Annotated in this window: 205 protein-coding genes (1 of these 205 running past the window's edge); 123 read left to right on the top strand and 82 right to left on the bottom strand. The window is 36.3% G+C overall.

Annotation, left to right across the window (positions count from 1 at the left end; translation table 11 throughout):
• The 6 genes from BLT30_RS11735 to BLT30_RS11705 form a co-directional block, all read left to right on the top strand.
• On the top strand, positions 1 to 987 hold a 987-nt coding region (locus tag BLT30_RS11735; RefSeq protein WP_317040530.1), incomplete at its 5' end, for an RHS repeat-associated core domain-containing protein.
• A 3-nt stretch (positions 988 to 990) separates the two neighbouring features.
• A complete protein-coding gene (locus BLT30_RS11730) occupies positions 991 to 1,431 on the top strand; it encodes a hypothetical protein (protein WP_089873703.1) in 441 nt (146 codons plus the stop codon).
• A gap of 349 nt (positions 1,432 to 1,780) precedes the next feature.
• Entirely contained in the window at positions 1,781 to 2,917 is a 1,137-nt protein-coding gene (locus BLT30_RS11725) for an RHS repeat-associated core domain-containing protein (RefSeq protein ID WP_139166633.1), read from the top strand.
• Between the two features lies 1 nt (position 2,918).
• The gene (locus BLT30_RS11720; protein ID WP_089873701.1) at positions 2,919 to 3,320 is read left to right on the top strand and encodes a hypothetical protein; all 402 of its coding nucleotides are present in this window, start codon (positions 2,919 to 2,921) and stop codon (positions 3,318 to 3,320) included.
• Positions 3,321 to 3,852: 532 nt separating this feature from the next.
• Positions 3,853 to 5,907 carry a prolyl oligopeptidase family serine peptidase gene (locus tag BLT30_RS11710; protein WP_394332205.1) on the top strand — a complete coding sequence of 685 codons (2,055 nt, stop codon included), beginning with the start codon at positions 3,853 to 3,855 and terminating at the stop codon, positions 5,905 to 5,907.
• A 100-nt stretch (positions 5,908 to 6,007) separates the two neighbouring features.
• Positions 6,008 to 6,433 carry a hypothetical protein gene (locus BLT30_RS11705; RefSeq protein WP_089873699.1) on the top strand — a complete coding sequence of 142 codons (426 nt, stop codon included), beginning with the start codon at positions 6,008 to 6,010 and terminating at the stop codon, positions 6,431 to 6,433.
• 23 nt (positions 6,434 to 6,456) lie between these two features.
• Here the strand turns inward: BLT30_RS11705 and BLT30_RS11700 are convergent, their stop codons facing one another.
• The 5 genes from BLT30_RS11700 to BLT30_RS11680 all read right to left on the bottom strand — a co-directional run bounded on the left by BLT30_RS11700 (position 6,457) and on the right by BLT30_RS11680 (position 10,686).
• Positions 6,457 to 6,930: a YdeI/OmpD-associated family protein gene (locus BLT30_RS11700; RefSeq protein WP_089873698.1), complete on the bottom strand. Its 474-nt coding sequence runs from the start codon at positions 6,928 to 6,930 to the stop codon at positions 6,457 to 6,459.
• An 11-nt stretch (positions 6,931 to 6,941) separates the two neighbouring features.
• The gene (locus BLT30_RS11695) at positions 6,942 to 7,739 is read right to left on the bottom strand and encodes a hypothetical protein (RefSeq protein WP_089873697.1); all 798 of its coding nucleotides are present in this window, start codon (positions 7,737 to 7,739) and stop codon (positions 6,942 to 6,944) included.
• Positions 7,740 to 7,835: 96 nt separating this feature from the next.
• On the bottom strand, positions 7,836 to 9,377 hold the full coding sequence (locus tag BLT30_RS11690) for a glycine--tRNA ligase (RefSeq protein WP_089873696.1): 1,542 nt from the start codon (positions 9,375 to 9,377) through the stop codon (positions 7,836 to 7,838).
• Between the two features lie 237 nt (positions 9,378 to 9,614).
• The gene (locus BLT30_RS11685; RefSeq protein ID WP_089873695.1) at positions 9,615 to 10,205 is read right to left on the bottom strand and encodes a hypothetical protein; all 591 of its coding nucleotides are present in this window, start codon (positions 10,203 to 10,205) and stop codon (positions 9,615 to 9,617) included.
• The gene (locus tag BLT30_RS11680; protein WP_089873694.1) at positions 10,189 to 10,686 is read right to left on the bottom strand and encodes an RNA polymerase sigma factor; all 498 of its coding nucleotides are present in this window, start codon (positions 10,684 to 10,686) and stop codon (positions 10,189 to 10,191) included. Before BLT30_RS11680 ends, BLT30_RS11685 begins: the two co-directional genes overlap by 17 nt.
• Positions 10,687 to 10,803: 117 nt before the next feature.
• On the opposite strand from BLT30_RS11680, the gene BLT30_RS11675 reads away from it, so the two are divergent.
• Positions 10,804 to 11,505 carry a pseudouridine synthase gene (locus BLT30_RS11675; RefSeq protein ID WP_089873693.1) on the top strand — a complete coding sequence of 234 codons (702 nt, stop codon included), beginning with the start codon at positions 10,804 to 10,806 and terminating at the stop codon, positions 11,503 to 11,505.
• Between the two features lie 64 nt (positions 11,506 to 11,569).
• Here BLT30_RS11675 and BLT30_RS11670 read toward each other — a convergent pair whose 3' ends face one another.
• Positions 11,570 to 13,861, bottom strand: coding sequence for a T9SS type A sorting domain-containing protein (locus tag BLT30_RS11670; RefSeq protein ID WP_089873692.1), 2,292 nt, complete (start codon positions 13,859 to 13,861; stop codon positions 11,570 to 11,572).
• A 104-nt stretch (positions 13,862 to 13,965) separates the two neighbouring features.
• The gene (locus BLT30_RS11665; RefSeq protein WP_175487181.1) at positions 13,966 to 15,522 is read right to left on the bottom strand and encodes a tetratricopeptide repeat protein; all 1,557 of its coding nucleotides are present in this window, start codon (positions 15,520 to 15,522) and stop codon (positions 13,966 to 13,968) included.
• A 356-nt stretch (positions 15,523 to 15,878) separates the two neighbouring features.
• Between BLT30_RS11665 and BLT30_RS11660 the strand changes: the two genes are divergently transcribed.
• The 3 genes from BLT30_RS11660 to BLT30_RS11650 all read left to right on the top strand — a co-directional run bounded on the left by BLT30_RS11660 (position 15,879) and on the right by BLT30_RS11650 (position 19,560).
• On the top strand, positions 15,879 to 16,886 hold the full coding sequence (locus BLT30_RS11660; RefSeq protein ID WP_089873690.1) for a quinone-dependent dihydroorotate dehydrogenase: 1,008 nt from the start codon (positions 15,879 to 15,881) through the stop codon (positions 16,884 to 16,886).
• A 114-nt stretch (positions 16,887 to 17,000) separates the two neighbouring features.
• Complete coding sequence (locus tag BLT30_RS11655; protein ID WP_089873689.1) at positions 17,001 to 19,322, top strand: outer membrane beta-barrel family protein; 2,322 nt, start codon at positions 17,001 to 17,003, stop codon at positions 19,320 to 19,322.
• 10 nt (positions 19,323 to 19,332) lie between these two features.
• Positions 19,333 to 19,560 carry a putative signal transducing protein gene (locus BLT30_RS11650; protein ID WP_089873688.1) on the top strand — a complete coding sequence of 76 codons (228 nt, stop codon included), beginning with the start codon at positions 19,333 to 19,335 and terminating at the stop codon, positions 19,558 to 19,560.
• Between the two features lie 52 nt (positions 19,561 to 19,612).
• On the opposite strand, the gene BLT30_RS11645 is transcribed toward BLT30_RS11650, so the two are convergent.
• The 4 genes from BLT30_RS11645 to BLT30_RS11630 form a co-directional block, all read right to left on the bottom strand.
• Complete coding sequence (locus BLT30_RS11645; protein WP_245707171.1) at positions 19,613 to 21,934, bottom strand: TonB-dependent receptor domain-containing protein; 2,322 nt, start codon at positions 21,932 to 21,934, stop codon at positions 19,613 to 19,615.
• Positions 21,935 to 21,977: 43 nt separating this feature from the next.
• On the bottom strand, positions 21,978 to 22,370 hold the full coding sequence (locus BLT30_RS11640) for a heavy-metal-associated domain-containing protein (RefSeq protein WP_089873686.1): 393 nt from the start codon (positions 22,368 to 22,370) through the stop codon (positions 21,978 to 21,980).
• 144 nt (positions 22,371 to 22,514) lie between these two features.
• On the bottom strand, positions 22,515 to 22,886 hold the full coding sequence (locus BLT30_RS11635) for a hypothetical protein (RefSeq protein ID WP_089873685.1): 372 nt from the start codon (positions 22,884 to 22,886) through the stop codon (positions 22,515 to 22,517).
• 145 nt (positions 22,887 to 23,031) lie between these two features.
• Positions 23,032 to 23,901 carry a DUF4349 domain-containing protein gene (locus tag BLT30_RS11630; RefSeq protein ID WP_089873684.1) on the bottom strand — a complete coding sequence of 290 codons (870 nt, stop codon included), beginning with the start codon at positions 23,899 to 23,901 and terminating at the stop codon, positions 23,032 to 23,034.
• 439 nt (positions 23,902 to 24,340) lie between these two features.
• Between BLT30_RS11630 and BLT30_RS11625 the strand changes: the two genes are divergently transcribed.
• The 6 genes from BLT30_RS11625 to tsaB all read left to right on the top strand — a co-directional run bounded on the left by BLT30_RS11625 (position 24,341) and on the right by tsaB (position 28,991).
• On the top strand, positions 24,341 to 25,699 hold the full coding sequence (locus BLT30_RS11625) for an acyl-CoA dehydrogenase family protein (protein WP_089873683.1): 1,359 nt from the start codon (positions 24,341 to 24,343) through the stop codon (positions 25,697 to 25,699).
• A 49-nt stretch (positions 25,700 to 25,748) separates the two neighbouring features.
• On the top strand, positions 25,749 to 26,288 hold the full coding sequence (gene msrB / locus BLT30_RS11620; protein WP_089873682.1) for a peptide-methionine (R)-S-oxide reductase MsrB: 540 nt from the start codon (positions 25,749 to 25,751) through the stop codon (positions 26,286 to 26,288).
• 71 nt (positions 26,289 to 26,359) lie between these two features.
• Positions 26,360 to 27,109: an SDR family NAD(P)-dependent oxidoreductase gene (locus BLT30_RS11615; RefSeq protein ID WP_089873681.1), complete on the top strand. Its 750-nt coding sequence runs from the start codon at positions 26,360 to 26,362 to the stop codon at positions 27,107 to 27,109.
• A 131-nt stretch (positions 27,110 to 27,240) separates the two neighbouring features.
• Entirely contained in the window at positions 27,241 to 27,672 is a 432-nt protein-coding gene (locus BLT30_RS11605; RefSeq protein ID WP_139166632.1) for a nuclear transport factor 2 family protein, read from the top strand.
• 21 nt (positions 27,673 to 27,693) lie between these two features.
• Positions 27,694 to 28,260, top strand: coding sequence for a hypothetical protein (locus BLT30_RS11600; RefSeq protein WP_089873678.1), 567 nt, complete (start codon positions 27,694 to 27,696; stop codon positions 28,258 to 28,260).
• A 47-nt stretch (positions 28,261 to 28,307) separates the two neighbouring features.
• On the top strand, positions 28,308 to 28,991 hold the full coding sequence (tsaB, locus tag BLT30_RS11595) for a tRNA (adenosine(37)-N6)-threonylcarbamoyltransferase complex dimerization subunit type 1 TsaB (RefSeq protein ID WP_089873677.1): 684 nt from the start codon (positions 28,308 to 28,310) through the stop codon (positions 28,989 to 28,991).
• A 3-nt stretch (positions 28,992 to 28,994) separates the two neighbouring features.
• On the opposite strand, the gene BLT30_RS11590 is transcribed toward tsaB, so the two are convergent.
• Positions 28,995 to 30,194, bottom strand: coding sequence for a PQQ-dependent sugar dehydrogenase (locus tag BLT30_RS11590; RefSeq protein WP_089873676.1), 1,200 nt, complete (start codon positions 30,192 to 30,194; stop codon positions 28,995 to 28,997).
• Positions 30,195 to 30,296: 102 nt separating this feature from the next.
• On the opposite strand from BLT30_RS11590, the gene BLT30_RS11585 reads away from it, so the two are divergent.
• From BLT30_RS11585 to uvrB, 3 genes are all read left to right on the top strand, one after another.
• The gene (locus BLT30_RS11585) at positions 30,297 to 30,668 is read left to right on the top strand and encodes a BlaI/MecI/CopY family transcriptional regulator (RefSeq protein ID WP_089873675.1); all 372 of its coding nucleotides are present in this window, start codon (positions 30,297 to 30,299) and stop codon (positions 30,666 to 30,668) included.
• A 1-nt stretch (position 30,669) separates the two neighbouring features.
• A complete protein-coding gene (locus BLT30_RS11580) occupies positions 30,670 to 32,022 on the top strand; it encodes a M56 family metallopeptidase (protein WP_089873674.1) in 1,353 nt (450 codons plus the stop codon).
• 108 nt (positions 32,023 to 32,130) lie between these two features.
• Complete coding sequence (gene uvrB, locus BLT30_RS11575) at positions 32,131 to 34,122, top strand: excinuclease ABC subunit UvrB (protein ID WP_089873673.1); 1,992 nt, start codon at positions 32,131 to 32,133, stop codon at positions 34,120 to 34,122.
• 1 nt (position 34,123) lies between these two features.
• Here the strand turns inward: uvrB and BLT30_RS11570 are convergent, their stop codons facing one another.
• The 6 genes from BLT30_RS11570 to BLT30_RS11545 all read right to left on the bottom strand — a co-directional run bounded on the left by BLT30_RS11570 (position 34,124) and on the right by BLT30_RS11545 (position 38,812).
• Complete coding sequence (locus BLT30_RS11570) at positions 34,124 to 34,885, bottom strand: lipopolysaccharide kinase InaA family protein (protein WP_089873672.1); 762 nt, start codon at positions 34,883 to 34,885, stop codon at positions 34,124 to 34,126.
• Between the two features lie 20 nt (positions 34,886 to 34,905).
• Positions 34,906 to 35,940, bottom strand: coding sequence for a glycosyltransferase family 9 protein (locus tag BLT30_RS11565; RefSeq protein ID WP_089873671.1), 1,035 nt, complete (start codon positions 35,938 to 35,940; stop codon positions 34,906 to 34,908).
• A 34-nt stretch (positions 35,941 to 35,974) separates the two neighbouring features.
• Positions 35,975 to 36,187: a DUF3820 family protein gene (locus BLT30_RS11560; RefSeq protein WP_089873756.1), complete on the bottom strand. Its 213-nt coding sequence runs from the start codon at positions 36,185 to 36,187 to the stop codon at positions 35,975 to 35,977.
• A 10-nt stretch (positions 36,188 to 36,197) separates the two neighbouring features.
• On the bottom strand, positions 36,198 to 37,289 hold the full coding sequence (locus tag BLT30_RS11555) for an AI-2E family transporter (RefSeq protein WP_089873670.1): 1,092 nt from the start codon (positions 37,287 to 37,289) through the stop codon (positions 36,198 to 36,200).
• Positions 37,290 to 37,304: 15 nt separating this feature from the next.
• Complete coding sequence (locus BLT30_RS11550; RefSeq protein ID WP_089873669.1) at positions 37,305 to 38,033, bottom strand: beta-carotene 15,15'-monooxygenase; 729 nt, start codon at positions 38,031 to 38,033, stop codon at positions 37,305 to 37,307.
• Between the two features lie 71 nt (positions 38,034 to 38,104).
• Entirely contained in the window at positions 38,105 to 38,812 is a 708-nt protein-coding gene (locus tag BLT30_RS11545; protein ID WP_089873668.1) for a hypothetical protein, read from the bottom strand.
• 122 nt (positions 38,813 to 38,934) lie between these two features.
• On the opposite strand from BLT30_RS11545, the gene BLT30_RS11540 reads away from it, so the two are divergent.
• Both BLT30_RS11540 and BLT30_RS11535 read left to right on the top strand, forming a co-directional pair.
• Positions 38,935 to 39,879, top strand: a complete 945-nt coding sequence (locus BLT30_RS11540) for an aminodeoxychorismate synthase component I (RefSeq protein WP_089873755.1) — start codon at positions 38,935 to 38,937, stop codon at positions 39,877 to 39,879.
• The gene (locus BLT30_RS11535; protein WP_089873667.1) at positions 39,863 to 40,489 is read left to right on the top strand and encodes an aminotransferase class IV; all 627 of its coding nucleotides are present in this window, start codon (positions 39,863 to 39,865) and stop codon (positions 40,487 to 40,489) included. Before BLT30_RS11540 ends, BLT30_RS11535 begins: the two co-directional genes overlap by 17 nt.
• An 87-nt stretch (positions 40,490 to 40,576) precedes the next feature.
• Here the strand turns inward: BLT30_RS11535 and menD are convergent, their stop codons facing one another.
• From menD to BLT30_RS11515, 3 genes are all read right to left on the bottom strand, one after another.
• Complete coding sequence (gene menD / locus BLT30_RS11530) at positions 40,577 to 42,241, bottom strand: 2-succinyl-5-enolpyruvyl-6-hydroxy-3-cyclohexene-1-carboxylic-acid synthase (protein WP_089873666.1); 1,665 nt, start codon at positions 42,239 to 42,241, stop codon at positions 40,577 to 40,579.
• Positions 42,242 to 42,398: 157 nt separating this feature from the next.
• A complete protein-coding gene (locus tag BLT30_RS11525) occupies positions 42,399 to 43,439 on the bottom strand; it encodes a PA0069 family radical SAM protein (protein WP_089873665.1) in 1,041 nt (346 codons plus the stop codon).
• 228 nt (positions 43,440 to 43,667) lie between these two features.
• A complete protein-coding gene (locus tag BLT30_RS11515; protein ID WP_027382938.1) occupies positions 43,668 to 43,865 on the bottom strand; it encodes a hypothetical protein in 198 nt (65 codons plus the stop codon).
• 188 nt (positions 43,866 to 44,053) lie between these two features.
• On the opposite strand from BLT30_RS11515, the gene BLT30_RS11510 reads away from it, so the two are divergent.
• The 5 genes from BLT30_RS11510 to BLT30_RS11490 are packed head-to-tail and all read left to right on the top strand — an operon-like array spanning position 44,054 to position 47,082.
• On the top strand, positions 44,054 to 45,373 hold the full coding sequence (locus tag BLT30_RS11510) for a 2TM domain-containing protein (RefSeq protein WP_089873663.1): 1,320 nt from the start codon (positions 44,054 to 44,056) through the stop codon (positions 45,371 to 45,373).
• 17 nt (positions 45,374 to 45,390) lie between these two features.
• Entirely contained in the window at positions 45,391 to 45,690 is a 300-nt protein-coding gene (locus tag BLT30_RS11505; RefSeq protein WP_089873662.1) for a 2TM domain-containing protein, read from the top strand.
• Positions 45,677 to 45,979: a 2TM domain-containing protein gene (locus BLT30_RS11500; protein ID WP_089873661.1), complete on the top strand. Its 303-nt coding sequence runs from the start codon at positions 45,677 to 45,679 to the stop codon at positions 45,977 to 45,979. The genes BLT30_RS11505 and BLT30_RS11500 overlap by 14 nt, the downstream gene beginning before the upstream one ends.
• Before the next feature lie 16 nt (positions 45,980 to 45,995).
• Positions 45,996 to 46,295: a 2TM domain-containing protein gene (locus BLT30_RS11495; protein ID WP_089873660.1), complete on the top strand. Its 300-nt coding sequence runs from the start codon at positions 45,996 to 45,998 to the stop codon at positions 46,293 to 46,295.
• Between the two features lie 40 nt (positions 46,296 to 46,335).
• Positions 46,336 to 47,082 (top strand): LytR/AlgR family response regulator transcription factor, encoded by a 747-nt coding sequence (locus tag BLT30_RS11490; protein ID WP_089873659.1) that lies wholly within the window; start codon positions 46,336 to 46,338, stop codon positions 47,080 to 47,082.
• Between the two features lie 60 nt (positions 47,083 to 47,142).
• On the opposite strand, the gene mnmA is transcribed toward BLT30_RS11490, so the two are convergent.
• Positions 47,143 to 48,330 carry a tRNA 2-thiouridine(34) synthase MnmA gene (gene mnmA / locus BLT30_RS11485; protein WP_089873658.1) on the bottom strand — a complete coding sequence of 396 codons (1,188 nt, stop codon included), beginning with the start codon at positions 48,328 to 48,330 and terminating at the stop codon, positions 47,143 to 47,145.
• A 114-nt stretch (positions 48,331 to 48,444) separates the two neighbouring features.
• Here mnmA and BLT30_RS11480 point away from each other — a divergent pair, with 114 nt between their 5' ends.
• Complete coding sequence (locus BLT30_RS11480; RefSeq protein WP_089873657.1) at positions 48,445 to 48,969, top strand: hypothetical protein; 525 nt, start codon at positions 48,445 to 48,447, stop codon at positions 48,967 to 48,969.
• Between the two features lie 118 nt (positions 48,970 to 49,087).
• Here the strand turns inward: BLT30_RS11480 and BLT30_RS11475 are convergent, their stop codons facing one another.
• The gene (locus tag BLT30_RS11475; protein ID WP_089873656.1) at positions 49,088 to 49,666 is read right to left on the bottom strand and encodes a Crp/Fnr family transcriptional regulator; all 579 of its coding nucleotides are present in this window, start codon (positions 49,664 to 49,666) and stop codon (positions 49,088 to 49,090) included.
• A gap of 51 nt (positions 49,667 to 49,717) precedes the next feature.
• Complete coding sequence (locus tag BLT30_RS11470) at positions 49,718 to 52,243, bottom strand: ATP-dependent Clp protease ATP-binding subunit (RefSeq protein ID WP_089873655.1); 2,526 nt, start codon at positions 52,241 to 52,243, stop codon at positions 49,718 to 49,720.
• Positions 52,244 to 52,417: 174 nt separating this feature from the next.
• Between BLT30_RS11470 and BLT30_RS11465 the strand changes: the two genes are divergently transcribed.
• From BLT30_RS11465 to BLT30_RS11455, 3 genes are all read left to right on the top strand, one after another.
• Positions 52,418 to 52,633 carry a uroporphyrinogen decarboxylase gene (locus BLT30_RS11465; protein WP_089873654.1) on the top strand — a complete coding sequence of 72 codons (216 nt, stop codon included), beginning with the start codon at positions 52,418 to 52,420 and terminating at the stop codon, positions 52,631 to 52,633.
• A 1-nt stretch (position 52,634) separates the two neighbouring features.
• A complete protein-coding gene (locus BLT30_RS11460; RefSeq protein WP_089873653.1) occupies positions 52,635 to 53,741 on the top strand; it encodes a glycosyltransferase in 1,107 nt (368 codons plus the stop codon).
• Positions 53,742 to 53,809: 68 nt separating this feature from the next.
• Positions 53,810 to 54,325: a DUF4251 domain-containing protein gene (locus tag BLT30_RS11455; protein ID WP_175487180.1), complete on the top strand. Its 516-nt coding sequence runs from the start codon at positions 53,810 to 53,812 to the stop codon at positions 54,323 to 54,325.
• On the opposite strand, the gene meaB is transcribed toward BLT30_RS11455, so the two are convergent.
• Entirely contained in the window at positions 54,326 to 55,312 is a 987-nt protein-coding gene (gene meaB / locus BLT30_RS11450) for a methylmalonyl Co-A mutase-associated GTPase MeaB (RefSeq protein WP_089873651.1), read from the bottom strand.
• A gap of 88 nt (positions 55,313 to 55,400) precedes the next feature.
• Here meaB and BLT30_RS11445 point away from each other — a divergent pair, with 88 nt between their 5' ends.
• Positions 55,401 to 55,709 (top strand): hypothetical protein, encoded by a 309-nt coding sequence (locus tag BLT30_RS11445; RefSeq protein ID WP_089873650.1) that lies wholly within the window; start codon positions 55,401 to 55,403, stop codon positions 55,707 to 55,709.
• A 21-nt stretch (positions 55,710 to 55,730) separates the two neighbouring features.
• On the opposite strand, the gene BLT30_RS11440 is transcribed toward BLT30_RS11445, so the two are convergent.
• From BLT30_RS11440 to scpA, 5 genes are all read right to left on the bottom strand, one after another.
• A complete protein-coding gene (locus BLT30_RS11440; RefSeq protein WP_245707168.1) occupies positions 55,731 to 56,135 on the bottom strand; it encodes a tetratricopeptide repeat protein in 405 nt (134 codons plus the stop codon).
• Positions 56,135 to 56,263 carry a hypothetical protein gene (locus BLT30_RS18395; RefSeq protein ID WP_262488087.1) on the bottom strand — a complete coding sequence of 43 codons (129 nt, stop codon included), beginning with the start codon at positions 56,261 to 56,263 and terminating at the stop codon, positions 56,135 to 56,137. The genes BLT30_RS11440 and BLT30_RS18395 overlap by 1 nt, the downstream gene beginning before the upstream one ends.
• On the bottom strand, positions 56,250 to 56,948 hold the full coding sequence (gene prfH, locus BLT30_RS11435) for a peptide chain release factor H (protein ID WP_089873649.1): 699 nt from the start codon (positions 56,946 to 56,948) through the stop codon (positions 56,250 to 56,252). The genes BLT30_RS18395 and prfH overlap by 14 nt, the downstream gene beginning before the upstream one ends.
• 91 nt (positions 56,949 to 57,039) lie before the next feature.
• Complete coding sequence (locus BLT30_RS11430; RefSeq protein WP_089873648.1) at positions 57,040 to 58,431, bottom strand: RtcB family protein; 1,392 nt, start codon at positions 58,429 to 58,431, stop codon at positions 57,040 to 57,042.
• Between the two features lie 769 nt (positions 58,432 to 59,200).
• Positions 59,201 to 61,324, bottom strand: coding sequence for a methylmalonyl-CoA mutase (gene scpA / locus BLT30_RS11415; RefSeq protein ID WP_089873754.1), 2,124 nt, complete (start codon positions 61,322 to 61,324; stop codon positions 59,201 to 59,203).
• 523 nt (positions 61,325 to 61,847) lie between these two features.
• On the opposite strand from scpA, the gene htpG reads away from it, so the two are divergent.
• Positions 61,848 to 63,737 (top strand): molecular chaperone HtpG, encoded by a 1,890-nt coding sequence (gene htpG, locus BLT30_RS11405; RefSeq protein ID WP_089873753.1) that lies wholly within the window; start codon positions 61,848 to 61,850, stop codon positions 63,735 to 63,737.
• Between the two features lie 54 nt (positions 63,738 to 63,791).
• On the opposite strand, the gene BLT30_RS11400 is transcribed toward htpG, so the two are convergent.
• Positions 63,792 to 65,912, bottom strand: a complete 2,121-nt coding sequence (locus tag BLT30_RS11400) for a carboxy terminal-processing peptidase (protein WP_027382963.1) — start codon at positions 65,910 to 65,912, stop codon at positions 63,792 to 63,794.
• 176 nt (positions 65,913 to 66,088) lie between these two features.
• Between BLT30_RS11400 and surE the strand changes: the two genes are divergently transcribed.
• Together surE and BLT30_RS11390 are read left to right on the top strand one after the other, a co-directional pair.
• Positions 66,089 to 66,853 (top strand): 5'/3'-nucleotidase SurE, encoded by a 765-nt coding sequence (gene surE, locus BLT30_RS11395; protein ID WP_089873752.1) that lies wholly within the window; start codon positions 66,089 to 66,091, stop codon positions 66,851 to 66,853.
• Between the two features lie 11 nt (positions 66,854 to 66,864).
• Complete coding sequence (locus BLT30_RS11390) at positions 66,865 to 67,434, top strand: Crp/Fnr family transcriptional regulator (RefSeq protein ID WP_089873644.1); 570 nt, start codon at positions 66,865 to 66,867, stop codon at positions 67,432 to 67,434.
• A gap of 182 nt (positions 67,435 to 67,616) precedes the next feature.
• On the opposite strand, the gene BLT30_RS11385 is transcribed toward BLT30_RS11390, so the two are convergent.
• The 6 genes from BLT30_RS11385 to BLT30_RS11360 all read right to left on the bottom strand — a co-directional run bounded on the left by BLT30_RS11385 (position 67,617) and on the right by BLT30_RS11360 (position 73,823).
• Positions 67,617 to 68,123: an energy transducer TonB gene (locus BLT30_RS11385; RefSeq protein WP_139166630.1), complete on the bottom strand. Its 507-nt coding sequence runs from the start codon at positions 68,121 to 68,123 to the stop codon at positions 67,617 to 67,619.
• Positions 68,124 to 68,188: 65 nt separating this feature from the next.
• Positions 68,189 to 69,388, bottom strand: coding sequence for a diaminopimelate decarboxylase (gene lysA, locus BLT30_RS11380; RefSeq protein WP_116035847.1), 1,200 nt, complete (start codon positions 69,386 to 69,388; stop codon positions 68,189 to 68,191).
• A gap of 481 nt (positions 69,389 to 69,869) precedes the next feature.
• The gene (locus BLT30_RS11375; RefSeq protein WP_089873641.1) at positions 69,870 to 71,096 is read right to left on the bottom strand and encodes a 3'-5' exonuclease; all 1,227 of its coding nucleotides are present in this window, start codon (positions 71,094 to 71,096) and stop codon (positions 69,870 to 69,872) included.
• Positions 71,068 to 71,454, bottom strand: coding sequence for a hypothetical protein (locus tag BLT30_RS11370; RefSeq protein WP_089873640.1), 387 nt, complete (start codon positions 71,452 to 71,454; stop codon positions 71,068 to 71,070). The genes BLT30_RS11375 and BLT30_RS11370 overlap by 29 nt, the downstream gene beginning before the upstream one ends.
• A 16-nt stretch (positions 71,455 to 71,470) precedes the next feature.
• The gene (locus BLT30_RS11365) at positions 71,471 to 72,265 is read right to left on the bottom strand and encodes a DUF3667 domain-containing protein (RefSeq protein WP_089873639.1); all 795 of its coding nucleotides are present in this window, start codon (positions 72,263 to 72,265) and stop codon (positions 71,471 to 71,473) included.
• Positions 72,266 to 72,290: 25 nt separating this feature from the next.
• The gene (locus BLT30_RS11360; protein WP_089873751.1) at positions 72,291 to 73,823 is read right to left on the bottom strand and encodes a helicase HerA-like domain-containing protein; all 1,533 of its coding nucleotides are present in this window, start codon (positions 73,821 to 73,823) and stop codon (positions 72,291 to 72,293) included.
• A 277-nt stretch (positions 73,824 to 74,100) separates the two neighbouring features.
• On the opposite strand from BLT30_RS11360, the gene BLT30_RS11355 reads away from it, so the two are divergent.
• The 7 genes from BLT30_RS11355 (at position 74,101) to BLT30_RS11325 (ending at position 79,909) form a co-directional block, all read left to right on the top strand.
• Entirely contained in the window at positions 74,101 to 74,982 is an 882-nt protein-coding gene (locus BLT30_RS11355) for a bestrophin family protein (protein ID WP_089873638.1), read from the top strand.
• A 2-nt stretch (positions 74,983 to 74,984) separates the two neighbouring features.
• Positions 74,985 to 75,524, top strand: coding sequence for an RNA methyltransferase (locus tag BLT30_RS11350; protein WP_089873637.1), 540 nt, complete (start codon positions 74,985 to 74,987; stop codon positions 75,522 to 75,524).
• Positions 75,525 to 75,693: 169 nt separating this feature from the next.
• Positions 75,694 to 76,347, top strand: coding sequence for a CBS domain-containing protein (locus BLT30_RS11345; RefSeq protein WP_089873636.1), 654 nt, complete (start codon positions 75,694 to 75,696; stop codon positions 76,345 to 76,347).
• A gap of 3 nt (positions 76,348 to 76,350) precedes the next feature.
• Entirely contained in the window at positions 76,351 to 77,223 is an 873-nt protein-coding gene (locus BLT30_RS11340; protein ID WP_089873635.1) for an NAD kinase, read from the top strand.
• A 104-nt stretch (positions 77,224 to 77,327) separates the two neighbouring features.
• A complete protein-coding gene (gene fbaA, locus BLT30_RS11335) occupies positions 77,328 to 78,395 on the top strand; it encodes a class II fructose-bisphosphate aldolase (protein WP_089873634.1) in 1,068 nt (355 codons plus the stop codon).
• Positions 78,396 to 78,488: 93 nt separating this feature from the next.
• Positions 78,489 to 79,346: an acetyl-CoA carboxylase, carboxyltransferase subunit beta gene (accD, locus tag BLT30_RS11330; protein WP_089873633.1), complete on the top strand. Its 858-nt coding sequence runs from the start codon at positions 78,489 to 78,491 to the stop codon at positions 79,344 to 79,346.
• A gap of 53 nt (positions 79,347 to 79,399) precedes the next feature.
• Complete coding sequence (locus BLT30_RS11325; RefSeq protein WP_089873632.1) at positions 79,400 to 79,909, top strand: DUF6973 domain-containing protein; 510 nt, start codon at positions 79,400 to 79,402, stop codon at positions 79,907 to 79,909.
• A 48-nt stretch (positions 79,910 to 79,957) separates the two neighbouring features.
• Here BLT30_RS11325 and BLT30_RS11320 read toward each other — a convergent pair whose 3' ends face one another.
• From BLT30_RS11320 to BLT30_RS11305, 4 genes are all read right to left on the bottom strand, one after another.
• Positions 79,958 to 81,022: a T9SS type A sorting domain-containing protein gene (locus tag BLT30_RS11320; RefSeq protein WP_089873631.1), complete on the bottom strand. Its 1,065-nt coding sequence runs from the start codon at positions 81,020 to 81,022 to the stop codon at positions 79,958 to 79,960.
• A 246-nt stretch (positions 81,023 to 81,268) separates the two neighbouring features.
• A complete protein-coding gene (metQ, locus tag BLT30_RS11315) occupies positions 81,269 to 82,069 on the bottom strand; it encodes a methionine ABC transporter substrate-binding lipoprotein MetQ (RefSeq protein ID WP_089873630.1) in 801 nt (266 codons plus the stop codon).
• Positions 82,070 to 82,175: 106 nt separating this feature from the next.
• Positions 82,176 to 82,829: a methionine ABC transporter permease MetI gene (gene metI, locus BLT30_RS11310; protein ID WP_074235866.1), complete on the bottom strand. Its 654-nt coding sequence runs from the start codon at positions 82,827 to 82,829 to the stop codon at positions 82,176 to 82,178.
• Complete coding sequence (locus tag BLT30_RS11305) at positions 82,819 to 83,847, bottom strand: methionine ABC transporter ATP-binding protein (RefSeq protein WP_089873629.1); 1,029 nt, start codon at positions 83,845 to 83,847, stop codon at positions 82,819 to 82,821. Before BLT30_RS11305 ends, metI begins: the two co-directional genes overlap by 11 nt.
• 513 nt (positions 83,848 to 84,360) lie before the next feature.
• Here BLT30_RS11305 and BLT30_RS11300 point away from each other — a divergent pair.
• From BLT30_RS11300 to BLT30_RS11275, 6 genes are all read left to right on the top strand, one after another.
• A complete protein-coding gene (locus BLT30_RS11300; protein WP_089873628.1) occupies positions 84,361 to 85,761 on the top strand; it encodes a nucleoside recognition domain-containing protein in 1,401 nt (466 codons plus the stop codon).
• 41 nt (positions 85,762 to 85,802) lie between these two features.
• Positions 85,803 to 86,195: a hypothetical protein gene (locus BLT30_RS11295; RefSeq protein WP_089873627.1), complete on the top strand. Its 393-nt coding sequence runs from the start codon at positions 85,803 to 85,805 to the stop codon at positions 86,193 to 86,195.
• A gap of 8 nt (positions 86,196 to 86,203) precedes the next feature.
• Positions 86,204 to 86,656 (top strand): tRNA (cytidine(34)-2'-O)-methyltransferase, encoded by a 453-nt coding sequence (locus tag BLT30_RS11290; RefSeq protein ID WP_089873626.1) that lies wholly within the window; start codon positions 86,204 to 86,206, stop codon positions 86,654 to 86,656.
• A 145-nt stretch (positions 86,657 to 86,801) separates the two neighbouring features.
• Positions 86,802 to 87,563 carry an alpha/beta fold hydrolase gene (locus tag BLT30_RS11285; RefSeq protein WP_027382986.1) on the top strand — a complete coding sequence of 254 codons (762 nt, stop codon included), beginning with the start codon at positions 86,802 to 86,804 and terminating at the stop codon, positions 87,561 to 87,563.
• Positions 87,564 to 87,655: 92 nt separating this feature from the next.
• Positions 87,656 to 88,279, top strand: coding sequence for a ribosome biogenesis GTP-binding protein YihA/YsxC (yihA, locus tag BLT30_RS11280; RefSeq protein ID WP_089873625.1), 624 nt, complete (start codon positions 87,656 to 87,658; stop codon positions 88,277 to 88,279).
• On the top strand, positions 88,272 to 88,721 hold the full coding sequence (locus BLT30_RS11275) for a GNAT family N-acetyltransferase (protein ID WP_089873624.1): 450 nt from the start codon (positions 88,272 to 88,274) through the stop codon (positions 88,719 to 88,721). Before yihA ends, BLT30_RS11275 begins: the two co-directional genes overlap by 8 nt.
• Before the next feature lie 154 nt (positions 88,722 to 88,875).
• On the opposite strand, the gene BLT30_RS11270 is transcribed toward BLT30_RS11275, so the two are convergent.
• Entirely contained in the window at positions 88,876 to 89,538 is a 663-nt protein-coding gene (locus BLT30_RS11270; protein ID WP_089873623.1) for a response regulator, read from the bottom strand.
• A gap of 78 nt (positions 89,539 to 89,616) precedes the next feature.
• Positions 89,617 to 91,221 carry a tetratricopeptide repeat-containing sensor histidine kinase gene (locus tag BLT30_RS11265; protein WP_139166628.1) on the bottom strand — a complete coding sequence of 535 codons (1,605 nt, stop codon included), beginning with the start codon at positions 91,219 to 91,221 and terminating at the stop codon, positions 89,617 to 89,619.
• Positions 91,222 to 91,405: 184 nt separating this feature from the next.
• On the opposite strand from BLT30_RS11265, the gene BLT30_RS11260 reads away from it, so the two are divergent.
• The 3 genes from BLT30_RS11260 (at position 91,406) to BLT30_RS11250 (ending at position 94,696) form a co-directional block, all read left to right on the top strand.
• Positions 91,406 to 92,011 (top strand): SprT-like domain-containing protein, encoded by a 606-nt coding sequence (locus tag BLT30_RS11260; protein WP_139166626.1) that lies wholly within the window; start codon positions 91,406 to 91,408, stop codon positions 92,009 to 92,011.
• Positions 91,998 to 93,077: a mannose-1-phosphate guanylyltransferase gene (locus BLT30_RS11255; protein WP_245707167.1), complete on the top strand. Its 1,080-nt coding sequence runs from the start codon at positions 91,998 to 92,000 to the stop codon at positions 93,075 to 93,077. The genes BLT30_RS11260 and BLT30_RS11255 overlap by 14 nt, the downstream gene beginning before the upstream one ends.
• An 86-nt stretch (positions 93,078 to 93,163) precedes the next feature.
• Positions 93,164 to 94,696: a YifB family Mg chelatase-like AAA ATPase gene (locus BLT30_RS11250; protein WP_089873621.1), complete on the top strand. Its 1,533-nt coding sequence runs from the start codon at positions 93,164 to 93,166 to the stop codon at positions 94,694 to 94,696.
• Between the two features lie 49 nt (positions 94,697 to 94,745).
• Here BLT30_RS11250 and BLT30_RS11245 read toward each other — a convergent pair whose 3' ends face one another.
• The 3 genes from BLT30_RS11245 to dnaB form a co-directional block, all read right to left on the bottom strand.
• Positions 94,746 to 96,134 carry a T9SS type A sorting domain-containing protein gene (locus BLT30_RS11245; protein ID WP_089873620.1) on the bottom strand — a complete coding sequence of 463 codons (1,389 nt, stop codon included), beginning with the start codon at positions 96,132 to 96,134 and terminating at the stop codon, positions 94,746 to 94,748.
• 61 nt (positions 96,135 to 96,195) lie between these two features.
• The gene (gene rnhA / locus BLT30_RS11240; protein WP_089873619.1) at positions 96,196 to 96,657 is read right to left on the bottom strand and encodes a ribonuclease HI; all 462 of its coding nucleotides are present in this window, start codon (positions 96,655 to 96,657) and stop codon (positions 96,196 to 96,198) included.
• Positions 96,658 to 96,671: 14 nt separating this feature from the next.
• Positions 96,672 to 98,246: a replicative DNA helicase gene (gene dnaB / locus BLT30_RS11235; protein ID WP_089873618.1), complete on the bottom strand. Its 1,575-nt coding sequence runs from the start codon at positions 98,244 to 98,246 to the stop codon at positions 96,672 to 96,674.
• A 173-nt stretch (positions 98,247 to 98,419) separates the two neighbouring features.
• Between dnaB and BLT30_RS11230 the strand changes: the two genes are divergently transcribed.
• Both BLT30_RS11230 and BLT30_RS11225 read left to right on the top strand, forming a co-directional pair.
• Entirely contained in the window at positions 98,420 to 99,883 is a 1,464-nt protein-coding gene (locus tag BLT30_RS11230; protein ID WP_089873617.1) for a DUF5687 family protein, read from the top strand.
• 121 nt (positions 99,884 to 100,004) lie between these two features.
• Positions 100,005 to 100,715: an ABC transporter ATP-binding protein gene (locus tag BLT30_RS11225; RefSeq protein ID WP_089873616.1), complete on the top strand. Its 711-nt coding sequence runs from the start codon at positions 100,005 to 100,007 to the stop codon at positions 100,713 to 100,715.
• Between the two features lie 129 nt (positions 100,716 to 100,844).
• Here BLT30_RS11225 and BLT30_RS11220 read toward each other — a convergent pair whose 3' ends face one another.
• The 3 genes from BLT30_RS11220 to fumC all read right to left on the bottom strand — a co-directional run bounded on the left by BLT30_RS11220 (position 100,845) and on the right by fumC (position 103,285).
• Positions 100,845 to 101,174 (bottom strand): DMT family transporter, encoded by a 330-nt coding sequence (locus tag BLT30_RS11220; protein ID WP_089873615.1) that lies wholly within the window; start codon positions 101,172 to 101,174, stop codon positions 100,845 to 100,847.
• 75 nt (positions 101,175 to 101,249) lie between these two features.
• On the bottom strand, positions 101,250 to 101,810 hold the full coding sequence (locus BLT30_RS11215; RefSeq protein WP_089873614.1) for a Crp/Fnr family transcriptional regulator: 561 nt from the start codon (positions 101,808 to 101,810) through the stop codon (positions 101,250 to 101,252).
• Positions 101,811 to 101,890: 80 nt separating this feature from the next.
• Positions 101,891 to 103,285, bottom strand: a complete 1,395-nt coding sequence (fumC, locus tag BLT30_RS11210; RefSeq protein WP_089873613.1) for a class II fumarate hydratase — start codon at positions 103,283 to 103,285, stop codon at positions 101,891 to 101,893.
• A gap of 289 nt (positions 103,286 to 103,574) precedes the next feature.
• Here fumC and BLT30_RS11205 point away from each other — a divergent pair, with 289 nt between their 5' ends.
• Positions 103,575 to 103,850 carry a hypothetical protein gene (locus BLT30_RS11205; protein ID WP_089873612.1) on the top strand — a complete coding sequence of 92 codons (276 nt, stop codon included), beginning with the start codon at positions 103,575 to 103,577 and terminating at the stop codon, positions 103,848 to 103,850.
• A 219-nt stretch (positions 103,851 to 104,069) separates the two neighbouring features.
• Positions 104,070 to 105,158, top strand: coding sequence for a peptide chain release factor 1 (prfA, locus tag BLT30_RS11200; protein WP_089873611.1), 1,089 nt, complete (start codon positions 104,070 to 104,072; stop codon positions 105,156 to 105,158).
• An 85-nt stretch (positions 105,159 to 105,243) separates the two neighbouring features.
• Here prfA and BLT30_RS11195 read toward each other — a convergent pair whose 3' ends face one another.
• Both BLT30_RS11195 and BLT30_RS11190 read right to left on the bottom strand, forming a co-directional pair.
• Entirely contained in the window at positions 105,244 to 105,669 is a 426-nt protein-coding gene (locus BLT30_RS11195; RefSeq protein ID WP_089873610.1) for a DUF6146 family protein, read from the bottom strand.
• A gap of 65 nt (positions 105,670 to 105,734) precedes the next feature.
• Positions 105,735 to 106,934 carry an endonuclease/exonuclease/phosphatase family protein gene (locus BLT30_RS11190; protein ID WP_089873609.1) on the bottom strand — a complete coding sequence of 400 codons (1,200 nt, stop codon included), beginning with the start codon at positions 106,932 to 106,934 and terminating at the stop codon, positions 105,735 to 105,737.
• 222 nt (positions 106,935 to 107,156) lie between these two features.
• Here BLT30_RS11190 and BLT30_RS11185 point away from each other — a divergent pair, with 222 nt between their 5' ends.
• Positions 107,157 to 110,024, top strand: coding sequence for a carboxypeptidase-like regulatory domain-containing protein (locus BLT30_RS11185; RefSeq protein WP_089873608.1), 2,868 nt, complete (start codon positions 107,157 to 107,159; stop codon positions 110,022 to 110,024).
• A 27-nt stretch (positions 110,025 to 110,051) separates the two neighbouring features.
• The gene (locus BLT30_RS18195; RefSeq protein WP_175487179.1) at positions 110,052 to 111,473 is read left to right on the top strand and encodes a M949_1556 family lipoprotein; all 1,422 of its coding nucleotides are present in this window, start codon (positions 110,052 to 110,054) and stop codon (positions 111,471 to 111,473) included.
• Between the two features lie 58 nt (positions 111,474 to 111,531).
• Here the strand turns inward: BLT30_RS18195 and BLT30_RS11175 are convergent, their stop codons facing one another.
• From BLT30_RS11175 to BLT30_RS11160, 4 genes are read right to left on the bottom strand one after another with little or no spacing between them, the layout of a single operon-like run.
• Positions 111,532 to 112,125, bottom strand: a complete 594-nt coding sequence (locus tag BLT30_RS11175) for a DUF4126 domain-containing protein (protein ID WP_089873607.1) — start codon at positions 112,123 to 112,125, stop codon at positions 111,532 to 111,534.
• A gap of 43 nt (positions 112,126 to 112,168) precedes the next feature.
• Positions 112,169 to 112,540, bottom strand: a complete 372-nt coding sequence (gene rnpA / locus BLT30_RS11170) for a ribonuclease P protein component (RefSeq protein ID WP_089873606.1) — start codon at positions 112,538 to 112,540, stop codon at positions 112,169 to 112,171.
• A 9-nt stretch (positions 112,541 to 112,549) separates the two neighbouring features.
• Positions 112,550 to 113,275 (bottom strand): tRNA threonylcarbamoyladenosine dehydratase, encoded by a 726-nt coding sequence (locus BLT30_RS11165; protein WP_089873605.1) that lies wholly within the window; start codon positions 113,273 to 113,275, stop codon positions 112,550 to 112,552.
• Positions 113,268 to 113,906, bottom strand: coding sequence for a TatD family hydrolase (locus tag BLT30_RS11160; RefSeq protein ID WP_245707166.1), 639 nt, complete (start codon positions 113,904 to 113,906; stop codon positions 113,268 to 113,270). Before BLT30_RS11160 ends, BLT30_RS11165 begins: the two co-directional genes overlap by 8 nt.
• Positions 113,907 to 114,117: 211 nt before the next feature.
• Here BLT30_RS11160 and BLT30_RS11155 point away from each other — a divergent pair, with 211 nt between their 5' ends.
• Positions 114,118 to 114,747, top strand: coding sequence for a TetR/AcrR family transcriptional regulator (locus tag BLT30_RS11155; protein ID WP_089873603.1), 630 nt, complete (start codon positions 114,118 to 114,120; stop codon positions 114,745 to 114,747).
• Here the strand turns inward: BLT30_RS11155 and BLT30_RS11150 are convergent.
• Complete coding sequence (locus tag BLT30_RS11150; RefSeq protein ID WP_089873602.1) at positions 114,744 to 115,889, bottom strand: serine hydrolase domain-containing protein; 1,146 nt, start codon at positions 115,887 to 115,889, stop codon at positions 114,744 to 114,746. The genes BLT30_RS11155 and BLT30_RS11150 overlap by 4 nt on opposite strands.
• 86 nt (positions 115,890 to 115,975) lie before the next feature.
• Here BLT30_RS11150 and BLT30_RS11145 point away from each other — a divergent pair, with 86 nt between their 5' ends.
• A complete protein-coding gene (locus BLT30_RS11145) occupies positions 115,976 to 117,217 on the top strand; it encodes a DUF445 domain-containing protein (protein WP_089873601.1) in 1,242 nt (413 codons plus the stop codon).
• Between the two features lie 30 nt (positions 117,218 to 117,247).
• On the opposite strand, the gene BLT30_RS11140 is transcribed toward BLT30_RS11145, so the two are convergent.
• Positions 117,248 to 118,915 carry a DUF6909 family protein gene (locus tag BLT30_RS11140; protein WP_089873600.1) on the bottom strand — a complete coding sequence of 556 codons (1,668 nt, stop codon included), beginning with the start codon at positions 118,913 to 118,915 and terminating at the stop codon, positions 117,248 to 117,250.
• A gap of 372 nt (positions 118,916 to 119,287) precedes the next feature.
• On the opposite strand from BLT30_RS11140, the gene BLT30_RS11135 reads away from it, so the two are divergent.
• Entirely contained in the window at positions 119,288 to 121,486 is a 2,199-nt protein-coding gene (locus tag BLT30_RS11135; protein WP_089873599.1) for a glutamine synthetase III family protein, read from the top strand.
• A gap of 224 nt (positions 121,487 to 121,710) precedes the next feature.
• The gene (locus tag BLT30_RS11130) at positions 121,711 to 122,367 is read left to right on the top strand and encodes a C40 family peptidase (protein ID WP_089873598.1); all 657 of its coding nucleotides are present in this window, start codon (positions 121,711 to 121,713) and stop codon (positions 122,365 to 122,367) included.
• A 47-nt stretch (positions 122,368 to 122,414) separates the two neighbouring features.
• On the opposite strand, the gene BLT30_RS11125 is transcribed toward BLT30_RS11130, so the two are convergent.
• Complete coding sequence (locus tag BLT30_RS11125) at positions 122,415 to 123,431, bottom strand: aminoglycoside phosphotransferase family protein (RefSeq protein ID WP_089873597.1); 1,017 nt, start codon at positions 123,429 to 123,431, stop codon at positions 122,415 to 122,417.
• 146 nt (positions 123,432 to 123,577) lie between these two features.
• Between BLT30_RS11125 and xrtF the strand changes: the two genes are divergently transcribed.
• Positions 123,578 to 124,108: an exosortase family protein XrtF gene (gene xrtF / locus BLT30_RS11120; protein ID WP_089873596.1), complete on the top strand. Its 531-nt coding sequence runs from the start codon at positions 123,578 to 123,580 to the stop codon at positions 124,106 to 124,108.
• Positions 124,109 to 124,453: 345 nt separating this feature from the next.
• Entirely contained in the window at positions 124,454 to 124,879 is a 426-nt protein-coding gene (locus BLT30_RS11115; protein ID WP_089873595.1) for an exosortase F system-associated membrane protein, read from the top strand.
• Here the strand turns inward: BLT30_RS11115 and BLT30_RS11110 are convergent.
• The 10 genes from BLT30_RS11110 to BLT30_RS11065 all read right to left on the bottom strand — a co-directional run bounded on the left by BLT30_RS11110 (position 124,876) and on the right by BLT30_RS11065 (position 134,501).
• Positions 124,876 to 125,874 (bottom strand): cation diffusion facilitator family transporter, encoded by a 999-nt coding sequence (locus BLT30_RS11110; RefSeq protein WP_089873594.1) that lies wholly within the window; start codon positions 125,872 to 125,874, stop codon positions 124,876 to 124,878. The two genes, BLT30_RS11115 and BLT30_RS11110, sit on opposite strands and share 4 nt — an antisense overlap.
• Positions 125,875 to 125,925: 51 nt before the next feature.
• Entirely contained in the window at positions 125,926 to 126,915 is a 990-nt protein-coding gene (locus BLT30_RS11105) for an aspartate-semialdehyde dehydrogenase (RefSeq protein WP_089873593.1), read from the bottom strand.
• A gap of 32 nt (positions 126,916 to 126,947) precedes the next feature.
• Complete coding sequence (locus BLT30_RS11100; RefSeq protein WP_089873592.1) at positions 126,948 to 127,385, bottom strand: hypothetical protein; 438 nt, start codon at positions 127,383 to 127,385, stop codon at positions 126,948 to 126,950.
• A gap of 83 nt (positions 127,386 to 127,468) precedes the next feature.
• Positions 127,469 to 130,177: a TonB-dependent receptor gene (locus BLT30_RS11095; protein ID WP_089873591.1), complete on the bottom strand. Its 2,709-nt coding sequence runs from the start codon at positions 130,175 to 130,177 to the stop codon at positions 127,469 to 127,471.
• 60 nt (positions 130,178 to 130,237) lie between these two features.
• Positions 130,238 to 131,101 carry a carboxylating nicotinate-nucleotide diphosphorylase gene (nadC, locus tag BLT30_RS11090; RefSeq protein WP_089873590.1) on the bottom strand — a complete coding sequence of 288 codons (864 nt, stop codon included), beginning with the start codon at positions 131,099 to 131,101 and terminating at the stop codon, positions 130,238 to 130,240.
• A gap of 3 nt (positions 131,102 to 131,104) precedes the next feature.
• Entirely contained in the window at positions 131,105 to 131,701 is a 597-nt protein-coding gene (locus BLT30_RS11085) for a hypothetical protein (protein ID WP_089873589.1), read from the bottom strand.
• The gene (gene nadB, locus BLT30_RS11080; protein ID WP_089873588.1) at positions 131,701 to 133,296 is read right to left on the bottom strand and encodes an L-aspartate oxidase; all 1,596 of its coding nucleotides are present in this window, start codon (positions 133,294 to 133,296) and stop codon (positions 131,701 to 131,703) included. Before nadB ends, BLT30_RS11085 begins: the two co-directional genes overlap by 1 nt.
• 36 nt (positions 133,297 to 133,332) lie before the next feature.
• Positions 133,333 to 133,626 (bottom strand): type II toxin-antitoxin system RelE/ParE family toxin, encoded by a 294-nt coding sequence (locus BLT30_RS11075; RefSeq protein ID WP_089873587.1) that lies wholly within the window; start codon positions 133,624 to 133,626, stop codon positions 133,333 to 133,335.
• The gene (locus BLT30_RS11070; protein WP_089873586.1) at positions 133,627 to 133,851 is read right to left on the bottom strand and encodes a hypothetical protein; all 225 of its coding nucleotides are present in this window, start codon (positions 133,849 to 133,851) and stop codon (positions 133,627 to 133,629) included.
• Positions 133,852 to 133,874: 23 nt separating this feature from the next.
• A complete protein-coding gene (locus BLT30_RS11065) occupies positions 133,875 to 134,501 on the bottom strand; it encodes an NAD(P)H-dependent oxidoreductase (protein ID WP_089873585.1) in 627 nt (208 codons plus the stop codon).
• A gap of 248 nt (positions 134,502 to 134,749) precedes the next feature.
• Here BLT30_RS11065 and mraZ point away from each other — a divergent pair, with 248 nt between their 5' ends.
• The 41 genes from mraZ (at position 134,750) to BLT30_RS10865 (ending at position 175,441) form a co-directional block, all read left to right on the top strand.
• Complete coding sequence (mraZ, locus tag BLT30_RS11060) at positions 134,750 to 135,217, top strand: division/cell wall cluster transcriptional repressor MraZ (protein WP_089873584.1); 468 nt, start codon at positions 134,750 to 134,752, stop codon at positions 135,215 to 135,217.
• A gap of 73 nt (positions 135,218 to 135,290) precedes the next feature.
• Positions 135,291 to 136,184 carry a 16S rRNA (cytosine(1402)-N(4))-methyltransferase RsmH gene (rsmH, locus tag BLT30_RS11055; RefSeq protein ID WP_089873583.1) on the top strand — a complete coding sequence of 298 codons (894 nt, stop codon included), beginning with the start codon at positions 135,291 to 135,293 and terminating at the stop codon, positions 136,182 to 136,184.
• An 81-nt stretch (positions 136,185 to 136,265) separates the two neighbouring features.
• Positions 136,266 to 136,631 carry an FtsL-like putative cell division protein gene (locus BLT30_RS11050; RefSeq protein ID WP_074235819.1) on the top strand — a complete coding sequence of 122 codons (366 nt, stop codon included), beginning with the start codon at positions 136,266 to 136,268 and terminating at the stop codon, positions 136,629 to 136,631.
• Entirely contained in the window at positions 136,612 to 138,612 is a 2,001-nt protein-coding gene (locus BLT30_RS11045; protein ID WP_089873582.1) for a penicillin-binding transpeptidase domain-containing protein, read from the top strand. Before BLT30_RS11050 ends, BLT30_RS11045 begins: the two co-directional genes overlap by 20 nt.
• 40 nt (positions 138,613 to 138,652) lie before the next feature.
• Complete coding sequence (locus BLT30_RS11040; protein WP_089873581.1) at positions 138,653 to 140,113, top strand: UDP-N-acetylmuramoyl-L-alanyl-D-glutamate--2,6-diaminopimelate ligase; 1,461 nt, start codon at positions 138,653 to 138,655, stop codon at positions 140,111 to 140,113.
• A 6-nt stretch (positions 140,114 to 140,119) separates the two neighbouring features.
• Positions 140,120 to 141,361, top strand: coding sequence for a phospho-N-acetylmuramoyl-pentapeptide-transferase (gene mraY, locus BLT30_RS11035; RefSeq protein WP_089873580.1), 1,242 nt, complete (start codon positions 140,120 to 140,122; stop codon positions 141,359 to 141,361).
• Positions 141,362 to 141,489: 128 nt separating this feature from the next.
• On the top strand, positions 141,490 to 142,833 hold the full coding sequence (murD, locus tag BLT30_RS11030; protein WP_089873579.1) for a UDP-N-acetylmuramoyl-L-alanine--D-glutamate ligase: 1,344 nt from the start codon (positions 141,490 to 141,492) through the stop codon (positions 142,831 to 142,833).
• Between the two features lie 71 nt (positions 142,834 to 142,904).
• Positions 142,905 to 143,342 (top strand): IS200/IS605 family transposase, encoded by a 438-nt coding sequence (gene tnpA, locus BLT30_RS11025; RefSeq protein ID WP_089873578.1) that lies wholly within the window; start codon positions 142,905 to 142,907, stop codon positions 143,340 to 143,342.
• Positions 143,343 to 143,523: 181 nt separating this feature from the next.
• Entirely contained in the window at positions 143,524 to 144,759 is a 1,236-nt protein-coding gene (locus BLT30_RS11020; protein WP_089873577.1) for an FtsW/RodA/SpoVE family cell cycle protein, read from the top strand.
• Positions 144,760 to 145,017: 258 nt separating this feature from the next.
• Positions 145,018 to 146,121: an undecaprenyldiphospho-muramoylpentapeptide beta-N-acetylglucosaminyltransferase gene (gene murG / locus BLT30_RS11015; protein WP_089873749.1), complete on the top strand. Its 1,104-nt coding sequence runs from the start codon at positions 145,018 to 145,020 to the stop codon at positions 146,119 to 146,121.
• Between the two features lie 13 nt (positions 146,122 to 146,134).
• On the top strand, positions 146,135 to 146,335 hold the full coding sequence (locus BLT30_RS11010) for a hypothetical protein (protein WP_089873576.1): 201 nt from the start codon (positions 146,135 to 146,137) through the stop codon (positions 146,333 to 146,335).
• Complete coding sequence (locus tag BLT30_RS11005; RefSeq protein WP_139166624.1) at positions 146,325 to 146,798, top strand: hypothetical protein; 474 nt, start codon at positions 146,325 to 146,327, stop codon at positions 146,796 to 146,798. Before BLT30_RS11010 ends, BLT30_RS11005 begins: the two co-directional genes overlap by 11 nt.
• A 9-nt stretch (positions 146,799 to 146,807) precedes the next feature.
• Positions 146,808 to 148,181: a UDP-N-acetylmuramate--L-alanine ligase gene (murC, locus tag BLT30_RS11000; RefSeq protein ID WP_089873574.1), complete on the top strand. Its 1,374-nt coding sequence runs from the start codon at positions 146,808 to 146,810 to the stop codon at positions 148,179 to 148,181.
• Complete coding sequence (locus BLT30_RS10995) at positions 148,178 to 148,699, top strand: hypothetical protein (RefSeq protein ID WP_089873573.1); 522 nt, start codon at positions 148,178 to 148,180, stop codon at positions 148,697 to 148,699. Before murC ends, BLT30_RS10995 begins: the two co-directional genes overlap by 4 nt.
• Positions 148,700 to 148,753: 54 nt before the next feature.
• Complete coding sequence (locus tag BLT30_RS18365) at positions 148,754 to 149,779, top strand: cell division protein FtsQ/DivIB (protein ID WP_245707165.1); 1,026 nt, start codon at positions 148,754 to 148,756, stop codon at positions 149,777 to 149,779.
• 20 nt (positions 149,780 to 149,799) lie between these two features.
• Positions 149,800 to 151,179 carry a cell division protein FtsA gene (gene ftsA, locus BLT30_RS10985; RefSeq protein ID WP_089873572.1) on the top strand — a complete coding sequence of 460 codons (1,380 nt, stop codon included), beginning with the start codon at positions 149,800 to 149,802 and terminating at the stop codon, positions 151,177 to 151,179.
• A gap of 79 nt (positions 151,180 to 151,258) precedes the next feature.
• The gene (gene ftsZ, locus BLT30_RS10980; protein WP_089873571.1) at positions 151,259 to 153,118 is read left to right on the top strand and encodes a cell division protein FtsZ; all 1,860 of its coding nucleotides are present in this window, start codon (positions 151,259 to 151,261) and stop codon (positions 153,116 to 153,118) included.
• Positions 153,119 to 153,220: 102 nt separating this feature from the next.
• Positions 153,221 to 153,667, top strand: a complete 447-nt coding sequence (locus BLT30_RS10975; protein WP_089873570.1) for a GatB/YqeY domain-containing protein — start codon at positions 153,221 to 153,223, stop codon at positions 153,665 to 153,667.
• Positions 153,668 to 153,930: 263 nt separating this feature from the next.
• Entirely contained in the window at positions 153,931 to 154,341 is a 411-nt protein-coding gene (locus BLT30_RS10970; protein WP_089873569.1) for a BrxA/BrxB family bacilliredoxin, read from the top strand.
• A gap of 189 nt (positions 154,342 to 154,530) precedes the next feature.
• Positions 154,531 to 155,469 (top strand): ribose-phosphate pyrophosphokinase, encoded by a 939-nt coding sequence (locus tag BLT30_RS10965; RefSeq protein ID WP_089873568.1) that lies wholly within the window; start codon positions 154,531 to 154,533, stop codon positions 155,467 to 155,469.
• 43 nt (positions 155,470 to 155,512) lie between these two features.
• On the top strand, positions 155,513 to 156,145 hold the full coding sequence (locus BLT30_RS10960) for a 50S ribosomal protein L25/general stress protein Ctc (protein ID WP_089873567.1): 633 nt from the start codon (positions 155,513 to 155,515) through the stop codon (positions 156,143 to 156,145).
• Positions 156,146 to 156,233: 88 nt separating this feature from the next.
• Positions 156,234 to 157,055 carry a T9SS-dependent choice-of-anchor J family protein gene (locus tag BLT30_RS10955; protein ID WP_089873566.1) on the top strand — a complete coding sequence of 274 codons (822 nt, stop codon included), beginning with the start codon at positions 156,234 to 156,236 and terminating at the stop codon, positions 157,053 to 157,055.
• Positions 157,056 to 157,186: 131 nt separating this feature from the next.
• Positions 157,187 to 157,687 (top strand): M15 family metallopeptidase, encoded by a 501-nt coding sequence (locus BLT30_RS10950; protein WP_089873565.1) that lies wholly within the window; start codon positions 157,187 to 157,189, stop codon positions 157,685 to 157,687.
• Between the two features lie 67 nt (positions 157,688 to 157,754).
• Complete coding sequence (locus tag BLT30_RS10945; protein WP_089873564.1) at positions 157,755 to 158,792, top strand: patatin-like phospholipase family protein; 1,038 nt, start codon at positions 157,755 to 157,757, stop codon at positions 158,790 to 158,792.
• 238 nt (positions 158,793 to 159,030) lie between these two features.
• Positions 159,031 to 159,192, top strand: coding sequence for a hypothetical protein (locus tag BLT30_RS18190; RefSeq protein ID WP_175487177.1), 162 nt, complete (start codon positions 159,031 to 159,033; stop codon positions 159,190 to 159,192).
• A gap of 20 nt (positions 159,193 to 159,212) precedes the next feature.
• Positions 159,213 to 159,536, top strand: a complete 324-nt coding sequence (locus BLT30_RS10940) for a hypothetical protein (protein ID WP_089873563.1) — start codon at positions 159,213 to 159,215, stop codon at positions 159,534 to 159,536.
• Entirely contained in the window at positions 159,533 to 160,579 is a 1,047-nt protein-coding gene (locus BLT30_RS10935) for a hypothetical protein (protein ID WP_089873562.1), read from the top strand. The genes BLT30_RS10940 and BLT30_RS10935 overlap by 4 nt, the downstream gene beginning before the upstream one ends.
• A 10-nt stretch (positions 160,580 to 160,589) precedes the next feature.
• Positions 160,590 to 160,772, top strand: coding sequence for a hypothetical protein (locus tag BLT30_RS10930; protein WP_089873561.1), 183 nt, complete (start codon positions 160,590 to 160,592; stop codon positions 160,770 to 160,772).
• A 193-nt stretch (positions 160,773 to 160,965) separates the two neighbouring features.
• A complete protein-coding gene (locus BLT30_RS10925) occupies positions 160,966 to 161,400 on the top strand; it encodes a hypothetical protein (protein ID WP_089873560.1) in 435 nt (144 codons plus the stop codon).
• A gap of 80 nt (positions 161,401 to 161,480) precedes the next feature.
• Entirely contained in the window at positions 161,481 to 162,329 is an 849-nt protein-coding gene (locus tag BLT30_RS10920; RefSeq protein ID WP_139166622.1) for a hypothetical protein, read from the top strand.
• A 97-nt stretch (positions 162,330 to 162,426) separates the two neighbouring features.
• Complete coding sequence (locus BLT30_RS10915; RefSeq protein ID WP_089873558.1) at positions 162,427 to 166,260, top strand: hypothetical protein; 3,834 nt, start codon at positions 162,427 to 162,429, stop codon at positions 166,258 to 166,260.
• Positions 166,261 to 166,332: 72 nt separating this feature from the next.
• Positions 166,333 to 168,294: a phage tail family protein gene (locus BLT30_RS10910; protein ID WP_089873557.1), complete on the top strand. Its 1,962-nt coding sequence runs from the start codon at positions 166,333 to 166,335 to the stop codon at positions 168,292 to 168,294.
• A 7-nt stretch (positions 168,295 to 168,301) separates the two neighbouring features.
• Entirely contained in the window at positions 168,302 to 168,727 is a 426-nt protein-coding gene (locus BLT30_RS10905; protein ID WP_089873556.1) for a hypothetical protein, read from the top strand.
• Positions 168,728 to 168,816: 89 nt separating this feature from the next.
• Entirely contained in the window at positions 168,817 to 169,524 is a 708-nt protein-coding gene (locus BLT30_RS10900; RefSeq protein ID WP_089873555.1) for an ADP-ribosyltransferase, read from the top strand.
• 3 nt (positions 169,525 to 169,527) lie between these two features.
• A complete protein-coding gene (locus BLT30_RS10895; RefSeq protein ID WP_089873554.1) occupies positions 169,528 to 169,785 on the top strand; it encodes a hypothetical protein in 258 nt (85 codons plus the stop codon).
• 210 nt (positions 169,786 to 169,995) lie between these two features.
• Positions 169,996 to 170,253 carry a hypothetical protein gene (locus tag BLT30_RS10890; protein WP_089873553.1) on the top strand — a complete coding sequence of 86 codons (258 nt, stop codon included), beginning with the start codon at positions 169,996 to 169,998 and terminating at the stop codon, positions 170,251 to 170,253.
• Positions 170,254 to 170,272: 19 nt separating this feature from the next.
• The gene (locus BLT30_RS10885) at positions 170,273 to 170,995 is read left to right on the top strand and encodes a zincin-like metallopeptidase toxin domain-containing protein (protein WP_175487176.1); all 723 of its coding nucleotides are present in this window, start codon (positions 170,273 to 170,275) and stop codon (positions 170,993 to 170,995) included.
• Between the two features lies 1 nt (position 170,996).
• Positions 170,997 to 171,290, top strand: coding sequence for a hypothetical protein (locus BLT30_RS10880; protein ID WP_089873552.1), 294 nt, complete (start codon positions 170,997 to 170,999; stop codon positions 171,288 to 171,290).
• A gap of 503 nt (positions 171,291 to 171,793) precedes the next feature.
• Positions 171,794 to 172,531 carry a hypothetical protein gene (locus tag BLT30_RS10875; protein WP_089873551.1) on the top strand — a complete coding sequence of 246 codons (738 nt, stop codon included), beginning with the start codon at positions 171,794 to 171,796 and terminating at the stop codon, positions 172,529 to 172,531.
• Between the two features lie 385 nt (positions 172,532 to 172,916).
• Positions 172,917 to 173,855, top strand: a complete 939-nt coding sequence (locus tag BLT30_RS10870; RefSeq protein ID WP_089873550.1) for a helix-turn-helix transcriptional regulator — start codon at positions 172,917 to 172,919, stop codon at positions 173,853 to 173,855.
• Between the two features lie 62 nt (positions 173,856 to 173,917).
• The gene (locus BLT30_RS10865; protein ID WP_089873549.1) at positions 173,918 to 175,441 is read left to right on the top strand and encodes a GH3 auxin-responsive promoter family protein; all 1,524 of its coding nucleotides are present in this window, start codon (positions 173,918 to 173,920) and stop codon (positions 175,439 to 175,441) included.
• On the opposite strand, the gene BLT30_RS10860 is transcribed toward BLT30_RS10865, so the two are convergent.
• The 5 genes from BLT30_RS10860 to bamD all read right to left on the bottom strand — a co-directional run bounded on the left by BLT30_RS10860 (position 175,422) and on the right by bamD (position 180,762).
• On the bottom strand, positions 175,422 to 177,071 hold the full coding sequence (locus BLT30_RS10860) for a DNA repair protein RecN (RefSeq protein ID WP_089873548.1): 1,650 nt from the start codon (positions 177,069 to 177,071) through the stop codon (positions 175,422 to 175,424). The two genes, BLT30_RS10865 and BLT30_RS10860, sit on opposite strands and share 20 nt — an antisense overlap.
• 44 nt (positions 177,072 to 177,115) lie before the next feature.
• Positions 177,116 to 178,021, bottom strand: coding sequence for a type IX secretion system protein PorD (gene porD / locus BLT30_RS10855; RefSeq protein ID WP_089873547.1), 906 nt, complete (start codon positions 178,019 to 178,021; stop codon positions 177,116 to 177,118).
• Positions 178,022 to 178,104: 83 nt separating this feature from the next.
• Positions 178,105 to 179,307, bottom strand: a complete 1,203-nt coding sequence (coaBC, locus tag BLT30_RS10850) for a bifunctional phosphopantothenoylcysteine decarboxylase/phosphopantothenate--cysteine ligase CoaBC (protein ID WP_089873546.1) — start codon at positions 179,305 to 179,307, stop codon at positions 178,105 to 178,107.
• A gap of 103 nt (positions 179,308 to 179,410) precedes the next feature.
• On the bottom strand, positions 179,411 to 179,734 hold the full coding sequence (locus BLT30_RS10845) for a DNA-directed RNA polymerase subunit omega (RefSeq protein WP_027383062.1): 324 nt from the start codon (positions 179,732 to 179,734) through the stop codon (positions 179,411 to 179,413).
• A 35-nt stretch (positions 179,735 to 179,769) separates the two neighbouring features.
• The gene (gene bamD / locus BLT30_RS10840) at positions 179,770 to 180,762 is read right to left on the bottom strand and encodes an outer membrane protein assembly factor BamD (protein WP_089873545.1); all 993 of its coding nucleotides are present in this window, start codon (positions 180,760 to 180,762) and stop codon (positions 179,770 to 179,772) included.
• A gap of 193 nt (positions 180,763 to 180,955) precedes the next feature.
• Between bamD and BLT30_RS10835 the strand changes: the two genes are divergently transcribed.
• Complete coding sequence (locus tag BLT30_RS10835; protein ID WP_089873544.1) at positions 180,956 to 181,948, top strand: hypothetical protein; 993 nt, start codon at positions 180,956 to 180,958, stop codon at positions 181,946 to 181,948.
• A gap of 72 nt (positions 181,949 to 182,020) precedes the next feature.
• Positions 182,021 to 183,817, top strand: a complete 1,797-nt coding sequence (lepA, locus tag BLT30_RS10830) for a translation elongation factor 4 (RefSeq protein ID WP_089873543.1) — start codon at positions 182,021 to 182,023, stop codon at positions 183,815 to 183,817.
• Positions 183,818 to 183,845: 28 nt separating this feature from the next.
• Here the strand turns inward: lepA and BLT30_RS10825 are convergent, their stop codons facing one another.
• Positions 183,846 to 184,334 carry a YdeI/OmpD-associated family protein gene (locus BLT30_RS10825; protein WP_089873542.1) on the bottom strand — a complete coding sequence of 163 codons (489 nt, stop codon included), beginning with the start codon at positions 184,332 to 184,334 and terminating at the stop codon, positions 183,846 to 183,848.
• Positions 184,335 to 184,440: 106 nt separating this feature from the next.
• Between BLT30_RS10825 and BLT30_RS10820 the strand changes: the two genes are divergently transcribed.
• The 7 genes from BLT30_RS10820 to BLT30_RS10790 all read left to right on the top strand — a co-directional run bounded on the left by BLT30_RS10820 (position 184,441) and on the right by BLT30_RS10790 (position 189,824).
• Positions 184,441 to 185,118, top strand: a complete 678-nt coding sequence (locus tag BLT30_RS10820; RefSeq protein WP_089873541.1) for an NUDIX hydrolase — start codon at positions 184,441 to 184,443, stop codon at positions 185,116 to 185,118.
• Between the two features lie 109 nt (positions 185,119 to 185,227).
• The gene (locus tag BLT30_RS10815) at positions 185,228 to 185,686 is read left to right on the top strand and encodes a riboflavin biosynthesis intermediates N-glycosidase (protein WP_245707164.1); all 459 of its coding nucleotides are present in this window, start codon (positions 185,228 to 185,230) and stop codon (positions 185,684 to 185,686) included.
• A gap of 104 nt (positions 185,687 to 185,790) precedes the next feature.
• Positions 185,791 to 186,438 (top strand): DUF4291 domain-containing protein, encoded by a 648-nt coding sequence (locus tag BLT30_RS10810; RefSeq protein ID WP_089873540.1) that lies wholly within the window; start codon positions 185,791 to 185,793, stop codon positions 186,436 to 186,438.
• Entirely contained in the window at positions 186,422 to 186,934 is a 513-nt protein-coding gene (locus tag BLT30_RS10805; protein WP_089873539.1) for an O-acetyl-ADP-ribose deacetylase, read from the top strand. Before BLT30_RS10810 ends, BLT30_RS10805 begins: the two co-directional genes overlap by 17 nt.
• A complete protein-coding gene (locus tag BLT30_RS10800; protein WP_089873538.1) occupies positions 186,934 to 187,536 on the top strand; it encodes an SMI1/KNR4 family protein in 603 nt (200 codons plus the stop codon). Before BLT30_RS10805 ends, BLT30_RS10800 begins: the two co-directional genes overlap by 1 nt.
• A 4-nt stretch (positions 187,537 to 187,540) precedes the next feature.
• Positions 187,541 to 188,086 carry an RNA 2'-phosphotransferase gene (locus BLT30_RS10795; protein WP_089873537.1) on the top strand — a complete coding sequence of 182 codons (546 nt, stop codon included), beginning with the start codon at positions 187,541 to 187,543 and terminating at the stop codon, positions 188,084 to 188,086.
• A 22-nt stretch (positions 188,087 to 188,108) separates the two neighbouring features.
• Complete coding sequence (locus tag BLT30_RS10790; protein ID WP_089873536.1) at positions 188,109 to 189,824, top strand: M14 family zinc carboxypeptidase; 1,716 nt, start codon at positions 188,109 to 188,111, stop codon at positions 189,822 to 189,824.
• 85 nt (positions 189,825 to 189,909) lie between these two features.
• Here BLT30_RS10790 and BLT30_RS10785 read toward each other — a convergent pair whose 3' ends face one another.
• The 3 genes from BLT30_RS10785 to BLT30_RS10775 all read right to left on the bottom strand — a co-directional run bounded on the left by BLT30_RS10785 (position 189,910) and on the right by BLT30_RS10775 (position 191,998).
• Positions 189,910 to 191,037, bottom strand: a complete 1,128-nt coding sequence (locus tag BLT30_RS10785) for an endo-1,4-beta-xylanase (RefSeq protein WP_089873535.1) — start codon at positions 191,035 to 191,037, stop codon at positions 189,910 to 189,912.
• Positions 191,038 to 191,326: 289 nt separating this feature from the next.
• The gene (locus BLT30_RS10780; protein ID WP_089873534.1) at positions 191,327 to 191,743 is read right to left on the bottom strand and encodes a type II toxin-antitoxin system VapC family toxin; all 417 of its coding nucleotides are present in this window, start codon (positions 191,741 to 191,743) and stop codon (positions 191,327 to 191,329) included.
• A complete protein-coding gene (locus BLT30_RS10775) occupies positions 191,744 to 191,998 on the bottom strand; it encodes a DUF6364 family protein (RefSeq protein WP_089873533.1) in 255 nt (84 codons plus the stop codon).
• A 139-nt stretch (positions 191,999 to 192,137) separates the two neighbouring features.
• Between BLT30_RS10775 and BLT30_RS10770 the strand changes: the two genes are divergently transcribed.
• Both BLT30_RS10770 and BLT30_RS10765 read left to right on the top strand, forming a co-directional pair.
• Positions 192,138 to 193,997 carry a M1 family metallopeptidase gene (locus tag BLT30_RS10770; RefSeq protein WP_089873532.1) on the top strand — a complete coding sequence of 620 codons (1,860 nt, stop codon included), beginning with the start codon at positions 192,138 to 192,140 and terminating at the stop codon, positions 193,995 to 193,997.
• A gap of 73 nt (positions 193,998 to 194,070) precedes the next feature.
• The gene (locus BLT30_RS10765; protein WP_089873531.1) at positions 194,071 to 194,829 is read left to right on the top strand and encodes a type III pantothenate kinase; all 759 of its coding nucleotides are present in this window, start codon (positions 194,071 to 194,073) and stop codon (positions 194,827 to 194,829) included.
• Between the two features lies 1 nt (position 194,830).
• On the opposite strand, the gene BLT30_RS10760 is transcribed toward BLT30_RS10765, so the two are convergent.
• The 4 genes from BLT30_RS10760 to BLT30_RS10745 form a co-directional block, all read right to left on the bottom strand.
• Positions 194,831 to 195,262, bottom strand: coding sequence for a nucleoside deaminase (locus BLT30_RS10760; protein ID WP_089873530.1), 432 nt, complete (start codon positions 195,260 to 195,262; stop codon positions 194,831 to 194,833).
• Positions 195,262 to 195,687: an RrF2 family transcriptional regulator gene (locus BLT30_RS10755; RefSeq protein ID WP_089873529.1), complete on the bottom strand. Its 426-nt coding sequence runs from the start codon at positions 195,685 to 195,687 to the stop codon at positions 195,262 to 195,264. Before BLT30_RS10755 ends, BLT30_RS10760 begins: the two co-directional genes overlap by 1 nt.
• A 109-nt stretch (positions 195,688 to 195,796) precedes the next feature.
• Positions 195,797 to 197,332 (bottom strand): SGNH/GDSL hydrolase family protein, encoded by a 1,536-nt coding sequence (locus tag BLT30_RS10750; RefSeq protein WP_089873528.1) that lies wholly within the window; start codon positions 197,330 to 197,332, stop codon positions 195,797 to 195,799.
• 14 nt (positions 197,333 to 197,346) lie between these two features.
• Positions 197,347 to 198,573 (bottom strand): OmpP1/FadL family transporter, encoded by a 1,227-nt coding sequence (locus BLT30_RS10745; RefSeq protein ID WP_089873527.1) that lies wholly within the window; start codon positions 198,571 to 198,573, stop codon positions 197,347 to 197,349.
• Between the two features lie 378 nt (positions 198,574 to 198,951).
• On the opposite strand from BLT30_RS10745, the gene ricT reads away from it, so the two are divergent.
• From ricT to BLT30_RS10715, 5 genes are all read left to right on the top strand, one after another.
• Positions 198,952 to 200,412 (top strand): PSP1 domain-containing protein, encoded by a 1,461-nt coding sequence (gene ricT / locus BLT30_RS10740; protein WP_089873526.1) that lies wholly within the window; start codon positions 198,952 to 198,954, stop codon positions 200,410 to 200,412.
• Positions 200,405 to 200,866 (top strand): gliding motility lipoprotein GldH, encoded by a 462-nt coding sequence (locus tag BLT30_RS10735; protein ID WP_089873747.1) that lies wholly within the window; start codon positions 200,405 to 200,407, stop codon positions 200,864 to 200,866. Before ricT ends, BLT30_RS10735 begins: the two co-directional genes overlap by 8 nt.
• A 7-nt stretch (positions 200,867 to 200,873) precedes the next feature.
• Entirely contained in the window at positions 200,874 to 203,231 is a 2,358-nt protein-coding gene (locus tag BLT30_RS10730; RefSeq protein ID WP_089873525.1) for a penicillin-binding protein 1A, read from the top strand.
• Positions 203,232 to 203,274: 43 nt separating this feature from the next.
• The gene (locus BLT30_RS10725; RefSeq protein ID WP_089873524.1) at positions 203,275 to 204,810 is read left to right on the top strand and encodes a protein adenylyltransferase SelO; all 1,536 of its coding nucleotides are present in this window, start codon (positions 203,275 to 203,277) and stop codon (positions 204,808 to 204,810) included.
• Between the two features lie 301 nt (positions 204,811 to 205,111).
• Positions 205,112 to 206,389, top strand: coding sequence for a DUF6080 domain-containing protein (locus BLT30_RS10715; RefSeq protein WP_245707163.1), 1,278 nt, complete (start codon positions 205,112 to 205,114; stop codon positions 206,387 to 206,389).
• Between the two features lie 179 nt (positions 206,390 to 206,568).
• Here BLT30_RS10715 and BLT30_RS10710 read toward each other — a convergent pair whose 3' ends face one another.
• Complete coding sequence (locus BLT30_RS10710; protein WP_089873522.1) at positions 206,569 to 207,078, bottom strand: SPOR domain-containing protein; 510 nt, start codon at positions 207,076 to 207,078, stop codon at positions 206,569 to 206,571.
• 187 nt (positions 207,079 to 207,265) lie between these two features.
• Here BLT30_RS10710 and BLT30_RS10705 point away from each other — a divergent pair, with 187 nt between their 5' ends.
• The 4 genes in view from BLT30_RS10705 to BLT30_RS10690 are tightly spaced (at most 21 nt apart) and all read left to right on the top strand, a layout consistent with a single transcriptional unit that may run on beyond the window.
• The gene (locus BLT30_RS10705) at positions 207,266 to 208,636 is read left to right on the top strand and encodes a c-type cytochrome (RefSeq protein ID WP_089873521.1); all 1,371 of its coding nucleotides are present in this window, start codon (positions 207,266 to 207,268) and stop codon (positions 208,634 to 208,636) included.
• A 21-nt stretch (positions 208,637 to 208,657) separates the two neighbouring features.
• On the top strand, positions 208,658 to 211,717 hold the full coding sequence (locus BLT30_RS10700; RefSeq protein WP_089873520.1) for a TAT-variant-translocated molybdopterin oxidoreductase: 3,060 nt from the start codon (positions 208,658 to 208,660) through the stop codon (positions 211,715 to 211,717).
• An 18-nt stretch (positions 211,718 to 211,735) separates the two neighbouring features.
• Positions 211,736 to 213,133 (top strand): NrfD/PsrC family molybdoenzyme membrane anchor subunit, encoded by a 1,398-nt coding sequence (gene nrfD, locus BLT30_RS10695; protein ID WP_027383084.1) that lies wholly within the window; start codon positions 211,736 to 211,738, stop codon positions 213,131 to 213,133.
• On the top strand, positions 213,120 to 213,137 hold the start of the coding sequence (locus tag BLT30_RS10690) for a DUF3341 domain-containing protein (RefSeq protein ID WP_089873519.1). 513 nt of this gene lie beyond the right edge of the window; 18 of the gene's 531 nt are visible here — the first part of the coding sequence; it begins with the start codon at positions 213,120 to 213,122; its stop codon lies beyond the right edge, outside the window. Before nrfD ends, BLT30_RS10690 begins: the two co-directional genes overlap by 14 nt.

Genomic DNA, 213,137 nt, shown 5'->3' with positions numbered 1-213,137 from the left:
AACGATTACTATCCCTTTGGGATGAACATGCAGGGCGTGGACTCTTCCTTTGATACGATGGGATCGTTCCTGAACCACAAGTACAACCGGAAGGAACTGCAGGAGACAGGTTTTTATGACTATGGCTGGAGACAGTATATGCCTGATTTGGGGCGTTGGTTCGGTGTTGACAAATTGGCGGAGAAATACCATATGACAAGTCCGTATGTCTATGTAGCCAACAATCCTGCTATGTTCATTGACCCGGATGGAATGAAGATAGAAGAAACTTCTACAGGCTGGACTTTTACAGGAAATGACATCAAACTGATATTTAGTTACTTTTCAAGCGGTGGAGATTTTGGAAGTATGTCAGACCAGTTAGGTGACTTTGGAGGTAACTTTGGCAACGGTGCTATCAGTAATTTCTGGAATAGCTTTAACGGAGGAAATACCTTTGGCGGGGTGAAAGCCCAGGGAGGTAACTTGACCTGGTGGACCAATTCTAACGCAAGCTATGGAGGTAGCAATATCCAGGGATTAGACCAGCATAAGACCAAGATAGACCAAGGAGGGTTTAATAATTTTATGGACAATGCCTTTAACTGGGTTCAGAACCATCCGAGGGAAGTTACATCTATAGCTGGTATTATACAGGCTGGTTCTACAATAGCTGAAAAAGGATTGGCAAATTGGAACGCACCATCCAGCATAACAAAAAGCAAGGTCTTTGCAGAGACCATCAGTACAAAGCTACCTACTTCTGCGAAGGCATTAGGAACTGCTTCAACGGTGTTTAATGTTGCAGGAAAAGTTGTTGGAGCTGTTGGCATTGCTAATACATTATATCAAATGAGACAAGGGAATATCTCTAATACTAGAGGCGCAGTAGATTTAATGATGGGAGCTGCCGGATTTTTTCCTGCCACAGCCTGGGTTTCTCTGGGATATTTTGCAGGCATGGCAATTTATGAAACATATTATAATAATGGTAAACCCGCATTCTAAAAAATGATTAAATTTATAAGACTACTTTTTTATCATATTTATATTTATTATGATAAAACTGAGGGGAGTGGAAAAATAGTAACAAAGCTATCTACTGCATTAGTTTTTACAGTTGTTTTTATTTTATTAATAGACAGCGTTTTTAACTTAGGATATCAAATAATTGATAAAGATTTTACAGGTGTGAGTGGAAAAGCATACATTTTTATGTGTATTACTATTGGAATCATTGTAGGATTATATATATATAAGGAAGACTTTCAAAATTTAAATACATTTAAAAATTATCATACTAAGTATTATTTATATTTCTTTTTAATTGTTCTATTTTTATTAGCCTTAGAAATTTATTCAATACAAATTAATCGGGAAAGGATTTTCAAGCAAAGAGAAATGCACAAAGAGCAAGTTGAAAATATAGAGAATAATATGAGGGGTAATTAGCTTCTTTCCTGCCACAGCCTGGGTAGGTCATGTATCAAAGTTAGTGATGGATATGGTTTTAGATTTTAAACAGTTGAAAATCAGATAAAATAATAATTAAAAAATTTAAAAGCGAGAGTAGGAATAACCTGCTCTCGTTTATTTTTGAAGAAAAAGCATATCCTAAATGATTGGGAATCATAACAGGTGTATCAAAGTTAGTGATGGAGTGAAATTTATAAATGTTATTTTTTATTTTTCAATAATAATTTTTATTTTAGAGCTTCAAATTAGGAGGTTTATAAACTTATATTTATAAATTGAAAATAGAGAAGGAGATCTTACCAGTACAAAGTACCACTTGGGGAATGTGAGGCTTAGTTACGCCAGAAACCCCGATACAGGCAGCATAGATGTTCTTGACCGGAACGACTACTATCCCTTTGGGATGAACATGCAGGGCGTGGACTCTTCCTTTGATACGATGGGTTCGTTCCTGAACCACAAGTACAACCGGAAGGAGCTGCAGGAGACAGGATTCTATGATTATGGATGGCGGCAGTACATGCCTGACCTTGGGAGATGGTTCGGGATGGATAAACTATCTGAAACTTACAGTTCTACCTCGCCTTATGCTTACGTGATGAACAATCCTGCAATGAACTTTGACCCAGATGGTAGATATACTCAGGGCAGTGGTGATAACTGGTTACAGGATATGTGGGACAACACAACATCTTACAGCTCTTGGACGAATACAGGAAATGGCAGTTTTACAGGTGGAGAAATTGGGATGACGAGTGAGCAATTCACATCCTTTTTTAATTTCTTGAGTGGTGGAGGCAGTGGCTCATATACCTACTGGACAAATGCACCCGGTCGTGATATGGGAGGATATAACAGTTCGGGAATGAGTGTTAGTATGTATGGAGTTGATGCTCATAAGATAACGATTAAAGACAATGGTTGGTGGAGTGATATGTTAGACAAGGCAGCTGGTTTTATGGATAGCCTTGTTTTTAAAATAGAAGGAACTAGCTCATTTGGAGTCCAATTAGGAGGAAAGACTAGCTTTGGTTCTCTTGAAGGAGGTTTTTGGACGGCAACTATTGGGAAGTTCGGATGGAGCAATAAAGATGGAGGTTATATCAAATCTGGAGACGGGAAAGGACACAATTTTCTCGGAGGGAGTGTGAAATTCTTAAGTAATAAATTATCGGTAGGAGGAAATGTAGATTATGTAACCAATGATATAATACCACCCAATGGTAGTGATTTAATAGATTATTATGCTAATAATGGTAATTTAGAAGGACAAGCTAACTTTGGGAGTGCAAAAAGTATAATAAGTTCACCAAAAGGAAGCGCAGCAGAAGCTTTGGGCGTATCTTTAAAATCTAGGCTTAATGCCGGTAATAAGGAGGGTTGCAGTTCTTGTATTACAATTTCTGCCGGTGTAAAAGCTTTTTTAGGCATCGAGGGTAAAATTACAGTAGGCATTAAGTAATATGAAATATTCTGTTACAATTAATTCTACAGATTCAGAATTTTATCGCAATAATAAACTAATATTGCGGGTTTTAAGTGGTAATTTTTATTTAAGTAAAAGCAGGATATTTGGAAGCAATAACAAGGTATTGGTCATATTTAAAGCTTTCAATCTTTTTTTTAAAAGAGATATAAAAATCTTAGAACAAAACCTTGATAAAAAGATTGTTCTTGAAAAAGGAAACTTATATATAGATGAAAATCTATTGGTTATAAAAACTAAATTTAAGATAATTGGGAAGTATGAGGCGATTTGTTTATTAAACAATCACGAAATTGGAGAAATTATTGAAAACTCTGGTCATGTTCCAAAGTTAGTGATGGATATGGTTTTAGATTTTAAACAGTTGGAAATCAGATAAAATAATAATTAAAAAATTTAAAAGCGAGAGTAGGAATTACCTGCTCTCGTTTATTTTTGACAAAAAAACATATCCTAAATGATTGGGAATCATAATAGGTGTGTCAGACTTAGTGATGGAATATTCAAAATAGAAAAGAAATCTTGCAAAAAGGATGATGCATGTGCCAAATCCAACAAGCCTTCGGTCAAAATAAACAAAGCCTCCGCAAAACAGAACAAGACATCCGCAGGAATAAATAATACACCCGCAGAGACCAACAAGGCATCCGCAAAAATGAACAAGCCCAAAATTGGCTACAATATATAGGAAAAACATTCCTAATTAATCCCTCCCCGAAAACGATATAGCTTGAAAGTAGATAGCTTTAGGCATCAGATAGTTAAAAAAGCAATTTTATTATTGCTTTCCAAGATTACGGACAAAGGAATTTTCATTAATTTTGGAAACATTCAAAAAATTAGAAATGAAAGTAAAATCAATCTTTGCAACAGCTGCCGTTGTTTTTTATGTTGGTGCCCAAGCTCAATCTATGACAAATTCTAACTATCCCAAAGCCATAAAAGGAACTCAAGTCGATAACTATTTCGGAACTCAGGTTTCTGACCCTTACCGCGATCTGGAAAACGATTCTGAAGCGACCAAGAAATGGGTAGATGAGGAAGTAGCTTACAGCCAAAATTATCTATCAAAAATCCCTTTCAGAGAAACAATTAAAACTCAACTGAGAGATATTTGGAATTACGAGAAAATAGGAGCACCGTTCAAAGAAGGTGATTATACTTATTATTACAAAAATAACGGATTACAGGCGCAGTCTGTGCTTTACAGAACCAATAACAAAACCAAACAAACAGAGGTTTTTCTTGATCCCAATACTTTTTCGGACAAAGGAACGACTTCACTTTCTAATTTGTCATTCAATAAAAAAGGAAACCTTGCGGCATATTCTATCTCAGAAGGCGGAAGTGATTGGAACAAGATCATCATTATCGATGCCATTTCCAAGAAACAAATCGATGAAACTTTGCTTGATGTGAAATTCAGTGGGATTGCCTGGAAAGGCGACGAAGGTTTCTACTATTCCAGCTATGATAAGCCAAAGGAAGGCACGGTTCTTTCCGGAATGACGGACAAGCACAAAGTCTATTTCCATAAATTAGGCACAAAACAATCCGAAGACCAATTAATTTTCGGTGGTGAAAAAACGCCTAGAAGATATCTTTCTGCCGGAGTTTCCGAAGATCAGAGATTCCTGATCATCTCTGCGGCCAACGCTACCAATGGAAACGAACTATACATCAAAGATTTGAAGAACGGAGGTGATTTTGTCCAGATCAACAAAGGTTTTGATATCAATGCGGATATTGTGGATACGCAGGGTGATGACCTTTTCATCTTTACTGATAAAGATGCGCCTAATATGAGATTGGTAAAAGTCAGCATCAAAAATCCAAGTCCTGAGAACTGGAAAGACGTGATCCCGGAAACAGAAAATGTTTTAAGTATTTCTGAAGCGGGCGGTTACTTCTTCGGAAAATATATGAAAGATGCTATCAGCCTTGTTAAGCAATTTGATAAGACAGGAAAACAGGTCAGAGAAATCACATTGCCAGGAAAAGGGACGGTTTCCGGTTTTGGAGGCAAGAAAGAGGATAAGGACATCTACTATTCTTTTACAAATTATATCACTCCGGGAACGATCTACAAATACAATGTAGCTTCTGGAAAATCGGAAATCTATCAGAAACCAAATGTGAAATTCAATCCGGAGGATTATGTTTCTGAACAGGTTTTCTACACCTCAAAAGATGGGACCAAAGTTCCAATGATGATCAACTACAAAAAAGGAACTAAACTTGACGGGAAAAATCCAACAATCCTTTATTCTTATGGCGGCTTTAATATCAGCCTTCAGCCGGCTTTCTCGGTTGTGAATGCCATCTGGATGGAAAATGGCGGGATCTATGCCGTTCCAAATATCCGGGGAGGCGGAGAATACGGAAAAAAATGGCACGATGCGGGAACGAAACAACAGAAGAAGAACGTGTTTAATGACTTCATTGCAGCTGGGGAATACTTGCAGTCGAAAGGTTACACTTCGAAGGAATATATGGCGCTTTCCGGGCGTTCAAACGGCGGGCTTTTGGTTGGCGCAACGATGACAATGAGACCAGATCTGGCAAAAGTGGCTTTTCCGGGTGTTGGCGTCCTGGATATGCTGAGATATAACAAATTCACGGCTGGGGCAGGTTGGTCTTACGATTATGGAACTGCCGAGGACAGCAAAGAAATGTTTGACTATCTAAAATCTTATTCGCCGGTTCACCAAGTGAAAGCAGGAACGTGCTATCCATCTACAATGATCATCACCAGTGATCACGATGATAGAGTAGTTCCGGCGCACTCTTTCAAATTCGGGGCTGAGTTGCAGGAAAAACAGTCTTGTAACAATCCGATTTTGCTAAGAATCGAGAAAAATGCGGGTCACGGGGCAGGTCGTTCTACGGAACAGGTGATCGGCGAAAATGCTGACCTGTTGAGTTTTGCTTTATTCGAAATGGGAATAAAAACTTTGAAGAAATAATTCTTAAAATATATCAAAAAAATCCCGAAATTAGTTTCGGGATTTTTCGTCTTTGGATAATATTTTGATGGAAGACCAGTTATAAATAAAATTTTGACCAATGAAAATAAACAGTTTAATTTTAGGGTTTGCAACAATATTAGTATTGATTTCCTGCAAAAAGAATGACACAAAAAAAGTTTCAGAATCTTATTCTACAACAACAGAAATTGTAGAAAAAGATGGCAAGATCGATACGGTTACAACAACTTCTGCGGAAAAAGAAGTCAATGGCAAAAAAACAACATCGATTTCCTATCCTTATAAAGCCAGCGATGGAAGCCGGGCAAAAGCTACTTTCATAGACAATGGCAAGGCAAAAACAATCACTATTGAAGCGAATAATATGAAATATGTTCTGGACTTCAAGAAGGCCACTCCAACAGGAGAACTCTACGAAAGAAATACAATTTCTGCAGAAGCATCAGAAGATTCACTATTGATTTCTCAAGGGAATAATGTGATCCATTTGGCAAAGGTCAAGTAAATATAAAAGGGATTTAATAATTTTCAAATCCCTTTTTTACCTTCAAGAAGCATTTCTATCATTTTGATTTTCCGGCGTTCTCGTGTTTCTTCTTTTTTGGCTTCTTCTATCCAGCGGATGTATTCTTTCTTGTGTGTGTAAGACATTTTCTCGTAGAATTCTTTTGCTTTTTCGTTTTGATCAAGTAATTTCTGAACATCATCGGGAACAATGACAATCCGCTCTTCTTTATCTTCCCAAAGCTTAACTTCCACGGTATCTCCAAATGTCTTTCCCAATTCTTTTCTGATGGCTTGGGTTAATCCCAACCTGTGACAGCCACCACCCATATTGGCAAGGCTGCTTCTGTATTCTACCTTATCGTCAAGCAGAACTTTGACTTTAACCTGTCCTTTTTTGCCAAATAATTCAACTGTATCAAATGGAAAATTGACAAAAGCTGCATCGATATCTTGATGCTGCTGGATTTCTGCGGAGAATGTGATTGGTTGAGTCATAATAAAATAACTTATTTATTATATTGATATTCTCTTAAGGAAGTCGTTGTTTGTCCTTGTTGATTTGTAGAAGTTCCAGTTTGTTTTTTTGGATAACCATTGGAGTAATAGTCATAACTAAAATCATCATAAGCAGCTTTTGTAGTAGTATAACCATTTGTTGTATTGGTTATTATTTCTGTTTTTTTACTTATATTATTTTTAGAAAAAAAATGGGTTAAGAAATTAATTTTATCAAATCCTTTAATATTTGAATAGACATTTGGGCTATTATCATATTCATAACTAAAAGTTGACCCACCAAAGTTATCATATGGATTACTATTATATTTATAAATGTATTTTACAAGATTTCCATCAGAGAAATAATAATCCAAATTTTCATGTGGTTCAGTTTCTTTTTTTACAACCACTAAGTGATTTGCAGTTACCCAATTATATTCATAGTGTATTTTGCGTCCATCATCATATGTAATAATATTTTTAGCTACGCGATTATTGTTATATGAAAATTCCGAAATAGATGTAAGCTTATTCCACTCATAATATTCAATTTTGATTATATTATCTTTATTATATGTATAAACCTCTTTAGCATATACAATGTTATCTCTAATTGTTGTAGTGATATCAACAATTTCATTATTGTTTTTATATGTGAAAATTGAAGAAAAAATATTATCTGGAGTAACAAAATCATAAGTAAGTTTTACAGGCAAAACAGGAACTTCCTCAACAACATCTTCATCTCTCGAGGAACAGTTAAAAAGAAGGCTAATAAATAGAGAATACAATAAAATTTTTTTCATAGTTGATTAATTTCCACAAAAATAACAAAATCCCAATTCAATATTGGGATTTTGTTTCTATAAGTATAAAATTGTCAATCCTAGACCCTCGAAGACTTAAATCTTCGCAAGCAAAGTCCTAAAATTCACCTTCTCATCAATAATCCTTCTCAGATCAGAAACAGGAACCCTTTCTTGTTCCATAGTATCTCTATATCTCAGGGTTACCGTGTTGTCGTTCAAAGAATCGTGGTCAACAGTGATACAGAAAGGTGTTCCGATGGCGTCCTGTCTTCTGTAACGTTTTCCGATGCTGTCCTTCTCCTCAAAAATTACATTGAAATCAAACTTCAGATCATTGAAGATCTTATCGGCGAATTCTGGTAGTCCATCTTTTTTAACTAATGGAAGAATTGCTGCTTTTACAGGTGCTAAAGCTGGTGGTAAACTCAAAACTGTTCTTTCGGAACCATCTTCCAAAACTTCATCTTTCAGAGAGTTAGAGAAGATTGCTAAGAACAATCTGTCCAAACCAACCGAAGTTTCTACAACGTACGGCACATAGTTTTCATTTCTTTCCGGGTCAAAATACTGGATTTTTCTACCCGAGAATTTCTCGTGAGCCGAAAGGTCAAAATCTGTTCTACTGTGGATACCTTCCAATTCTTTGAATCCAAATGGGAAATTAAACTCGATATCAGCAGCAGCATTGGCATAATGTGCCAATTTCTCATGATCGTGGAAACGGTAGTTCTCTTCACCCAAACCAAGCGCCAAATGCCAGTTAAGACGCGTTTTTTTCCATTGTTCATAGAATTCCAGCTCGGTTCCAGGCGGAACGAAATATTGCATTTCCATCTGTTCAAATTCTCTCATTCTGAAAATGAACTGTCTCGCAACAATCTCATTCCTGAACGCTTTACCAATCTGAGCAATCCCGAAAGGTAATTTATGCCTAGAGGTTTTCTGAACGTTAAGATAATTCACAAAAATACCCTGGGCCGTTTCTGGTCTTAGATAAAGGTCCGTTGCAGAATCCGCAGAAGCACCTAACTTAGTTCCGAACATCAGGTTGAATTGTCTTACTTCCGTCCAGTTTTTTGAGCCAGTGTCCGGGTCGGCAATTTCCAATTCTTCGATCAAAGCTTTCACATCCGCAAGGTCTTCTTTTTCAAGAGATTTTGCCAATCTGGAAAGGATTGCTTCTCTTTTTACCCTGTATTCCAGAACTCTTGGATTGGTCGCTACAAATTCAGCTTTATCAAAAGCATCACCAAATCTCTTAGCCGCTTTTTCTATTTCTTTATTTTCCTTGTCCTCGATTTTGGCGCAGTAATCTTCCACCAAAACATCCGCACGGAAACGTTTTTTAGAATCTTTGTTGTCAATCAACGGGTCGTTGAACGCGTCCACGTGTCCGGAAGCTTTCCAGATGGTTGGGTGCATAAAAATGGCAGAATCAATCCCAACGATATTTTCGTTCAGCTGAACCATCGCTTTCCACCAGTATTGTTTGATATTATTCTTCAGTTCCGCACCGTTCTGTCCGTAATCGTAGATGGCCGAAAGTCCGTCATAGATCTCGCTGGAAGGAAAAATAAAACCATATTCTTTAGCGTGGGAAACCACTTTTTTGAAAACATCTTCTTGCTTTGCCATAATTAGTTTAATTGAAGTGCAAAAATAGGAATTTTACAGCAAATTTTTCACATTCATTTTTGTAAGATTTGGGCGCATCCCTTTGTTTTCCCATCGCTTTTCCCAAGCCAAAACAAGCGGGTCGTTCTACGGGCAGTCGCTTTTTGTTTTTGCCACCTTTCGGGAGCCTCAGGATGACAAAAACAAAAAGAGCTCCAACAATGCCCTCCGCACTTGCGCGGTCAGTATAGTGGTTATTTATTCCTCAAATCCCCTTTCCAGGCTTTCCAGTGACTGAATGACTTCTTTCATTTTCTGTTCTTGTTTTTTTCTTCTCACAGGTTTGATGTAGAACCACACAAAAAACATCCATCCCAAAACAGTGGAGAAAAAGATAATTCCCCAGAATGGTGTCATTCTTTGTACAAATTCCAGCATATAAAAACACATTCCTAAAAAAAGCAATATGAAATAAATGTTCAATCCCGTTGTCTGCATATATATTTGCTTTTGCTGCAAAGATTTCATTTTTTTAAGATAATCCTGATTGCTGAGCGAAGGATTGATCTTATTGAGGATATTTATTTTCTGAAGATTCAGAAAAGAGAAGAATATAAGTGCTAGCAAGATCATCATTAATCCTGCTTTTGTGAAAAAATACAGATGAGAAAGACTGATCCAGATCCAGCTTATCACGCCAATGGTGGCCAAGAGCTGGATGGAAAGAAATATGGAGAAAAGCATTTGATTTTTCTTGTAAGAATTAGCTTTTTTTATAATTGATTTGCTGTCGGGGGCGGTGACTTCTTTCTGTTTCCAGATATCTTGAAAATTATAATTGGTTTCCATATTTTCTGAATTTATCGGTTAATTTTTCTTTGATTCGGTGGATTTTAACTCTGACGTTGGCTGGAGAAATTCCAACTACTTCAGCAATTTCTGCCTGTTTCATTTCTTCGAGTTCGAGGGAAATAATGATTCTTTCTAGTTCGGGTAATTCTGAGATGCATTGGTAAAGAAAATCCGTTATTTTATCTTTTTCCAGCTTGTTGTCTTTCTCAGAATTATCCTTGATTTGATAGGGCAGTTCGCTTTTGGGCATTCGTTTTTCCAAATTGATTTGCCTTAGACAGATATTCGTCGCAATTCTGTAAATCCAAGTTCCAACAGCAGCTTCCTGACGGAATTTTGGCAATTGCTGGAAAACCGCTACAAATGTTTCCTGACAGAGGTCTTTCGCCAAATCATCATCATTCACATAACCCATACAAAGACGAAATATCTTTTTCCAGTAATCGTGATAAATGTCTTCGAAGTTTAAGTTCTGCATTGGTACTTTTTATAGTTTAGGGAACACTCAATCAAAAATGTTACAATCTTAGTGAAGATATGATCTTTTTATTATTGTTGAAGAATTGATTGTGGTGAAAATCTCTACTTTTGCCCAATGTTAGAAATCCTTTATCAAGACGACTACCTTATTGCAATCAACAAACCGAGTGGACTTTTGGTTCATAAGTCAAAATATGCCGGCCCAGCAGATGAATATGCTGTAGAGAAATTAACGAATCAAATTGAAAGAAAGGTTCATCTTGTGCATCGTTTGGACCGAAAAACGTCTGGTGTTTTATTATTTGCTTTTGATAAGGAAACCCTAAAATTACTGAGTGACCAATTTATGGATCGCAAAGTTGAAAAAAAATATCTGGCGATTCTCCGTGGTTGGACAAAAGAGGAAGAAACAATTGATTACGATTTGACCAATGAGAATGAAATTGTTCAAAATGCAATCACTTATTATCGTCGTTTACAAATTTCTGAAATAGATTTACCATTTCTAAAACATCCAACGTCTCGTTATTCTTTGGTAGAAGCCATTCCTGAAACTGGGAGATTTCATCAATTAAGAAAGCATTTCAAACATATTTTGCATCCGATTTTGGGTTGCAGAAAACACGGTTGCAATAAGCAAAATAAGTTGTGGCTGAATACTTTTAATATTACTGCAATGCCCCTGCATTCCCACCAGCTTAATTTTAAACATCCCATTACAGAACAAAATATTTCCCTTAATGCAAGTTTAAATGTGAATCCAGGTTTTTTACAAATAGGAAAAATATTGGGTTTTGATTTTGAAGGTTACATTTAGTATTTGATTATAAAAAGAAAAAGCTTCCCATTCTGAGAAGCTTTTCTGATTTTTTTACTAACTATTACTTTTTGATTATTTTTTTGCTTACGATGCTGTTGTCAGAAGTTACGATTCTAAGAACATAAACGCCGTTTGGAAGCTTAGAAACATTCATTTCATTGCTCTTAGTTTCCAATAACTTTTTGCCTTCCATATTGTAAAGCGCAACAGATTTAAGGTTCTTGTTATCGATGTGAACAATATCTACAACAGGGTTCGGATAAACCAGAACTTTGGACTTTTCACCGGAAACTTCGCCGGTTGCTAAAATGTCGAGATTCAGACTATAACCTAGCAATCCCAGGTCAGCCGATGCAATGTAGATGTAGGCGTTTTTATCCGAGAAATCTATCGTCACAGAACTAGTTTCTGAGTACAAAAGGTCTTTTCTGTCGACACTTTCCCAATTGGCGCCGTTATCCACAGAATAATAAACATTGAATTGAGTGAATTGAGAAGTATAAGTTGTTGCAATCAGCACTCCGGAATTGATATCAGAATAAGCTACTTTGTTCGCTACAAATTCTCCAGTTAGGGCCCAGGTTACACCTTTGTCATTCGAAACATAAACACCGCTAGAAGTTCCTAACGCCAATTGATCGGTATTTTTGGGATTCTGAACGATATCAAAAACTGCAGCATCTGAAGGGAAATCACTTCCTAAAGAAACCGGGGCCCAATCTGTTCCGCCGTTCGTTGTTTTATAAACTTCGGAACCAATCAGGATAAAGAATTCGTCTGAGATATTATTCGGATGCAGAATCTTGTAAACACTTGCTTGTGCAGGCAAGGGAATATTAGTCGTTATAATATTATTTTGGTCGTTGAAATTGATTTTATCCAATTCGCCTTGTCCCCAGTTATCGAAAGTGGTATAGATTTGATTGTTGACCTGCGGGTCAGGAATAACATTGGTCAATCCGCTCGTAAACGTTTCGAAAATAGTATTGGAAGTTGCTCCAAAATCATTACTCATAGACAAAGTTGAACCCATAAATCCACCTTTGAAAGTATAGATTCTTCCTTCTGTTTTAGAATCAGAAATATATGAAGGCGTATTATTGGTACTGAAAATATTAAGAGGCTCGATGTTAAAAGCGTTTTCTGAATTATCCGCTAAATTCCTATGAACAAAACCACTCTGAACGCTGTAGAACAAATGTTTCGCAGTGGAATTTTCAAACAGATTAACTCTTCCTGTAGAACTGTAAAAAGGCGTCTGAACCTGAGCCAAAGTTGCTCCGTTGTCTGTAGAAAACAAAGGTTTATAGTTCGCAGTAATGAACAACTCGCCTGCTTTGAAAGGATTGAAGCTTGCTTTGATTCCGTAATAATAGCTGTCCAAATTATCGTAAGGATATTCTACACTTTGCCAAGTTGTGCCACCGTCTTTTGTGGAAACAATCTCGTCTTCTTCCAAAACGATCACGTGATTGTTATCCAACGGATTGAATTTGATATCGATAATGTTATTCAGGATGCCGTTGCTTCCCCAAGTGATATTCTTATCTTCCCACGTGTTTCCGCCGTCTGTGGTATGATGTAGTTTTTCAGGACTCATCCCAAAACTGATTCCGGTTCCGGCAAAGATCTCGTTCGGATTGTTCGGGTTGAATTCCAACGTGCTGAGAACACTGCCCTCCAGTTTGGTTGTGAAAGTATCACCGCCATTGTTGGAAATCATCAGTCCGCCGTAAACACCTTCGCTTCCATTTCCGTTGGCAATGTAGATCTTGCTTTTATCAGTTGGGCTGAAGGCTACATAACTCGTTATAATATTATGGTTATCATCTACAGAGTAATAAACTTCTTTCCAGTTTTCTCCGCCGTCAGTTGTTGTAAAAACCCGGTTTGCTGTTCCAAGACCATACGGAAACTGAGAGCTTACAATCAAAGTGTTTTTATCATTCTCAAAGAAATTATAAGCCGAAACAAAAGCACCTTCTGAGTAATTTGGCATTGAAAAAGTTTTGGTAATTGTTTTTGACGGGATATCAAAAATATGCAATTCCCCAATTCCATCTTTCAAAGTCGAAAAAGACAAAAATGAACCGTCTTTGCTGATATTCAGTTTGGTAATGTTTCCATATTCTGTCGGCAGAGAATAGAAAACTTCCCAAGAAGTTCCGTTGTCGTGGGAAACCAGAATGTGATTGGTAATTGTTGTTGCATAGACAGTGTTTTGTTCTGTTATGCTATATGTAACTTCGAAGATTCTTCCGAATTCATTCTTACCCAAAACCTGAATTTGGGCATTCGTTTTATTGGTAAAAAGCGCGAATAGCAATCCCGCAAAAAAGGTAATTTTCTTCATATATCTAATTTTTTATCTAACAAATGTTATGATAAATGTTAGCAATGCAAAAAATTAATGGGGAAATAGTAGGACAGTATCTCAGAAATAAAGTGACATTTTTTCTAAATGCTTGTAATATAAGTATATAGGTCTAGGTTTTCATCGTCGCCAATCTTCTTCGTAATCCGCTCTTTTCTCTTGCGGCAAGCCTCCGGAGTGATGTTAAAAATCGTCGAAATCTCTTTTACCGACAGATTCATATAGACATAAGAGAGGAATCTGATGTCATTGGAATTGAGGTCGGGATGGAGTCGTTTCAATCTGGAAAGGAAACCTTGATTGACTTCCTCGAAATGAACCAAAAAACTTTCTTCTTCGTGCGTTTGCTTCTGAAGGATTTTGAATTGCTTGATGATACTGCTGATATCCACATTGTTCAGATCATCCGATTCTCTGGATAGCGTATTGATGAGGTCATCGATAAGTTCGATTTTTGTGGAAAGTTGCAAAGCCTTGGTTGTCAGTTTTCTGTTTTTGGCCTCGATTTCATTCTTATATTTTTCTTCTTCCAGCAAAGCCGAAACTTCTTTTTCTTTTAATTGATTTTCAAGGATTTCCTTATTCTTTTTTTCTTTTTCGAGTTCAAGTTTAGCAATCTCTGTATTGTTCTGTTCGATGATTTTCTGCTGTTTATTTTTCAGAATGCTGTTTCTCAAAGCCCAAAAAATAATTCCAATAATAAAGATGGCAAGCAAAATTCCTTTGATAAAATAAGAACGCTGGGTTGTCAGTTTTCCTTGACTTTCTGCCAGATCTTTCTGGGAATTCTGAAGTTCGAATTTGATTTTACTATTCTCAAAAAGCTGCCCGTTTTTGATCCGATTCACCGAATCTTTCACAGCCATTATCGAATCCTTGTAAGAAACGGCGCGGTCTATATTATTCGCCTTTTTGTAAAGCTTACTGAATCTCTCGAAAAGATTTTCCTTAAAATCATAATTCAAATTGCTTTTCTCTGCCAATTCCAGATAATGAAAAGACTTAGGCAGATCATTTTTATGCTCTGCAATCACAGAAAGATTGTATAAGACCTGGGTTTTGTATTCAGAATATTCTACACCGGTCAGTTTTGGTAAAAGTTCATTAGCAATTCTTGTAGCTTCATCGTATTTTTCCAGATTCACCAATGTTTCCATCTCGGTAGACTTTGCGAGCAGATGATAAGGCGAATTTAATGTCAATTTCAAAGCTTCATCAATATATTTTTTTGCCGTTTTGTAATCGCCCTTTTCGTTGTAAACAATGGTCAGGTTAATAGCGTATAAACCTTTGGAAGTGTTGTTGTTAACTTTTCCCGCGAGTTCGTAGGCTTTGGAAAAATATTCTTTGGCTTTATCGATTTTGTTGTCCCGGGAATAGAGAATCGCAATGTTATTGAGAACTGTCATTTCTGATTTCTCGTCCAGATGAGCAACGGCAATTTTGTAAGCATCAAGGTAATTATTGAGTGCTTCGCCATAATCCAATCGCATATAATAATTCGCACCGATGTTGTTTGTTGCAAGGAATTCTTCGCGGTACCATTTATTATCCTGAGCAATTTTTCTTGTTTTGGTAAGAATTTGCAGAGACTTGGTAAAATCCTTTTTGTTCATCGCTTCAACGCCTTCAATAATCATTTTTTCACAATCCTTTGGCGTGATTGCAAAAGCTTGAAAAGGCAGAAACAAAAGGAACAATATATAAATTAAACTTTTATAAAAAGTATGTGGAATCATTTAAAAATTCGAATAAAATCTAAGTAAAGATATAAAGATTTTAGTTTATTTTTCCTGAATTCTGAAAATGTCAGTGAAACCACAAAAGTCACAAAAGAAATTAGTGGAAAATCTTTTGTGACTTTTGTGGTAAAAATTTCAAAGAACTTCCACAGTCTTAAAACACAAGATTATCCATTATGTTTCTGTATTTAACTTTTTAAGCAATTTTAATTGATTATCCTCACAAAAACGTAAATTTGTAAAACTTTTCTCCGATGTACAAAAGCCTAATTCGTCCGATTCTTTTCAAATTCGACCCAGAAGAAGTTCATCATTTTACATTTTCTATTCTGAAGAATTTTGGATTTCTTGCCAAATTATTTTTACCAAAACCAATTGTTGATAAACGTCTCGAGCGTGAAGTTTTTGGATTGAAATTCAAAAATCCGGTTGGCCTTGCAGCTGGTTTCGATAAGGATGCAAAACTCTTCAATGAGTTGTCAGACCTTGGATTCGGATTCATAGAAATCGGAACTTTGACGCCCAAAGCTCAGGCTGGAAACGATAAAAAAAGATTATTCCGATTGAAGGAAGATTCTGCAATTATCAACCGAATGGGTTTCAATAATGGCGGCGTTGACGAAGCAATTGAAAGATTAAAGAAGAATAAAAATGTCCTCATCGGGGGAAACATCGGAAAAAATAAAGTGACGCCAAACGAAGAAGCCGTCAATGATTACAAAATCTGTTTCGAGAAATTATTTCTTTACGTTGATTATTTCGTAGTCAATGTCAGTTCGCCAAACACGCCAAATCTCCGTGAACTTCAGGACAAAAAACCATTGACAGAATTGCTGTCAACGCTTCAAAACCTCAATCTTGCAAAGCCAAAACAAAAGCCGATTCTCCTAAAAATTGCGCCTGATTTGACGGATGAGCAACTTCTGGATATTATTGATATCATTAAAGAAACTCAAATCGCTGGCGTTATTGCAACGAACACAACTTTATCAAGAGAAAATTTAATCTCAGAAAACAAGACCGAAACTGGCGGATTATCTGGAAAACCTTTAACCAAACGTTCTACAGAAGTCATCAGATTTTTATCCGAAAAAAGTGGAAAAGCATTTCCAATCATCGGCGTTGGCGGAATTCATACGGCGCAGGATGCTTTGGAAAAACTGGAAGCTGGAGCGAGTCTTGTTCAGCTTTATACAGGATTCATCTACGAAGGTCCAGAGTTGATTAATGAAATCAATAAAGCGATTCTTCAAGGAGAATAAGTCCGGTTTATTTGGTTGATTTCTGAGAACGGAATAAATTATTTTGCTGACAATGTAACAAAGTATCCGTTATAATTGTTTTAAAATAAAACAACCTTTCAAAGACTAATTCCTATGAAAAAAAGCATTTTATTTTTTCTTATTTTCATCTCAACTTTCATTTTCGCCCAGCAAAATCTTAAGATTAATGGAAAAATCATTAATTCTGATAAAGAGAAAAACACTTTTCCTATTGTTGTTTATCTTTTGGATAATGAGAATCAATTACTTAAAACTACAATTGCTCAGGATTCGAAGTTTGAATTTGACCAATTGAAATCGGGAAATTACCATCTTCAGTTATCATCAGATGAAACGATTCAGAATGAGAAGCCATTTTATCTGGAAAAAAATCTGGAGCTTTCAATTGCTTTTGAACCAAAAAGTCAAAAAATTGATGAGGTGACAATCACTGCAAAGAAAAAGATTTTCAAAGTTGAAAATGGGAATATCACGCTGGATGTCGCCAATTCTCCACTGAATACATTGCCAACTTCAACGGAATTATTATCAAAATTACCTTTTGTGATGGTGGATGCCAACGGCGAAGGATTATCATTTGTCGGAAAAGGAACTCCTTTGCTTTATGTTGATAATCAGAGAGTCGATTTTGCGACATTATCTTCAATTTCGGTGGATGATATCAAGTCGGTGGAAGTTATCAGAAATCCGTCTGTTAAATATGAATCAGAAGGAAAAGCGGTTATCAAGGTCAATCTTAAAAAGAGCAGAAAAGACGGTTCGCAATTGAGTGTCTCGGAAACTGCTACTTTCCAAAAACGCTTTAGTAATTATCTTTCAGCGAACTTTCAACAAAAGAAAAACAAGACCGAGTGGAAACTGAATGTTTCCTACAACCAAATTAACCATTGGGAAAGCAACGGTTTTGATTATTCGGTTCCGAGTAAAAATATCAGTTCCAATTATGTCATAAAATCAATCACGAAACGTCCGCAAACTATTTTTGGAGCGAGCTTGTATCAGGAACTGAACGATGACGGCGATTATATCACGATGTCTGTCAACAGTAATTTCAGACCGGACAAAGGCGATAATAATACTAATACATTTTATTCTGAAAATGGTAATTCTGCGTTTATTAAAACACTGAATCAACAAGACAGTAAACGCGCGACAATCAACTCTATCTTTAATTATAAAAAGAAATTAACGGATTGGAATGCTGAGATTTTGACCGGATTTCAGTTCAAAAGAGAGAATAAAAATGTAAATTATCAATTTTTTAACGATACCAATAATTCTGGTTATGAGTTCAATCAATTTCGCGTTCAGCAATATTCTGGAAATGTGTATTCAGGAAGAGTGGATATCGAAAAAAAATTGAGTGAAAATTACAGTTTGAAATTGGGTGGAAGTTACACGAAAGCTGAAACTAAGAATGATAACAAGACAACTTATCAGAACAACCAAAATCCGGAATTCTATCTGTATCAATTCAAGGAAGCAAATCTTGCGGGTTACACAAATCTCGCTTTTAATGCAGACAAATGGAATATCAACGGCGGTTTGAGAACGGAATCAACCAATGCGGAAGGTTTTGATAGAATTGAAAATCAAACTAAAATCAAGAGATATTATCTCGATTGGTTTCCCAATGCAGAAATCAGTTTCAAGCAAAATGACAATTACGATTATACTCTGAATTTCAGAAAAAGTATTTCCCGCCCCAATTACGGAGATTTGTCTTCCGGCGGTTTGTACGGAAGTCCGTATGTTGAGTATCAGGGTAATCCAGACTTGGTTCCGACTTACACCAATACGATTTCTTTTTCCGCCAATCTGAAAAAAATATCCGTCAACGCCTCTGCTTACAAGAGCAAAAATCCTTTGGGTTATACCCTGATTTATGATGATGAGAAGAATATTTCCAAATTTACGGCCGTTAATTTTGACAAAGAAATGGGCGTTTCTTTAGGCATTGATTCTCTCTTTCAAGGTAAAAAGTGGACTTCTCAAAACAGTCTTTCGGTCAATTATGATAAAATCGAAGATTCTTTAGCGGTTCTGAAAAAATCGACACCTTATGTTTACTTTTCCACCAACAATACGGTTAATGTATGGAAGTATCTTTCAATTCTGCTGGATGGTTCTTATATCACAAAACGTGTGGAAGGCCTGTACGAAAACAATGCAATGTGTCTGGTGAATCTTGGGATGACATCTTCTATTTCCGATTTTGATTTTACCGTGCGTTACAACGATGTTTTCAACCAGATGAATTATATCCAGAAAATGTCTTATAACAAAATGAATTCAACTGGCACCTTTTTTGGAAATACACCAACGATATCTTTTGCGGCAAAATATAACTTTGGTAAACTGAAAAAGTCCAATTACAAAGAAAATGCTGTCAATGAAACTTCGAACAGGTTATAATCAATGAATTATGGAATTAATCACACTCAAGATTTTCAATACAGAAATAGAAGCGGAAATGCTCAAAATTTTCTTAGAGACAAATGGCGTTGAAACCTTTGTTTTCGGGAATATTTTGGCAAATACTTTCAATCTGTTTAATAATACAAGCGAAGGTGTTCAGCTAAAAGTCTCAGAAAATGACTTCGAAAAAGCAAATGATTTGATGACCGAATTTTATAACAAAGACAATCAATAAAAGCAAAAACCTCATCAATTGATGAGGTTTTTTTATAAATGTTTTTAAATCATTAAAACTTAAAATCTACACCAACATAAAAATTCTGCTTCATAATTGGTGCATAGACCATTCCGCCGTCAAAGTAATTTCCAAACGGATTGGCCGCATCCAGAATTGCAACTTTTTGCTGATATCCTGTCAAATTCTCTCCACCCAAATAAACTCTGATTTTCTCAGAGAAATTCCTGGAAATCTGAGCATTTAAAGTAGAATAACTTGGCGAATAATCTCCAATCTGGAATTCTGCAGGATTCGATTTGGTATTCGGAAGTCTTTGTTTTCCAACTAAATTTAAAGTCGTGTCAAAGCTCCAAAATCTACCTTTTTCAGTTTTGTTGGTTGAATAAGCCAAGTTCGCAAATCCACGATGTTTCGCCATAAACGGCACTTTTTTCAGTCCGCTCAAGTAATCCAAAGCCACATCATAATATTTGTAAGCCACTCGGAATTCCAGATTTTTCAAAGGTTGAAAATCCCATTGCGTCTGGAAACTATTTGCAAAAGATTTGCCTTCAAGATTATAGAATAAAATTTTCTGAGCAGATTCATCCAAATCGGTTACAACTTGATTTTGGAAATCCGTTCTGAAAAAATCAGCCAAAACGGTCGATTTTCTCCCAAACAATTTGAATTCCTGCTGAAGACTTACGCCATAATTCCACGCAATTTCTGGTTTCAAACCATAAATTTCGCCACCACTATTGATGATTTGAATTTGACGATTCGATGCAAAATAAGCTTGGCTTTCCGCAAAGATATTCGCAGTTCGGAAACCTCTTCCGGCTGAAATTCTGAAAATCGTTTTCGGTGTCAAATCATATTTGAAATTCATTCTCGGTGTAAACTGAGTTCCTGCCAGATTGTGAAAATCAACGCGAGCGCCCGTTACCAAAGTGAATTTTTCGCCTGTCAAAGTATATTCTGCAAATAATCCCGGAACAGTTTCTGTTCTTTTGTAATTGTCCAAAAGATAATCTTCGTCGTATTTGTCATAAAGGAAACTTGCTCCAACTTTATATTTGTTGTTTGTATTTCCGATGATACTTTCGAAAATCAAATTAGAGTAATAAGACGTTTCTTTTCCAAAATAATTTCTCAATCCAAAAAAACTATCTTGTTGATGATAAGTCAATTGGTTCATCCATCCCAAACTTTGATAAGGTTTCCCTTTGAAAACATAGCCTGTTTTATTCCACAACTGGAATCTCGAAATATCAATTCCAACGCCATAAAGCGATTGGTCTTTCTGCGGAATCCTTTTATTGAAACCGATTTGTCCAGCTGTTCGCTCATCTTTCAAAAAATTAATCCCGAAATGCGAAGCAAATCCGGAGTTCTCCAAATCATTGTAATTCAACAAATAAGCCACATTTAACTGACTGCCTTTTGGCCTGTCGAGGAAACCGTCATCATTCATATCAGTATCACCAAAAGTTCCGTTTCCGTGCAGCAAAACACTTTGGTTCCATTTGCCAGAAATTGGAGAAGTGCTTGTCACATTAGCTTCAACACGACCGTTATTATCAGAAAACAAATTGATTTCCGTTTCCGATTTTTTGTCATCATCGTGGGTTTTCAAAAGTTCGGTATTGATTTGTCCTGTGATACTTTCGTAGCCGTTCACAACTGTACTTCCACCTTTCGTCAATTGGATTCCTCCAATCCATTTTCCTGGAATGAAATTCAATCCATAAGGCGAAGCCAATCCACGAATTTCAGGCAATTGTTCCTTAGTCAGAAGGGTATATTTTTGGTCTAATCCCAACATTTTCAACTGTTTAGTTCCGGTAACCGCATTGCTGAATGAAACATCAACTGTTGCATTGGTTTCAAAACTTTCGGAAAGATTACAACAAGCGGCTTTCAACAATTCTTTGGAGCTGATGTTGAAAATCAATCCCGCTTCTTTTTTGCTGATTGCAGTTGCTTCTTTTTCTCTTGTCAGTTTTACACCTTCAATCTGATTCGTTTTTTTATCAGAATCTGAGTGATGTTCAAGTGTGTCATTCGGTTTTTCAAAATCAGAACCTCTTGTGTATAAGCAACAAGGAGGTAAATTTTTGTAAGCATCTTCAGACGCCTTGAACTTCTCATTGTCGTGACCAACTTCTGCAATTTGTTTCAGGATATCGTCACATTTAACTTTTGATTCGTCCAAAGTCATTGTCAAAGTCTGATTATTGGCAGTCCAATTGGCGGTTGTTGCACCGGCTTTCAAGGCTGCTTTTTCTATTCTTGCTTTGCACATATTGCAATTTCCCTTTACCAAAAACTGTTCTGTAACGGTTTGCGCAAACGAAAATACGGAGCAAACGAGCAGCACAGAAAACATAAGTTTTCTACTTAAATAATTCATCGTCAAAAATTTAAATTAATTATTTAAGTTTGCAGACTTGTTTTGTATCGGCATTTTTCGCCATTTTTTTGCTGTTGTCGGGACGGTCGTACTGGCAACAAGCATCCAAATCGTCATAGACTTTATCAGAAGCACGGAACATTTCGTTGTCGTGACCCACTTCAGCTACGCTTTTCAGGATAGATTTTTTGTCTGTCTTGGAGGCGTCATAGCTTACAGTCAAGACTTTTTTGCTCATACTCCAGTCGGCTGATTTTACGTTTTTATCAGCTTTAACGGCCGTTTCGATACGTTCTTTGCACATCCCGCAATTGCCTTCTACTTTGGCTTTGAAGGTTTTGGTTTGCGCGGAAAAATTTGAAAATAGAAATATTGAAAGGAATAAAATTCCTGATTTTATGATTATATTCATTTTGATTAATTTTAATTGTTTGAATTAAGATTTTATTAAAAATCTTGAAATTTTACATTCTCGCAGATTTTACGGATTTAGCAGATTAACTTTCAGAAAAAATCTGCAAAATTTGTTTAATCAGCGAGAGATTACTAATTAAAATTAACCAAGTTTAGGCGGTTGCCAAATGTTGAAAGACCTTGCTAAAGGTAATTGTGAATAATAAGAAAATGGATTGTTGATTTCGAAAACAGGTGTTTTAAGTTTGTTGTCAAAATTATTCAGAACAACAGAAAAAACAAATCCAGAACTGCAGGTTTTGCAAGTCGTGCAATTGTCTTTGCAGTCTTTTTCTTTTTTGGAATCGTGATGACAAGAATCTGATTTTTTCTTTTCTTTATTGCAACAGTCAGAATTTGATTTCTGAGCTTCACAACAAGAACTCTGCGCCAACTGAACATTAAAGTTCTGCTTCGGAAATACAAAAATTCCCAAACAGAAAATCATTAATATCAATTGCAGTTTTCTCAACATCGTTTTGCAAAATTATGAAATAAAAATTATCCAAACGCAAAGGCGCAATTATTTTCTCTAAATACTGATAAAAGTCGCAAATTAAATTTTGCGACTTTTAAGCATCGAATATAAATTTCCTGCGGCTTTGCGATAAGACTATTCTTCACTTTTCAAACACTTTTCTTCTTCTCAAAAAATAAAATACCAAACCGCCAATCAAAACAATCGGCCAGATAGAAATCAGGAAAACAAATAATTGCTGAATCAAATAAAATCCTTCCACAAAAGCATTTTTCACATCATAAAAGAAATTGTATTTGTACTCGTTGTCAATGTTTTTTGTGTTGACGATTGGGATTTTCGCAACACTTGTTTTCGGCTCTTTGATGAAAATATCAACGGTTGAGAATTTCAAGTTATCGGCAAGAATTTCGTCAGAATATTTCTGTAGATTCGCTTCGGACATATTGTTGTCATCAAGATTCACTTTATCTTTTCCGGCTTTCAGTTGAGAAATATTGGATTGAGTTTTAGCTTGTCTTTCGGATTCCATTTTTGCCAATCGGATTCCGGCAGAAACATCTTCCGCAGAAATAATTCTGGAATTGAGGAACACTTTTTTGTCATTAATGAAATCCAAAAATTCGCCTAATTTCTGAGTCGGAACTCTAACTTGCATCCTGTTCTGATTTTGGAATTTCCGAACCAACATTGCCGATTCATCCGACGTATTGTAAGTATCTTCTGACAAAGTCTGTGCTTCCATTCGGCTTTTTGTCACAAAGCCGCCCAACGACTGTAGCTGCTTTTCTATCGAAATGGTTGCGTCATAAACGTCTTTCACTTCCATATCCACTTCCGCAGTTTTCACAAATTGTTTGCCTTCAACAACTTGAGTCGCCGCCATAGAAACGCTGTCAGAAACAACGGCTGCGCTATCTGCAGTTGCATAAGCAGATTCCGCATATCCTCCTTTCTTGCATCCAATTAATAGTAATGCCACTAAGCTGATTGATAAGAATTTAGTTTTCATTTTGAATATATTTTAATTGTTTTTTAATTGTAAAATGGAATCGCAAGCGATTTCATAATAGATTATTTTTAGAGATTAAATTTTTAAAATTTGGGCAGCTTTATCTGCCTTCCGCTCCCAAATCTTTAGATTCGACGAAGTCAATCTTTTCACTTCACTTCGTTACGTAAAAAGGATTTCCGCTCAAGTCGGGCTGCAATCGTATGACGTTTCAAAAGATAGGTTAAGGGTTTCTTTTGATTTTGTCTAACTCAAAATTGATAATTAAGATGAAAGCTATTTTGCAAATCAATCCGAAACTACTTGTAAACCAAGGCTGTATTTTAACTATCTGATTTTTAATTTTTTGTAAAACTAATTTTCAAAGAAAAGCTGATGATTCCACGTTTGTAAAAATGTTTTAGGAATATTCTTTGCATTCTACAAGAAAACAGAATCTATGAACAGTACGATTTCCAAGATCAAAGGTGTTTTCAATCTTTTGAAACATATCGATATAGACCAAATCGCGAAAATTTCCGAAAAAGTTGACCTTCCAAAACTGATGAATCAGTTCTCAAAATTGGACGAAAATCAAATCAAAGGTTTGACGAAAATGCTCGATTCCTCTGGAAAGAAAAAAGAATTACCGCCAATCAACGGCGATTTTTATGAATTGCATATGAAACTGACGGATGAGCAAAGAGCAATTCAGTTGAAAGTTCGAGAATTTATGGAAAAGGAAGCGAAACCTTTGGTCAACGATTATTGGCTTCATGACGATTTCCCACATGAACTCATTCCAAAATTCAAAAAACTGAATCTTTGTGGCGTGACCTATGAAGGTTACGGCTGCCCAAATCTTCCTTTCTTAATGGAAGGTGTTATCGCAATGGAAATTGCCAGAGTTGATGCTTCATTGGCGACATTTTTCGGCGTCCAATCCGGATTGTCAATGGGTTCAATTTATATGTGTGGTTCTGAGGAGCAAAAACAAAAGTATCTTCCGGGAATGCAGCAATTCGATTTGATTGGCGCATTTGGATTGACCGAACCGGAAGTCGGTTCCGGAGCAGCCGGCGGATTAACCACAACCTGCAAAAAAGTAGAAGGCGGCTGGATGCTGAATGGACAGAAAAAATGGATTGGAAATGCAACCTTTGCAGATGTAACAGTCATTTGGGCAAGGGATTTAGACGATGATCAGGTCAAGGGTTTCATTGTTGAAAAAGATACACCCGGATTTTCTGTCGAAAAGATAAAGGGAAAAATGGCCCTCAGAATTGTCCAAAACGGATTGATTACAATGAAAGATTGTTTTGTTTCAGACTCTCAAAAAATGGAACACGCCAATAGCTTTAAAGACACAGCAAAAGTGCTTCAAATGACAAGAGCCGGCGTTGCGTGGATGGCAACTGGTTGCGCAAGAGGTGCTTACGAAAGCGCTTTAGATTATACTAGAAAACGTAAACAATTCGGAAAACCGATTGCATCTTTCCAGTTGATTCAGGGACATCTGGTGGAAATGTTATCAAACTTGACAGCGATGCAGACCTTGGTTTTCAGATTGTCCGAAATGCAGGATGCTGATATTTTGAAAGACGAGCACGCATCTTTAGCAAAAGTATTTTGCAGCTTAAGAACGCGTGATGTTGTCGCACAAGCGAGAGAAGTAATGGGCGGAAACGGAATTCTCCTGGAACACGATGTTGCCCGCTTCGTTGCCGATGCAGAAGCCATTTATTCTTATGAAGGAACCAAGGAGATCAACTCTTTGATTGTCGGACGTTCAATTACAGGAATGAGTGCGTTTGTTTAACTATCTTATGATAACGGAATCTAATATTAGATTTCGTAAATTTACATAAATGAAAAACGTATTTTTTTTAATATTAATGACTTTATTCTTGCAGCAATGTGCTCAGAAAAAAGTTGATCTGACCAAGCAACCACAACAAACTAAAATGGAAGATAATACACACGCCAACAATCCTTATTATTCAAGAACTGACAAAACCAAATTGAATGTTTCCAACGAAGAATGGAAAAAGATTCTTCCACCGGAAGTCTATGCCATTGCAAGAGAAGCCAACACAGAATATCCTTTCACAGGAAAATACAATGATTTTGATGAAGTAGGTGAATATTACTGTGCCGTTTGCGGGAATCATTTGTTTCGTTCAAGCTCCAAATTTGCAAGCACTTGCGGCTGGCCAAGTTTCTTTGAAGCTGATAAAGACGGCGTTATTTACAAGCGAGATTCTTCTCACGGGATGGAGCGTGTCGAAGTTCTTTGCAAACGTTGCGAATCGCACTTGGGACACGTTTTCAACGATGGTCCACCACCAACAGGAACTCGATTTTGTATGAATTCTGTAAGTCTGGATTTTCAACGAGATAAGAAATAAAATCAATCCCGAATTATTCGGGATTTTTCTTTTTTAAGACTTAATTTTGTAAGCCTAAATCTAATTTAAAATTGAAAACAATATTCATCACAGGAGCCACTTCCGGAATAGGGAAAGCTACTGCAATCCTATTAGCACAACAAAAAAACAGATTGATTCTCTGCGGAAGAAATAAAGCTGTCCTCGAGGAACTCAAAACCGAATTATCAAAAGAAACCGAAATTTTTACATTGAGTTTCGATGTCAGAAATTCTGATGAGGTTTTTTCTGCCATTAATTCACTTCCGGAAAACTTGAAAAACATTGATGTTCTCATTAACAACGCTGGAAATGCTCACGGACTCGACCCGATTTCTGACGGAAATATCGACGACTGGAATGCAATGATGGATGGAAATGTGAAAGGTTTATTATATGTTTCTCAGCCGATTATCAAATTAATGAAAGAAAAACAAAATGGTCAGATCATCAACATCAGTTCTGTTGCGGCGAGACAAACTTATGCAAATGGTGTGGTTTATTGTGCTTCAAAAAAAGCCGTTGATGTGATTTCGGAAGGAATGAGAATTGAGTTGACAGAATTTGGAATCAGAGTAACGAACATTCAGCCGGGAGCAGTGGAAACCGATTTTTCGAAAGTAAGATTCAAAGGTGATAATGAAAGAGCTTCAACTGTTTATGCTGGTTACGAAGCTTTGAAAGCCGAAGATATTGCTGATGCGATTGCTTACTGCATCAATGTACCGGAAAGGGTTTCGATTGCGGAATTTACAATTTATCCGAAAGCACAGGCTGAGCCAAGAACAATTTACCGAAAGTAAAAAGATATTTTATTTTTGTTAAAAAATTAAAATATCTTTGATTTTATGATAATAATCAATCCCGATTAGTTCGGGATTTTTTAATTTTAAGACGTATTTTTGTGGAAATAATATTTCATAATTTTTATAAAATGAAACTGTTGCAAATTCTATTGTTCTTCTGTTTTGTGCTTGGATTTTCGCAAAAGCATTCCAAGACAGAGAAAGCATTATTGCTGGAAGTTTCAAAGCTGGATTCGTTGATGCAAAATAACAATTCCAAAATATTAGAATTGTTTTCAGATGATATTTCTTTTGGGCATTCGAATGGTTGGACTCAAAACTATGAAGATTTCAAAAAAGATTTCGAATCTGGGAAAGTGAAATACGAATCGGTAAAACAGACCGAGCTTAAAGAATTGAAAATCAAGGATAGATTTGCAAGTCTCAGAAGGGTCATTACCGTGAAAGGACTTTATAAAAATGATCTATTTGAAATGAAGCTTTCTATCCTCGAATTCTGGATTCGGCAAAAAGGAATTTGGAAGTTATGGAGCAGACAAGCTGTGACATCAAAATTGTAACCAATTATAAAAACAAAACATATGGAACGCTTTTTTCTCAGATCAAAACATTGGAATGTTTTCCTATTATTTTTTATAACTTTTATCGTAGTTATTGGCCTTTTTTATCTTGCGTTGACCTATTCCCAAGATACGATCTATACAGGATTTGCAATGGCAATAGGATGCGCAGGTTCTTTGAGCCTGTTATTAAGCTGGTATTATTTTCTGAACCACGGGATGAATAAAAAAATACAGGACAGCAACCTGAAGTCATCGTCTAACGGAATCTGGTTTTTCATGATTTTTCCTGTGTTATATATGTTTTTGGCATTTCTGGTTTTCCCGACAGGGTTTGTGATCACAACGACCGAGGACAACTTCCGTCTCTGGTGGATCGTTCTTATTTTTCCGATACATTTGTTTGCTGTTTTTAGTTTTTTCTATGTTGTTTTTATCACAGCAAAATCAATCAAAATAGCGGAATTACAAAAAGATGTAATGTTTGTGGATTTTGCAGGAGAGTTTTTTCTCCTTTGGTTTTTCCCGATTGGGATTTGGTTTTTACAACCGAAGATCAATAGAATAATGGAGAAAACGGATCATTAAATAATTCTAAATTTCTGAAAGGATTTTTTAATTCATAACTTTGACGGATGAAAATCCTCCACATAGAAACCTCGTCCAAAAACTGTTCTGTTGCCATTTCTGATGGTGAAAATCTGCTTTGCCTTTGCGAAGAAGTTTCCGATAATTATAAACAATCCGAAAGTCTTCACAGTTTTGTAGAATGGGCTTTGGAGGGTGCAGAAATTTCTTTAAAAGATTTAGATGCGATTTCGCTGGGAAAAGGTCCGGGTTCTTACACAGGCCTTAGAATTGGTGCGGCTTCTGCCAAAGGTTTTTGTTACGGGCTTAAGCTGCCTTTGATTGCCATTAATTCTTTGGATTCTATGGTGGAAGAATTTGTAAATCAAGGTTTTGAATTGATTATCCCTTTGATTGATGCCAGGAGAATGGAAGTTTATACAGCTTTTTTTGATGGAAAATCAGGCGAAATGATCTCTGAAACCGAAGCCAAAATCCTTGATGAAAATTCCTTTTCTGAATTAGCAGATAAAAAAATTCTCTTTATTGGTGACGGTGCAAAGAAAGCTCAAGATATTCTGAACCTTTCAAATGCGGAATATCGATTCGATATTTACCCTTCTGCCAAAGGTTTGATTAAAAGATCAGTTGAGAAATTTAATCAACAAGATTTCGAAAATGTAGCTTATTTTGAACCTTTTTATCTGAAAGATTTTCAGGGAATCAAGAAAGCTGACAGAATTAAGAAATAATAATTACTTCATAGCAATCCGATACAATTTCCCACTGTCGGTAATTGCATAAAGATTTCCGTCTTTTCCGTCAAATACATCACGGAATCTCTCGTGTTGGTCTTCTAACAACCGTTCTTCCCCAACTACTTTATTATTTTCAAGAATAATTCTGTTGATTTTTTCTCCACTGAGACAAGCAATGAAAAGATTATTTTTCCATTCGACAATATTTCCTGTATAAAATGTAATCCCGCTTGGAGAAATTACAGGGTCCCAATAATAAATTGGCTGCTCAAGACCTTCTTTTTTCGTCAATCCATTATTGATTTTCTGCCCGGAATATTCGATTCCATAAGTAATCGTTGGCCAGCCATAGTTTTTTCCAGCTTGGATGAGGTTGATTTCATCGCCGCCTCTTGGCCCCATTTCGCTTTCCCAAAGTTCTCCCGTTTCAGGATGAATGGCAATTCCCTGCGGATTTCTGTGTCCGTATGAAAAGATTTCTGGTTGTGCAGTATTACTTCCGATAAAAGGATTTCCTGCGGCAGGTTTTCCATTTTTATCGATTTTAATGATTTTCCCCAAGTAAGTTTTCAGATCCTGAGCTAATGGACGAGTTTCCAAGTCTGACCTTTCACCTGTACTCACAAAAAGATTCCCGGATTTATCAAAAGCCAATCGACTTCCGTAATGCAGTCTTCCTTCATAAGAAGGTGTTGCTCGGAAAATGATTTTCACATTTTCAACTTTGTTTGTGGAAAGAACACCTTTTGCAACAGATGTCAAATTTCCTTTTTCATAAGGTTCTGAAAACGACCAATAAATGGTTTGATTATTTTCAAAATCTGGGTCAATCACAATATCAAGAAGTCCGCCTTGCCCACGACTGTCAACCTTCGGAAGACCAGTTATTTTCGTTATATATTTTCCGTCAGGAGACACAAGATTGATAAAGCCCGTTTTTTCTGTAATCAGAAAATTTTGGTTGGGTAGCTGTGCAATTCCCCAAGGCTTGCCAAGTTTTGTATTAATGATGTCAACTTGATATTCTGTCTGCGTTTTGTAGCCCATTACTCTCGTTTGTCCTTCAAAAGCTGGTTTGTTGTTCGAATTTGGTTTGTCTTTTTCTACAGATGGAAGATTTTTGAGGGATTCTTTTTCCTGACAAGAAATAAAAATCGTTGAAAAAAAGAACATTGAAGGAATGAAGGGCTTCGGCATAACAGATTTTTTTTTCTGATGAATGGAAAAATAGTGCCAGTAAAAAATTGTTAGTTTAAATTTTAATTCTACATTTGTAGAATAAAATATAATGTTGTAGAAATGAACGAGCAAAAATTAACAGAAACCGAAATCATCCTGATGGAAATCCTTTGGAAAAAAGAAAAGGTTTTTATGAAAGATATTTTGGAAGAATACAATGAACCAAAACCTGCGTCAACAACCATTGCAACGTTGTTGAAAAGAATGCAGAATAAAGATTTGGTAGGATACAAGCTTTATGGAAACTCGAGAGAATATTTCCCAAAAGTGAAGAAAGAAGATTATTTCCAAGGTGAAATGACTTCTATGATTGACCGTTTTTTTAATAATTCTGTGAGTCAGTTTGCATCATTTTTTACATCCAATGCAAAATTGTCTCAGAAACAATTAAAAGAACTTCGAGACATTATCGATAAAGAAATCACAGATTAAAATGCTAGTTCCTATTTTTAAAATGATCCTTTGTTCATCACTGTTGATAGGGATTTATTATCTGTTTTTGCAACGGGAAAAGATGTTTCGTTTCAACAGATTCTATCTTTTGTTCGCTTTGGTTTTTTCTTACGTGATTCCGTTTGTGAAAATTAATCTTCCGGCAGTTTCTCAGCAAAAGGACCAATTGATTTTTGACGAAATACCAACGCAACAATTAATTCAGAATGCAAATCAAACGTCACAATTTGACTGGATGAATTTCATTCTCATAGCCTCTGTTTTAGTTTCTATTGTGTTGATTATAAAATCAGTCATTTCAATTAAAAAAATCATTGAACTGAAAGGAATTGATATTAATTATCAGAATCAGAAAGTGAAATTAATAGAGAAAAATCTGCCTCCATTCAGTTTTTGGAACAAAATCTATCTGAATAAAAGTTATTTCGAAAATCAAATAATTGATAATAGGATTTTCCAACACGAGAAAACACATATCGTTCAGAAACACTCTTTGGATATTCTGTTTCTTGAGATTTTGAGAGTCATTTCATGGTTCAATCCTGCTTTATATTTTTATAAAAAAGCGATGACAGATAATCACGAATTTTTGGCAGATGAAAGCATTATTCAGCAAAAAAATAATGTGAAAGATTATCAACAGTTGATTCTTTCCGAGATTCTCCAAACTCAGAACCTTAGCCTAACACACCAATTCAATTACAATAACACCAAAAAACGATTTATTATGATGACCACAAAAAAGTCAAAATTCGAAAGAACCAAAAAACTGTTTGTTGTTTCTGCTTTTGCGGGATTAAGTTTTCTGTTTGTACAAAAAGTTTATGCTTCGGAGATCGAAACAGTAACTCAACCTATTCCAACAGAAATAGCTGGCAATAATTTCAAAAAGCTTGATACAATTCCACACAGAATCGAGGGCAAAAACAATGTAAAACTCAAAAATTCTAAAAAAGTAAAAACGCCACCAGCTCCAAAAGAATTTAAGGAAAACGAATTGCCAATTCCACCACCGCCGCCTCCAGCAGTTAATGCAAAACCAGCAGAGTTTCCAGAAGGGATAAATGCTCTTCGAAAGGATTTTTCTCAAAATTTTGATTCTTCTGCTTTTGGAAAAAAAGATGGCGTACTCAAAACAAGTATTTATATTTCAATTGATGAAAACGGGAAAACGACTGACATTAAAGCTGAAGGTCCTAATCAAGCTTTCAATGATGAAGCTGTCAGAAGTATGAAGATTTCTACTGCTGACAAAGTTTGGAAACCAGCAACCGAAGACGGAAAAGAATCCGCGACAGTTTTTAAATTTCCAATAACGATGAATTTTCAATAAAATATTTGTAAAAATAATTCAAAATTATCAAATAACCCTTTCAGAGTTTCAAACTCTGAAAGGGTTTCTTTTTATAGAAAACCACGTTTTATTTCGTAAATTTGTTCAATGCAATTCAAACTTCAATCAGACTATCAACCTACTGGAGACCAGCCTCAAGCCATTGAGAAATTGGTAGAAGGAATCAACATTGGCGAAAAATATCAGACGCTTCTAGGAGTTACCGGTTCTGGAAAAACGTTTACGATTGCCAATGTTGTAGAAAGTGTTCAACGGCCAACGATTGTGATGGCTCACAACAAAACTTTGGCGGCTCAGCTTTTTATGGAATTCAAGGAGTTTTTTCCGGATAATGCGGTGGAATATTTTGTAAGTTACTACGACTATTATCAGCCGGAAGCTTTCATCGCTTCTACAAATACTTACATCGAAAAAGATTTGAGCATCAATGAAGAGGTTGAAAAACTTAGGCTTTCTGCCATTGCAAGTTTACTTTCCGGACGACGCGATGTTTTAATTGTGGCTTCGGTTTCGTGTATTTATGGTGTTGGAAATCCTTCAGAATTTCATAAATCATTGATTACAATTGAGAAAAATGAAAAATTATCTCGTACTAAATTACTTCATCAATTAGTTAGTGCGTTATATTCTAGGGCTTTGAATGAGTTTCAAAGAGGAACGTTCCGCGTGAAAGGTGACGTAATTGATATTTATCCGGCTTATGCTGATACGGCGATTCGGATTCAGTTTTTTGGAGATGATGTGGAGAAAATCCAAAGTTTTGACCCGGTTTCCGGAAATGTGATTTCGAATTTTGATCTGATCAATATTTATCCGGCCAATCTTTTCGTAACCACACCCGAAACGATGCAAAGTGCCATCAAACAGATTCAGGATGATATGGTAAAGCAGGTTGATTTTTTCCGGGAAATCGAAAAACCTTTGGAAGCCAAACGATTGGAAGAAAGAACCGAATTGGACTTAGAAATGATTCGGGAACTTGGCTATTGTTCGGGAATTGAGAATTATTCCAGATATATGGATGGTCGTTTGCCTGGGACAAGACCATTCTGTCTTTTAGATTATTTTCCGAAAGATTTCTTGATGGTGATTGATGAAAGTCACGTGACGGTTCCGCAGGTTCACGCAATGTATGGCGGTGACAGAAGTAGAAAAGAAGTTTTGGTAGAACACGGATTCCGCTTGCCGGCTGCTATGGACAATCGTCCTTTGAAATTCAACGAGTTTGAAGATATGCAGAATCAGGTGATTTATGTTTCGGCAACACCTGCAGATTACGAATTGGAAAAATCCGGCGGAACTTATATCGAACAGATCATCCGTCCAACTGGACTTCTTGACCCAATTATCGAAGTCCGCCCAACAATGAATCAGATTGATGATCTGATTGAAGAAATCCATAAACGTGAAGAAGCGGACGAACGTGTTTTGGTTACAACTCTTACTAAAAAAATGGCGGAAGAACTGACCAAATATTTCACGAAAGTCGGAATCCGAACAAGATATATCCATTCTGATGTGGAAACTTTGGAAAGGATCCAAATCATGCAGGATCTGCGTTTGGGGTTGTTTGATGTTTTGGTAGGTGTCAACCTTTTGAGGGAAGGTCTGGATTTGCCGGAAGTTTCTTTGGTGGCAATTTTGGATGCGGATAAAGAAGGAATGTTACGTTCTCGCCGCTCGATGATTCAAACAGTTGGTAGAGCTGCGAGAAACCTGAATGGACGTGCGATAATGTATGCTGATAAGATGACGAAATCTATGCAGGCGACTATTGATGAAACCAATTATCGTCGTGAAAAGCAGATGAAATATAATGCAGACAATGGTAAGGTCCCTCAGGCTTTAAACAAAAAAATAAGTGAAAATCTGGTTGGAAGAAGCAAGGATTTCCCTGACGAAAAATATACTCAGAAACAAATCTTACAGGAAGTTGCGGAAACCAAAGCAAGTTATGGAAGTGAGGATATCGAAAAAATTGTAGAATCCAAACAAAAAGAAATGGAAGCTGCAGCAAAAAACCTTGACTTTATAAAAGCTGCGAAATTGAGAGATGAAATTGCGGCTTTAAAAGCTTAGATCATTTTTTCAAGAAGTATTTATAAAACTTCAGAATTTTCTTGATTTTACGCTTTCTTACCATCTTTTCAGAAGCTTCATTGATTTTTTGAAGGCAATATTCTACAGGAACTCCCGATAGTTTGGAATACTCATCACTAATGATTTTCATTGTCTCCAAATTATCCGTTAATCTCGCAAAATTTCTGAGTCTTTTGTCGGTTGGAAAATCAGAATGGAAATTCATTCTGTTAAGGTCGACCAAATAAAAATTGTAAGTTTCGTTTTCTTTCTTCAACAAGAAATTTCCGGAAGCATTGTCAATAAACTCGATTCCGTTTTCGTGCAAGTTGAACATCAGATTGGCATATCCTCGGAAAATCTTTTCTCTATCAGAGAATTCAGGATTATGGAGCGCATCGGTCAACGGGAAACAATTATCAAGTTGCTCACTCATATAATAACTCGACGTCAATCCCCAAAAATCAAAGAACTCGATGTAAGCAACAGGGTTTGGGGTATAGAAATTTTTACTGAGAAGAACGTTGGCATATTCGAAAGAACGTCTGGCTTTGGATTTTCTGTAAAATTTATACACATGCCTGTTGATAACATTGTGTTGTTTGAAAGATTTGAAGTTATATTTTTTACCATCGATCTCAAAAACTTTCACCACATTTCTTGCTCCAGGACCAATTAGAGTACCGCCGTTTTTGAAGTTTTTAATAATCTTAGAAACTTCATTTTTATATTGAGAAAAACCTTCAGAGAATACCCAGTTCATTGTCTTTTAGTTTTAGGTTATTAGTTTAAAGACGTTTTAATCAGTTCCATTACTTTATCATTATCAACATTATTTGTGTTTATGGATAAACTTTTATGATTATAAGGTTTGTACATATTTTCATCTGTCACAGAAAATAGCCCAATTGTAGGAGCTCCGGAAGCGCTTGCCAAATGCATTACGCCATTATCAGCCGCAATGAAAACAGCACAATTTGCTATGAAGCCTCCCATTTCACGAACATCTTTGCTGTAAAAATTCGGAATCTTGAAGTTCAGTTTTGAGATATTTTCTACAGGCAGAAGTTCGATGATATTGTAATCTGGAAAAGTTGCTTGCAATTTATCATAAAAAGCATTCCACCAAGCTTCGGAATAGCATTTGTCTCCCGTTGCATTGGTAAAAAGACAGATGGTCTTTTTGTTATTTTTTACAATGTCATGTAGCTTTTTCTTTCCATCTTCAATTTCTGAATTATCTAATTTTAAATCAAGAAAAGGAACTTCAGATTTGTTTTCATCGATTCCGATCTGAGCTAAATAATATCTTAAATTGTAGATCGTATTTTTCGCAATGTGATTGTAATCAGCATATTGAGTTTTTAGTTCTTCAACATCTTCTCCAAAGAACTTGTGGTCAGCTTTTGCAAATGATATTGATAATCGTCCGGAAGAAGAACCTTGCGTTGCGTTGATTGCCAGATCATATTTATTCCATTTCAGGGCGAACCAGCCTTTTAGATATTTCAATAAATTGCTGAAAGGTTTTTTCGGAAGCTGGTAAATATTGTCAACACTTTTGTAATTTTTAAAAATAATTGGAGTTACACCCCCTTTTACGAACAGATCAATTTTGGCATCCGGAAATGTATTTTCAATCTCCTGAACCAATGGTGTTAGCAAAAGAAGATTTCCCAGTCTATGATTAGGTCTGGAGATCAGAACTCTTTTTACTTTAAGATCTTTATTAAGTTTTCCCTCAGCATGCGACTTACCAATGTTTTTGGTAAGGCTTTTCATAACAGACCTTCTTACGGCGTTTATCTTTTTCTTCATATAACTTTTATACTTGCAAATTTACCGAAAAAAATTATCGTCTGAGCGGTTTTAGCAAATCCATCAATCCATTTAATTTGATTTCATAGATGGTTGCCAATTGCATCCCGAGTTTTCCTGAAGGAAATCCGCCGTTTCTCATAAACCACTCGAGGTAAGAAATTGGTAGGTCTGCGAGAATTGTTTCTTTGTATTTCCCGAAAGGCATTTTGACTTCGCAAATTTCTTTCAGGATTTGAGGATTGATTCCTTCCATTTTAAATAATAATGTCGGGTTTGCCTTCTATTTCGTCTTCTTGATTTGGGAATTGTAAAGGAGGCGGTGTATCTTCTTCAGAAAATTCGTCTCTGTAAACCTGTATTAATAAGACAGTTATTGACATTAGGATCGGACCAAATATCAGCCCCATAAATCCGAAAATATTCATACCCATAATAATCCCAAAAACGGTGATCAATGGATGGATATCTTCTAACTTTTTCAATAATGTAAATCGCAGAAGATTATCGGTCAAACCAACTATCACCAATCCGTAAATTAAAATTCCAACGCCCGGGCCAGTTTGTCCTTCAGCAATCATAAAGATCCCCACAGGAATATAAACAATGGCTGCGCCGACAACAGGCAACATAGATGCAAGGGCTGTTAATGCAAATAAAAGCATTGGGCTTGGCGCACCAAAAATATAGTAACCGATCAGAGCGACTATTCCTTGTCCTAATGCTACCACAGGAATCCCGATGGCGTTTGCCATTACAAGCTTAGCAAATTTATCTCCCAGCATTTGCGTATTTGTTCTTTTGAAAGGCATTGCTTTCGCCACAATTCTTTCGAATAGTCTGGCTTTCGTAAACATAAAATACAGGATAAAATACATAGAAACAACAACTGTAAAAGTATTGAAGGTCGTACTCAAAGCCTTTGTAGAAAAGTTTCCGGCAAAATTAGTTACTTTAGTAATATTCTCTTTGCTAAGGATATCAAATCCGACTTTCCGATAAACAAACTGATGGATCTTCTCTAGAAAAATATTGAATTTCTGCATATAGACCTGTGCATTTCCTAACTTGGAAACCAATTGGTCAATTGTAAAATAAACAGGCAAAATCAGGATCACAAGAGAAGCCAGCATCAGAACAGTTGCTGATAACCAAGGTTTCCAGTTTTTCTCTTCTATTAAATAAAAATTATACTTTCTACATATGATGTAAAGCGTGACTGCTCCTAAAACCGATGGAATGAACAATGCCAGATTCCAGCAAATTAATCCAACCAATACGCATATAAGAAGAATTAAGGCTATCTGTTTGATGATAACAGAATCTATTTGTTTATCGGAATCTGACATAGTTTATTTTATTTTTTATGGATTTAATTGCCTTGGCGTCCCACAGTATGCACAATAAGTAGAGTACATCGCAATGTAAGCGAATGGAATTGTAAGATAAATACCAACGCAACATAGTACCACACCTGCAATACTGATAAGACCAGCTAACAATCCGGTAAGTAAAATCGTGCCATAATTATTTTGTACAATATCAAAAGACTTCTTCAAAGCATCAAAAGCGCTTGCTTTTTCAAAAATCAAAATAGGATAACCCAAGAAAAAGAACGGCATTACGAAGACAGCTGGCAATATGCACATAAAAAGTAGAATTGTCAGTGCAATCTGAGTAATTAATGCATAAATGAAAATATTAATAAAGTTCTGTCTGTAAGCAAAAAAGATATCGGAAACAACAATTGGTTGTTTGAAACTGGACTTATTAGCCACATAAATCAAACTTACCAAAACTGGCGTAAGAAGAAGCGTAACTAAAAAACTTGCACCACTATAAGCTGCAAAGCCAGGAGCCGCGATGATGTCTTTATAATCTACGTGTCCGCCACTTGTCATTTCTTCCACCAAAAGTTGAGAATCAAAACCAGTGATAAGCTGGACGATAAAACTAAGCAAGAAATAGATGACAATCGCCAAAAAGCAATATAAAAAAGTATTCTTAAAAATCTCTAAAGCGTGAGAAATAATAGAGCCCGCTTCTCTTTCTGGGGTTGTTGCTTGAGAATCAAAATCTTTGAAATTTTCCATTGTAGTTTGAGTTTGAAGTTTATTATCAAATCTACATAAAAAATTCTTGAATCGAATTAAATCAGTAACAATTATTCCTGAAAATCAGCAATCAAGTGCTTGTAAAGAACATAAATCATAGCATTCCAAAACGGAAATGTCAGAAATAATCCAAAACCAAAAGCTAAGATTCCAGAATAAGAAAAAAGGATGGAGGCAAAACTCGCTACAAAGATCAAAATGATATTTTTCTGAAATGTCTGAATATTGATCCTGAATGCTTCGAAGAAATTGGAATTCTTGAAGAAAATCAAAGCCGGAATAAGCAACATCATTGGAATCCAAACCAATGTAAACACAGATAAATAAGTATTGACCACACTCCAAAACAATGAGTAAATTGCAAAAATGAAAAAATAATGACCTCGGAATCCTACAAAAAGGTCACTCATTTCCGGAGTTTCTCCCAAATCCAATTTTCTGTAAATTTTAAAGAATCCGATATTCAGGGGAAAAATTACCGCTTTGATGACCAAAACTACCATTGCAAAAGAAAGCGCATTTTGTGTTTGCATCAGTACTTCGTATTTTTTCAAAAATGCCTGAGTGTCTGTGTAAAATAAGTTTTGAAATTTCTGAACTTCTTCAAAAAGACCATAATATCGGAACGCATACATTGCAGCAAACATAAAAATAGCAAAGTAAATGGCGCTGAACAAAAACTGAAATGGCAGTGTTCTCATCCAATACTGATAAGCTTCCGTTAATATTTTCCCGATTTCTGGTTTTTGCGTCGTCATTCTAAAATTTTTGCAAAAATAGAGGATTGGAATTGATAAACCACATTTTAAGTCTTTTATCTTTTCTCTATCATCTTTTTTCTATTTTTGTTTTTATGTTTGAGAATCCGCAGTTTCAGAAGATGGACGAATTATCAGAAAGAAAAGAAACCTTTTTTTTCTTGATTAATTTTTTGATGGACGAAGTTAAAATTTTCACCAAAAACGAAATTGAAAATAACGCTTTGTTGGTTGATTTTCCGAACGTTACAAGCGTTAATTATCAGTACGAAACAATTCCTGATTTTAAATGGAAATCTTTCCCTGAAACATTAGAAGATTATAAAAAAGGATTTGAAATCGTTCAGGAAAATCTCAGAAAAGGAAATTCTTATTTAACGAATTACACAACTAAAACCGAAATTGAAACAGACTTAAGTTTAGAAGATATTTTCAGATTTTCAAAAGCGAAATATAAAGTTCTGGTTCCGGATGAATTTGTGTTTTTTTCACCAGAAACCTTTATAGAAGTCGTTGATAATAAGATTTTTACACATCCAATGAAAGGAACTATCGATGCAGAAACCGAAGATGCCGAAAGTATCCTGAGAAATGACCCAAAGGAAAAAGCGGAGCATTATACGGTCGTCGATTTGTTGAGAAATGATTTGAGTATGGTTGCAGATAATGTTCATGTTAAAGAATTCCAGAGAATCGATTATATCAAAACCAAGCAGAAAAATCTCTTGGCGATGAGTTCGGAAATCGAAGGTGACATCAAACCGGAATATCAAAATCAAATTGGAACAATTCTTCAAAAGTTGTTGCCGGCAGGTTCTATTTTAGGCGCTCCAAAACCGAAAACCTTGGAAATTATTTTGGAAGCCGAGCAATATAATAGAGGTTTTTATACTGGAATTGCAGGATACTTTGATGGAAAAAATCTGGATTCCTGTGTAATGATACGTTTTATTGAAAAAGAGAATGACAAATTTTTTTTCAAAAGCGGAGGTGGAATTACCCATCAAAGTGGCCTTATCAGTGAATATGAAGAAATGAAAAACAAGATCTATGTCCCGATTTATTGAAAGCATCAAAGTTGAAGACCAGAAAATTTTCCTGAAAGAACTTCATCAGAAAAGAATGAATGACACTTTTTCGAATTTTGGAAAAGAATGTAAAATCGATATTTACAGTTTATTTCTCAATCTGGAGCACGACGAAGACGGACTTTACAAATTCCGAATCGAATATGATCTGGAAAACAATTTCAAAACGCAAGTTATTCCTTATGCCATTTCAGAATTAGATGATTTCGAATTGGTTGTTGATAATGAAATCGACTATAGCTTTAAGTCTGCTGACAGAACTCAATTACAAAAATTGAAAGACAAAAGCCACGCTGACGAAGTCATTATTATCAAAAATAATCAGATTACAGACACATCATATTCTAATCTTTTGTTCTTGAAAGATAAAACTTGGTTCACGCCGAAAAGTTATCTTCTGAATGGTGTGATGAAACAAAATCTATTACAGACAAAGGAAATCAAAGAAACCGAAATTAATTTAGATAATATCAAAGAATTTACACATTTTCAGCTTATCAATGCTTTGAATGATTTTGATGATATGTTCATTTATCCGATTGAGAAAATCATTAATCTTCCGAAAGAAGAATCGGATTTGGAGTTTTAAACTATTAAAGAATTATTAATTCTCGCGGATTTAGCGGATTACGCAGACTTTAAAAATCAGTAAAATTTGTTTAATCTGCGAGAAAATTTACTTCAACTCCACGAAGTACTGCTTCAAGATATCCGCATTATTACATTCCGAAGTCATTACTTCCAATATTTTCGGTTTAGAATCCGGCTTGAAATAATTTGGTAAAACACGGTCAAGAGAGATTTCGTCTTCAACTTTTATATAATCAAATCCGAAATTCTTTGCTAATAATTCTGCATTTCTGTGATGTTGCGTTGCAATGAATTCGTCCAAAGCATTTGTTCCGCTTGGTCCAGGAATGATTTTGAAAATATTGCCTTCGCCGTTGTTGAAAATCACAATTCTTGTGTATGGCGGAATGTACTGATTCCAAAGTCCGTTGATATCATAGAAAAACGACAAATCTCCGGTAATCAAAATCGTGGGTTCGTCTTCCATCATCGCAAATCCCATTGCTGTAGAAGTACAGCCATCGATTCCGCTGGTTCCACGATTGCAATACACATCATATTTCTGATATTCAAATAATTGTGCGTAGCGGATTGCTGAGGAATTTGAGAAATGAACTCTATAATTCTCAGGAATTTGATTGGATAACTGATTAAAAAGATAGAAATCTGAGAACGGCGCTTTGTTCAGATATTCCTCGTGTTTCGCATCTTTTTTATCTTTCAGAACATCCCAAAGATTGAAATAAGCTCTTGGTTCCAGATTGATGGATTTCAATAATTTGGAAAAGAATAGTTCTGGTTTTATTTCAATTTTTTGGCTAAGGACAAAATAAGTATCCGGTTGCCAAAATTCATCGATATGCCAATGTTGTTTTGGCTTTGCCTTTCTCAGGAATTGTTTCACTCTTTTGGAAACCACATTTTGCCCGATGGTAATCAATAAATCTGGCGCATAAGTATGATAATCTTCTTCAGAAAAATCTGTGATATATCGGTCGATATGAGCGAAAAATTTATCGTGCTGAAGATTGGAATTCATTTCCGTTAAGACAACAACAGTATGGTTTTTAACCAATTGCGAAAGTTGAGCTTCCAACTCTGGATTTGGGGCAAGCGTTCCTGCAAGAACCATAATTCTTTTGGAAGTATGCCAGTCTGCAACCAGATTCGAAGGAAGTTCATAATTTTTTTTCTGAATTGTTTTCTCAACAGCAGGCATCAACGGAAGCTCATCCAAAAGATTATAAAGAGGTTCTGCCAAAGGAATATTGATATGAACTGGTCCGCTTTTCTCGATGCAAAGTTCAACCGCTTTTTTAATCGTCTCAAAATTATAATCATCAGCGCTGTCTTTTTCATCTTCCAGCAATTCGAAATCACCGTAAGAATGTTGCTGGAAAATATTTTTCTGACGAATCGTCTGCCCGTCAAAAATATCCACAAAATCAGCAGGCCTGTCCGCTGTTAAAACCAAAAGAGGAACATTCTGATAAAAAGCTTCTACGACAGCCGGATAATAATTAGTCGCAGCAGAACCGCTTGTACAAGTTATTGCAACAGGTTTTTTAATCGATTTCGACATTCCTAAACCGACAAAAGCAGCGGCTCTTTCATCCACAATACTGTAACATTGGAACGTATCAATCTCGGAAAAATGAATCGCCAAAGGTGCGTTTCTGGAACCTGGAGAAATGATGATTTTATCGATGCCGTATTGTTCAAGAATATGAGCTAGAATTTGGATGCTGCGTTTTGCGGAATATTGCTTCATTTGGGAAACTTTCTGTAATAAATATATTATTCTAACCACATAGAAACATAGAACTATTTTTCCTTGACTTATAAGTTAAAATAGATTTTCCAAATAAAACTATTGTGTCTATGTGGTTTTAATATGCAAATCTAATCAAAAGCATTGGAAATTCTTTTTAAAACAATCGCAATTGTTGAGTCCTGCTTCCTGTAAAATGCTCAGTCGTCAAACATGCTCTTTCTTTATTATTAAAAAATTTCTTCTTTCCAATTTCAAAAGTTTTATGAATCATTTCTGCAATGTTTCCTTCGCCTTTGTATCTTTCATAAAATCGTTTTTCGCCGAGATTTCCACCTCGCATTGAGCGAATGAGATTCAAAACTTTGTCTTTTCTGTCAGGGAAATGCGCTTCTAGCCATTGGATGAAAACAGGTTCAACGGTATCATTCAATCTGACCAAAGTATAACCACAGCTTCTTGCGCCAGCTTCGGAAACAGCTTTCATTATTCCGAGACTTTCGTCGCTGGTCAAACCTGGAATGACAGGCGCAATCATCACATTCACCGGAATATTTTTCTCGGATAAAAATTCTATTGCTTTCAATTTATTTTTTGCGGTTGAAGTTCTTGGTTCCATTACACGCCTCAGATCTTCATTAAGCGTCGGAATACTCATCGAAACCGAAATCAGGTTTTTCTCAGCCATTTTTTCGAGAATATCCAAATCTCTCAGAATCAAAGCGTTTTTTGTGATAATGGAAATCGGATGTCTGTAATCCAGACAAACCTGAAGCAGTTTTCGGGTAATTTCAAATTGTCTCTCAATCGGTTGATAACAATCGGTATTTCCGGAAAGCATAATGGGTTTTGGAACGTAAGATTTCTTCTGAAAGGTTTTTTCCAGAAGTTCCGGCGCATTTTTTTTGACCATTAATTTTCTTTCAAAATCAACACCTGCGCTGTATCCCCAAAACTCGTGAGTTGGTCTTGCAAAACAATAAGAACAGCCGTGCTCGCAACCTTGGTACGGATTCATAGAATAGTCCATCATCAAATCGGGACTTTTAATCACATTAATAATACTTTTCGGGAAAACTTCTGTAACCTGAGTCTTGATTTTGTCCAATTCATAGTCTTCCGGCTCGAAAGTATATCTGTCGAATCGGTTGATGACATTGCGTTGCGCACCTTGACCTTTTGGAATTAAATCTGACATTTTTGATTAATATTGATTACAAAGAATCCTTATTGTAAATTTTTTATTTACAATGTATTATGTGAATTAACGGAATTTGACTTCCGTTTTTGCTATAAAAATTCGTTTGGATTTCTGTTTCAAAATTATCACTTGGAAAATGAAAAATATCTTAAAATTCCGGAAAGTTTTCCACAAAAAAATCCGGCTTGCGAGAACCGGAAATTTGTATAATAAAAATAGTGTGTGTTATAAGAATGCGTCCAATTCTACGCCGTCATTTGGAGATGCGTAATATTTTCTTTTAGAATTTCCGAATAATAAATGATGGTCAGAATATTCGCTGTTATAAATCTTGTTTTTAAAATATTTCCTCGCTGCAAAAATTCCCAAAACAGCAGCTGTTCCGAAAAGTCCTGCAAAGATTATTTCTACATTTCTATTCATATAATATTAAGTTTTGGTTTTTTGTCAAGCAAAAGATGTTCCTTTTTTGCGTGTCAGTACCGATCTTATCAAAAATTTAAGATTCTTAACAAGGCATTTTACAGTTCAGTCGGATTTTTTAACAGTTCGGTCATATATAATTGCTTAACTTTTCTTTCTGTCATAATTTTGAACCAAGAAATTAAGAAATGCAAAGAAAAAATATCATATCGCTGTTTTGGGTTGGTTTTGGAGTAAACCTTTTTTTCTTCATCGTAGATACGGATGAGAAAACAGTGGAGAATTTTTTTTATGGACTTTTAGTTTGTCTGATGTACTCATTCTTCATCGGAATCAGTAATGGATTGACGAACGAATTCCTGAACAAAAAATTTCCCTGGACGGAACAAACCAGAACACGAACCATTTTTGGAATTATTGCATTGGTCGTTGTGAATGTGGTTGTGAGTTATCTGTGTGGTTATCTCAACTTTGTGGTCATTCAGAAAACAGCTACTGCAGAAACTTTCTTCTCTGCGAAATACAATTTTATCAATTGGTTTACAATTAATATTGCATTGATGATTTCGGCTTTTCTTCATGCCAAAGGCTTTATGGAGGAACTGAAGAAAAATACAAAAAAAGAAGTTGTAGAGCAGAAACTGATTGCAAAATCTGCCAACGCCCAATTCGAATCTTTGAAGAATCAACTGGACCCGCATTTTCTTTTCAATTCTTTGAACGTTTTAACAGCTTTGATTGATGAAAATCCTGAACAGGCGCAGAAATTCACGACATCGATGTCAAAGATCTATCGTTACGTTCTAGAGCAGAAAGACAAGGAAATGGTGAAAGTGGAGGATGAGATAGAATTTGCTAAAATCTACTGTAACCTTTTGAAAACCAGATTCGAGGATAGCGTGAATTTCATTTTTGATATTAATCAAGATGATTTGCAAAAATTCGTAGTTCCACTTTCATTACAATTATTGTTGGAAAACTGTATCAAACATAATTTCGCAACCTCATCAAAACCATTGAATATCAGAATCTTCACAGAAGGAAAATTTCTTTCAATAGAAAATAACCTTCAAGTAAGAGAACAGCTTAAAGAAAGTGCGGGAATTGGTTTAGCAAACATCGTTCAGCGATATGCACTTCTTACAAAAGACAATGTATTTATAGAAAAAACAGAACAGACATTTAAAGTCAAAATACCAATATTAATAGAAAAAAAATCTCAAACAATGACAACTTACACCACACAATCTACAGAAAACTTCGCTTACGAAAGAGCAGTAAAAAGAGTAAAAGAATTGAAAGGATTCTATGGAAATTTGATTTCCTATTGCATTGTGATTCCATTTTTGGTCATTATCAATCTATTGACATCTCCTGAGCAAATTTGGTTTTACTGGCCAATGCTTGGCTGGGGAATCGGTCTTATGGCTCACGGGATGAACGTATTCGCAATCGGTAAAAATTGGGAAGAAAAGAAGATTCGTGAAATAATGAACAATCAGAAATAATCTTAAAATCAATCACAATGGAAAATATTAATAAAGAAAATCCACGTTACGAAATGGCCGTGGAAAGGGTACAAAAAATCAAAAAATTCTATTCCGGAATCCTTGTTTTTGCAATCGTATTTGGTGTAATTTACGGAGTCAGATTCTTCAAAAACGGATTTCCTCAAAACCTTGACGAGATGCAGGTTTCTTGGATTTTCATCATCTGGGGATTGATTCTGGCAATCAAAGGCGTAAACTTATTTTTCTTCAATTCCGATTGGGAAAATGATATGATCAACAAAGAAATTAAAAAGGAAAACAATGGAAATTATTAATAAACAAGACAATATCAAATATCTTGAAGCCAGAAGAAGAGTGAAAAAACTGAAAGGGTTTTATACACATTTGGTAATTTATATTCTTGTAAATCTGCTGATCGTTTTGATTAATATTCAGAATCTGAAACCGGGAGAAAGCTATTTCAGAGCAGAAAATTTCATCACCCTATTCTTCTGGGGAATTGGTTTGTTAGCACACGCATTGAGTGTTTTTGTTCCGCAGTTTGTTCTCGGAAAAGATTGGGAAGAGCGAAAAATTCGGGAATTAATGGAAAAGAATAAGTAATTTAAAATAGATTCTTATGGAAAATCGAAAACCCGAAGAGAATTCAGATGAAAAAATTCGCTATCTGAATGCGCAAAAAAGAGTCAAAGAGATTAGAGGCTTCTATGCCCATTTAGTGTCTTATATTGCTGTAAATATTATATTGATAATTTTCAACATCCTTTATCACGAGCTTGGCTATATGAAGATAAAAGTAAATCAGTTTTATAGCCTTATAGTTTGGGGAATAATAATTTTAGTTCACGCTGGATTTGTTTTCTTGGGAAAGGATTGGGAACAGCGAAAAATTCGCAAATTAATGGATAAGGAAAAATAATATTTTCACTAATTTCGATTCAATTAAAAAAACTATAAAAATGATAAGAACGATAATCATTGAAGACGAAAAACCGGCGGTAAGAAGACTTGAGAAATTATTAGGTTTATTTTCTGATTTAGAATTAGTTGCAAGCCTTAATTCTGTGGAAGAGTCAGTTGATTGGTTTCAGGAAAATGAACATCCGCAACTGATTTTTTCGGACATCGTTTTAGGTGACGGATTATCGTTTGATATTTTTGATAAAGTTTCAACCAAGGCTTTTATTATTTATACAACAGCTTTTGACCAATACACATTGAAAGCTTTCAAGTTGAATAGTATTGATTATCTTTTGAAACCCATTGAAGAAGAAGATTTGGCAAAAGCTATTGAGAAATTCAAATCGTTCTTACCGGAACAAGGCGCTGTTAATTCGCAGGAAATCAGGCAAATTGTTAAAAAAGAGCAGGCAACACTTTCCAGAATTTTGGTAAAAATTGGTTATAATCTGAAAGTCGTTTCCATCAATGAAGTCAGTTGCTTTTACAGCGAAAACAAAATCGTTTATCTTAAGACCAAAGAACGAAATTTTCCGACAGATTTTACTTTGGACGAACTGGAAAATGTTTTGGAAGAATCCAAATTTTTCCGTGTCAATAGACAATTCATCATCAGTTCAGATTACATCAAAAACATCCACACTTCCCCAAATTATAAAGTCGATCTGGAGTTCCAAACGAATGAAGAGATTACGGTAAGCAGGGAACGCGTGAAGGATTTTAAGGATTGGCTGGCAGGAAATTAAAAAACAGACTTTTCGGGAATTCCGTAAAGCCTGTTTTCAATATTTAATTCTAATTACTTCTTAAGAAATCACGCCGCTTCCAACCAATTCGTCATCGATATACCAAGCAGCAAACTGTCCTTCAGCAATAGCAGATTGAGCATTTTCAAATTCCATATAAAAGCCGTCTTCAAACTGATAAATCGTTGCTTTTTCCAAAGCCTGGCGATAACGGATTCTTGCCATTACGCCCATAGACTCTCCGTTTTTCAATCTCAAATCTTCACGAACCCAATGAACTTCAGAATTATCAATTTTCAAAGCGCTTCTGAAAAGTCCCGGGAAATTTCTTCCTTCGCCCACGAAAATGATATTGTTTTCCATTTCTCTGGAGATGATGAAGCAGCTCTCTTTGTGTCCGCCAATTCCCAATCCTTTGCTTTGACCAATCGTGAAAAACTGCGCACCTTGGTGCTTGCCAATCACTTTTCCGTCCTCTTTTTTATAATTGATTTTCGCCGACAGATATTCCAATTCCTGTTGTTTTGAATTGAAGTTTGGTTGAGGTTTATAATATTCCGCAAAGTCATTGAAGATTTCCACAATTTCGCCTTCTTTTGGAACCAATTGCTGTTGAAGAAAAGTTGGCAAACTTACCTTACCAATGAAGCAAAGTCCCTGAGAATCTTTCTTATCGGCCGTTACCAAACCGATTTCTTTAGCGATTTCTCTCACTTCAGGTTTAGTCAATTCTCCGATTGGAAACAACGCTTTAGAAAGCTGATCTTGGCTCAACTGACAGAGGAAATAACTTTGATCTTTATTATTATCTTTCCCAGCTAAAAGATGAAAAATCTCCTTTCCGTTTTCATCAAAAGTGGATTCAACGCGGGCGTAATGTCCGGTTGCAACTTTCTCAGCACCAAGTGATAAAGCCGTTTTCATGAAAACATCGAATTTCACTTCACGGTTACAAAGCACATCGGGATTTGGCGTTCTGCCTTTTTGATATTCATCAAACATATAATCTACGATTCGCTCCTTGTAGAGCTCGCTCATATCGATGACCTGATAAGGAATTCCTAATTTTTGTGCGACAAGAAGCGCATCATTACTGTCTTCTATCCAAGGGCATTCATCTTCCAATGTTACCGATGCATCGTTCCAGTTTCGCATAAAAAGTGCGATAACTTCGTGACCTTGCTGTTGCAACAGATAAGCGGTCACACTAGAATCTACGCCTCCGGAGAGGCCAACTACTATTTTCATTTGATTTCAATTTTACGAAACTCTTGACGGGAGTTCTTAGTTTTGATGGTGCAAAAATACAATTAAAAGAGTCGAAAAAAAACCATAATTTTAAACATCGATAAAAACAATCTTATGAAGAAAATTTTCACATTAAATTTAATACTCGTTAGTATTCTTAGCTTTTCTCAAGTGGCAATCAGTTCCGGAAGTCAAACCAATCGCTGGACTTTTGGTGGTGGCTTGGGAGTTGGTTTTGGAAGTAATTCATATTTTAATCTACAGGTTTCCCCGAGAGTTGGTTATAAAATCACAGACCAATTGGAAGGCGGGATTATTGGAAATGTTTCCTGGCAAAAAGATGACTATTACACCTCCACAATGTTTGGGGTTGGTCCTTTTGCCAATTATTATTTTGCCCGCTCGTTCTTTATAGGAGCTAATCTTCAGCAATATTTCATTAATTCTAAAGAGAAATACACAGGTTATAAATTCAATACCGATGAAACAGCGCTTTATCTTGGCGGTGGTTATATGCAGAGTTTGGGGAATAATGCGTTTGCACAGTTCGGATTGATGTACAATGTACTTTGGAAGGAGAGAAGTAGTATTTTCAGTACAGGATTTATCCCAAGTGTAGGATTTGTAGTAGGGTTATAATAAAAATAAAGCCCTCCTAATAGTTCATCATTCGTGTTTAAACAAGCTATAGAGGGCCTTATAAAGGGTTGCAAAAGTATAATGAATTTCTGGATAAAAAATTAACGTTTGTTAATTACTACTTAAAAATTCTTTTTTTTATTCTGCTGAGAGATACCGGCGTGATTCCCAGAAGGGAAGCGATGTATTTCGATGGGACTTTTTGAAGCACATTTGCATTTTCCTCCAAATGTTTTTGGTATCTTTCCTCAGGATTAAGAAGTACAAAATCTTCAATATTTTTCAATAGAATACCTATCATCATCAGAAACATATTACCTCTTAGATTATTGAGCGTAATACTTTTCTGAGAGCCTTGGTTTATAGCATCATAGGTCAGTTCAAAAACCTCGGTTTCTCCAATGGACTGATAAAAATACCTTGATGGGCGATTATAGATGATACCATCATAGTTACCAACAAAGCTTTTTTTATTATGGAAAAGAACAGTTTTTTCTGTTCCATTATCTAGAAGATGATATACCCGGACGATACCACTTTTAATGTAGTAGACTTTTGTATTATTATCACCCGGCTGTATAAAAATATCTCCAGAATTGCGTTTTCTGAAAGATAGATCAGGCAAAAGTATTTCCAGGTCTTCTTTATTAAGTCCAGGAATATTTTTCAATAGATATTCTTTTAACGATTCTTCCATAATATAAAAAGACCACCTCAATAAAAGGTGGTCATATTAATTCAATGTAATTTATTTTACACTTTCTTTTTTTTCTTTATGGGCTTCCCCTTCCAATCCATCTTTAGCTTCATTGACCTTCAAAACAACTTGTTGGCCTTCGCTGAATTGTTTATTGACAAGCATTTCTGCTAACAGATCTTCGATGTATTTTTGAATTGCACGTTTGAGAGGTCTCGCTCCAAAGTCTTTATCCCAACCTTTTTCAGCAATGAAATCTTTGGCTTCCTCTGTCAATTCAACTTTATAGCCTAATTTTTCTAATCTGCTGTAAAGTTTTCCTAACTCAAGGTCGATGATCTTTCTGATGTCGGTCTGTACAAGAGAATTGAAGATAATAATATCATCGATCCTGTTCAAAAATTCCGGAGCAAAAGCTTTCTTCAATGCGCTTTCTATCGTAGATCTTGCTCTTGCATCGGTATTCGTTTTCTTTGCAGAAGTTCCGAATCCTACACCGTCCCCGAAATCTTTCAGGTCTCTGGTTCCGATATTGGAAGTTAAAATAATGATCGTATTTCTGAAATCAATTTTTCTTCCAAGAGAATCCGTTACGAAACCTTCGTCCAGAATTTGCAATAGGATATTGAAAACATCAGGATGTGCTTTTTCAATCTCGTCCAAAAGAACAACAGCGTAAGGTTTTCTTCTGACAGCTTCCGTCAATTGCCCACCTTCTTCATAGCCAACATATCCCGGAGGCGCACCAACCAATCTGGAAACTGCAAATTTCTCCATATATTCGCTCATGTCGATTCTAATCAGAGCTTCGTCAGAATCAAATAATTCGCGTGCCATTACTTTTGCCAATTCTGTTTTACCAACACCGGTTGTTCCAAGGAAAATGAATGTTCCGATCGGACGGTTCGGATCTTTAAGACCGGCTCTGTTTCTTTGGATGGCTTTCACCACTTTTTTCACAGCATCTTCCTGGCCTATTACTTTTCCGTTCAGTTTATCATCCATTTGAGCCAGTTTATCAAGCTCATTTTTGCCAACTTTGGTCACAGGTACACCGCTCATCATAGAAACTACTTCGGCAACACTTTCTTCGGTAACTTCCTCTTTTTTCTCTTTTACATCTTTGTCCCATTGTTCTTGAGCAAGATTTAGTTCGATTTGAAGTCTTTCTTCTTCGTCCTTCAATTTCCTTGCTTCCAGATAATCCTGAGCTTTCACAGCTTTTTGCTTCAGTTCTTTGACTTCTTCGATACGGGATTCGTGATCGATGATCTCAGTCGGAACTTTCATGTTCTTGATATAAACCCTTGATCCGGCTTCGTCCATCGCATCAATCGCCTTGTCCGGAAGGAATCTGTCTGTAATATATCTTGCTGTCAAATTAACGCAGGCATTGATGGCCTCATCACTGTAATGCACATTGTGATGGTCTTCATATTTATCTTTGATTTGATGGAGGATCTGAATTGTTTCCTCAATTGAAGTTGGTTCAACCATTACCTTTTGGAATCTTCTTTCCAAAGCCCCATCTTTCTCGATGTACTGACGATATTCGTCCAATGTTGTTGCTCCGATGCACTGGATCTCACCTCTTGCCAAAGCTGGTTTGAACATATTGGAAGCATCTAAACTTCCTGTGGAACTTCCCGCACCAACAATTGTATGCAGCTCATCTATGAAAAGAATGACATCTCTGTTTTTCTCAAGTTCTGTCATTATCGCTTTCATTCTTTCTTCGAACTGTCCACGATATTTGGTTCCGGCAACCAGACTTGCAAGATCTAATGTGATAACACGTTTACCATAAAGAACCCTGGAAACCTTTTTCTGCTGAATTCTCAAAGCCAAACCTTCTGCAATTGCAGATTTACCAACTCCAGGCTCACCGATCAAAAGCGGATTGTTCTTTTTTCTTCTTGATAAGATCTGAGAAACACGCTCGATCTCTTTTTCACGACCGATAACAGGGTCCAGCTTTCCGTCCCTTGCAAGAGATGTCAGGTCACGACCAAAATTATCCAAAGTAGGTGTTTTGCTTTTCTGAGCACCAAGATTTCCTGTTGGCTTTTTCATTTGGCTGTAAGGTTCATCTTTTTCCTCATCATCGTCGTAAGCACTATTTTGCGGAAGCTGATCAGTGTTTTTCAACATTGTTCTATATGCCTTCTGTACAGCATCGTAATCTATATCATAAGCTTGAAGAATGCTTGAAGTAGGATCTTCTTGCTTATATAATATCCCTAATAAAAGATGCACCGTATTGATATCAGCAGATTGATACTGGCGACATTCCAATTCAGACCTCTTTACGGCCTGATCTGCCATTTTGGTAAAAGAGATGCTTCCCATATTTGCAGTAAACGGATTAGAATTCACAGCACTGAGGGTTTCTATCTTTCTTTTTATCTGGGTAAGGTCCGCGCTTAGATTTTCGAGGATCTCTTTTGCAGAATTTTCAGTTTTAATGATTCCTAAAAGGAAATGTTCAGTATTCAGAAATTCACTCTGCAAACGCCTTGCTTCATTTTTGCTTTGCTTGAACACACGGTTCAAACCATCTGAAAATTTATAATCCATAATTAAAAATATACACTAAGTTATGTTTTTTATGATCAATCCTACAATAAATTATTGTAAAATTTAAATATTTGGTTGCAAATAGGTTGCCATTAGAAAAAACAGGACTTTCTGACATTATTTTTTTTTCAGTTCAAAAATGTTTAGGTTTGTAATCCTCAAAAAAATTATTAAATGGATAATTGGTCAGAATATGTTGGTTATTTGGCTTCCGTTTTCGTGGTCTGCAGTTTCTTATTAAAAAAAATCACAACCATTAGAACGGTAAATTTGTTGGGATGCATATGTTTTGTAGTCTATGGTATATATAGTGGAACGCTTTGGCCAATTATTATTCCGAATGCCGTTCTCGCTTTTATTCAGATCTATCACATCATAAAAAAAGATTAAGATGAAAGTTATCGTAAGTGTTTTTAATAATCTGTACACGGACCAACGTGTGGAAAAGGTATGTAAGACGCTTTATGATAGTGGATATCAGCCGATCCTTATTGGAAATAACTGGTTGGGAGCGCCAGAAATGGAGCGGCCTTATCCTTTTTTCCGGATTCCTTTGAAATCCAAGATACTCCGATTAGCTTATATAGAATACCAGAAAAAGTTATATCAGGAAATCAAAAAAAATGCTGACAATAAGACCATTTTATTGGCCAATGACCTGGAAACATTGATGCCAAATTATCTCGTTTCTAAAAAATTGGGCATACCCCTGGTCTTTGATAGTCATGAGATCTTTACAGAAATGCCGACAATACAAGGTCGTTGGGTAAAACATATTTGGAAGAAGATAGAAAAGACCTTTGTGCCAAAAATCAAAAAAATGGTAGCTGCGAGTGAGTCCTATGCTAACTGGTTTTCAAAAGAATACGGAATCAATAAGCCTGTTGTTTTAAGAAATTTGCCTCGAAAGCTCGAGTTTAACGGAACGACAGAAAATTCTACCAAAATAATCCTATATCAAGGCTGGTTAAACTATTCACGTGGAATCGATAAGGCAATTCTTGCAATGCAATCGATTGAAAATGCTGAACTTTGGATCGCGGGTGGTGGTCCAATGGAAAAGGAATTTCGAGAAATCGCGAAAAAGTCTAAAGTTGAAAATAAAATCAAATTCCTTGGGAAACTTCGTCCTGAAGATCTTCGTGAAATCACTCCAAAAGCCGATGTTGGATTGAGCATCGAAGAAAATAATGGATTAAGCTATTACTATTCTTTACCAAACAAGATCTCTGATTATATCCAATCCCGAGTTCCCGTCGTAGTTTCTGATTTTCCAGAAATGTCGAGCATTGTAAGGTCGTTTGGGGTTGGCGAGATTATAGAAAATCATTCTCCGGAGCATCTTGCAGAAAAACTTAAAATAGTTCTTGGAAAAGGGAAGGCCGCTTACCTTCATAACTTAAATGTGGCCGCAGACGAACTTTGCTGGGAAAATGAAGAGGATAAGATTCTCAAGATATTCTCAGACTGCAAAAAAGAATTAGAACACAGTCATTAACCTTTTCCTTTTTGAGCAATCTAAAGATTGTATGATTTTTGATAATTAATTATTCTAATATAATGAATATGAGATCTTTTATTTTAATGATAAGTATTGCGCTGATGACAATGAGTTGCGGAAGCCAAATTTATCTTGACCCGGTAACATTAACTTCCTCGATAGAAAAAAAAGAATTTGATTTCAACGCAACGAGAGCATTTCCAACCAATTATGATGTCATTAACGTAATGAACTCGATGCCAGGTTCCACGGGAACTAGACTTTTGAACCTTGACCCAGGTTATGGATTCAATCTCAAAAAAGATTTGTTCAGTGTTGCTTTACCGTACTTTGGAAGAGCTTTTAATGTGAGTCCTGGCGATGCCACAAAAGGTGGATTGACCTTTGAATCTAAAGAATTCACAGTAAAACAATCCACGAGCAAAAAAGGAAATACACTTTTTGTGATCACACCGAGAGACCAAAAAGAAAATTATGTTTTCAGTCTAGAGATATTTAAAAATGGAAGTGCATTTTTGTCTATACAATCCAATAATAGACAGCCAATCAGCTTTGACGGAAATATTTCAGCTGCGAAATAATTAATTTCCAAATAACTTTTTCACAAAATCATTGGCTTCGGAACTCGGATTAGACAGGAGTTCTGAAGCATTTTTTTTATGCTCCTGAAAAGAATTTTCCATAAGATGGTCATTTTTTGCCTTTTCAAGAATATATTCTTTCACCCAAAATTCGAATCTTTTCTGAGCCTGATTTTTTCTTGTTTCTAGGAAAGTTCCGTTTTTTTTCTTTAATGAGATATAATCCTCGATTTTATTATAGATTTCATCAAGCCCTGTTTTCTCCAAAGCTGAGCCAAGAATCACAGGGATTTTCCAATTTTTCTCTTTAGGAGTAATGAATTGCAGAGCTCTTGTGAGTTCGGTTTTAGTCATTTTAGCTTTCGAGAGATTCTCGGAATTGACTTTATTGATGAAGATCAAATCCGCCATTTCCATTATTCCGCGTTTGATTCCTTGCAATTCGTCGCCAGTTCCAATGACTTTCAGAAAAAGAAAAACGTCCGTAATGTCATTGACTAAAGTTTCACTTTGACCGACTCCAACCGTTTCTATCAGGATATAATCAAAACCTGCTGCTTCACAAATCAGAAGACTTTCAAAAGTCGTATTGGCAATTCCGCCCAAAAATCCGGAACTTGGACTTGGCCGGATAAAAGCATTCGGGTCTTTTGCCAATTCTTCCATTCTGGTTTTATCGCCTAGAATACTTCCTTTATTGATAGATGAACTTGGGTCTATTGCCAGAACAGCCACTTTTTTTCCTTGTTCAATCGCAAACTTCCCAAAACTTTCTATGAATGTCGATTTTCCAGCACCAGGAACGCCAGTAATTCCAATTCGGACAGATTTTCCTGTGAATGGTAAGATTTCTTTCAGTAATTTATCCGCCATTTCCCGATGCTCAGGCTTTTTACTTTCGACAAGTGTAATGGCTTTTCCCAAGATCCTTTTGTCCGAAGATTGGATTCCATCGATATAATCCTGTAAGCTGAGTTGTTTTGTCATTGGGAATTTGGAATAATTACAAATTACGTTGGGCTGATTTTATCTGCAACCAAATTGATTACTTTTGATAAAATCAAATTCAAAAATAATGAAAAAATACATATACAGTTTGTGCCTTTTGGGCGTAATCGTCTATTCTTGTAAAACACAACAAACAACATCGCCAACGACGGGAGCTAATACGGCTATTGTAAATCTTACCAAAGAAGAAATCCTTAAAAAAGGAGAGGATCTGTACAACCTGCGTTGTGGAAGATGTCACGGATTACCAACACCTTCGGAGTTCACCGTTGCTGATTGGAAACCGATTATGGAAAGAATGGCACCAAAAGCAAAATTAACAGCAGAAGAAACCAACTGGGTTTTAGCTTATGTGAATGCTAATGCTAAGAAATAGTTAAAGTATAAAAAGGAAACCTTATTGGGTTTCCTTCTTCTTTTCATTTTTACGCTTACAAGCTGTTTTGGATTTTTTTGGCATTTTCTCTTTGATGAGTTTTTCTTTACTCTTCAAAAAGTCCAGCATCGATTGGTCATAAGCAAAATTCTTAGCTTTCTTCAAATTTTCCAATGCCTTTTTGAAATCCATTTTTATCTCAGACAAATGTGCCTTATGGATTAGAATTCTACATTTATCAATTCCTTTTATTTTTAAAGAATAGGTAATCAGTTTTTCTGCTTCCTGCAAATCTTCGTTATCCAAAAGACATTTGATGTAATATTTTGGCGTTTTCAGATTGGTGACATCACATTGCATCGCTTCCTCGAAATAGAGTTTTGCTTTTTCATAATCATTGAGCATTTCGCTGTAGATTCTTCCCATCAAACAAATCGAATCTGCTCTTCAGGGTCGTACGAAAGCGCGTAATTCAACGCTTCAAGACAATCCGGCAAGCTGTAAGGATAGTTATCCAAAGCTTCGAAATAATATTTACTTTTAGTTAAGGTCATTTCTGTAGTTTTTTAATTCGTTTTTCAGTTGATTTCTTTCTTTTTTGAAAGATTTTTCCTGATGATTCTTTTTAAAATCGCTTCCCGAGAATGTTCGGATTGGATTTCCTCTTTGAACATTCAAATGATTGTTCCACGTTTCCTGCATTTGTTTTTCCAATTGTTGAATATGAAATTCCATCACTTTTTCTTTTAAGCGAATAATTGAAAGTTTTTTATTCTCAACCTGCGAACGGGAATCCTGCACGAAAACACTTTGTCCGGTTTTCGGATAGATTGCCCGAACGGCTGTTTCCACTTTATTCACGTTTTGTCCGCCGCTTCCCTGACTTCTCGCCGTCTGAAACTGAATTTCTTTCTCATTAAATTCAATTTTCTCCAAACCTTCCAGTTCGAAAATCCCGATAAACCAATTGCTTCGTTTATGAAATTTTCTGTAGGTGCTTTTCCCAATCCAAAGAATACTACCAAGCCAGGTTTTTAAAAATTCATTTATATCTTTTCCTTTTAATAATAAGGCCACAGATTTCAAAGTCAGGTTTTCATCGCCATTTTCACGGTGAATGATTTCGTAATCGATTTTATTTTGTTTTGCTTCCTCAAGAAAAACCTTCAGAACTTTGGCAACTACCCATTGACATTCTAAAAGTCCTTTTCCCGAGGTGATTTGTATTATTTTGTCCATTGATTTTTAATTTTTTTTGTCATTCCGACGAAGGAGGAATCTCTTTTGAAATGTTGAGATTCTTCACTACGTTCAGAATGACAGAGTGTATTTACTTATCCATCCTTACAATTCGGGGTTGGAAAGTTCCAAGAATATCGACCAAATCGTTTTGTGCGTTCATCACTTCATTAATGTCTTTGTACGCCATCGGAGCTTCTTCGGCATTTCCGCCCAGCAACGCAACATTTTTAAGTTTTAATTCTTTCTTAATGTCATTTTGAGTAAAACGGTTTCTGCATTCACCTCTCGAAAATTCCCGTCCAGCTCCGTGCGAAGCTGAATTTAAAGAATCTGGATTTCCTTTTCCACGAACGATGAAACCTTTCGCCGTCATCGAACCCGGAATCATTCCCAATTCATTTTCATTGGCTGGAGTTGCGCCTTTTCTGTGAACGATCACTTCTTTTCCGTTGTGGATTTCTTTCCAAGCAAAGTTGTGATGGTTTTCAATTCTGGCTTTCACTCTTCCTCCGACTGCTTTCACCAATCTTCTGTGAATATCGTCGTGACAAGCCGAAGCGTAATCTCCCGCCAAATTCATTGCTGTCCAATATTCTAAGCCGAGATGCGTGTTCAAATCCAGCCAAGCGAAGTTTTGTGCTTCTTTTGGCAACGGACATTGTTCTGTCGCGACTCTTGAATAATACTGAGCGATTTCGGCTCCCAATCCGCGCGAACCACTGTGAGAAAGAATTCCGAGGTATTTTCCTTTTGGAAGTCCGATTTGTTCGTCTTCTTCCGTGATTTCAACCTCTCCAAATTCCACAAAGTGATTTCCACCGCCAGAACTTCCCATTTGTTTGATGGCTTTTCCTTTTAATCTTCTCAAAATCGGAATCAAATCGAACGTATCTCTGTCGAAAATTTCGTGGTCGATGTGAGATTTGTGCGTTTCGTACATGCCGAATTTGGTGTGTTCTGCAAGCGCTTTTTCATATTTGTCTTTTGCGCCGTCGAGATATGAAATTGGCGTATCCAGAATACTGAGCGACATTCTGCAACCAATATCCATCCCGACTCCATAAGGAATCACTGCATTTTCAACTGCTAGAACTCCACCAATTGGAAGTCCGTAACCGCTGTGTGCATCGGGCATCAAAGCACCTTGTGTTGCAATTGGCAGTTTCAGTGCGATGTACAGTTGGTTTTTTGCTTCCTCTGAAATATTATTTCCGAAAATCTGAAATGATGCCCGGTTGGTATTGAGCATTCTTTTCTCAGTTTTCTTTGATGAAAGCAAAGCTTCTGCAATTTGTCCAAAGGTTAAATCTTTCTCGAAGTTCTCCGGATTTTGCTGGATTTCCTTGAGAAGAGATTTTACATAATGAATATTTTTGGTTGCAAAATTTCTTTTCATCACTTCCAAAGCGATGTTAACGCTCTGGTTGTTTGGATAACCCAATTTTAATATATCTTTTCCTTTTAGTTTTAAATTTCCCATTGTTTTCTATAATTGATAAATGATGAGAGATAAGTGATTTTCTCACATCGAATATTTTCAACTAGTTTTTTAGTTGATGTTTGTTGTCACAATATTTTTATGACAAATGTTGATTTGGAGTTGAAATCCTTAGCCCCGATTGCAGCGGCATCCTTTTTTTGCCTTGGCTTGAAAAAAGCGTTGGCGGAAAAAGATATAGCGGAAAGCGGGATTAAGCTCCTAATAAAAATTGATTTCGGGGAAACTGTTTTGAGTTTGAAATATTGCGCAATAAAAAACCCGAAAATCTTACGACTTCGGGTTTTGATATTTCATTGTACTGTTATTCTAAGAATGTACCAAACCACGAAGCCTCGCCTTTGCAAAAGGCAATCCTACTGATGTATGTTGATTGTATTTGAACATTGCTTCGTTGTTATTTTTGTTGATTGAACTTAATTTTCAGATGCAAATATAGAATTATTTTTTAAATGTGAAGAAAAAAAATGTCAATAGAGAAAATGCAATTAAATGCATATAAAAAGAATATTTGTTGGGTTTCTTATAATAGAAGAATCTTACTCCATTGATTAAAAGAAGAATAAAAGAAATAAGATATAAAAAGATTACGGACAGGATATCTAAGTTTGGTGTACATGGCCCCGATTTGAACCTTCCCGAGATTGCAATTAAAAATATTACTAAAATCGCGAGAGCATAAAAATTGAATGAAAGTAGGGCATTGCTGTATTTTTTATTTAGTTTTCCAAACATTACTTATAAATAAAGGTTAAGCCAAAAATTTCTCTAAAATATCAACCGCACACTTCGGCAAATTAGTCCCAGGACCAAAAATAAAATCTGCGCCATTGGCGTAAAGAAAGTCGTAATCTTGCTTCGGAATCACACCGCCGACAACAATGGTAATATCGTCAGCACCGAGTTTTTTCAGTTCTTCCACAACTTGTGGAACCAATGTTTTGTGACCAGCGGCTAAACTTGAAACACCTAAAATATGAATGTCGTTCTCAACAGCTTGTTTCGCCACTTCTTCCGGTGTTTGGAATAACGGCGCAACATCTACATCAAATCCCATATCTGCAAAGGCCGTCGCAACCACTTTTGCACCTCGATCGTGACCATCTTGCCCCATTTTGGCAACCATAATTCTTGGCCGTCTTCCTTCTGCATCTTCAAATTTCTGACTTAAAGCAAGGGCTTTTTCAAAGTATTCATTTTTTCCTGCATTCATAGCGTAAACTCCTGAAATAGTTCTGATGTTGGCCTTGTAACGCCCGAAACTTTCTTCCATTGCGTCACTCATTTCGCCTAAAGTTACTCTTCTTCTTGCAGCTTCTATACAAAGTTCAAGAAGATTTCCGTTTCCGGTTTTGGCGGTTTCTCGGATTTTATTTAAAATGTCTTCAACGGCTTCTGAGTTTCGTTCGGCTTTAATTTTTTCTAATCTTTCGATTTGTTTTCTGCGGACTTCTGTATTATCGATGTCGAGAATGTCGATGTCGGTTTGTTTAAGATTGGATTTGAAGGAATTAACGCCAATGATAAATTCTTCGCCACTGTCGATTTTAGCTTGTTTTATGGCGGCAGCTTCCTCAATTCTCATTTTCGGGATTCCGGCTTCGATGGCTTTGGTCATTCCGCCTTCTTTTTCGACCTCATCAATATATTTCATTGCTTCGTCAATCATTTGCTGAGTCAGAGATTCGACTAAATGACTTCCGCCCATTGGGTCGACTACGTCGCAAATTCCGCTTTCCTGCTGAAGAATGATTTGAGTATTTCTTGCAATTTTCGCTGAATAATCTGTTGGTAAAGCAATGGCTTCATCCAAAGCATTGGTATGCAAAGACTGTGTTCCGCCCAAAGCTGAAGACAACGCCTCAATTGTAGTTCGGGTGATATTATTAAACGGTTCTTGTTCTGTTAAACTCCAGCCAGAGGTTTGGGAATGTGTTCTTAAGGCTAAAGATTTTTGATTCTGAGGATTGAATTGTGTCAGGAGATTTGCCCAGATATAACGAGCGGCACGCATCTTGGCGATTTCCATAAAGTGATTCATTCCAATAGCCCAGAAAAAGGATAATCTAGGAGCAAAATCATCGACGTTCATTCCGGCTTTTATTCCGGTTCTTACATATTCCAAACCGTCGGCTAAAGTGTAAGCCATTTCCAAAACGGGCGTTGCACCGGCTTCCTGCATATGATAACCTGAGATTGAAATGGAGTTGAATTTTGGAATATTCTTGGAAGTATATTCGAAAATATCGGCGATGATTTTCATTGATGGCGTCGGCGGATAGATGTAAGTGTTCCGAACCATAAATTCTTTCAGAATGTCATTCTGAATTGTTCCGGACAATTTATCCTGAGAAACGCCTTGCTCTTCTGCTGCGACAATGTAGAAAGACAAAATCGGAAGAACTGCGCCATTCATTGTCATTGAAACCGAAATCTCGTCCAAAGGAATCTGGTCGAAAAGGATTTTCATATCCTCGACAGAATCAATCGCAACGCCTGCCTTACCAACATCTCCAACGACTCTTGCGTGGTCTGAATCGTAACCTCTGTGTGTTGCCAAATCGAAAGCTACGGAAAGTCCTTTCTGACCTGCTGCAAGATTTCTTCTGTAAAATGCGTTTGATTCTTCTGCTGTGGAAAAGCCTGCATATTGGCGTATTGTCCAAGGTTTCTGAACATACATCGTGGAATATGGACCACGAAGAAAAGGCGCAATTCCGGCTGAGCCGTTCAAAATACGTTTGTTTTTTACATCTTCTGCAGAATATTTTGATTTCAGTTCCAATCCGTCTTTTTCAAAAGTGTAATTTTCTGAATTCGAATTGAATTTAATATTTTGAAAATCAGGGTTTTGGGTTTTTATTTTGTGGCGCATTTTTCCTTTTATCTTCTGAAAGTAAATGTAATAAATTTTGAAACTGTGATGAACCACAAAAGGCATAAAAGTTTTTGTAATAATTTTAAAGGGATATTATGATAATTATTTCTGTGATTCTTAGACGCAAAGGCACAAAAGGGTTTTTATGCAATTCTACGTTTTAAGGCACAAAGATTTGACTTCGTCAAATTTTATTATAGCGTTCTTTTTGAATAGCTTTTGTGTCTTTGTGTTTTCTATAAAGCGACAATTTGTCATTATTTTTTTGATGGTCTTTTTTTTGAGAAACGTTGGATTGACGGCGAAGCTGCGACAGGGATAGTAGTGGAAATCCTTTTGCTTTTAGGTTTTTCGTTTCGTTCGGAATGACAAATGTTCTAAAAAGCAAAAGATTGCAACGGATAGCCTGGTGACAAAATAGCTTTGGAAAAGCTTTGGCTTTTGACGGTCGCCCCAAGATAATTGATGAATGATAAATGATTGTTATTCTTTAGATATAAAAACAAAAAATAATATAAATATGGCAACAGGAAGTATTAATGTATCGGTGGAGAATATTTTTCCACTGATCAAAAAGTTTCTTTACAGCGACCACGAAATTTTTTTGCGTGAGTTGATTTCTAATGCGACGGATGCGACTACGAAACTAAAACATCTCACCACGATTGGCGAGGCGAAGGTGGAATATGGCAATCCTATCATCGAAGTGAAAATCGATAAAGATGCGAAAACGCTGACCATTAAAGACCAGGGAATCGGGATGACTGGTGAAGAGGTTGAGAAATATATCAATCAGGTGGCTTTTTCCGGTGCTGAGGAATTTCTGGAAAAATATAAAGATTCTGCTAAAGATGCCGGTATTATCGGTCATTTTGGACTTGGATTCTATTCGGCGTTTATGGTGGCGGAGAAAGTGGAAATCTTGACTAAATCTTACAAGGAAGATTCGAAAGCTGTTCGCTGGGTTTGTGACGGAAGTCCGGAATATACTTTGGAAGAAACGGATAAGTCGGACAGAGGAACGGAAATTATTCTTCATATCGCAGATGATTCTACGGAGTTTTTGGAGGAATTCAGAATCCGTGAGCTTTTGACAAAGTATAATAAATTCAATCAGATTCCAATTAAATTTGGGACTAAAACTGAAACTTTGCCTTTGCCGGAAGGTGCTGCTGAAGATGCGAAACCGGAAACAATTGAAGTTGATAATATCATCAATAATACCAATCCGGCCTGGACAAAATCACCGTCTGAACTGAAAGATGAGGATTACAACAATTTCTACCGAGAATTGTATCCGATGCAGTTTGAAGACCCGTTGTTCCATATCCATTTGAATGTGGATTATCCGTTCAACCTGACGGGAGTTTTGTTCTTCCCGAAACTAGGGAATAATCTAAATATCGAGAAAGATAAAATACAATTGTATCAAAATCAGGTTTTTGTGACAGATGAGGTGAAGGGCATTGTTCCTGATTTCCTGATGTTGTTGAGAGGCGTGATTGATTCTCCGGATATTCCGTTGAATGTTTCCCGTTCTTATTTGCAGGCTGATGGGGCTGTGAAGAAAATCTCTTCTTACATCACGAAAAAAGTGGCGGACAAAATGGTTTCATTGATCAATGACAACCGTGAAGATTACGAAAAGAAATGGAACGATATCAAAATCGTTATCGAATACGGAATGATTTCTGAGGATAAATTCTATGAAAAATCTGACAAGTTTGCGCTTTATCCAACTACGGACGGAACATATTATCTTTGGAACGATTTGATTGAGAAAATCAAACCAACTCAAACGGATAAAGATGGAAAGACCGTGATTCTTTACGCAAACAATGCGGATGAGCAACACAGCTACATAGAGTCTGCGAAAGAAAAAGGGTATGAGGTTCTGTTGTTGGATTCTCCGATTGTTCCGCACCTCATCCAGAAATTGGAAGCTTCCAAAGAGAATGTTTCTTTTGCGAGAGTGGATGCAGACCACATCAATAATTTAATCAAAAAAGATGAGCCTAAGATTTCTAAACTAAATGATTCGGATAAGGAAACTTTGAAGAAGCAGATTGAAGAATCGATCAATGACCAGAAGTTTACCGTTCAGCTGGAAGATTTGGATTCTACGGATGCGCCGTTTACATTGACTCAGCCGGAGTTTTTCAGAAGGATGAAAGATATGCAGGCTACTGGCGGTGGCGGAATGTTTGCAATGGGCGGTTTCCCGGAGATGTATAATCTGGTGGTGAATTCTAACTCAGATTTTGCCGGAGAATTACTGAAAAAAGATAATGCTGATGAGAAAAGAGTGCTGATCAATCAGGCTTTGGATTTGGCAAAATTGTCTCAGAATCTTTTGAAAGGAAAAGAGCTGACGGATTTTATCAAACGTAGTTTTGAGAACTTGAAGTAAAACATAGCTATTAATGACAAAGAAAAAGGAACTCAAAACTGAGTTCCTTTTTTGTTATTTGATTTTCGAAAGTACATCTACCGTTTCTTCCAGATAGAAATCCCGTTCAAGATTTTTTCTCCAGTTTTCTGTTTTCTTGGCAAACGCTTCGTCTTTTTTGATTCTTTCCGCTTCGTCTGGATGAATGGTAAATTTCAGTCCATTATTGAATTTATCCAGACCTTTGAACTTATCGATTTGCGCTTTACGCGTTTTCATCAGCTCATTGAATTTGGTTTGATTCAGAGTGATTGTCTCTTCTTTATCCAAAGCTTCTTTCCACTCTGCAGATTCTTGCAACATCTTATAATTGTTGTTATCAGCAAGTTGCTTGTCTAGTTCTGCCTGCAATTGAGGAATATTAAGTCCTGTCAATTTCTTATAAGAAGTCGTTTCGATCTTATCCCAAGGCAATGCGAACTGGTCAAATCGTTCTCCAACGTCAGAATAAGAGAAGAAATCTTTCATTTTAAGGTCAGATTCCACACCTTTTCTTTGAGTCGATTCTCCCGTGATTCTGTAAAATTTCTGGATAGTCAATTTCAAAGCTCCGAAATCATCATTAGTATTCAGGAATCTATTAAGCTCCACAAAAGTCTGAACGGTTCCTTTCCCGAATGAACTTGGCGAACCAATAACCGCTGCTCTTCCATAATCTTGGAAAGCTCCTGCAAGAATCTCCGAAGCCGAAGCCGACAATTCGTTTTGCATTACTACAAGCGGACCTGTCCAGATTGGTTCGTTGGATTTATTGCTCAAAGTCTGAACTTTTCCACGACTATCTTTTACCTGAACATAAGGGCCAGCGTTCATAAACAATCCCATAATGTCACCAACTTCTGTCAAAGAACCTCCGCCATTGCTTCTAAGATCAAGAATGATTCCTTCAACATTTTCTTTCTTAAGCTTGATTAATTCCGCTTTGATATCGTCAGATGCGTTTCTTCCTTTCGGGTCTTCAAAATCTACGTTGAAGCTTGGAAGATAAATAAATCCGTATTTTTTTCCGTTTTTAGCAGTTACAGCAATACTTCTTGCAAAAGTATCTTCAATAGCCACTTCTTCACGAATCATCGTTACTTCTTTTATGGTCTTATCTTTTTTCTCAACAGTCAAAGTTACCGGTGTTCCTTTTTCACCTCGGATCAATCGGACTGCTTCATCAGACAGCATCCCGACAACGTTTACCGGTTCTTCGTTCGGTTTTGATTTCACTTTAAGGATTTTATCGCCGGAAGTCAGTTGTTTTGATTTCCAAGCTGGCGCACCGATTGTCAATTCTCCAAGATACAAGTAACCTCTTTTTTCTTGGATCAAAGCTCCGATGCCAATCACTTTTCCGGTGAATTGCATATCGAATTCTTCTTTATTTTTCGGAGAGAAATAATTGGTGTGCGGGTCAAAAACTTCGGTATAAGCATTCATATAAACTGTGAACCAGTCCATTTTCTTTCTCTTCTTGAATCTTCTGAAAGAATCTGTAATCAAATCTTTTACTTCAGCGGTCGCTTTTTCACGCTTCTTTTCCATAGAAAGTGGCGTGTATTTTATAGTGTCAGGAAGTTTGTTGTTTACAACTGAATCTTTCTTCTTTTTCTGAGCTTCTTCTTTGCTTGTCAATGTTTCAATTTCTTGAAGAATGTTATACTTGATGTATTTCTTCCATTCTTCACGCTGTTGTTTGGCATCAACTGGATTCACTCTTTTCTTTGGTTCGATTGTCAGAACATCATCCTCGTCCAAATTGATTGGTTTTGAGAGGATGTCCTGAGTCATTTTATCGATCTCATCAACACGCTGATAAAGACGGTCAATGGTCAATTTATAAAAAATCAGATTTCCATTGTTCAGATAATCATCCAGTTTGGTGTAATGCTTTTTGAACTCATCCATATCGGACTGTAGAAAATATCTTTTGGAAGCATCTACACTTTCAAAATATTTCTCATAAACATCCTGAGAATAAGCATCGTTAATGGGTTTCGGACTGTAATGAAGATACGAAAGTGTATTTTTTACGCTGACCATTATGGTCTGCATTTTTTCATCATCATTTTGTGGGGAGTTGAAACAGAACATCAGCGTCATAAGTGGCGCAAACATCAATAGTTTCTTGAACTTGATTTTTTTGAACATATATTTTATAAATCTGTACTTGGATTAGTATTTTTTTTCTTTTGAAAGTTACGAGTGTATTCAAAAACGAAACCAAATTTAACACCTTATTTTAATTAAAGTATTATAAATTGGTTATTTTTGAGAGAATTTTGAAAAACTCGCAAAAAAGCGGAAAAAATCTAAAAGAAAAATTTATGAACAGACCATTAATATTGGTAACCAATGACGACGGAATTACTGCACCCGGCATCAGAAAATTAATCAGCATAGTCAATGAAATTGGAGACGTCATTGTAGTGGCGCCCAACTCTCCACAAAGTGGAAAAGGCCACGCCATCACCATCAATTCTACTTTAAGTTTTGAAGAACTAAATCTTGATGGGCCTCAGAGGGATTTTTCCTGCTCCGGAACGCCTGTTGACTGTGTGAAGATGGCTTTAGATAAAATCCTGCCTAGAAAACCGGATTTGGTGGTTTCAGGAATCAATCACGGTGCGAATTCTTCCATCAATGTTATCTATTCCGGAACAATGTCTGCGGCTGTGGAAGCAGGTGTAGAAGGACTTCAGGCAATTGGTTTCTCTCTTTCCGATTTGAAATGGGAAGCGGATTTTGACCAGGCAGAAGAATTTATCAAAGATATTGTCCTTAAAACGTTGGAAAATCCAATGCCGAAGGGTGTTGTGTTGAATGTCAACATCCCAAATCTTAAAAAAGAAGAAATCAAAGGCATCAAAGTTTGTAAACAAGCGAACGCAAAATGGGAGGAAAGCTTTGACGAAAGAACCAATCCGCACGGGAAAAAATATTACTGGTTAACAGGCTATTTCAACAATATGGACCAGTCCGAAGATGCAGACGAAACAGCTCTTGCTAATGGATTTATCAGCATTGTTCCTGTGAAATTCGATTTGACAGCTTACGAATATATGAATGAACTGAATTCGATTTATCAATAAAAACGTTGTGGATGGAGTTTATAAGACAATATCTGCTTTCTAAAAATATTCCCATTGATGATAAACATTGGGAAGAATTTACCAGGAAAAATATCAGGACAGAGTATAAAAAGAAAGATATTATTTTAAAAGTCGGGGAAGTTGAGAACTATTTGTCGTTTGTTGAGACAGGAACTGCACGACTTTTCTTTGAGAAGGAGAATAAAGATCTGACAATCAGATTTGTCTTCAACTATCAGTATCTAACCGCCTATGATTCCTTTACTCAACGAACGCCTTCCAGATGCAATGTGGAGGCGTTGACTGATATGGTAGTTTGGAGAGTGCATTATGATGATCTTCAGGAACTTTACAGAACACATACTGTAGGCAATCTCATTGGTAGATTGACGGTTGAGGCTCTTTATGTAGAAAAATTGAACAGAGAGTTTTCTTTTCTAAGCGATACCGCAGAGGAGAGATATTTGAAACTGATGAAAGAGCAACCCGACCTTTTCCAAAAAATTCCCCTGAAGCACATTGCATCTTATATGGGTATTACGCCACAGGCACTTAGCCGTATAAGAAAGCGAATTTGTTAACCGAGGTTCATTTCGTGGCATTATATTAAGATATACCTTTGCGGGACAATTTCAGATTGAAAAAATCCGAATGAGGAAAGAAGTAAGCGTTTAGAGAAATCTGAATGCTTTTTTTAATGATATTCCAGGGTAAAAACTAATAAAAAAACCGCTAAGATTAAATAGCGGTTTTTATTTTTATACTAATTAAAGGCATTATCGTAAGTCATGGATGAAAAATCGATTTTCAGAATGGCTTTTGAGTCAATAGGATTTCCATTGCATTTCGCTGGAATCCAAGTTTTGTTCACTTTTGTTGCGGCGTCTTTCAAATCTCTCAGGAAAGGTTCGCTGTTCGCTACTTTTGGTCCGGCCTCAACTTTAGAAAGAACACCGTCTTTCGTAATATCTAGCTTCACAAAGAATAATCCATTCACAGCGTAAGTATTCCAATTTACATTTTGCTGAAGTTTTTCTTTCAATTCTTTGATATAAGCATCAGTACCGCCAGGATATCTTAGACTCTTGAATTGAGAAGGATTACAATTCGTGTCTTTTATCTGATAAATTCCGCGAACGCTGTAAGTCACAGAACTGGAAGACGTATCCATCATAGGAATATCGATGTTCATAGATTCTTCAACGTCATTATTTTGAGCGAAAGCCAATGAACTGATTAGCAAGCTCAATGAAAATAGTAATGATTTCATAGTATTTGATTTATATAATGTTTAGAATGAAATTTTATGCCAAAACTGTTCTGATTAGCAATAATTTATAAAACTTCAATCTGATTTTTTAATAAATCTTCAAACTCGTCTCTTTTTCTGATGAGATGTGCCTTCCCATCAAGGAACATGACTTCTGCAGGCTTCAATCTGGAATTGAAATTTGAACTCATTTCAAAACCGTAAGCTCCAGCATTTCTGAAAACAATGATGTCGCCTTCCCTCACTTCATTTATTTTTCTGTCCCAAGCAAAAGTATCTGTCTCACAGATGTTTCCAACGACGGTGTAGATTCTTTCCGGACCTTTTGGATTGGATAAGTTTTCTATAATGTGATAAGAATCGTAGAACATCGGGCGAATCAAATGATTGAATCCGGAATTAACGCCTACAAAAACCGTTGCTGTTGTCTGTTTGATAACATTGGATTTTACCAAGAAATGTCCGCTTTTGCTTACCAAGAATTTTCCAGGTTCAAACCAGAGCTGGAATTTTTTTCCTGTAGATTCTTCGTGTTTTTTTATTGCAGCGTTGACTTTTTTTCCAAGAGATTTCACATCGGTTTCGATGTCGCCATCCTGATAAGGAACTTTGAAACCGCTTCCCATATCCAGATATTTCAGATTTGGGAAATGTTCCGCCAATTCGAACATGATTTCAAGACCTTGAAGGAAAACATCCGGGTCTTTGATTTCGCTTCCCGTGTGCATATGAAGACCTTCCACATTGATGTTGGTCGATTTCATAACACGCTCGATATGACGAAGCTGATGAATGGAAATTCCGAATTTGGAATCGATGTGTCCTGTTGAGATTTTATAATTTCCTCCGGCAAAGATATGTGGATTGATTCTAACAAAAATCGGATAAGAACCTCCGAATTTATTCCCAAATTGTTCCAAAATCGAAATATTATCGATGTTGATATGAACATTCAGAGACATTGCTTCCTCGATCTCTGCAAGGTCCACACAGTTTGGTGTGAAAAGGATTCTGTCGTTGGAGAAACCGGCTTTCAAACCTAATTTCACTTCGTTGATAGAAACACAATCAAGGGATGCGCCCAACTTTTCGACGTACTTCAGGATATTGATGTTGGTCAAAGCCTTGGCTGCGTAGAAAAATCTGGTGTTCTTCGAGAAAGAAGAAGTCAGTTTTTCATATTGCTCACGGATGGAGTTAACATCATAAACGTAAACGGGTGTCCCGAATTCTTTTGCTATACTTAGCAAGTCCTGATTGGTCATAATCTTGATTTTTTAAAATAAAAAGGCAGATTCTTATATAAAGAGTCTGCCGCAATAGATATCTTATGCACGCAACTCCTTAGACATTCCAAACCTTAGAGAACCTTACGGCTCCCTTTTTTCCGATTTTGCTTTGTTTAAAATATTGCATTGCTTTTGTTAAAATTTTTCGCAAAATTAGAGTTTATCTGTAAATCCTGCAATGTTTTGGGTTGATTTTTATTTTGGGCAGCTTAATCCGCCTTCCTCTCCCAATCTTTTTTGCAAACGATTTTTCATTTAAATAGAACTCGAAGGTTGGCAAAAAAGGATTTCCGCTCAAACCTAACGAAGTGGTTCATCGATTCAAATAACAAGAATTTATCAAATTGAGATAAGTCGGGCTGCAGCTTCGCAAAGAAGATTAGCAATTAACCACAATATTTGAGATTCCTACGGAATGACAAAGACTGATTTTACTTTGAAAAATTTTATGCTTAAATTATTTTTCAGGAAGCAGAGAAACCTCAAACTCATTCCTCAAAAGTGCCAATTGCAAATCGTTTTGAAGCTCTTGTGTGAATCTCGAAACCGGTAACATCAGCTTTTTAATTTTATCCAAAGACTGGATTTGATGATACAATTCGTAAAACCCGAATCCGATTAATTTTCCTTTTTCTAAAACCAAAAAAGACTTTTCACCAAGAGTTCTTCCGGATGAGGACCAGATTTCGTTTCTCTTTTTAAGGTTTATTTTTTGAGTGAATTCAATCAAATCTTTTAGCTCATCTTTGGATTTGATGTAATTAATAGCTTTCAAACCTTGTGTAAAACTCTTGAATCTCAACAGCGGTTTTTCTTCCTGTGTTTTTCTGATTTTTTCGAGAATAAATTTGTTCTTCCTGTAAAACAGACCGAATGTCAAAGGTTGCCTTTTCTGGATACCTTTGTTTTGCATCATCAGTTTTGCGATGAGGTCGGTTCCCGTCAGTTCGTAAGAAATCTTTTCGGTTTCGTCCTGCAGTTTTTTGTACTTACTTTTATCAGAATCGAAGATTTTTTTCGCGGATTTATACAAATCTTCAACAACGTCGGAATAGATGATTTTCCCTTCGTTGTTTTGGAAATACAGAATTCCTCGTTCGTTGGGGAGATCTTCGGTTAGAAGTTGTACTTTGTTGATGTAATTTTTTGCGTGATTCTCTTCCTGTTGTGACTGGATTATTTCGTTGTTATTGTCTTTGATTATCAGTAATTTAAATAAATCTAAAGTCGCTCTGGCATCACCACTTGCACGATGCGCTTCGCTCAAAGGAATCCCAATGGATTTGCAAAGTTTGCTCAACGAATAACTTTTCTCATCAGGGATCAATTTTTTGGCTAAAGGAATTGTATCTAAAGTGTTGATTTTGAATTCATAACCAAGGCGTTTGAACGATTGGCGAAGCATTCTGTAGTCAAAGTCGATATTATGTCCAACCAAAGTCGAATCCTGTGTGATTTCAACCACGCGTTTTGCGATTTCGTGAAATTTCGGAGCAGTAATTACCATTTTTGAGGTAATTCCGGTCAATTTTTGTACAAAACTGGAAATCTCATCCTCGGGATTCACGAGTGAGATAAACTGGTCTGTAATCTCGTGGCCATCAAAACGATAGATGGCGATCTCTATAATACTTTCCTTGCGGAAAGGCGCTCCATTACTTTCTATGTCTATTACCGTGTACATCTACATTTTTTCGTTCTACAAAAATGGAATTAATATTTAAGAAACCAATTAGAATCAGACTAAAAAATAATGTAATTATACTTAATAAGTATCCCATCAAGTAAGTCCATGTGTCATTTAAATGGTCAGTCTGCATACCTTTTACGTGAGAAAGAAAAACAGAAAAAAACACAAAAAGACTAATTAAAACAAAAACACTTCCAATTATCTGTGAAAACCATTTTTTCTTGATAAAGAAGGCTAATGTAAATATTACGACCAAGATAACGTCAAAAAATGAAAATTTGTTATTAATAACGTCCATCATCAGATTAAGTAAACTGAATCCTAAAAAATATAAAAATGCTATTGTTTTCATAATCAATAATTTTAAATTATTTCGGTCTAAAATATTCCAAAGCTTCTGGTCCTATCAATTTTGCGTATCCCAATCCTAAAATAAAAACTAGAATTAAAAGCAAAAAGAAACCAATAATCATATAAATTATCAGTAAAAAAATACGCATGATAATACTTTTTACTGGTTTATTAGGATAAAATTCTTTGAAAAACCAAAACAGCATAAAAGGAGTGGCCACCATTGAAAGACTTGTTACATTTATTAAGTAATTCGGATTGTCCTTTACCAAATACATAATTGGATATGTGATAATAATGCTGAAAAGAGTATAAAAACAAAGCACATAAGCATTTAGAACTACGTGTTCATAATAATTATGTCCCCATTTTCTAAAAGCCAACTTTGTGAATAAGGCAAATAGTGGAATTAATAATAGCATTATGATAGAATTATAACTATTGAAAAAAGTAGTATAATCATTCATAAACTGCGAGCTAACTTTTCTCTCAGAGTAGAACTGATTCAATATTTTGCTCAATCCGATGATTTTGAATGAAATAAATGTCGAAATACCACTCAAAACAAAAGCTAGCAAAATCGGCTTGTAATGATTAACTCTATTTCCATCAATGAACTCTCGGGCTGTCTTGCCTGGGTTTTTAATGATGTTTTTTACAGAATAAAGAAATCCCTTGTTTGTATGAAGAAAAGTATATTGAATTTCATCCCAAATATATTTTCTGTCAATTCTTTTATACTTCTTCTGGCCACAGTTTCCACAAAAACTTGCCGTGATAACTTCATTACAATTTTGACAATTTTCAGCCATTTCTATTTCTTGATTATTAATTTTTTTATCTCCGTTTTTTCATACTGAACATTCCCAAAATAAACTTTGCACCTTCTCTTGCTAAAGTATTCAAAAATGTTTTTCCGGCTCGGCTTTCGATGACTTGTTCAAACATTCCCGGTTCTTCTTTTGGCTGGGCTGTTCTTCCTCTTGTTGGTGCAGGAATCACGGTTTGTGTATGTTCTTCGATTCTTTTATTAAGGATTTCATAAGCACTTTCTTTATCGATTGTCTGCTCGTATTTTCTGACTAATGAAGAATTGTTCGTCAATTCATCGATTTCTGATGAGGTCAAAATATCCATCCGGCTTTCAGGAGAAATCAAGTAGGTTTGAACTAAAGGCGTTGGAATTCCCTTTTCGTCCAGAGCTGTTACAAAAGCTTCTCCAATTCCAAGATTTTGGATGAGTTCATTCGCTTTATAAAATTCGGTGATTGGATAATTTTCTACCGCTTTGTCAATTTCTTTTCTGTCTTTAGCTGTGAAGCCCCTCAAAGCATGCTGGATTTTCAAGCCCAACTGACTCAATATATTTTCCGGGACATCGCCTGGAATCTGAGTGATAAAATAAATCCCGATGCCTTTGGAACGAATCAATTTGACCATCGTTTCGATTTGAGACAACAACGCTTTTGAAGCCTCGTTGAAAATCAAATGTGCTTCATCGATGAACAGGACCAGTTTTGGCCTTCCGCTGTCGCCTTCCTCGGGAAAAGTCATATAGATCTCAGCAAATAATGAAAGCATAAATGTTGAAAATAGATTTGGCTTATTCTGAATGTCATCCACTCGGAAAATATTGACAACGCCTTTCCCATCCCTGGTTTTTAACAGATCTTCGACATCAAAACTTGGTTCCCCAAAGAAAGTAGAAGCGCCTTGTTGTTCCATTGCGACAATACTTCTGAGGATCGCTCCCAAAGATGCAGGCGCAATCGAACCGTAATTATCAGCCAATTCTTTCTTGCCAATCGGGTTGTCGGTCACATATTGCAGCACTTTTTTCAGATCCTGCAAATCCACCAAAGGCAGAGCTTTGTCATCACAATATTTGAAAACGATCGACATGATGCTTTGCTGCGTGTCATTCAGTCCAAGTATCTTGCTCAACAAGATCGGTCCGAATTCCAAAACTGTCGCTCTTAGTTTCACACCTTTTGCTCCCGAGATCGTCATCAATTCTACAGGGAAACTCTGCGGCGAATATGGCAGTTGGGTTTTAGAATATCGGTCTTTGATATTCTCATTTTCTATCCCAGCTTCAGCAATTCCGGAAAGGTCACCTTTGATGTCCATTACTAAAGTAGGGATTCCCGCATGAGACAATTGCTCCACGAAGACCTGAAGTGTTTTGGTTTTTCCGGTTCCGGTTGCTCCGGCAATTAATCCGTGTCTGTTAACGGTTTTCAAAGGAATCGAAACGTTGACTTCCGTTACAACTTCGCCATCAAGCATTCCTTTTCCCAGGATGATATGTTCGCCTTTCGGGTTATATTTTGCATTGAGGTCGGTGATAAATTTCTCTTTATTGGACATCGATTGGTTTTTTAAAACCTTAAATTTAGAAATAATTTTCAGAAACGGTTTTAAAACTTTAATTAAAATAATTTGTAACCACATAGACACATAGTTTCTGAAATATTTTCAGAATAAATAGACTTAGATTTAATTCTATTTGTCCTTTTTTTTTGAATTAAAAAGTGCATATTCTATGTGGCTATGTGGTTTTTATTAGGTGTGCTTTTTACGATAATGAATTGTTGAAGCAGAAGCCTTGGAATAATATTTTATCTTTGTTGTCAAATGTTTTTGTATGCGCGCTTACAACACAAAAAATTTCCTGAAAATCCTTATCAGTCTTCACAAGTCTGATACTTTAAGTATTCTTTTTCCCACAATGCTGCTTGTAGGAGTTTATTCTTACGGGATCTATTATTTGGAGGTGGAACATCTGCATTTGAATTCTAAATCGTCTGTAATTAACGTTGGGATGATCCATTCCCTACTGGGGTTTGTTTTGTCCTTGTTGTTGGTTTTCAGGACCAATACAGCTTATGATAGATGGTGGGAAGGTCGTAAACTTTGGGGAAAACTCGTTAATGACAGCAGAAATTTTATGATTAAAGTGAGTAGTATCTTGGATGATAAAGATGTTAAATCCAAAACTCAGATCGCACGTTACCTTAAGTTTTTTCCTCATTTGCTTGCAACCCATCTTTCCAAAGAGTCTACAAGATTGGTCCTGGATGAGGATTTTACAGATTTGAAAAAAGAATTGAAACATCACGCTCCGGCGGAATTGATTTTCTTGTTGACCAAAAAATTGTATCAGCTTAAAAAGGAGAATAAAATATCGGATACGGAAATGTTGTTTCTGGATACTCAGCTTTCTGGTTTTATGGATGTTTGTGGTGGATGCGAAAGAATTAAAAATACTCCGATTCCTTATTCCTATTCATCTTTCATCAAGAAATTTATTGTTTTCTATGTCTTAGCACTTCCGATTGCAAATGTTGTTAATCTTGGATTTTTTATGATTCCGATTACGATGTTTGTGTATTATGTATTGATGAGTCTGGAGCTGATTGCGGAAGAAATAGAGGACCCATTCAATAATGATGAGAATGATATCCCGATGGAATCTATCGCACAAAATATCGAAAGAAATATTGATCTAATTTTAAATAAAGCCTGATTTTGACAAAGAAACTGAAACTAGAAGAACTCGGAAGGATCGATGTAGAAACTTTCAAGAAAACGGTAAAGATACCGTTAGTTGTCATTCTCGACAGTGTGAGAAGTATGCACAATGTCGGTGCTATTTTCCGAACTGCGGATGCATTTTTGGTAGAGAAGATTGTTCTTTGCGGGATCACACCTCAACCACCTCATCGCGAAATTCACAAGGCTGCGCTTGGCGCAACGGAAAGTGTGGATTGGATCTTTGAAGAGAATATCAATACAGCCATCGATAATCTCAAGAAGGATAATTTCAATATTATCGGCATAGAACAAACTTCAACAAGTCAATTGATCTCTGATTTTGAAATTGATCCGAGAAAAAAATATGCCTTGATCCTCGGAAATGAAGTAGATGGAATCTCTGATGAAGCCTTAAATAATATTGATATTTTCCTTGAAATTCCTCAACTCGGAACCAAGCATTCTCTTAATGTAAGTGTCTGTGGCGGAATTGTGATTTGGGAGTTTGCGAAAAATATTGGAATTAAAAAATAAAAACTGCAAACACAATGAAGTGCTGCAGTTTGAAATAAATCTAATAAAAAGTAAAAATGAAAGGCGACAAAGATATATTTTTTGTTTGATACGATGCAATACTTTTTATGAAAATTTATAAAATTTTTTAAAATCTTTTATGGCCAAGGATTTTTTGTAAATTAGCATAATGTTTATAAAAGACTACATTTCCAAAGATTACCCTGCTTTCAGCAACAGAGATTCTATAGAAGAGGCTTCTGAGGTTGCAAAGGAGTTTGGTCATTCCCATGTTTTTATAGTAAGCAAAGGCGTTTTCCTTGGAGGTCTCAGCCAGTCTTTCCTGGAGGATAGCCCGGAAGGAAAGCTGGATAGCCTCAATATCCATTATGAGCGTTTTGCAATCATAGAAGACAGCAGTCTGCTGGATAGTATCAAGCTTTTCCATACTTTCAATGCGAATGTAGTTCCGGTGATTTCAAAAGAGGAAAAATATTTGGGTTACATCTCCTGCGACGATATCTTCAATGAGTTTTCAAAATATCCGTTGTTTTCTGAGAATGGTGCAATCCTTACGATTCAAACCACTGGTTTACATTACTCTATGACAGAGATCTCTCAAATCGTAGAAAGTAACAATGCGAAGATCTATGGAACTTTCATCAGTGCGATAAAAGAAGATAGCATAGAGATTACGCTTAAAATCAGTAATGAAAATCTAAGTTCGATAGACGAGACCTTTGAAAGATATGGTTATAATGTTATCAACAAGCATTATGACGATGAGAAAGAGGAGCTGCTGAAAGACCGATTTGGATTCTTCCAGAAATTTTTGGAAATATAATTTATGAAGGCAGCTATCTATTCTCAAAAAAAGGACCTTGATACGTTTTTGTATCTCAATAAGTTTATTTCTGAATTGGCGCTTAGGGATGTTTCCGTGGTTCTTCATTCGGAAATGGCGGAGAAACTCAATTTTTCCAAAGAATTTGATACTTTTTCCTGTAAAGAGGAACTTAAAAATAAGAATGTCAACATCGTTTTCAGTTTCGGTGGAGATGGAACGATTCTTAATGCGCTGACGTTTATTCAAGACCTTGAGATTCCGATTATTGGTGTTAATACAGGACGATTGGGATTCTTGGCAAATTTCAGGAAAGACCAGATCTTCGATGAATTGGATTCTATCATTCTTGAGAAAAACTATAACATCAGTGAGCGTTCTGTAATTAAAATCACAACGGACAGTAATTCCAATATCGATTTTCCTTTTGCGCTTAACGATGTCAGCCTTTCAAGAAAAGAAACAACCTCGATGATTACCGTGGAATCTTACATCAACGAAGAATTCCTAAATGTTTTCTGGGGCGATGGATTGATTGTTTCCACGCCAACTGGTTCTACGGCTTATTCACTAAGTTGTGGAGGACCGATTATTTCTCCTGCGAATGATAATTTCGTCATCACGCCGATTGCCCCTCATAATCTGAATGTTCGTCCATTAATTGTAAAAGACGATGCGAAAATAAAACTGATTGTAAAAAGCCGTGTTCCGGAATATACTTTGGCTTTGGATTCGCGACTTTATCATATGGAAGTGGGCAGCGAAATTTTAATAGAAAAAGCAGACTTTTCATTATTTTTGATCAAACCTAAAAATTTCAGCTTCTACGAAACAATTCGCCAAAAACTGCTTTGGGGAAATGATAAGAGGAATTAATGAAGAAAAAAACTATCCTTAACATAACATATTAAAATTGAAATTATAATTGTTAATAATTTCATAACTTTACAGTCCAAAAAAATCTTAAAAAATATAATAAAATGAGCAGAAAATTTCCGGCAGGAGTTGCCACTGGTTCTTTAGTAACAGAAATATTCGATTATGCCAAAGAGAAGCAGTTTGCACTTCCGGCAGCTAATGTGATCGGTTCTAGTAATATCAACGCAACATTGGAGACTGCTGCGAAACTTAATGCACCGGTAATCATCCAGTTCTCGAACGGAGGTTCTATTTTCAATGCTGGAAAAGGCCTGAGCAATGAAAATCAAAAAGCGGCAGTTCTGGGAGCTGTTGCAGGAGCAAAACACATCCACACTTTGGCAGAAGCTTACGGAGCGACTGTTATCCTTCACACAGACCACTGTGCAAAAAAATTGTTACCTTGGGTTGATGGTCTTTTGGATGCAAGTGAAGAGTTTTACAAACAAAACGGGAAGTCTCTTTACTCTTCTCATATGTTGGATTTCTCAGAAGAGCCTATTGAGGAAAATCTTGAGGTTTCTGCAAAATATTTCGAGAGAATGAACAAAATGGGAATGACTCTTGAAATTGAACTGGGTGTAACAGGAGGAGAAGAAGATGGTGTTGACAACTCTGATGTTGACAGTTCAAAACTATACACTCAGCCAGAAGAAGTAGCACACGCTTATGAAGTTTTGAAAGCAGTTTCTGATAACTTCACGATTGCTGCTGCTTTCGGAAACGTACACGGTGTTTACAAACCGGGTAACGTAAAATTGACCCCAAAAATTCTTGATAATTCTCAGAAATATGTTCAGCAAAAATTCGGAACAGGAGAGAAACCGGTAAATTTCGTATTCCACGGTGGATCAGGTTCTACATTGATGGAGATCCGAGAAGCGATCAGTTATGGAGTTGTAAAAATGAACATCGATACAGATCTTCAATTCGGTTATACAGAAGGAATCAGAGATTACATGACTGAGAAAATCGATTATCTACGTCATCAAATCGGAAACCCAACAGGAGCAGATGCGCCAAACAAGAAATTCTATGATCCAAGAGTTTGGGTAAGAAAAGGAGAAGAAACTTATATCAAGAGATTGACACAGGCTTTCGAAGACCTGAACAATATTAATACACTTTAATAAAATTTATAAATGATAATTGATGAGCGATAAACGGTTTTCTAAATTGTTTCATCATCAATTATCAATTATCATTCATCAATTATAGATCTTATGGCATTTGATTGGTTTAAAAGGAAAACACAAAACATCACCACTTCTACAGAAGATAAAAAAGACGTTCCAAAAGGGCTTTGGCACAAAACGCCAACTGGAAAAATTATAGAAGCTGAAGAACTTAAAGCTAATAATTTTGTGTCTCCGGAAGATGGTTTCCACGTAAGGATAGGAAGCAGAGAATATTTTGATATGCTTTTTGATGAGCAGAAATTCAAGGAATTGGATGCTGACGTGGAAAGTGTGGATATTCTTAAGTTCAAGGATACAAAATCTTACACAGACCGTCTGAAAGAAGTGAAGTCCAAAACCAAACTGACGGATTCTATCCGTAACGCAACTGGAAAAGTGAATGGTGTGGAAATGGTGGTTTCTTGTATGGATTTTGCTTTCATCGGTGGATCGTTAGGCTCTGTGATGGGAGAAAAGATCCGTAGAGCGATCGACTATTGTATCAAAAACAAATTACCTTATATGATCATCTGCCAATCAGGTGGAGCGAGAATGCAGGAAGCAGCTTACTCATTGATGCAGCTGGCGAAAGTTCAGGCCAAGTTGGTCCAGCTTTCTGACGCTGGTTTACCTTATATCGCCTACTTGACCGATCCGACTTTTGGAGGGATCACAGCTTCATTTGCAATGACTGCTGACCTTATTATTGCGGAACCAAGTGCTTTGATCGGATTCGCGGGACCAAGAGTTATTCGTGAAACGATTGGTAAAGATCTGCCGGAAGGTTTCCAGACATCAGAATTCTTGCAGGAAAAAGGTTTTGTTGACTTCATTGTGAAAAGAACGGAAATCAAACAGCAGGTTTCCCGAGCAGTGAAACTTTTGATCCACGAGTATCATTGATCAAATTATAGAACTAAAATATACTCTCTCAAATCTGGGAGAGTTTTTTATTGATGAGATTTATAGGTATATTTTTTAGAACGTTGAAATCATTGACCTTTAAAAAACTTTTGAAGGTCTTTTCTATTGGGATCATGCATCCGTTGTTTGCTGTTTTGTACACTTATGCAAGCTTCAAGGCATTTGCGAAAGCTAAAGAACTATATCCTGAGACCAGCTCAAATAATGGCGAAGGAAACGCTTTCCGACATGCATATTGGTGTTGCTTGATCATGATGTATTTCTGCAAGGTTTCATCGCCTAAAAAATCTCTTAAATGGTGTGAGAAACTTACCGATATGCACGAGGACCTTTTCCCGAATGAACCGTTGGAAACCAAGATGGACCTTCATAACAACAGGGTCGGGATGGATTATTTTATGAGTCTCTTACAAGGTGTGCATCGTCAGTTTTTTGAGAGTAGTTTTTTTATTAAAGAATTACAGGAGAGAACAGAAAATGGAATTCTCATAACATCAGAAGACGAGGAAGTAGAAAAAGATGTCTTGATTTATTTAGAATAAAAAAGACGCTCAATTGAGCGTCTTTTTCCTTAATGATTTGAAGTGATATTACTTCTTGATGAATTTTTTCGTCGTTGTTTTTCCGTTTTCGAAAGTTATTTTGATGAAATAATTTCCTGATGTCAAACGAGAAATATCTACCGTTTTGTCTTTGGTTTCTGATATTTTCTGCCCTGTGATAGATAAAACTTCTACCGACTTCAACGCATTTTCTGTGTTGATATTGATGAATTTATCGGCAGGATTTGGTCCAAAGTTAAAATCGACTTTAGAGTAATCGTTAACAGCTAAAGTGTTATTCGACTTGTTCACACATCTTACAGAATACCCGAAGCTTTTTGCATCGCCACCAAAACCAGTTGTGCTAGAAGCTGCAGCTCCTAAATAGGCGTAACGATAGAAGTTAGGATTTGAACTAGCTGACCTTGTCCAAAGATAAGCACGAGTTCCTTCAAAAGCCCAGCCGGCATCTTTACGAGCGCCAGCACCAGCGATCTTCAAATTGCTCTCAAAGCCTCTTTGCATTCCTGAATTAGTAGAGCCAGCAGGTTTTGGAAAAATGTTCTCTTTTGTCATTACAAGATCCCAATCAGCTTCAGATGGCATTTCCCAATCGTTCCCGATTGCTTTACAAGGGTCCATTCCATTGTGGTCTGTAACTTCGGAAAGAGTTTTAGCAGTCCAGTTATCATTTTGGTCTGGATTTGCAAACCAACCAGTGTAATTGGATGACCAAGGAGTCCCTCCACCAATGTAGAATAGTGCTGTTCCAGCTCCTAGACCTACCGGATTATTAGGTGTCGGATATGTTTCTGTAGTTTCAGATGTTTTCAATTGATGTCCATCGTCCCAACGTCCGTATTGGAAATAGTCTCCACGAGCACCTTCGTCGCCGATGCTTGTTGCTACGTTTGAACTTCCAAGGTTTTGTTGTAGCCATTCGTTTCCGTCAGCTGCTCTTACGGTTTTGTAGAACACGGGTTGGTTCTGATAAGTAAGGGTCACGCAACCTGTGTCGCCAACATTAGGTCCCGTGGCTTGTGGTGTACAGTTTTGGGCATTAGTGTTAACAAAGACTGCAAACAATCCTAAACAAAGATATTTATTAAGCATAATTTTAAATTTTTTACAAACTTATTATTTAGAATAAATAAAAACTAATAAAATGATTTAAATCATAATCGGAAATTATGGCAAACATTGCTTTTGTGCATTTATTAAATTGGATTGAATAGTTGCGGGCAAAATATTTATCAATAATAATTTTCAAATCATAATTAATGTTTGATAAATAATAAATAAAATTGGCGATTCAAACTGAATCGCCAATTTAAAAAAATTAGATATAACGTGAAAGTTTTACCACGCTTTCACAGCACCTCCTTTGAAGGTTTGTTTAGCGACAGTTTCTACTTCCGGAGATTGATAAGCTTGTACAAATTTTTGGACTTTATCATCATTTTTATTGTTTTCTCTGGAAACGATAAGGTTAGCGTAAGGTGAATTTTTATCTTCTGTGAACAAACCTTCTTTTTCCGGGTCAAGTCCGGCCTGAGCTGCAAAATTGTTATTGATGATGGCCAGAGCTACTTCTTTATCTTCCAGGACTCTTGGGATTTGTGGTGCTTCTAATTCAAGAATTTTTAGATTTTTCGGATTCTCAATAATGTCTGTTACTTTTGGTAAAAGTCCAACGTCGTCTTTTAATTTAATTAATCCTTGTTTTTGTAATAATAGCAAAGAACGTCCGCCGTTTGTCGGGTCATTTGGAATCACAATAGTTTGTCCAGCTTGTAACTCCGAAACTGATTTTATCTTTTTAGAATAAGCCACAATTGGGTAAACAAATGTTTTTCCTACAACAGCCAATTTATAACCACGTTGCTTAGATTGTTCTTCCAAATAGGGTAAATGCTGAAAAGCGTTCACGTCCACATCGCCTTGGTTCAAAGCTTCATTTGGAACAACGTAATCATTGAAGGTTACCAGTTCCACATCCAATCCGTATTTTTCTTTCGCTACCTTTTTGGCAGCTTCGGCAAGATTTTGCTCTGGTCCAGTTGCGATTCCGACTTTCAGGACATTCGGATTCGATTCTTTTTTATTGCAGGCTGATAATGTAATGATAGCCAATGCTAAAGCAAATATTTTCGATTTCATTTTTTTATAAATTATAATTAAACTCTTGTGGATTTTCTGATTCGATTATTGTCAAATTTTAAATTTGCTAAATATGAATAATCTGCGGGAATTATTAGTTTTAAGATTATCTATGATTGAATTTTTTCGAAAGCAGGTCTCCGGAAATTTGAATAATGAAAACCAGCACAATTAATAATATCAGAACAGAATTCATTACAGCAAAATCGTATCCGATGTATCCATACTGATAACCAACTTGTCCCAAACCGCCAGCACCGACTGCGCCTCCCATTGCAGAATATCCGACAAGCGTAATCAATGTAATACTGACATTATTGATTAACGAAGGCAAAGCTTCTGGTAAAAGGACTTTTCGGATGATTTGAAGCGGTTTTGCGCCCATTGCTCTCGCTGCTTCTATCAACCCTGAAGGTATTTCCAACAGACTGTTTTCTACCAATCTTGCAATGAATGGAGCAGAACCCACACTCAACGGAACTAATGCTGCAGAAACGCCAATCGACGTTCCAACAATCGTTCGTGTGAAAGGTATCATCCACACAATGAGAATGATAAAAGGGATCGAACGGAAAATATTGACTATAATGGATACGATCTGGTGTGATATCTTATTTTCCAATAACTGACCTTTTCTTGTGAGAAAAAGGAAAATTCCCGTCGGTAATCCTAAAACAAATCCGAAAAATCCTGAAACCAAGGTCATTACAACAGTTTCAATCGTCCCTTGAAATAACAAATTGATGATACTATCCGACATAACCTAAAATTTCTGTGTTTGCATATTCATTTTCCAAGTAAGCCAAAGCTTCCTTGGTATTTCCTTCTTTCAGTTCCAAAAGCAAAACTCCGAAACTCAAGTGGCCTACATATTCCAGTTGGGCGCTGATAATCTTTGCTTTAACCATAAATTTCTCGTACAGATTAATGATAACGGAACTTTGTTCATCATTCCCGCGAACGAGAATTTTAACCAAAGGATTGTTATTTTCACTATCGATATTACTAATAGAATTCTGATAGATTAAAGGTAATTCTACATTCAGAGAAGACTGGATGAAACCTTTCGTGATTTCTTTTTCCGGGTGGATGAAAATCTGCTCAACTTTTCCTTGTTCCGCTAATTCGCCATTATCAATTACAGCCACTTTATCACAAATACTTTTAATCACTTCCATTTCGTGAGTGATGAGCAGAATTGTAAGATTCAGTTTTTGATTGATAGATTTCAGAAGTTGCAGAATCGATTTTGTAGTTGCCGGGTCAAGCGCACTTGTCGCTTCGTCACACAAAAGAACTTTTGGGTCGTTCGCCAAAGCTCTTGCAATCGCAACTCTCTGTTTTTGTCCACCGGAAAGGTTCGCAGGGTAATCTTTTGCCTTTTCTTTCAGCCCAACCAATTCCAAAAGCGAATCTACTTTTTCTTTAATTTGGGATTTAGATTGTCCTTCCAATTCCAACGGAAAAGCCACATTATCAAAAACATTTCTTGAAGATAACAAATTGAAATGCTGGAAAATCATCGCAATTTTTCTTCGTTCCAGAGTCAGTTGAGAATCGGAAAGTTTCGTTAATTCAATTCCATCAACAATTACTTTTCCTTCGTTTGGCCTTTCCAAGAGATTCACGCATCGGATGAGCGTACTTTTTCCGGCGCCGGAAGTTCCAATCACACCGAAGATTTCCCCTTTTTCAACAGTCAGGGAAACGTCCGATAAGGCTTGGATAGTTTTATTTTTAGTAGTAAAACGTTTGGAAACGTCTATCAATTCAATCATTTTTATTCATTAATTAAAAAATAAAAAACCTTTCAAATGAGTTATGAAAGGTTTTTCAAAATAAACACACCATTTCTTTCTTCATATCAATCTTATGCAACAAACAAATTCCAACATTGTATAGTGTTTTAAAAAAAGCCTCTGCAAACTTATAAAATTGAATTCATACTAAACAAGTATAATTTAAAATAAATGACAAATGTCAGTTTTTGTAATACATAGTTTGGGCGACTTTTCCGCCTTCCGCTCCCAATCTTTTCACTCCACTTCGTTGCGTAAAAAGGATTTCCGCTCAAGTCGGGTCGCAACAATTCGACTTCAAATTTTAGCATAACATTTACCGTGAAGTTTGTCATTCAGTAGGAATCTAAATATAACATTCATAGTTTCCGTTGTTGAGATTCCTACGGAATGACAATATTGTGTTATGAACTGCAAATAATTCTAAAAACCAACTTGTAAAATCTAACATCTCATATCTTTTCTTACATTTACTAAAAATTAATTTTCCGAATGGTTCTAAGCAGGATTTGGTCCGCCTTCATCATTATTGCAATTGCGGTTGCATCTGTCAAATATTTCAGTTCTGATAATTACAGTCAGATTTTCAACGATATGGTTGTTGGAAAAGGAGGCGATACGATTCAGATTTCTCAAAAACCATTGGCTCAGATTTCTCCCGAAATTCAAAAATCATTATTATCAAATCCTGATTTCGAAGACAGTCACATCCATTACAAAATGGATTCTCTTCAAAACGTCAAAACTTACAGAGTTGCAGAAACCGACGGTGTTATTGGAACCAGCGAAACTGCGGTCAACATCTGTCTCAAACTGATTGGAATTATGGCTCTTTTTATGGGCTTTATGAGTATTGCTGAAAAAGCAGGTGGAATTAATTTTCTCAGCCGATTGATTCAGCCATTTTTCTCAAAATTATTCCCAGAGATTCCGAAAAACCATCCTTCATTCGGACATATGATGCTGAATTTCAGTGCGAATCTTCTTGGTCTTGACAATGCCGCAACGCCTTTTGGACTCAAAGCGATGGAAAGTCTCCAAACTTTGAATCCAGATAAAGACAGAGCTAGCAACGCCCAAATTATGTTCCTTTGTCTGCACGCCAGCGGATTGACATTGATTCCGGTTTCCATTATTGCGATTCGTTCATCAATGGGTTCGGAAACACCGACGGATATTTTTCTACCTTGTATGATTGCAACATTTTGTGCAACTTTGGCGGCAATGACGATTGTTTCTATCAGACAAAGAATCAATCTTTTTCAGCCAATTGTTTTAGCTTACATTGGCGGGATTTCTGCGATTATTGCTTTGCTTGTAATTTACCTTGTTCAGCTTAGCAAAGACGAATTAGATTCCTTCAGTAAAGTAATGAGTAACGGAATTATCCTGCTGATTTTCTTCGCAATAGTTCTCGGGGCGGTTTATAAAAAAATCAACATTTTCGATGCTTTTATTGACGGAGCAAAAGAAGGATTTACAGTTTGTGTTAAGATTATTCCGTATTTAGTCGGGATGTTGATTGCAATTTCATTACTCAGAACAAGTGGCGTTTTTGATGTGATTATTGACGGAATGAAATGGATTGCCAGCGCATCACATCTCGATACAAGATTCGTGGACGGATTGCCGACCGCTTTGATAAAACCATTGTCTGGTTCCGGAGCACGCGGAATGATGGTGGACACAATGAAAACTTTTGGGGCGGACAGTTTTGCAGGAAAATTATCGGCAATTCTTCAAGGGAGTTCTGATACAACGTTCTATGTCATTGCAGTTTATTTCGGTTCGGTTGGAATTAAAAATACAAGATATACAGTTGGTTCGATGCTTTTAGCGGATTTGGTTGGTGTGACAGTTTCGGTAATTTTGGCTTATTTATTTTTCGGATAATAATTTGTCAATCTAAATCCAAACAATTAAAACCTAAATCAATGATTCAAGATAAAGATTTTACACTTAGATTAATACGACAGCTCACTCAGGCCTTGGAAAAATTGCTTCTCGGAAAGCCGGAAGAAAGTCTGATGCAAAAAGAATTGGATTTCGATTCTTTGATGAAAGATATCTTCAAAATGGATTTCAATGATATTTCTTCAAAATCAAAAGATGAGATTATCGAAATCGTAAAACAAAGAGAATCCAAAGACCACGCGGATTATTACGAGATGCTGGGCAATGTTTTTATGTTCCATTACAGAACAGAAAGGAAATTGGATTTTGCTGATAAAGCCAAAACATTCTACGAATTGTATCTGCAAACCAGCGGGATTTTTGCTTTGCCAATTATTAATAGAATCAACGATCTGAAAGCTGTTTTAAATTAAAATTCAAAATGTTAAATGTTGTTTTAGTAGAACCGGAAATCCCGAATAATACCGGAAATATCGGTCGTTTATGTGTAGGAACAGAAAGTAGATTACACTTGATCCATCCGTTCGGATTTGTCATTAATGATGCTAATTTAAAACGTTCAGGGTTAGATTATTGGGTTCATCTGGATGTTGCCGAATATCAAAACGTTGAGGAATGGATGAAGGAAATCAAAGATAAATCCCGAGTCTTTCTGATGAGCTCTCACGCCACAAATTCGATTTATGAAAATGAGTTTCAGGATGGAGATTGGCTCGTTTTTGGAAAGGAAAGTTGTGGTTTGGGTCAGGAAGTTTTAAGTTTATTCGATAATCATTTGACCATTCCGATGTCTAAATTGATTCGAAGCTTCAATATTGCGAATTCTGTGGCTTTTGTAGTTGGTGAGGCAAAAAGACAAATCGCATTGAAGTAAAAAACCTGAGATTTAAAATATTATTATAACCATATCAATAAATTGACATCTGTGTTAAAATAAATTAATTTTGACCACTTTAGTAGGATTAAAATAAAAAAATAATTCTTTTATTTGTATTTTTGCGCGTTATCGAGAGAGCATTATGATTTTTAAGACTAAAAAAGACACGAAATATAGTTATGTAGAAGCGGGTGAAGGTCACCCAATGGTGCTTCTGCATGGTCTAATGGGAGGTTTGAGCAACTTCGATAAGATGATTAATTACTTCTCGGATAAAGGCTATCAGGTCTTTGTTCCGCAATTGCCTATTTATGATCTACCAATTCTGAATACTAATCTTGCTTCGATTTCCAAATTCGTTGCAAAGTTTATTACGGATGTTATCGGAAAACCGGTAACGATCGTTGGTAATTCTATGGGTGGACATATCGGGTTGATTCTCACGACATCCCGCCCGGAATTGGTAAGGAATCTTGTTTTAACGGGGAGTTCCGGTTTGTATGAGAGAACTTTCGGTGATAGTTTCCCAAGAAAAAGTGATAAAGATTATATCAAAAGAAAAACCCAGGACGTTTTTTATGACCCGATTGTAGCTACTGATGAGTTGGTAGATGAAGTTTTTGCGGTTGTAAATGATAGAATGAAAGGTATAAAAACAGTAATGCTGGCAAGAAGTGCCATCAAACACAATATGTTGAACGACCTTCCGAAGATCACTTGCCCTACTTGCATCATTTGGGGGAAGCAGGATAATGTTACACCGCCGGAAGTTGCAGAAGATATGCACAAATTCATCCCGAATTCCGAATTGCATTGGATCGACAAATGTGGACACGCTGCCATGATGGAAAAGCCGGATGAATTTAATGAAATTCTTTATGGATGGCTTAAAAGAGTGATGTAAGCTCTATTCAAGATAAAATATTCAGAACCATTAAGAACTTGAGTTTTAATAAAAATAACTTTGATTCTTAATGGTTTTTAAATTATAAAAATATGGTAATCAAAACTGCAGAATTTGTAAAAAGCAGTCAGAAATGGCAAGATTGTCCAGAACCTACAATGCCGGAATATGCTTTTATCGGACGTTCCAATGTTGGAAAATCTTCTCTCATCAATGCAATGATGAATCATAAAGACCTTGCCAAAACATCACAGACTCCCGGAAAAACACAATTGATCAATCATTTTTTGGTTAATGAAAATTGGTATTTGACGGATCTGCCGGGTTATGGATATGCGAAAGTTTCTAAAAGTCTGAGAAAAGATTTTGAAAAGCTAATTACCAATTACATCCTCAACAGAAAAAACCTTGTTAATCTTTTTGTACTTGTGGATATCCGCCACACGCCGCAAAAGATCGATCTGGAATTTATGCAATGGCTTGGAGAAAGTGGGGTTCCGTTTTCCATAGTTTTTACAAAAGCAGATAAACTAAAATCTGGCGGCGTGGATAGAAATGTTGAAGTTTATAAAAATGAATTACTTCAGGCTTGGGAAGATTTGCCCGATCTATATGTTACTTCTGCAGAAAAGAAAGAAGGAGGTGATCTGATTTTAAAATTCATTCAGAAAACCAATGATTTTCTGATTAAAAATAAAGTGAGATTTGATGAATAATGTAGATTGGAAGATCAAAACGTTTCTTGAACTTACAACAACTGAGCTTTACGAGATCATCAAAGCCAGAGTTAATGTTTTTGTGGTAGAGCAAGACTGCCCATATCCTGATCTGGATGATTATGACCAAAAAGCAATTCACCTTTGGGCTGAGAATAACGGCGAAGTTTTAGCTTATTGCAGAATTTTTGACAAAGGCATCAAATACCCAGAAACATCTATCGGAAGAGTCGTAACGACAGAAAAAGGTAGAGGGACCGGCCTTGGCAAACAACTGATAGCATACGCTATAGATATCATAGAAAATAGATTGCGTACTTCTGAAGTCAGAATTTCTGCCCAAGACTATTTACTAAGGTTTTATTCAGGTTTTGGTTTTCAAGAAACAACTAAAAAATATCTGGAGGACAATATTCCTCATACCGAGATGTTTAGAACATAAAAAAAAGAGTCTGAAGCATGGCTTTAAACTCTTCTTGAAAAATGAATGTATTGTAAATTGTGTTTTTACGGTTATTAATCTGGCGCAAAGTTAGAGACATCTAACTAGATTTCCTTACGGGAAAACCGTAAAATAAAAAAATAATAGGATTTCTTTAAATTATTCCCATTTCTTTGCAACAAGCAATCAGTTGTTCGGTATTTTTCACCGCCAGCACAAGCTTCATTGCATTAATTCTTTTTTCTACAGTGCTCAAACTGCTTGGATGAATGCTTTGTTCCTGTAATTTTTTTGGAATGTTTTTTTGTAGAACACCGTCAGATAATAACTGTAGTAATGTGATGTCATAGTTGCTAAATTCTAAAGTGTTGAGGCTTTTTACAGGAAGCTTCAAATCATGAGAGAGATAAGTTCCGTTATTATATACTGCTTCAATGGCTTTTTTAAGTTCTTTGGAATCTGATCTGGCTTTTCTTACAAAAGCATTAATGCTTAATTCGCTGAATAACAGGTCGATAACTCCTAATCTGTGTTCTGCGGAGAATACAATTACTTTAAGCTCTGGAGAAATCTCCCGACAAGATTTTATAAGTTCTCTTCCATTTTTTATAATCTGTTTTACATGATCTTCTTCGAACGAGAGATCTGTGATCAATACTTCATAAGGATTAGATTCCAAAGATTTTTTAAGGGATGAGAAAGCATCATCGCAGTAATAAGTATGACTTACACTGGGAATTTTCATCTCTTCCAAGACTTTTTGAACAGAAAAATTACTGCTCTCATGATCTTCCGCAATTAATATTTTACTGAACATTTGTTTCAAGTGCTTTTTTAATTAATGTTATTTTCAGATAGTTCTTTGGGCTGTCCTTGATTTTATATAAAAGATTTTCTACTTTTCATTTAATTTAATAGAAAGTCTTAAACCAGAAGTTCTTTCCTCTATTTCCAGAATTGCATTTATTTCTTTTAGTCGTGACCTCATGCCTGCAAATCCGTTTTTTTCTGAGAAATCTTCTGTAAGGCCAATTCCGTTATCGGTATATTTGATATCATAGGTGTTGTTTTCGTGAACAAACCTTAAGATAACTTGTGATGCCCGACTATGTTTTTTCATGTTGACAAGCAGCTCTCTTATGATCTGGAACAATTCTTCTTTTATCGATTGATTCAACCCGTCCCAAAAATCAGCCTCATTTCCAATAATGATAATTTTTGTTTTATCATTATCGAAAGAATTTATCAAACCTGATACTCTTTCGTTGAACTCCTGTTGGAGGTTATTATTGTAAGAAAGGTCTCGGGATTTTTCGTACATCAGCTCAAGTTTGTCCAAGATCTTTTCGGTAGGAATGTCCTTTTGGTTCTCAATCGTTGACATGACTTCATAAATGCCGTTTGCGACCACGTCATGGACTTTTTTTGAAAAATTAAGGCGTTGATATTGCAGCTTGTTATTGGCTTCTAAAATGAGTTTTTCTTTTCTCTTCTTTGTCCATATCGATACAGAAAAAGTAACAATTGCCGCAATGATGACTAGAGCCCAAATGATAATCTTTTGACGAGTAATGGCAGATTGGTTGATCTCTTTTTCTTTTTGAAGAATAACATTCTCTGATTTCGCTTTTTCGCTTTCAAAGCGGATCAGTGCAAATTGATTTTTTGCTTTATTTTGGCTATTTATAAGACTATCCTGGATTCGGGAATAGGTATCGAAATATTTTTGGGCATTAGCTCCATCAGAAAGCTTGATCAAAGTTTGCAGAGCTTCTAATTCATCTACAGGGTATTTTAATTTCTTCGCAAGAAACAGCATTTTTTTAGCATAAAATATGGAGGAATCAGAATTTTTATTCAAATAATATGAAGACAGGTATGCATAGGCTGCATCTTTATTCCAATCATCATTTTGCGCACTACTCAATTTTTCTGCCAATAGGTAGTTTTTCACGGGATTGTACTTGCTGTCCTCATACCATTTTGATCGGGAGAAATTAAGCAATAATTTGGGGTAAAATTCATTTTTAGGACCTATACTGTCGATTAGTTTTTTATAGATGGCAATCGCTTTTCCGTACTTTTTCTCATTATGGAGAACGATTGCAATGTTATTAGAAAGCATCAGCTTATCCATGGGATCTTTCGTAAAAAGAAAGGCTTTGTCATAGAATCTTTTGGAGTCCTTGTAATTCTTTAGGTTATTGGATGCAACCCCAAGATTATTGTAATTGCAGAATAAAAAAGAATGGTGGGCGGTATCTTTCTCTTTGAAAAATTTTGAGGCAAGTAGACTGGTTTCAATACTGCCAAAATTATCCCCGGCATTTTCTTGTGTAATGGCCATATTCACCAGACTTTTTCCTACACCGAAAGAATCATTCCTGCGTAAGAATAGCTCTTTACCTTTGTCCAAATAATAGAAAGTGCTGTCATATTCGTTCTTGTCCAGGAATACGAAAGCTTTTTCATAATATGGATTGGCCTGTTTTTTTTGCAAAGGATTTTTTTGTGAATCTATATCTTTAGAACACGAGAACAACAGTAATACGAATAAACAAAAAATAAATTTTGGCAACTTTTCCAATTTATTCGAAATTTAAGAAAAAACATTAAGAAAAACTTAATATTTCCGGGCAAAATCGTTCATATTGATTATTTTTGTTATTTATATTTGGACTTGGATGTCAATCGATACATTAGAACAATATCTTCCCAAGAATACCTTTCCTTTTCTTAAAAAATGGTTTGCAGATTATTATATTCACATCAAGATCACAAGGAACAGGAATAGCAAATTAGGAGATTATAGGAAGTTGCCGGATCGATCACATCAGATCACGGTTAATTCTACATTGGACAAACAACTTTTCTTTTTTGTCCTGACCCATGAGCTCGCTCATCTTATTGCCTTTGAGAAGTTTAATTTCAGGATCAGTGCACATGGAAAAGAATGGAAAGATACTTTCCGCGAAATGCTTTTGGAAAGTATCGATATTTATACCGAAGATCTAAAACCAATTATTGTAAGATTTGCGAAAAGTCCTAAGGCCAATTTCATGGCGAGTCCGGAGCTTGTCCGTTATTTTCACATCGAGGATTCTGACGAAAACTCTGTTTTCATTGAAAATTTATCAATCAATGATAAGTTTCATTACAAAGGTGAGGCATATATAATAATAGAAAAGAGGAAAAAATCTTATCTTTGTACCCATTTGAAGAATTCAAAAAAATATTTATTCAAACCTTTAGCAAAGGTCGAAAAATTGACAATCAATGATGAACAATAATTACTGCGTTATTATGGCAGGGGGAATCGGAAGCCGTTTTTGGCCAATGAGTACTCAGAAATTTCCGAAACAGTTTCATGATATATTAGGAACAGGCAGAACAATGATTCAGCAAAGTTTTGACCGAATCAATCAGTTGATTCCCAAAGAGAATATTTATATCATCACAAATCAGGAATATGTAGAATTGACTCAGCAACAGTTACCAGAGATTCCTTTTGGAAATATTGTTGGTGAGCCAGCTATGAAGAATACTTCTGCGTGCAATTTATACATGGCAAAAAAAATAGAAGCGGTCAATCCCAGCGCAAATATCATTGTCATGCCCGCAGATCATTTGATTTTGAAAGAAAACACCTTTTTGGAGAAAGTGTCGTTGGCATTCAAATTAGCATCAGAAAATGATTATTTGATCACATTGGGTATTACACCGACACGTCCAGACACTGGTTATGGTTATATTCAATTCATTCAAGAAAAGAATGAACTCTTTTCTAAGGTCAAAACTTTCACAGAGAAACCTGACCTTGAGATTGCCAAAAGTTTTATAGAATCTGGTGATTTCCTTTGGAATGCGGGTATTTTTGTCTGGAGTGTAAAAAGTATTTTGAAAGCATTCAAGAAGCATCTGCCGGAAATGACAAACCAATTCAATAGTTGTGAATATAATACGGACTCTGAAAAAGAATGCATTGATCTGGTTTACCCAACTGTAAACAAAATTTCCATAGACAACGGGATTTTGGAAAAAGCTGATAATGTCTATGTAATTCCGGCTAATCTTGGCTGGAGTGATCTTGGGACCTGGACTTCGGTTTATAACAATGCTGGAAAAAATGATGATAACAATGCGATCTCTTCCAAGAATGTTCTTACTTATAACTCAAAGGGAAATGTCATCAGGATCAAAAATCAAAACAAGGCAGCTGTTATCGATGGACTTAAAAATTATATTGTTGTGGATACGGAAAAAGCATTGCTTATTTGCCCACGTGATAATGATCAGCTTATAAAAGATTATGTTCTGGACCTTAAAAATCTTAAAAAAGGCGAACGATTTATGTAATAGGGAACTAACTATTTTTTGAAAAATATTTAACTCTTTGGTTTTCATCAGAGAGTTTTTTTTATTTTTGATAAAACAAAACACAAATGCTTGTCAAAATTTACGGTGCAGCCATTCACGGTGTCTCTGCACAGATCATTACCATAGAGGTCAATGTAGATCAAGGCGTCGGCTATCATCTGGTAGGATTGCCAGATAATGCCATCAAAGAAAGTAGCTATAGAATCTCTGCAGCTCTTAAAAACTCAGGATTCAAAATTCCTGGAAAGAAGATTACAATCAATATGGCTCCTGCTGATCTCCGGAAAGAAGGTTCTGCTTATGATATGAGCATTGCTCTCGGAATTTTAGCGGCTTCTGACCTTATAAAAGCAGAAGATCTGGGACAATATCTGATCATGGGAGAATTATCTCTTGATGGCGGTTTACAACCAATAAAAGGTGTTTTGCCAATTGCAATAAAAGCTAGAGAAGATGGTTTCAAAGGCATAATTCTTCCAAAACAAAATGCAAGAGAAGCAGCAATCGTCAATCAATTGGATGTTTATGGTGTGGAAAACATCAAAGAGGTTATAGATTTTTTTAATGATGATCAACCTTTGCAAAAATTCGAGATCGACACCAGGAAAGAATTTCAGGATAAGGTGAATCATTTTCCCTTTGATTTTGATGAGGTGAAAGGACAGGAAGCAGCAAAACGTGCAATGGAAGTTGCAGCAGCTGGCGGACATAACATTATACTGATAGGTTCGCCTGGAAGTGGGAAAACAATGCTTGCCAAACGTCTTCCCAGTATATTGCCGGCACTTAGTCTCAAAGAATCTTTGGAAACAACGAAGATTCATTCTGTAGCAGGAAAAATGGGGACAGAAACATCATTGATAACAATAAGGCCATTTAGATCCCCACATCATACGATTTCTGATGTTGCACTTGTCGGAGGAGGAAGTTATCCCCAGCCGGGAGAAATTTCTCTCGCCCACAATGGCGTCCTATTTTTAGATGAAATGCCCGAATTCAAGAGAACGGTTCTCGAAGTGATGAGGCAACCCTTGGAAGATCGTGTCGTAACTATTTCGCGAGCCAAATTTACTATCGAGTATCCTGCAAGTTTTATGTTGGTTGCAAGTATGAACCCCAGTCCCAGCGGTTATTTTCCGGATGACCCGAATAACACTTCCTCAACCATGGAAATGCAACGATATATGAACAAATTGTCCGGACCTCTTCTCGATAGGATCGATATTCATATCGAAGTTTCAAAAGTAGAATATGAACAATTGGCCGATAAAAAGAAAGGGGAAAGCAGTGCGAAGATCAGGAAAAGAGTAAACGATGCGAGGGATATTCAGAATGAAAGATATAAAGATTCTGAGGTCAATTATAATGCGCAGATGGGACCAAAAGAAATCGAAAAATATTGCGAATTAGATGAATATTCTCAGCTATTAATAAAAGCCGCTATGATGAAACTCAATCTCTCCGCAAGGGCCTATGATAGAATTTTAAAAGTTGCAAGAACCATCGCAGATCTGGAAAATTCTGAAAATATCCAGGGAGACCATATTTCTGAGGCAATACAGTATAGAAGTCTGGACAGAGATTTTTGGAATGCTTAACAATACAATCTGCCTACAAGGATTGTAGACAGATTAGGGTTTTTAATATTTATTGTTTGATAATTTTAAATGTTTTTTGCTCTTTTCCATTAGTACTTATCAAAATGTAATTGCCTTTTTCAAGTGAGCTAAGATTTATGTTGGTTTTATTGTTAGAAATTTCAAATTCCTTAACCAAATTCCCAATCATATTATAAATGTAAACTTTATTATTAAAGGCATTTTCAATATATAATATATCTTTTACTGGATTAGGATATGAGAATATATTCTTACGCATAAAATCTGTGGTGCTTAAAATGGGCTCATTGTTTAAGCGAATTAGGCTTTTCTTTGTAATACTATTGTATATACTGAAAGCTCCTCCAACAAGTATTTTGTTATCTGATTGTAAAACGATATCAAGGATGTTACTATTTGTTCCTGTTCCAACATTAAAAGAATTGTCGATAGAACCATTGCTATTAAGACGAGCAAGGCGTATCGCTGTATTATTGTTGTATGTTGTAAAATCACCACCAATAAGGATCTTGCCATCAGATTGAGAAGCCATACTATAAATAGTGCCATTTGCACCATCACCAGGATCGAATTCTGTGTCTAATGCGCCATTCGAGGTTAGACGAGCAACACGATTTCTAGCAACCCCATTATAAGTTGTAAAATAACCTGCTATTAAAATCTTTCCATCTTTTTGTAATAAAATACTAGTTATGGTATTTGAAGCATTACCTGTAAAGCTTGTATCTAATGTACCATCAGAGTTTAATCTCGCAATATACCTCATTGAGATATCATTAAAGGTCATAAAATCCCCCACAATTAAAATTTTACCATCAGGTTGTAAAATTAGATCATGAATATTGTTGTTTGCCCCAGAACTATAATTAAAATTAGAGTCCAATGATCCATCCGCATTTAGTCGGGCAATACGATTTCTAGATATGCCATTGTATGAAGTAAAATAACCTCCAATTAATATTTTACCATCAGGTAGTAAAACAATGTTGTTGATAATATCGTTGGCGCCATTGCCAGGGTTAAAGGAAGTGTCTAATGATCCATCTACATCCAGACGAGCAATACGATTTCTAGAAACTCCGTTGTAGGTATCAAAATAGCCACCAATTAAGATTTTTCCATCAGGTTGAACAGTAGAAATGTGAATCTGTTGATTAGATCCTGAAACAGGATTAAAACCCGAATCTAAAGTTCCGTCCGGATTTAACCGAGCGATATTATTTCTAATATTGCCATTGTAAGAATTAAATCTCCCAGAAACCAGTATTTTTTTATCAGGTTGTAGGGTTATGCCTAGGACTAAACCATCATTAATTCCAATATTAGAATCATTAAAAGAATTATCAAGGCTTCCATCTTGTGATAATAATCTTGTAGAAAATAAAAGTAAAAAAAGAAAATGTAAATGTTTTTTCATGGATTATTGATGTTATATTGTTTAATCGTTCAAAGATAATTTAATAAATCAAAAAAATATTTTAATTCTGGTTCTCAAAATAAGCATCAATTGCCAGCTTTCCGGATTTTGCAGCTGCAACAGCTAATTGGTCACATAGCTCATTTTCAGGATGACCAGCATGACCTTTGATCCAATGGAATTTAGGTTGATGAAGTTGATATAATTGGTAAAATTCTTTCCAAAGGTCTGGGTTTTTCACATTTTTCCAGCCTCGTTTTATCCAACCGTAGATCCATTTTTGATTGATGGCATCTGCAACATATTTGCTGTCAGTGAAGATATGGATATCATTATCAGAAGTTTTTAGATTTCCAAGAGCAACTATAACAGCCATTAATTCCATTCTGTTATTGGTTGTTTTTCGGAAACCTTTGGAATAGGTTTTCTGGTATTTTTTTTCAGGAACGCGCATTAGTATCCCGTAACCGCCAGGTCCGGGATTTCCACTACAGGCACCATCTGTAAAGATCTCGATTCTCAAATCAGAAAAAGAATTTAGAATGGCATATCATCGTCATCATCGTCATTCATTGCAGAGCCTGAAACATTATTGTTGTTTGGTAATCCGAAAGCGGCTCCCGGATCGATCGTGATATTGATTTTATCAAAACCAGAAGGCTCGTCTTTCTGTCCAAAGTTGGAAGGAGTATATTCGTAATTCGTTCCAAGGTCGGCAAACTTACCGATGTTTTTGTGGAATGCTAATCTTACATCAGCTGTCGCACCATTTCTATGTTTTGCAATGATGATCTCGGCTTGATTTTCTGTGCTGGTTTCTGCGCCTTCTTCATCATTATCCCAAACAGCAATTTTATAATACTCTGGTCGGAAAATGAACGAGACGATATCTGCATCCTGCTCGATCGCCCCAGATTCCCTGAGGTCAGAAAGCATTGGCCTTTTTCCAGGTCTTGTTTCCACACTTCTCGATAGCTGGGATAATGCAATTACTGGAACATTCAGCTCTTTTGCGATGGCTTTTAGGGATCGGGAAATCATAGAGATCTCCTGCTCACGGTTTCCGCCTCCTTTTCCGGAACTGGCGGTCATCAGCTGAAGATAATCGACCATAATGATCTTTACACCATGTTGCATTACCAATCTTCTGCACTTTGCGCGAAAATCGAATATTGATAGTGAAGGTGTTTCATCAATATAAAGAGGTGCATTTTCCAAAGCAGAAACATTGGTAAACAATCTTTGCCATTCTTCATCTGCCATTTGACCTTTTCTTAATTTCTCTGATGAAATTCCTGTCTCGGATGAGATCATCCTTGTGATCAACTGAACAGAAGCCATCTCCAGAGAGAACAAGGCCATTGGGATATTGTAGTCCACACACATGTTTCTCGCCATAGAAAGAATAAAAGCCGTTTTTCCCATCGCAGGTCTTGCCGCGATAATAATAAGGTCAGAATTTTGCCAGCCACCTGTTTCTTTATCTAAAGCTGTAAATCCAGATGGAACCCCTGATAATCCTTCCTTGTCTTTTAGCGATTTGATTTTATCAATAGCCTCTTTTACTAGCGAATTGGCCGTGTCGAAACCTTTTTTAATGGTCCCGTTCGTGATTTCAAAAAATGATTGTTCCGCCTTGTCCAACAATTCGAAAACGTCTGTTGATTCTTTGTAGGAACTGTCAATCACGTTCGCCGAAACATTGATCAAGGAACGAAGAATATATTTTTCAAGAATTACACGTACGTGATATTCGATATGTGCAGAAGAACTTACACCCATTGTCAAGTCAATGATATAATGGTCGCCGCCGGCAAGATTCAGTTTTTCATTCTTTTTAAGGTCTTGGATCACGGTCATCAGGTCGATAGGAGAGTTGCTCTCATACAGCTTCAGAATCGACGCGAAAATGGTCTGATGTCTCGGGTCGTAAAAAACTTCAGGTGTCAATAAGTCAATGGAATGATCAAGCCCTTTTCTGTCAATTAAAAAAGTTCCGATCACAATTTTCTCAAAGTCCAATGCATTAGGCGGCATTTTGCCATCCGAAATAGAGAGTTCCTTTGCAAAATTACCCTGCGTAAGCGACGATAATGTTTCCTTCTGTACCATTGTACAAAGGTAGAATTTTTTATAAATTTTCGAAATTTAGTTTTACTCAAGAAATCCACATACAATTGTTGATAAATCAAAATTTTTGTAACAAAATCCACAAACTGTGAACTTAATATATAGAAAATCTATTAATATTCAGAATTCATTACATTTAACAAAAAATAAGCTTTATGTTGCAACGATTCGTCAGATTAGAATTCAAAAATTTTTTCCGGTCAAGTTCTCTGGCAGCCAATATTGTGGTCAAGATCTTTCAGCTTTTGGGAGTCTTGTACATTCTTGCGCTATTTGTATTTGTTGCTTTCGGCGCATTTTACTTCCCGAGACAAAAACTGCATATTGACCCATTGCCATTTATTAGCAAGTTTCTGATTTATTGGCTGATAGCAGATCTGTTCCTAAGGTATTTTTTCCAACAGATGCCAACTCAGAATATCAAACCTTTTCTGACGATGAATATCAAGAAAAGTACGTTGGTCAATTATATGATTAGCAAAACTTTTCTGTCATTTTTCAGTTGGGGAGGATTTTTTATTTATGTGCCGTTGCTAGGAATTTTGCTTTATAATGGCTATTCGGTCTTGGGAAGTTTTTCTTGGATTTTGGCAATAATTATTCTGAGTTTTACTATTAATTTGATCAATATTCTTCTGAACGGTAAAGATTTAGCCGTTTGGATTATTGGCGGACTTTTGGTCTTTGTTGGCGGATTGGATTATTATAATGTTATTGCATTGTCATCGGCTTCTGAGAAATTCTTTATGATGTTTTATGGCCATTGGTACGTGATTGTATTGCCGATTGCGATATTCGGTCTTCTTTATGTTTTCTGTAGAAAGTTCATCTATGAAAACTTCTATCTCGACAAAGGTCTGGAAATGAAGCAGGAAGTCGGCAAGACAGAAAACATTCAGTTTCTTAATAAATATGGGGTTCTCGGAACCTTCATCAACAACGATATCCGAATGATAAAACGAAGCAAAGCCGCAAAATCCATTGCTTTGGGAAGTTTTCTGTTCTTGTTTTATGGCTTGCTTTTGTTCAGTTCTCCGGCTTATAAAACCGCTTATATGCAATTATTTATGGGGCTTTTCGTTACAGGTGGATTTCTATTTTTGTTTGGGCAAAGAGTTCCTTCGTTCGACAGCTCCTATTATCCGCTGATGATGACACTCAACGTTCCCTACAAAGAATATCTGAAAGCCAAATGGTGGATGATTGTGAGCGCCGTTGCCGTAAGTATGGTTTTGGCAGTCGGTTATGCGTTCGTAAGTTGGGATTTGTATTTCACCTTTTTAGCGGCCGGACTTTACAATGTCGGTGTCAATTCTCAGGTCGTTTTGTTGTCTGGCGCGTTTAACAAAAATCCAATTGACCTCAATGCGAGGGGAAAAACATTAGGAAAGAAAAATAACTTCAGTTTCAAAAACATCTTGCTTCTTTTGCCACAAATGGTATTGCCAATGGCGGTTTTCGGAGTTTCAAAATATTTTTTCGGAACAACAGCAGCTGTGGCTAGTCTGGGCGTTTTGGGGTTGATCGGCTTTTTCCTTAGAGAAAAGTTCTTCGATTTCATTGTCAAATTGTATAAAAAAGAAAAATACTCAACCATCAAAGCTTTCAAAGGAAATTAGACTTAAAATTTTTCTTTGTTAAGTTTTACGCCTTTGTGAACCTTAAAGTATTTTCAATAATTATAAAAAATCTTTGTGGACTTTGTGTTCAAAAAATCCAACATCAAAAATCTCAATAAAAATGATAACAATAAATAACCTTTCCAAAGTTTACGAAACAAAAAAAGTCTTATCCATAGAAAACCTAGAATTTCCAAAAGGTCAAACCATTGGTTTGGTCGGAAATAATGGCGCGGGAAAAACGACATTATTCAGTTTGATTCTGGATTTGATAGAACCGAGTTCAGGCTATGTTTCCATCGACGAAGAGAAAGTCAACGAATCCGAAAGTTGGAAAAACAAAGTCGGTGCTTTTATCGATGAAACTTTTCTGATTGGCTATCTGACTCCGGAAGAATATTTCTATTTTTTGGGAGAACTAAGAGGTCAAAGCAAAGCGAATGTTGATGAATTCCTGAAAAACTTCACCGATTTTTTCAACGGAGAAATTCTGAATGCGAAAAAATACATCCGCGACCTTTCCAAAGGAAATATGAAAAAAGTTGGAATCATCGGTGCATTAATCGGAACTCCGGCAATTATCATTCTCGATGAACCTTTTGCGAACCTTGACCCATCAACTCAAATCAAGTTGAAAAACCTTATCAGAGATTGGTCACAAAACTCAGACTCTACATTCCTGATTTCCAGCCACGATTTGGCTCACACAACGGAAGTCTGCGAAAGGATTGTGGTCATCAACAAAGGTGAATTGGTAAGAGATATCCAGACTTCGCCGGAAACGCTGAGGGATTTGGAGCAATATTTTGCAGACCAGGTAACTTCAATTTAATCTTTTAAACCACATAGACACATAGTTTTATAAAAATGAAGATTAAATAGATTCTATTACAATTCTATTTAATCTTTATAGAAAATGGACATTTCAATTCTATGTGCCTATGTGGTTGAATTTTAACATTTAATGTGAAGAAACAGCTTTCAGTCCAACGATGGAAGCAATTAATGTGAAAATAAAAAATAAGCGCCAGAATGTCGCAGGTTCTTTAAAAATAAAAATCCCAACCAGAACGGTTCCTACAGCTCCGATTCCTGTCCATACTGCATAAGCGGTTCCCAATGGAAGCGTTTGAGTTGCTTTGATTAGCAGAAGCATACTTGCAATCAGAGATATTCCAAATCCTGCGTACCATAGGTAAGATTCTGTGCCCGATGTTTCTTTTGCTTTTCCTAAACAAGATGTAAATCCAACTTCAAAGAGTCCTCCAAGAATTAAAAAAATCCAGTTCATTTATTTATCAATTTTAATGATGCAAATTTCCGAATTGGATGCTTCGAATCTTTTTACAAATGTTAAAAAAATAAATCAGATTTCACTACGGATTCTGCTCAGACTAACTTGTGTGATTCCCAGATATGAAGCAATGTAACCCAATTGCACTCGCTGAATAATTTCAGGCTGTTTTGTCAAAAGTTCTTCATAACGCTGACTTGCTGTCCTGAATTGTCGGGAAATGAAGAGTTCTTCGGTTTTCACCAATTCTTTTTCGGCTAATTTTCTTCCCCAATTCGCAATATGGATATCAGTTTCAAATAATTGTCTCAAATCATCGATTTTCAATTGATATAAAGTACAATATTCCAAAACCTGAATGTTTTCATAATTCTGATGATTATCAACATAACTTTTCATTGGTAAAACCACATCACCTTCTTTTCCAAACCAAAATGTAAGGTCTTGATTTTCTTGCGGGACAAAAGCCCTCACAATTCCTTTTTTGATGAAATAAATCGTTCTTTCAACTTTTCCGGCTTTGATGATAATGCTGTCTTTCGGAAACTCAACTTCTGAAATCAAATTCTTTAAAACTGATTTAGAATGTTCTGGAAGCTTGAAAATTTGGTCAAGAATTATATCAATATTCATACTGGAAATTTAATAAAAAAATAAAACTCCGAGAATTGCCTCGGAGTTTGTCTATTATCTTTTGTCTAAAAGTCCATTATCTATTTAAGACTTCCGACCATATCTTCTGGTTTCACCCACTCATCAAATTGTTCTGCTGTCAAAAGACCAAGATTCACAGCTTCTTCTTTCAAAGTCGTTCCGTTCTTGTGAGCTGTTTTAGCAATTTTCGCTGCGTTTTCGTAACCGATGTGCGTATTAAGTGCAGTCACCAACATTAATGATTTATCAACCAATTCCTTGATTCTCGGTTCATTTGGTTCGATTCCAACAGCACAATGGTCGTTGAATGAAATCATCGCATCAGCCAACAATTGTGCAGACTGCAAGAAGTTTGCTGCCATCACTGGTTTGAAAACATTCAGTTCGTAATTTCCTTGCGTTCCTGCGAAAGAAATCGTTGTGTCATTTCCAAGAACTTGTGCACAAACCATCGTCAAAGCTTCGTTCTGCGTAGGATTCACTTTTCCAGGCATAATAGAAGAACCAGGTTCGTTTTCTGGAATGTGGATTTCACCAATTCCAGAACGCGGACCAGAAGCCAACAATCTAACATCCTGAGCAATCTTATAAAGAGAAACCGCCAATTGCTTCAACGCGCCGTGAGTTTCCACAATTCCGTCGTGAGCTGCCAAAGCCTCGAATTTATTCGGAGCTGTCACAAAAGGTAGGCCTGTAAAATCTGCAATATATTTCGCCACCACAACATCATAACCTTTCGGAGTGTTAAGTCCTGTTCCAACCGCAGTTCCACCAAGAGCCAATTCTTTCAAATGGTCAAGCGTATTGTTGATCGCTTTTTTTGCATAGTCCAGCTGAGCAACATAACCGGAAAATTCTTGTCCAAGTGTCAAAGGCGTTGCATCCATAAGATGCGTTCTTCCGATTTTTACAATATTCTGGAATTTTTTCGCTTTTTCGTCCAATGTATTTCTCAACTTTTCCAAAGCAGGAAGCGTCTCTTTTACAACTTTTGTGTAAGCTGCAATATGCATTGCTGTTGGATAAGTATCGTTAGAAGACTGTGATTTGTTCACATCATCGTTCGGGTGAACTTCTGTTTTTTCTCCTAATTTTCCGCCGCTGTTCACGTGAGATTTGTTCGCAACAACTTCGTTCACGTTCATATTGGACTGCGTTCCGGAACCAGTCTGCCAAATCACAAGAGGAAATTGGTCATACAGCTCTCCTGCAAGAATCTCATCACAGACTTTCCCGATTGCATCTCTTTTCTCATTGGAAAGAACGCCCAATTCTGCATTGGTAAAAGCCGCTGCTTTTTTCAGGTAAGCAAATGCATCGATGATTTCGCGTGGCATACTTCCTTCCGGACCGATTTTGAAATTATTTCTGGAACGCTCCGTCTGCGCACCCCAAAATTTATCAGCAGGCACTTGCACTTCGCCCATCGTGTCTTTTTCAATTCTGAAACTCATTGTATAATTTTTAAATTTTATCTAACCACAAAAGCCACAGAAGAGCCTTAAAATAAGTAAAGAAATATTTTTTCTTTGCTAAGTTTTACGGCTTTGCGACCTTAAAAACAGATTGTTGAATTATAATTCTTTGCGGACTTTGCGTTTAAAATAATCCCGGCAAAGCAAACATTTTTAAAACCTTACGAAAATACTAAAAACTAAAAGTTCAGCAAAATGAAAAAAATCAATTCAGAAATTTTGTGAGATAGAATAAAAACCTCTATTTTTGCTCAAAATATATAGCATTATGATGTTATCAGCATTCTGGCCGTTTTACCAATTTCTTTGGACCGTTTATTTCTTCACAATGATGATTTGTGGATTCTGGTGTATTTTGATGTTCTTCGGATTCATCGTACCACTTTGGTTAACAGAAGGAGTAGCAGAATATTTTGGGAAAATCAACAAAAACTTTGACCCAGAACAAGTGAGATACAAAAAATTGTATGAACAGGAAGGTGTAGAAGTTATCTACCAAAGACCTGCAGGAGAAAAACCTGTTTCTCACGGTCACCACCATTAATTTGGCAATTTTTCTTTTCGTGAGAGATTGCACTCAAAGCGAAACAATATATAATAGATCCACTCTCTTGAGAGTGGATTTTTGTTATTATTAACCACAAAGTCACAAAAAACCTTTTCACGTGTGGTTTCAAAAAATAATTTTGGAAACTTTCGACATCCGATATCTAGCTTCCAACTTAAATCTTAAATCATTATCTTTGCAAACTAAAATTTACCTATGTCCAAGTCATTAATTCCGAAACTGGAAGCGATAAAACAACGATATAACGAGGTCGCCGATCTTATTATCCAACCGGATGTGATCTCGGACCAAAAAAAATATTCTACACTTAACAAAGAATACAGCGATCTGGGAAAGATCGTAAAAGTATTCGATGAATATAAAAGGGCTCTTGATACGATTGCCGAATCTGATGAGATTATTGCAGATGGCTCTGATAAAGAATTCGTGGAAATGGCGAAGCAGGAGAAGTATGAAGCAGTGGACAAGCTTCCCGCTTTTGAAGAGGATTTGAAATATCTTCTGATTCCGAAAGACCCTGCCGATGATAAAAATATCATTCTGGAAATGCGTTCCGGAACTGGTGGAGATGAGGCGGCGATCTTTGTGGAAGATATGTACAGAATGTACACGATGTATTTCAAAACAAAAGGTTGGAAACACGAAGTTACAGACTCCAGCGAAGCTTCAAAAGGCTACAAAGAATTGATCATGAAAGTACAGGGTGAAAGTGTGTACGGGATCATGAAATTCGAATCCGGGGTTCATCGTGTGCAACGTGTTCCTGAAACCGAATCTCAGGGTCGTGTTCATACCTCCGCGATCACGATCGCAGTTTTGCCGGAAGCTGAGGAAGTGGATGTGGAAATCAATCCAGCAGATATCGAGATGCAGACTTCCCGTTCCGGAGGTGCAGGTGGACAAAACGTAAACAAGGTTGAAACAAAAGTTCAATTGACACACAAACCTTCCGGATTGGTTGTGGTTTGTCAGCAAGCGCGTTCTCAGTTGGCCAACAGGGAATTAGCGATGGAAATGCTGAGAGCGAAATTGTACGATATAAAACTTCAGGAGGTTGTCGGCGACATTGCGGCGCAGAGAAAAACGATGGTTTCCACAGGTGACCGTTCTGCAAAGATCAAGACTTATAACTATCCGCAAGGAAGAGTTACCGACCATAGAATCAATAAGTCTATCTACAACCTTGATGCTTATATGAATGGTGATATCCAGGAAATGATGGATGCTGTGATCATGGCGGAAAATGCTGAAAAGCTGAAAGGAGAGGAAGAAGGAATTGCTTGATAGAAGTTAGATCCAAGATGTTAGAAGTTAGATTTTTTTCTAAACTTCATATTATAAAAAGCTCAATGAAATTTCGTTGAGCTTTTTATTTTGTTTTATCAATTCCTCTAAGACCGTTGAAACGAATGCCGTATTTCCAATTGCAATATGCAAAGAATTGGTATAATCTGTATTCGAAGTCGAAACCGTAATTTTCTTTTGGGTCATAATCGATCGCCACTTCGTAAAAATTCCGATTCACGCCGGAATAGAATCTGGAGTTCCATTCGTTGACTAAAATTGTGTTTCGGGATTTTAAACTACTTTCTGTGAACATAGATCTGGGCTGTGCTCTTGTCGCCACAAAACTTTCATAATCTGCATCGAAAACTGTGATTTCCCATTCATCAGCAGAGTCGGTTTTCTTCTGGGTCGAAAATGAAGTTTTCTGGTTTTCCGGCAATTTCCTGGAACTTGTTGAGCAAGACCAGATGAAAACGGAAAATATGGCAAAGACGATTAAGTTTCTCATATTGATCAAAATATAAACTTAATTAAACAAAAAACCGTTCCAAAGATTTGAAACGGTCTATATTTTTAAGGTTCTTTTTGTAAGACAACAAATGCCGGGAAGTGATCGGAATAACCTCCGGTAAATGTGTCGCCACTCCAGGAACGGAAAGGATAGCCTTTATAATTACCTTCTTTGGTCACGAGATAGGCAGGAGCAAAGATCTCTGCTTTGAACACTGTGTAATCTTTTCTTAATTCCTTATTCGGAGAATTAAGATTGGATGAAACAATGATCTGATCGAATAAGTTAGGAGCATCTTGATAAGCTAAAGAAGCTACACCTTTTTTATATAAAGGATACATGAGGTTAAGATATGGAGATGTCTCAGAAAGGTCCTTTGGATTTCCTACAGCCTTAAGTCCGTTTTTCAAACTTGAGCTTACCGGGTCATCATTGAAATCTCCCATTGCAAACAATTTGGTAGAAGGGTCTAGTGCTCTTACGCTATCCATCTGTTGTTTAAGTACCAATGCAGCTGCATTACGTTTGGGGAGAGAAGCAGCTTCTCCACCTCTTCTGGATGGCCAGTGGTTTAGAAAAAATGCAACTTTCTCGTTATCCAAGAATCCGGTTAATACCAAAATATCTCTCGTATATTCTCTGTTTCCATTATCTCCAAAGATCTTCACTTCTTTTTTCCAAGATTTGGAAGGAGAAAATCTCCTTTTTTGGTAAATGAATGCCACATCAATTCCTCTATAATCATAAGAGTTGTAATGAACAACACCATAATCATACTTAGCAATTGAAGGTTCTTTTACAAGATCTTCAACAACCTGACGGTTCTCTACTTCCAGGAGACCAACAACAACTGGAGCTGTATTGGTATAAGCTTTTCCCATTTCTGAGATCACTTTTGCCTCGTTCTCTAGTTTTTGTTTATAGACCTTATAGTTGTAGTTTTTTCCGCTTTTTGGTGTGAACTCTTCAGAACCTCCTTGTATTCTCACTACTTTTTTACCTACAAGTGACTCATCATTCCAAGGACCTTTGTAGTCTTTTTCAGTTACTTCAAGATATTTTATAGAATCCAAAGGTACGCTTCTGTGGAAAGCAGGGTTACTTCTATCTTTGGTTCCATCTATATAATCAGCAGAACGTACGGTGTCCCAAAGGTTTTCAACGTTCAGAAAACCGACAGTCGCAGCACGTACTTGTCTCTTTTGCTGTGCAGATATTAAGGAGATACTAAATATAGCTATTAAGCTTAAAATATTTTTCATAAATAAAATATGTAAGGCTACAAAAGTAATTTTTTTTGAATAGTTGCAAAATAAAAATTTCAAATTTTTAACAATTGCTAATTATGATTCAAAAAATTGACAATTTGTTAAAATAAAAAAAATGTTAAAAAGTTTTAATTATCAAAAATTTATATACATTTGCGTTCCGTGCATAACGGACTGTATATTAGAAAAAAAGAGCAAACAAAACCTAATTGATTTATGATTAAAAAATTATCATTAATCTCCTTGTTTACAATGCTTCCAGCGTCATTTTACTTCGCACAGACCACGGTCTTTGCATACCTGAAAGATGCTGACGGAAAACCGGTAGAGAAAGCACAAGTTGACCTGAAAGGAGAAGGTAATGGAGTTTCAGCGGACAAAATTGGATATTTCCAATTTGTAGATCTGAAATCCGGACATTATCAAATTGTGGTGACAAAACCAAACTTCGAAACTAAAACTTTGGAATTTGATGTTACTACGGAAAAAAGAAAAGATTTGGGGGTTATTACCCTTTATTCTGCCTTGACAGGCGCAGACCAAGGTCTTGCAATCTTGGATAGTTCTGGTGGTGATGAGGACAACAACCAAACTTCAACTGTGGGGTTATTACAATCGTCTCAGGATGTTTTTAACAGAACTGCGAGCTATGATTTAGGGTTTTATTGGTTCAGACCTAGAGGAATTGATGGCAGAACATCTGAAAACATGATGAACGGTATCTCTATGGCTGCTGGCGATGATGGAAATGTGGATTTTAGTACTTGGGGAGGGTTAAATGAAATTACTCGTTATCCAGAAATTGCTACAAACCATGCTCCATCAGAATATGCATTTGGTGGAACTACAGGAGTCGTTTATAAAAATACAAAAGCGAGTGAATATAGAAAAGGAAGCCAATTAACTTATTCCCTTACTAATAGAAATTATACTAATAGATTGTCTTATAGATTTTCTTCCGGAATGTCAAAAAGCGGTTGGGCGTTTACAGGAATGATTGCTAGAAGATGGGCGGAAGAAGGTATCCAAGAGGGAACATTTTATGATGCATACAGTGGTTATTTAGGAATTGAAAAAAGATTTAGTGATAAGCACTCTTTAACATTTAACGCGATAGGATCTAAATATACTAGAAGTACTTCTAGTCCTAATACACAAGAGGTTTATGATTTTAGGGGGATTCATTACAACTCTTATTGGGGATGGCAAGGTGGAGAAAAGCGTAATGAAAGAGTTAGAAAAGGATTCCAGCCAATATTCCAACTTTCTGATTATTGGAAAATCAATAAAAATTCTCAATTATGGACAAGCGTATCTTACCAGTTTGGAAAAGAGAAGGCTTCTAGATTAGATTGGTATAGAGCACTTAACCCATCTCCAACGTACTATCGTAATCTTCCTAGCTATTGGCAAAATTATAAGAGTCCATCACCTGATCAACTTCAGAATATAGATGAAAGAATGGATTGGTGGACAAATAATGACCAGTCTCATACGCAAATTAATTGGGATACTCTTTACGATAAAAATAGAAATGGAGATCTTTACTGGAACGAGTTTGGAGGAAGGAGAGCAGCTTATTTTTTAGTTAACGATGTTAAAGATGATAAAATATGGAACGTAGCTACTCATTATACTTATAATTTTAGTGATAAGTCTCGTTTTATATTAAACTTATCCTATCAAAATTATACTTCAGAGCAATATAGAGAAGTTAACGATTTATTAGGCGCTGATTTTGCACTTAATATGGACGCTTTTGCTTCAAATACAACAGGAGATCGATTTTTTGGTAAATATAACTTGAATGAAGATAATGCTTCTGTTGCAAAAAAAGAAGGGGATAAAATAGGATACGATTATATCTTCAGAAGACAAGAGGTAAAAGTTAATCCAGCATTGAAATTCTCAACAGGTAAATTTGATGTGTTTGTTTCTGGATTATTTGGTTATACTAATAATAATAGAGAAGGAAAATTTTTACATTATTTGTATCCATCATCTTTTGGAAAAGGAGGAGATCAAAATTTTTGGAATGTTGGTCTTAAAGGTCAAGTTACATATAGACTTGATGGTAGGAACTTCTTAGTGTATAATGGCGCTTACTTTACACAATCGCCATTCCTTAATGATATTTATTTTAATGCGAGGGTAAGTGGTGTAACTACACCAAATATCAAAAATGTTATTATTGATGCTAACGATTTAAGCTATGTAGTGTCCACTCCAATTTTCAAAATGAGATTAACTGGTTATATTGTTAATACTCAAAATGATACTAATGTTCAGAGATTTTTTGCTGACGGAATTAAATTATCTACTCTAAGTGAAACGGGGGATCAAACTCCAGTTCAGGAAGGGGCATTTATTACACAGGTACTTTCGGATGTAAATAAACAAAATATGGGAGTTGAATTGGGTGCTCAAGTAAAGATTACACCGACCTTAACAGCGAACGGATTAGTAAGTTTAGGACAATATATCTATACTAATAATCCAACTGTTTATTTTGCATCTGATGCTGTTGGCACATTTAGAGAAGTTAATGCTAGTGGAAATGTTGTATCAAGATCCTATACTAATATGGGAACAGCTACATTAAAAAACTATAAACAAGGAGGAACACCTCAAGAATCATACTCTTTAGGATTACGTTATAGTTCTCCAAAATATTGGTGGATTGGAGCTAACTGGAATTATTTTGGACATTCTTATTTAGACCCGTCACCTGTAATTAGGTCTGATAGATTCTATACAAATCAAAACTCTGGGGTTCCTTACGACGATGTAAACCCTGAAGAGCTTTCCAGAGTATTGTCTCCAGTTAAACTACCAGAAGCATTTTTCTTCAATGCAAATATTGGAAAATCATGGTTGATGGGTAAATATTATGTTTTAATCTCTGCTTCAGTTAATAATATTCTAAACAATAGAAGATATATTACAGGCGGTTTCGAACAAACAAGAAATGTTAATTATGTTGATTATGCTGCTGATAGAGATAGTGGAAATATGGTTTTCGCTCCAAAATATTGGTACTCTCAAGGAAGGTCATATTTTGTTAATGTCCAATTCAGATTCTAAAAAAAATAAATTTTAAAAATCAAAACAATGAAAAATATATATTTTAAAGCGACCATATTTAGTGTCCTTTCGGCTATTGCACTTTCATCGTGTGTAAAATCCGATGATTATGATGTGCCGGAATTACAGTGTAACAACAGGTTTGATGCAGCTAACCATAAATTGTCAGATTTAGTAAGTATTGCAAAAGCAAAACCTACTAGCTCAGATATTATTGCTGAAGATTATATTGTAGAAGCTTATGTTTCTTCTAATGATGAATCAGGAAACATTTACAAGATCATGTTTCTTCAAGATAAAGCTGAAAACCCAACTCAAGGGATAGAAATTGATATTAATGGAGCAAATCAATATCTTGATTTTCCTGCTGGAGCCTTGGTTAGAATTAACCTAAAAGGACTTATTGTTCAAGTTTCTAACAAAAACATAAAAGTAGGAATATATGATCCAAGTTATCCTGTAGGAAGAATAGAACCAACAAGACTTTCTAACTATATGGCTCGTGTATGTGATGGACAAAAACCTGTAAAAGTAGATATTGTTCCTTTAGAATTCAACTCTATTGCAGATGCTCTCAAAGATGATTCACATATCAATCAATTAATCAAAATTAAGAATGTCCAGTTTCAAGAGGGAGATTTAACAAAAAACTTTGCTGACGACACTGGGACAGGAGATCGTTATATCGTAGACAAAGCGGGAGGAAGTTTAAATCTTCGTTTTAGTAACTTTGCAACTTATGCAAAAACACCTATTTCTCCTAAATATTCTGGGAGTGGTGATATAACACTTTGTTTAAGTCGCTATACATCTACTTCTAATCCAGCAACAACAAGCTATACCAACCAAGCCTATACAAGAGGGATTGAAGATATTAACTTTAGCAATCCTCGTCAGGCTACAGGGATTGTTGGAGGTACAGACCTTAGCTATTTAGGAGCATTTACTGAGGATTTTGAAAGCTATTCTGTAGACAATGCATTGTTTCCTAAATATTTCAATTATGCTTATAGAGGAAACAGATACTGGCAGATTAAAACATTCAGTAGTAACAAGTATATTCAGATGTCTGCAAATGCGGGTACGGGAGTTTTTCAGAACTTATTTATGGTACCTGTAGATTTCACAGCAGCAAATTCATTGACCTTTAGAGTAAATGTTGGTTTTTATAACGGAGATGCTTTAAAAGTTTATACAACTACAGATTATGTTCCAGGCTCAGATATTTCTACAGCTACATTAACAGATATAACCTCAAGCTTTACAATTCCTAAAACCCCAACTTCTGGTTACGGAACTCTAGCTTCTGCGGGAACATATAATATTCCAGCTGCTGTTATAGGAAAAGGATTTATTGTATTTAAATATATAGGAAAAGGTACTGATGGTACTCCTGCTGACCCTGTTGTAACAACAACAATTCAAATTGATGATATCAAAGTTCAATAATTGATTGATTGATAATCTTTAAAAAAAAACTCCCGCAACAGCGGGAGTTTTTTTTGTTTCAAAATATTCCAGAATTCTGCTTTTTCATCCTCCGCCAAAGTTTTCGTCCAAAAAATAAAACCAGAACTATCAATGCTATCGCAAAAATAAAAGCAATCACAGGCAGAAAAATAGAAAGAATCGACATCAATCCCGCTCCAGCCGTTTCTGTAGTTGCGACTACATTATTGCCTATTCCAGCTGTTGTAGCTGTTGACGCGGCTCGTGTTCCGGCAAATCCAGAAGCTATCGTTGCTGCAGTTCCTCCTCCTGCAACCAGTGCCAGAGCCCATTGAGGAAATGTTCCCAATTCCATGAACTGGCTTGCAAATAGAATAGAACCGGCAATAGTTGCCAATGGAATAGTGATCGTGTCCAGAAAATTATCTACAACAGGAATATAGTAAGCCATAATTTCTATGATGGTTGCAACTCCGGTCGTGATAAGTATAGGTAATCCGGACAGCCACTCAAAGTTATCCGACATCGGGATCCAACCAAGATATGATGCAAGACTTACAGCAAACATTGGTAGGAATACTCTGAAGCCAGATGCCGCCGCCAATCCGATTCCAATAAAGGCACTCAGAATGTAAGGTAAAATATTTTCCATTTGTAATTTCTTTGGGATTAAAATTACAAATTAAAATACGATATTATCCGGATCTTTTTTTACAGAGGTCCAAAAACTGTTTTTCAACTACAGAAAAATGCTCCGGAAGATCTTTGGAAGCCCAGAAGAGCATGGCAATGGACCGGTCTCCGAAAGCATCGATGTATACCGATTTGTTAAGTCGGTAAGATTCTCTTAATAAGCGTTTTATGCGATTCCTGTCAACGGCCTTTTTGAAAAACCTCTTGGAAACGGAAACACCAATCCTATGAGTATCTATGGTAAGTTTCTCCGATGATCTTAAATGAATGATCCTGATATTATCTACAGAAAGCCACTTCCCTTTATCAAATAGCAGGTCTATCTCATATTTTTTTTTCAGTTTTTCATGGAAAGGGTAGCCGTTTATTTTCATAAGAAAATATTATTTTCTTCCAGTTAAATGATTGATGACTTCCGCGGCAGCATACAATCCAAAAATTGCAGGAATAAAACTGATGGTTCCATAAAAAGACCTCTTAAAATTAGTTCCGTCGGTCATTTTTAAACTGTTCTCGTCTTGTACTTCTGTAGAGAAAACACATCTAAAGCCTTTGTTGATCTTTTCTTTTTTCAGACGTTTTCTCACTTGTCTTGCAAGAAGGCAATCTCTTGTCTTGTGAAGGTCTCGAACCATGACTTTGCTTGGGTCGGTCTTTCCACCTGCGCCCATGGATGATACTAATTTTACCCTGTTTCTACGACAAGTTATCATTAATGCTAATTTCGGGGTCAAAGAATCGATGCAGTCCAGAACGTAATCGAATTTTTCTGATTTGATCAACTCTTCCATCCTTTCCGGCTCCAGAAACTCGTTGATCCTTGTAAGCTCAAGTTTTGGGTTGATGTCCATCAATCTGTCACCAACCAATTCCACTTTATGTTGCCCAATTGTTGAGTGCAGTGCGGGTAACTGTCTGTTGATATTGGTAATGTCCACAACGTCACCATCAGCAATTATCATTTTTCCGATACCTGCTCTTGCAAGAAATTCTGCAGCGAAAGAACCCACACCACCTAATCCTACAACTAAAACTTTAGCGTTTTGTAATTTTTCAATTCCTTCGTCCTTTATCAGTAATTCGGTACGCTCTAACCAAAATTTATCCATAATTGATCACATTTTCCAGATTTTCCCACGTCTGAGCTTTCAGATCTTCCAAAGAAATAGATTTGATCTCTGAAACTTTTTCGTACAGGGAAGAAATCTCAAAATCAGCATTATCAGTTTCAAGAAACATTCTTTGAAGCGGAATATCTTTAATAATTTTTTGCAAAGATAAGTTATCTAAAGCTGCTTTTCCAAAACTCAGATAAAACCCCGATTGCAAAAGTTCTTGAGCGATATTTTCTTTCTTATTGAAACCATGGATAATCAAGGGAACTTTTGTTTTTTTGAAATGTAGGATTTGTGAAAATCTACGAACGCAATGGATGATGATAGGTTTTTTGATCTCTTCTGCCCAAGTAATATGACTTTGAAAAATGTCGGTTTGAAGTTTTTCATCAACAGAAATTAGCCCATCCAAACCACATTCTCCGATTGCAAGACAGTTTTCCGAAAGCGAGATTTCTTTGATTTTTTCAAAATCGGATTTCCAATTTCCTGTGATGTCTTTTGGATGAAGACCAATTGAAAATCTCTTGGTCGGGATTTTTTCATTTAAATCTAAATTATAAATTCCGATTTGAGTTGGTTTGTGATGGTGAAAATCCAGAAAATCCATTATCAAAGATAACAAATTAATGCCTTTTTGAAATATAGGATCACATGCATTCATGCTTATCTCCTTATTTATTTGAATCAATGTATGGCTTTGTTGGGTTTGAACGAAACTTTTTCGAAAAGAAAAACGGGAGCAGAAAGAGGAAAAGCAGGCTCTAAAATGTTTAATAATATCTGTTGTTAATTATTAAAAATATGTTAATTTTACATAATATCTTTCATGGCAAATGCGAAAAAAATTTACTGATAAACAAATCAATATTCTAGATGTTGCAGAAGAACTAATTGCCAAAAAAGGCTTTGATGGGACGTCTGTAAGAGATATTTGTTCCAAGGCCAATATCAATGTGGCGATGATATCTTATTATTTTGGATCTAAGGAAAAAATGATGTCCTATCTCTATCAGTATCGTGTTCAGCGAACGAAAGAGAGTTTTTCTGAGTTTGCCCAGACGATCAAGGAAGGAAAACCAGAAATGCAAATGAAGGAAATAGTGAATTATGTGATCTCTTTGCTTTTCAAATATAGCTATTTTCATGGTTTTGTAACGCAGGAGATGCGTACATTGGATAACGTGAAAGATGACCTTCTGGAGTTTTACCAGACCTGTGTTGGAAGAATTGATGAAATTGTGAAAAGAGGAATTGTTTCCGGAGTTTTTCATAATGCCCCGAAATCCGAAGATATTCTTACGATGATCATCGGGTCGACTTTGTTTGTGATACGAAACAAGAACTTCTATGAGATCTATGTTCCGGCAAATAATGATGCGCAATATATGAAAGAAGCGGAACAAAAGCTTAAAAATAGCACGCTATTAAGTGTTTTTGCATTGTTGGATTACGACGCAGATTAATTCTTATTGGCAAATTTCAAAGCTTCATTGATGTAGAATTCTACGATTTTTGGTCTGTTTTTGCGGTCTTTTTCCTCAGTTTCTTTTTTTCCTAGCCTTACGATGATCATATCATATTCAGGGACCATGATCACAAATTGTCCGTGAAGTCCCCACATATAATAATGATGGATCTTGGAATCGCAATTTGTCCATAATCCTAATCCATAAATGCCATTCGAACCTTCTGTAGGTGTTGTCATTCGTGCGATAAAATCTTCATTGATCAAAGGAATATTGTCGAATTTTCCTCTGTTCAAAATCAAAGAACCGATCTTGGCAAAATCTCTTGCATTGGATTGGATACAGCAAAATGATTTTTCTATGCCAAGTTCATCGGTTGTCCATTCTGCATTTTGTTCCATTCCCAGAGGTTTCCAGAGTTTTGCGGAAGCATAGAAAGACAATGGCATTCCCATTGCTCTGCCAATTGCAAAGCCCAGAAGCTGCATAGAACCGCTTTGATATTCGAATTTTTTGCCAGGTTTTGTTTTGATCTGGCTTTCAAAAACAACATTAGCCACAGAGAATCCATAATATGTTTCCGCATTTTTTGAAAAAGGGCTTTTATGGTCATCTTTCCAATCCAGTCCAGCCTGCATAGAGGCAAGATCTTCTAAAGTAAGTTCTTTACCGTACTGTTTCCCGGAAAATTCTGGATAGATGTCGGAAAAAGGCTGCTCGGTGCTTTTTATTCTCTCATCATCGATTGCTTTTCCAAGGAGCAAAGTTGTAACTGTATTTGCCATGGAAAAAGAATTGCTGGCAGTAGTTTTGTTATAACCGTCCCAATAATGTTCCTGCAGGATTTTCCCGTGTTGAATTACCAGAAATGAAACCGATTCATTTTCTTTCAGATGTTTTTCCAGTTCAGGAGACAGTTTTTGTTTATTATAATTGATGTCTTTCGGCCAAGGTTTTGAATCACCTTTGGAAATGGTTTTTGAAGGAAAATCTTTTCCGTCATCTATTGTCGGACCGCTTTCACCTCTGAGATAGGTCAATCTGATTCCACGGAAAAGATAATTGTATCCCGTGATATATGTGAGAACAATAACAGATGCGATTATCAACAGAAATATATTCAAAATTTTTTTCAACATCAAAAAAATACTTTCTTGTAAAAATAAAATTATTTTCCCCAAATATCAATAATTTTGTTTGGAACGATTTTCGATTTTCCTGATCTATGAATGATGAATTGAAAAAACAGCAGCTCAAACGGTATAAAACATTGGCCACAGGATTGTTTATCCTGATGACAGCTATTTTCATATCGATGACGATTTTGCAAAAACAGGATCCTTCGCATTGGATCGGCTACATCCGGGCGTTCTCAGAAGCGGCGATGGTTGGTGCTTTGGCAGATTGGTTTGCTGTGACGGCGCTGTTCAATTATCCGTTAGGTCTTAAAATCCCACACACGAATCTGATTGAAAATTCTAAAGAAAAGATCGGTGATAATCTAGGGAATTTTGTAGTTGATAATTTTCTTTCACCGCAGAATATCAGACCCTACATTCAAAAACTAAAAATTTCGGTTTACGTGGGTGATTGGCTTTCCGAAGAGAGGAATCAAGATATTTTGATCAATGAGTTGTCATCAATTCTTAAAGATATTCTTAATAAATTAGATGACGGATCGGTTGTTAATTTCATTTCAAATAAAGCGCAGGAAATGACCGATTCTATCAAATTAAATTCAGTCATTGGAAACGGGATCGAGTATCTCCTCAACAAAAACGACCATCAGAAGATCATTACCAATCTGAGTTCCCAGATCAAAAATTATATTCTGGAAAATCAGGAATTGGTTTCTGAAAGGGTAGGAAAGGAAAGTTTTTTTCTTATTCCGAAATCTGTTGATAATAAGATTGCAGAAAAAATAACAAAAGGTCTAAGTGATTATTTCTTCGAAGTTGAAGAAAATCCCAACCATCCATTACGCGCAGAAATCACGAATAAAATTCTGGATTTTTCCAAAGAACTCAAAGAGGAACCAAAATGGGAAACAGAATTTGAATCCATCAAATCCGATTTTCTACAAAGTGACAAACTGAAACAATATTCTTCGGACATTTGGCAATCTTTGAAAACGTCATTGTTGAAAGAATTATCTGAAGAAGATTCTAAAATGAAAACTTACGCCAGAAAAAACATCAATGAGTTTGTTTTCAATCTTCAGAATGATGAAAAATTCCAACATAGGATAGATCATTGGGTAAGGGTTACGGCTTACAAATACATTCTTAAAAACACGAAGAATTTTGGAGAGCTGATCAGTACGACCGTGGGTAATTGGGAAGGAAAAGAACTCAGCCGAAAATTGGAATTGGAAGTTGGAAAAGATTTGCAATTCATCCGGATCAACGGAACTTTGGTTGGCGGCTTGGTTGGTTTACTGATCTATACGATTGCGAATTTTATATAAAAAGCCTCCAAATTTTGGAGGCTTTAATTTTTATTTCTTCTCAAGAATTTTCTCTATGATTTTATGAGTGATCATATAAGTTGGTTTCACTCCCGTTAATCCAAGTCCGCCGGAAGATAACGTGCTTCCTGTTTCCAATGGATTATCCGAAGCATAATAAGCATACATTACGAACAGGTCCGGAGAAATGTGATGACGGATTTTGCTCGCTACCTGAATGGCTTTTTGGTAATGTGCGCCTTCCATCTCCAGTCCGATTGCTTTCCATGATGTGGTCATAAAGTAAGAAAGAATATCTTTATTCTGAAGAGATGTCCCTAATACTGTGATCATTGGTCCCTCATAAGCTTTTACCTCGTCATCGACAAAATCAGTCAGCTTCAAAGCATTTTCGAAGGTGTAATTGTCTGCCGTTCCTTCAAAGATATGAGAAGTTGGTATCATAATATCACCTTTTCCACCGGTTAGGATTCCTGCTTTGCCCATGATCGAGACCGATTTCACTTTCATCATATAAACTTCGCCTTTCACTTCGTAAGGTCTTAGTAATTCATCCATGACCTCAAAAGCCTGTTCTCCGAAAGCGTAATCGAATACTAAAATGACATCGTCTCCTTTATATTTCTGATTGGCGAAAACAGTGTTTTTAAGATCTGTTTTAGCAAGGTCGATGATTTGAACATCAATGTTACTTCCGCTATTGTCATCGATATAGATCATTCCTTGTTTCAAGGCGTGGTCAAGGACTTTTTCCTGAAGGTCTCTCTTATTACTGATGTCAGCGAATAATTTATAGTCAACTTCTTTTGTTCCTTTTTTATTGAGAGCGTCATTGGCGAAAACCATATTTTTCACAGAGTGCATATTGGCACTTATGATGTGAAGCGGACGCATGTGAAGGTCATTTTCTACAAGGATTTTCTTGATCTTGTTTGCCCATCTTTCTCCGAAAAGGTGATGTCCGACTCTCTCCTGAAGAATTGCTGAGAAATGGATCTCCCTTTCTCTCATTTCCTTCCAATCCTCAAGGCTGATCTGTCCTAGCCAATAGATGATCTTGAACAATCTGTCAGGGTTTTTATCGTCTCCGAAGTTGTTGTAGGCATTCAGCGTTTCATCAAAAGTTCTTCCTAAGAAGGACGAAAGATGGATCAATGCAACTTCTTTTTCTTTTCGACTGTATTTCTTCTCGCCTTTTGCGACTTCTTCTATGATTTTCCAGATGCGCTTTGGACGGCCTTCATTATCCAGGTCGAAACCGATGTTTTTAATTTTATCAGCTTCCAAATAAAGGAAGGTCAGGTGAGTTAGAATGTCATAGATCTCAGAACGCCCCAAAAGGACTTCGATGTTCATCTGATGTTCATCGATCCTGTAGCAATTTCTACGTCTTTTCTTCGGAACGATCGGCTCAAAACTTCCTTTGTCAAAACCTTCGTCGGAAGTCAGGTGAATGAAGGAACATTCCTCGATGCCTTCCGGAAGACGGTCAAGAACATAAAGTAAACCGTCCAGTTCTATCTTGTTAGGAATGCTCATGCTTCCGTAGATTTCCGGATTGATGACCATTAAGAGTTTTCTTAATGATTCCCCCGACACTCCCGAAGGTTTGAAAAATCCTCTGTAGAATAAGTGTCTCATAGAGACATACAATCTTTCGATAGCTTCTGTGGTTTCTCTTGCTCTTGAATTTGCCATATATTAAAAATTTTGTAAAAGTCTGCAAAGATATGAAATTATATTTAAATCAAAACAAATTGTTTAAATGTTTGAATTACAGTATATTATTGCTTGTTTCTGGTTTTGTGCTATTGGTTTACAATAGTTTTTAAAATTAATATTTCTCATGAATATCTTATGATAAAATCAAAAATAAATTTTCTTCATATTTTGATAACATCTGCTTAAATGTAAAATTTTAGTTACACGAGTTTTATCAAGTGCTAAAAGCAGGGGGTTATTTTGTTCAATAAATTAATATTAAGTATAAATAGCGTTAATTTTTCAGGGGTCATATTATTTTGAATTGTATTTTTTGTAAATTTGCCCTGTTTAAAATAACACACTTTTATGTCAACATTAAGATTTAAAGCCTTAGCCGAGCTTCCATTTAGAAATTATAGAAAAGATAATTTCATAGAAGTTCCCTCAAAACTGTCTGAATTGTTTTGTCAAAACGTATTCTCAGAAGAAACAATGAGAGAATATTTGACGAAGGAAGCATTTCAATCGATTCTGGATGCAATTAAAAAAGGGACAAAGATCCAGAGACACATTGCAGACCAGGTGGCTGTTGCGATGAAAGATTGGGCATTGTCAAAAGGTGTGACGCATTATACACACTGGTTTCAGCCATTGACTGGTGCGACTGCGGAAAAGCACGATTCTTTCTTCACACCAATTGGTGGAGGTAGAGCTATTGAGAGATTCAGCGGTGCATTGTTGATTCAACAGGAACCAGATGCTTCTTCTTTTCCGAATGGCGGAATCAGAAATACTTTCGAAGCGAGAGGATATACAGCTTGGGATCCAACTTCTCCGGCTTTCATTATGGGAACTACGCTTTGTATTCCATCAATTTTCATTTCTTACACAGGTGAAACGCTTGATTATAAAACACCTTTATTAAGAGCATTGAACGCGGTTGATGAAGCTGCTACAGATGTAATGAAGTCTTACTTCGATAAAAATGTAACAAAAGTTTCTCCGACTTTGGGTTGGGAACAAGAATATTTCTTAGTAGATACGGCTTTGTATCAATCAAGACCGGATCTGGTTTTGACAGGGAAGACTTTGCTTGGACATTCTCCGGCAAAAGGACAGCAGCTCGATGACCATTATTTTGGTTCTATTCCTACAAGAGTAATGAACTTCATGAAAGAGTTGGAAATCGAATGTATGAAGCTAGGAATTCCGGTTACTACTCGTCACAACGAGGTTGCTCCAAACCAATTCGAATTGGCGCCAATGTTCGAAGAGGCGAACGTTGCGGTTGACCACAATTCATTATTGATGGATATTATGGCAAGAATTGCGCATAAACACCATTTCCATATCTTATTTCACGAGAAACCATTTGCGGGAGTTAACGGAAGTGGAAAACATAACAACTGGTCTCTTGGTACTGATACAGGCGAAAACCTTTTGAGTCCTGGAAAGAATCCAAAGAAAAATCTTCAGTTCCTGACTTTCTTTGTCAATACATTGAAGGCGGTCCACGATTATTCTGACTTATTGAGAGCATCGATCGCATCCGCAAGCAACGACCACAGATTGGGAGCTAATGAAGCGCCACCGGCAATTATTTCTGCATTCATCGGAAGCCAATTGTTCGGCGTCTTGGAAGAGTTGGAAAAAGTAACGGATGGAAAGCTATCTCCTGAAGAAAAAACTGAATTAAAACTTAACGTTGTTGGGAAAATTCCTGAAATTCTTTTGGATAACACCGACAGAAACAGAACTTCTCCATTTGCATTCACAGGAAACAAATTCGAGATCAGAGCGGTTGGTTCTTCTGCGAACTGTGCCGAAGTAATGACGGTTATGAACGTCATTGCTGCGAAACAATTAAGAACTTTCAAAGTTGAAGTTGATGCTTTGATCGAAAAAGGCCTTAAGAAAGATGAGGCGATCTTCAATATCCTTAGAGAATATATCAAGCAATCTAAGAACATTATGTTCGAAGGTGACGGATATTCTGACGATTGGGCAAAAGAAGCTAAGAAAAGAGGCCTTAATAACTTAAAAACAACTCCTGAGGCGCTTAAAAAAGAATTAGATAAAAAATTCGTTGAGCTTTATGAGGAACTGGGAATCTACTCACATAGAGAGTTCGAAGCTAGAAATGAGATCAAATTAGAGAAATATTCAACAGTGATCGATATCGAAGCTAGGGTTTTGGCAGATATCGCGAGAAACCACATCATTCCTGCCGCTCTTAATTATCAAAACAGATTGATCGAGAATGTTAAAGGACTGAAAGAGATTTTCCCTGAAAAAGAATTCAAGACCTTGGCGAAAGAACAATTGAGTTTGATCTCTGATATTTCTGGAAATGTATCTCAGATCAAAGTTGGTGTTGATAACCTTTTATCAGCTAAGGAGAAGGCTAAAAACACTACCGGAAGTCAGAAGCAAGCAGAGGAATACTGTAACAAAGTGATCCCATTATTTGAGAATATCAGAGAGGCTTCCGACGCGTTAGAAATGATGGTGGATGATGAACTTTGGCCAATGACCAAATATAGAGAATTGTTATTTACGAGATAGACAATTTCTAAAAAGTTAAAAAATCTTAACTAAAAATAAAACCGCAAAGTCTAAATAAAGGCTTTGCGGTTTGTTTTTTTTTAACATTCTACAAAAGACTGTTAAAATATGTTAAACTAAAGAGAGTTCAAATTGATTTGAAAGACCCTTTAAACGGTATTGGCTAAATTTGCTATGCAATCACAAAATACCAACCCAAGTTTAACACAAATAATTAAATATATATGAAGAAAAGAGTTCTAGTTTATATCTTATTTGTGACCACGTTTTTCACACTTCAGTCTTGTGTTTCTAACTATGTGGTTTCTAACAATCAAACATACAAAACTGATGCCAAATTTGCATCTTTGGAAGTAAAAGCAGTATCTAATAATTCAAATAACAAAGGACAGCGTGTTCTGGCTTCTATGGCTACTACCAATGATGCAATCAAAAGGTCAGCGATAGAAAATGCGATCAAGCACAGTAATACGATTGACAATATATTATCCGAAGCTGAAAGTTACCTAGGAACTCCATATAGATTCGGGGGGACCTCCAGAAGCGGAATAGATTGTTCAGCATTTGTATTGTCTGTTTTTGGCGCAGCGGCCGGGATGGATCTTCCAAGAGTTGCGGCAGAACAATCACAAGAAGGTGACGCTGTAGAAAGAACAGAATTACAAAAAGGAGATCTGGTTTTCTTCTCGCACAGAGGTAGCAGAATTTCTCATGTAGGAATTGTAGAAGAGGTGACGCCTGAAGGTGAAGTTAAATTCATCCATGCAGCTACTTCAAAAGGAGTAATGGTTTCTTCACTGGATGATAACTATTGGGGACCAAAATTCAGGTTCGCAAAGCGCGTTGTAAAAGAGAACGGATTAAGTATATTAAATAATTAGAGAGACTGAAATATTCAGAAAAAACCTCAGAAGCGATTCTGAGGTTTTTATTTTATGATCAAATTTTCAATCTTCAGTTTAACATCCTGGGTATTCAGTCTCAGAATCAAGAAATATAACTCTGGGAACTCAACAGCTATTTCCTGCCAAGTTTGATTTAATTCAGATATATTTTCAATGCCCTGCTCAATACTTGCTAAAAAATGGGCTTTTCTCTGGATCAGTCCTCGGAAACCATACGCTCCTAACACCTGTAAAAAACGCATCAGTTTCATCCAATTAAATGATTCTTTCAAAATGCTTTTATCGGACTCATCCATCCAAAATGATAAGTAATAATCCAGCATTTCTTCTTTAAAATTATTAGGAAAATTAGCTTTAGCCTGATAGAGAAACGAGATCACATCATAAGCGGCTGGGCCTTCCATTGCTGATTGATAATCGATAAAAAAAACCTCATCTTTTTCATTCACCAAAATATTTCTAGATTGGAAATCCCTGATCATAAGGGTTTTTGGGGAGAGTTTCTGAATTTTTTCTGAGATTGCCCTAAACTCTTTTAAAAGCGATGATTTGTGGTATTCGATTTCCAGGATATCAACAAAAAAATTTTTGAAATAATACAAATCGTGAGTGATGGGCAGATCATCATAACTTTCATACTCGAAACTTTTGGAGAAATCTACTTTTCCTAAAGTGCTTGTCTGAAGCTCAAATAATTTCTTGAGACTTTTTTTTACCAGATCCTTCACCCGCTCAGATAAGCCTTCTTTAGAAATAATCTCGGAAAGTGTTTTGTTTCCAAGAAATTCCTGGATATAAACATTCCTTTCGGAATTGATTTTGAAAATCTTAGGTGTGTTGAGGTCTAGGCTTTGGAATAGTTCTGTGAAATAGAAAAAAGCCTCATTTTCCCGATTGTTTTCATTGTAAGTAATAATGAAGTCCCGATCTTCGGATCTTCCGATATAGTTGCTCCTGGAAGAGCCACTTGGTGGCAATGCTTTGAAAAAGTCTGCTTTTTTCCCTAAAAACTCTTCGAAAAATTCTTGATGATCCTGCATAGAAACAAAGTTAATTAATAATAGAATTTGAAACACGAAAAATTGTAATTTTACCAAATGAAATCACGATCTGTAAATTTTTGCTACAAATTCTGATGGTGAAATGTGATTCCATATGACCCTTGAAAAAAAATGAATATCTGCATATGAAAGATTTTCTGCCTGTTCTGAAGATTCTGTTAAGATTTGTTGTCATTTATATTGTTTTGGTGCTGCTGTATCAATTCTATCTTAATGGTTATGAGAAAGAAGTGGTTGATCCTTTCACACGTTGGGTTGCAAAGCAAGTGGCATTTTTGCAAGATTTATTAGGCTTTCCGACCATATTGGTTGATAATATGAAACTTCATAGTGTACTTTTCCGGACTTCCGGAAAGTTCACGACAAGAATGGTAGAAGGTTGTAATGTTTTTTCGGTCGCAATCCTTTTTGCAGCTTTTATTTTTGCTTTTTACAAAGGAAAGAAAACATTTTTATACGTTGCAGGAGGATTGGTTATTCTTCATATTCTGAATGTCTTTAGGATCGCATTATTGAATATTATTTATTTAAAATATCCCCAGTACGAAAAAATAGGCCACGATTACATTTTTCCAGCGATTATCTATGGTGGAGTGGTTATTCTTTGGTTGGTCTGGATTCAGTTTTTTGCTTTGAAGAAGACTGGGAGACCATAGCCATCAGTATATATTTTTAGCTTTTTCGACCTTAATTATTGATTCTTAGCAATTAATAACATTTATTTTTATATTTTTGCCATCTAACACATGAAAAACAATGGAAAATAAATTTATTACCAAAGCTCAGCTTTTCGATATTCCCTTATTGAATCGAACCGATTCTAATATTTTACAATTCGTTTTATAAAAAATTTACTCTCGTAAGTAAATTGTGATCTTATGTTTTTTTCAATCCATTTGGATTGAAATTTTCATGACCTCATTTCCCTTATCAAAGAATATAAATTTTTTGTAAAATGATTGTTTACATATTAATTTTGTTGTACTTAAAAGTTTCCGAAAATGCTTAGGTGGTTTTTGGTTCTATTAGGTATTTTAGGATTGATCGGAATCCGCGGATTGGAAGACAAAATCTTCTATGATCCCTTTTTGCAATTTTTCAAGTCGGCCGATCAAACTGCTTTATTTCCAAATTTTATCTGGGGAAAATTGATTTTGGGTTATCTTTTACGCTTTGCCCTCAATACCTTTTTCTCTCTCTGGATCATTCAATTTCTTTTTGAGAATAAGGAATGGACGAGACAGGCTTTGATTTTGATCCTATTGGTTTTTGTGATTGTTTTTCCAATTTATCTGTATTGTATCTACGATAAGTTCCAATTTGGGTATTTGTTCTCTTTTTATGTGAGACGCTTTGTAATTCAGCCTTTGACGGTTATTCTTATTATTCCTATCTTTTATTACAGGAAGAAGGTTTTACAGGATTAGTTCTTCAGCGTATGCTTATCCGGCTGAGAAATATTCTCGCCATTCCACTCGATTTTTTTTAAAAAATTTTGTTGCCGGACAGGGCAGTTTTCTATTTGACAAATGGCACAAGAAGTTGGCTTGCAGTCATCCATATGGAAATTGAACTCCACTGAGCGGTCCGTATTCTTCGCAATAAGTTTGATCAATTCTTCCATTTCATCATGCGCTGTCCTAAGCTCAAAATACCAGGGCAACGTGAGGTGCGCATCGATGTGAAGTCTGCTTCCAAACTGTTGTATTTTAACGTTGTGAACGTCAATCCATTCTTCTTTACGGTTTTTGTTGAGGAATGTCGCCAGTTTGTTGAGCAACTCCGGATCTGCCTCATCCATTATTCCACTCAGAGATTTGCGTATGATCTTATAACCGATGGTAATGATATAGACACCCAAAATCAGGGCTACAACAGAATCAATCCAAACCAGATCTGTGAAGTAAACTAAGACCAAACTCACCACAACGCCTAGCGTCGTAATTGTATCACTTTGCAAATGTTTTCCAGACGAAATAAGTACGATAGAATTTTCTCTCTTACCTTTCTGAATAGAGATATAACCGATAATATAATTGATAACCGCAGTCGCAGCAATGATCCAAATTCCTATGTTTAATTTGTCAAGGACCTTTCCAGAGATCAAACTATTGGTTCCCTCATAAATGATCATAATACCAGCAATGCTGATCAAAGAACCTTCTATGGCCGAGGTCACAAACTCTACTTTCCCGTGTCCATAAGGATGGTTCTCATCTCTTGGCTTAGAAGCTAGATATAAGGAGTAAAGTCCCAAGAATGCACTGATGACATTTACGATGCTTTCCATGGCATCAGAAAAGACAGCATCAGAATTGGTGAGTTTCCAAGCAATTAATTTTCCTACGAAAAGGATAATGCCAATGGTAGCGATCCATTTCTGAAATGCAATATTGGAATTTGTTTTTTTATTTGTTTTCATTGCTAAAAAAAGAATCTTCGAAATTTCGAAGATTCTTTAGATTTTGTTAGTTTAAACTAAGTTGTTTGCTACTAAGTATTCTGCAATCTGAACTGCGTTGGTAGCAGCACCCTTTCGGAGATTGTCTGCCACGATCCAGAGGTTGAGCGTCTTCGGCTGAGAGAGGTCTCGTCTGATCCTTCCCACAAAAACCTCATCTTTTCCTTCGGAGTATAAAGGCATTGGATATTCGTTGTTTTTAACATTATCCTGAAGAACAACACCAGGTGTTTCAGAAAGGATCTTTCTTACTTCATCAAGGTCAAATTCATTCTCAAATTCGATGTTAACACTTTCAGAGTGTCCACCTTGTACTGGAACTCTTACGGCTGTCGCTGTCAAATTGAATGTATCGTCACCCATGATTTTCTTAGGTTCTTTCATCAATTTGATCTCTTCTTTAGTATAATCGTCATCAGAAAAAACATCACAATGTGGCAATGCATTTTTGAAGATCTGGTAAGGATAAACTTTCTCAGGGCTTTCTCCTTTGATCTCTGCATTTAGCTGGTCAACAGCAGCTTTACCTGTTCCGGTAACGGATTGATAAGTTGAAACAATGACCCTTTTGATATCGTATTTCTGATTCAACGGATGAAGAACCATTACCAATTGTATTGTGGAACAATTTGGGTTGGCGATGATCTTGTCTTCTTTTGTCAGAACATTAGCATTGATCTCCGGAACAACCAATTTCTTAGTTGGGTCCATTCTCCAGGCTGATGAGTTATCGATCACTACTGTTCCAACTTCGGCAAACTTCGGGGCAAATTCCAAAGAAGTTCCGCCACCTGCTGAAAAAATAGCGATCTCGGGTTTGACTGCAATAGCGTCGTTCATGCTTACGATAGTGAATTCCTTGTCCTTGAATTTGACCTTGTTTCCAACAGATCTCTCTGATGCTACAGGAATTAATTCGGTGATTGGAAGATCTCTTTCTTCCAAAACTTTCAGCATAACTTGTCCAACCATTCCGGTTGCGCCTACTACAGCTACTTTCATTGTTTTAAATTAATTAAAATTGTTAATAATATTTATCCAAAAACTCTTGCCCAAGGGAATGCAAATACAAATAATGCAACTGCAACTAATCCTAATGAGACAACAGGAATTGTTAATTTGTCGTTAGATTTTACTTTTTTGTTGATGATGGTCATAATAACTGCTGCAATCAACATAGAGAAAGGGTGCTCCACATACTGGAATCTGGCATAAGGATCTTTCATCAAAGTTCCGGCGTCCAAAGCTGCTTTGAAGCCCGGGGAAAATATGAATAATAAAGCAACGCCCACCAAAAACTGAACGTGGAAGAAGATCATTGTGAAAAGGGTCACTTTTCTAAAGGGTTTTGAGATTTTCCCACTATAACCAAACATTGTGGCCAATAACAGAACTAAAAATGCTGCAACTAATGCAAGCTCTAGGTATCCAAAACCTTTGTGAGCATTAAGAAAAATTTTATAAAATTCCATATTCAGATTTTTGATTGACAAAGATAGAAAAATCCCGACAGAATGCCGGGATTTGAGTTATTAATTAAAACCTTTTAATTGTTTTAGAATTTATAAGAGATGGAAGCTGCCCAAGTTCTTCCGAAACCGAAGAATACAGTGTTGCTTGTATCAATTCCTTTGTAGAAATTCAGAGGGTTATTGATGTAAGCATCATATGCTGCTTGAGCTTGTGCGTCGGTATTTGAAGATGTTTTAAAATCTGCTAACTCTTTAACGTGGGTAGATGTTTTACCGTCAGATATATAAGTTGTGTCAAGCAAGTTATAAACATTTCCTGTCAAAACAATCTTGTGCCCATTATTAAGATTGATACCGTAAGATAAACCGACATCAAATAAGTTATAACTAGGATATTCTAAAGCACCTTTTTTACCATTGTTGCTAATGGAACCATCGGCTTTGGTAATAGCAATATCACTGAAATTGATCAAGCCATAATAGTTGTCATAATAGTTCCAGTTTGCAAAAACACTAAGTTGTTTCAAAGGTTTAACTGTAAAGCCTAATGCAGCGGTAGTTTGGGCGGCATCAGAAACTTTTACCTTATCTAATGCGAAAATAACATCTGTTTTACCGTTTAACGAAATTGGTGTTCCGTTCTCGTCATAAAGATTACCTGTTGCATTACCTTTATATTTCCAATCGCCAATAGAAAACATCGCGTTGAAAGATAAGTAGTCTGTGGCTTTTATAGTACCTTCAAATTCAACTCCCATATGGATTTCATGAATGCCTGTCAAGTTTGCAAAAGGTCTGTTGTAATTTCCTCCTGCGGGATTTGGAACAGTAAGTCCAGTAAATCTGTTATATCTGTCTTTCCAAGAAGTATAGTATAAGTTCACATTTGCATTGAAGATTCCACTTCTGAAACCATAACCTAATTCTGCGGATGAAATTTTTTCATTTGTCAGTAACGGGTTTACGATTTGTTGGTTACCTGTTGCCCTACCATCGTTAGTATTAATCAATGGGTCATTTCCAGAGGCGGTTGCAAGAGGCGAATTGTAAACGGAATTAAATAAAGGTTGTTTTTCATAATAACCAATATTTGCAAATACATTGTGCTGCTCATTAATGTTATAATTGGCCCCAGCTTTTGCATTAAATCCAAAAAGGAACTTAGTGTTAGTTTTTTGATTTACTGCTTGACCTTGTTGTATAGTTCCATTTTTCAACCAGTTATCTATTCTTTTGTAACCTTGCTCAGAAGCAGATCCCTGAATGAACGCGGATATTTTTTCATTAGAGTATTCCAATTGTCCAAAAACGCCACCCCAAAGAACTTCACCATCATAGTTTCTGTAAACAATTTGGTTTTTGTCCTTTACCGCTGCTGCAAAAGGGTTTGCGGAAGGCTTAGGATTTTGTACATAAGTTACATCATAAGGGGCTGAATTCATATTGTCCCTTTCAATATATTTTGTATTACCCCAAAGGTCCGTTAAAACACCCGGGTGGTAACCATAGTAATATCTTAAGTCAATTCCTGCAGAATAGTTCCAGTTATCATTGATCTTATGTTGGAAATTAGATAATAATCCATACCAGTCGTGAGAGTTGATACTTGCCCTTCTTGCCAGGCCATTGGTTCTAGTCGCAATGCCTGGGGTTGCATTTACCTTGTTGATACCTGTATTGTTTGCAACATTAGGATTCCAAACTACGTTTTGCCCTTGATTCCAAGCTACTATGTCATCAAATCTTATTAGGCCATCAGTTGTTTTAGGCAAAGAATTGATGCTAGTATTGTTGATTGAACCAATAACTCCAGTTCCTCCGCCTCTTCCCCAAGAAGCGTATCCCACTGTAGATAATTTTGATTTTTCAGATATTTTCCAGTCCCAGTTGATTGACATAACAGGTTTACTATAGAAGTTGATGGATTGCGACATCACATCGCCATTAAGATAACCCCAGTTAGAATTATATCTTCTGTTTGGTTCATCTACACCATTTCCATATTTGATGAAATCGGAAATTTTTGTTTGGAAGTTTTGCATGTGCCATTGAGGAGCTCCTGTAAAAGTGAACTGGAAGTCATGGTTTCCTTTTTGGTAACCTAATGCAAAATAATAGTTGTAAGCTTCAAATTCGGAAGCATCAATATAAGTGTTACCAGCAGTCCTTGACATCAGAAATGAAGTAGACCAACCGGTTGCAGATTTTCCTGTATTGTAAGAGAATAGAGTTTTAAGATAACCATCGTTACCTACGCCAACAGTTACATTACCCTCTCTTTTTTTATCCGCTGCTCTTGTAATAATATTAACAGTACCACCAACAGAGGCAATAGCTAATTTGGAAGAACCAAGACCTCTTTGTATTTGCATTGCAGAAGTTACATCAGAAAGCCCTAGCCAGTTACTCCAATAAACAGCGCCATCTTCCATTCCGTTTACAGGAACACCATTGATCATTACTGCAGTATTGTTAGTATCGAAACCACGAATATTCATACGTCCGTCTCCAAAACCGCCACCACCTTTTGCAGCATAAATTGAAGGAGTCGATTTTAAAATTTCTGGAAATTCCTGATTTCCAAGTCTTTCAATTATTTGTGCTTCTTTGATTGTAGAAACAGCAACAGGAGTCTTTCTATCTTTTGCAAGATCGGCAACTCCCGCAATTACGACTTGTTCAATGTCGTTAGTTTTACTTAACGTATCTTGAGTAGATTGAGCAAAGTAAAAACTCGCCGTACTCATCGTCAGCATAAGGACTAATGCTGGTTTTTTCGATAACATTTTCATTTTTTTAAGATTTATGTCGCAAAAGTCTTAAAAAAATCAATATGTTCTGTTAATATAGTGTTAAATTTTTAATGCTTTGAGACTCAGGTCGATATTGCTAGAAGAGTGGGTTATTGCACCTGCAGATATAAAATTGACACCAGTTTTGGCCACCGAATTTAACACATCACGTGTAATTCCTCCGGAAGCTTCGGTTTCAGATCTTCCATTGACAATTTTTACCGCTTTTGCCATTGTTTCCACATCCATGTTGTCAAACATAATTCTGTCTACGCCGGATTTTACTGCTTCTTCCACCTCTTCAAGATTGCGGGTTTCAACTTCTATTTTAAGTTTGAGTTTGTTTTTCTTGACGTAATCTTTTGCCATTTTCACAGCATTGGTAATACTTCCGTTATAATCGATATGATTGTCTTTCAGCATTATCATATCGTAAAGTCCGTATCTGTGGTTAGTTCCGCCGCCAATGGCAACTGCCCATTTCTCACAAACTCGGAAATTAGGCGTGGTTTTTCTTGTGTCAAGAAGTTTAGTTTTTGTTCCCACTAATCTAGAATCCCAATCGTGGGTCATTGTTGCAATGCCGCTCATTCTTTGCATACAGTTAAGAACCAACCTTTCTGTTGAAAGAATCGACCTTGCTTTTCCTGTTACAATAAACGCAATGTCGCCTTTTTTTGCAGATTCTCCATCTTTGATAAAAATCTCCATTTTCAGATTTTTATCAAAGTTCTTGAAAATAATTTCTGCCAATTCCACTCCTGCCAGAATGCAATTCTCTTTTACAATAAGTTGAGCCTTCTGTTCCAAATCCTTCGGAATCGTAGAGAGCGTAGAATGGTCGCCATTTTGAATGTCTTCTTCCAAAGCAGTTTTTATGAATTCTTTTAAAACTTTGTCGCTGGCGTATGCTGGTCTTTTCATTTGTTAATTTTTATTCTTGTAGTTGTTAAGGATCAAGGAAAGTAATTCGTAATCTTTCCCTTGTCCAAAATTGGAAGTATTTGCTTTGCTTGCAATAATTTTATTTCGATTGCAACCGAAACATATTTTTGCAACGCCAATTACCTTTTCATTTTTCTTGAATACTAATATATCTCTAAAGATTGGAATACATGCAAAATAAATTTCCTCACGTTGGTGCTGTTCGGAAAATAGGGCAGCAAGTTTCTGAAAATCTTCAGACTTAATTTCTGTCTTGTTGAAGCCTGCTTTTGTAAGGTTGTTTATAAAGTATTCATTACTGATATTTTCTGAAGTTTCGTCGAGGATTAAATTATATCTTATTGAATCTAATAATGTTGGTCGATAATTCAGAAGATTCATTGCCGTGTTCTCATCGATGTCATTTTTATAATAATCAACGGCATCAAAAGTAAAAAAGGGTTTGCCAGGATGTGAGTTGAGATTGTTGTTGATAAAGTTTTCTGTTTCCAGCGAATTTTTATCGGTTTCTTGTTTCGAAGAATTACAAGAAATGATGATAAGAAATCCAATCAGAAAAATATATTTAATCACTGTCATTACTCATTGATCAAAAGCGGTTTCGTGGCCAAATCCTTATTGTAAAATGCGCCTTTATTTTCTTTCATTTCGAGAGAATGCTTGATAATAAGGTAAGAAACATTCACAAGATTCCTCAATTCCGAAAGCTGAGGCGAAAGTATGGAATAATTATAAAGTTCCGTTACAGCTTCATAAATTTCGCGTTGTTTTTTCTTAGCGAGTTCCAATCTAGCATTACTTCTTACAATTGCAACCAAATCGCTCATCATTTCCTGGAGTTGTTTTCTGAGATAAGTTACGAGAACCATTTCGTCTATCATTTTCATTCCTTCCTCGTTCCATTCCGGAACGGCTTTCAAATCATCGAAATTGAAATCATTTTCTTTCAGCAATTCAACTGTTTTCATCGCCGCATTGTGACCAAAGACCAAACCTTCTAATAAAGAATTCGAAGCTAAACGATTCGCGCCGTGAAGTCCGGAGTTGGTACATTCTCCAACGGCGAAAAGATTTTTGATAGAAGATTGTCCGTATTTATCTGTATCAATTCCGCCCATCAAGTAATGACAAGCCGGAACCACAGGAATCAATTCTTTGAAAGGGTCAATTCCTTCATCCAGACATTTTTGATAGATATTTGGAAAGTGATTGATGAATTTTTCTCTGTCCATTTCGCGGCAGTCCAAACCAACGTAATCGTCTCCGCTTATTTTCAGTTCATTATCAATTCCTCTTGCAACGATGTCACGGGAAGCTAATTCTTCGCGCTCATCATATTTCTGCATAAATGGTTTTCCGTTTTTGGTACGGAGTTTTGCGCCGTCACCACGAACAGCTTCTGATATCAAAAATAGCATTCCGTCTCTTTTAGAGTACATCGCCGTTGGGTGAAACTGATAATATTGCATATTGGAAACTTTCCCTTGCGCCCTGTGAACAAAGGCTATCCCGTCTCCTGTTGCAATGATTGGATTGGTCGTGTTTTTATAGACGTGTCCAGCTCCTCCGGTTGCAACCAAAGTAATTTTCGAAGTGATTTTTTTGATTTTCTTATTCTGCTCATCAAGAATGTAAGCGCCGTAAGCATTGATGTTTCCTTTGTCCAATTCTTTCCCAGGAACATGGTGCTGGGTAATCAGATCAATGACATAATGGTGTGGAAGTATCTCAATATTTGGAGAGTTTCTAATAGTTTCAAGAAGTGCTCTTTCAATTTCAAAACCTGTAATGTCTTTATGATGGACTATTCGGTTTTCCGTATGTCCGCCTTCACGACCTAGAGAATATTTTCCTTTTTCTTGGTCAAATTTTGCGCCCCATTCAACAATCTCATTAAAACGATGGGGAGCTTCTTCCACAACAATTTTTACGATTTCAGGGTCGTTGATGTAATCTCCCGCTCGTAAAGTGTCGTCAATATGTTTTTGAAAATTATCTTTGGAAAAATCCGTTACGACTGCCAATCCGCCTTGTGCATATTTGGTGTTGCTTTCGTCCTCGTTGGATTTTGTAACGATTGTTATTTTAGTTTCCGGTAATTGTTCGGCAATTTTGATGGCATAAGATAAGCCCGAGATTCCGGAACCGATTACAAGAACGTCTGTTTTTATCATTATATATTATGAAATTGAAAGATTAAAAATAAGAATTTATATTGAAGGATAATTTTCAGGGTCAGATTTAGCAAAACGGATACCGAATACCTTGACGCGTTTTTGTTCTTCAATTATAATATAGTGAATCATCACGGGAAAATTCTTGACCTGTCTTAGTCGAAACTCGCCATATCGGATTTGAAAATAAGGAATTTCCTTGAGTTGATTGATTGTATCATTGAAGTTTGAAAGAAATCGTTTCTTAAGGTCTATGGAAGTATCACCATAAAAGTCACAAGCTTCTTTTAGGTCAGCTTTAGCACTTTTTAATACAGAAACTCGAAACACTTACAAAAAGTTATGTTTGATAGAATCCCAATCTTCAAAATCTTCCTCTTTGGATTCTGCAAGACGCTTTCTCATCAATGTTTTTTCCTCTTCAGAAATCTCAAAATCAAAACTTTCGTCTTTTGCGAAAATGATGACTTCTGCATATTCAGAGTCAAAATTTTCGGGAAGTTCGATATTTAGTTTGTGGTCTTTTACCTCTACGATTTGTCTGATTGCATTCATTTTAATTGAATTAAAAAATAAATTTACAGAAATTTAATAAACTTATCCGCAGGTTTTCTTACTTTTTTGAAATTCTGAAAAATATCATCTTCCGCTCTGTAGCCAAGCGCCAGAACAACAGCAATTTTTTCGTGTTCTTTATCGATTTTCAGAACGTCTTCCAAAATATCAGCTTTGAAGCCTTCCATTGGACAAGTGTCGATTTCTTCTTCAGCGGAAGCCATTATCAATGAACCAAGAACAATATAGCTCTGTTTTTCGGACCAACTTTCCAGTTCTTTCTGGGTATAATTTTCTAAGAAAAGATTAATGTTATTTCTAAAAGCAGACAATTGTTCCAAAGTCACACCACGCTCATTAATAATATGTCCAAAATAATTATCGACATATTCCTTATTAATATGAGTTTTTGTGACCAAAGCGATCAAATGCGAGCAAGTCGATATTTGTGAAGGATTATAAAAGGCCGGAATCAATTTCTGAATCGTTTCATCATTTCCTACAACCAAAAGATGATAAGGTTGTAAGCCTAATGAGCTGACAGACAATCGTCCTGCTTCCAAGATATTGTTCAGTTTTTCAGAAGAAATCTTTTTTCCATCAAATTTTTTAACAGAATATCGCCAGTTAAGTGCTTCTAAATAGTTCATATAACAAATATAGACAATTTGAAATTTTAGTTAGAACCGTTTTAAATAATGAAACATTTCTAACCGAATTTTTTAAATCATTCATTGCAAAGGCTTTATAATAAAGGTTTTCGCAATAATTCATTTTAATCGATTTTAAATCAAATCATTAGCCAATAAAGCTTTGAAACCAAAAAGTTATAAACATTAAGTATAAAAGTGGGCGAAAGTGGTAAAATGTGGTAGATTTTTATATAAATTTGCTCCAAATGAAAAACTTCATTGGAACATACGAGTGTAAGATAGATGACAAAGGGCGCATCAAACTGCCTGCTTCGCTTACGAAGCAGATGGAACATTTTGCAGATGAGCCATTTGTGATAAAGCGTTCGGTGTTTCAGAAGTGTCTTGAGGTCTATCCGATGAAGCCTTGGGAAAAACTGATGGCAAAAATAAACGGTCTGAACCGATTTATCAAGAAAAATGCAGATTTCATCAGGATGTTTACAGCAGGAGTTAAAACCGTGGAGATGGATAACGTGGGTCGTCTGCAGATCAGCAAAGATTTGACGCAGTATGCTAATCTCAGCAAAGAAATTGTGATTACAAGTGCCGGCGAGTTGTTCGAGATCTGGAACAAAGATTCTTACGAGCAAGTCATTTCTGTCAGCGAATCTGATTTTGCAAATCTTGCAGAGGATGTAATGGGAAATCTCGATTCTGAGGAATTAAATTAATAATTAAGAAAGAATAACTAAGAGGCTCTGAAACCGATTATTAAATCAATTATCATTCATCAATTAAAAAACAATGTATCATAATCCAGTCTTATTAAAACAAAGCGTAGATGCTCTGGTAACCAATCCGGACGGTATTTACGTGGATTGTACTTTTGGTGGTGGTGGTCACTCGAGAGAGATTTTGAGCAGGCTTTCTGATCAAGGTAAACTGTTTTCTTTTGACCAGGATTTGGACGCATTGAAAAATACGATTGATGACCCGAGATTTACTTTGGTCAATCAAAATTTCAGATTTCTGGAAAACTCGATGTTGGCTTATGGGATTTCTCACGTTGACGGGATTTTGGCTGATTTGGGTGTTTCTTCTCATCAGTTTGATGAAGCGGAACGTGGCTTTTCCACCAGAAGCAATGCGCCGCTTGATATGAGAATGAATGTGATGCAGGGTTTGGATGCGAAGAAAATCATCAATGATTATGAAGAAGAAGACCTCGCAAATATCTTTTACCAATATGGAGAATTGAGAGAATCTCGAAAATTGGCAAGAGAGATCGTTCATCACAGAAAAACAAAGAAAATCAATACGACGGAAGATCTGAAAAATCTCTTCAGTTATATTCCGGCTTTTAAGCAGAATAAGTTCTTTGCTCAGGTTTTCCAGGCCATCAGAATTGAGGTTAATCAAGAATTGGAGGTTTTGAAAGAAATGCTGGTTCAGTCTTACAAAATTTTGAAAGTTGAAGGAAGATTAGTCGTGATCTCTTATCATTCTTTAGAAGATAGGTTGGTAAAACGATTTTTGAAGAACGGAATGTTTGAAGGTGAGCCTCAACGTGATATTTACGGAAATTATGCGAAAGCTTTTGAATTATTGAAAACTAAAGCAATTATTCCGGATGATAAAGAAATTGAAGAAAACTCACGTGCAAGAAGTGCGAAAATGAGAATAGGAACAAAATTATAGTTGATAATTGATAAATGATGAATGATTTTAATTCATCGCTTTTATCAATTATCATTAATCAATTATCATTTATAACATAAGTTGGCAAAATTAACTCAAAACAGACAGAAGAAACTCACTTTTATGGATATCATAAAAGGGAATTTTCTTAACCGTGATGAGGTAAAGGCGCATTACAAATATTTCTTGTTCATTTTTGGGTTATTGATGGTAATGATTTACAGTAACCACTTGGTTAACAAAAAGATTGAGCACGTTAACAAACTTAAAGAAGAGACAGAAGAATACAAGTCGCGAAATGCTTACGCACAAAGCAGACTGATAAAAATTAGAATGGAATCCGAGTTGGGAAAAGAAATGGTTCAGGATTCTCTGGTGAGTTTGGAAAGCCACCCGATGAAATTATTGATAAAAGTTGACAGCACAGATGATAAAGCAACCAAATAACAATTACGAAAAAAAGCGTTCCAATGCGTTGAAGTGGGGCTACCTTTTTGTATTGGGAGCTTTCATTTTGTTTGTCATTTTTTTAACGAGAATTCTCATTCTCCAGAATACCAATGTTGAAGAATTCGAAAATAATTACATCAGCAAAAACTATCGTGAAGCAACTTTAAAAGCTGCTCGTGGAAACCTTTTCGCTTCCGATGGCTCTATCTTGGCGACAACGGTAATGCGTTATGATATCTATCTGGATTTCAAATCGATGAGAGATACAATCTATTCCAATAATATTGGCGCTTTGACGGATTCTCTCAGTAAAATGTTCGATAAACCACGAAGTTATTTCCGAGCAAAACTGGATGCACAAAACAAGAAAAATAATCAATATTATCTTTTGGCAAAAGGTCTTGATTTCGATGAATACGATAGGATTCGAGAATTCCCGATTTTCAAAAAAGGTAAAAACAAAGGTGGTTTCATTGTAGAAAGAAATTTCCGAAGAGAATTGGCAACAACCCAAATCGGAGCCGGAACAATCGGGGCTGATAATGGCGAATCAAAATCTGGTCTGGAAGGCGCTTTCAGCAAATTTTTAACAGGAATTGATGGAAAACGGTTGGAGCAAAAAATCACTTCTTCTCAATGGAAACCAATCGATTACTGGAAGGTTCAGGAACCTGTTGACGGGCAAGATGTCTATACAACTCTGGATTTGAGAATTCAGGATATTGCGCATTCAGCATTGGAGAATCAATTGATAAAATTCGATGCAAACCACGGAAGCGTTGTTGTTATGGAAGTTGAAACGGGAAAAATCCGTGCGATGGTCAATCTTAGAAGAACCGAGCCGGGAATCTATGTTGATGCTTACAATTATACAGTGAAAGATGCGCAGGAACCGGGTTCTACTTTCAAGACCGTTTCACTTTTGGCGGCGATGGATGATGGTTTTATCGATGAAAATACGAAAGTCAACATCGGAAACGGAATCTGGACTTACGCAGGACAAAGAATCACAGACGGTCACGGCGGTGGAACTTATGATGTGAGTGATGTTTTGGCGAAGTCAAGCAACGTTGGAGCAGCGAAATTGATTACACAACATTATGCAGATAAACCACAGGTTTTCATAGACCATTTGAAACGATGGAAGATGTTCGATAAAATGCAGATCGAATTGCCGGGAATTGCAAAGCCTTCGATTCAAACGCCACAAAGCAAGCGTTGGAACAAAGCAACTTTAGCCTCGTTAGCTTATGGATATTCGTCAAGATTTCCACTTCTGCAGCTGGTAACTTTTTACAACGGAATTGCAAACAAAGGCAAAATGGTAAAGCCTCTTTTCATTGATAAAATAATGAAAGACGGGAAGATCCTTTATGAGGCAAAACCGGAGGTCATGGTTAAAAAAATGGCGTCCGATAAAGCAATTCAAATGATGACTAGCGCATTGACAAAAGCTGTTGAAAAAGGAACAGCAAAAAGCATCTATACACCAAATCTTAAAATTGCAGGGAAAACAGGAACGGCTAGATTTGAATATTGGAAGAAAGATGGACCTATGAAATATCAAGCCTCTTTTGCGGGATTTTATCCAGCTGATAATCCAAAATATACTTGTATAGTAGTTGTCAATCAACCCGATACATCAAAAGGCTTTTATGGAGGAACAGTTTCAGCACCGGTTTTTAAAGAGATTGCCGGAAAGACATTCTTAAAAACGCCTTTGAATGTTGAAAAAGACCTTTTGGTTGAACATAAAGTTGACCTTAATAAAATGACTGCACCAAATGTAAAGGTAAACGTAACAAGAGATTCGATGCCAAATCTAGTTGGGATGATTGGAAAGAATGTGATTCCACAGCTTGAAAATATGGGTTACAGGGTCGATTACAAAGGTGTCGGAAAAGTGACGGGTCAGTTTCCTGCGGAAGGCGCAACCATTGGAAAGAATCAAAAAATATATCTGAATCTTCAGAATTAAAATAAGCTAAAAGCAATTTGCCAAAAGCTACAAGCAGAATATGAATTTAGAAAAATTATTACAAAGAATCCAGATTCTGGAAACAGTTGGAACTCTTCAAAAAGAAGTGTCGGAATTGGTTTTCGACAGCAGAAAAGTTGTTGAAAATTCTTTGTATGTTGCATTGAGAGGAACAGTTTCCGACGGTCATTCCTACATCGGTCAAAGTATTGAAAAAGGTGCAAAAACGATTGTCTGTGAAGAATTGCCTTCAGAAATCAATGATGAGGTAACTTATATTAAAGTTGAAGATTCCTCCAAAACTTTAGGATATCTGGCTTCTAATTTTTATGGAAATCCTTCTGAGAAATTAAACTTGATCGGCGTTACGGGAACCAACGGAAAAACGACGGTAACAACTTTATTATTTGATATTTTCAAAACCTTAGGTTACCAATCGGCTTTGATTTCGACTGTTGAATACAGAATCGGAGACGAGATTATTCCTTCAACGCACACAACGCCAGACGTGATTCGTCTGAATCAAATGTTGGCAAAGGCAGTCGAAATCGGATGTGAATATGCTTTTATGGAAGTGAGTTCTCACGGGATTTCCCAGGACAGAATCGAGGGTTTGCATTTTAAAATTGCTGGCTTTACGAATATCACGCATGACCATTTGGATTATCACAAGACTTTCCAAAATTATATCTACGCGAAGAAAAGATTCTTTGACGAATTGGAAGATTCTGCGATTGCAATTACGAATGCTGATGATAAAAATGGATTGGTAATGTTGCAGAATACTAAAGCGAAAAAGAAAACTTTTGCTTTGAAAACAATGGCAGATTTCCACGGAAAAGTTTTGGAAGTGGATTTCAACGGAATGTTACTGAATTTCAATAACAAAGAATTCTGGACAACTTTGACGGGTAAATTCAATGCCTATAATCTGCTTTTGGCTTACGGAATTGCGTTGGAATTAGGGATGAGAGAAGATGAAGTTTTACAGGCGATTTCTATTCTTCACAGAGTGAACGGAAGATTTGAAACAATAAAATCCGACAGCGGAATTTTCTTCGTGGTTGATTATTCTCACACGCCGGATGCATTGGAAAATGTCCTTGACAGCATCAACGAAATCAGAACCAAAAACGAAAGATTGATTTGTGTTTTCGGTTGCGGAGGCGACAGAGACAAAACCAAACGTCCGGAAATGGGTGACATTGCTACCAAAAAATCAACTTTGGCCATCATCACTTCTGACAATCCAAGAACGGAAGACCCAGCACAAATCATTAAAGAAATAGAAGCTGGTGTTCAACCCCAGAATTTCAGCAAATACACTTCGATTCCTGACAGAAGAGAAGCTATAAAAATGGCCATCAAATTTGCAGAGCCAAAAGATATTGTTTTGGTGGCAGGAAAAGGTCACGAAACGTATCAGGAAATCCACGGTGTGAAACATCATTTTGATGATAAAGAAACGATTAGAGAATTATTACAATTAATGGGAAAATAGACAAATATGCTGTATTATCTATATGAATATTTAACTGCTCACGGGATTCATGTTCCGGGAATGAACTTGTTCAAATACATTTCGTTCCGTGCAGCGATGGCAGTTTTGTTTTCGTTGATTATTGCAATGGCTTATGGAAAGAGAATTATCAATTTCCTGAGAAGAAAGCAAATGGGAGAACTGGTAAGAGACCTTGGTCTGGAAGGACAGAAGCAGAAAGAAGGAACGCCAACGATGGGAGGTCTGATTATCATTTTGGCGACCATCATTCCGGTTTTGCTATTTACCAGAATTACCAATGTTTATATCGTTCTTTTGATTATTTCGGTTTTGTGGATGGGAGCCATTGGATTTTTAGACGATTATCTCAAAAAGGTTAAGAAAAATAAGGACGGACTAAGTGGAAAATTCAAAGTAATCGGACAAGTTGGTTTAGGCTTAATTGTCGGAGTTACAATGTATTTCCACCCTGATGTTGAGGTTAAGAGAAAATACGCCGATGCAACGGTTATCAATAGGAATAATGTTGAACAGAATTTTATGCCGGACGAGAAAATTCCGGTCTCTACTGTTCCTTTTACTAAAAATAATGAGTTCGATTACAGTGGGATTTTATTCTGGATGGATGATGCAGAAGCACACGAATGGGCTTGGATTGTTTTCATTCCAATTGTGATTTTCATAGTAACAGCAGTTTCCAACGGAGCGAATATCACGGATGGAATTGACGGATTAGCTGCAGGAACAAGTACAGTGATTCTATTGACTTTAGCATTTTTTGCTTACGTTTCCGGAAATATGATTTTCGCAGACTATCTGAATATTATGTTTCTTCCGCATATGGGCGAGACCACGATTTTTGCGCTTGCATTGGTTGGAGCGGTAATAGGATTTTTCTGGTACAATACTTATCCGGCGCAGATTTTTATGGGAGACACAGGAAGTTTAATGTTGGGAGGCGTAATAGCCGTTTTAGCAATTATCCTTAGAAAAGAATTGCTGATTCCAGTATTGTGTGGTGTATTCCTCATCGAAAACCTCTCCGTGATTTTACAGGTAATGGTTTTCAAATACAGAAAGAAAAAATATGGGCTGGAATATGCTCAAAACAATAGATTATTCAAGATGTCGCCATTGCATCATCATTATCAGAAAGAAGGTTTTCACGAAAGTAAAATTGTGAACCGAATGATAATTGTGGGTGTAATGCTGGCGATTATTTGTCTGATCACTTTAAAAACTAGATAGAGAATTGTAAAATGTAAAAAGTATAATGTACAATGTATTTTTTACAGAATAAATTAAAAATTAATAACCAAATGATGTACAACTTAAAAGTCATTTTACTTTGTACATAATACATTTTACAAAATAGTATGAGAGTAGTAATACTTGGAGGAGGCGAAAGCGGCGTTGGTGCTGCGTATCTGGCAAAAGCCAAAGGCTTTGATGTCTTTCTTTCGGATATGGGAATTATCCGTGAGAATTACAAAAAAGAATTGGACGAGCTTGGGATTGACTATGAAGACGGAACACATTCAGAAGAAAAAATTCTGAATGCCGATTGGGTCATCAAAAGTCCTGGAATTCCAAAGAAAGCGGAAATGGTTCAGAAGATTCAGGAAAAAGGAATCCGATTGTCTTCTGAGATTGAATTTGCTTCGGAATTTACCAATGCAAAAATTATTGCAATTACAGGAAGTAATGGAAAAACGACGACAACGTCTTTGATTTATTATATTCTGAAGGAAGACGGATTCAATGTCGGATTGGGCGGAAACATCGGAAAAAGCTTTGCAAGGCAGGTTGCCGAAGAGAATTTTGACTATTATGTATTGGAAGTAAGTAGTTTCCAGTTGGATGATATTCAGAATTTCAGACCCTATATTTCATTGTTGTTGAATTTGTCTAAGGACCACCTTGACCAGTACAATTACAATTATGAAGAATATGCTTTGGCTAAGTTCAGAATTGCTGAAAATCAGGATGCTAACAATTTTTTCATCTACAACAAGGATGATGAAATGAGCAAGTCAATTCTTGAAAAATTGGATTTGAAAGTGACCAAAGTTCCATTTTCATTGGATGAAAGATTGGAAAAAGGCGCATTCTCGATTGATGAAAATTTTGTAGTTAATATCAATGAAGGTTTCACAATGAGTATCGATGAATTATCACTGGTTGGAAAACATAATGTGGCAAACAGCTTAGCAGCAAGTATTGCCGGAAAGTTATTGGAAATCAGCAATGAAAGTATCAGACATTCATTAATGACATTCCAGGCAGTTGAACACAGATTGGAACCTGTTGCAGAAATCCGCGGAGTGAAGTTCATCAACGATAGTAAAGCTACAAACGTGAACGCTACTTACTTCGCTTTGGAAAGTATGAAACAGCCGGTTGTTTGGATTGTTGGCGGAAAAGACAAAGGAAACGATTATACAGAAATCGAAGAATTAGTCAAGAAAAAAGTAAAAGCAATTGTTTGCTTAGGTGTTGATAATCATAAGATTATTGATTTCTTCAAAGATAAGAAAACTGAGATTTATGACACTTCCAGTATGCAGAAAGCGGTAGAAGTTTCTAAATCGATTGCAGAAAAAGGAGACGTAGTTTTATTGTCACCTTGTTGCGCAAGTTTTGATTTGTTCAACGGTTATGAAGACCGTGGAAATCAATTCAAAAAAGAAGTTTTAGAAGAATTGACAATTAAGAATTAGAATTATCAATAGGATTAGGCTTTAGCCCATTATAAAAATGAACGAATAAATTGGCTTTAGCCAAAATAAAAATGCCATTTGTAAAAGTTTACACACACATTGTTTGGAGTACAAAAAACAGAATTCCTTTTCTCAATTCCAAAGACTTGAGAATCAATGTATGGAAACACATAAAACAAAATGCAAATGAAAAAGGAATTTTTATAGATGTTGTAAATGGATATTCGGACCATTGTCATTGTTTAATTTCTCTGTCAACAAACCAGACAATAGAGAAAGTGGTACAATTGATAAAAGGAGAATCTTCATTTTGGATTAATAAAAATAACTTGACTGAAGAGAAGTTTGCTTGGCAAGATGAATATTTTGCAGTTTCTGTTTCAGAATCGATGATAGAAAAGGTTAGAAATTATATTATTAATCAAGAAAAACATCATTTGACAAGAAGTTTTTCTGAGGAATATGAAGAATTTATTTCAAAATATAATTTCAAATCAAATGAAAAATAAGTTTTGGCTAAAGCCAATGCGATAATGATAAGAAACATCCGGCTAAAGCCGGACGCAATTGAAAATAAATAGAAAAAAGAGTTCAATAAATAATAAAAATTGAATTGTAATCATCAATAGGATTGGGCTTTAGCCCATTCAATAAAATAAGGATTAAGATTGGCTTTAGCCAAAATATATAATGAACGAACAAACTACAGAAAACAAATTCGAGTTGCTGAAAGGAGACAAGGTTCTTTGGTCGGTTATCATTTTGATATCCTTCCTTTCCGTATTTCCGGTTTATTCCGCAAGTTCGAATCTGGAATATATCGTGAACAACGGGACTACAACTGGTCACGTTTTCAAGCATATCGTTTTCGTATTCATTGGTTTGGGAATTATGCGTTTCGTAGGAACAGTCAAGTACGAATATATTGGAAAACTGAGTTCCATTCTGCTTTTGTTCACGATTGGATTGTTGTTGATTACGATGTTTACAGGGCAAAAGATTGAAGGTGCGAGTGCTTCTCGATGGTTGAAAATCCCAGGAACACCGATTTCCTTTCAGCCATCTTCGTTTGCTTATTTGATGTTGATTATCTATCTGTGCAGATATTTAACCAAAAAAATCAAGAGAGAAAGAGTTCCTCTGGAGAATATCATTTACATATTCGGACCAATTCTGATTGTGTTTGGCTTGGTGGCAAAAGACAACGGTTCCACAGCATTGATGATTATGATGGTTTCGATTATCATATTGATTATAGGACAGTTGGCTTGGCAATATGTAGCGGGATTTATCTCGCTTTCAGTGGTTTTCATTGTAATGTTTTTAGTCATTGCTCTTAATACGAATTTAATTGGAGGAAACCGTGTTCACACGTGGATGAGCCGTATCGAAACGTTTACGAGTTCCAAAAAGACGGCAGATGTTGAAGACGAAAGTATCAAAGCAAAAAACTATCAGGTAATGCAAGCGAAAGCGGCTATTGTTCACGGTGGATTCAACGGAATCGGACCAGGGAAAAGTGCGTTAAAACAGACTTTGCCACAATCGGTTTCGGATTTTATTTTTGCCATTATTGTGGAAGAATACGGCTGGATAGGCGCTTTTGTGCTGATAAGCCTTTATATGATAATGATAATCAGAATTGTAATGATAGCCAGTAAAATGCCCGCATTTTTTGGCTCGTTGCTCGTATTAGCAATCGGATTAATGATATTCATTCAATTATCTGTGAATATTGCGGTTGCGGTGAATCTGATTCCGGTTACAGGTCAACCCTTGCCATTGATTAGTTATGGAGGAACATCGATGTTGGTAACTTACATTCAATTAGGAATTATCCTGAATGTCAGTTCCAGGATTCAGGTTTTTGATGAAGAAGGTTTGGGCAAAAGACAAAGCATTGAAGAAATAAATGATATAGCCTAAAGTTGGAAGACGGAAGTCCGAAGATGGATGGCAATTGAGTTCCATAAGAACGATAGATTTATTAGCGTTGGAATTTATTCCACTGAATGACGAAAAGAACGTTGGAATTTGTTCCACCGGAAATGGCAAAAAAACAAACAGAGAATCCGAAGGATTCAATTTGAATAGCCGTAGGTGAAACCTATGGCACGAGAAAAATAACACAACGAACCTGAAGGGTTCAATATTAAATAACCGTTGCTAAAACCAATGGAAAATATGAACAAAAAACTGAAAATATTAATGAGTGGCGGCGGAACTGGTGGACACATCTTTCCAGCGGTTGCGATTGCTCAGGAAATCCAGAAAAGATTTCCCGACGCAGAGTTTTTGTTCATTGGCGCCAACGGAAAAATGGAAATGGAAAAGGTTCCTCAAGCCGGATTCAAAATCGAAGGTTTAAATATCGCCGGATTTGACAGAGGTAATCTTCTGAAGAATATTGGGCTTCCTTTCAAAATCATTTCCAGCTTGATGAGGGCTAAGAAAATCATCAAAGATTTCAAACCGGATTTTGCGGTTGGAACCGGTGGTTTTGCAAGCGGGCCGGCTTTATACATTGCTGCGAAAATGGGAATTCCGACTTTTATTCAGGAACAAAATTCTTTGCCAGGAAAAACCAATGTTTTCAATGCGAAAAAAGCGAAAGCGGCTTTCACAGCTTATCCGGATATGGATAAATTTTTTCCAGGCACGAAAACTTACTTCTTGGGAAATCCAATTCGTCAGAATATCATAACAGATTTGATTGATAAAGATCTAGCGAAGGAAAAATTAGGCTTAGATAAAAATAAATTAACGATTCTTTCAGTTGGCGGTTCACTTGGTTCCAGAACTTTGAATAACGGCTGGAAAGAAAATTTAGATAAATTAAAAGAAAAAGATTACCAGCTCATTTGGCAGACGGGAAAGCTAGATTATAATGATTTGAAGGATAATGAATCAATTATCAATTATCAATCATCAATTATGTTGAAGGAATTCATCTCCGATATGGCTATAGCTTATTCGGCGGCAGATGCGATTGTTTCCAGAGCCGGAGCAATTGCGATTTCAGAATTGGCAGTGGCGAAAAAGCCGGTTTTACTGGTTCCGTTTCCATTTGCGGCAGAAGACCATCAAACCAATAACGCTTTGACTTTGGTGCAGAAAAACGCGGCGAGGATTGTCAAAGATTCTGAGATGAAAGATAAATTCTGGAACACGCTTTCAGAAATCTGTGAGAACGAAAATCTTAGAAAAGAAATGTCAACAAATCTGGATTTTTTTGCTAAGCCAAAAGCGGCAGAAGGTATTGTGGATGAGATTTTTAAACTGATATAATAAAAACACAAAAATGGATTTTAAAATTAAAGACATAATTAGATATAAAGCGCCAGGCAAAATATGTGAAATTGTGGGAACAAAAGAGCATCCAAAGCAAGATGTTTTCAATGAGAACAGGCCTAAAAAAGAATTTGATTTTGTAATAAGAGAGATAAAAACAAATCAATTATTCGATGTTTATCAACACCAAATTGAAAAGTATGAAGGATAAAATATTTTTTCTAATAATTTTTTTACTGAGTGTTAATTTTTTTAATTCACAAACAAAAGATGAAACTCAAAAATGGATTAAAGAAACTTATGAAAAACATAGAAGACCAGAAAATTTAAAAAATTGGGTTGAATTTGTAAATGGAGAATTGGTCTATTCTTCAAGTCCTAGATATTTTGAAAGAATAAAAATTTCTGACATTAATAAAATAAGTGTAAAAAAAGATTTATTAAATGATAGTTTAGGTAAGTTAAGTTGGTATTCAATAAAATTATTTTGTAAAAACACCGATTGTGTAAAAAGAGAATATGTAGATGGAAAAACTGACAAAATTGAAGAAATTTCAATAATTCTTGACTTAAGCTTTGAAGAAGATGGGCTTTCTAAAAGAATGGAGAAAGCGTTATTACATCTTATAAAACTGTATGGAGGAAATGCTTCATTAAAAAAAGAAACATTTTAAAATTAGAAAATGAGCATCTTAAACAAATATCAAAACTTCTATTTCATCGGAATCGGTGGAATTGGGATGAGTGCGCTGGCGAGATATTTTCACGCTAACGGCAAAAATGTTTTGGGTTATGATAAAACGCCTACAAAATTGACAGCTCAGCTTGGTTTTGAAGGAATTGATATTTCTTTTGAAGATGTGATTGATGAGAAAATTGTTGCGTTCGACAAAGAATCGACTTTGGTTATTTATACGCCAGCAATTAAGAAACTCGGAATTTTGGATTACTTCGCAAGTGAAAGTTTTGAAATTCTAAAACGTGCAAAAGTTCTTGGATTAATTACCGAAAATACAGATTGTATCGCAGTTGCAGGAACACACGGAAAGACGACAACTTCTACTTTGATTGCACATTTGTGTAAGGAAGCAAATCTGCCGTCATCCGCATTTTTAGGCGGAATTTCTGAGAATTTCAAATCTAATTTTGATTACAACGGCAATCAATTTTCTGTGGTTGAAGCAGATGAATACGATAGAAGTTTCCTAAACCTTTCTCCGGATTGGGCAGTTGTAACATCGATTGATGCAGACCATTTGGATATTTATGGAGACAGAGTTCAGATAGAAGACGGTTTCCGTCAGTTTGCAGGTTTGGTTCCGAATGACAATCAATTATTTGTGAGAAAAGGAATTGCTATCGGAAGAGAGCACAGGACTTACGCAGTGAATGAGGAAGCGGATTATTATTCTGATAATCTGAGAATGGACCACGATAAAATCTATTTCGATTTTCATACGCCAACGCAGGAGATTGAAGATTTTGTTTGGGAAATCCCCGGAATCCATAATGTTGAAAACGCCACAGTTGCTTTGGCAATTCTGAGCAATTTGGGAGTTGATTTCGACACTTTGAAGAAAGCTATTGCCAATTTCAAAGGCATCAAGAGAAGATATACCAAACATATTTTCGATAATGGAAAAATCTATATCGACGATTATGCACATCACCCAACAGAGCTAAATGCAGTGATTGGTTCAATAAAAACCTTTTATCCGACCAAGAAATTGTTGGTGGTTTTTCAACCGCATTTGTTCAGCAGAACGAGAGATTTTGCAGAAGATTTTGCAAGAAGTCTGGAAAAAGCTGATGATTTATTGCTGTTGGATATTTATCCTGCGAGAGAACTTCAGGAAAATTTTGAAGGAATTACCTCATCATGGTTATCGGATAAAATTGAAATTGTAAACAAGAAAGTCTGCACATTACAGGAGACTTTTGAATTGATAAAAGAAAAAGATTTTGATATTTTATTGACAGTAGGTGCGGGAAATATTGATACACTTTATGACCCGATTATGGAGTGGCTTCCCAATGTTGAAAAAGTAGAATTATGAAACTAAAAATTTTCTTCTTGCTATTTGTTTTAGTTTTCGGGTTGGGATTTTCACAGTCGAAAGCGGATTTGATAGAAGTCGAAAATATAAATAAGTATTCTGAAATCATTGATAAAGATTCACAGATAACTAAATATCAGTTTCAGGTAAAAGGTAAGAAGAAAACGATTCATTACCATTATGAGAAGAAGGGAAATGAGATTGTGAAAATCTCCCGAGAATGGAAAGAAAATAGTAATAATTGGTGGGAATTGTACAACGATTATTTTCTATTGAAAAATGGGGAAAGAGTTTTTGCAAGCCAAAGTATAACTTATACAAATATGTCCGATGCAGAAGACATAATTGGATGGAGTGTTAGTTTTTGGATTGATAAAAATAAAGTGATTCATATGACTTCCCTCGGACACGGGAAAACCGAAATGGACGATTGGGACTATGAATCAGAATTAAAAGAGAATTTCAATTATATGCTGAAGACGGTTAAAAATTATGATAAAAAATCGAAAAGCAGATAAGAATAAATAAAAGAAATATTTGATGCTGATTGCATTGATAACGAGTTATAGAGAATGAAAAATAAGTGGAGAATATTGAAGATATTGGTAACAGTCGTCCTTTTTGGATTTCTGCTCAGTTTCTCGTTGAAGCGTTTCAACAACGCCAAGATGGAGAATGTGTCTATCAATATGAACCAGACCAAAACGCCGGTTTATTTCATTGATGAGAAAGACATCAAGGATTTGGTGAAACAATACAATCCGACAAGAAAAATCGGGGATGTGAAGATTCCGGAATTAGAGAAAAAAATTAATGAAAATCCATTCGTTGACAGTGCGAATGTTTATATGAATCTGAACGGAAACCTTAATGTTGATATTAAGCAAAGAGTTCCGGTTTTCAGGTTGAATAAAAATGGAAAAGATTTTTATGTGGACGAAAAAGGCGTAGAATTCCCGATTTCGAGAAACTTTTCTTATCCGTGTATGTTGGTGATGGGCGATGTAGATGCTTCGGAATATCAGGAACTGGGACAATTGGTTGAGAAAATTGACAAAGATGATTTCAGTAAAAAATATTTCATCGGAATCAAGAAAGAAAAAGACAATTATAATCTTCTGACAAGCGATGGTAATTACAAAGTTGAGATTGGAGATTTAGAAAATATTGATTTCAAGGTTAAAGGATTTAAAACTTTTGTAGAGAAATATCTGGTTTATCAAAATCCTGAGAAATACAAAAAGATTTCGGTTAAATATAATAATCAGATTGTAACCACACTGAATCCTTATTTCAAAGAAAATGACAGCATTCTGAGAAATGCACCAAAAATTGAAATTGCAAAACCGGAAGAAAAGCCGACGCAATTATTAACATCAGTTCCGGCAAAAACAGAAACTAAAAAATCGGAACCAAAACAGGAACCGAAGAAAATAAAAAAAACTGAAGCTAAAAAATCAGAGGTCAAGAAAGAAACTTCTAAACCGAAAAAAGTAGAGAAGAAATCTGAACCGAAAAAATCTTCGGAAAAGAAAAAGGAAACCACTTCCAAATCGTCTTCTGATAAAAAGAAAAAAGCAAAAGTAGTAGTAGAATAAAAAATCAAATCGAGCATATAATGGAAAATCAAGAGTATTCAGTAGGTCTGGACATTGGGACAACCAAGATTGTCGCCATTGTCGGAAGACGTAACGCTCACGGAAAAATCGAGATCCTGGGCGTTGGGAAGGCTAAAAGTCTTGGTGTTCACAAAGGAATCGTGAACAACATTTCCCAAACCATCAATTCCATCAAAACTGCAGTGGCAGAAGCGCAATCCAGTGCGGGAGTGCCTATCCATAAGGTAACTGTCGGGATTGCAGGAAAACATATCCGTTCTCTCCAGCATTCGGATTATATAATGAGAGAGCATCCGGATAGATACATCACAGAAGATGATATCGAGAAACTAAAAGACCAGGTGAAGAAATTGGTAATGTTGCCTGGAGAAGAAATCATCCACGTTTTGCCTCAGGAATACAAAGTTGATTCTGAAGGTGAAATCCAGGAACCGGTCGGGATGCACGGCAAAAGGTTAGAAGCTAATTTCCACGTTGTAGTGGGACAGATGGGTTCTATCAGAAACATTGCAAGGTGCGTTCGTGAAGCCGGTCTGGAGATGGAAGCTTTGACATTAGAGCCTTTGGCATCGTCTGAAGCAGTTCTGACTAAAGAAGAAAAAGAAGCTGGTGTTGCGATTGTAGATATCGGTGGAGGAACTACGGATATCGCGATTTTTAAAGATAACATCATTCGTCATACTTGTGTGATTCCTTACGGTGGTGGAATTATCACCGATGATATAAAGGAAGGATGTTCAATCATCGAGAAACACGCAGAACAGCTGAAAGTGAAATTCGGTTCGTCTGTTCCTGAATTGGAAAAAGATAGCACGTATGTGACAATCCCAGGATTGCATGGTCGTCCGGACAAAGAGATTTCACTGAAGGTTTTGGCTCAGATTATCAATGCAAGAGTTGAAGAAATTCTTGAAATGGTAAATACTGAATTAAAAGCTTACGGCGCTTTCGAGCAAAAGAAAAAACTGATTGCAGGAATCGTTTTGACTGGAGGTGGTTCCAACTTGAGAAACCTTCGTCAATTGGCGAATTATACAACCGGTTTCGACAGCAGAATTGGTTTCGCTAACGAATATGTGGCTAACGATAAAAACCAATATCTGAAAGGACCGGAATTTGCGACTTCTATTGGTTTGTTAATGGAAAGTCTTAAAATCAGAGATAAAAGAGTCCTTCCAACCGAAGAGGAAATTATCGATGAAGCTGTAGCCAAAGCAGAACCAGCTGCACAACCAACTGCAGAAGCTGAGAAACCTCAACAGGTTCAGCATATTGAAGAAGCTGCAAAACCAAAAGAAGAGAACAGAAGAAGCAAACCAACCTTCGGACAGTCTCTAATGGATAAAGTGAAAAAATTCTTTGAAGAAGTAGAAGAGTAAAAATGAATGATCAATGATAACTGATGAATGGTTTTCATCGGTTATCATCCATCAACTATCAATTATAAAATAAAATACTATGGACAATATAACTAATACACAAGGATTTTCATTTGACCTTCCAAAAGGGAATTCCTCCATCATCAAAGTGATTGGTGTTGGAGGCGGTGGAAACAACGCTTTGAAGCATATGTACGAAAAAGGGATCTACGGTGTGGATTTCGTGATCTGTAATACAGATGCCCAGACTTTGGATAACAATCCGGTTTCTAATAAAGTTCAGCTAGGAATTTCTATGACAGAAGGTTTGGGAGCAGGCGCTGACCCGGAAGTAGGCGAAAAGGCGGCCATCGAAAGTATCGATGAAATCAAAGCGGCAATGGGACAAAACACCAAAATGGTCTTCATAACTGCCGGAATGGGCGGTGGAACCGGCACTGGTGCTGCTCCTGTGATCGCAAAAGTGGCGAAGGAAATGGGGATTCTGACAGTAGGGATCGTAACTGTGCCTTTTAGTTTTGAAGGAAAAAGAAGATTGGACCAGGCAGAATTAGGTCTTGATAAATTAAGAAATAATGTCGATTCCCTTATTGTTATTAACAACGATAAATTGAGACAGCAATTCGGAAATCTTGGCTTCAAGCAAGGATTTTCTAAAGCCGATGAAGTTTTGACGAATGCAGCAAAAGGAATGGCCGAAGTTATTACAGGTTATTTCGATGTTAATATTGACTTCCGTGATGCGAAATCTGTTTTGGCAAATTCCGGAACAGCATTGATGTCAACTGGTGTTGCAACCGGCGAGAAAAAAGCGGAAGAAGCTGTGAAAAAAGCATTGGATTCCCCATTGTTGAATGATAACAAAATCACCGGTGCAAAGAATGTGCTTTTGCTAATCAGAAGTGGTGTTTCCGAAGTTACGATGGACGAAATCGGTGTAATTATGGATTACATCCAGAAAGAGGCTGGAAATACGGCTGATATCATTTTTGGAGTTGGAACTGATGAGGAATTGGGCGATGCAGTGAGCGTTTTGGTGATTGCTACAGGTTTTTCTAACGATAACAAGAAGCATTCTGGTGTTACTGAAACTATCAAATATTCTTTGGAAGACAGACCAAATCCTTCAAGACACAGAGAGTCGCCTTTCAAAACAAGAGCTCAGGAAGATGTAAAACCACAGACTGAATCTGGGAAAAATTTTTTTCGCCTAGAAGATGAGGACGATTTCGGAACTTCGAACTTTCCAACTAATTCGGTTGCAGAAAGCCTTGTGGAAGAAGTTGAAACTGAAACTCAAATCATCGAGAACGAGGAGGTCCAAGATTTCTCAAATGATTACAACAACGAAAAGCAGGAGTACAACCTTTTCACTTTCGAGGAAGAAAGCTACGAAGAGATTGATCTGGAAGCGCAGTCTTTTACTTTCGAAGTTGAGGATAAGCCAAAAGCTTCTTTCAAAGAAGAGGAAATCGAAAAACCTGTTGAAGTAACTTTTACAATCAACGAACCGGCTGTTGAAGAAGAATTTCCTGTAATCGAAAAAGAAATTGTTGCGGAAGCAAAGGAAGAGTTCGTTATCGAAGAAAAGGTTGAAAAACCAACCACATTTTCTTTCGCTGTTGAAACTAAGGAAGAAATTGTAGAAGAGAAAAAACCAGAACCTGTTCAGGAAACTGAGAACGGATTTACTTTCTTCAACAAAACTCCTGATACGTCAAAGGCTTTGGAAAGAAGAAACAAGCTGAGAGAATTCAATTCCCGTTACCAGCAATTGGATAATGAAAATGTTTTCGAAACAGTTCCTGCTTTCAAGAGAAAGAACATCAACATCGATGGTTCTAACGCATCCGACCAGAATATCAACACTTATTTGTCTGATAACAACGGAAGCATGCAATTGAGAGAAAACCGTTTCCTTAATAAAGATGTAGACTAAAATTGTACTGATGTATTCGTGTGAAATGTATTAACGATACCAGAAGTTCGTTTTACATTTTAATCATAAATCATTAATACCTTTTAAATTAATACAAACAAAATGAGTTTAGAAACTATAATAAGCGAAGCCATCAAAACAGCGATGAGAGAAAAAGACCGTGTGGCTTTGGACTCTCTGAGAGCAGTAAAATCTCAAATTCTTTTATTACAAACCGAAGCCAGAGGTGCTGAAGTTACTGCAGAACAGGAGATTGCTATTTTGCAAAGAATGATAAAGCAGAGAAAGGATTCTTATGAGCAGTTTAAAGCTCAGGGAAGAACAGATCTTGCCGAAGTGGAAGAAGCTCAGTCGAAAGTGATTGAGAAGTTTCTTCCGAAACAATTGTCTGCCGAGGAATTGGAATCGGAAATAAAAGCAATAATTTCTGAAACCGGAGCAGAATCTATTAAAGATTTAGGAAAAGTAATGGGCGTTGCTTCCAAAGCATTGGCCGGAAAATCAGACGGAAAGAGCATTTCCGAAATGGTCAAAAAGTTACTTTCTTAATTTATAAATGATAGTTGATAAACGATAATTGATATCATTTATCATTAATATTTTATCATTTATTCTCTACGGATATACTTAATTTGCATATCGATTTGATTAAAGCCTTGGATTTTCGGATTCAAGGTTTTTTATTTTGGAAAACCTGGACAAAATGACTCAATAGATTTTTGGAATGATTTTAATAGAATCATTAATGTGATAATCAAAATAATAATTGATTAAATTTGCAATTCAGAAATTAACCTAAAATATATTTTACTATGTATCCAGCAGATTTAGTATTGCCAATGAAGGCAGAACTTACAGATAAAGGTTTTGAAGACCTTACAACACCGGCACAAGTTGACGCAGCTCTTAAACAGGAAGGAACAACACTATTGGTCATCAATTCAGTTTGTGGATGTGCAGCTGGAGCAGCAAGGCCAGGCGTAGTTTACTCTTTGACGGGAGAAAAGAAGCCAGACCATTTGGTAACTGCTTTTGCAGGCTTTGATACAGATGCGGTTGCAGAAGCGAGAAGATTGCTGGCACCGTTTCCTCCAAGTTCGCCTTGTGTGGCGCTTTTCAAAGACGGAGAGTTGGTGCATATGCTGGAAAGACACCACATCGAGGGTAATCCTGCAGGCGCGATTGCTGCTAATCTTCAGGCCGCTTTCGAAGAATATTGTTAAGAACAGAAAGACCAAAATAGAAATATTTTGGTCTTTTTTTATAAAATCACTTTTATCAATTCTTGTTGAGATCAATGATAATAGGTGATGGAATATTATATCTTATAAAAAATAAAAATCTATTTATGAAAAGTTCGGAAATAGGCTTTCAAACTTTTCATTATTTTTTAAATTTGCAAAAAAGTAAAAATGTCAGATCAAGCAAGTTATTTGTTTTCTACCAGAACCAGCCACGAGTTGGCAGAAAAAATTGCTCAGAGTTATGGGCAGCCACTTGGCAAAATTAATATTCAGCATTTCAGCGACGGAGAATTTGAGCCGGTTTTGGAACAATCTGTGAGAGGAAGCCGGGTTTTCCTTATCGCATCTACATTCCCGCCAGCAGATAATCTTTTGGAATTGTTATTAATGATAGACGCCGCAAAAAGAGCGTCTGCCAAAAATATTACCGTCGTAATTCCTTATTATGGTTTAGCAAGACAAGACAGGAAAGACAAACCAAGAGCTCCGATCGGAGCAAAATTGGTTGCGAATCTTTTGACTGCAGCGGGAGCGACTAGAATTATGACAATGGATCTTCACGCAGATCAGATCCAGGGTTTCTTCGAGATTCCTGTTGACCATCTGTATGCTTCTACGATTTTTGTAAAATATATCCAATCTCTAGATCTTGATAATTTGACGATTGCTTCACCAGATATGGGTGGTGCAAAAAGAGCGAAAAATTATGCAGGACATCTTGGGGCAGAAGTGGTGATCTGTTATAAAGAAAGAAAAAAAGCTAACGTAGTAGAAGAAATGTTCCTAATTGGTGACGTTAAAGACAGGAACGTGATCCTTATTGATGATATGATAGATACAGCAGGTACACTTTGTAAAGCAGCTGACATCTTGATGGAAAAAGGCGCAAAATCTGTAAGAGCAATGGCAACCCACGGTGTTCTTTCCGGAAAAGCTTATGAAAATATAGAAAATTCAAAATTATTAGAAGTGATTGTGACAGATTCGATTCCACAAAAAACAGAGAAATCATCAAAGATCAGAGTGCTTTCCTGTGCCGAATTGTTTGCCGATGTAATGAATATGGTACACGAGCACAAATCTATAAGTGAGAAGTTTATTATTTAAAAAAAATTAATATCTTTGCACCCTTAAAATAATTTTATACAAAATGAAATCTATTACAATTCAAGGTACAAAAAGAGAAAGCGTGGGCAAAAAGTCTACTAAAGCTTTACGTGATGCTGAATTAGTTCCTTGTGTTGTTTACGGAGGTGAGACTCCTTTGAACTTCTCTGCAGAAGAGAAAGCCTTCAAAGGATTGGTTTATACTCCTGAAGCACACACGGTATCTATTGAGGTTGACGGAAAAACAATCCCTGCTGTTCTTCAGGATATCCAATTCCACCCAATTACAGACAGAATTATCCACGCTGATTTCTATCAGCTGTCTGATGATAAGCCTGTGATCATGGAAGTTCCTGTAAGAATCACAGGACGTTCTAAAGGTGTTGTTGCCGGAGGTGTTCTAAGACAAACTTACAGAAAACTAAAAGTAAAGGCTATCCCTGCTAACTTGCCAGACGAGATCGTTGTCGATATTACACCGCTTAAGATTGGAAACAAGTTCTATGTAGAAAGTCTTAAAAATGATAAATATTCTTTCATGCACCCGGACAATGCAGTAGTAGTTGCTGTTAAGATGTCTAGAAATGCTAGCAAAAATGCAGCAGCAGGACAAGATGATGACGAAGAAGAAGAAGTGGTAGCAGATGCTTCTCCGGAAGCGACTTCTGCAGAATAATAATTAAATTATTATACTATAATATTAAGCCGTAGATTTTTCTACGGCTTTTTTTATATCTTTATTTAAAATTTTTAAAAAAAATATTATGAAAAAACTTCTACTGACTGCTTTATTTTTACCAATTTTTGGAATAGCCCAAACTTCTGTTTTTACAGAAAGTTTTGAAGAGACCACAGATTTGGAAGGTGCCGGCTGGACATTATATAATGATGCAAACACACCATTTGGGACATATGCAACAATGCTTCCTAAAGCATGGAATATTATATCTTGGGTTTCGGAAAGTGGTAACACCGTTGCCAGTGCTCCTTCTTGGTTTACGGTTGTAGCTCCTGCTGATCGTTGGATGATTACGCCTTCTATTACCTTACCAGCAAACTCAACAATTTCTCTGGAATTTTTTGCCAGATCAAGTGATGTTAGCCCATATGATGATGGATTCAAAGTAAAGATCTCTACGACTAATACTGCAAAAGCTTCTTTCACAAATATATTGGCAGTTGCCCATGCGGTCAATTCTCCTATAGCGGATCTCACGCCATACACCGTAGATCTTTCGGCCTATGCTGGGCAGACGATCTATCTATCATGGGTCAACGATTATACAAATGGTAATGTTTTAAGTGTAGACGATATTGCTGTTACTGCTACACCATTAATGGCGGTAAATGATGTCAACAAAAAAAATATGACAGTATATCCTAACCCGACTTCAGATTATTTCATTATTAATAATGCGAATGATGTTGTTTCTGTTAAGGTGTATGATATTTCAGGAAAAGTCGTGAAATCCAAATTGGAAGCCGTTGATAATAGATTCGATATCTCTGATCTTGAAAATGGAGTCTATACTGTTTCTATAGAAACTAAAACAGGAACTGTAAGCAGAAAATTAATCAAAAAATAACTTACATTCTTACTTCAGATTCATATAAAGAACCTCTTTTTTAGAGGTTCTTTTTTTTGCTCAAAAATTTGATTTGTTACGCCAAGTTTTGGCGTTATGCCTTATTAGATTTGTCCCAAAAGAGAATCAATATGGATAAAATTACACAACAAAGAATTCAGAAACTTCATCCAAAAGTGAGAGAGGAGGTCATTAAAATCATTGAAGATTGTGATAAAGAACTTACAGGAAGGGCAAAGATTAGAATAACCCAAGGCTTCAGAACTTTTGATGAGCAAGACCAGCTGTATACGATCGGTCGCACAAAACCCGGTAAAAAAGTAACCAATGCAAAAGCGGGACAAAGCATTCATAATTACGGATTGGCAGTCGATATTTGCCTTATCATTGATGGAAAAACGGTGAGTTGGGACACTGCGAAGGATTGGGATAATGATAAAGTAGCTGACTGGTACGAGTGTGTCAAGGTATTCGCAAAACATGGTTGGAGTTGGGGTGGAAATTGGAAAACCTTCAAAGACCTTCCTCATTTCGAAAAGAGATCAATCAAAACAAAGACCTCAGAGATCAAAACTACTTGGAGAAACCTTATCAAACTTCCGAAAGATAAAGGAGGGTATATAATTTTTTAAAATAAATTTTGTCACGTCGAGTTCTGTCGTTACCCGCATCTACATTTGTGATATCAAATCAAAGCAAATGAAAAAGATCACAATATTATCGTTAGACGGTGGTGGCATTAGAGGAATTATCTCTTGCATCGTTCTCCGCTACCTTGAAGAGCTTTTACAACAGAAAGACCATCCAAATGCAAAACTCGGAGATTATTTTGACATGATCGCAGGAAGCAGCACAGGCGGGATTCTGGCGTCTGTCTTACTTTATCCTGACGGAAATAGAAAAGCCAAATATTCTATCCAAAAAGCCTTTGACCTTTATACGGAAAAGGGGGAGGATATCTTCAATGTTTCACTTTGGGAAAGTCTTATTAATCCTTTCGGTCTGTTCAGCGAGAAAATTTCTCAGGATAACCTTGAAAGACAGTTGAGAGATTTTTTTGGTGACCTGGAGTTAAGAGATCTTATAAAACCTTCTCTTATTACAAGTTATGATATAGAAAACAGGAAGGCCAAATTGTTCAATACGATCAATGCACAACAGAGCCAACAGAATTTCCTTGTGAGGGACATTTGTCGGGCAACTTCGGCGGCTCCAACTTATTTTTCCCCGGTTCAGATCAGATCATCTTATGGGCAGATCTTCAGTTTGATAGATGGAGGCGTTTTTGCCAATAATCCAACTTTATGTGCTTATGCAGAAGCCAGGAAGGTCGCATTTGCCAATGTTCTGGAAAATCCTTTCAAACCGAATTATCCTTCTGTAAATGATATGATAATCATCTCTATCGGAACGGGGACAGAGATGAGATCCTATCCCTTCAGGAAATATCAGAACGCAGGGAAACTGGCTTGGGTCAGCCCAATTATAGATATCCTTCTTTCCGCAAATGCGGAGACTGTCGACTATCAGCTGAACCAGATGTTTATGACACTTGGGAAACGCAACAGGCAGAATTATTACAGGATCAATCCTTCACTTAGATCCGCATCTCCGGAAATGGACAACGTGAAGAAAAAAAACCTGGAAGCACTGATACAGGCTGGTCTAAGCTATGTCGAGGAAAACAGTACACTTCTAAATGAGATCGCCGAAAAATTAATTAAAAATAAAATTTAACACGACGAGTTTTGTCGCCACTGCAAAATATCTTTGATCCATAGAAAAAGAGAAAAAACGAACAAATGATGAAAGCAAAAAATAAATTTTATTACGTCAAGTTTTGGCGTTAGCACCCACTACTTTTGGATTATAATTAAGGCCTTAATTAAATAATCAACCACTTTTCAAAAATCAACTTTCATGTTAGCCATAAAAAGCTTACAAGGAACACTATTACCCAAACGCAAAATATAATATGGAAAACAAAACAGACAACATATCCGAAGAACTCCCGCAAGATGCTATTTACAGTATAGACTGGGAAGATATCGAAAACGAAGAACCGGACTACGGCTATGATCTGGACGAGATAGAACATTTCTTCCGGGAGGACTTTGAGAATGATATTATTTATTAACCTTTTAAAATTTAACATTTATGAAAACAAACGCAGAACTGAAAACTTACTTCGAAACAGGAGATAAACCTACACAAGAACAATTTTATCATTTAATAGATCGCCTGGGAGAATGTGTATATGGAACTCAAAATCCGCCGACTTTGGCTCAATTGGATAATCTTGGTATCAAAACAGGAAATTATTATGTGCAGACAAGTAACGGATTGTCTACCGGGACAGAAATTCAGAGAGCTTTATTCAACGGTGTTCAGCTGACGGAATGGACTGTAACAACAGCAGTTTGGAATGAGTTGAGCGTAGAGCAAAAAAACGCAGTCAAAACTTTTAATATTATTCCATGATGAGTTTAGTTGATAAAAATAATATGATTTCTAAGAGCATATCTTTAGATAATAGAGTTATACAAAAAAGAACATCTGCAGATAAAATATGTTTTGCCAATGCAGACATACAATTGTCTTTTACTGTAAATACAACAGATAGGAATACTGCTGGTGACTTAATATTAACCTTTGATAAAACATTGGATTATATAATTGGAAGTTACCAAATAGGTAATAATTCTAAATTATTTAAAAGAGTCAATTCAACAAATTCAATCACTAAAAACGTTAATATAAATCTGGATAATAATGGGCCAGGAAATGGAATTGTTTTTGAAACATTTTTAAACAACAGATTTCATTTATCAAAAATAGATGATATCACAACTCTGACCGTATCAAGAACAGGTGCAGGAATACAATCAATGGAGCTGAATATTTTAAGTGCTTTCCCTTCATTGGTAACTTATGTGTCAAATATTTCTCAAACTCCTAATTTTGCATTTTTGGAAAATATTCCTCAAATCTCAAATTTAAATTTTCAGTTAGGGACAGGAGTATGGAGTAATCTGGAGTCATTAGCAACCAGTAATTTAAAATCCTTGATACTCAAAGGATACAATTCATATACCCCAAATATATTTGCCAATTTACCTGATAGCCTATATTATTTAAGTATTACTCAAATGACTTCATTGACAGTAGATTTAGCAGATTTCTTTAAGCAGAATAAGTATAGAATAGGAATTTTCTTAAATAATATTAATAGAGTTATTTATACGGGAGGTGCTTTTTTCCCTCAATTGATATCTGATACTCCTGATTCTAAAATAGATTATTTAATTTGTCAATCAAGCTCGGTAATTTATAAACTATCATCAGATCAGGCGGCGCAACTCCTGATAGATTTTGCTAATCAGGTGGATAATGTAATACTGCAGACTCCTAATAATAAAAGAATAAGAATATCAGGGACTACCGAACCAATAAATTTTCCAGGTTATGTAGCCGCTCGAACCAAAATAACGGATGTATTAGGTATAAGCTTATCATTTTCTTAAAATTAAACATATGAAAATCCCTACAAAAAAATACGCATTAATATACAATGGAGAATCTAAAATGATAATTTTTAAAATCAATAATAATTCGCCAGAATATCCTACATATCCGGCTAATGGTACAATAGGAGTAGAGTTCGACACGGAACAGGAATTAGATGATTACATATCTGAAAATAATCTTGTAGAATAATAAAAATAAATTTTATTACGTCAAGTTTTGACGTCACCACCAAGTACTTTTGGATTATAATTAAGGCCTTGATTTAATCTACATCACTTTTTTACGAAACCAATTATGATATCAGCAAAGATGCCGATAAGGAAAATTATTACCCAAATATAATATGAAAAATTATTTATAAACCTTTTAAAATTTAAAATTTATGACAACAAAAACAAATTTAAAAAGCTTCTTCGAAACTGGAGATAAACCGACACAAGGACAATTTTATGAATGGATGGATTCTTATTGGCATAAGGATGAATCTTCCCAAATAAAGATCAACTCTACGACCGAAATTACCAATCAAACTACTGCAGCCAATGGTTATTCTCAGAACGGAAAGAATGTTTTGATTGATAATGGAAATACAGATATTAATTACAAGATTAATTTAAGTTCTGATACAGAAGAGAATTTTCTTATTACAGGAATTAAATTGGGAACCGCAGCGATAACATTTACAGTAGGTTCAGGTTCTCCGGTTCTGACAAAAATTGACAATACGCTTGCGGTTAACGGGACAAAAGGAAGCAGATTTATGATTTCCCGTGTAGGCAACACCAATGAATTTTTAATCTTTATAAATAATCTCTAATGAATCCAGCAATTTTTTATCCTATAAAAAAGCCATTTGCAAAACTTTCTTTAGTTGATTCCCCTAGATGCTCATTTTCTTTGTCCACTAGAAAAAGTGATGTTTTAATTGATTGGGGAGATGGGACAAAGCAGCTATTTTCAGTCGCAGGATCAAGCATGTCCAACATAAATCATAGTTATAGTGCTAGATATACAGGTGATGTCAAAATATATCCTTTAGGAGGGCTAAGTGATGTGCATTCGATTAAATTTAGTGATGATGCAAGAGCTGTTAACCTTTCTCCCGATGGAGCCAACAAATGCACCCAATATAAATTCTCCAATGAATTTGTCAAGCAGTTTCCAAATATTATATATTTTGCTGCAGATCTTTACTACTATTCTCAACATATTGGTTATTCTGGAGTGGAAGTTACAGGAGATTGGGCAGACATTCCAGATTCTTTGGAAACCTTACTATTGCCGATGATAAATACTGCATCGATGCCATACATCAATTGTGATAATTTTTCTACCAATAGCAACCTCAAAAAACTTTTGGTCTGTTATGATGGTATTTTTGATTACGGAGGATCAAGAGTATATAGATTTAATATAAAAGGAGATATTGCCAAACTCCCTCCAAAAATAGAACAGGTGAGGCTTTGGTTCTCGAAAGAAACAACTCCTACATATTCTGGTGGTAGAAATTGGAATGCTAATATGGATTCTGTCTATTTATTTGGGCAGTCAGCATTTGATGGAGTTACTACAAAATCTCTAAAACAGACAGAAAATGATATGTTATTAAATGACTTGTCAAATGCCACAAGTTGGTCGGGTAGTAAAAGAGTATATACCAGAGGAACACGTTCGTCAGTTTCCAATGATGCTGTAACTATTTTGGAGAGTAAAGGTGTCACAGTGACCCCATCAGCAGCAAGTTAATCAAAACAAAATTACGCTTTAGATATTCCGATAAAAATATTGGAACAGCTAAAGGAATGTCTAAAAATAAACAGCAACAATTAAAAAAACAAAAAAAATGACAACAGAAAACAATACAAACTCAGAAACAGCAGCCAACCCTGCTACACAAACACTTTTCAGATTTGTAAGCCTTAGAAATCCTCAGCTTGCAAAAACAGAAGGTAATACAAAATTCATCTTCAGGTACAAGGATCACAAAGGTATTTTTGATACTATGCTTGATAGCACAGAATGGGCACAATCAGGAAAGAGCAAGATAGACTTCCTGACAGATAAGATCAAATCGGGCAACTTCGACTTTACCAAGGTTTATAGAACAGAAGGAGATTTGAAAGAACATTTTTTAGACCTCTATGATTTGACCAAAATTTTGGTAGAAAGCGGATCATTGACATCTTTGCAGGTAAATGGGTTTGACAACCAGTCTCTAAATATGCCATTTCTTTGGGATAGTCTAATCTACCAGATCCTCACACAGGAAGATTTCTATTTAAAGGAACTCCTGACCCAAATGTTACAAACATTACATTATATAGATAACTATGATGTTTTTTCTACAGAGGCTGATGCAAAAAAGAAGAAAGCAAAAGAGAAAGAAGTCTCTAGCGCCAAAGTTGTAATTCCGGATTTCCTTTTCGTGGATTCTGCTTCTATGCCTAGCGATAACCAGTCCAATGCTTTCACGGTCGGTTCTAGTGCGGTTGGTTCCCAGGATTATATTAGTGGAGGTAATGCCAATAGTAATGCGTCGGTAGATGTCCAATATTTTCCTACGGAATCTATGCTGAAACGTCAGAAAGTAGCTTTGGCTTCTTATGAAAAAGTGCAATTAGAGGACCTTAAAAAAGACCTTACCAAAGCTCAGAATATTTATAGAAAACAATATTCCAAGGCTTATAATCTTGCGGTTAAAGATTATCAGGATTTGATAAAGCCCCTTTATGATGATTATGATCAAGGATTGTTGGAGGTAGAAGCAACTTTTACAGAAGAAATGACAGAAGCTGCTAAAAAGTTAGCTTTGAGCCAAGTGGCAAAACCGGAAGTACCGGAGTTCCAATTCGAGTTCCGAAGAGAAAGGGATGTCAGCTTTTTACAAAGCAAGTTATCAGAAACTTCATTAAGGTCTTTTGTAAACCTAATAGGAGAATATGCAGAGGCCGAAAACCTTTCAGGAAGACTGAATAGTGGAGAGGTATTGCAGGAGAATATTGTTGCAATAGGAGAAGACCAATTCGTTCTTCCGGAAGATGAGAATCAGAACTTTGAAGAGATTCTTGAGACCATCAATGCAAAATTATCCGAGTTGAATGAAACAATCTATCAAAACACAGAGGTTGAAAAACAAGAGTTTGTAAGTGTTGGTGGTGTCTTGATTCCGGTTAATACTTGGCCAAATAAAGTGGCTAATTTGGGCTTTACGGCACAAACTGTAATGAGAGCTCCCAATTATATGAGTGTTCAGGTTACTTTTAAAGATCCATCTATTCAAATTTTAGAGGCTAATTATAAAACTAATACTCTTACAAAAGAAGTTGATGATACCTATTTTGACAAGATTGCTAATGGTTCTTATTACCTTTTTAATAACGAAACTTTTCTCCATGTTAATGATGTCAATCAAGGCGGATTTTTTATACAAGGAAAAGTTAAACTTTCTGATGGGCAATATTATGAAATGAGTTTTATTATGAGGAGAGAAACGAGCGTTCCTATGAGTGGCAATAATGGGCATTTTTTAGGAGATGCTTCATTAATAATAAACAACCCAAATGAACCCGAGAATCCAAACGAACCTGAAAATCCAGGTAACACCAATACACCTATAAATACAAACAACACTTTCGTCCCAAAAGGTTTCGGAATCAAAAGACTAGGTATTGCAGACTATCTTAAGGTAGAACAGACAACCCACGCTTATGTAGAAGGAGAAGTGGCTAATATTGAGAATATCATGGCTCGTGAATATCGTGAAAAATCTACAAGAAGATTACGTAGGAGCGAGGTCACAGAAACCACATCCTCTGATACAGAGAGAGAACAACTGACAGATACAACCACAGCAAGCCGGTTCGAGATGCAATCTGAAATTGCCAAAATGCAACAGGAGGCAACTGATGTTGGTGTGAATGTTCAGACTGGATATAAAGGCCCAGGAGGATTATTTTCTTTAAACATCGGAGCTAGTTATGCCAACCATCGTTCCAAAGAAGAAAGCATGAGGCAAGCTGTTACCCAAGCACAAGATGTTACTGCTAGAGCATTGGACAGAGTGGTTACCAAAGTTCATCAGGAACGTATTGAGAAAATCATCGAAGAATTTGAGGAAAACAACTCTCATGGTTTTGACAATAGAAAAGGAGACAAACATGTTGTTGGTGTTTATAGATGGGTTGATAAGTTGATGAAAAACCAGGTCTGGGATTATGGCAAAAGATTGATGTTTGAGTTTGCGGTACCACAACCAGCAAAAATTCACACCTTAGCTACTGCTTCTTTGAAGAATGGGAAAGTGATTGAAAAACCTGTGGATCCTAGAAAACAAGAAGGAATACTTAATCTTAGTGATTACTCTAAGTTATCAGATACGACCTTAAAGCATTGGACAGGAATTTATAATGTAGAAATAGAGGAAAAACCAATGGAAAGCTTTAGTGTCAATAAATCTTTCAGTGGTAGGGATTCACTATTTGATGGGCAAGATCGTGGAAGCATTCAATTAGTAAATGGGAATGGTGAGGTAATTATTCCCGAAGGATATATTGCAACAGAGGTACGATATTTATTTGATACATGGCCGCACGGTTTCAAAGGAGGTCATGCAGGTTTTATATCTGTTGCAGGAGTAACCTCAAAATGGATAACGGGATTTGACAAAACACAAATTGATGGTGTTATTGAAGACCTTAATGTTAAAGATAAGCTTGAATTTTCTTTTGCGACGGGAGAAAGTCCAATTATTCAAGGAACATTAAATATTACATGTGAAGTAACAAAAGAACTGGAAACTACATGGCAACAAAAAACTTTCAATGCTATCATCGAAGCTTATGAAACTGCTCTAGCAAATTATAATCAGGAAGTAGCAGAAGAAGAGACAAAAGCAGGAAACATAAAAGAGACCAATGCCAATTTCTACCGTCAGATAGAGCAAGATGTCTTGAAGCATAATTGTATCGCTTACATGGTAGATCCGAAAGTTTTAGGTACCAAGCTATATGACAAAGAGAATATAGAAAACTTTGAAGTCATTAAAAATAAAAACCTGGATGAGTATGCTTCGCTATCTAAATTTATGGAGCAGGCATTTGAATGGAATATCATGTCCTATGACTTTTATCCTTATTATTGGGGAGCAAAAGAAGCTTGGCAGGCTTTATACCAATCAGAAAGTATGGATCCATTGTTCCGTTCATTCTTGCAGAGTGGTATGGCGAGAGTAGTGGTAACCGTTCGTCCAGGTTTCGAAGATGCAGTTCAGTTCTATATGGCAACAGGTAGATTGTGGAACGGTGGAGAAGTTCCAGTAATTGGAGATCCAATGTACCTTTCTATCGTAGATGAGTTGAAAGATATCAAAGGAGAAGCTCAGGGCAAGCCTTGGATCACAAGACTTCCTACATCGCTTACCATTCTTCAGGCACAGAGTATTGGCTTAGCAGTATCATCTGCACTTCCATTCACGAAAGAAGACCCTGCGTTGTTTGAAAATCCGGAAGAAGTCATTACAGCAAGTAATTTCAGTAATAACACTGCAATGATAGAATCTGGTGCCGACAAGCAGGTCGCTAAAATCGGATTGGACGAAGACTCTCTGCAGTTGACCACAGAAGATGATAAGGTTGTGTCAGAGCTTTCTTTAGATGATCTGAAAGAAGCTTTAGAATAGTATTTTTTGTTTAATCCATTACAAGGGCGGTTTTCTAAGCCGCCCTTTTTATTAACTATTAAAATTGATGAAATGACACAAATTTTATATAAACAAAAATCATCTATTCAGAAAGGCGAAACCGTAAGAGGAATGAATTTCGTAAGTCCGCTTGTGGAGTATAAATTTTATAATCAAAACTCGGAGCAGATTTATAAAAAATATTTTCCCGATGCAGATAACTTACAGCAAGCAAACAGCAATCTTATTCTTGATGCTATTGATGAAACCAAAAACGGGTATGATTTTAAAAGATATGATTTTTTTTCTGATAAGAATAGGGACAGCAAAATTAACCCTAATGAAGAATTAATCTTTAAACTATTATTATTCGTCTCAACAGACGGTAACAAGGTCAAAGAATGTTACGAAGTGGTAAAGCCTGCTGATGACGAAATCATCTTTTTCTTAGAAACCGATTCAGATTCTTTAAGTGAACAAAAATTATTTGGCAGAGTTTCTGAGAAAATCAGAAAGACTTATGTGAATACGTCTACAGGAAAATTGTACAGCTCTTTTTTTGATGGTAATATCATAGATACCGTTCAGAAATATTTGAGCAAAGCTAATAAGCCCATTATTGAAGAACTCTTTATTAATGGATATATTACAGATAAAAGTATTGCGGCGGGTTTTTTCTCAGGACTTAGATATCTGCTTATAGCATTATCAGCACCAAGTAAAGCTTTAGGTTGGGTTGTAAATAAGCTTGGAGAAGAATTTGACTCCTTAAAAATACCAGACGAATTCTGGGATACAGAAAACGAGAACTATTCTTTTAATAAAGAAAACATCATAGAAAACCTAAGTATATCCACAGATAAATTAGCTATTCTCAAAAATCTTTTCACAGATAAAAAAGGCTTTAACCTTGCAGATATAACGCTCAAGATGTTAGATGATATCATCCTCAATCAGCTTGCGGTTATAGAATCATTCGTAGGCAAATATAACAGCTATGTAAAAACCGAGATTGAGGACATTTTTAAAATATTAGAGTTGCCAGAGATGGAAATGGCAACAGACAGTATTGCTCAGCCAATCGCTTTAATCTGTGGTGTCTGGAACGGATTGGTAGATTTTGTCTCATCTATTTTCAAGTTTATAGGAATGCTTTTAGAAGCTCCTTTTGATATCAGCAAAGATTTTCAGCAGATACTAGAAATGATAGACAATTTCTGGGATGGACTCAGAGATGGCAGTGTTTGGAAAAACCTTAAAAATGCTGTAGATGCAGGGATGAAAGATATGGTAGAATATCTGAAAGGAAAAGATGCAAATGATATCAACTGGGTTCGTATCTATTATATATCGGGCTTTACTATCTCATTTATAGGTACATTCTTTATTCCCGTTGCTCATGTTGCTAAAATAGGAGAATTAGGAAAGGTTGGTGAGATTTTGGTGAAAATAAATGAAGAAGTTGGCAAAACAATTTCCCAAACTGCTAAATTTGTAAAAGTTCAAACTGCAGAAGCTTACCACACAGTAAGCAAAGCCTTCATAGAATTATTTGAGCTTATTAAAGTTGGCGGACAAAAGCTAAAGAACTTTGTAAATGATATCTGGAAGAAAATCGCAGATTGGTTTTTGAAGAATAGAAAAACAGCAAATGCAGTAGATTGGATGTCTTCTAAGTTGTTTAAATTTGGAGACGATGATAGAACATTTAGAAATTTTCTAAAATTAAGACAAAGGGCAACAGATGAATTTTATAATGTTTTATGTCACGGCGAACCAGACAGAATAATTATAAATGGTAGAAAATTGAAAGCAGAAGAGTTTGCTAAAATGCTTTTAGAACAAGGTTATGAGAAAGGAAAGCCGATAAGGCTAATTTCCTGTCATACGGGAGTTAAGCAAAATGGTTTTGCTTCAAAATTAGCAAAACTATTAGAGACAAAAGTAATTGCTCCAACAGATAGAATATCTCTAAATGACTTAGGCGAATTTATAATTGATAAAAAAGGAAAATTTGTAGAATTTAATAAATAATAATAAAATGAAATATTTTGGATTTATAAAAGAGCACGACAATGACAAATATGCAGTAAGCATAAAAGATTTAATTGTAGATGGAAATAAAGAAAATCCTCATAGGAAAGAAGTAATAGAATATTTAAAAAAAGGAGAGCTTTGCGTGCCATTTATGGGATGTGTAGAGAATGCAAATGACCCCAATTTTAATACCGATAATTATGATGATGATTATTTTATAGCTTATATTTCAATTTCTACAGATGGGAAATGGTACTGGCCAGATTATATTATTACCTATTTAGAAAAATATCCGACAATGAGAATAGACAAAGACTTCATAAATTATGTTCTTAGAAATAAAGATAACGAAATAAAGCTGTCAGAAGAAGATATCTTAAAACTTGAGAAATTATATATTGATAAGGCAGGGTTTAGAAAAGCAGAATAAATTTTAGCAGTCATTTATGACTGCTTTTTTCATATAAATTTGTCAAAGTCCAAACTGCAGAAGCTTACCAAACAGTAAGCAAAGCATTGATGAACTTATTTGAGCTCATTAAAGTTGGCGGACAAAAATTACAGGATTTTGTCAGAGATATTTGGAGGAAAATCGCAGATTGGTTTTTGAAGAACAAGACAAAAGAATTAGTAGATGAAATTTATGCATTCATAAAACTTCTTCAGAAAAATTTTAACTACTTAGAATGTATAAAGTTAGTAAATAAACGCAGAGTTTTTGCATTATGGATGACAGTAGAATACGAAGCAATGATAAAATTTTATACAGGAAATGTATATAAAATTTTAAACAGAGCTTTGCGGGGAATTGGTGGAGAAAAAATGACCAAGGAATTACAAGCAATGCAAAAAGTATTAGATAAAGCATTGGAAAAACTACCGCCATCAATTTATAATGAAGGAATTTTGCAAAGATCTTTGTCGCTCACAGAACAGGAAATAAAAAATCTCTTCAAAGTAGGAAAAGATTTTACAGAGAAAGGCTTTATGTCTACAACATACTCAGAAGTTGTATTATTAGATTGGATGGCAGTTAATCCTGCAGATAATGTCATTATTAAAGTGATGGGAAAAAATGGCAAATTAATTGAAGATGCTTCACTTTTACCACATGAATGTGAAGTTTTATTTAAATCGAATACGACTTTTATTGTAGAAAGTGTAAACGCTGGATATAATTTTAAATTAGGTAGAAAAATAACAGAAATAATATTAAAAGAAAAATAAATTATGAATTCAAAAGAAGAATTAGAAAAATTAAAGAAAAGATTAAGAGAAATAGAACCTATTTTATCAAAAACTTTTAATACAGATAAAGAATTAAATGCTTATTTAGAAAAAAATAAAAACTTATATGAAGAGGGTAAAAATCTTTATGAGCAGATAAAACAGCTTGAGTACGGACTAATGTCTTCACAAGAAAAAGAAGAGCATGACGAATATTTAAGAAAATTAAAATTAAAATCGGAGGGAAAACCATTAATTTAAAAAGATAAAGCTGCATTTGCGCAGCTTTATCTTTTTAAATTAATGGAAAAAATGGCAAATTAATTGAAGATGCTTCACTTTTACCACACGAAGCCGAAGTTTTATTTAAATCAAATACTACTTTTACTGTAGAAAGTGTTATAAAAATAAAGCATCCAATTCCAGGAAAAACTGAAAAAATATTTGAAATAACTTTAAAAGAAAAATAGAATGGATAAAAAATTAGAATTGCAACAGAAGCAAGAAAGAATGGAAGAGTTAAAGCCTATTGTTTCAAAAGGATTTCCCACCGATGAAGAACTGGATTTGTATATTGAAAAAAATAAAAAATACTTTGACGAATATGATATCCTGTTTAAAGAAATCCAAAAACTTAAATATGAAATAAAAACTCCACAAGAAAAAGAAGAGTATGATGAGTATTTAAGAAAATTAAAATTGAAAGCAGAAGGAAAGCCTTTAATTTAAATGATTAAGCCACAGAGATGTGGCTTTTTTTGTTTCCCAAACTGCTAAATTTGTAAAAGTTCAAACTGCAGAAGCTTACCACACAGTAAGCAAAGCCTTCATAGAATTATTTGAGCTCATTAAAGTTGGCGGGCAAAAACTAAAGAACTTTGTAGATGATATCTGGAAGAAAATCGCAGATTGGTTTTTAAAGAATAAGGAATTAGTTTTATCGAGATATGAAAAAATTGCTAATATAACTGCAAAAGAATTAGATTGGATGGCTTCCCGACGAATTGGGAATCTTGGTGGTAATATTTTAAAAGAAACTCAGATTAGAAAATTAAGAGGAATTTTAAAGCAAAAAGGAATTCAATTGATTGTAGATGGTGATATTAATTCAATTGCTAAATTATTTAAGCCTATTGACAAGTTTAAATCTTTAGATGAGTTATTGTTTTTTATGAAAACCAGCAAAACTCCAAAAGTGGGATTATTTCACGCAGGAACAAAACAAATGATATTAACTAAAGACTGTACAGAAATCGTGGCTTTTCACGAAATGTGTCACTTAAAACATTTTGAAGAAGTTGGAGATATAGCTTACAAAGGATTTAACAGATTGGAGAAAGAGATGTATGTTTGGAAACAGATTCTTGCTAATCGTGGTAAATGGACAAAGGCTGAGTTGAAGGAATCGCTAAGGTATATTAATGAAATTAGAACAGAAGAATACGGTTTAACCCAATTAAAAATTAAATAAAATGAAATATACGGAAAAGCAAATTTTAGAAAAGACAAAAAAAATATTACAAGATTTGCAAGGACAATTTTATAACGAAGAAAGTATTAAAAATGCTCGGTTTAGTGATAAAAAGGAATTATCTAGACCTGAAGGAAAAACGGCTCCTGTATGGACGGTATCTATTGATGAACCTGTCTTTGATGCTTGGGAGTTTCTAACGATTTCCGATGAAACGGGAGAACCATTATATTATCAAAATGCCAATATGATAATTCACGAGATAAAAAAAGATGATAAAGGGAATTATTATTAATCAATATTAGCAGTCAGAAATGGCTGCTTTTTTAATATAATTTTGTAAAAGTTCAAACTGCAGAAGCTTACCAAACGGTAAGCAAAGCCCCCGCTAGCACGAGCGTCTCGCTCGTGCCCACCATAAAAAAGCAGTGATAACTATCACTGCTTTTCCATTACTATAATCCTTAGCTTAAAAAATAAAATATTTTATTTAACATAATGTAATTTTCAATATTTTTTACAATAAAAACACATGTAATTAAAAATAATTTTTAGATTTATTATAATAAATAATTAAAAAAATAATAATTATGCCCCCCCCCCGCTAGCGCAAGCATCTCGCTCATGCTCATCCGTAAAAAGCAGTGACAATCAATCACTGCTTTTCTGTTTTCAGTCATTACGGGAAATATATTATGTTAAATACCAAGTAAGCAATAATATTTTTACAATAAAACGCTTACTGATTAAAATTAATTTTACATTTGTCATAACAAACAATTAAAAACACAAAACACTATGGCACCAGTTTACGAAACAGGGCACGCAAAGAACGTTGCGAACTTCCAAGATCTGATCTCTTTCTGCCAAAGCTATGGCACAACTTACAACCCAACAAAAGAAAACCTCAAGATTCCACAACTGCAACTCCTGTATCAGGAAGCACAAAGCAAATTGGATGATGCCAAAACACAAAAGGCTACCTTTGACAATGCGACCAACAGCAGACGAAATACCTTTGCAGACCTCAGGTCTCTTTCCACCAGGGTCATCAATGCGTTGGCTGTTTCCGGCGCAGATGCTTTGGCAATAGAAGATGCAAAGGCCATCAACAAAAAGATCCAGGGTACATCTTCCAAAAAACCTACATCCACAGAAACGCCCACAACATCGGAAGGCGCAGGCGGAGGGATTTCCACTTCCCAGCAATCCTACGATCGTTTGATCGATCATTTTACCAGCCTGATAGAATTACTAAACCAAAACAAATCCTATGCACCCAACGAGGATGATCTGAAGACCACAACTCTGCAGACCAAGCTCACAGAAATGAAAACCGCAAACACAGAACTTATAAACGCCTTTACGGCCAATAGCAATGCCATGATCAGCAGAAACGAAACACTGTACCACAAACAGACAGGGCTCGTTCAGATTTCCAAAGAGGTCAAGCAATATATAAAAAGCGTATTCGGAGCAGGTAGTCCACAATATGATCAGGTAAATGGACTGGAGTTCAAAGTTCGTAGAAACTAGTATAGAACGACTGCCGTCTCTCTCAGAACGACCATTGGCGGACATACTATTACCATTGGAGATTTCAAAGTTACCCTTGGCGACCATATTATTGGCGGTGGCGGTCATACTTTTACCTTTGGCGAACATGCTATGAGCAATGTCTTTGACAAAACGACCGATGGCGACTATGCTTTTACCTTTGGCGTTGACAAAGTTACCGATGGCGGAGATACTTTAGGCAATGGCAGTTTGACATCAGCACATAGCACGGATCCCGATCCGTGCTTTATCATTTTTAATAAGCAAAACTTATCCACAAAAAGAAAACACGACAAGTTTTGTCGCATTAAGAATTTATATTTGTGTAACAGAATTTAAAAACTAAATATTCCTACAACCATCAATGAAAAAAGATTTTTACCTTACCAGATACTCTCTGATCATCAAAAGACTGGAGCGTTCGCCAGCCACATATCCCGAGCTGGAGAGCTACCTTCTCAACTCCTTCGAGTTTCAGGATGCCAAGATCGTGAGCTACTCCATCCGCACATTGCAGAGGGATATCAAGGACATAGCAAATCTTTTCAATTTTGATATCCATAACAAGAAAAAAGGCGATAACCGTTATTATATAGAAAGCCGCCCCGTGATGGAGGTGGACGAGTACAACCAGCGTCTCATAGAATCTTTCCAGATCATGAACGCAGTGAACTCCCAACCCGACTTTGCAGAGTTCGTCTATCTTGAAAACCGCACACCTAGAGGGATACAGAACTTCTATGACCTCCTTTTCGCCATCAGGAACAAGAGGATCATAGAGTTTCAGCATTTCAAATACAAGGATCAGAGTACCAGTTCCAGAAAAGTACATCCCATGGCGCTCAAAGAGTCCAAAGACCGTTGGTATCTCATCGCCCTTGATACCAAAGATGAGAAACTTAAGGCTTTCGGACTGGACCGCATCAGTGATCTGGTGGTGAGCAAAGCAGGCTTCAAACTCCAGCAAAGATTTGATCTGAAAGAACATTTCAAGAACGCCTTCGGAATCATGAATCTGGAAGAACAGCCAGAAAATATTATCATCCGCTCTACAAAAGAACAGGCAGAGTATCTCAAAAGTTCTCCGCTCCATCATTCGCAAAAGATCCAGAGAGAGACAGAGAAATCGGTGTATTTCATATACGACCTTTATCCGACCTATGATTTCATTCAGGAGATCCTGTCATTTGGGAATCAGGTAAAGGTAATGGAGCCCAAAAGTCTTATCAATAAGGTAAAAGAAACACTGGAAAAATCTATTCAACAATATGATGAATCCTCGGTGGAAGAAGAAAAAAGCTGATATTTTTCTATTAAGATGATCAACATGTTTTCCATCCTCAAAATTTATTATATTTGTGAAGAATGGCAACTAAAGCACTTTTTAACTCTGTCGTCAATTGGTTTATCCTTCAGCGGATAGATCAGATAGATTATTTTATAAAGTATCCCAAGGAAACTCAGGAGGGTCTTTTGTTCTCGCAACTCTTCCATGCAGAGGAGACAGAGTATGGACAGAAGTATGGCTTCAGTTCCATATCAAATTACCGAGACTTTCAAAAAAAAGTTCCTATTGTCTGTTATGAGGATTTCGAGCCTTATATAGAAAAAGCAAGGCAAGGTCAGAAAGATGTTTTCTGGCCGGGATTGATCAGACAGTTTGCAAAATCTTCCGGAACTACCAATGCCAAAAGCAAATATATCCCAATTACTGATGAAAGTTTGGAAGATTGTCATTACAAGGCGGGCAAAGATATGGTCGCTCTCTATGTCAACAACCACCCGGAGAGCGAGCTCTTCCAACACAAAAATCTCAGACTGGGCGGAAGTGCAGAGATGTATCAGGACTTTAACACCAAGTTCGGGGACCTGTCCGCCATCCTGATTGAGAATCTGCCTTTCTGGGTAGAGATCATCAATACACCAAGTAAAAAGATCTCATTGATGTCCGAATGGGAAAGCAAGATGAGAGCGATTATCGGTGAAGTGAAAAACGAGGACGTGGGAAGTCTTACCGGTGTTCCGAGCTGGATGATGGTTCTGTTGCAAAGGACATTGCAAGAGACAGGGAAAAACAATATCGGAGAACTTTGGCCAAATCTGGAAGTTTTCTTTCATGGCGGGATCAGTTTCAAACCTTATAAAAATCAGTATAAAGAGATCATCGGGAAAGATATTCGTTATTATGAGATCTACAATGCCTCCGAAGGTTTTTTCGCCATTCAGGATCAGGCGGGGAGTGATGAGATGCTACTGATGCTCGATTACGGGATTTTCTACGAGTTCATTCCAATGGATCAATATTATGACGGAGTAAGGAACGCGATTCCAATCTCGGAGGTCGAACTGGATAAAAATTATGCGGTCGTTATTACCACCAATGGAGGGCTTTGGCGTTACTTGATCGGAGACACTGTGAAGTTTACCTCCATCCATCCTTACAGAATTAAGATTTCGGGTAGAACCAAACATTACATCAATGCTTTTGGAGAAGAACTGATGATAGATAATGTGGAAACGGCTCTTAAAATTGCTTGCGAACATCTGGATGCAAGTATTTCCGATTACACAGGTGCTCCGGTTTTCATGACAAATGAAAGCAAAGGCTGTCACGAATGGATCTTCGAATTCACCAAACAACCTAATGATCTTAAAGAATTCACAGAAGTGTTTGACAGAACACTCAAAACTTTAAATTCTGACTACGAAGCAAAACGCTATAATAATATTACGTTAAGATGCCCGATTGTGCATTCTGCAAAGCCAAATCTATTTTATCAATGGATGGCAAGTCGCGGAAAATTAGGTGGACAGAACAAAGTTCCAAGATTGAGCAACGACCGACAGTACATCGAACCATTGCTGGAACTTAACCAATCAATTCCCTAGCTTGGGAAATAGCCGCATCTGTAATCTTTGAGCCTGATATCAATTGTGCGATTTCGTTCAGTTTTTCACCTTCGGAAAGTTTCACAATAGTTGTCTTGGTAATTCCATTTTCATCGAATTTCACCACTTTGTAATTCTCATTTCCCTTTGCTGCAACCTGCGCAAGATGTGTGATCACGATAAGCTGAAGGTCTTGTGCCATCTCCTTCATCAGTTTTCCCATCTCTTCGGCAATTCTTCCGGAAACTCCTGTGTCTATCTCATCCAAGATCAATGTTGGTAGCGCATTATTCTCGGCCATTATCTTTTTGATGGCGAGCATTACTCTGGATCGTTCTCCGCCGGAAACGGCACTTTGGATTGGCTTTAATGGAAAACCAGAATTGGCCTGAAACAAGATCTGGATACTATTTTTCCCAAATAAATTGAATGATGGAGAATCTGATAGATCAATTTTAAGAATCGCTTTTTCCAGACCTAATTGGGCAAAGATCTCTTTAGCTTGAGTTTCCAGATTGCCTGAAAAGTTCTTTCGGCTTTCGGATAATTTCCGGCTTAGAGAATCAAGTTCTTTTTCAATAAGTTTAAGGCTTTTCTCTTTTTCTTCAATTTGACCTTCAATCGATTCGAGAGAATTTTGGCTTGCAGATAACTCGCCTCTTATTTCCAGAAGTCCATCGATGTCATTCACTTGGTGCTTTAGAAATAAAGAATTCAATCGGTTGACCGTTGTCAATAAGGCTTGCAAAAGACTAGGGTCAATTTCTAGGCTTTCTGCTTTGTTTTCAATTTCTGTATTGATGTCTTTCAGCTCCAGATAAGAAATTTCCAGTCTTTGGCTGAGGTCTTGATACTCTGAAGATAGTTCAGAGAGTTTGGCGACTTTATTTTTAACATCGAAAAGAATTGATAATATCCCGAAATCTTCCTGATTCAGTTTTGAGATGACTTCCGAAAGATTTTCACTGATCTGTTCTGCATTTTCTTGTGTGTTGAGTTGATTTTGGATTTCCTCATAATCCAAATCGTCCAGCTGTGCTTCTTCTAGCTCGGCAAGCAGAAAATTTTTATAGTCAGATTCCTTGTTGTTTTCTGCCAAAGCAGATCTCAGTTGCTCGATTTCTCGTTTTATGATCTGATGGTTTGTGAAATGTTTTTGATAATCTGATAGTAAAGTTTTATTTTTTGCCAATCCATCAAGAATCCCAAATTGGAATTGCTCTGTAAAAAGGTCAGACGTTTCGAATTGTGAATGGATATCGATCAGTTTCGATGACAAATCTTTCAGAATGTCCAGCGTTACAGGGACATCATTGATGAATGCGCGAGATTTTCCGTTCGGTAAGATCTCTCTTCTGATGATGGTTTGTTCTTCAAAATCCAGATCGTTTTCCTCAAAGAAATCTCTGAAGTTTTTGCTGATCTTGAACTCGGTTTCTACAATACTTTTAGCATCGGATTTCGCAAAAGATTTTACATCCGCCCTTTCGCCCATGATCAGACGAAGAGCTCCAAGAATAATTGATTTCCCAGCACCGGTTTCTCCGGTAATGACTTGTAATCCGTTTCTCAGATCGATTTCCAATCGATCGATCAAAGCAAAATTTTGTATGAAAATTCTTGAAAGCATGGTTTTAAATAATTAATAATCTACAATTGATCGATCATTTAAAACTATTTCCATTTATCCCATTTAGAATCAATGTCTTTTGGAGAGAAGGTACTCATCAAGGTTTTAAGCTCACTGATGTTCACAGACGTATTAGGTCCGCTATTGAAGATATTGAAGATCTCGGTGCTTTTTGTTTCCATGAAAACGCCGAATGGGTAATTCATCTGGAAATTATTATCATAGAATTTCAACTGCATAAGAGATTCTGCGATAATTTTTTTCGCAGGGTTTTGGTCTTGTTTTGCAAGATTGTCCAGTCCAGATCTGTGATAGCTGTAATAAACGGTTCTAAGTGTGGATGTATTCTCATTTTGCAGACCACTTATCAGTGCTCCTCTGTTTCTTTGGCTTTCCACGGCATTCCAGCCAGCATAGTTTTGGTTCTGTGCGTTCTGCGAGATCTTGAAAGCTTTATCAAACCAAGGCTGTCCACCCTTCAACTGGAAACTGTCTCCGTCATAGCCCAAGATCAGATAAACATAGAAACTTATCACATCGATAAGGTTTTTCCCGGAGAATTGTCTTTCGTTGAAGATAAGGTTCTCATTCTCATTGTATTCGAAAGCAAAATTAGTATCATTCACATTGATCAGAGGCGATTCGTATTGGGAATTGAAAACAGGTCTGGTTGCCTGCACGACAATTGCTCCTTTGAAAGCATTGTTTGCGGTCCGTTCAGACAGGACTATGGCAAAATTACATTTGATCTTTTCGAAGTTCTGAAGTTTTTTCCCTGTCCAACTCGTATTGTTGATGAAATCGCGCAAAGATTTTTCGAGTGTTCTGAAAACCTGTGTATTACTTCCTTGGATTTGTTGATTGTTGATCTGTACCGTTGCTAAAAGCTCTTGCGAAAATGCTGTCTGAGCGAAGAATAAAGCAAAGATTATATAAAGTAGTTTTTTCATTCTTATAAAAGTGTCTGTAAAAATAAGGAATCTTTGTTAAAGTTCAGAATCTAAATCCTGATAAGAACATAACGTGATTTCGGTTATTTTGTTACAATTTTTTGCTCAATAAAATTCAATATGTCATTTGCAACTTCTTCTTTTGATTTTAAATCGAAAGAATGTTCCTCGGTAGGTGTAAATATTTTGATCTTATTTGTCGAATTCGCGAAACCGGCACCTTCGTCCCGAAGAGAATTGAGGATGATCATGTCGAGATTTTTCTTGATCAATTTCCCTTTTGCATTCTCTTCCTCATTCTGAGTTTCCAATGCAAATCCAACCAAAAACTGATGAGATTTCTGTTCTCCCATTGTTTTGAGAATATCTTTGTTCTTGACCAGTTCTATTGTCAATTCGTTTTCACTTTTCTTTATTTTTTCTGTTGCTTTTACTTTTGGGGTGTAGTCGGCAACAGCTGCACTCATTATTGCAATATCTACATTTTCATAATATTTGAAGACTTCGTCAAACATTTCCTGAGCTGAGGTCACTTTATGAAGTGTGATGTTTTTATCATCCACTTTTTCAGAGGATGGACCGGAGATCAATATAACTTCTGCTCCTTTTTTCGCTGCTTTTTTTGCAATTTCAAATCCCATCTTTCCAGAAGAATGGTTTCCAATGAACCTTACCGGATCAATATTTTCATAAGTAGGACCAGCGGTAATGAGGAATTTTTTTCCTGCAAAACTTAATACATCATCAGAAAATTGATCTTGTAAAACTTTTAAAATTGTTTCAGTCTCGGCTAATCTGCCTTGTCCGATCAATCCGCTTGCTAACTCACCGAATTCTGCGGGGATGATCTGATGGCCAAAACTTTCTGCAATTTGTAGATTTCTTGTTACAGTTGGGTGCGCATACATATCGAGGTCCATAGCTGGAGCGACAATAACAGGACATTTTGCCGACATGTAAACTGCCATAAGAAAATTGTCACAGATTCCACTGGTTATCTTTGCCAATGTGTTAGCGGTGCAAGGCGCAATCAGAATCATGTCTGCCCAAAGTGCCAATTCTACATGATTTTTCCAATTTTTATTCTCGTCATAGAAATCTGTGAAAACCTCATTTCTAGAAAGTGTAGAAAGTGTAAGTGGTGATACGAAATCTTCAGCCGATCTTGTCATGATAACTTTTACCTCTGCACCGTTTTTGATGAGGTCCCGAACAAGATAATTCATTTTATATGCGGCGATTCCTCCGGTGATTCCCAAGATGATTTTTTTGCCTTGCAAGCTCATTTTGCCTTTGATTTTTATTAACGAAAGTATTAATAATTTTATTAACAAAAAAACCATCTCATTATAGAATGAGACGGTTTTTGTCTTTTATTGATAAGCAGAATTAGTTTCTTTCTTCTGTTTTTCTAAAATATATTTCATCATCTAACCATTCTTTGATGGCGATAGAAGTAGGCTTTGGCATTTTTTCGTAATGTTTAGAGATCTCTATTTGTTCTCTGTTTTCGAAAACTTCTTCCAAAGTGGAATTGTGAACAGCGAATTCGTCTAATTTGCCATGCAGTTCAGAACGGATCTCAGCATTGATCTGCTCCGCTCTTTTGCCCATGATCACGATAGCTTCATAGATGCTACCTACTTTTTCTTCGATCTTGTCTTTGTCGTAAGTGATCGTACTTATTTCTGCTTTTGTATCTTTAACACTCATATGGCGAAATTATTTTGGGATTGCAAATATACTAATTATCTTTTAAACTTGAAAGTAGCTTGAGGTTCAGGCGAATTAATCTTTGCGCTGTCCCTTCTTGTTTGCTCTGCTGCCTTTTGCATCTCTAGCTGATTTTTTTCCTGAGCTAGATCTTTTTTCTCATTTTCTTTAGCTTCAGCATTCTTAACCTTAGCTTCGTACTCCGCTTTTCTTTTTTCTACCTCTTCCTGTAGTTTAGCGAACTTCACTTTCTCTGCTTCTAGCTTTGTGTAGAGGTCGTCAGCTGTTTTAGAATATTCAGAATTTGGGAGTTCCGTGCTTACTCTTTTTGCATAGGCTGCCGCAGCGTCTAATCTTTCTTTTTTCAACTCATAAACAGAATTGACGGCCAGTTCATATTTTGACTTTAAAGAGATATCATAGATCTTTGGTCTAAGCTTGGTGGCAGGAAAATCTTCCAAAACATTTTCGAAAGCAACAGAAGCAGCTTTGTATTCTCCCATTTTGAAATACTGCTTAGCATTTTCAAACGCCTTGAACTCTAATTTGTAAGTTAATTCATCAATTAATTGATTGATATTCTTAGAACGCTCAGAATCAGGGTAATCATTGATGAAGCTTTGTAGTTCGGTGATTGCAGATTCTGTATTGCTCTGATCCAAATTGTATTGTAGAGATCCTTCATAATAACAAAGCGCAGATAAGTAAGCTGCCTCCTCTTTTCTTGGGTCCTGAGGAAAGCTTATCGCAAAATTCTTGAACTGGTTAGCTGCCAATCTATAGTTTTTGTCATAATAATTGGCGTATGCAGAATTGAAGACTACATTAGGAGCATCATCTGTACCCGCTACAAGATTGGGTAGTCTGTCATATAAAGCCAAAGCGTCTGACCATTTTTTCTTAGCAAATTTCTCATTCGCCACCTTTAAGATAAAATCCTTGTCGGCACTCTTCATCGCCTGATCCATTTCAGTTTTGCAAGACAGCAAAAACATAGATAATACTACTAAACTGATATATTTCTTCATAATTCCGAACAGAATAATTCTGCTTACTTGATTCTAATTAATTTGCAAAAATAAAACTTTTTTCATCATTCTCTTTTTTTTATGAAAGATTAACGTTTATAATACATAGCTTACTTTATTCATAAAATTAATTTTACATAATATAGATTGTAGTAAATACTAATAATTTATTTTTGCAGGAAAATTAATTAAAATGAAATTCAAATACTTTCTTGCACTATTTCCTATTATGTTTTTTTCTCAAAAAACAACAGTTATAAAATTTTATGATCCTATAAAAGATAATACAAAAACCTTTAGGACTTTATCTGTTATTGACAACCGCGAAGATAAAGAGTTGGGTACAATTACTCATAAAAAAGAAACATATCGTTTTGAATTTCCAGATAATGATGCAAAGAAAAGTATTGATGACTGGTTTGTTTCTTCCAATAAAACTCCGTCCGGCGCTAATGACATGGTAGTTTTTTTAGAAGACTTTCGAGTTTTCAGCGAAGATGTGCAGAATGCTACCTTGCCCAAAGCTGAAGTCAAAATAAGTTCTTTTGTACTAAAAGAGGGTAATTATTACTATTTGGACAGAATTAATAAAGTTGTAAATATTAGTCCTAATGTTAATAAAACACCTTTTGGATTGTCTTATACCCTTTCAAATCTATTACATGAGTTTATTAAAACGTCATTTAAAACTAAGCCATCCGAGTTAAAAATTGGTGGAGATCAACTAGCTAACTATGCTGATATTATTACTAGTGGGTTGCCTGCTTTTAAAGATACTCAAATCAAAGATGGTGTTTATCCGGATTATAAGTCTTTCTTCGATAATACTCCTTCAGAAGGCTATGAACTGGTAAAAAATTCTAAAGGTGAAGTGGTGAGGGCAAAAAAAGGTGATGAACGAATCCCTGCCTATAAAATGTTTGCTTATGCGGAAAATGGAAAAATATATCATCATGCTCTAAGCGGATTTTTGGAGCTTATGAAAGATGACAAAGGATTCTATGTTTTTACTAATTATGTCACACTTTTCCCTGTTGAAGCAGATTCAACTTATGGTATGTTTGGACTTATAGGAGGTGTTGCAGGAGCCATTGATGCCAACGCAAAAAATAAAAAATTACAGAAAGAAGAAAAATACAATATTTATATAGATCCTCTTACAGGAGATTACATTCTTCGTAAGTAAAACTCACACAAAATATTTTTAAGAGACTTTTTAGTCTCTTTTTTTTATCTTTGCAAATTACAAGGATTTTAAATGAAAAACATCAGGAATTTCTGCATCATTGCACATATCGACCACGGTAAGAGCACATTGGCAGATCGTCTTTTAGAATATACGAATACTGTCACGCAGAGAGAATTGCAATCTCAGACATTGGACGATATGGATCTTGAGAAAGAGCGTGGAATCACGATCAAGTCTCATGCAATTCAAATGGATTATGAATACAAAGGAGAAAAATTTGTTCTCAATCTGATTGATACACCGGGACATGTGGATTTTTCTTACGAAGTTTCCCGTTCTATTGCAGCGTGTGAAGGTGCTCTTCTGATTGTAGATGCGGCACAAAGTATTCAGGCACAAACTATATCCAACCTTTATTTGGCTTTAGAAAATGATCTGGAAATTATTCCGATCCTTAATAAAATAGACCTTCCTTCTGCAAATCCTGAGGAAGTTACCGATGAGATCATGGGGCTTCTTGGTTGTAAATACGAAGATGTTCTAAGGGTTTCGGGTAAAACTGGAGAAGGTGTTCATGATTTACTTGAGCAGATCGTAGCAAGAGTTCCTGCTCCGGTAGGGGATCCAGAAGCTCCGCTCCAAGCATTGGTCTTTGATTCTGTTTACAATCCTTTCAGAGGAATTGAAGCTTATTTTAAAGTTGTGAATGGACGTATCTCTAAAAACGAAAAGATCAAATTCTTTGCTACAGGGAAAGAATATGGTGCAGACGAGGTTGGTACTTTGAAATTAAAACAAGTCCCGAAAAAAACTATCGAATGTGGTGATGTAGGTTACATTATTTCGGGAATCAAAGATGCCCGTGAAGTAAAAGTGGGTGATACCATTACTTCATTTGTAAATCCTGCGGAAGCACCAATCGATGGTTTTGAAGAAGTAAAACCGATGGTTTTTGCAGGAATTTATCCAATTGAATCTGAGGATTTTGAAGAACTGAGGTTTTCATTGGAAAAATTAAGACTGAATGATGCTTCCCTGGTTTTCGAACCAGAAAGTTCTGCGGCTCTTGGTTTTGGTTTCCGTTGCGGATTCTTGGGAATGTTACATATGGAGATCGTTCAGGAACGTTTAGACAGAGAATTTGATATGAACGTGATTACAACAGTTCCCAACGTTTCATATCACGGTTTTTCCAAAAAAGATCCGGAAACTCCGATTTTGATCAATAATCCTTCAGAGATGATGGATCCAATGAGTCTTGACAGAGTCGAAGAACCTTTTATCAAAGCTTCCATTATTACAAAATCTGATTTTGTAGGCCCTGTTATGACGCTATGTATTGAGAAAAGAGGCGAAATCGTTAACCAAAGTTACTTGACTGCAGACAGAGTGGAATTGACCTTCAATATGCCATTGGCAGAGGTCGTTTTCGATTTTTATGACCGATTGAAGTCGATTTCTAAAGGTTATGCTTCATTCGATTATTCTCCGATTGGGATGCGTGCTTCGAAATTGGTGAAAATGGATATCTTGATAAATGGTGATATGGTAGATGCTTTATCTTCGTTGATCCACGATTCTAATGCTTACCACATCGGTAAAAAAATGTGTGAGAAATTGCGCGAACTGATTCCGAGACAACAGTTTGATATTGCTGTTCAGGCGGCTTTGGGAGCAAAAGTGATCGCAAGGGAAACCATCAAAGCTCTTAGAAAAGACGTTACCGCAAAATGTTACGGAGGTGATATTTCCAGAAAGCGTAAACTTCTTGAGAAACAAAAAGAAGGTAAGAAAAAGATGAAACAGATTGGTCGCGTAGAAGTGCCGCAATCGGCATTTATGGCTGTCTTGAAGTTGAATGATTAAAAATAAAAAGACCAGTTTTGGTCTTTTTTTATTTAATTTTTCTTCCGAAAAAAGCAATCTCACCATTTAGGTGGCGAATGATTTTAGCAATATTATTGACAACGCTTTTTTCTGTTTTTAAATTATTAATGTAGCGAATCAATTCTTTTTTGTGGTAAGGATTCAGATTTTCAAAGTTTTTTGAGGTAATGGGATTGTTGTAGATTGCTTTTTTTAGTTCAGGATGAATAAGTTCTGTTCTTTCAGAGCTGTCAAACTCTAACTCAATCTCAAGAGTTTCTCCAATTCTTTTAGGTGAGTTTTCAAGCATTTTCAAATTGATATACAATCTCCATTCTCCAGAATATTTCACAAGGGTTTGAGTGAATCTCACATCATTTACTTTCCCTTTAACTGAAATTGGACTTTTGTTTTTTCCGGAAACTTCGAAGATTTTGGCCAAGATATTTTCCGGAACAAACACAAACGGATTGATTCCAATAATATCAAGTTTTGCAGAAAATTTTTTATTATCCATTTAGACTTCTAATTTAATAAAATTTATAACCCACAGAATCTTCTATGGATTTTTTGTTTCAACCACTTAAAAGTATAATTTTGTGTATTCATAACGCAAATTTATTATGCAAAACATAAAAGTCGCTGTAGATGCCGTCATTTTTGGGTATTTTGATAAAAAAGACCTTCAGATTCTTCTAATTAAAAGAAATATAGAACCTTTCAAGGGCGGTTGGGCGCTTCCAGGCGGTTTGGTTTTGGATGATGAGAATCTGGATGATGCCGTAAAAAGAGAATTACACGAGGAAGCCGGAATCAAGCCTGATTTTCTAGAACAACTTTATACTTTTGGAAACGTTGGTCGCGACCCGAGAAATCGTGTGGTTTCTATTGCTTATCTGGGTTTGGTCAATCCTTCTTATCACGAATTGTTTGCTGATTCCGATGCAGATGATGCACAATGGTTTAGTGTGAATCACCTTCCAAAATTGGCTTTTGACCACCAAAATATTATTGCTATCGCATTAAAAAGACTTCGCACCAAAATCCAATATCAACCGATTGGCTTCAACCTTTTGAATGAAGAATTTGTGTTTTCTGACCTCGAAAATCTCTACAAAACCATCATCGGACAAGAAATCGACCGCCGAAATTTTAGAAAAAAAATAATGAGTTATGGACTTCTCAACGAAACCAACAACTTCAAAAAAGAAGGAAGCGGCAGACCTGGAAAACTATTTACTTTCAATCAAGAAAAATATAAAGAGCTGGAAGAACAAGGTTTTTACTTTGAAATAAAATGAATTTTAACTATTGATAATCAATCAATTAATTTGATTAGTGTAAAATTAACGCAATTAAATTTTGTTAGTAATTCATATTCTTATAAATTTGTGTAAAAATAACGCAATAATGAAATACACATTACAAAATACAATTGAAAGATTTCAAAGGAATGAAAATTTAGATTTTCTATTCTTTTGGGGACATACTGTTAAAGATGAAATTACAAAATCTTGCTTCAGTCAATGGTTTCCTTGTCAGTTTAAAGAGGATGGAATGGTTTACAAAACTGCTGAACATTATATGATGACAGGCAAAGCCAAGTTGTTCAAAGATAATGACATTTTGGAAAAAATTTTAAAATCAGAAACTCCGAATGAAGCTAAAAGTCTGGGTAGAAAGATAAAAAACTTTGATTCGCAAGTTTGGGATGAACGTAAATATGAAATCGTAAAGCAAGCAAACCTTTTGAAGTTTTACCAAAATCAAGAATTAAAAGCTTTCCTTTTATCTACATACAATAAAATTTTAGTAGAGGCAAGTCCATACGATACAATTTGGGGAATCGGAATGCTGGAATCTGATTAAGAATATTCATAATCCAAATTTTTGGAACGGAGAAAATCTTTTGGGATTTGCTCTGATGGAAGTTAGGGATGAATTACGGGAGCAAATAATTATAAACTAAAGCAATGAAACTTAAATTAAAACAATATAAAAAGCAATTAAAAGATTGGCCACAAATAGGGTATCACATAATGGCTCAATTTGATGATGAAAAAATTATCGTTTATCAATCTTATCGAAAAGATATCGGAGAGTTTGCTGTTAAAAACCAATATTTTGGAGGAGCATTCAGCTTTGAAAGAATGACTTGGATAAAACCTAACTTCCTTTGGATGATGTATAGAAACGGTTGGGGAACAAAGGAAGGTCAGGAATGTGTCTTAGCAATCCATTTAAAATTGGAAGCGTTTAAAAGATATTTAGAAAGTGCGGTTTATTCCTCCTTTAATGATGAACAGGGAGTTTCCAGAGAAGACTGGCAAAATCAGATAAAAGAATCTTCTGTAAGATTACAATGGGACCCAGACCACGACCCTTTTGGACATAAATTGGAAAGAAGAGCGATTCAAATCGGATTGAGAAATGATGTTATTAAATCTTTTGCGAAAGATGATATTATTCTGATTGAAGATATTTCGGATTTTGTAAAAGAACAACATCAATTTGTTTTGAATGATGATTTAGATAATCTGATAATTCCTGAAGAAAAGCCATTGTTGTTTGACAATGAAAATTTAAACAAAAAATTAAGACTCAATGAAACCTACAATTGAAATCATAAAAGGCGACATCACAAAAATTAATGCAGATGCAATCGTAAACGCCGCTAATTTATCTTTACTTGGCGGAGGCGGAGTTGATGGAGCAATTCATCGTACAGGAGGAAAACAAATTCTGGAAGAGTGTATGGAAATCAGAAACCGACAAGGGAAATGCAAAACTGGAGAAGCTGTTTTTACTTCTGCTGGAAATCTTCCTGCAAAATATGTGATTCACACCGTTGGTCCGATTTGGAATAATAACGAAGAAAAAAGCTCTAAACTCCTAGCCAATTGTTATAATAATTCTTTGAAACTGGCAGAAAGTCTTGGAGTAAAAACAATTACTTTTCCTAATATCAGCACGGGAGTTTATAGATTTCCGAAAGAATTGGCTGGAAAAATAGCTGTTGAAACTGTAAGAAATTTTCAGTCAGATGTAATTGAAAAAGTTATTTTCATCTGTTTTGATGACGAAAATGAAGAGATTTATAAAAAACTTTTGCAATAATGGAAAAATATAATTTCAGGTTTGTTAATGATTCTGAAAATCCAAATAAAGGATTGACAGATACGGAAATCGATTTTCTTCAAGAAAAATTGAATCTGAAATTCCCCCCAATGTATATTTTTTATCTTCAAAATGCAGGACAAAATTCAAATGTTTTTCGGATTGAAACAGATACTAATCAGTTAATAAAAATTCAAAAGGAATTAAGATTAGAACTTGATAAACTTAAAGTATTACAGAATGAAAATATTCTATGTATAAAAAAGTATGAGGTGTATGAAGAATATTTTAGTTCGAATTTTGAGACCTATTACTTTTTTAATCTTTCCGAAAATAAACGGAATCCAACACTTTATATTTTTGAAGAAGTTTGTATCAATGACGGATGGAAAGCTTTCGAAAAAAGAATAACAAAAGTAAAAGAAAAAAACTTTTCTATGTTCATAAATAACAGAACAGATGAAAAATATGGAATAAGCATAAAACAACATTTTAAAAATATTCCATTTTATATAATTTCAGTGCCAATTTCAATTATTTTGATAATAGTATCAGTATTCCAAATTTTAAAAGAAAAAATTTTAAGCAAAAGAAAAAATTAAAACAATGGCAGAACCAGAAAAGAAAAAAATAAGCAAATTTCTAAGCTTAGTTCTTCGACATCAACCAGAAACTATTGATTTAATATTAGATGAAAATGGCTGGGCAAATGTTGATGAATTAAGAGAAAAATGCTCGAAACATAAAATAGATTTTACTTTGGAAGAACTCAATGAGGTTGTAGAAACCAATGATAAAAAACGTTTTATTTTCAATGAGGATAAAACCAAAATCAGAGCAAACCAAGGACATTCGATTGATATTGACTTGGCATTAAAACCACAGCAACCGCCGGAATTTCTTTATCACGGAACTGCTCATAGCAATGTGGAATCTATTTTAGAAAAAGGAATTGAAAAAAGGAATAGACAGCACGTTCATTTGAGTTTAGATAAGGAAACAGCCACCAAAGTTGGAATGCGTCACGGAAAACCGATTATCTTGACCATCAGAACTGAAAAAATGTTCGAAGACGGAATTCTGTTTTATCTTTCTGAAAACAATGTCTGGCTGACAGATTTTGTGGATTCGAAATATATTTCAAAATTGTAGATTTGTTCTTTGATTCAATAAAATGAAAAACCTCCCAGTTCTCTTCCTCCTAATCTCAACTTTCACATTTTCTCAATCCTTCCAAACCCCTTTTGAAAAAGGCAACGGCAACCAAACCACAACTTTTGATGAGATGCGAAAATTCTATCAGGAATTGGCGAAACAATATCCATCAATTAGTTATGAAACTAAAGGTGAAGATGACAACGGCGCACCAATCGATGTCGTAATTTTCAACCCAACAAAACAAAGTTTCGAAGATGCAAGGAAAGGTAAATCAGTTTTGTTTGTTAACAACGGCATTCATCCAGGCGAACCAGACGGAATCGATGCAACGATGATGTTAATGCGAGACTTGGCAACAGGAAAAATCAAAGCGCCAAAAAACGTCATTTTCACAGCAATCGCAAATTATAATGTCAGTGGAATGATGAACCGAGGCCGTTTTTCCAGAGCCAATCAAAATGGCCCGGAAGAATATGGTTTCCGTGGAAACGCTCGAAATTACGATTTGAACCGAGATTTCATCAAAACAGATTCCAAAAATTCCAGAAGTTTCCAGCAGATTTTCCAATGGTTGAAACCCGATGTTTTCATTGATAATCACGTTAGTAATGGCGCGGATTATCAATACACTTTTACTTATATTTCGACTAACAAAGAACGGCTGGGAACTATTTTAGGAAATTATTTCAATGACGAAATGCAGAAAACACTTCTGAAAAATATGGAGAAAAAGGGCGTTATTTCTGTTCCTTATGTCAATATTCACGGCGATGTTCCGGATGGTGGTTTTCCTGCTTTTGTGGATTCGCCGAGATATGCAACAGGTTACACGACTTTGTTCAATTCCATCGGAACGGTTGTGGAAACGCATATGTTGAAACCTTACAAAGACCGTGTGAAAGTGACTTACGATTATATGGTTGATAATCTGAATTATATCGATGAAAACTACAAAACCATTCAGCAGAAAAGAGCCGAGAATCTGAAACAATACAAAGTCGGAAACCGATATGCGTTGGCTTGGAAACTCGATTCTACAAAATATGAAAACATTGATTTCAAAGGATTTGAAGCGAAATACAAACCAAGCGATATCTCGGGAAAAACCAGACTTTGGTACGACAGAAATTCTAAATTTTCAAAGCCTGTCAAGTTTTACAATACTTATGTTCCAGCAAAAGAAATCACGATTCCGAAATATTACGTCATTCCACAATCCGAATGGAAAATCATCGATTTACTGAGACTTAATCAAATCAAGATGATACCGATAAAACAAGATTCTGCGATTACAGTGGAGCAATATAGAATCAAAGATTTCAAAACCGTTCCAAATCCGTACGAAGGTCATTATCTGCATTACGACACATTTGTGACCAAGGAATCGGGTAAAACCAAATTCAGAGCGGGCGATTTCATTGTTCCACTTAATCAAGACGGAGTGAAATTTCTTCTCGAAACTTTGGAGCCGGAAGCGGTTGATTCTTACTTCAACTGGAATTTCTTTGATGCGATGCTAGGTCAGAAAGAATATTATTCGGTTTATGTTTTCGAAGATACTGCAGCCAAACTTCTCAAAGAAAACAAAGCTTTGAAAACCGCATTCGAAATGGAAAAATCCATCAACCCAAAATTTGCTCAAGACGGCGACGCACAGTTGGATTGGGTTTATAAACACTCGGAATACTACGAGAAAACGCATCGTCTTTATCCGATTTTTAGGATTAATTAAAATATATTTTTCGCAGATTTTACAGATTCAACAGATTAATTAAAAAAGAATTTGCAAAATTTGCCCAATCTGCGAGACACAAAATCTATTTCTTAGGAACGTCAATCACTTTTTGCAAAGCTTTTTTAGGATTTCCATTTCTGTCCCAAAGCAAGGGATAATTGGTTCGTCCGGGAATTGGATAATCGTTTTTCCAAGACATTTCGTCCTTCATTCCCCAGGTTGTAACACGGTCCAGTTTATCTCTTTTTTTGTAGAAAATTTGGAACAATTCTGCATATCGATTGGCTAGTTGTTCATCGATATCTTTTGGCAAGCCATTGATGTAAGGGTCAAGATAAGTTTTGAATTCCTCATTCTGAAACTGCTTGTGCGTGAAAGCCTGACCAATGATTTGTCCTTCCTTTGTCACAGGCAAAACATCCACATCGATTTCCGTAATCATCACTTTGATTCCGCAGGCAGCGTAAGCATCGATGGCATCTTCGATGTATTGATTTTTCGGATAGTTCAGTCCCCAATGACCTTGGATTCCGATGCCATCAATTCGGATTCCGGCGGCTTGCAACATTTTTACCATTCGTACGATGCCTTTTACTTTTTCTGGTCGCCACGCGTTGAAATCGTTGTAGTATAATTCGGTGTTGGGCGCATATTTCGCGGCGTATTGAAAAGACAATCTCATCAGTTCATCGCCGTCGCCAATACCTTTTACCCATCCTTCGTTGCGGTAACTGCCATCATCATCAATCACTTCATTCACAACATCCCAAGCTTGCACTTTTCCTGCGTATCGGCTTGCAACCAGTTTGATATGGTCGTGCAGACGCTCTTTGGTTTGCTCTTTGGTTTTTTGGGTTCCATCTTCATTTTTAAAGAACCAGTCCGGTGTTTGATTTTTCCAGACCAAAGTATGACCAACGATGAACATCTTATTTTTCAAACCAAACTCCACAAAAGCATCCGCCTGCGAAAAATCGAATTTGCCGGGAAGCGGATTCACGACTTCGGCTTTCATACAGTTTTCCGGTGTTATTGTGTTGAAATGTTCCAGAACAATAGCCTGCTGTTTTTTATCTTTTCCGCTCACGATATCGTGGTTCACAGCAGTCCCAATTTTGAACGCTTTGGAATAAGCATCTTTGAATTTCACATTCTGAGAAAAACTAACGGAAGAAATTAAAACACTAAATATGATAAGGCACTGTCTCATAAACTCAAAGATTGATTTATCTAAATATAGAAAAATAAAATAAACGTAAAATTGACATTTATTTCAATGCTTTGAATGGCTTATTGCTTTGCTAGAGACAATTTACAGAAGTTTTAGATAAATTAATTGAATGTTATTGAAAATCCGAAATTCATTATTACGAACCAACAATTTCTCGAGTTTAATGAATGTTAAAGTTGAGCTTGAATTAATTTTAATTGTGGAAATTTATGGTAAGTGTTTATGTTTTTTGTGACGAGTAACTTAAAGATTTTTAATTAAAACAAATTTATTTTATCAATGTTTGTAAAAACTCTTCAGCATTCATCACAGGAATCAGAGCATTTTTAAAATCCTTTTCGTTTCGTGTGATGATGACATCGCAATTGGAAGCCAAAGCGCTAAAATATTGCATCGCATCTTCAAAATCTTTGAAGTCAGAATGAATGGCTTTTTCCACCACTTCGTCATCTATTACAGACATCGAACACAAAAGCTTGAATTTTCTTATTTTCTCTAATGCAATTTTGGAATTTTCATATTTCGCTAAGACATAGAAAACGTTGGAAATAGAACTTGGAGAAGTGTAAACTTGGATTTTCTTTTTATCGGCTAAAGTCAGAATTTTTGCCGACGCTACATAAAAACCTTCTCTTTCTCCAAGAAAATCTATGATGATATTGGTATCCAAAAATATTTTCTTCATCTACTTATATTTTTTATCCAAATTGTCCGCATATTTATCTCTCAAGGTTTTCCAATCCAAATCTGCAGGCACACTTTTTCCACTGGAAATGCTTCTCACAAAAGGTGAAATCTCAAAATCATTACTTTGTTCGCGTGTGATAGAATCAAGGTAATTTTCAATCAGTCTCGATAAGCTGACTTTCTTGCTGGAAGCATAAATTTTAGCTCTTTCGATAACATTTTCATTTAATTTTAAGGTGAGTTTAGAATCCATAAAAATAATTTTACGTACAAATATAAAAAATTAATACGTAAATATGAATTTTGATTTTATACGAAACTTGCCATTAACCAAAAACTTAGTATTTTTGGTAAAATTATTATAACAACCTTTTAGGTTTAATCATAAGTCTATGAAAAAACTGAAATTCTCTTTATTCTCAATTCTTTTTTCTTTAATCTTATCGGCTCAGCAAAGTTCTTATTATCAACAATATGCCAAATATAAAATGGATATTGATGTAGATGCTGACAATTTCACTTATCAAGGGAAACAAACTCTGGATTATAGAAACAATTCACCAGATGAGTTGAAAGTCGCTTATTTTCATTTGTATTGGAATGCTTTCAAAGCAGGTTCTATGATGGACCAGCGTGTACAGTCTCAAGGCGTGAATGCGGACGGAAGATTAGCGAAAAGAGTTGGAAATACAGTAGTTTCCAGATTGTCAGAAATTCCTAAAAGTGAAGAAGGTGCACAGAATATCCGTTGGATAAAGCAAAACGGAAAAGATTTGAAATTCGAGATTCAGGGAACTGTGATGAAAGTTTTCTTGGCAGAAGCAATCAAACCAAATTCTTCCACCACTTTCACAATGGAATGGGACGCCAATATCCCGATGCAAATCCGAAGAGCAGGAAGAAACAACCGCGAAGGTGTCGATATGACAATGACACAATGGTATCCTAAAATCGCTGAATATGATTATGACGGTTGGGCAGCATTTGATTATGTCGGAAGAGAATTTCACGCACCATTTTCTGATTATGAAGTGAATATCAAAATCGATAAAGATTATGTCATCGGAGCTGGCGGAAATCTCGAAAATCCAACTGAAGTAAAAGGTTATGACAGCAGTGCAACTATAAAAGAAGATATTTCTAAAAAAGTAACCTGGAAATGGACTGCAAAAAACATTCTTGATTTTGCTTGGGCGGCTGACAGAGATTACTCGGTGGAGAGTTTTCCGATTTTGGATGGGCCAAAAGTTTACTTGGTTTACCAAAAATCTGAAAAGACAAAATATTGGTCTGAAATGAAACCATACATCACAAAATATTACCAGCTGATGAATGCGACTTTCGGACGTTACAAATGGCCAAGTTACTCATTCATCCAAGGGGGCGATGGCGGAATGGAATATGGAATGTGTACTATGATCTTGGGCGAAGCAACAAGTTTGGAAGGTCTCAGCGGACTGATGTTTCACGAAGGTGCACACTCCTGGTTTCAACAGATGCTCGCAACCAACGAAAGTGTAAGACCTTGGATGGATGAAGGATTCACACAGTATGCAGAAGATTTTGTGTCTTACAGATTATTCCCGCCAAAAGAATCTCAGCCAAATCCATTTGTGGGTGCATTGAAAGCTTATGCTAATTTCGCCAAATCAGGAAAAGAAGAACCTGCGGTTTGGTTGGGCGACCACCACGATAATGGCACGGCTTATACTTATGCGAGTTATATCAAAGGTGAAACGTTTTTAGTTGAGTTAGGCTATATTGTTGGAGAAGAAAATCTTAGCAAAATTATGCTGAAATATTACGACGAATGGGCGATGAAACATCCTACGGAAAGGGATTTTATCCACATTGCACAGTTGGTTTCCGGGATGGATTTGAAATGGTTCCAGCATTATTGGATCAATACGACAAAGACTATCGATTACGGAATCAAGAATGTGAAATATGACCCGGAATCTACCACGATCACTTTGGTGAATAAAGGTGGCGTTCCGATGCCGATCGATTTCAGTGTTTTGACGAAAGATAAAAAGGTCATCAATTATAATATTCCTTTGAACCTGACCAGAGTTTGGAAAACAAAAGATATTTACGGGAACATTCAGACATTGCCTTATTGGGCTTGGACTCAGCAGGAGTACAGTTTTACTATTCCGTACACTAAAGCACAATTGTCTGCAATGGGAATTGATTTCAGTCAGCGATTGGCAGATGTGAATCCTGAGGACAATTATCTGGAAGTTAAATAAAAATTGTAAAAAGTAAAATGTATAAGACTTTTTTATACTTTGTACACTTTACTTTTTATTTAATACAAAATTTATGAATTCTATCGTAATCAACATAGGCAACACCAATATCCGTTTCGGGCTGTTTGATGATGACAATTGCGACATCTCCTGGGTAATCAATACCAAACCGTACAAAACGACGGATGAGCTTTTTGTCCAGATCCTGATGCTTTATCAGACCTATAAAATCGAGGTTGATAAAATCGATAAAGTAATTATTGGTTCCGTTGTTCCCCAATTGACAAAAGTTGTTGCAAGCGCAATTAAGAAAATTCATAACAAGATCCCAGTGATAGTGGACAGGAATACACCATCTGGCGTTATCCCGAAATCCAAACAAATGGGAACCGATATCTATGCGAATTTGGTTGCGGCGCATAATCTCTATCCAAGTCAGAAGAAAATCATTCTCGATTTCGGAACAGCGCTTACAGCAAGTTGTCTGGACGAAAATGGCGAAACTTTGGGTGTGATCATCGCTCCGGGAATTGTAACCTCGCTCAATAGTTTGATTCAGGGAACTGCACAATTACCGGAAATCGAATTGGTAAAACCAAAATCTGTTCTGGGATTGGATACGATAAGTTGTATGCAAAGTGGAATGGTTTACGGTTTTCTTGGAATGGTAGAAGGTTTTATTGACAGAATTAATGATGAGGTAAAAGACAATTGCTTCGTCATTGCAACTGGTGGTGTGAGCCACGTTTATAAACCTTTGACGGATAAGATCAATATTGGCGACAGATTACATACTTTGAAAGGTTTGTATTTTCTGGGGAAAGATTTATAAACTATCTTTTATTTCGGAAAAACTCTTTTATGATCAAGGAACATTCATTCTCTAGAATTCCAGAAATAATTTCTGTTTTCGGATGAAGCGATAAGCCTTTATTGATGAAACCTCGCTGCTCATCTCTTGCACCTATCACGACTTTCGAGATCTGTGACCAGTTAAGAGCTCCGGAACACATTACGCAGGGTTCTAATGTCACATACAAAGTGCAATTTTGAAGGTATTTCCCACCAAGGAAATTAGCAGCCGAAGTTATAGCCTGCATTTCTGCATGGGCTGTAACATCATTTAGAGTTTCGGTAAGATTGTGAGACTTTGCAATGATCCGGTCATTGGAAACAATGATGCATCCGATGGGGACTTCGTCTTTTTCAAGCGCTTTTTCTGCTTCTTGCAAAGCCATTTTCATAAAATATTCGTCGGTGAACATTAGATTGGCGATTGCTCGGATTTTGTCATGTCAGCGATACTAGTGTCCAAAAGAGGCAGCATATTGTCACGGACGCTGATCAATAATTTCCTAATACTGCAAGTTGCTTCATCTGTGCAGTCAGCACATTTTTCATAGAAATTAAGGGAAGCACAAGGTAGCATCGCTACAGGGCCATCAACAATTCTGATGACATCCAAAACTTTGATGTCGGCAGGATTTTTCATGAAAGTATATCCGCCTTCAGCACCTCTTTCGCTTTTAAGGATTTTGTTCTGCTTAAGTTCTCTTAGGATTTGTTCCAAGAACTTTAGAGGAATGCGTTCGCTCTCCGAAATTTTTTTCGCAGAAAATAAAGAAGCATTGTCTTTGCGGTTAAGAAACAGCAAGGTTTTGATCGCGTATTTGACTCTTTTTGAAAGCATTTTGTAAAAATAATCAAAATTTTATATTTCGAAAATAATATTTTTAATCAATAAAAAACCGCCTTGTTTTAATAGCAAGACGGTTTAAATTATAATCGATTCCTTCTTATTAAGGAAACTTAACTCCTGAATAAGAATTCGGACTGATCATTGGAAGATTGGATTTGTATTTAGTATTGATTGCTTTTAAGAATTCATTGGCAATAATGGCATAACCACGACCTGTCAAATGAACACCATCTAAAGAGAATGCTCCTCCAGTAACAAATTTTGCGTTGTATCTTACGCCATCCCATTGGATTCCTGAAGCAGAATTTAGCTCTACCATTTTTGCATTAGCATCTACAAAAGCAAATCCATTGTCATCAGCAGCTTTTTTAATGATAACATTGTAAGCTGCTATTGCAGTATTAATGTCTGTAGCTTCTTTGGACGTAAGTACATATTTGTCGGCAAATGGGTAAGCTATGCCTCTTGCTCCAAGACTAGCGGGTACGCCAGGAGGAAGTGTTTGTGCACTGCCAATTTTTCCTCTTGTTGTTAACGGTATCAAATCTGTTGAATTGGTTTGTCTGGCTTGACCATAAGTTGCACCAAGATATCCTGATAATGCCATCAAAGTTGGATTTCCAGAAGCAGCAGCAGCAGCAGCTATCTGAGTTCCAAGATTGGTTAAACTTTCATCTTTCATCAAAAGAGGGTTGGTACTTGTCTTGCTTAGTGGTTTGATTCTGTCACCTGCGCCTATTGCGGTTAAAATTTGACTAAGCGGACCGTATAGATTTGTATTTAAATTATCTATTATTGCTTCCCCTGCAGCAACGTTACCTTGTCCTAGTACAGAAGACGTAAGAGGATTGTATGGAATTGTCGTTAACGATGGTATTGAGGTAACGCTAGGTATGTTGGCAATAACACCTTTTGCTCCTGTAGTTTTGATTTGATTAACCAATAAATTATAGTATGTTCCAAATTGTTCTGCAGGTGTCAATGTTTCAACAGAATCATCAGCTCCAGCTAATGCGTATAATAAAGCATCATTGTTACCAATCCATAAAGTGAAAAATGTCGGCTTTTGACTAATAAAGTCAGCAATTACGGATGTTGTAGGACTGGATGCGAATCTTACAAAATATGGGTTCGCTGTTTTATTAGGAACTCCTGTTGGATTACCAAATCCAGGAGCTAACAGATGAGCAACTTTTGCTCCCGGAACTCCCATATTATTAAAACCTCCTGTTAATACTTTAGTAACTTCAATAGCTGGAGTTCCAGAATTTGCAGAGTCAAGATCTGGAGAACCATTTGTAAAAGATTTTATATACAGCTTAGTGTTTGCGATTTTATTCCCAGCAAATAGTAATCCGCCATTATTATCATCTACAAAAGGAACTTTGAACTCGCCACCTCCCGCACGTTTCATTTGCTCAGAAATCATCACAGGGTAAGATTCTTTTTGGCCGTCCAAATATAGTGCTCCATCTCTATATCCTGCTGTCAAAGAGTTTCCTAATGAAACATATTTTGAAAAGTTCGCTTCTCCCGAAGTTACAACCACATCTTCTGTGCTGTTATCAAAATCTGTTTCACAACTTGCTGTCAATAAAAGTGTTGCAGCTAATGTCGATATATATAATTTTTTCATAATAGATTCAATTTTTAAAATGCGTTGTAAGATAATCCTAAACCAAAGTAGAATACATCGGCTTTTGCCTGCCCGGCGAAGTTGTAATATGCATTGTTGAAAGTCCTGCTTTTCGGCATTGCATAAGCTCCGGAAATATCTACACCCAATTTGTTGAACTTAAGTCCAACACCTCCTGTTATCACATAATTGTCAAAAGAAGGCGTTTCTGGGATGAAGTCTTTATCAGCATAAGGGGATTGGTCATAATACCAGCCTAATCTACCAGCAATCATATCATTGAAGATGTACTGGGTTCCGACACGCACACTTGAAGTATTTTTAAAATTCTTAGGTGTTACCAAAACTGTAGGGTCGTTTGGCTGATTACCTGCTGCTACGTTTTCAAAATCAAGCGTCAGTTTATTATATCTTTCCCAGCCATGATAGTTGTAATCTGCGGAGATCAACCATTTTGGAGTTATTTTATAAGTTGCCCCCAAAGTAATTTCATCTACCAAAGGAAGTGTGGCTTTGAAATTGTCCGAGCCGCCATTAAAGTTTGGTGCCAATGCGGAAGGAACCATAAATGTTGCTTTACCTTCCTTGGCCTTCATGTCAACCGGCGAACGATAGGCAACGCTCACATCCCATTGGCTGTCTGGCTGGAAATAGAATCCAAATCCGAAACCATGTCCTGTTGCTTGGTCATCTAGCAAATTAAGCTGCCCATTATATTGAGTTAAAGCTTTCGTCCAGTCAACCTTTCCTTTTGCGTAAATGTAGCTGGCTCCGAAGGATGCCCAAGATGCCAATTTTACAGAAACCATTGGTTGGAAAAAGTAACTTTTCAATTCTAATTTCTGTACCATTTCTTTGCCTTCCCAATCACTTGGCCACTCGATAGTACTTCCAAAAGGAGTTGAGAAACTGAAACCTACGGAAAGGTTATCTAAAACCTTGTAAGCTACAGCTGCATAAATAGGCGTTCCTAATGGATTATCTGTCTCGGTCTGCTGCAAAGTACTTGTGTTTTGGAATGTTATCTTATTTGATACACCGAATCCACCTGCAGCTACGCTCAATTTGGAAGGGATAAAGGAAATACCGGCAGGGTTGAAGAATGCAACACTTGCATCCTCAGCGTGAGCACTGGTATGAGCCATTGCTAGCTGCTTAACACCCTGAAGAGATACTCGGAATCCTCCTGCGTATGCCATTACACCGGCAGCTAATGCCGTGGTCATTAAAATTCGTCTCATATAATTATTATTAATGTTCCAAATTTATAATTATTTTAATAACAATTATAAAAAAACATAAAAAAAGTTAAACATTGCTATTCTAAGAATAGTTGTTTAGTGTTTATTGTGTTTTATATTATTGATAATAAGTGTTTTAAAGCGATTATTTTAATATTTTTTTGTTTAGTTTAATTTTAAACAATGTAATGTAAACCATAATAAAATGTAATTTTTTAATTTGAGTATATATTGGCTTTTTGTTGTTTTATTTAGCATATTATCAATGTTAATCATGTATTAACTTAAAATTAATAAAAAAATATTTTTAAAAAAGATATTCGGTAAGCTTAAATAAAAATTATATTAACTTTGCGATCAGACATAAAAAAATAAAATATGAGTTGTGGATGCAAAACATCCGGCGATTCTTCCCATTCTTGCGGCACAAAGACCGCTAATGGGTGTAGTAGTGTAGATACCTGCGGGAATAGTTATAAATTAAGTGTTTTTGACTGGCTTTCTGATATTGATCCATCAAGATCTAAAAGCTCTGAATATGTGGAAGTTCGTTTTAAAAACGACCGTAAATTATATTATAAGAACGTCAACAACCTGCCCCTGCATATTGGTAGCATCATTGCTGTAGAATCTAGTCCGGGTCACGATATAGGAGTAGTGAGTCTTTCGGGAGAACTGGTGAAGATCCAGATGAAAAAGAAAAATGTTCCCGAAGACCATGCGCTAAAAATCTATAGACTTGCCAGTCAAAAAGATATAGAGACCTGGCAAGACCTTAGAAAAAAGGAAAACACGATCAAGATAGAGGCGCGCAAAATAGCTTACGGTCTTAATCTTGAGATGAAGATCACAGACGTAGAATACCAAGGAGACGGTTCCAAGGTTACGTTTTACTATACAGCTGATAATAGGATAGATTTTCGTCAGCTGATAAAGGAATATGCTTCTAATTTCCGTACAAAGATCGATATGAAACAGATCGGATTCCGTCAGGAATCTGCAAAAGTTGGAGGTATCGGGTCTTGTGGAAGAGAACTTTGCTGTTCTTCTTGGCTTACCGATTTCCGTTCTGTAAACACCAATGCTGCAAGATATCAGCAATTAAGTATCAATCCCCAAAAACTGGCTGGACAATGTGGTAAACTGAAATGTTGCCTGAATTACGAATTGGATAGCTATCTGGACGTACTAAGAGATTTTCCATCATCCAGTACAGTTCTTAATACCGAGAAAGGAAGAGCTTTTTGTATAAAGATCGATGTCTTCAAAAAGAAAATGTGGTTTGCTTATGTAGAGAATTCTATGGCTTGGTATGACTTGGATATTTTCGAAGTCAAAAAGCTGATCACGATGAATAAAAATGGCGAAAAAGCACCTGCTTTGGAGGATCTGAAAGTTGTTGATAATCCTTTGGTGACTTCTGACCTGATACAGGAAAATAGCGTAGATCGTTTTGAGAAGAAATTTAAAAAATCAAGAAACGGCTCAAATAATAGAGACAGAAATCCAAAACAGTCTGACAATAGACCAGCGAGATCACAGGATAATAAAAATCTACGACAGGCAGATAACAAAAACCGTTCTAATGAGCAAAAGCCATTAGAAAATAGATCAACAGCTCCAAATGCTCAGTCGAAGGATAATCAACCGCAAGAAAATAAAACGCCAAGGCAAAATCATAACAGAAATCGTCCGAGCGGACAAAAACCAGTAGAAAATAAGACGGTAGCTCCAAACATTCAGACGACGGAGAATCAATCGCAGGAAAATAAAACGCCTAAAAAACCGTTCAAAAAACCGAAAAAGAAAATGCCGCCTAAAAATGAAGGTAATGCTTAGAATAATAGTTGTTTTTATATTGTTTTTCTCTCTAAGTTCGTGTCAAAATGACAATGAAAAGGTCGTGGTAAAAGATGTTGGCAATAGCTGGAAAAAAAATGACAGTAAAAGCCTTGATTTTGATATAAAGGACTCCCAAGGTCCTAAAAATCTGGTATTTGTTATCAGGAATAATAATGATTACCCTTACAGCAATTTGCGTTTGATAGCCAAGATAGAGGAGGGTAAAAAAATTATTTCCACAGATACACTCAACTATGTTTTGGCCAAACCTAACGGAGAATGGATCGGAACAGGATTTGGTGATACCAAAGAGAATCTATTTCAGTATAAACTCAATTATAAGTTTCCGCAAAACGGTAATTATTCTGTAAAAGTTGTTCAGGCAATGAGACGAAATGTATTGCCGGGAATCGAAGATATAGGAATTAAAATTCAAAACTCAAAGCCTTGATTTATTAATGGAAAATAAGAAAACTGAACATAAAACCTTTCCTCTACCAGACAAGAAAAAATCTAAATCCGGTATCAAAAAATGGATCAAAATTGTGTGGATTGGATTCTTTGCTGTCGTATTAGGGATCTCTGCCTTGTTTTTTGCTGTTTCTCAGGGGTTTGTCGGAGATATGCCGGATGTGAAAGAATTGGAAAATCCCGATATCTATGTTGCGTCGGAGATCTATTCTTCAGACAATGTCCTGTTAGGAAAATTTGAAAAAGAAAAGACAAAACCAGTTACTTACAAACAACTTCCACCATATTTGGTTTACGCACTTCAGGCAAAGGAAGATGAGCGTTTCAAGGAGCATTCTGGTATCGATCTAAAATCTATTCTTAGAGCTATCAGATATGGTGGGGAAAGAGGAGGAGGATCTACCATTACACAACAGTTGGCCAAACTTTTATTTACAGGAAACGCCTCTCAAAATAAAATAGAAAGAGCTTTCCAAAAACTGAAGGAATGGTGCGTTGCGGTAAGTCTTGAAAAACGTTATACTAAAGAAGAAATTGTTGCTTTATACTTCAACAAAATGGATTTCCTTTTCAATGCAAAAGGGATTGAAATGGCTTCCAGGGTTTACTTTAACAAATCTACAAATCAATTGACCTTGCCGGAAGCGGCGACTTTTGTTGCGATGCTGGAGGCACCTAGAAGAAACAACCCTTATAGAAATCCAGAAAGAGCAAAGGATAGAAGAGATGTGGTTCTGAAACAGATGTTGGAAACTGGCTACATTGATAATGCTACCTATGAAAAAGCGAAAGCAACACCAATTGTTGTGGATTTCCACGAAATCAAAACTGTAGAAGAAGGTTTTTCATCTTATTACAAATTCTATCTGAGAAAAGAAATTCAGCAATATCTGGACTCATATGAAAAAGAGACAGGTAAGGAGCTCAATCTTTATAAAAATGGTCTCAAGATCTATGTGACTTTGGATTCCAGAATGCAGAGATATGCGGAGGAAGCTATCAAAGAGCATTTGACCGATCTTCAGAGAAACTTTGATGGTGAGATGAGACGTAATCCGAATCGTCCTTATTACAATCTTTCCAAAACTCAAATCAATGATCTGATGATGTCTGCAGTTAAGAGAACAGGTCGTTACAAGCAGCTGAAAGCTGAAGGAATGCCGGAGGATTCTATTATGATGGAGTTTCATGAGCCTGTTAGAATGACCAGGTTCACTTGGCAGGGAGAAGAGGAAGTTGAGATGTCTCCTTGGGATTCTATCCGTTATCATAAACAGATCGCGCAAGCTGGTCTGATGTCTATGGAGCCGGCAACAGGAGATATCAAAGCCTGGGTCGGAGGTATCAATTGGCAGCATTTCCAATATGATCACGTAAAGCAAGGTAAGAGACAGGTGGGTTCAACTTTCAAACCATTTGTATATGCAACGGCCATTATGCATCTTGGGATGACACCTTGTTCCACAGTGTCCAATGCTTCTTATTCCAAAGGAAATTGGCATGTAAAGGGTAGTGGGGGAATGTTGACACTCAAAGATGCTTTGGCAAAATCACAAAATCCAGTTGCAATCCGATTAGCTGAAATGGCAGGAACGGAAAATGTAATCCAATTAGCAAGGGATCTGGGAGTAACAAATCCTATCGATAAACATTTGCCCATGGCTTTGGGTACTTCTGATATTACAATTTATGAAATGTTAGGGGCATTCAGTACTTTTGCTAATTTCGGAAACTATACAAAACCGGAAATGATCTGGAGAATAGAGGATGCCAACGGACGAGTGATCAAAGAAGTGAAGCCTGTCGTAAAAGAAGTTATGAATGAGATGTACGCTTACACAATGCTTGATTTGATGAAAGGTGTAACAGAATTCGGTACAGCGTCTGGAGAATTGAGACGTAGAGGGATTCCTGCAAGTGTAGAAATCGCAGGTAAAACCGGGACAACTCAGAAAAACTCAGATGGTTGGTTTGTAGGAATTGTTCCAAAACTAGCGACTGATGTTTGGGTTGGCTGGGAAGACAGGGCAACTCACTTCTGGAGTACAGGGGAAGGTCAAGGAGCTAAAATGGGATTGCCGATCTGGGCAATTTACATGAAAAAGGTTTTTGCTGACAAAGCTTTGAATATTCTTCCAGACGATAAATTCATTAAACCAGCTAACTGGACGGGAAGTTGCTCAGACCTTAATAATCTGAGAAACGGATACGGAGACGACGGGGGATTACAATCCATTGAAGAGCTCAAGAATCCTACACAGATCGTTCCGGACAAACCAGTGAAAAAAGAAGACAATTCTAATGAAGCTATTAATTCCTCGGATGATATAGACTTTAACAAATAAAATAATAATCCCATCCGCACTAAGTGAGATGGGTTTTTTGATAATGAATTTAAAAAACATTACCCACAATTTCACAAAAGTATTTCCCGGAGACTTTTCGGGGAATCTGATGCAGAGGCAAACACCGGATGTTTTGTTCAGTATAGTTGAACCTGCAGATTTTGATAAAACTGAGTTAATTGATTTTAACGAAGAATTATCAATCGAAATTGGTTTGGGGAAATTAGACAATGATAAAGATTTTTTAGCAGCTCAGGATCTTCCAGATAATATCAAAACCTATGCAACGGCATACGCAGGTCATCAGTTTGGAAATTGGGCTGGACAATTGGGAGATGGGCGAGCAATTTATGCTGGAGAAATCTCCAATGAAAATCATCAAACCGAAATCCAATGGAAAGGGGCAGGCGCAACACCATATTCCAGACATGCAGATGGAAGAGCAGTTTTACGCTCCTCGATCCGGGAATATCTGATGAGCGAGGCAATGTTTCATCTTGGCGTTCCAACAACCAGAGCCTTGGGTCTTTCGAAAACCGGAGAAGATGTGATTCGTGATATTCAATATTCCGGGAATCCACAAAAAGAGCAAGGTGCTGTTGTCGTAAGAACTGCTGAATCTTTTCTCCGTTTTGGACATTTTGAATTGTTGTCTGCTAGGAATCAAACCGATTTATTAAAACAATTAGCGGATTATACAATTGAGAATTTTTACCCGGAAATTAATTCAGAAAATAATCCGAACAAATACATTGACTGGTTCCAAGCCGTCTGTAACAGAACTTTGAAAATGATAATCGATTGGTATCGCGTTGGTTTTGTCCACGGTGTGATGAATACTGATAATATGTCGATTCTTGGACTCACGATTGATTACGGACCATTTTCGATGATGGATGGTTATGATTTGGACTTCACACCGAACACAACCGATTTACCAGGGAAACGGTATGCTTTTGGAAAGCAAGGTCAGATCTCACATTGGAATTTGGCTGCTTTTGCAAACGCTATTTTTCCTTTGATCAATGATCCCGAAATTCTTGAAAAAATCCTGGATGATTATGGAAAAAGATTCTGGACAGAGCACGATAAAATGTTAGCAGATAAGTTTGGATTCGATGAGGTTTTGCCGGAAGATGAAAGGTTCTTTACGGAATGGCAACAGCTAATGCAGGATTTGAATCTTGATCAAACATTATTTTTTCAAAGTCTTGAGAAACCAATTTCAGAAATTAATATTGATGATTTCTCCAACTCTTTTTATCGAAATCTGAGTGAAAACGAGTTGAAACGACTTTCTAATTTTATCGAAAAATATAAAGAAAGAAGATTCAAAAATAAAATCTCAGAAACAGAGTCTCTGGAATTAATGTCCAAAACAAATCCGAAATTCACTCTCAGAAATTATCTTTTGTTCGAAGCTATTCAGGATGCAGAAAATGCTGATTACAGATTGTTTTTTAAGCTAAAAGAAGCTTTGCAAAACCCTTACGAAAATCGTTTCCCGGAGTTCAATCAAAAACGTCCTTCGAAGTACGATAATCAAACAGGTTGCAGCCAGTTGTCTTGTAGTTCGTAGAAGCGATTAACATTCCATAATGATTACTTTAAAATCTTAAACCAGCCTATTTGCATCAAAATCCATCCTCTTAGACTGAGTATTGAAACTTTTACGTTGGAAGTTAAGCCATTTTGCTTAAGAAACCAGCCTATTTGGTTCGAAAACCACCCTTTTAGGCTGGAAATCCACCTTTTTTGGTTCAATGATGAGCTTTTTTGCCTGAACATTGAGCCTTTTTGCCTCGATTACTAATTTTACTTGTTCAAAATTGATTTCGAGATTTAAGTTTAAACATTATTTTTGCAGAAATATTCTAAACTTGAAAATCCTGAATAAAATCCTATCCATCTTAAAAATCGTTTTTCCTTCCACTAAAACAGAATTACTGATTTTCTTATTCTTTGTAATTCTTTATGGCGCAAACGCTTGGTTTATCGCAGAGAATTTCAGCATTATTTATGATGACAGAATCCCATGGGATGGTTATTTCAGTTTTGATAACAGAGCAATAGTTCAGACTGGCGGTGGTTTTGAAAGGCATCCTTTGTCCAATTATTTCTTTGACCAGATCAGAAATTTTGCATTATGGATCTCCGGAAATCGTTATGATTCGGTTTTCAGATTGGTTTTGGCTTTATTTTCAACATTTGTTGTGTCTTTAGCTAATGTTCAAATATTCAAATACCTGAATAACATCATTCAAATACCATTGAAAATCAGCTTGTTGATTTTAGCTTTTTACGGGTTGTTTGTGACTAATATTCTTTTGTCATTCACACCGGAAACTTATACTTATACATTGTTGTTTCTTTCGATGTTCAATTATTATTCAGCGAAGAAAATCAAAGAGGAAAAACCGATTTCTTTTGGAGCAACAATTTTCGGTTCGATCTTCATCGGTGGGTTGACGATTACAAATATTGTCAAAGTTTACATCCCGTTTTTATTTGAAAAGAAAATTTTCTGGAACTGGAAAAAAATCGGAATGGCTGTTGCAAAAATTGCGACTTCGGTTATTGTGTTTGTTTTTCTGTTTTTGCTAAGATTGAATTTTAATTTTCAAAACTTCCTAAATAAAACCGAAGAACAATATGATAAATTTTCCAAGCCGAAAGCAACTCCGCTTTGGGATATGATCTATTCTTGGTTTTTTGGAGGCAATATTCTGTTTTCCAATTACGAGATTAGAGATTACCATAACAAGGACAAAACCTTTTATTACAAAGCGCTTTTTATGGACGTTTATACATCGTTTGTTCCTTATCTTTTTATCGGAATTATTTTATTATTAATCATTTGGAGCGTTTTCAAAAATTATAAAAACAAACTGATATGGATTCTTGTGATTACATTTTTGTTTGATGTTTTGATCCATTGTGTTCTGAAATTCGGACTTCATACATCCTATATTTACGGCGGACATTTCGTGTTTGTTTATCCGTTGTTGTTGGGTTGGTTGTTTTTCAGTTATCGAGATAGGAGAACTTCCATCAGCTTGTTTTATGGATTACTTTTGATAATGACCGCTTATCTCGGCTTCAATAATTATTATCGACTGACCGAGTTCTATCAATTTTTAGAAACTTATTACAGATAAAAATGCCTTCGGAATTCTTAAGTTAAAGTATTTTTTAACACAGAAAAACAGAGCGATAAAGACGAACAGGGATCCCATAAGAATAATAGGCAGAACGTTAACATGGCCAATTATTCATTTGATAAAAAATAATAGCTTTTTGTAAGACATAAAAAAACCGGAACTGAGTCCGGTTGATATTATTTAGCTTCTACACAGAAGACCGCGTAAGGAATGACCGTCGCCGAGGGATAAATTTTTTTGATATTTTTCAGGTCATCAGAGGCGCTTTGCTTTGAGAAGTAACTTCCGGCAAGTATTTTATAGTTTGGTCTCAATGATGCATCAGTCTCAACTTTCAAGCTTCTGAAATTATTTCTGAACTCAGTTGCTATTTTTCTAGCCTCATCATTGCTTTTTACAACAACTACCTGGACCTTGAAGCCCATTATTTTTGGATTTTTTCTACAGATTTCGGCATTCGTAAGCTCTCTGTTTGCGACCAGAACCTTTGTTGGTGTTTTTGTGTGGGTGCCAGAATTTCTGTTACAGTTATCTTCAATTTTTTCCAGAGCATCATTCACACGTTCGTCCAATGCAAAAGAAAGCTCAGTTCCCGACAAAGTGTCTTTTTTTACAATGTATTGAGCATCAATTTGGTAAAAACAAAATAATGTAGAGATTATGAAAAGCTTAAGCAGATTGTTCATTTAAAATATATTTTCAGCAAATTTAAAATAAATTGAATGAAACGCAAACTCTGTTATTTAGAACGTTTACAAATTAATTATAATTGAAAAAAAGCATACGATAAGGGCTTCTTAATTTTTGTTAAAGTGTTATTTTTGCCGGATTGAATGTAAACTGAATAAATTTTACTAACCCAAGATTATATAAATGATTAGTTGGAGAAAGCATTACAAAAAGGGTCTGATAGCAATTAGTCTATTGTTGTCAACCGGCGCTTCCGTTTATGCACAAGGCGATCCGAAAAAGGGACAGGAGCTGTTTAAGGCTAACTGTACAGCTTGTCACGCATTGGATAAAAAAGTTGTAGGGCCTGCACTTGGCGGTGTTGTTGAGAAAGTTAAAAAAGATGGTCAAGATGTTGACTGGCTTCACAAATGGATCAGTAACAACGAAAAACTTAGAGCGTCAGGCGATGCATACGCAAACAAGATCTACGAAGAAAATGGAAAGGTTGCGATGCAGGTATTCGAAGGGAAACTTTCCGATCAGGATATCGATGATATCTTAGAATATACAACTAATCCCCCAAAAGAAGAGCCTGTTGCAGATGATAAGGCAGAAAGCGCTGATGTCAATAGTACTGCTGCAATTGAAGCTCAAAAGGCCCAACAGCTGAACTCCAAAATTGTAGTTGCCGCTCTAATTGCAATTGCTGGTTTATTGTTGTGGTTGTTACTTAAGATCCGTCAATTAGTTAAACTGCAACAGACTCCGGAATTATCAGAACTTAATTCAACAAGACTTACTTCTTTCTCAGAATTGTATGAAAAGTACAGTTATGTAGGAAAAGGACTTGTTGGTCTGCTAGCTGTATTCGCTTTATATGGTGTTTGGAACTGGTTGATGTGGGTCGGGGTTTACAAAGGATATGCTCCAGAACAGCCAATCTATTTCTCTCACAAGATCCACGCTGGCGAAAACAAGATCGACTGTCAGCTTTGTCACTCAGGTGCTAAGTATGGTAAAGTTTCCGAAATTCCGTCTCTTAACGTTTGTATGAACTGTCACCGCTCTATTTCTGAATATAAAGGGAAATATATCGAGCCAGGAAAAGATAGAGACTTCTATACGGGAGAAATCAAAAAGATCTATGCTCACGTAGGATGGGATGAAGATAAGCAGGCTTATACTGGGAAAACTGAACCTGTTGAGTGGACAAGGATTCACAATATGCCAGATTTCGTATATTTCAACCACTCTCAACACGTTGTTGCTGGTGAGCAGGCAATCATTAACGGATTCAATGCTAAGCAGAAAGATGCGGCTAACAAGATCGATGTTGTTTGTAAAGCTTGTCACGGTAAGATTGATACAATGAACGTAGTTCAAATGGCTAATAACTTCACAATGGGATGGTGTATAGATTGTCACAGAACTACCGAGGTGGATATGAACAACGGTTATAATAAAGAATACTTCAAAAATCTGCATGATAAGTTGAAAAAACAATATGGTGAAGGAAGCAAGATCACTGTAGATGCGATTGGAGGTCTTGAGTGTGGTAAATGTCATTATTAATAACAAAAATTAGAAGTATAAATGGCTTCAAATAAAATACAATTCAGAAGTATTCACGAACTAAAAGACCCAACTTTGAATGGAAAGTTGGCTGCTAAAGAGTTCCAGAATGAAATTCCGGTTGAAGAGTTCTTAGATGATTCTAATAATTCAGGAACTTCTCGTAGGGATTTCCTTAAGTTATTAGGTTTCTCTACAGCTGCTGTCACATTGGCAGCGTGTGAAGCTCCGGTTCTTAAAACGATTCCTTATGTTGTAAAACCTCACGATATCATTCCTGGTATTCCGAATTTTTACGCATCTTCATATTTTGACGGTTTCGATTTCTCTAGTGTTTTGGTTAAAACAAGAGAAGGTCGTCCTATCAGAATCGACCCTAACCCAGCAGCTGGTTCATTAGGGACAACTAATGCAAGAGCTCAGGCTAGTGTTCTTTCTCTTTATGATAATGATAAAGTGAAAAAACCAGCTTTGAACGGAGAGGAGCAAGATGATTTCAATAAAGTTGATGATTTTGTACTGAAAGGTTTGACAGAATCTCAGGCTGGTGGTAAAAAGATTGTAGTATTATCTCACTCTTTCCCAAGCCCAACTTTCAAAAAGTTATTTGCTGATTTCAAAACAAAATATCCTTCTGCTGAATTAATCACTTACGATGCATATCCTCACGCTGCGGCTTTGGATGCAGCACAGGAAGTTTTCGGACAAAGAGCTTTGCCGGTTTATGATTTGAGTTCAAGTCAGTTGGTGGTTTCTTTCAATGCGGATTTCTTAGGAGACTATAACGGAGGAAGTCTGGAAGTTTCTTACGCTGCAGCTAGAAAACCTGGGGAAACTATGTTGAGACATATTCAGGTTGAATCTAATATGAGTTTAACAGGAGCGAACTCTGATACAAGATACAAACTTAAGCCAAGTGCTGTTTTCAAAACTTTAATCGAGGTTTACAATGGTCTTAACGGTGGAACTTCTGATAAAGTTGCTTCTGCAATTGTTAAAGAACTTCAAGCTAAAGGCGACAAAGCTGTTGTTTTTGCAGACGGTTCAAAAGCAGCTTATGTTTTAGCACATTTGATCAATCAAAAATTAGGATCTAAAGCTTTCACTGGTAAAGCTAATTTCCTTAAAGAATATGATAATGCGAGATTCAACGAGTTTGTTTCTTGGTTGAATGGAGGACAAGTTGGTGTTTTGATTACCAATAATGTGAACCCGGTTTACTCTCACGCAAAAGGAGAATCACTTAAAGCGGCTTTTGCAAAAGTTCCTTATTCTGTAGCAATTGTAGATAAGAAGAACGATATGTACAAAGCTTCTAAAGCAGTGATTCCTAATACACACTGGTTAGAATCTTGGGGAGATATCACTCCGGAAACAGGTGCATACTCTTTGATGCAGCCTACTATTCAGAAGATCTATACTTCCAGACAAGTTGAAGAATCTTTATTAGTTTGGATCAACGGTAAGAATAGTCCAGCTAATAATTATTATAATTATCTAAAAGCAAACGCCTTACTTCTTAATGGAGGTCTTTCTTTCAACAAAAACCTTTACAATGGTTTCACGAATGGAGGTCTTTCAATGGGATTGAGTTATTCTGGAGGAAATGCAGCTCAGGCTGTTGCAGAATTATCAGCATTCAAAAATGTTGAATTCGAATTACAACTTTACACCAAACCAGGTATCGGTGACGGAACACAATCCAACAACCCTTGGTTGATGGAGCTTCCAGACCCGATCTCTAGATTGTCTTGGGATAACTACTTGACAATTTCTCCAAAAGATGCTAAAACACTTGATATTGAGAATAGCCTTAATGCAAGAATGCAATTGGACGGAGATACTGTTAAATTGACAGTAAACGGAGTTACTCTTGAAAATGTCCCAGTATTTATTCAGCCAGGTCAAGCAGAAGGTTCATTAGGATTGGCGCTTGGTTATGGTAAAAAAGATTCTGGTAAAGTTGCTGAAACAGGAATCAACGCATATCCATTATTCGACGGTTACAATACAGTTATTTCTAATGTTAAAATTGAAAAAACTGGAGAAACTCACGAATTTGCAGGTATGCAGCTTCAAAATACACTAATGGGTCGTTATGAGATCGCTAAAGAGGTTTCTTTAGAGGATTTCATTAATAAGCCTGTTGATGACTGGAATGCACCTTTAAAAATGCATACGATTGGAGGCGAACTTCCAATCGGGAAAATCGACCTTTGGGATTCTTTTGATGACACAGATGGCCCTCACTTTAACTTATCAGTTGACCTTAACTCTTGTACTGGTTGTGGAGCTTGTGTTATAGCTTGTCAAGCGGAAAACAATGTTCCTGTTGTTGGAAAAGAAGAGATTAGGATGTCTAGAGATATGTATTGGTTAAGAATTGACCGTTACTATTCTACTGAACAAAAGGTTGAAGTTTACGAAGGTCTTAAAGAAGGAATGGCGGTTCCAGAACTTTACGGTAGTAGTCTTCTAGGAATTGAAGGAGCATTGGAAAATGCTGCTGATAATCCAGACGTGATCTTCCAGCCGGTAATGTGTCAGCACTGTAACCACGCACCTTGTGAAACAGTTTGTCCGGTTGCTGCAACATCTCACGGTAAGCAAGGTCAAAACCAAATGGCTTACAACAGATGTATCGGTACCAGATATTGTGCAAACAACTGTCCTTACAAAGTAAGAAGATTCAACTGGTTCAACTATGCGTTGAATGACAAGTTCGATTTCAATATGAACAATGATTTGGGAAGAATGGTTCTTAACCCAGATGTTGTAACAAGAACAAGAGGGGTAATGGAGAAATGTTCTCTTTGTATCCAAGAAACTCAGTTAACGATCCTGAATGCCAAGAAAGATGGTAGAAGAGTGACTGATGCAGAGTTCCAAGCATCTTGTGCTTGTGCTGCAGCTTGTTCTACAGGCGCTATGAAATTCGGAGATATGAATGACGTAGATTCTGAAGTTAGAAGCTTGTTCAACGGAAATAGAAAATATACTTTGCTTGAAGAGATTGGTACAAAACCAAACGTATTCTATCACGCAAAAATCAGAAACAGAAAAGAAGAGAAAAACGTTTAAATAATAAATAGGTAAAAAATGTCAGGACATTACGAAGCTCCGATAAGGGAACCTTTAATTATTGGTCATAAGACTTATCACGATATTACAGAAGATATCGCAAGACCTATCGAAGAACGTGCAGGTAAATTATGGTGGGCATCTTTGTATGCGGCTTTAATTCTGTTCGTTTATGGATTTGGTTGTATCGCTTACACAATCGGAACCGGTATCGGTGCGTGGGGACTTAACAGAACTATCAACTGGGGTTGGGATATTACCAATTTCGTATGGTGGGTAGGTATTGGTCACGCAGGAACATTGATTTCCGCTGTACTATTATTATTTAGACAAAGATGGAGAATGTCTGTTAACCGTTCTGCAGAAGCGATGACCATCTTCGCAGTTTGTCAGGCAGCTATCTTCCCGGTAATTCACATGGGTAGAGTTTGGGTTGGATATTGGGTTTTCCCATTGCCAAACCAGTTTGGTACACTTTGGACTAACTTTAACTCTCCGCTACTTTGGGACGTATTTGCAATCTCGACCTATTTCTCTGTATCAGTAGTATTCTGGTTTATGGGATTGATTCCTGACTTTGCCATGATTAGAGATAGAGCAAAGACTCCATTTAATAAAAAGATCTATACACTTCTTGCATTCGGATGGGGTGGAAAAGCAAAACACTGGCAAAGATTCGAAGAACTATCTTTGGTTCTTGCAGGTTTGGCAACACCACTTGTATTCTCGGTACACACAACCGTATCATTTGACTTTGCTACGTCGGTAATCAAAGGATGGCACTCAACAATCTATCCTCCTTACTTCGTTGCTGGTGCGATTTTCTCTGGATTTGCGATGGTACAGACACTATTGTTGGTAGCAAGAAAAGTTTGTCACTTAGAAGATTATATCACAATGTACCACATCGAGATTATGAACATCGTAATCGTTGTAACAGGTGGTATGGTAACTGTAGCTTACGCAACTGAATATTTCATCGGATGGTATTCTGGTTCAAGATTCGAAGATTTTACTTATCTTTCTCCAGGCGCTGCTGTTGGACCTTATTGGTGGGCATTCTGGGCATTGATCATCTGTAACTTGGTTGTACCGGCAGCATTCTGGTTCAAAAAAGTTAGAACTAATATCTTCTGGACTTTCATTATTGCATTGATCATTAACATCGGTATGTGGTTTGAGCGTTTTGATATTATTGTTATCAACTTGTCAAGAGATTATTTACCATCATCTTGGACAATGTTTAAACCAACTATTATTGACGTTGGTGTATATCTTGGAACAATTGGTTTCTTCTCAGTATTATTCCTTTTGTATGCAAGAACATTCCCTGTAATTGCACAGGCAGAATTGAAGAGTATTTTGAAAATTTCCGGTGAAACTTATAAAGCAAAAGAAGGAGATGAGCACCACTAAGATT

The organism is Epilithonimonas hungarica (assembly GCF_900102265.1).
Classification (GTDB): domain Bacteria; phylum Bacteroidota; class Bacteroidia; order Flavobacteriales; family Weeksellaceae; genus Epilithonimonas; species Epilithonimonas hungarica.
This window is presented reverse-complemented; position numbering and strand designations above follow the sequence as displayed.

Bases quoted from the DNA above. Each gene is read 5' to 3' on its own strand.
- BLT30_RS11730 (WP_089873703.1), top strand. From the start codon at position 991: ATGATTAAATTTATAAGACTACTTTTTTATCATATTTATATTTATTAT.
- BLT30_RS11720 (WP_089873701.1), top strand. From the start codon at position 2,919: ATGAAATATTCTGTTACAATTAATTCTACAGATTCAGAATTTTATCGC.
- BLT30_RS11710 (WP_394332205.1), top strand. From the start codon at position 3,853: ATGACAAATTCTAACTATCCCAAAGCCATAAAAGGAACTCAAGTCGAT.
- BLT30_RS11705 (WP_089873699.1), top strand. From the start codon at position 6,008: ATGAAAATAAACAGTTTAATTTTAGGGTTTGCAACAATATTAGTATTG.
- BLT30_RS11700 (WP_089873698.1), bottom strand. From the start codon at position 6,930: ATGACTCAACCAATCACATTCTCCGCAGAAATCCAGCAGCATCAAGAT.
- BLT30_RS11695 (WP_089873697.1), bottom strand. From the start codon at position 7,739: ATGAAAAAAATTTTATTGTATTCTCTATTTATTAGCCTTCTTTTTAAC.
- BLT30_RS11690 (WP_089873696.1), bottom strand. From the start codon at position 9,377: ATGGCAAAGCAAGAAGATGTTTTCAAAAAAGTGGTTTCCCACGCTAAA.
- BLT30_RS11685 (WP_089873695.1), bottom strand. From the start codon at position 10,205: ATGGAAACCAATTATAATTTTCAAGATATCTGGAAACAGAAAGAAGTC.
- BLT30_RS11680 (WP_089873694.1), bottom strand. From the start codon at position 10,686: ATGCAGAACTTAAACTTCGAAGACATTTATCACGATTACTGGAAAAAG.
- BLT30_RS11675 (WP_089873693.1), top strand. From the start codon at position 10,804: ATGTTAGAAATCCTTTATCAAGACGACTACCTTATTGCAATCAACAAA.
- BLT30_RS11670 (WP_089873692.1), bottom strand. From the start codon at position 13,861: ATGAAGAAAATTACCTTTTTTGCGGGATTGCTATTCGCGCTTTTTACC.
- BLT30_RS11665 (WP_175487181.1), bottom strand. From the start codon at position 15,522: ATGATTATTGAAGGCGTTGAAGCGATGAACAAAAAGGATTTTACCAAG.
- BLT30_RS11660 (WP_089873690.1), top strand. From the start codon at position 15,879: ATGTACAAAAGCCTAATTCGTCCGATTCTTTTCAAATTCGACCCAGAA.
- BLT30_RS11655 (WP_089873689.1), top strand. From the start codon at position 17,001: ATGAAAAAAAGCATTTTATTTTTTCTTATTTTCATCTCAACTTTCATT.
- BLT30_RS11650 (WP_089873688.1), top strand. From the start codon at position 19,333: ATGGAATTAATCACACTCAAGATTTTCAATACAGAAATAGAAGCGGAA.
- BLT30_RS11645 (WP_245707171.1), bottom strand. From the start codon at position 21,934: ATGTTTTCTGTGCTGCTCGTTTGCTCCGTATTTTCGTTTGCGCAAACC.
- BLT30_RS11640 (WP_089873686.1), bottom strand. From the start codon at position 22,370: ATGAATATAATCATAAAATCAGGAATTTTATTCCTTTCAATATTTCTA.
- BLT30_RS11635 (WP_089873685.1), bottom strand. From the start codon at position 22,886: ATGTTGAGAAAACTGCAATTGATATTAATGATTTTCTGTTTGGGAATT.
- BLT30_RS11630 (WP_089873684.1), bottom strand. From the start codon at position 23,901: ATGAAAACTAAATTCTTATCAATCAGCTTAGTGGCATTACTATTAATT.
- BLT30_RS11625 (WP_089873683.1), top strand. From the start codon at position 24,341: ATGAACAGTACGATTTCCAAGATCAAAGGTGTTTTCAATCTTTTGAAA.
- msrB (WP_089873682.1), top strand. From the start codon at position 25,749: ATGAAAAACGTATTTTTTTTAATATTAATGACTTTATTCTTGCAGCAA.
- BLT30_RS11605 (WP_139166632.1), top strand. From the start codon at position 27,241: ATGAAACTGTTGCAAATTCTATTGTTCTTCTGTTTTGTGCTTGGATTT.
- BLT30_RS11600 (WP_089873678.1), top strand. From the start codon at position 27,694: ATGGAACGCTTTTTTCTCAGATCAAAACATTGGAATGTTTTCCTATTA.
- tsaB (WP_089873677.1), top strand. From the start codon at position 28,308: ATGAAAATCCTCCACATAGAAACCTCGTCCAAAAACTGTTCTGTTGCC.
- BLT30_RS11590 (WP_089873676.1), bottom strand. From the start codon at position 30,194: ATGCCGAAGCCCTTCATTCCTTCAATGTTCTTTTTTTCAACGATTTTT.
- BLT30_RS11585 (WP_089873675.1), top strand. From the start codon at position 30,297: ATGAACGAGCAAAAATTAACAGAAACCGAAATCATCCTGATGGAAATC.
- BLT30_RS11580 (WP_089873674.1), top strand. From the start codon at position 30,670: ATGCTAGTTCCTATTTTTAAAATGATCCTTTGTTCATCACTGTTGATA.
- uvrB (WP_089873673.1), top strand. From the start codon at position 32,131: ATGCAATTCAAACTTCAATCAGACTATCAACCTACTGGAGACCAGCCT.
- BLT30_RS11570 (WP_089873672.1), bottom strand. From the start codon at position 34,885: ATGAACTGGGTATTCTCTGAAGGTTTTTCTCAATATAAAAATGAAGTT.
- BLT30_RS11565 (WP_089873671.1), bottom strand. From the start codon at position 35,940: ATGAAGAAAAAGATAAACGCCGTAAGAAGGTCTGTTATGAAAAGCCTT.
- BLT30_RS11555 (WP_089873670.1), bottom strand. From the start codon at position 37,289: ATGTCAGATTCCGATAAACAAATAGATTCTGTTATCATCAAACAGATA.
- BLT30_RS11550 (WP_089873669.1), bottom strand. From the start codon at position 38,033: ATGGAAAATTTCAAAGATTTTGATTCTCAAGCAACAACCCCAGAAAGA.
- BLT30_RS11545 (WP_089873668.1), bottom strand. From the start codon at position 38,812: ATGACGACGCAAAAACCAGAAATCGGGAAAATATTAACGGAAGCTTAT.
- BLT30_RS11540 (WP_089873755.1), top strand. From the start codon at position 38,935: ATGGACGAATTATCAGAAAGAAAAGAAACCTTTTTTTTCTTGATTAAT.
- BLT30_RS11535 (WP_089873667.1), top strand. From the start codon at position 39,863: ATGTCCCGATTTATTGAAAGCATCAAAGTTGAAGACCAGAAAATTTTC.
- menD (WP_089873666.1), bottom strand. From the start codon at position 42,241: ATGAAGCAATATTCCGCAAAACGCAGCATCCAAATTCTAGCTCATATT.
- BLT30_RS11525 (WP_089873665.1), bottom strand. From the start codon at position 43,439: ATGTCAGATTTAATTCCAAAAGGTCAAGGTGCGCAACGCAATGTCATC.
- BLT30_RS11515 (WP_027382938.1), bottom strand. From the start codon at position 43,865: ATGAATAGAAATGTAGAAATAATCTTTGCAGGACTTTTCGGAACAGCT.
- BLT30_RS11510 (WP_089873663.1), top strand. From the start codon at position 44,054: ATGCAAAGAAAAAATATCATATCGCTGTTTTGGGTTGGTTTTGGAGTA.
- BLT30_RS11505 (WP_089873662.1), top strand. From the start codon at position 45,391: ATGGAAAATATTAATAAAGAAAATCCACGTTACGAAATGGCCGTGGAA.
- BLT30_RS11500 (WP_089873661.1), top strand. From the start codon at position 45,677: ATGGAAATTATTAATAAACAAGACAATATCAAATATCTTGAAGCCAGA.
- BLT30_RS11495 (WP_089873660.1), top strand. From the start codon at position 45,996: ATGGAAAATCGAAAACCCGAAGAGAATTCAGATGAAAAAATTCGCTAT.
- BLT30_RS11490 (WP_089873659.1), top strand. From the start codon at position 46,336: ATGATAAGAACGATAATCATTGAAGACGAAAAACCGGCGGTAAGAAGA.
- mnmA (WP_089873658.1), bottom strand. From the start codon at position 48,330: ATGAAAATAGTAGTTGGCCTCTCCGGAGGCGTAGATTCTAGTGTGACC.
- BLT30_RS11480 (WP_089873657.1), top strand. From the start codon at position 48,445: ATGAAGAAAATTTTCACATTAAATTTAATACTCGTTAGTATTCTTAGC.
- BLT30_RS11475 (WP_089873656.1), bottom strand. From the start codon at position 49,666: ATGGAAGAATCGTTAAAAGAATATCTATTGAAAAATATTCCTGGACTT.
- BLT30_RS11470 (WP_089873655.1), bottom strand. From the start codon at position 52,243: ATGGATTATAAATTTTCAGATGGTTTGAACCGTGTGTTCAAGCAAAGC.
- BLT30_RS11465 (WP_089873654.1), top strand. From the start codon at position 52,418: ATGGATAATTGGTCAGAATATGTTGGTTATTTGGCTTCCGTTTTCGTG.
- BLT30_RS11460 (WP_089873653.1), top strand. From the start codon at position 52,635: ATGAAAGTTATCGTAAGTGTTTTTAATAATCTGTACACGGACCAACGT.
- BLT30_RS11455 (WP_175487180.1), top strand. From the start codon at position 53,810: ATGAGATCTTTTATTTTAATGATAAGTATTGCGCTGATGACAATGAGT.
- meaB (WP_089873651.1), bottom strand. From the start codon at position 55,312: ATGACAAAACAACTCAGCTTACAGGATTATATCGATGGAATCCAATCT.
- BLT30_RS11445 (WP_089873650.1), top strand. From the start codon at position 55,401: ATGAAAAAATACATATACAGTTTGTGCCTTTTGGGCGTAATCGTCTAT.
- BLT30_RS11440 (WP_245707168.1), bottom strand. From the start codon at position 56,135: ATGGGAAGAATCTACAGCGAAATGCTCAATGATTATGAAAAAGCAAAA.
- BLT30_RS18395 (WP_262488087.1), bottom strand. From the start codon at position 56,263: ATGACCTTAACTAAAAGTAAATATTATTTCGAAGCTTTGGATAACTAT.
- prfH (WP_089873649.1), bottom strand. From the start codon at position 56,948: ATGGACAAAATAATACAAATCACCTCGGGAAAAGGACTTTTAGAATGT.
- BLT30_RS11430 (WP_089873648.1), bottom strand. From the start codon at position 58,431: ATGGGAAATTTAAAACTAAAAGGAAAAGATATATTAAAATTGGGTTAT.
- scpA (WP_089873754.1), bottom strand. From the start codon at position 61,324: ATGCGCCACAAAATAAAAACCCAAAACCCTGATTTTCAAAATATTAAA.
- htpG (WP_089873753.1), top strand. From the start codon at position 61,848: ATGGCAACAGGAAGTATTAATGTATCGGTGGAGAATATTTTTCCACTG.
- BLT30_RS11400 (WP_027382963.1), bottom strand. From the start codon at position 65,912: ATGTTCAAAAAAATCAAGTTCAAGAAACTATTGATGTTTGCGCCACTT.
- surE (WP_089873752.1), top strand. From the start codon at position 66,089: ATGAACAGACCATTAATATTGGTAACCAATGACGACGGAATTACTGCA.
- BLT30_RS11390 (WP_089873644.1), top strand. From the start codon at position 66,865: ATGGAGTTTATAAGACAATATCTGCTTTCTAAAAATATTCCCATTGAT.
- BLT30_RS11385 (WP_139166630.1), bottom strand. From the start codon at position 68,123: ATGAAATCATTACTATTTTCATTGAGCTTGCTAATCAGTTCATTGGCT.
- lysA (WP_116035847.1), bottom strand. From the start codon at position 69,388: ATGACCAATCAGGACTTGCTAAGTATAGCAAAAGAATTCGGGACACCC.
- BLT30_RS11375 (WP_089873641.1), bottom strand. From the start codon at position 71,096: ATGTACACGGTAATAGACATAGAAAGTAATGGAGCGCCTTTCCGCAAG.
- BLT30_RS11370 (WP_089873640.1), bottom strand. From the start codon at position 71,454: ATGAAAACAATAGCATTTTTATATTTTTTAGGATTCAGTTTACTTAAT.
- BLT30_RS11365 (WP_089873639.1), bottom strand. From the start codon at position 72,265: ATGGCTGAAAATTGTCAAAATTGTAATGAAGTTATCACGGCAAGTTTT.
- BLT30_RS11360 (WP_089873751.1), bottom strand. From the start codon at position 73,823: ATGTCCAATAAAGAGAAATTTATCACCGACCTCAATGCAAAATATAAC.
- BLT30_RS11355 (WP_089873638.1), top strand. From the start codon at position 74,101: ATGCGCGCTTACAACACAAAAAATTTCCTGAAAATCCTTATCAGTCTT.
- BLT30_RS11345 (WP_089873636.1), top strand. From the start codon at position 75,694: ATGTTTATAAAAGACTACATTTCCAAAGATTACCCTGCTTTCAGCAAC.
- BLT30_RS11340 (WP_089873635.1), top strand. From the start codon at position 76,351: ATGAAGGCAGCTATCTATTCTCAAAAAAAGGACCTTGATACGTTTTTG.
- fbaA (WP_089873634.1), top strand. From the start codon at position 77,328: ATGAGCAGAAAATTTCCGGCAGGAGTTGCCACTGGTTCTTTAGTAACA.
- accD (WP_089873633.1), top strand. From the start codon at position 78,489: ATGGCATTTGATTGGTTTAAAAGGAAAACACAAAACATCACCACTTCT.
- BLT30_RS11325 (WP_089873632.1), top strand. From the start codon at position 79,400: ATGAGATTTATAGGTATATTTTTTAGAACGTTGAAATCATTGACCTTT.
- BLT30_RS11320 (WP_089873631.1), bottom strand. From the start codon at position 81,022: ATGCTTAATAAATATCTTTGTTTAGGATTGTTTGCAGTCTTTGTTAAC.
- metQ (WP_089873630.1), bottom strand. From the start codon at position 82,069: ATGAAATCGAAAATATTTGCTTTAGCATTGGCTATCATTACATTATCA.
- metI (WP_074235866.1), bottom strand. From the start codon at position 82,829: ATGTCGGATAGTATCATCAATTTGTTATTTCAAGGGACGATTGAAACT.
- BLT30_RS11305 (WP_089873629.1), bottom strand. From the start codon at position 83,847: ATGATTGAATTGATAGACGTTTCCAAACGTTTTACTACTAAAAATAAA.
- BLT30_RS11300 (WP_089873628.1), top strand. From the start codon at position 84,361: ATGGTTCTAAGCAGGATTTGGTCCGCCTTCATCATTATTGCAATTGCG.
- BLT30_RS11295 (WP_089873627.1), top strand. From the start codon at position 85,803: ATGATTCAAGATAAAGATTTTACACTTAGATTAATACGACAGCTCACT.
- BLT30_RS11290 (WP_089873626.1), top strand. From the start codon at position 86,204: ATGTTAAATGTTGTTTTAGTAGAACCGGAAATCCCGAATAATACCGGA.
- BLT30_RS11285 (WP_027382986.1), top strand. From the start codon at position 86,802: ATGATTTTTAAGACTAAAAAAGACACGAAATATAGTTATGTAGAAGCG.
- yihA (WP_089873625.1), top strand. From the start codon at position 87,656: ATGGTAATCAAAACTGCAGAATTTGTAAAAAGCAGTCAGAAATGGCAA.
- BLT30_RS11275 (WP_089873624.1), top strand. From the start codon at position 88,272: ATGAATAATGTAGATTGGAAGATCAAAACGTTTCTTGAACTTACAACA.
- BLT30_RS11270 (WP_089873623.1), bottom strand. From the start codon at position 89,538: ATGTTCAGTAAAATATTAATTGCGGAAGATCATGAGAGCAGTAATTTT.
- BLT30_RS11260 (WP_139166626.1), top strand. From the start codon at position 91,406: ATGTCAATCGATACATTAGAACAATATCTTCCCAAGAATACCTTTCCT.
- BLT30_RS11255 (WP_245707167.1), top strand. From the start codon at position 91,998: ATGATGAACAATAATTACTGCGTTATTATGGCAGGGGGAATCGGAAGC.
- BLT30_RS11250 (WP_089873621.1), top strand. From the start codon at position 93,164: ATGCTTGTCAAAATTTACGGTGCAGCCATTCACGGTGTCTCTGCACAG.
- BLT30_RS11245 (WP_089873620.1), bottom strand. From the start codon at position 96,134: ATGAAAAAACATTTACATTTTCTTTTTTTACTTTTATTTTCTACAAGA.
- dnaB (WP_089873618.1), bottom strand. From the start codon at position 98,246: ATGGTACAGAAGGAAACATTATCGTCGCTTACGCAGGGTAATTTTGCA.
- BLT30_RS11230 (WP_089873617.1), top strand. From the start codon at position 98,420: ATGTTGCAACGATTCGTCAGATTAGAATTCAAAAATTTTTTCCGGTCA.
- BLT30_RS11225 (WP_089873616.1), top strand. From the start codon at position 100,005: ATGATAACAATAAATAACCTTTCCAAAGTTTACGAAACAAAAAAAGTC.
- BLT30_RS11220 (WP_089873615.1), bottom strand. From the start codon at position 101,174: ATGAACTGGATTTTTTTAATTCTTGGAGGACTCTTTGAAGTTGGATTT.
- BLT30_RS11215 (WP_089873614.1), bottom strand. From the start codon at position 101,810: ATGAATATTGATATAATTCTTGACCAAATTTTCAAGCTTCCAGAACAT.
- fumC (WP_089873613.1), bottom strand. From the start codon at position 103,285: ATGAGTTTCAGAATTGAAAAAGACACGATGGGCGAAGTGCAAGTGCCT.
- BLT30_RS11205 (WP_089873612.1), top strand. From the start codon at position 103,575: ATGATGTTATCAGCATTCTGGCCGTTTTACCAATTTCTTTGGACCGTT.
- prfA (WP_089873611.1), top strand. From the start codon at position 104,070: ATGTCCAAGTCATTAATTCCGAAACTGGAAGCGATAAAACAACGATAT.
- BLT30_RS11195 (WP_089873610.1), bottom strand. From the start codon at position 105,669: ATGAGAAACTTAATCGTCTTTGCCATATTTTCCGTTTTCATCTGGTCT.
- BLT30_RS11190 (WP_089873609.1), bottom strand. From the start codon at position 106,934: ATGAAAAATATTTTAAGCTTAATAGCTATATTTAGTATCTCCTTAATA.
- BLT30_RS11185 (WP_089873608.1), top strand. From the start codon at position 107,157: ATGATTAAAAAATTATCATTAATCTCCTTGTTTACAATGCTTCCAGCG.
- BLT30_RS18195 (WP_175487179.1), top strand. From the start codon at position 110,052: ATGAAAAATATATATTTTAAAGCGACCATATTTAGTGTCCTTTCGGCT.
- BLT30_RS11175 (WP_089873607.1), bottom strand. From the start codon at position 112,125: ATGGAAAATATTTTACCTTACATTCTGAGTGCCTTTATTGGAATCGGA.
- rnpA (WP_089873606.1), bottom strand. From the start codon at position 112,540: ATGAAAATAAACGGCTACCCTTTCCATGAAAAACTGAAAAAAAAATAT.
- BLT30_RS11165 (WP_089873605.1), bottom strand. From the start codon at position 113,275: ATGGATAAATTTTGGTTAGAGCGTACCGAATTACTGATAAAGGACGAA.
- BLT30_RS11155 (WP_089873603.1), top strand. From the start codon at position 114,118: ATGCGAAAAAAATTTACTGATAAACAAATCAATATTCTAGATGTTGCA.
- BLT30_RS11150 (WP_089873602.1), bottom strand. From the start codon at position 115,889: ATGTTGAAAAAAATTTTGAATATATTTCTGTTGATAATCGCATCTGTT.
- BLT30_RS11145 (WP_089873601.1), top strand. From the start codon at position 115,976: ATGAATGATGAATTGAAAAAACAGCAGCTCAAACGGTATAAAACATTG.
- BLT30_RS11140 (WP_089873600.1), bottom strand. From the start codon at position 118,915: ATGGCAAATTCAAGAGCAAGAGAAACCACAGAAGCTATCGAAAGATTG.
- BLT30_RS11135 (WP_089873599.1), top strand. From the start codon at position 119,288: ATGTCAACATTAAGATTTAAAGCCTTAGCCGAGCTTCCATTTAGAAAT.
- BLT30_RS11130 (WP_089873598.1), top strand. From the start codon at position 121,711: ATGAAGAAAAGAGTTCTAGTTTATATCTTATTTGTGACCACGTTTTTC.
- BLT30_RS11125 (WP_089873597.1), bottom strand. From the start codon at position 123,431: ATGCAGGATCATCAAGAATTTTTCGAAGAGTTTTTAGGGAAAAAAGCA.
- xrtF (WP_089873596.1), top strand. From the start codon at position 123,578: ATGAAAGATTTTCTGCCTGTTCTGAAGATTCTGTTAAGATTTGTTGTC.
- BLT30_RS11115 (WP_089873595.1), top strand. From the start codon at position 124,454: ATGCTTAGGTGGTTTTTGGTTCTATTAGGTATTTTAGGATTGATCGGA.
- BLT30_RS11110 (WP_089873594.1), bottom strand. From the start codon at position 125,874: ATGAAAACAAATAAAAAAACAAATTCCAATATTGCATTTCAGAAATGG.
- BLT30_RS11105 (WP_089873593.1), bottom strand. From the start codon at position 126,915: ATGAAAGTAGCTGTAGTAGGCGCAACCGGAATGGTTGGACAAGTTATG.
- BLT30_RS11100 (WP_089873592.1), bottom strand. From the start codon at position 127,385: ATGGAATTTTATAAAATTTTTCTTAATGCTCACAAAGGTTTTGGATAC.
- BLT30_RS11095 (WP_089873591.1), bottom strand. From the start codon at position 130,177: ATGAAAATGTTATCGAAAAAACCAGCATTAGTCCTTATGCTGACGATG.
- nadC (WP_089873590.1), bottom strand. From the start codon at position 131,101: ATGAAAAGACCAGCATACGCCAGCGACAAAGTTTTAAAAGAATTCATA.
- BLT30_RS11085 (WP_089873589.1), bottom strand. From the start codon at position 131,701: ATGACAGTGATTAAATATATTTTTCTGATTGGATTTCTTATCATCATT.
- nadB (WP_089873588.1), bottom strand. From the start codon at position 133,296: ATGATAAAAACAGACGTTCTTGTAATCGGTTCCGGAATCTCGGGCTTA.
- BLT30_RS11070 (WP_089873586.1), bottom strand. From the start codon at position 133,851: ATGAATGCAATCAGACAAATCGTAGAGGTAAAAGACCACAAACTAAAT.
- BLT30_RS11065 (WP_089873585.1), bottom strand. From the start codon at position 134,501: ATGAACTATTTAGAAGCACTTAACTGGCGATATTCTGTTAAAAAATTT.
- mraZ (WP_089873584.1), top strand. From the start codon at position 134,750: ATGAAAAACTTCATTGGAACATACGAGTGTAAGATAGATGACAAAGGG.
- rsmH (WP_089873583.1), top strand. From the start codon at position 135,291: ATGTATCATAATCCAGTCTTATTAAAACAAAGCGTAGATGCTCTGGTA.
- BLT30_RS11045 (WP_089873582.1), top strand. From the start codon at position 136,612: ATGATAAAGCAACCAAATAACAATTACGAAAAAAAGCGTTCCAATGCG.
- BLT30_RS11040 (WP_089873581.1), top strand. From the start codon at position 138,653: ATGAATTTAGAAAAATTATTACAAAGAATCCAGATTCTGGAAACAGTT.
- mraY (WP_089873580.1), top strand. From the start codon at position 140,120: ATGCTGTATTATCTATATGAATATTTAACTGCTCACGGGATTCATGTT.
- murD (WP_089873579.1), top strand. From the start codon at position 141,490: ATGAGAGTAGTAATACTTGGAGGAGGCGAAAGCGGCGTTGGTGCTGCG.
- tnpA (WP_089873578.1), top strand. From the start codon at position 142,905: ATGCCATTTGTAAAAGTTTACACACACATTGTTTGGAGTACAAAAAAC.
- BLT30_RS11020 (WP_089873577.1), top strand. From the start codon at position 143,524: ATGAACGAACAAACTACAGAAAACAAATTCGAGTTGCTGAAAGGAGAC.
- murG (WP_089873749.1), top strand. From the start codon at position 145,018: ATGAACAAAAAACTGAAAATATTAATGAGTGGCGGCGGAACTGGTGGA.
- BLT30_RS11010 (WP_089873576.1), top strand. From the start codon at position 146,135: ATGGATTTTAAAATTAAAGACATAATTAGATATAAAGCGCCAGGCAAA.
- BLT30_RS11005 (WP_139166624.1), top strand. From the start codon at position 146,325: ATGAAGGATAAAATATTTTTTCTAATAATTTTTTTACTGAGTGTTAAT.
- murC (WP_089873574.1), top strand. From the start codon at position 146,808: ATGAGCATCTTAAACAAATATCAAAACTTCTATTTCATCGGAATCGGT.
- BLT30_RS10995 (WP_089873573.1), top strand. From the start codon at position 148,178: ATGAAACTAAAAATTTTCTTCTTGCTATTTGTTTTAGTTTTCGGGTTG.
- BLT30_RS18365 (WP_245707165.1), top strand. From the start codon at position 148,754: ATGAAAAATAAGTGGAGAATATTGAAGATATTGGTAACAGTCGTCCTT.
- ftsA (WP_089873572.1), top strand. From the start codon at position 149,800: ATGGAAAATCAAGAGTATTCAGTAGGTCTGGACATTGGGACAACCAAG.
- ftsZ (WP_089873571.1), top strand. From the start codon at position 151,259: ATGGACAATATAACTAATACACAAGGATTTTCATTTGACCTTCCAAAA.
- BLT30_RS10975 (WP_089873570.1), top strand. From the start codon at position 153,221: ATGAGTTTAGAAACTATAATAAGCGAAGCCATCAAAACAGCGATGAGA.
- BLT30_RS10970 (WP_089873569.1), top strand. From the start codon at position 153,931: ATGTATCCAGCAGATTTAGTATTGCCAATGAAGGCAGAACTTACAGAT.
- BLT30_RS10965 (WP_089873568.1), top strand. From the start codon at position 154,531: ATGTCAGATCAAGCAAGTTATTTGTTTTCTACCAGAACCAGCCACGAG.
- BLT30_RS10960 (WP_089873567.1), top strand. From the start codon at position 155,513: ATGAAATCTATTACAATTCAAGGTACAAAAAGAGAAAGCGTGGGCAAA.
- BLT30_RS10955 (WP_089873566.1), top strand. From the start codon at position 156,234: ATGAAAAAACTTCTACTGACTGCTTTATTTTTACCAATTTTTGGAATA.
- BLT30_RS10950 (WP_089873565.1), top strand. From the start codon at position 157,187: ATGGATAAAATTACACAACAAAGAATTCAGAAACTTCATCCAAAAGTG.
- BLT30_RS10945 (WP_089873564.1), top strand. From the start codon at position 157,755: ATGAAAAAGATCACAATATTATCGTTAGACGGTGGTGGCATTAGAGGA.
- BLT30_RS18190 (WP_175487177.1), top strand. From the start codon at position 159,031: ATGGAAAACAAAACAGACAACATATCCGAAGAACTCCCGCAAGATGCT.
- BLT30_RS10940 (WP_089873563.1), top strand. From the start codon at position 159,213: ATGAAAACAAACGCAGAACTGAAAACTTACTTCGAAACAGGAGATAAA.
- BLT30_RS10935 (WP_089873562.1), top strand. From the start codon at position 159,533: ATGATGAGTTTAGTTGATAAAAATAATATGATTTCTAAGAGCATATCT.
- BLT30_RS10930 (WP_089873561.1), top strand. From the start codon at position 160,590: ATGAAAATCCCTACAAAAAAATACGCATTAATATACAATGGAGAATCT.
- BLT30_RS10925 (WP_089873560.1), top strand. From the start codon at position 160,966: ATGACAACAAAAACAAATTTAAAAAGCTTCTTCGAAACTGGAGATAAA.
- BLT30_RS10915 (WP_089873558.1), top strand. From the start codon at position 162,427: ATGACAACAGAAAACAATACAAACTCAGAAACAGCAGCCAACCCTGCT.
- BLT30_RS10910 (WP_089873557.1), top strand. From the start codon at position 166,333: ATGACACAAATTTTATATAAACAAAAATCATCTATTCAGAAAGGCGAA.
- BLT30_RS10905 (WP_089873556.1), top strand. From the start codon at position 168,302: ATGAAATATTTTGGATTTATAAAAGAGCACGACAATGACAAATATGCA.
- BLT30_RS10900 (WP_089873555.1), top strand. From the start codon at position 168,817: ATGAACTTATTTGAGCTCATTAAAGTTGGCGGACAAAAATTACAGGAT.
- BLT30_RS10895 (WP_089873554.1), top strand. From the start codon at position 169,528: ATGAATTCAAAAGAAGAATTAGAAAAATTAAAGAAAAGATTAAGAGAA.
- BLT30_RS10890 (WP_089873553.1), top strand. From the start codon at position 169,996: ATGGATAAAAAATTAGAATTGCAACAGAAGCAAGAAAGAATGGAAGAG.
- BLT30_RS10880 (WP_089873552.1), top strand. From the start codon at position 170,997: ATGAAATATACGGAAAAGCAAATTTTAGAAAAGACAAAAAAAATATTA.
- BLT30_RS10875 (WP_089873551.1), top strand. From the start codon at position 171,794: ATGGCACCAGTTTACGAAACAGGGCACGCAAAGAACGTTGCGAACTTC.
- BLT30_RS10870 (WP_089873550.1), top strand. From the start codon at position 172,917: ATGAAAAAAGATTTTTACCTTACCAGATACTCTCTGATCATCAAAAGA.
- BLT30_RS10865 (WP_089873549.1), top strand. From the start codon at position 173,918: ATGGCAACTAAAGCACTTTTTAACTCTGTCGTCAATTGGTTTATCCTT.
- BLT30_RS10860 (WP_089873548.1), bottom strand. From the start codon at position 177,071: ATGCTTTCAAGAATTTTCATACAAAATTTTGCTTTGATCGATCGATTG.
- porD (WP_089873547.1), bottom strand. From the start codon at position 178,021: ATGAAAAAACTACTTTATATAATCTTTGCTTTATTCTTCGCTCAGACA.
- coaBC (WP_089873546.1), bottom strand. From the start codon at position 179,307: ATGAGCTTGCAAGGCAAAAAAATCATCTTGGGAATCACCGGAGGAATC.
- BLT30_RS10845 (WP_027383062.1), bottom strand. From the start codon at position 179,734: ATGAGTGTTAAAGATACAAAAGCAGAAATAAGTACGATCACTTACGAC.
- bamD (WP_089873545.1), bottom strand. From the start codon at position 180,762: ATGAAGAAATATATCAGTTTAGTAGTATTATCTATGTTTTTGCTGTCT.
- BLT30_RS10835 (WP_089873544.1), top strand. From the start codon at position 180,956: ATGAAATTCAAATACTTTCTTGCACTATTTCCTATTATGTTTTTTTCT.
- lepA (WP_089873543.1), top strand. From the start codon at position 182,021: ATGAAAAACATCAGGAATTTCTGCATCATTGCACATATCGACCACGGT.
- BLT30_RS10825 (WP_089873542.1), bottom strand. From the start codon at position 184,334: ATGGATAATAAAAAATTTTCTGCAAAACTTGATATTATTGGAATCAAT.
- BLT30_RS10820 (WP_089873541.1), top strand. From the start codon at position 184,441: ATGCAAAACATAAAAGTCGCTGTAGATGCCGTCATTTTTGGGTATTTT.
- BLT30_RS10815 (WP_245707164.1), top strand. From the start codon at position 185,228: ATGAAATACACATTACAAAATACAATTGAAAGATTTCAAAGGAATGAA.
- BLT30_RS10810 (WP_089873540.1), top strand. From the start codon at position 185,791: ATGAAACTTAAATTAAAACAATATAAAAAGCAATTAAAAGATTGGCCA.
- BLT30_RS10805 (WP_089873539.1), top strand. From the start codon at position 186,422: ATGAAACCTACAATTGAAATCATAAAAGGCGACATCACAAAAATTAAT.
- BLT30_RS10800 (WP_089873538.1), top strand. From the start codon at position 186,934: ATGGAAAAATATAATTTCAGGTTTGTTAATGATTCTGAAAATCCAAAT.
- BLT30_RS10795 (WP_089873537.1), top strand. From the start codon at position 187,541: ATGGCAGAACCAGAAAAGAAAAAAATAAGCAAATTTCTAAGCTTAGTT.
- BLT30_RS10790 (WP_089873536.1), top strand. From the start codon at position 188,109: ATGAAAAACCTCCCAGTTCTCTTCCTCCTAATCTCAACTTTCACATTT.
- BLT30_RS10785 (WP_089873535.1), bottom strand. From the start codon at position 191,037: ATGAGACAGTGCCTTATCATATTTAGTGTTTTAATTTCTTCCGTTAGT.
- BLT30_RS10780 (WP_089873534.1), bottom strand. From the start codon at position 191,743: ATGAAGAAAATATTTTTGGATACCAATATCATCATAGATTTTCTTGGA.
- BLT30_RS10775 (WP_089873533.1), bottom strand. From the start codon at position 191,998: ATGGATTCTAAACTCACCTTAAAATTAAATGAAAATGTTATCGAAAGA.
- BLT30_RS10770 (WP_089873532.1), top strand. From the start codon at position 192,138: ATGAAAAAACTGAAATTCTCTTTATTCTCAATTCTTTTTTCTTTAATC.
- BLT30_RS10765 (WP_089873531.1), top strand. From the start codon at position 194,071: ATGAATTCTATCGTAATCAACATAGGCAACACCAATATCCGTTTCGGG.
- BLT30_RS10760 (WP_089873530.1), bottom strand. From the start codon at position 195,262: ATGTTCACCGACGAATATTTTATGAAAATGGCTTTGCAAGAAGCAGAA.
- BLT30_RS10755 (WP_089873529.1), bottom strand. From the start codon at position 195,687: ATGCTTTCAAAAAGAGTCAAATACGCGATCAAAACCTTGCTGTTTCTT.
- BLT30_RS10750 (WP_089873528.1), bottom strand. From the start codon at position 197,332: ATGAAAAAATTATATATATCGACATTAGCTGCAACACTTTTATTGACA.
- BLT30_RS10745 (WP_089873527.1), bottom strand. From the start codon at position 198,573: ATGAGACGAATTTTAATGACCACGGCATTAGCTGCCGGTGTAATGGCA.
- ricT (WP_089873526.1), top strand. From the start codon at position 198,952: ATGAGTTGTGGATGCAAAACATCCGGCGATTCTTCCCATTCTTGCGGC.
- BLT30_RS10735 (WP_089873747.1), top strand. From the start codon at position 200,405: ATGCTTAGAATAATAGTTGTTTTTATATTGTTTTTCTCTCTAAGTTCG.
- BLT30_RS10730 (WP_089873525.1), top strand. From the start codon at position 200,874: ATGGAAAATAAGAAAACTGAACATAAAACCTTTCCTCTACCAGACAAG.
- BLT30_RS10725 (WP_089873524.1), top strand. From the start codon at position 203,275: ATGAATTTAAAAAACATTACCCACAATTTCACAAAAGTATTTCCCGGA.
- BLT30_RS10710 (WP_089873522.1), bottom strand. From the start codon at position 207,078: ATGAACAATCTGCTTAAGCTTTTCATAATCTCTACATTATTTTGTTTT.
- BLT30_RS10705 (WP_089873521.1), top strand. From the start codon at position 207,266: ATGATTAGTTGGAGAAAGCATTACAAAAAGGGTCTGATAGCAATTAGT.
- BLT30_RS10700 (WP_089873520.1), top strand. From the start codon at position 208,658: ATGGCTTCAAATAAAATACAATTCAGAAGTATTCACGAACTAAAAGAC.
- nrfD (WP_027383084.1), top strand. From the start codon at position 211,736: ATGTCAGGACATTACGAAGCTCCGATAAGGGAACCTTTAATTATTGGT.